The sequence below is a fragment of the Parascardovia denticolens DSM 10105 = JCM 12538 genome (assembly GCF_001042675.1).
GTDB classification, from domain to species: Bacteria; Actinomycetota; Actinomycetes; order Actinomycetales; family Bifidobacteriaceae; genus Scardovia; species Scardovia denticolens.
On the sequence record NZ_AP012333.1, the window covers coordinates 919,865 to 1,150,550 of the forward strand.

General features: G+C 58.8%; 191 protein-coding genes, 9 tRNA genes and 1 pseudogene (2 of these 201 cut by a window edge). 75 read left to right on the forward strand and 126 right to left on the reverse strand.

Annotated elements, in window-relative coordinates:
• From carB to PSDT_RS03910, 13 genes are all read left to right on the forward strand, one after another.
• On the forward strand, nucleotides 1-724 hold the end of the coding sequence (gene carB, locus PSDT_RS03850; protein ID WP_006289266.1) for a carbamoyl-phosphate synthase large subunit. Its footprint begins 2,507 nt before the window's first position; 724 of the gene's 3,231 nt are visible here — the last part of the coding sequence; the start codon falls outside the window, past its left edge; the stop codon is at nucleotides 722-724.
• A 90-nt stretch (nucleotides 725-814) separates the two neighbouring features.
• A complete protein-coding gene (locus PSDT_RS03855) occupies nucleotides 815-2,278 on the forward strand; it encodes a replication-associated recombination protein A (protein ID WP_006289265.1) in 1,464 nt (487 codons plus the stop codon).
• A 51-nt stretch (nucleotides 2,279-2,329) separates the two neighbouring features.
• Complete coding sequence (locus tag PSDT_RS03860) at nucleotides 2,330-4,012, forward strand: NAD+ synthase (RefSeq protein WP_006289264.1); 1,683 nt, start codon at nucleotides 2,330-2,332, stop codon at nucleotides 4,010-4,012.
• 55 nt (nucleotides 4,013-4,067) lie between these two features.
• Complete coding sequence (locus PSDT_RS03865; RefSeq protein ID WP_006289263.1) at nucleotides 4,068-4,460, forward strand: SPOR domain-containing protein; 393 nt, start codon at nucleotides 4,068-4,070, stop codon at nucleotides 4,458-4,460.
• Nucleotides 4,461-4,644: 184 nt separating this feature from the next.
• Nucleotides 4,645-7,002, forward strand: coding sequence for a formate C-acetyltransferase (gene pflB, locus PSDT_RS03870; RefSeq protein WP_006289262.1), 2,358 nt, complete (start codon nucleotides 4,645-4,647; stop codon nucleotides 7,000-7,002).
• A gap of 231 nt (nucleotides 7,003-7,233) precedes the next feature.
• Nucleotides 7,234-8,106 carry a pyruvate formate-lyase-activating protein gene (gene pflA, locus PSDT_RS03875; protein ID WP_006291614.1) on the forward strand — a complete coding sequence of 291 codons (873 nt, stop codon included), beginning with the start codon at nucleotides 7,234-7,236 and terminating at the stop codon, nucleotides 8,104-8,106.
• Between the two features lie 48 nt (nucleotides 8,107-8,154).
• Nucleotides 8,155-9,453, forward strand: coding sequence for an HRDC domain-containing protein (locus tag PSDT_RS03880; RefSeq protein WP_006289260.1), 1,299 nt, complete (start codon nucleotides 8,155-8,157; stop codon nucleotides 9,451-9,453).
• A 71-nt stretch (nucleotides 9,454-9,524) separates the two neighbouring features.
• Nucleotides 9,525-10,892: a trigger factor gene (gene tig / locus PSDT_RS03885; protein ID WP_006290434.1), complete on the forward strand. Its 1,368-nt coding sequence runs from the start codon at nucleotides 9,525-9,527 to the stop codon at nucleotides 10,890-10,892.
• 147 nt (nucleotides 10,893-11,039) lie between these two features.
• Nucleotides 11,040-12,455 (forward strand): chloride channel protein, encoded by a 1,416-nt coding sequence (locus PSDT_RS03890; RefSeq protein WP_006289258.1) that lies wholly within the window; start codon nucleotides 11,040-11,042, stop codon nucleotides 12,453-12,455.
• A gap of 132 nt (nucleotides 12,456-12,587) precedes the next feature.
• On the forward strand, nucleotides 12,588-13,178 hold the full coding sequence (locus tag PSDT_RS03895) for an ATP-dependent Clp protease proteolytic subunit (RefSeq protein WP_171821011.1): 591 nt from the start codon (nucleotides 12,588-12,590) through the stop codon (nucleotides 13,176-13,178).
• Nucleotides 13,179-13,850, forward strand: coding sequence for an ATP-dependent Clp protease proteolytic subunit (locus PSDT_RS03900; protein ID WP_006289256.1), 672 nt, complete (start codon nucleotides 13,179-13,181; stop codon nucleotides 13,848-13,850).
• A 143-nt stretch (nucleotides 13,851-13,993) separates the two neighbouring features.
• Nucleotides 13,994-15,268, forward strand: a complete 1,275-nt coding sequence (gene clpX, locus PSDT_RS03905) for an ATP-dependent Clp protease ATP-binding subunit ClpX (RefSeq protein WP_006290433.1) — start codon at nucleotides 13,994-13,996, stop codon at nucleotides 15,266-15,268.
• Nucleotides 15,269-15,369: 101 nt separating this feature from the next.
• Nucleotides 15,370-15,594: a hypothetical protein gene (locus tag PSDT_RS03910; protein ID WP_006289254.1), complete on the forward strand. Its 225-nt coding sequence runs from the start codon at nucleotides 15,370-15,372 to the stop codon at nucleotides 15,592-15,594.
• A 329-nt stretch (nucleotides 15,595-15,923) separates the two neighbouring features.
• Here the strand turns inward: PSDT_RS03910 and PSDT_RS03915 are convergent.
• Nucleotides 15,924-15,996, reverse strand: a tRNA-Asn gene (locus tag PSDT_RS03915).
• A 148-nt stretch (nucleotides 15,997-16,144) separates the two neighbouring features.
• Between PSDT_RS03915 and PSDT_RS03920 the strand changes: the two genes are divergently transcribed.
• Together PSDT_RS03920 and PSDT_RS03925 are read left to right on the forward strand one after the other, a co-directional pair.
• Nucleotides 16,145-16,792, forward strand: coding sequence for a M23 family metallopeptidase (locus PSDT_RS03920; protein ID WP_006289253.1), 648 nt, complete (start codon nucleotides 16,145-16,147; stop codon nucleotides 16,790-16,792).
• Nucleotides 16,793-16,850: 58 nt separating this feature from the next.
• Nucleotides 16,851-18,731 carry an AMP-dependent synthetase/ligase gene (locus PSDT_RS03925; RefSeq protein ID WP_006289252.1) on the forward strand — a complete coding sequence of 627 codons (1,881 nt, stop codon included), beginning with the start codon at nucleotides 16,851-16,853 and terminating at the stop codon, nucleotides 18,729-18,731.
• Between the two features lie 35 nt (nucleotides 18,732-18,766).
• On the opposite strand, the gene PSDT_RS03930 is transcribed toward PSDT_RS03925, so the two are convergent.
• Nucleotides 18,767-20,239, reverse strand: coding sequence for a type 1 periplasmic-binding domain-containing protein (locus PSDT_RS03930; protein ID WP_006289251.1), 1,473 nt, complete (start codon nucleotides 20,237-20,239; stop codon nucleotides 18,767-18,769).
• Between the two features lie 77 nt (nucleotides 20,240-20,316).
• Here PSDT_RS03930 and PSDT_RS03935 point away from each other — a divergent pair, with 77 nt between their 5' ends.
• The 18 genes from PSDT_RS03935 to PSDT_RS04020 all read left to right on the forward strand — a co-directional run bounded on the left by PSDT_RS03935 (nucleotide 20,317) and on the right by PSDT_RS04020 (nucleotide 37,169).
• The gene (locus PSDT_RS03935; protein WP_006289250.1) at nucleotides 20,317-21,441 is read left to right on the forward strand and encodes a GuaB3 family IMP dehydrogenase-related protein; all 1,125 of its coding nucleotides are present in this window, start codon (nucleotides 20,317-20,319) and stop codon (nucleotides 21,439-21,441) included.
• Nucleotides 21,442-21,699: 258 nt separating this feature from the next.
• Nucleotides 21,700-22,263 (forward strand): protoporphyrinogen oxidase, encoded by a 564-nt coding sequence (locus PSDT_RS03940; protein WP_223293561.1) that lies wholly within the window; start codon nucleotides 21,700-21,702, stop codon nucleotides 22,261-22,263.
• Between the two features lie 135 nt (nucleotides 22,264-22,398).
• A complete protein-coding gene (locus PSDT_RS03945) occupies nucleotides 22,399-24,495 on the forward strand; it encodes an AMP-dependent synthetase/ligase (protein WP_006289248.1) in 2,097 nt (698 codons plus the stop codon).
• 4 nt (nucleotides 24,496-24,499) lie between these two features.
• Nucleotides 24,500-24,991 carry a peptide deformylase gene (gene def / locus PSDT_RS03950; protein WP_006289247.1) on the forward strand — a complete coding sequence of 164 codons (492 nt, stop codon included), beginning with the start codon at nucleotides 24,500-24,502 and terminating at the stop codon, nucleotides 24,989-24,991.
• Between the two features lie 294 nt (nucleotides 24,992-25,285).
• The gene (rpsB, locus tag PSDT_RS03955; protein WP_006289246.1) at nucleotides 25,286-26,122 is read left to right on the forward strand and encodes a 30S ribosomal protein S2; all 837 of its coding nucleotides are present in this window, start codon (nucleotides 25,286-25,288) and stop codon (nucleotides 26,120-26,122) included.
• Nucleotides 26,123-26,172: 50 nt separating this feature from the next.
• Nucleotides 26,173-27,048, forward strand: coding sequence for a translation elongation factor Ts (gene tsf, locus PSDT_RS03960; protein WP_006289245.1), 876 nt, complete (start codon nucleotides 26,173-26,175; stop codon nucleotides 27,046-27,048).
• Nucleotides 27,049-27,194: 146 nt separating this feature from the next.
• A complete protein-coding gene (pyrH, locus tag PSDT_RS03965) occupies nucleotides 27,195-27,926 on the forward strand; it encodes a UMP kinase (RefSeq protein WP_006289244.1) in 732 nt (243 codons plus the stop codon).
• Between the two features lie 59 nt (nucleotides 27,927-27,985).
• Entirely contained in the window at nucleotides 27,986-28,537 is a 552-nt protein-coding gene (frr, locus tag PSDT_RS03970) for a ribosome recycling factor (protein ID WP_006289243.1), read from the forward strand.
• Between the two features lie 55 nt (nucleotides 28,538-28,592).
• Entirely contained in the window at nucleotides 28,593-29,606 is a 1,014-nt protein-coding gene (locus PSDT_RS03975) for a phosphatidate cytidylyltransferase (RefSeq protein ID WP_006290428.1), read from the forward strand.
• Nucleotides 29,607-29,790: 184 nt separating this feature from the next.
• Entirely contained in the window at nucleotides 29,791-31,005 is a 1,215-nt protein-coding gene (gene rlmN, locus PSDT_RS03980; RefSeq protein WP_006289241.1) for a 23S rRNA (adenine(2503)-C(2))-methyltransferase RlmN, read from the forward strand.
• Nucleotides 30,998-32,128, forward strand: a complete 1,131-nt coding sequence (gene lgt, locus PSDT_RS03985) for a prolipoprotein diacylglyceryl transferase (protein WP_006289240.1) — start codon at nucleotides 30,998-31,000, stop codon at nucleotides 32,126-32,128. The genes rlmN and lgt overlap by 8 nt, the downstream gene beginning before the upstream one ends.
• A 33-nt stretch (nucleotides 32,129-32,161) precedes the next feature.
• A complete protein-coding gene (rpe, locus tag PSDT_RS03990; protein ID WP_006289239.1) occupies nucleotides 32,162-32,836 on the forward strand; it encodes a ribulose-phosphate 3-epimerase in 675 nt (224 codons plus the stop codon).
• Nucleotides 32,837-32,859: 23 nt separating this feature from the next.
• Nucleotides 32,860-33,486, forward strand: coding sequence for a CDP-alcohol phosphatidyltransferase family protein (locus tag PSDT_RS03995; protein WP_006289238.1), 627 nt, complete (start codon nucleotides 32,860-32,862; stop codon nucleotides 33,484-33,486).
• On the forward strand, nucleotides 33,483-34,697 hold the full coding sequence (locus PSDT_RS04000; RefSeq protein WP_006290426.1) for a DUF881 domain-containing protein: 1,215 nt from the start codon (nucleotides 33,483-33,485) through the stop codon (nucleotides 34,695-34,697). The genes PSDT_RS03995 and PSDT_RS04000 overlap by 4 nt, the downstream gene beginning before the upstream one ends.
• Nucleotide 34,698: 1 nt before the next feature.
• Nucleotides 34,699-35,031: a small basic family protein gene (locus PSDT_RS04005; protein WP_006289236.1), complete on the forward strand. Its 333-nt coding sequence runs from the start codon at nucleotides 34,699-34,701 to the stop codon at nucleotides 35,029-35,031.
• 12 nt (nucleotides 35,032-35,043) lie between these two features.
• A complete protein-coding gene (locus PSDT_RS04010; protein WP_006290425.1) occupies nucleotides 35,044-35,979 on the forward strand; it encodes a DUF881 domain-containing protein in 936 nt (311 codons plus the stop codon).
• 6 nt (nucleotides 35,980-35,985) lie between these two features.
• Nucleotides 35,986-36,426 carry an FHA domain-containing protein gene (locus tag PSDT_RS04015; RefSeq protein WP_006289234.1) on the forward strand — a complete coding sequence of 147 codons (441 nt, stop codon included), beginning with the start codon at nucleotides 35,986-35,988 and terminating at the stop codon, nucleotides 36,424-36,426.
• Between the two features lie 59 nt (nucleotides 36,427-36,485).
• Nucleotides 36,486-37,169, forward strand: coding sequence for a MerR family transcriptional regulator (locus PSDT_RS04020; protein WP_143828289.1), 684 nt, complete (start codon nucleotides 36,486-36,488; stop codon nucleotides 37,167-37,169).
• A gap of 140 nt (nucleotides 37,170-37,309) precedes the next feature.
• Here the strand turns inward: PSDT_RS04020 and PSDT_RS04025 are convergent, their stop codons facing one another.
• The 9 genes from PSDT_RS04025 to PSDT_RS04065 all read right to left on the reverse strand — a co-directional run bounded on the left by PSDT_RS04025 (nucleotide 37,310) and on the right by PSDT_RS04065 (nucleotide 49,334).
• Complete coding sequence (locus tag PSDT_RS04025) at nucleotides 37,310-37,657, reverse strand: RNA polymerase-binding protein RbpA (protein ID WP_006289228.1); 348 nt, start codon at nucleotides 37,655-37,657, stop codon at nucleotides 37,310-37,312.
• A gap of 194 nt (nucleotides 37,658-37,851) precedes the next feature.
• Entirely contained in the window at nucleotides 37,852-40,752 is a 2,901-nt protein-coding gene (locus PSDT_RS04030) for a DEAD/DEAH box helicase (RefSeq protein ID WP_006290423.1), read from the reverse strand.
• Complete coding sequence (locus PSDT_RS04035) at nucleotides 40,749-41,888, reverse strand: diacylglycerol/lipid kinase family protein (RefSeq protein WP_006289226.1); 1,140 nt, start codon at nucleotides 41,886-41,888, stop codon at nucleotides 40,749-40,751. Before PSDT_RS04035 ends, PSDT_RS04030 begins: the two co-directional genes overlap by 4 nt.
• Nucleotides 41,888-42,271 (reverse strand): hypothetical protein, encoded by a 384-nt coding sequence (locus PSDT_RS04040; RefSeq protein ID WP_006289225.1) that lies wholly within the window; start codon nucleotides 42,269-42,271, stop codon nucleotides 41,888-41,890. Before PSDT_RS04040 ends, PSDT_RS04035 begins: the two co-directional genes overlap by 1 nt.
• Nucleotides 42,271-44,238, reverse strand: coding sequence for a helix-turn-helix transcriptional regulator (locus PSDT_RS04045; RefSeq protein ID WP_006289224.1), 1,968 nt, complete (start codon nucleotides 44,236-44,238; stop codon nucleotides 42,271-42,273). The genes PSDT_RS04040 and PSDT_RS04045 overlap by 1 nt, the downstream gene beginning before the upstream one ends.
• Before the next feature lie 252 nt (nucleotides 44,239-44,490).
• Nucleotides 44,491-45,918 carry a UTP--glucose-1-phosphate uridylyltransferase gene (locus PSDT_RS04050; protein ID WP_006290422.1) on the reverse strand — a complete coding sequence of 476 codons (1,428 nt, stop codon included), beginning with the start codon at nucleotides 45,916-45,918 and terminating at the stop codon, nucleotides 44,491-44,493.
• A 306-nt stretch (nucleotides 45,919-46,224) separates the two neighbouring features.
• A tRNA-Pro gene (locus PSDT_RS04055) sits at nucleotides 46,225-46,298 on the reverse strand.
• A gap of 61 nt (nucleotides 46,299-46,359) precedes the next feature.
• Nucleotides 46,360-48,564: a bifunctional cytidylate kinase/GTPase Der gene (der, locus tag PSDT_RS04060; RefSeq protein WP_006289222.1), complete on the reverse strand. Its 2,205-nt coding sequence runs from the start codon at nucleotides 48,562-48,564 to the stop codon at nucleotides 46,360-46,362.
• Nucleotides 48,561-49,334, reverse strand: coding sequence for a pseudouridine synthase (locus PSDT_RS04065; protein WP_006289220.1), 774 nt, complete (start codon nucleotides 49,332-49,334; stop codon nucleotides 48,561-48,563). The genes der and PSDT_RS04065 overlap by 4 nt, the downstream gene beginning before the upstream one ends.
• 191 nt (nucleotides 49,335-49,525) lie before the next feature.
• Here PSDT_RS04065 and PSDT_RS04070 point away from each other — a divergent pair, with 191 nt between their 5' ends.
• Nucleotides 49,526-50,668: an MIP/aquaporin family protein gene (locus PSDT_RS04070; RefSeq protein ID WP_006289218.1), complete on the forward strand. Its 1,143-nt coding sequence runs from the start codon at nucleotides 49,526-49,528 to the stop codon at nucleotides 50,666-50,668.
• Between the two features lie 155 nt (nucleotides 50,669-50,823).
• Here PSDT_RS04070 and PSDT_RS04075 read toward each other — a convergent pair whose 3' ends face one another.
• From PSDT_RS04075 to PSDT_RS04155, 17 genes are all read right to left on the reverse strand, one after another.
• Nucleotides 50,824-51,117, reverse strand: a complete 294-nt coding sequence (locus PSDT_RS04075; protein WP_006290420.1) for a DUF3017 domain-containing protein — start codon at nucleotides 51,115-51,117, stop codon at nucleotides 50,824-50,826.
• 58 nt (nucleotides 51,118-51,175) lie between these two features.
• A complete protein-coding gene (gene purH, locus PSDT_RS04080) occupies nucleotides 51,176-52,777 on the reverse strand; it encodes a bifunctional phosphoribosylaminoimidazolecarboxamide formyltransferase/IMP cyclohydrolase (protein WP_006289214.1) in 1,602 nt (533 codons plus the stop codon).
• Nucleotides 52,778-52,832: 55 nt separating this feature from the next.
• A complete protein-coding gene (locus PSDT_RS04085; RefSeq protein WP_223293560.1) occupies nucleotides 52,833-54,392 on the reverse strand; it encodes a cell division protein PerM in 1,560 nt (519 codons plus the stop codon).
• Between the two features lie 52 nt (nucleotides 54,393-54,444).
• Nucleotides 54,445-55,026, reverse strand: a complete 582-nt coding sequence (locus tag PSDT_RS04090) for an adenine phosphoribosyltransferase (RefSeq protein ID WP_006289207.1) — start codon at nucleotides 55,024-55,026, stop codon at nucleotides 54,445-54,447.
• A gap of 54 nt (nucleotides 55,027-55,080) precedes the next feature.
• Entirely contained in the window at nucleotides 55,081-55,629 is a 549-nt protein-coding gene (locus PSDT_RS04095) for a preprotein translocase subunit YajC (protein WP_006290417.1), read from the reverse strand.
• 114 nt (nucleotides 55,630-55,743) lie between these two features.
• Nucleotides 55,744-56,844 (reverse strand): Holliday junction branch migration DNA helicase RuvB, encoded by a 1,101-nt coding sequence (gene ruvB / locus PSDT_RS04100; RefSeq protein WP_006289205.1) that lies wholly within the window; start codon nucleotides 56,842-56,844, stop codon nucleotides 55,744-55,746.
• Nucleotides 56,845-56,865: 21 nt separating this feature from the next.
• Nucleotides 56,866-57,489, reverse strand: a complete 624-nt coding sequence (gene ruvA / locus PSDT_RS04105) for a Holliday junction branch migration protein RuvA (RefSeq protein WP_006289204.1) — start codon at nucleotides 57,487-57,489, stop codon at nucleotides 56,866-56,868.
• A 36-nt stretch (nucleotides 57,490-57,525) separates the two neighbouring features.
• The gene (gene ruvC, locus PSDT_RS04110; RefSeq protein WP_006289203.1) at nucleotides 57,526-58,104 is read right to left on the reverse strand and encodes a crossover junction endodeoxyribonuclease RuvC; all 579 of its coding nucleotides are present in this window, start codon (nucleotides 58,102-58,104) and stop codon (nucleotides 57,526-57,528) included.
• A 29-nt stretch (nucleotides 58,105-58,133) separates the two neighbouring features.
• Nucleotides 58,134-58,892: a YebC/PmpR family DNA-binding transcriptional regulator gene (locus PSDT_RS04115; protein WP_006289202.1), complete on the reverse strand. Its 759-nt coding sequence runs from the start codon at nucleotides 58,890-58,892 to the stop codon at nucleotides 58,134-58,136.
• Nucleotides 58,893-58,972: 80 nt separating this feature from the next.
• Nucleotides 58,973-60,184, reverse strand: a complete 1,212-nt coding sequence (locus PSDT_RS04120) for a glycosyltransferase family 4 protein (protein ID WP_006289201.1) — start codon at nucleotides 60,182-60,184, stop codon at nucleotides 58,973-58,975.
• Nucleotides 60,185-60,271: 87 nt separating this feature from the next.
• Nucleotides 60,272-61,261: a phosphatidylinositol mannoside acyltransferase gene (locus tag PSDT_RS04125; RefSeq protein ID WP_006289200.1), complete on the reverse strand. Its 990-nt coding sequence runs from the start codon at nucleotides 61,259-61,261 to the stop codon at nucleotides 60,272-60,274.
• 22 nt (nucleotides 61,262-61,283) lie between these two features.
• Complete coding sequence (pgsA, locus tag PSDT_RS04130) at nucleotides 61,284-61,922, reverse strand: phosphatidylinositol phosphate synthase (protein ID WP_006289199.1); 639 nt, start codon at nucleotides 61,920-61,922, stop codon at nucleotides 61,284-61,286.
• 64 nt (nucleotides 61,923-61,986) lie between these two features.
• Complete coding sequence (gene thrS / locus PSDT_RS04135; protein ID WP_006289198.1) at nucleotides 61,987-64,050, reverse strand: threonine--tRNA ligase; 2,064 nt, start codon at nucleotides 64,048-64,050, stop codon at nucleotides 61,987-61,989.
• Nucleotides 64,051-64,293: 243 nt separating this feature from the next.
• Nucleotides 64,294-64,366: transfer RNA gene (locus PSDT_RS04140), tRNA-Val, on the reverse strand.
• 48 nt (nucleotides 64,367-64,414) lie between these two features.
• A tRNA-Val gene (locus tag PSDT_RS04145) sits at nucleotides 64,415-64,487 on the reverse strand.
• Between the two features lie 17 nt (nucleotides 64,488-64,504).
• Nucleotides 64,505-64,578: transfer RNA gene (locus PSDT_RS04150), tRNA-Cys, on the reverse strand.
• A gap of 21 nt (nucleotides 64,579-64,599) precedes the next feature.
• Nucleotides 64,600-64,672: transfer RNA gene (locus PSDT_RS04155), tRNA-Gly, on the reverse strand.
• A 259-nt stretch (nucleotides 64,673-64,931) separates the two neighbouring features.
• Between PSDT_RS04155 and PSDT_RS04160 the strand changes: the two genes are divergently transcribed.
• Nucleotides 64,932-65,834: a PAC2 family protein gene (locus PSDT_RS04160; protein WP_006289197.1), complete on the forward strand. Its 903-nt coding sequence runs from the start codon at nucleotides 64,932-64,934 to the stop codon at nucleotides 65,832-65,834.
• Nucleotides 65,835-65,994: 160 nt separating this feature from the next.
• On the forward strand, nucleotides 65,995-66,813 hold the full coding sequence (locus PSDT_RS04165; protein WP_006289196.1) for a fructosamine kinase family protein: 819 nt from the start codon (nucleotides 65,995-65,997) through the stop codon (nucleotides 66,811-66,813).
• Nucleotides 66,814-66,844: 31 nt separating this feature from the next.
• Here the strand turns inward: PSDT_RS04165 and dnaJ are convergent, their stop codons facing one another.
• Nucleotides 66,845-67,987: a molecular chaperone DnaJ gene (dnaJ, locus tag PSDT_RS04170; RefSeq protein ID WP_006289195.1), complete on the reverse strand. Its 1,143-nt coding sequence runs from the start codon at nucleotides 67,985-67,987 to the stop codon at nucleotides 66,845-66,847.
• Between the two features lie 27 nt (nucleotides 67,988-68,014).
• Entirely contained in the window at nucleotides 68,015-69,274 is a 1,260-nt protein-coding gene (locus tag PSDT_RS04175; protein WP_006289194.1) for an HrcA family transcriptional regulator, read from the reverse strand.
• 238 nt (nucleotides 69,275-69,512) lie between these two features.
• On the opposite strand from PSDT_RS04175, the gene tkt reads away from it, so the two are divergent.
• Both tkt and tal read left to right on the forward strand, forming a co-directional pair.
• Nucleotides 69,513-71,603 carry a transketolase gene (gene tkt, locus PSDT_RS04180; protein WP_006289193.1) on the forward strand — a complete coding sequence of 697 codons (2,091 nt, stop codon included), beginning with the start codon at nucleotides 69,513-69,515 and terminating at the stop codon, nucleotides 71,601-71,603.
• 85 nt (nucleotides 71,604-71,688) lie between these two features.
• Entirely contained in the window at nucleotides 71,689-72,801 is a 1,113-nt protein-coding gene (tal, locus tag PSDT_RS04185) for a transaldolase (protein WP_006289192.1), read from the forward strand.
• 281 nt (nucleotides 72,802-73,082) lie between these two features.
• On the opposite strand, the gene secG is transcribed toward tal, so the two are convergent.
• From secG to uvrA, 7 genes are all read right to left on the reverse strand, one after another.
• A complete protein-coding gene (gene secG / locus PSDT_RS04190; protein WP_006289191.1) occupies nucleotides 73,083-73,331 on the reverse strand; it encodes a preprotein translocase subunit SecG in 249 nt (82 codons plus the stop codon).
• A 144-nt stretch (nucleotides 73,332-73,475) separates the two neighbouring features.
• Nucleotides 73,476-74,285 (reverse strand): triose-phosphate isomerase, encoded by an 810-nt coding sequence (gene tpiA / locus PSDT_RS04195; RefSeq protein WP_006289190.1) that lies wholly within the window; start codon nucleotides 74,283-74,285, stop codon nucleotides 73,476-73,478.
• 138 nt (nucleotides 74,286-74,423) lie between these two features.
• Nucleotides 74,424-75,620 (reverse strand): phosphoglycerate kinase, encoded by a 1,197-nt coding sequence (locus PSDT_RS04200; protein WP_006289189.1) that lies wholly within the window; start codon nucleotides 75,618-75,620, stop codon nucleotides 74,424-74,426.
• 60 nt (nucleotides 75,621-75,680) lie between these two features.
• On the reverse strand, nucleotides 75,681-76,637 hold the full coding sequence (gene whiA / locus PSDT_RS04205; RefSeq protein WP_006289188.1) for a DNA-binding protein WhiA: 957 nt from the start codon (nucleotides 76,635-76,637) through the stop codon (nucleotides 75,681-75,683).
• A gap of 117 nt (nucleotides 76,638-76,754) precedes the next feature.
• Nucleotides 76,755-77,693 carry an RNase adapter RapZ gene (gene rapZ / locus PSDT_RS04210; RefSeq protein ID WP_006289187.1) on the reverse strand — a complete coding sequence of 313 codons (939 nt, stop codon included), beginning with the start codon at nucleotides 77,691-77,693 and terminating at the stop codon, nucleotides 76,755-76,757.
• Nucleotides 77,694-77,839: 146 nt separating this feature from the next.
• Nucleotides 77,840-80,026, reverse strand: coding sequence for an excinuclease ABC subunit UvrC (gene uvrC, locus PSDT_RS04215; protein WP_006290414.1), 2,187 nt, complete (start codon nucleotides 80,024-80,026; stop codon nucleotides 77,840-77,842).
• A complete protein-coding gene (uvrA, locus tag PSDT_RS04220; RefSeq protein ID WP_397224549.1) occupies nucleotides 80,023-82,965 on the reverse strand; it encodes an excinuclease ABC subunit UvrA in 2,943 nt (980 codons plus the stop codon). Before uvrA ends, uvrC begins: the two co-directional genes overlap by 4 nt.
• Before the next feature lie 190 nt (nucleotides 82,966-83,155).
• Between uvrA and PSDT_RS04225 the strand changes: the two genes are divergently transcribed.
• Nucleotides 83,156-84,757 carry an ABC-F family ATP-binding cassette domain-containing protein gene (locus PSDT_RS04225; RefSeq protein WP_006289183.1) on the forward strand — a complete coding sequence of 534 codons (1,602 nt, stop codon included), beginning with the start codon at nucleotides 83,156-83,158 and terminating at the stop codon, nucleotides 84,755-84,757.
• Nucleotides 84,758-84,760: 3 nt separating this feature from the next.
• Here PSDT_RS04225 and PSDT_RS08095 read toward each other — a convergent pair whose 3' ends face one another.
• Together PSDT_RS08095 and PSDT_RS04230 are read right to left on the reverse strand one after the other, a co-directional pair.
• Nucleotides 84,761-85,915, reverse strand: a complete 1,155-nt coding sequence (locus PSDT_RS08095; protein ID WP_006289182.1) for a radical SAM protein — start codon at nucleotides 85,913-85,915, stop codon at nucleotides 84,761-84,763.
• Between the two features lie 176 nt (nucleotides 85,916-86,091).
• Nucleotides 86,092-87,945, reverse strand: coding sequence for an ATP-binding cassette domain-containing protein (locus PSDT_RS04230; RefSeq protein WP_223293559.1), 1,854 nt, complete (start codon nucleotides 87,943-87,945; stop codon nucleotides 86,092-86,094).
• Nucleotides 87,946-88,138: 193 nt separating this feature from the next.
• On the opposite strand from PSDT_RS04230, the gene PSDT_RS04235 reads away from it, so the two are divergent.
• Complete coding sequence (locus PSDT_RS04235; protein WP_006289180.1) at nucleotides 88,139-89,065, forward strand: LysR family transcriptional regulator; 927 nt, start codon at nucleotides 88,139-88,141, stop codon at nucleotides 89,063-89,065.
• Nucleotides 89,066-89,073: 8 nt separating this feature from the next.
• Here the strand turns inward: PSDT_RS04235 and pyrE are convergent, their stop codons facing one another.
• From pyrE to pyrB, 7 genes are all read right to left on the reverse strand, one after another.
• On the reverse strand, nucleotides 89,074-89,808 hold the full coding sequence (gene pyrE / locus PSDT_RS04240; RefSeq protein WP_006289179.1) for an orotate phosphoribosyltransferase: 735 nt from the start codon (nucleotides 89,806-89,808) through the stop codon (nucleotides 89,074-89,076).
• Nucleotides 89,809-89,870: 62 nt separating this feature from the next.
• The gene (locus tag PSDT_RS04245; RefSeq protein ID WP_006289178.1) at nucleotides 89,871-90,932 is read right to left on the reverse strand and encodes a dihydroorotate dehydrogenase; all 1,062 of its coding nucleotides are present in this window, start codon (nucleotides 90,930-90,932) and stop codon (nucleotides 89,871-89,873) included.
• 19 nt (nucleotides 90,933-90,951) lie between these two features.
• On the reverse strand, nucleotides 90,952-91,803 hold the full coding sequence (locus PSDT_RS04250) for a dihydroorotate dehydrogenase electron transfer subunit (RefSeq protein ID WP_006290409.1): 852 nt from the start codon (nucleotides 91,801-91,803) through the stop codon (nucleotides 90,952-90,954).
• A 28-nt stretch (nucleotides 91,804-91,831) separates the two neighbouring features.
• A complete protein-coding gene (pyrF, locus tag PSDT_RS04255; protein WP_006289176.1) occupies nucleotides 91,832-92,872 on the reverse strand; it encodes an orotidine-5'-phosphate decarboxylase in 1,041 nt (346 codons plus the stop codon).
• Between the two features lie 24 nt (nucleotides 92,873-92,896).
• Entirely contained in the window at nucleotides 92,897-94,357 is a 1,461-nt protein-coding gene (locus PSDT_RS04260) for a dihydroorotase (protein ID WP_006289175.1), read from the reverse strand.
• Nucleotides 94,358-94,407: 50 nt separating this feature from the next.
• Nucleotides 94,408-94,836 carry an aspartate carbamoyltransferase regulatory subunit gene (locus PSDT_RS04265; protein WP_006289174.1) on the reverse strand — a complete coding sequence of 143 codons (429 nt, stop codon included), beginning with the start codon at nucleotides 94,834-94,836 and terminating at the stop codon, nucleotides 94,408-94,410.
• Between the two features lie 2 nt (nucleotides 94,837-94,838).
• Nucleotides 94,839-95,852, reverse strand: a complete 1,014-nt coding sequence (pyrB, locus tag PSDT_RS04270) for an aspartate carbamoyltransferase (RefSeq protein ID WP_006289173.1) — start codon at nucleotides 95,850-95,852, stop codon at nucleotides 94,839-94,841.
• A 192-nt stretch (nucleotides 95,853-96,044) separates the two neighbouring features.
• On the opposite strand from pyrB, the gene PSDT_RS04275 reads away from it, so the two are divergent.
• Complete coding sequence (locus PSDT_RS04275; protein WP_006289171.1) at nucleotides 96,045-98,060, forward strand: cation:proton antiporter; 2,016 nt, start codon at nucleotides 96,045-96,047, stop codon at nucleotides 98,058-98,060.
• Between the two features lie 89 nt (nucleotides 98,061-98,149).
• On the opposite strand, the gene PSDT_RS04280 is transcribed toward PSDT_RS04275, so the two are convergent.
• From PSDT_RS04280 to lepA, 9 genes are all read right to left on the reverse strand, one after another.
• On the reverse strand, nucleotides 98,150-101,314 hold the full coding sequence (locus PSDT_RS04280; protein ID WP_006289169.1) for a bifunctional [glutamine synthetase] adenylyltransferase/[glutamine synthetase]-adenylyl-L-tyrosine phosphorylase: 3,165 nt from the start codon (nucleotides 101,312-101,314) through the stop codon (nucleotides 98,150-98,152).
• A 1-nt stretch (nucleotide 101,315) separates the two neighbouring features.
• A complete protein-coding gene (locus PSDT_RS04285; protein ID WP_006289168.1) occupies nucleotides 101,316-101,870 on the reverse strand; it encodes a SixA phosphatase family protein in 555 nt (184 codons plus the stop codon).
• A 14-nt stretch (nucleotides 101,871-101,884) separates the two neighbouring features.
• Nucleotides 101,885-102,892, reverse strand: a complete 1,008-nt coding sequence (locus PSDT_RS04290) for a tRNA (adenine-N1)-methyltransferase (RefSeq protein WP_006289167.1) — start codon at nucleotides 102,890-102,892, stop codon at nucleotides 101,885-101,887.
• A 3-nt stretch (nucleotides 102,893-102,895) separates the two neighbouring features.
• Nucleotides 102,896-104,839, reverse strand: coding sequence for an ABC transporter ATP-binding protein (locus tag PSDT_RS04295; protein ID WP_006289166.1), 1,944 nt, complete (start codon nucleotides 104,837-104,839; stop codon nucleotides 102,896-102,898).
• Nucleotides 104,840-106,618, reverse strand: coding sequence for an ABC transporter ATP-binding protein (locus PSDT_RS04300; protein WP_006289165.1), 1,779 nt, complete (start codon nucleotides 106,616-106,618; stop codon nucleotides 104,840-104,842).
• A gap of 187 nt (nucleotides 106,619-106,805) precedes the next feature.
• Nucleotides 106,806-108,041, reverse strand: a complete 1,236-nt coding sequence (glgA, locus tag PSDT_RS04305) for a glycogen synthase (protein ID WP_036737556.1) — start codon at nucleotides 108,039-108,041, stop codon at nucleotides 106,806-106,808.
• A 140-nt stretch (nucleotides 108,042-108,181) separates the two neighbouring features.
• Nucleotides 108,182-108,766, reverse strand: a complete 585-nt coding sequence (locus PSDT_RS04310; RefSeq protein ID WP_006289163.1) for an MFS transporter — start codon at nucleotides 108,764-108,766, stop codon at nucleotides 108,182-108,184.
• A gap of 108 nt (nucleotides 108,767-108,874) precedes the next feature.
• Nucleotides 108,875-110,128 carry a radical SAM family heme chaperone HemW gene (gene hemW / locus PSDT_RS04315; RefSeq protein WP_006289162.1) on the reverse strand — a complete coding sequence of 418 codons (1,254 nt, stop codon included), beginning with the start codon at nucleotides 110,126-110,128 and terminating at the stop codon, nucleotides 108,875-108,877.
• Nucleotides 110,129-110,151: 23 nt separating this feature from the next.
• Nucleotides 110,152-112,023, reverse strand: coding sequence for a translation elongation factor 4 (lepA, locus tag PSDT_RS04320; protein ID WP_006290407.1), 1,872 nt, complete (start codon nucleotides 112,021-112,023; stop codon nucleotides 110,152-110,154).
• A gap of 175 nt (nucleotides 112,024-112,198) precedes the next feature.
• Between lepA and rpsT the strand changes: the two genes are divergently transcribed.
• Nucleotides 112,199-112,462 carry a 30S ribosomal protein S20 gene (gene rpsT, locus PSDT_RS04325; protein ID WP_006289160.1) on the forward strand — a complete coding sequence of 88 codons (264 nt, stop codon included), beginning with the start codon at nucleotides 112,199-112,201 and terminating at the stop codon, nucleotides 112,460-112,462.
• A gap of 96 nt (nucleotides 112,463-112,558) precedes the next feature.
• Entirely contained in the window at nucleotides 112,559-113,389 is an 831-nt protein-coding gene (locus tag PSDT_RS04330) for a trimeric intracellular cation channel family protein (RefSeq protein WP_006289159.1), read from the forward strand.
• A 182-nt stretch (nucleotides 113,390-113,571) separates the two neighbouring features.
• Here PSDT_RS04330 and PSDT_RS04335 read toward each other — a convergent pair whose 3' ends face one another.
• A complete protein-coding gene (locus PSDT_RS04335) occupies nucleotides 113,572-114,192 on the reverse strand; it encodes a 50S ribosomal protein L25/general stress protein Ctc (protein ID WP_006289158.1) in 621 nt (206 codons plus the stop codon).
• 247 nt (nucleotides 114,193-114,439) lie between these two features.
• Here PSDT_RS04335 and PSDT_RS04340 point away from each other — a divergent pair, with 247 nt between their 5' ends.
• The gene (locus PSDT_RS04340) at nucleotides 114,440-116,491 is read left to right on the forward strand and encodes an AMP-dependent synthetase/ligase (protein WP_006289157.1); all 2,052 of its coding nucleotides are present in this window, start codon (nucleotides 114,440-114,442) and stop codon (nucleotides 116,489-116,491) included.
• A 55-nt stretch (nucleotides 116,492-116,546) separates the two neighbouring features.
• On the opposite strand, the gene PSDT_RS04345 is transcribed toward PSDT_RS04340, so the two are convergent.
• From PSDT_RS04345 to PSDT_RS04390, 10 genes are all read right to left on the reverse strand, one after another.
• Nucleotides 116,547-117,602, reverse strand: a complete 1,056-nt coding sequence (locus PSDT_RS04345) for a Gfo/Idh/MocA family protein (RefSeq protein WP_006289156.1) — start codon at nucleotides 117,600-117,602, stop codon at nucleotides 116,547-116,549.
• A gap of 98 nt (nucleotides 117,603-117,700) precedes the next feature.
• The gene (gene era, locus PSDT_RS04350; protein ID WP_006289155.1) at nucleotides 117,701-118,759 is read right to left on the reverse strand and encodes a GTPase Era; all 1,059 of its coding nucleotides are present in this window, start codon (nucleotides 118,757-118,759) and stop codon (nucleotides 117,701-117,703) included.
• Entirely contained in the window at nucleotides 118,752-120,143 is a 1,392-nt protein-coding gene (locus PSDT_RS04355) for a hemolysin family protein (protein WP_006289154.1), read from the reverse strand. The genes era and PSDT_RS04355 overlap by 8 nt, the downstream gene beginning before the upstream one ends.
• Nucleotides 120,144-120,149: 6 nt before the next feature.
• The gene (gene ybeY / locus PSDT_RS04360; RefSeq protein WP_006289153.1) at nucleotides 120,150-120,668 is read right to left on the reverse strand and encodes an rRNA maturation RNase YbeY; all 519 of its coding nucleotides are present in this window, start codon (nucleotides 120,666-120,668) and stop codon (nucleotides 120,150-120,152) included.
• Entirely contained in the window at nucleotides 120,658-121,824 is a 1,167-nt protein-coding gene (locus PSDT_RS04365) for a PhoH family protein (protein ID WP_006289152.1), read from the reverse strand. Before PSDT_RS04365 ends, ybeY begins: the two co-directional genes overlap by 11 nt.
• Nucleotides 121,825-121,833: 9 nt before the next feature.
• Entirely contained in the window at nucleotides 121,834-122,181 is a 348-nt protein-coding gene (locus PSDT_RS04370; RefSeq protein WP_006289151.1) for a histidine triad nucleotide-binding protein, read from the reverse strand.
• A 63-nt stretch (nucleotides 122,182-122,244) separates the two neighbouring features.
• Nucleotides 122,245-123,117 carry a 16S rRNA (uracil(1498)-N(3))-methyltransferase gene (locus PSDT_RS04375; protein WP_006289150.1) on the reverse strand — a complete coding sequence of 291 codons (873 nt, stop codon included), beginning with the start codon at nucleotides 123,115-123,117 and terminating at the stop codon, nucleotides 122,245-122,247.
• Nucleotides 123,114-124,022, reverse strand: coding sequence for a TrmH family RNA methyltransferase (locus PSDT_RS04380; RefSeq protein ID WP_006289149.1), 909 nt, complete (start codon nucleotides 124,020-124,022; stop codon nucleotides 123,114-123,116). The genes PSDT_RS04375 and PSDT_RS04380 overlap by 4 nt, the downstream gene beginning before the upstream one ends.
• Before the next feature lie 133 nt (nucleotides 124,023-124,155).
• Nucleotides 124,156-124,243 (reverse strand) — tRNA-Leu (locus tag PSDT_RS04385).
• Nucleotides 124,244-124,317: 74 nt separating this feature from the next.
• Nucleotides 124,318-125,673, reverse strand: a complete 1,356-nt coding sequence (locus PSDT_RS04390; RefSeq protein ID WP_036696309.1) for a uracil-xanthine permease family protein — start codon at nucleotides 125,671-125,673, stop codon at nucleotides 124,318-124,320.
• Nucleotides 125,674-125,914: 241 nt separating this feature from the next.
• On the opposite strand from PSDT_RS04390, the gene glgC reads away from it, so the two are divergent.
• On the forward strand, nucleotides 125,915-127,162 hold the full coding sequence (glgC, locus tag PSDT_RS04395; protein ID WP_006289147.1) for a glucose-1-phosphate adenylyltransferase: 1,248 nt from the start codon (nucleotides 125,915-125,917) through the stop codon (nucleotides 127,160-127,162).
• 473 nt (nucleotides 127,163-127,635) lie between these two features.
• On the opposite strand, the gene PSDT_RS04400 is transcribed toward glgC, so the two are convergent.
• The 9 genes from PSDT_RS04400 to PSDT_RS04440 all read right to left on the reverse strand — a co-directional run bounded on the left by PSDT_RS04400 (nucleotide 127,636) and on the right by PSDT_RS04440 (nucleotide 137,978).
• Nucleotides 127,636-128,373, reverse strand: a complete 738-nt coding sequence (locus PSDT_RS04400; protein ID WP_006290395.1) for an HAD hydrolase-like protein — start codon at nucleotides 128,371-128,373, stop codon at nucleotides 127,636-127,638.
• 107 nt (nucleotides 128,374-128,480) lie between these two features.
• Nucleotides 128,481-128,972: a metal-sulfur cluster assembly factor gene (locus PSDT_RS04405; RefSeq protein WP_006289145.1), complete on the reverse strand. Its 492-nt coding sequence runs from the start codon at nucleotides 128,970-128,972 to the stop codon at nucleotides 128,481-128,483.
• Between the two features lie 124 nt (nucleotides 128,973-129,096).
• On the reverse strand, nucleotides 129,097-129,747 hold the full coding sequence (gene sufU / locus PSDT_RS04410) for a Fe-S cluster assembly sulfur transfer protein SufU (RefSeq protein ID WP_006289144.1): 651 nt from the start codon (nucleotides 129,745-129,747) through the stop codon (nucleotides 129,097-129,099).
• Between the two features lie 176 nt (nucleotides 129,748-129,923).
• Complete coding sequence (locus PSDT_RS04415; RefSeq protein WP_006289143.1) at nucleotides 129,924-131,207, reverse strand: SufS family cysteine desulfurase; 1,284 nt, start codon at nucleotides 131,205-131,207, stop codon at nucleotides 129,924-129,926.
• A 144-nt stretch (nucleotides 131,208-131,351) separates the two neighbouring features.
• Nucleotides 131,352-132,131, reverse strand: a complete 780-nt coding sequence (gene sufC / locus PSDT_RS04420) for a Fe-S cluster assembly ATPase SufC (RefSeq protein WP_006289142.1) — start codon at nucleotides 132,129-132,131, stop codon at nucleotides 131,352-131,354.
• Nucleotides 132,132-132,230: 99 nt separating this feature from the next.
• Nucleotides 132,231-133,463, reverse strand: a complete 1,233-nt coding sequence (gene sufD / locus PSDT_RS04425; RefSeq protein ID WP_006289141.1) for a Fe-S cluster assembly protein SufD — start codon at nucleotides 133,461-133,463, stop codon at nucleotides 132,231-132,233.
• Nucleotides 133,464-133,475: 12 nt separating this feature from the next.
• On the reverse strand, nucleotides 133,476-134,930 hold the full coding sequence (gene sufB, locus PSDT_RS04430; protein WP_190273301.1) for a Fe-S cluster assembly protein SufB: 1,455 nt from the start codon (nucleotides 134,928-134,930) through the stop codon (nucleotides 133,476-133,478).
• A gap of 243 nt (nucleotides 134,931-135,173) precedes the next feature.
• Nucleotides 135,174-136,868, reverse strand: coding sequence for a CTP synthase (locus PSDT_RS04435; protein ID WP_006289139.1), 1,695 nt, complete (start codon nucleotides 136,866-136,868; stop codon nucleotides 135,174-135,176).
• 30 nt (nucleotides 136,869-136,898) lie between these two features.
• Nucleotides 136,899-137,978, reverse strand: a complete 1,080-nt coding sequence (locus PSDT_RS04440; protein WP_006289138.1) for a shikimate kinase — start codon at nucleotides 137,976-137,978, stop codon at nucleotides 136,899-136,901.
• Between the two features lie 563 nt (nucleotides 137,979-138,541).
• Between PSDT_RS04440 and PSDT_RS04445 the strand changes: the two genes are divergently transcribed.
• Entirely contained in the window at nucleotides 138,542-139,117 is a 576-nt protein-coding gene (locus PSDT_RS04445) for a peptidase (protein ID WP_006289137.1), read from the forward strand.
• Nucleotides 139,118-139,158: 41 nt separating this feature from the next.
• Here PSDT_RS04445 and mltG read toward each other — a convergent pair whose 3' ends face one another.
• From mltG to PSDT_RS04475, 6 genes are all read right to left on the reverse strand, one after another.
• Complete coding sequence (gene mltG, locus PSDT_RS04450; RefSeq protein WP_006290387.1) at nucleotides 139,159-140,475, reverse strand: endolytic transglycosylase MltG; 1,317 nt, start codon at nucleotides 140,473-140,475, stop codon at nucleotides 139,159-139,161.
• A gap of 148 nt (nucleotides 140,476-140,623) precedes the next feature.
• Nucleotides 140,624-141,154, reverse strand: a complete 531-nt coding sequence (gene ruvX, locus PSDT_RS04455; RefSeq protein ID WP_006289135.1) for a Holliday junction resolvase RuvX — start codon at nucleotides 141,152-141,154, stop codon at nucleotides 140,624-140,626.
• A 13-nt stretch (nucleotides 141,155-141,167) separates the two neighbouring features.
• Entirely contained in the window at nucleotides 141,168-143,879 is a 2,712-nt protein-coding gene (gene alaS, locus PSDT_RS04460) for an alanine--tRNA ligase (RefSeq protein ID WP_006289134.1), read from the reverse strand.
• 174 nt (nucleotides 143,880-144,053) lie between these two features.
• Nucleotides 144,054-144,305 carry a hypothetical protein gene (locus tag PSDT_RS04465; RefSeq protein ID WP_006289133.1) on the reverse strand — a complete coding sequence of 84 codons (252 nt, stop codon included), beginning with the start codon at nucleotides 144,303-144,305 and terminating at the stop codon, nucleotides 144,054-144,056.
• Nucleotides 144,306-144,338: 33 nt separating this feature from the next.
• On the reverse strand, nucleotides 144,339-144,743 hold the full coding sequence (locus PSDT_RS04470) for a DUF948 domain-containing protein (RefSeq protein ID WP_006289131.1): 405 nt from the start codon (nucleotides 144,741-144,743) through the stop codon (nucleotides 144,339-144,341).
• Between the two features lie 176 nt (nucleotides 144,744-144,919).
• Entirely contained in the window at nucleotides 144,920-145,615 is a 696-nt protein-coding gene (locus PSDT_RS04475) for a histidine phosphatase family protein (protein WP_006289130.1), read from the reverse strand.
• 193 nt (nucleotides 145,616-145,808) lie between these two features.
• Here PSDT_RS04475 and PSDT_RS04480 point away from each other — a divergent pair, with 193 nt between their 5' ends.
• Complete coding sequence (locus PSDT_RS04480) at nucleotides 145,809-146,381, forward strand: NUDIX hydrolase (RefSeq protein WP_006289129.1); 573 nt, start codon at nucleotides 145,809-145,811, stop codon at nucleotides 146,379-146,381.
• A 14-nt stretch (nucleotides 146,382-146,395) separates the two neighbouring features.
• Here the strand turns inward: PSDT_RS04480 and PSDT_RS04485 are convergent, their stop codons facing one another.
• From PSDT_RS04485 to PSDT_RS04500, 4 genes are all read right to left on the reverse strand, one after another.
• Nucleotides 146,396-147,295, reverse strand: coding sequence for a LysR family transcriptional regulator (locus PSDT_RS04485; RefSeq protein WP_006289128.1), 900 nt, complete (start codon nucleotides 147,293-147,295; stop codon nucleotides 146,396-146,398).
• 225 nt (nucleotides 147,296-147,520) lie between these two features.
• Entirely contained in the window at nucleotides 147,521-148,147 is a 627-nt protein-coding gene (rpsD, locus tag PSDT_RS04490) for a 30S ribosomal protein S4 (RefSeq protein WP_006289127.1), read from the reverse strand.
• 244 nt (nucleotides 148,148-148,391) lie between these two features.
• Nucleotides 148,392-149,843, reverse strand: a complete 1,452-nt coding sequence (locus PSDT_RS04495; protein ID WP_006290383.1) for a serine hydrolase — start codon at nucleotides 149,841-149,843, stop codon at nucleotides 148,392-148,394.
• Nucleotides 149,844-149,872: 29 nt separating this feature from the next.
• Nucleotides 149,873-152,578, reverse strand: a complete 2,706-nt coding sequence (locus PSDT_RS04500; protein WP_006289125.1) for a UvrD-helicase domain-containing protein — start codon at nucleotides 152,576-152,578, stop codon at nucleotides 149,873-149,875.
• Between the two features lie 230 nt (nucleotides 152,579-152,808).
• Here PSDT_RS04500 and PSDT_RS04505 point away from each other — a divergent pair, with 230 nt between their 5' ends.
• The 6 genes from PSDT_RS04505 to PSDT_RS04530 all read left to right on the forward strand — a co-directional run bounded on the left by PSDT_RS04505 (nucleotide 152,809) and on the right by PSDT_RS04530 (nucleotide 158,621).
• Nucleotides 152,809-153,480 carry a xanthine phosphoribosyltransferase gene (locus PSDT_RS04505; protein ID WP_006289124.1) on the forward strand — a complete coding sequence of 224 codons (672 nt, stop codon included), beginning with the start codon at nucleotides 152,809-152,811 and terminating at the stop codon, nucleotides 153,478-153,480.
• A gap of 58 nt (nucleotides 153,481-153,538) precedes the next feature.
• Nucleotides 153,539-154,906 (forward strand): uracil-xanthine permease family protein, encoded by a 1,368-nt coding sequence (locus tag PSDT_RS04510; protein WP_006289123.1) that lies wholly within the window; start codon nucleotides 153,539-153,541, stop codon nucleotides 154,904-154,906.
• 314 nt (nucleotides 154,907-155,220) lie between these two features.
• Complete coding sequence (locus PSDT_RS04515) at nucleotides 155,221-155,850, forward strand: ABC transporter permease (RefSeq protein ID WP_006289122.1); 630 nt, start codon at nucleotides 155,221-155,223, stop codon at nucleotides 155,848-155,850.
• Between the two features lie 84 nt (nucleotides 155,851-155,934).
• On the forward strand, nucleotides 155,935-156,864 hold the full coding sequence (locus tag PSDT_RS04520) for an ATP-binding cassette domain-containing protein (RefSeq protein ID WP_006290381.1): 930 nt from the start codon (nucleotides 155,935-155,937) through the stop codon (nucleotides 156,862-156,864).
• A complete protein-coding gene (locus PSDT_RS04525; RefSeq protein ID WP_006289120.1) occupies nucleotides 156,861-157,394 on the forward strand; it encodes a PH domain-containing protein in 534 nt (177 codons plus the stop codon). Before PSDT_RS04520 ends, PSDT_RS04525 begins: the two co-directional genes overlap by 4 nt.
• 3 nt (nucleotides 157,395-157,397) lie before the next feature.
• Nucleotides 157,398-158,621 carry a PH domain-containing protein gene (locus tag PSDT_RS04530; RefSeq protein WP_006289119.1) on the forward strand — a complete coding sequence of 408 codons (1,224 nt, stop codon included), beginning with the start codon at nucleotides 157,398-157,400 and terminating at the stop codon, nucleotides 158,619-158,621.
• 321 nt (nucleotides 158,622-158,942) lie between these two features.
• Here the strand turns inward: PSDT_RS04530 and PSDT_RS04535 are convergent, their stop codons facing one another.
• The 8 genes from PSDT_RS04535 to PSDT_RS04570 all read right to left on the reverse strand — a co-directional run bounded on the left by PSDT_RS04535 (nucleotide 158,943) and on the right by PSDT_RS04570 (nucleotide 169,882).
• A complete protein-coding gene (locus PSDT_RS04535) occupies nucleotides 158,943-159,671 on the reverse strand; it encodes a helix-turn-helix transcriptional regulator (protein WP_006289118.1) in 729 nt (242 codons plus the stop codon).
• Nucleotides 159,672-159,853: 182 nt separating this feature from the next.
• Nucleotides 159,854-161,200 (reverse strand): H2O-forming NADH oxidase, encoded by a 1,347-nt coding sequence (gene nox / locus PSDT_RS04540; protein WP_006289117.1) that lies wholly within the window; start codon nucleotides 161,198-161,200, stop codon nucleotides 159,854-159,856.
• 227 nt (nucleotides 161,201-161,427) lie between these two features.
• Entirely contained in the window at nucleotides 161,428-162,336 is a 909-nt protein-coding gene (locus PSDT_RS04545; RefSeq protein WP_006289116.1) for an alpha/beta hydrolase, read from the reverse strand.
• Between the two features lie 123 nt (nucleotides 162,337-162,459).
• On the reverse strand, nucleotides 162,460-164,784 hold the full coding sequence (locus PSDT_RS04550) for a DEAD/DEAH box helicase (RefSeq protein WP_006289115.1): 2,325 nt from the start codon (nucleotides 164,782-164,784) through the stop codon (nucleotides 162,460-162,462).
• A gap of 114 nt (nucleotides 164,785-164,898) precedes the next feature.
• A complete protein-coding gene (locus tag PSDT_RS04555) occupies nucleotides 164,899-166,218 on the reverse strand; it encodes an ATP-binding protein (RefSeq protein ID WP_006289114.1) in 1,320 nt (439 codons plus the stop codon).
• Nucleotides 166,219-166,281: 63 nt separating this feature from the next.
• Nucleotides 166,282-168,024, reverse strand: a complete 1,743-nt coding sequence (locus PSDT_RS04560; protein WP_006290376.1) for a TerB N-terminal domain-containing protein — start codon at nucleotides 168,022-168,024, stop codon at nucleotides 166,282-166,284.
• Between the two features lie 170 nt (nucleotides 168,025-168,194).
• Nucleotides 168,195-169,010: a carboxymuconolactone decarboxylase family protein gene (locus PSDT_RS04565; protein WP_006289112.1), complete on the reverse strand. Its 816-nt coding sequence runs from the start codon at nucleotides 169,008-169,010 to the stop codon at nucleotides 168,195-168,197.
• 173 nt (nucleotides 169,011-169,183) lie between these two features.
• On the reverse strand, nucleotides 169,184-169,882 hold the full coding sequence (locus PSDT_RS04570) for a sugar O-acetyltransferase (RefSeq protein WP_006289111.1): 699 nt from the start codon (nucleotides 169,880-169,882) through the stop codon (nucleotides 169,184-169,186).
• Nucleotides 169,883-169,988: 106 nt separating this feature from the next.
• On the opposite strand from PSDT_RS04570, the gene PSDT_RS04575 reads away from it, so the two are divergent.
• Nucleotides 169,989-172,739 carry a heavy metal translocating P-type ATPase gene (locus PSDT_RS04575; protein WP_006289110.1) on the forward strand — a complete coding sequence of 917 codons (2,751 nt, stop codon included), beginning with the start codon at nucleotides 169,989-169,991 and terminating at the stop codon, nucleotides 172,737-172,739.
• A gap of 209 nt (nucleotides 172,740-172,948) precedes the next feature.
• On the opposite strand, the gene tpx is transcribed toward PSDT_RS04575, so the two are convergent.
• The 14 genes from tpx to PSDT_RS04640 all read right to left on the reverse strand — a co-directional run bounded on the left by tpx (nucleotide 172,949) and on the right by PSDT_RS04640 (nucleotide 184,689).
• Nucleotides 172,949-173,449 carry a thiol peroxidase gene (gene tpx / locus PSDT_RS04580; RefSeq protein WP_006289109.1) on the reverse strand — a complete coding sequence of 167 codons (501 nt, stop codon included), beginning with the start codon at nucleotides 173,447-173,449 and terminating at the stop codon, nucleotides 172,949-172,951.
• 142 nt (nucleotides 173,450-173,591) lie between these two features.
• Nucleotides 173,592-174,386, reverse strand: a complete 795-nt coding sequence (locus PSDT_RS04585; protein WP_006289108.1) for a beta/alpha barrel domain-containing protein — start codon at nucleotides 174,384-174,386, stop codon at nucleotides 173,592-173,594.
• Between the two features lie 95 nt (nucleotides 174,387-174,481).
• Nucleotides 174,482-175,192, reverse strand: a complete 711-nt coding sequence (locus PSDT_RS04590; RefSeq protein ID WP_223293558.1) for a tocopherol cyclase family protein — start codon at nucleotides 175,190-175,192, stop codon at nucleotides 174,482-174,484.
• A 9-nt stretch (nucleotides 175,193-175,201) separates the two neighbouring features.
• A complete protein-coding gene (locus tag PSDT_RS04595) occupies nucleotides 175,202-175,678 on the reverse strand; it encodes a hypothetical protein (protein ID WP_006290372.1) in 477 nt (158 codons plus the stop codon).
• A 26-nt stretch (nucleotides 175,679-175,704) separates the two neighbouring features.
• Nucleotides 175,705-176,124 carry a DUF6176 family protein gene (locus tag PSDT_RS04600; RefSeq protein WP_223293557.1) on the reverse strand — a complete coding sequence of 140 codons (420 nt, stop codon included), beginning with the start codon at nucleotides 176,122-176,124 and terminating at the stop codon, nucleotides 175,705-175,707.
• A 6-nt stretch (nucleotides 176,125-176,130) separates the two neighbouring features.
• Nucleotides 176,131-176,904, reverse strand: coding sequence for a DUF2785 domain-containing protein (locus tag PSDT_RS04605; RefSeq protein ID WP_006289104.1), 774 nt, complete (start codon nucleotides 176,902-176,904; stop codon nucleotides 176,131-176,133).
• Nucleotides 176,905-176,980: 76 nt separating this feature from the next.
• Nucleotides 176,981-178,204, reverse strand: coding sequence for a MalY/PatB family protein (locus PSDT_RS04610; RefSeq protein ID WP_006290368.1), 1,224 nt, complete (start codon nucleotides 178,202-178,204; stop codon nucleotides 176,981-176,983).
• Nucleotides 178,201-179,199: a DUF3737 family protein gene (locus PSDT_RS04615; protein WP_006290366.1), complete on the reverse strand. Its 999-nt coding sequence runs from the start codon at nucleotides 179,197-179,199 to the stop codon at nucleotides 178,201-178,203. Before PSDT_RS04615 ends, PSDT_RS04610 begins: the two co-directional genes overlap by 4 nt.
• Nucleotides 179,200-179,243: 44 nt before the next feature.
• On the reverse strand, nucleotides 179,244-181,790 hold the full coding sequence (locus PSDT_RS04620; protein ID WP_006289101.1) for an excinuclease ABC subunit UvrA: 2,547 nt from the start codon (nucleotides 181,788-181,790) through the stop codon (nucleotides 179,244-179,246).
• Nucleotides 181,791-181,822: 32 nt separating this feature from the next.
• Nucleotides 181,823-182,443: a DUF1294 domain-containing protein gene (locus tag PSDT_RS04625; protein ID WP_006289100.1), complete on the reverse strand. Its 621-nt coding sequence runs from the start codon at nucleotides 182,441-182,443 to the stop codon at nucleotides 181,823-181,825.
• 68 nt (nucleotides 182,444-182,511) lie between these two features.
• Complete coding sequence (locus tag PSDT_RS08265; protein ID WP_006290362.1) at nucleotides 182,512-182,838, reverse strand: hypothetical protein; 327 nt, start codon at nucleotides 182,836-182,838, stop codon at nucleotides 182,512-182,514.
• 147 nt (nucleotides 182,839-182,985) lie between these two features.
• Nucleotides 182,986-183,960 (reverse strand): hypothetical protein, encoded by a 975-nt coding sequence (locus PSDT_RS04630; protein ID WP_006289098.1) that lies wholly within the window; start codon nucleotides 183,958-183,960, stop codon nucleotides 182,986-182,988.
• 141 nt (nucleotides 183,961-184,101) lie between these two features.
• On the reverse strand, nucleotides 184,102-184,440 hold the full coding sequence (locus PSDT_RS08270; RefSeq protein WP_143828288.1) for a hypothetical protein: 339 nt from the start codon (nucleotides 184,438-184,440) through the stop codon (nucleotides 184,102-184,104).
• Between the two features lie 42 nt (nucleotides 184,441-184,482).
• Nucleotides 184,483-184,689, reverse strand: coding sequence for a hypothetical protein (locus PSDT_RS04640; protein ID WP_006289097.1), 207 nt, complete (start codon nucleotides 184,687-184,689; stop codon nucleotides 184,483-184,485).
• Nucleotides 184,690-185,167: 478 nt separating this feature from the next.
• Here PSDT_RS04640 and PSDT_RS08100 point away from each other — a divergent pair, with 478 nt between their 5' ends.
• Nucleotides 185,168-185,491 carry a DUF1349 domain-containing protein gene (locus tag PSDT_RS08100; protein WP_231859839.1) on the forward strand — a complete coding sequence of 108 codons (324 nt, stop codon included), beginning with the start codon at nucleotides 185,168-185,170 and terminating at the stop codon, nucleotides 185,489-185,491.
• Between the two features lie 98 nt (nucleotides 185,492-185,589).
• On the opposite strand, the gene PSDT_RS04650 is transcribed toward PSDT_RS08100, so the two are convergent.
• The 5 genes from PSDT_RS04650 to guaA form a co-directional block, all read right to left on the reverse strand.
• Nucleotides 185,590-186,060 (reverse strand): glutathione peroxidase, encoded by a 471-nt coding sequence (locus PSDT_RS04650; RefSeq protein ID WP_263053133.1) that lies wholly within the window; start codon nucleotides 186,058-186,060, stop codon nucleotides 185,590-185,592.
• Nucleotides 186,061-186,180: 120 nt separating this feature from the next.
• Nucleotides 186,181-186,420: a hypothetical protein gene (locus PSDT_RS04655; protein WP_006289095.1), complete on the reverse strand. Its 240-nt coding sequence runs from the start codon at nucleotides 186,418-186,420 to the stop codon at nucleotides 186,181-186,183.
• A 479-nt stretch (nucleotides 186,421-186,899) separates the two neighbouring features.
• Entirely contained in the window at nucleotides 186,900-187,283 is a 384-nt protein-coding gene (locus PSDT_RS04660) for a type II toxin-antitoxin system death-on-curing family toxin (protein WP_006290354.1), read from the reverse strand.
• Complete coding sequence (locus PSDT_RS04665) at nucleotides 187,280-187,492, reverse strand: type II toxin-antitoxin system Phd/YefM family antitoxin (protein ID WP_006289093.1); 213 nt, start codon at nucleotides 187,490-187,492, stop codon at nucleotides 187,280-187,282. Before PSDT_RS04665 ends, PSDT_RS04660 begins: the two co-directional genes overlap by 4 nt.
• Nucleotides 187,493-187,795: 303 nt before the next feature.
• Complete coding sequence (gene guaA / locus PSDT_RS04670) at nucleotides 187,796-189,358, reverse strand: glutamine-hydrolyzing GMP synthase (RefSeq protein WP_006289092.1); 1,563 nt, start codon at nucleotides 189,356-189,358, stop codon at nucleotides 187,796-187,798.
• A 241-nt stretch (nucleotides 189,359-189,599) separates the two neighbouring features.
• Between guaA and PSDT_RS04675 the strand changes: the two genes are divergently transcribed.
• The 5 genes from PSDT_RS04675 to glgX all read left to right on the forward strand — a co-directional run bounded on the left by PSDT_RS04675 (nucleotide 189,600) and on the right by glgX (nucleotide 199,054).
• Nucleotides 189,600-190,460 (forward strand): SGNH/GDSL hydrolase family protein, encoded by an 861-nt coding sequence (locus PSDT_RS04675; protein WP_036737404.1) that lies wholly within the window; start codon nucleotides 189,600-189,602, stop codon nucleotides 190,458-190,460.
• Nucleotides 190,461-190,640: 180 nt separating this feature from the next.
• A complete protein-coding gene (locus PSDT_RS04680; RefSeq protein WP_006289090.1) occupies nucleotides 190,641-193,118 on the forward strand; it encodes a phosphoketolase in 2,478 nt (825 codons plus the stop codon).
• A 186-nt stretch (nucleotides 193,119-193,304) separates the two neighbouring features.
• Nucleotides 193,305-195,023, forward strand: a complete 1,719-nt coding sequence (gene pta, locus PSDT_RS04685) for a phosphate acetyltransferase (protein ID WP_006289089.1) — start codon at nucleotides 193,305-193,307, stop codon at nucleotides 195,021-195,023.
• 196 nt (nucleotides 195,024-195,219) lie between these two features.
• Nucleotides 195,220-196,446 carry an acetate/propionate family kinase gene (locus PSDT_RS04690; RefSeq protein ID WP_006289087.1) on the forward strand — a complete coding sequence of 409 codons (1,227 nt, stop codon included), beginning with the start codon at nucleotides 195,220-195,222 and terminating at the stop codon, nucleotides 196,444-196,446.
• A 148-nt stretch (nucleotides 196,447-196,594) separates the two neighbouring features.
• Complete coding sequence (gene glgX, locus PSDT_RS04695) at nucleotides 196,595-199,054, forward strand: glycogen debranching protein GlgX (RefSeq protein ID WP_006289086.1); 2,460 nt, start codon at nucleotides 196,595-196,597, stop codon at nucleotides 199,052-199,054.
• A gap of 88 nt (nucleotides 199,055-199,142) precedes the next feature.
• On the opposite strand, the gene PSDT_RS04700 is transcribed toward glgX, so the two are convergent.
• A complete protein-coding gene (locus PSDT_RS04700; RefSeq protein ID WP_006289085.1) occupies nucleotides 199,143-200,306 on the reverse strand; it encodes a hypothetical protein in 1,164 nt (387 codons plus the stop codon).
• Nucleotides 200,307-200,398: 92 nt separating this feature from the next.
• Here PSDT_RS04700 and PSDT_RS04705 point away from each other — a divergent pair.
• Nucleotides 200,399-200,472 (forward strand) — tRNA-Pro (locus PSDT_RS04705).
• 79 nt (nucleotides 200,473-200,551) lie between these two features.
• On the opposite strand, the gene PSDT_RS04710 is transcribed toward PSDT_RS04705, so the two are convergent.
• From PSDT_RS04710 to PSDT_RS04725, 4 genes are all read right to left on the reverse strand, one after another.
• Nucleotides 200,552-201,472, reverse strand: a complete 921-nt coding sequence (locus tag PSDT_RS04710) for a Nif3-like dinuclear metal center hexameric protein (protein WP_006290352.1) — start codon at nucleotides 201,470-201,472, stop codon at nucleotides 200,552-200,554.
• Nucleotides 201,473-201,601: 129 nt separating this feature from the next.
• Nucleotides 201,602-204,730: a DNA polymerase I gene (polA, locus tag PSDT_RS04715; RefSeq protein ID WP_006289083.1), complete on the reverse strand. Its 3,129-nt coding sequence runs from the start codon at nucleotides 204,728-204,730 to the stop codon at nucleotides 201,602-201,604.
• Nucleotides 204,731-204,804: 74 nt separating this feature from the next.
• Nucleotides 204,805-205,500 carry an ANTAR domain-containing response regulator gene (locus PSDT_RS04720; RefSeq protein ID WP_006289082.1) on the reverse strand — a complete coding sequence of 232 codons (696 nt, stop codon included), beginning with the start codon at nucleotides 205,498-205,500 and terminating at the stop codon, nucleotides 204,805-204,807.
• A 129-nt stretch (nucleotides 205,501-205,629) separates the two neighbouring features.
• A tRNA-Leu gene (locus tag PSDT_RS04725) sits at nucleotides 205,630-205,703 on the reverse strand.
• A gap of 206 nt (nucleotides 205,704-205,909) precedes the next feature.
• Between PSDT_RS04725 and PSDT_RS04730 the strand changes: the two genes are divergently transcribed.
• The gene (locus PSDT_RS04730) at nucleotides 205,910-206,500 is read left to right on the forward strand and encodes an NUDIX domain-containing protein (protein ID WP_006289081.1); all 591 of its coding nucleotides are present in this window, start codon (nucleotides 205,910-205,912) and stop codon (nucleotides 206,498-206,500) included.
• A 263-nt stretch (nucleotides 206,501-206,763) separates the two neighbouring features.
• On the forward strand, nucleotides 206,764-208,233 hold the full coding sequence (locus PSDT_RS04735; RefSeq protein ID WP_006290350.1) for a L,D-transpeptidase: 1,470 nt from the start codon (nucleotides 206,764-206,766) through the stop codon (nucleotides 208,231-208,233).
• 396 nt (nucleotides 208,234-208,629) lie between these two features.
• On the opposite strand, the gene pyk is transcribed toward PSDT_RS04735, so the two are convergent.
• From pyk to PSDT_RS04765, 6 genes are all read right to left on the reverse strand, one after another.
• Nucleotides 208,630-210,072, reverse strand: a complete 1,443-nt coding sequence (pyk, locus tag PSDT_RS04740; RefSeq protein ID WP_006289079.1) for a pyruvate kinase — start codon at nucleotides 210,070-210,072, stop codon at nucleotides 208,630-208,632.
• 315 nt (nucleotides 210,073-210,387) lie between these two features.
• Nucleotides 210,388-211,374, reverse strand: a complete 987-nt coding sequence (locus tag PSDT_RS04745; protein WP_006289078.1) for a TerC family protein — start codon at nucleotides 211,372-211,374, stop codon at nucleotides 210,388-210,390.
• A 35-nt stretch (nucleotides 211,375-211,409) separates the two neighbouring features.
• Entirely contained in the window at nucleotides 211,410-213,524 is a 2,115-nt protein-coding gene (uvrB, locus tag PSDT_RS04750; protein WP_006289077.1) for an excinuclease ABC subunit UvrB, read from the reverse strand.
• 72 nt (nucleotides 213,525-213,596) lie between these two features.
• Nucleotides 213,597-214,223, reverse strand: a complete 627-nt coding sequence (coaE, locus tag PSDT_RS04755) for a dephospho-CoA kinase (RefSeq protein ID WP_006289076.1) — start codon at nucleotides 214,221-214,223, stop codon at nucleotides 213,597-213,599.
• Between the two features lie 202 nt (nucleotides 214,224-214,425).
• Nucleotides 214,426-215,907 carry a 30S ribosomal protein S1 gene (gene rpsA / locus PSDT_RS04760; RefSeq protein ID WP_006289075.1) on the reverse strand — a complete coding sequence of 494 codons (1,482 nt, stop codon included), beginning with the start codon at nucleotides 215,905-215,907 and terminating at the stop codon, nucleotides 214,426-214,428.
• Nucleotides 215,908-216,125: 218 nt separating this feature from the next.
• Nucleotides 216,126-217,004 (reverse strand): bifunctional methylenetetrahydrofolate dehydrogenase/methenyltetrahydrofolate cyclohydrolase, encoded by an 879-nt coding sequence (locus tag PSDT_RS04765; RefSeq protein ID WP_006289074.1) that lies wholly within the window; start codon nucleotides 217,002-217,004, stop codon nucleotides 216,126-216,128.
• A 239-nt stretch (nucleotides 217,005-217,243) separates the two neighbouring features.
• Here PSDT_RS04765 and PSDT_RS04770 point away from each other — a divergent pair, with 239 nt between their 5' ends.
• From PSDT_RS04770 to PSDT_RS08350, 7 genes and pseudogenes are all read left to right on the forward strand, one after another.
• Entirely contained in the window at nucleotides 217,244-218,173 is a 930-nt protein-coding gene (locus PSDT_RS04770) for a metal ABC transporter solute-binding protein, Zn/Mn family (protein ID WP_231859820.1), read from the forward strand.
• A gap of 139 nt (nucleotides 218,174-218,312) precedes the next feature.
• Entirely contained in the window at nucleotides 218,313-219,194 is an 882-nt protein-coding gene (locus tag PSDT_RS04775) for a metal ABC transporter ATP-binding protein (protein WP_006289072.1), read from the forward strand.
• A gap of 7 nt (nucleotides 219,195-219,201) precedes the next feature.
• Entirely contained in the window at nucleotides 219,202-220,032 is an 831-nt protein-coding gene (locus PSDT_RS04780) for a metal ABC transporter permease (protein ID WP_006289071.1), read from the forward strand.
• 350 nt (nucleotides 220,033-220,382) lie between these two features.
• Nucleotides 220,383-220,715, forward strand: a pseudogene (locus PSDT_RS04790) (DUF1310 family protein); the annotation flags it as partial.
• Nucleotides 220,716-220,898: 183 nt separating this feature from the next.
• Nucleotides 220,899-221,069 carry a hypothetical protein gene (locus tag PSDT_RS08585; protein ID WP_223293555.1) on the forward strand — a complete coding sequence of 57 codons (171 nt, stop codon included), beginning with the start codon at nucleotides 220,899-220,901 and terminating at the stop codon, nucleotides 221,067-221,069.
• Between the two features lie 121 nt (nucleotides 221,070-221,190).
• Nucleotides 221,191-221,667, forward strand: a complete 477-nt coding sequence (locus tag PSDT_RS08105) for a DUF2974 domain-containing protein (RefSeq protein ID WP_081442125.1) — start codon at nucleotides 221,191-221,193, stop codon at nucleotides 221,665-221,667.
• Nucleotides 221,668-221,852: 185 nt separating this feature from the next.
• Nucleotides 221,853-222,029, forward strand: a complete 177-nt coding sequence (locus tag PSDT_RS08350) for a hypothetical protein (RefSeq protein ID WP_006289070.1) — start codon at nucleotides 221,853-221,855, stop codon at nucleotides 222,027-222,029.
• 107 nt (nucleotides 222,030-222,136) lie between these two features.
• On the opposite strand, the gene PSDT_RS04800 is transcribed toward PSDT_RS08350, so the two are convergent.
• Entirely contained in the window at nucleotides 222,137-222,829 is a 693-nt protein-coding gene (locus tag PSDT_RS04800) for a CarD family transcriptional regulator (RefSeq protein ID WP_006289069.1), read from the reverse strand.
• 163 nt (nucleotides 222,830-222,992) lie between these two features.
• Here PSDT_RS04800 and glgB point away from each other — a divergent pair, with 163 nt between their 5' ends.
• The 5 genes from glgB (at nucleotide 222,993) to PSDT_RS04825 (ending at nucleotide 229,384) form a co-directional block, all read left to right on the forward strand.
• Nucleotides 222,993-225,230 carry a 1,4-alpha-glucan branching protein GlgB gene (gene glgB / locus PSDT_RS04805; protein ID WP_006290343.1) on the forward strand — a complete coding sequence of 746 codons (2,238 nt, stop codon included), beginning with the start codon at nucleotides 222,993-222,995 and terminating at the stop codon, nucleotides 225,228-225,230.
• 219 nt (nucleotides 225,231-225,449) lie between these two features.
• Nucleotides 225,450-226,169, forward strand: a complete 720-nt coding sequence (locus PSDT_RS04810; protein WP_006289067.1) for a response regulator transcription factor — start codon at nucleotides 225,450-225,452, stop codon at nucleotides 226,167-226,169.
• A gap of 110 nt (nucleotides 226,170-226,279) precedes the next feature.
• Nucleotides 226,280-227,563 carry a HAMP domain-containing histidine kinase gene (locus tag PSDT_RS04815; protein WP_006289066.1) on the forward strand — a complete coding sequence of 428 codons (1,284 nt, stop codon included), beginning with the start codon at nucleotides 226,280-226,282 and terminating at the stop codon, nucleotides 227,561-227,563.
• 96 nt (nucleotides 227,564-227,659) lie between these two features.
• Nucleotides 227,660-228,073, forward strand: coding sequence for a LexA family protein (locus tag PSDT_RS04820; protein WP_006290341.1), 414 nt, complete (start codon nucleotides 227,660-227,662; stop codon nucleotides 228,071-228,073).
• 3 nt (nucleotides 228,074-228,076) lie between these two features.
• Entirely contained in the window at nucleotides 228,077-229,384 is a 1,308-nt protein-coding gene (locus PSDT_RS04825; RefSeq protein ID WP_006289064.1) for a Y-family DNA polymerase, read from the forward strand.
• Between the two features lie 201 nt (nucleotides 229,385-229,585).
• Here the strand turns inward: PSDT_RS04825 and PSDT_RS04830 are convergent, their stop codons facing one another.
• Nucleotides 229,586-230,302: a ComF family protein gene (locus PSDT_RS04830; RefSeq protein WP_006290340.1), complete on the reverse strand. Its 717-nt coding sequence runs from the start codon at nucleotides 230,300-230,302 to the stop codon at nucleotides 229,586-229,588.
• 223 nt (nucleotides 230,303-230,525) lie between these two features.
• Nucleotides 230,526-230,686, reverse strand: partial view of an HAD-IIB family hydrolase gene (locus tag PSDT_RS04835; protein WP_006289062.1) — the 3' end only. The gene runs 643 nt beyond the window's last position; 161 of the gene's 804 nt are visible here — the last part of the coding sequence; the start codon falls outside the window, past its right edge — the gene reads right to left on this strand; it ends in the stop codon at nucleotides 230,526-230,528.

Genomic DNA, 230,686 nt, shown 5'->3' on the forward strand with positions numbered 1-230,686 from the left:
GCTCGAAGTCAACCCCCGTAGCTCCCGCACGGTTCCCTTCCTGAGCAAGATCACCGGGGTCCCCATGAGCAACATCGCCACCAAAGCCCTGCTGGGGCAGTCCCTGATCGATCAAGGCCTTACTCCGGGCTACAAGCCGGAGCCACAAAAAGCCGTTTTCGTGAAAGCCCCGGTCTTCTCCTTCGCCAAGCTGCGTAGCGTCGACACCGTCCTGGGCCCGGAGATGAAATCCACGGGCGAGGCCTTAGGAGCCGACAGCACTTTGGACAAGGCCCTGTACAAGGCCATGGTGGCAGCCGGTATCCGCATCCCCAACCATGGGCATGTGCTTCTGACCGTGGCTGACAGCGATAAGGAGGAGGCCTTGGGCATAGCCCGCCGTTTCTCCGCCATCGGTTATGGCCTTTACGCCACCAAGGGGACGGCTGAGTTCCTACGCAAACATGATTCCACCTTGTACGTGCATACGGCAGCCAAGGTGTCGGAGGAAAGCCCGGACACCGATACGGTGACGGATCTGATCCAACAAGGCAAGGCCAACTTCGTCATCAATACCATCTCTTCGTCCGATCGGAACCTGCAGAAGGACGGATTCATCATTCGACGGGTGTCCGCGGAGAACAACATCCCTTGCATGACTTCCTTCGATACGGCTTACGCCCTCCTAGGTGTCTTGGAGTCCCGATCCTTCACCTTGGCCCCGCTGGACCAGATGGGCCGCTAGGATTCATATCAGACGATTTTTCCGATGATGTGGATGCTTTTCCGATGATGTGGATGCCCGAAGCCCCGGCTTCGGGCGGGGGTGCGAAGCATGGGAGCTGATCTTTTCGAAGCGGCGGATGTGGGGGACGAGGCCACCGTCCGGCCTTTGGCGGTAAGGATGCGGCCGACCAGCTTGGACCAGGTGGTCGGTCAGGGTCGGGTCCTGGGGGAGGGGTCGCCTTTGCGGCGACTGGCCTCCGCCCCCTCCCATTCGAGGACGGCGCCCAGCTCCATCATCCTTTTCGGCCCTCCCGGAGTGGGGAAGACCACCTTGGCTTATATCGCCGCCCATGAGTCGGGGCGGGCCTTCGAAGAACTATCGGCCGTGATCGACGGGGTCAAAGAGCTGAGGGAAGTCCTCGCCCGGTCCCGTCAGCGCTTGGTGGCCGAAGGCAAGGAGACGGTCCTCTTCATCGATGAAGTCCATCGTTTCTCCAAATCCCAACAGGACGCCCTCCTGCCTGCGGTGGAGAACCGGGATGTGACCTTCATCGGCGCAACCACCGAGAACCCGAGTTTCTCCATCATCTCCCCCCTGCTTTCCCGTTCCGTCGTGGTCAAACTGGAAGCCTTGTCCCAGGAGAGCATCAAAGCGATCGTGAACCGGGCCCTCCGCAGCAAGGAAGGGCTGGGGGATGAAGTCCGTCTGGATGATTCGGCCGCGGACGACATCATCCGCCTTGCCGGAGGAGACGCCCGCCGGGCTTTGACGATCCTGGAGGCCGCGGCAGGGGCCATCACGGGGGACAAGGACCGGCCCCGTGGGCGCAAACGGCCTGTGATCAGCTCGGCCGTGGTCGTTTCCGTCATGGATACGGCCCAGATCCGTTACGATAAGGCCGGGGACAACCATTACGACGTGGCTTCCGCCTTCATCAAATCCATGCGCGGGTCTGACGTAGACGCTTCCTTGCACTACCTGGCCCGTATGCTCCGGGCGGGGGAAGACCCCCGTTTCATCGCCCGGCGCATCATTATCGCCGCCAGCGAGGAAGTGGGCATGGCCGCTCCGCAGATCCTTCAATTGACCGTGGCCGCCGCCCAAGCCGTCGCCCTGGTCGGCATGCCGGAGGCCCGGATCATCCTCTCCCAGGCCGTGATCGCCGTGGCCACAGCCCCCAAATCCAACGCCTCCTATGAGGCTATCGCCGCCGCCTTGGCCGATGTGGATTCCGGTGACATCGGCCGGGTCCCCCTCCACCTGCGCAACGCCCCGACCAAGCTCATGAAGGAATGGGGAAACAAGGAAGGCTACATTTACGCCCACGACGCCCCGCATGACATCGCCCGGCAGGAGTACATGCCTGAAGAATTGCGCGGCCATGAGTATTACCATCCCAAAGAGAACGGTTACGAGAAACAGCTGGGCCCCAGGTTGGAAGCCATCCGCTCCCTTTTGCATGGGGAGCCGTCCTCCGGTGCGAACAAAAGCGAAGGTGAAGAGACGACGGATGCGGGGGATCAAGGAGATGGGAGAGAAAGGAAAGACAGGAAAGCCCAAGGGGATAAGTAAGGGGGGCTGCCGACGCCAGAAGGTGTCGTCGCATCCTTTGAAGGGACTATCATGACGGGTATGACTGATGACTTTTCCGACTCTTCCAACTCTTCCGTGACCATCGCTTTGGCCCAAATCGACACCTGCGTGGGCGACCTGGATGGCAATGCGGCCAAGGTCCTGTCCTATTCCCGTCGGGCGGCCGGACAAGGGGCCGATGTGGTCCTGTTCCCGGAGATGACCTTGACCGGTTACCCCATCGAAGACCTGGCCTTCCGGGCGACTTTCCGCCAAGCGGCCTGGGACAAGGCTTCCACCTTGGCTGAAGACCTGGGCAAGGAAGGTCTGGGCGATCTCTACGTGGTGGTGGGGACCGTCGCCGCCGACGCCCATGGCCTGCCCCGCAATCGGCTCATCGTTCTCCACCAGGGGGTGGTGGAAGCTTCCTACGATAAGCATTTCCTGCCGAATTATGGGGTTTTCGATGAGTTCCGCATCTTTTCCCCCGGGGACCTGCCTTTGGTGATGACCATCAAAGGCAGGAAGATCGGCTTCGCCATCTGCGAAGACATCTGGCAGGAAGGCGGGCCGGTGGCCCAATTGGCTCAGAAGGGGATCGACCTTCTGGCCACCATCAACGGGTCCCCTTATGAAGAGGGGAAGGGGCATATCCGCACCGATTTGTGCGCCAGGCGGGCTCGGGAGGTGACGGCCCCAGTCATCTACCTGAATCAGGTGGGCGGTCAGGATGACCTGGTTTTCGATGGTGCCAGCTTCGTCGTCAACCCTGATGGCGGCGTCGAAGAGCGTTCCCCCCAGTTCGTGGAAGACCTGAGTTTCTGGACCTTGCCGGCTGTGGCTGGAACCGACTCCGACCAGGCGGGAAGGTCGACCTTGATCCCCCTCATGGATTCGGACGAGGAGGTCTATCGGGCTTGTGTGCTGGGCTTGAAGGATTATATGGCCAAGAACGGCTTCAAAGGCGTGGTCTTGGGCCTGTCCGGGGGAATCGATTCCGCCCTGGTGGCTACCATGGCCGCCGATGCCATTGGCGGTAGTAATGTTTGGGGATTATCCATGCCCAGCATGTATTCATCCTCCGGATCCAAAGACGACGCTGCCGATCTGGCCGCGAACATGGGAGCCCATTATGAGATCCAGCCCATTGAACCCCTCTTCCAAGCCTTCCAGAAACAGCTGGATTTGCAGGGGATCGCGGCCGAAAACCTCCAGGCGAGGATGCGTGGGGTCCTGGTCATGGCCTACTCGAACTCCCACGGCCTCCTGGCCTTGGCCACCGGGAACAAGTCCGAACTGGCCTGCGGTTATTCCACCATCTATGGCGACGCGGTGGGCGGTTACGCCCCCATCAAGGACGTCCTCAAAACCAAGGTCTGGCAGCTGGCGAAGTGGCGCAATTCCTATGCGCTTGGCAAAGGTCAGGTGCCGCCGATTCCGGTCAATTCCATCCTCAAACCGCCTAGCGCCGAGCTGCGCCCGGGCCAGAAGGATTCCGACTCCCTGCCTGAATACGAGCTTTTGGACCAAGTCCTGGCTTCTTATATCGAGAAGGCCCATGGCCGGGCTGATTTGCTCAAGGACGGTTTCGACCCGGAGACGGTGGATACGGTCATGCGCCTGGTCGACAAGGCCGAATGGAAGCGTCGCCAGTACCCGCTCGGGCCCAAGGTGACGGCCCTGGCCTTCGGACGCGATCGTCGCCTTCCGGTGACGTCCGCCTTCAGGGAATGACGGTCTTGGACGCTCGCCGATAGGGGATAATGAAAAGCGGTGGAGACTGACGGTCTTGAAGGATTTCGAGCCAGTCTCCCGACGTCGCTGGGAAATCGATGGGGCATGCTTCGAGGAGGCGGATGACATGCATGTGACGGACGGCAGCAAGAAGCAGTGGTATTACAATTCCCGTACCCATCAGGTGGAGCACGGCATGCTTTCGTCGTATGAGTACCGGATGGGGCCGTATAAGACCCGTCAGGAAGCCGAGAAGGCTTTGGAACTCGCCAAGAAGCGGAATGAGGAATGGGAGGCCGAAGACAAACGTTGGGCAGGGCAGTCCGATCAGGAAGGGGATGGTTCGGGCTCAGCCAATGGCGTCGGCGACAGCGCCGGCAAGAGCGGGGACGGCAAAAAGCCAAGTCGCCGGGACAAGGCCGATGACTGGAAGGGGAGCTGGTTCTGATTCTTCCCCCAGCCTGACTTTTGTAGAAAAGAACGATCTCCTTGCCGTCATTATGTGATAAAGGTCACGCATTTGCCTCTCTATGAGGATGAAAAAGCCACTCTGAATACAAGCCCCTCATCTAGAATGGACTTATCCGACGCATTGAAGCATCGTATGGAACGAGGCACAAAAAGGAGTGCATATGACTACCACAGAAAAGCCAGTCGTTTCCGCTGAGGAACTCCAGGCTGAGGCTTGGAAGGGCTTCGTCGGCGGCAACTGGGAAAAGAACATTGATGTGCGTGACTTCATCCAGAAGAACTACACGCCTTATGAGGGTGATGAATCCTTCTTGGCCCCCGCGACCGAGAAGACCAAGCACCTGTGGAAAAAGCTGGATGACGAATATCTGGCAGTGGAACGCAAGCAGCGCGTTTATGACGTCGACACCCATACTCCCGCGGACATCGACGCCTTCCCCGCTGGCTATATCGATGACCAGGATGATGTGATCGTCGGCCTGCAAACCGACGTTCCCTGCAAGCGCGCCATGATGCCCAACGGCGGTTGGCGCATGGTTGAGCAGGCCATCCGCGAGGCTGGCAAGGAGCCTGATCCCGAGATCAAGAAGATCTTCACCCGTTATCGCAAGACCCATAACGATGGCGTCTTCGGCGTTTACACCGCCCGTATCAAGCGCGCCCGCCACAACAAGATCCTCACTGGTCTGCCGGATGCTTACGGCCGTGGCCGCATCATCGGCGATTACCGTCGCGTGGCCCTTTACGGCGTCAACACCCTGATCGCCTTCAAGAAGCTGGACAAGGACTCCATCCCTTACCGCAACGACTTCACCGAGCCTGAGATCGAGCATTGGATCCGCTTCCGCGAAGAGCATGATGAGCAGATCAAGGCCCTGAAGAAGCTCATTGTTCTGGGCAACGAGTACGGACTGGATCTGTCACGTCCCGCTCAGACAGCCAAGGAAGCCGTTCAGTGGACCTACATGGGCTACTTGGCCTCCGTCAAGAGCCAGGATGGCGCCGCCATGTCCATCGGCCGCCTGTCCGCCTTCTTCGATTGCTACTTCGAGCGCGACCTCAAGGCCGGCATCATCGATGAAACCGATGCTCAGGAAATCATCGATAACATCGTCATGAAGTTGCGTATCGTCCGCTTCCTGCGTACCAAGGACTACGACAACATCTTCTCCGGCGACCCTTACTGGGCCACCTGGTCCGACGCAGGCTTCGGCGATGATGGCCGCACCCTGGTCACCAAGACCTCCTTCCGGCTGCTCAACACCCTGACTTTGGAGCATCTGGGACCCGGCCCCGAACCCAACATCACCATCTTCTGGGATCCCAAGCTGCCGGAAGGCTACAAGCGTTTCTGCGCCAAGATCTCCATCGACACCTCCGCCATCCAGTACGAGTCCGATAAGGACATCCGTTCCCACTGGGGCGATGACGCCGCCATCGCCTGTTGCGTGTCTCCTATGCGTGTCGGCAAGCAGATGCAGTTCTTCGCCGCCCGTGTGAACACGGCCAAGGCCTTCCTTTACGCCCTCAACGACGGCCGCGATGAGATGACCGGTCTGCGCGTGATCGACGAAGGCGTCCTGGATCCAATCCAGTTCAACGCGGACGGCTCCCTCAACTTCGAGTCCGTCACCAAGAACTACGAGAAGGCCCTGGAATGGCTGTCCGAGACTTACGTCGAGGCCTTGAACATCATCCATTACATGCATGATAAGTACGCCTACGAGGCCATCGAGATGGCCCTGCACGACAAGGAAGTCTACCGCACCCTCGGTTGCGGCATGTCCGGTCTGTCCATCGCGGCCGACTCCCTGTCCGCAGTCAAGTACGCCAAGGTCTACCCGATCTACAACAAGGACGCCAAGGGCACTCCCGAGTATGTGGAAGGGGCTGACGACGACCTGATCGTCAACTTCAAGACCGTGGGCGACTTCCCGATTTACGGCAACGATGATGACCGGGCCGATGATTTGGCCAAGTGGGTGGTCTCCACCGTCATGGGTCAGGTTCGTCGTCTGCCCGTCTACCGCGACGCCGTCCCCACCCAGTCCATCCTGACCATCACGTCCAACGTGGAATATGGCAAGAACACCGGGTCCTTCCCCTCTGGGCACAAGAAGGGCACCCCCTTCGCCCCCGGCGCCAACCCTGAGAACGGCATGGATTCCCATGGCATGCTGCCTTCCATGTATTCCGTGGGCAAAATCGACTACGATGACGCCTTGGATGGCATCTCCCTGACCAACACCATCACCCCTGATGGTTTGGGTCGCGATGAAGAGGACCGCATCACCAATCTGGTGGGCATCCTGGATTCCGGCAACGGTCATGGCCTCTACCACGCCAACATCAACGTCCTGCGTAAGGAACAGCTGGAGGACGCCGTCGAGCATCCTGAAAAGTATCCTCACCTGACCGTCCGCGTGTCCGGCTACGCCGTCAACTTCGTCAAGCTGACCAAGGAACAGCAGCTGGATGTCATCTCCCGCACCTTCCATCAGGGAGCGGTGACCGACTAAGGGTAGCTTTTCCGATTAAGCCAGAGGGGCTGGGCCGCGAGGGTCCGGCCCCTCTTCCCTTTTGGCCTACCTCTTCTTAAACGAATCGCCTGTGCTCAGAGGGAAGCGGACTGACACCTCTTTCTGTCTGGGCAGGAAAAACGTTAGGATAGGGGAAGACGAAAACCGTAACGAGCTCCGCTCATCCAGATGGCAACCATCCAGATGAGGCTCGGACCTAAGGAGACGACGATGTCAGACTTCCGCACCACCCAGCCGCACATGCTGAAGGAATCCAAGGCTTACCAAAGCCAAATCCTCATGGGAGGCCTGTCAGGGTTCGAGTCCCCGGTCGGGATGGACCGGCGGGACAGGCTCCAGGCGTTGAAAACGGGGGATATCGGTTTCGTCCATTCTTGGGACATCAACACATCGGTCGACGGGCCCGGTACCCGGATGACCGTCTTCATGAGTGGCTGCCCCTTGCGCTGCCAATACTGTCAAAACCCCGACACCTGGAAGATGAGGGATGGGCGGCCCGTCTACCTGGAGGCCATGATCGACAAGGTCGCCCGCTACAAGGACCTGTTCCAACTGACCCATGGTGGCATCACCTTCTCCGGTGGTGAGTCCATGCAGCAGCCGAAATTCGTCACCCGGGTTTTCCGGGCGGCCAAGGAGATGGGGATCCATACCTGTCTGGATACCTCCGGCTTCCTGGGTAAGAACTACAGCGATCGGGACATCGAAGACATCGACCTCTGCCTGCTGGATGTGAAGTCAGGCGATGAGGAGACCTATCACAAGGTGACGGGGGGGACCTTGCAGCCGACCATCGACTTCGGCAAAAGGCTGTCGAAGCTGGGCTCGAAGATTTGGATTCGCTTCGTTTTGGTCCCCGGTCTCACCGACTCGGTGGAAAACGTGGAGAACGTGGCCCGGATCTGTGAACAGTTCGGGAACGCGGTGGAGCATATCGATGTTCTACCTTTCCATCAACTGGGCCGGCCCAAGTGGCATGAGTTGCGCATCCCTTACCCTTTGGAGGACGCCAAGGGGCCGGGCAAGGAGCTGAAAGCCCGCGTCATCAAGCAGTTCGAAGACCACGGATTCGTCGTTTACTGATTCGTCCCGTCCATCCCGCTACCGGAGGCGTGTTAGGCTGGTTTCGTTATGACTTACCAAGAAAAGCATGTGAGGCTTCTCAAGGAACCAGCCGGGGGAGTCCCTGACCTGATCGATACCAGAGCCGAGTACGACGACTTCCTCCAGCGTTTTTCCTCCGCCTCAGGACCCATAGCAGTGGACGCGGAACGTGCCTCCGGCTACCGCTATTCCCAGCAGGATTGGCTCATCCAATTCAAAAGGGAAGGGGCCGGGATCGCCTTGATCGACCCGGTCGCCTTGTCCGAGCAAGAGATGGACTGGCAAGACGTGAACGAGGCTTTCGGAGACGCCGTCTGGATCATGCATGACAGCTCCCAGGACCTGCCGGGCTATTTCGACTTGGGGCTCAAGCCCGCCGGTCTCTTCGACACCGAAAGGGCCGCCCGCCTCCTGGGACAGGTCCGTTTCGGGCTGGCAGCCGTCACGGAACGTTATCTTGACCTCACTTTGGCCAAGGAGCATTCAGCCGCCGACTGGTCCTACCGGCCTTTGGACCGGGACATGCGCATTTACGCCGCCTTGGACGTGGAAGTGCTCATCGAGCTGGAAGGCCTGATGAAGAAAGACCTGAAGAAAGCGGGCAAATGGGACTGGGCCCAGGAGGATTTCATCTACCTCCTGAACAAGGGGAAACAGGCCAAACCTTTGAAGGAAGAGCCTTGGAGGGGGATCTCCCACATCAACGTCATCGACCGGGACCTGCGGGGCCTTGCCATCGCCCGGGCACTGTGGACCGTCCGGGACCGGCTGGCCCAAGACAACGACATCGCCCCCCACCTGCTTCTGCAGGATTCGGCCATCATCGAAGCCGCCCAGCGCAAGCCCCACAATTCCCAGGAGTTCCGGCGGATCCGCTCTCTCAATCAGCGGGTGCGGGTCCATAAGGGGGATGAGCGGGACAAGATGTTCGAACGTTACGCCCCCATCCAAAGGAAGGTCAAGCCACAAGTCTGGAAGGAGGCCATCTTCCAGGCCCTCTCCCTTCCTTACGATCAGCTCCCCAAGAGGAGGAACGAGAATCCGGAGACGGGGGAGAACGCCCCGAAATCCCTGAAATACTGGCGGATCCATCACCCAGACCGGTATGAGCTCCTCCAATCCGTCCGCAAATTCATCACCCAGGTTTCGGAGGACACCTCCACCCCGACGGACATCATCCTCAAGCCCAAGATCGTCCGTAACCTCTGCTGGCATACCGATGTGGACAAGACTCCGGCAGGAATCCACGCTTATCTGCTCAAACAGGGGGCTCGCGCCTGGCAGGCGGACCTGCTTTCTGAGTCGTTGAGTAGCGTTATCATGTAGAGGTTGTCTTTGCGGACTCCTGCAGTCTTAGGCAAAGTGATGTATGAGAAATTGATGAATTGGAGCCTAGCGTGAAAATCACCATGAGGAATGTGGAACCTACCAAGAAGGTTCTGACCGTTACCGTCGATCAGGAAGAGCTTGAGCCTTACATGGACAAGGCCCGCAAGGAAATCGCCAACCAGGTCAATATTCCTGGTTTCCGCAAGGGGCATGTGCCCGGAAAGCTGATCGAGCAGCGCTTCGGCTTCGGGGCCGTTATCGGCGAGGCCGTGAATGACGCCGTTCCCGACTTCTACAATAAGGCCATCGAAGAGCGCAAGCTCCGCCCCATGGACCAGCCCAAGATCGACGTCAAGGACGTCCCCGAGTCCCATGAGGATGACAAGAAGCTGAAGTTCACCGCCGAGGTTGAAGTCCGCCCTGAAGTGAAGCTGCCTAAGTTCGACGCAATGGAAGTCTCCATCCCCGAGCAGGCGGTGACCGATGAAGACGTGGACAAGCGCCTGAACAACCTCCGCCAGCGCTTCGGCACCTTGGTGTCCGTGGACCGTCCCGCCAAGAAGGGCGATTTCGCCAGCATCAACCTGGATACCCAGATCGACGGTAAGAGCGTGGATTCCCAGGAAGGCATCAGCTACGAAGTCGGTTCCGGCGCCATGCTTTCCGGACTGGATGAGGCTTTGGATGGCCTGTCCGCCGGCGAGGACACCACCTTCTCCAGCACCTTGGAAGGCGGCGAGCACGAAGGCGAGAAGGCCGAGGTCAAGCTGACCCTCAACTCCGTCAAAGAAGAGCAGTTGCCTGAGCTGGACGACGAGTTCGCCAAGGACGCGTCCGAGTTCGACACTCTGGACGAGCTCAAGGCTGACATTCGCAAGCAGTCCGAAGTGGACGCTCAGGCCCGTCAGGCCACCGAGGCCCGCGACGCCTTCATGGCCCAGATCGAAGAAGCCGAAGAGATCCCCATCCCCAAGGGCGTGCTTGAGCGCACCGTGACCGAGCACCTGCGTTCCATGGGCGTGGAAGATCCCAAGAAGGCCACCAAGGAGCAGGAGAAAGAAGCCAAGGACAGCGCCGAGAAAGAGCTGCGCGACCAGATCGTCCTCGACACCGTGGCTGAATCCCTCAATGTTCAGGTGACCCAAGCCGACGTGACCAACTTCCTGGCTTCCATCGCCCAGCAGTATGGCATGGATCCGACCAACTTCATCACCTCCATCGTCCAGAACGGCCAACTCAACTCCGCAGTCCAGGAAGTGGCCCGTTCCAAGGGCATGATCGAAGCCATGCGTCAGGTCACCTTCAAGGATCCCGCCGGCAAGGTCGTGGACCTGGGCCAATTCCTCGGCAGTGATGAGGAAGAGGAGGAGGCCAGCGTGGCCGCCGCTTCCCAGGCCGCCGCCGTCGCGGACGAAGTCTCCAAGTCCGAAGAGTAAATTCAAACCCTGAAAGTAGATTTCAGACCCTGGTCTCTGAGGCTTCATGGCTTCTAGAGCCGCTCAGAAAGCCCGAGGAATCGGGCTTTCTTCATTTCCATAAAAGAGACGCGCCGCTGAAGAGACTAGGTCAAGGAGGAATAAGGCATGGAAGGCGAAAACGAGAAAGACTTCTTCTCGGCCAGAAACTGGCCCTTGGCCCTGCTGGTCATCGTCGGGCTTGGCGTGGCCATCGGGGCCTGCTCGGCCGGCCTGACTTACCTCCTCGACTTCGTCCAGAAGGTCTGTCTGGGTTGGGCCGAAAGCCTGGACGATCCCACCCCCTTCATCACCCCTTGGCGGAGAAGGCTGGTCAGCATCGTCCTCGCCTCTTTCATCGCATCCCTCATCTGGTATCTGATCAGGAAGAGGGAGAAGCCGATCCCGTCCGTTTCCGGGGCGGTGACCGGCAAGCCCATGCCTGTCTTGCGCAGCCTGACCCATATCATCCTGCAGATCGTCATCGTCGGGGCCGGTCTTCCCGTCGGCCGGGAGACCGCGCCCCGCGAATTGGGCGCTTTGTTCGGACAGAAGCTCTCTTCCACCCTCCGCCTGTCCAAGAAAGACATGCCTGTGGTCATCGCCGTGGCCGCAGGCGCCGGCTTCGCCGGGGTTTACAACGCGCCTTTGGCGGGGACTTTCTTCGCCTTGGAGATCCTCCTGTCCAGGATCGAACTGCCCGTGGTCGGCTTGGCCTTGGGGACCTCCCTGGTTTCCACCTTCACCGCCGGCTTCCTCAAGGGGATCAAGGTCTTCTATCGATTGCCGGTTTTGAAAGTCAGCATCCATCTGATGGTTTTCTCCTGCCTGATCGGGCCCCTCTGCGGTCTGGCCGCCTTTTTCTTCCGTATGTTCACCCAATGGGCGAACCGTCGGCAGGAGACCTCAAGGAAGACCTTATGGATGTTGCCTCTGATGGGCTTGATGACCGGTCTGGTGGCCATCGTCTTCCCCCAGGTGATGGGGAATGGCCGTTCCCAGGCACAGATGGCTTACGGCTTGAGTCTGCTCGCCCAGGCTTCAGGCGGTCGGCAAGTGGCCGGATTCACGGGCCTGGATGCCTTGAAGGGTCTGGGGGACTTGAGCCTCGGGAGCCTCCGCCCAGGGAAGGCGGTCGGGATCGTCCTGTTGGTCTTGATGGTCCTGATCGTCGCCAAGACTTTGCTGGCCGGATTCACCATCCGGGCGGGGGCGGCCGGAGGAGTCCTGACCCCGGCCGTCGCGGTCGGTGCCTGCCTCGGGGCCATGCTGGCCCTGCTCATATCGCTCGCCTTTCCCAGTCTGGGCCTGAGCGTGGGGATCTGCGCCTATGTGGCCTCGGCCGCCTTCCTGGCCACCTCCCAGAAGGCCCCTTTGATGGCCACGGCTTTCATGCTGGAACTGACCCACGCCAGCATCTCTTTCGTCCTTCCCCTTGGCTTGGCGGCCGGCCTGTCGGTCCTCACTTCCTTCTGGCTGGAGCAAAGCCCTTGGGGGAAGGGGATGTCCAAGGCGGCCAGCCTTCCAGCAGGAATCAAAAGTTGATATATACCGACTCAATTTTTTATGCTTACTGCTCAAAGAAGGCTGACGGTCGTTTAGAGGCGGTAATCTAAGAGGCATAGTTTGATAGCTAAAGGAGACATAGTGACAGATAATCTGCCCGTTTCCCCCCGCATGGAAGGGGAGACCCCCATGGGAGGCGGAGACCCGATTTTCAGCCGTCTTCTCAAAGACCGCATCATTTGGTTGGGGTCCGAGGTGAAGGATGAGAACGCCAATGTGATTTGCGCCCAGATGCTCATGCTGGCGGCCGAAGATCCCAAGAAGGATATTTGGCTTTACATCAATTCGCCTGGTGGATCCATCACCGCAGGCATGGCCATTTACGACACCATGCAGTTGATCGAGCCGGACGTGGCCACCGTGGCCGTGGGCATGGCCGCCTCCATGGGCCAGTTCCTCCTGTCTTCCGGGACCAAAGGCAAGCGTTTCATCACCTCCCACGCCCGGGTGCTCATGCACCAGCCTTCCGGCGGGGTGGGCGGCACCGCCACGGATGTGAGGATCAACGCGGAGCTCATCATGGACATGAAGAAAACCTTGTCCGAGTTGACCGCGGAACAGACCGGGCATACGGTGGAGGAGATCTACCGGGACAACGAATACGACCATTGGTTCACTGCTCAGCAGGCTTTGGATTATGGCTTCGTCGATAAGATCGTGACCACTCCGGGATCGATGACGACTCAAGGACAGGGGGAGTAAATGGCATCCGAAGAAGCGCGATTCGTCGCCCGGGCTCAGCGTTTGGCCGGACCGACCGGTTTGGCTCCTGGCATGCCCCAGGCTCGGTACGTCATGCCTCAATTCGAAGAGCGGACCTCTTTCGGTTTCAAGCGGTCCGATCCCTACAGCAAGCTTTTCGAAGACAGGATCATCTTCATGGGCGTGCAGGTGGATGATACTTCCGCAGACGACATCATGGCCCAGCTTTTGGTTTTGGAAAGCCAGGACCCTGACCGCGATGTGGTCCTGTACATCAATTCCCCCGGCGGGTCCATGACCGCCATGACCGCCATCTATGACACCATGCAGTACATCAAACCGGACGTGCAGACCGTCTGCCTGGGTCAGGCCGCATCGGCCGCCGCCATCCTGCTGGCTGCCGGCACCAAAGGTAAGAGGCTCATGCTGCCGAACGCCCGGGTGCTCATCCATCAGCCGGCCATGGGCCAGGATTTCGGCAAGGCGACCGAGATCGAGATCCAGGCCAAGGAACTCCTGCGTATGCGCGAATGGCTGGAGGAGACCTTGGCCAAGCATACCGGCCAGGAAGTGGACCGGATCCGTAAGGACATCGAGACGGACACCATCCTCACGGCCCAGCAGGCCTTGGAATACGGCATGGTCGACGCCGTCCTGGAACATCGCAAATAAGGGGACTGACCGGTCCTCTTCAGGGTCGAGTGCTTTCGCCTCGGCCCTTTTGCCGTTTCAGGGCTTCAAACCAGCGGAAGGCTGAAACCCGGAGCGGCATAGTAGAGTGGACGCATGGACACGGAAAGGATGGCGAAGGCGCCATGGGGCAAGTGATCGACTACAATGACGACGTCCCCCGCTGCAGTTTCTGCGGCAAGACGGAACTCCAGGTGGCCAAGCTCGTCACCGGGGCCGGGGTGGCCATCTGCGACGAATGCATCGAACTCTGCGTGGACATCGTCTCCGATGAACGCCGGGCCGATGCCCAGGCCCATAAGCTCCAGCTGAAAAAACCCAGCCGGATCCGGCGCTTTCTCGATTCATACGTCATCGGTCAGGACGAAGCGAAGAAGGCCTTGTCCGTCGCCGTCTACAACCACTACAAGAGGATCAACCTGCGATGGGAGGACTCAGCCGACCGTTTAGAAAGGTCCTGGTCCCATCAAGGCTCCGACTTGGACGAGGTGGAGATCTCCAAATCCAACGTCCTTCTTCTGGGTCCCACCGGGACGGGCAAGACCTATCTGGCTTCCACTTTGGCTAGGATCATGGACGTCCCCTTCACCATCGTCGACGCGACCACTCTGACCGAAGCCGGCTATGTGGGCGATGACGTGGAGACCATCCTGCAAAGGCTCATCCAGGCCGCCGATGGGGACATCAGCCGGGCGCAGCAAGGCATCATCTACATCGACGAGATCGATAAGATAGCCCGGAAGAGCGGGGAGAACACATCCATCACCCGGGACGTGTCCGGGGAAGGGGTCCAGCAGGCCCTTCTGAAGATCATCGAAGGGACGGTCGCGTCGGTCCCCGTCAAAGGCAGCCGCAAACACGAAGAGCAGGAGATGGTCCAGATCAATACCTCCGACATCCTTTTCATCTGCGGCGGGGCCTTCGTCGGCCTCGAAGACATCATCAGGCACCGGCTGGGCAAGAGGGAGACCGGGTTCGGGACGGATTGGTCCAGCCAGGAGAAAAGCTCCGATGAGATCCTCTCCTTGGTCACCCCGGATGACCTGACAGAATTCGGTCTCCTGCCCGAATTCATAGGCCGTATGCCCGTCCTGGCGACCATGTCTTCCCTGACCGTGGACGACCTGGTCTCCATCCTCACCGAGCCGGCCAACGCCCTGGTCAAACAATTCGCCAAGATCCTGGCCGTGGATGGGGTGGAACTGGTTTTCACCGATCAGGCCTTGGAATCCATAGCCCAGCGGTCTTTGGACCGGGGGACGGGGGCTCGCGGCCTACGCTCAATCATGGAGAGGATTCTGGAAGACGCCATGTACCAGGTCCCCGATCGCGAGGACGTCAGTCAAGTCCGGGTGGACCTCCAGGAGGATGGGACGGTTCACGCTGAACTCATGGCATGATTCCGTGTCCTTTCGCCCCGGAATCTGTCTTGACCTGAGGGTAAAAATGAGACAACCGTGGGCGGTATCCCACCGTTCACCCGAACCCAAAGGAGGGACACATGGCAGATGAGAAGAATCCACTCGAGAGCGTCGCTGATGCGGTCAAGGATGCAGCAAGCAAAGTAGATGTGAGCGAATTGACCGAGAAGGCCGGCCATCTGGCTGACCAGGCGAAGGATGCTCTCAAGAACGTGGATGTTGACGGCATCGCCCAGAAGGCGAAGGACGTGCTTCCCGATCAGGCCGATAAGGTCATCGATGATTTGTCGGAGAAGCTGAAGTAGCGATCTCCGTCGGAATCGTGGCGGAAGGAAAGCCTTCGCCGGGTATAGATGCAGTCATCAGTACGCATGACAGGCGTACGACGAATCGTGATATGGGGACAGGGCCTCAGGTCCTGTCCCTTTTCGTATCCTTCCATGCTTTTCTCAAATCCTTCCTACCCTTTTTTACGCGTCCGTGTGTTCGGTTTTTCCGCAGGTCAGGTTTTGCGCTTCGACAGGTATAGGTTGGAGGGGGGTTGTATGGGAAAATCCAATAGGGGGCGAGGTGATGGGAGATACAGGCGTAGATATGAAGATATGAAAAGAGCCGGTCAATGACCGGCTAGAAGCTCCCGCAGCTGGGCTTGAACCAGCGACATTCTGATTAACAGTCAGACGCTCTGCCAACTGAGCTATGCGGGAATGTTCCGTGCTGTTTGCACTGCACAAGACATAGATTATATGAGGGTGTCTAGAAAAGTTCAAGTTGATAACAGTCGGCGTGTCACACATTTGACCACATTCCCTTGGCGTACTTGGAATCCCCTCCTGGGCGATCCATACTGAAATCATGGATACTCAAGAATACGGACGCAACCGGGATAGGCGACTGAGAAATTTACGGAAGACCCAGGCGGAGAAACTGGGCCGGAGAACAAGGAAACGCCAGGGCACATTGGCTTTGGCCCTCCTGGTGATCGCTCTCTGCGCCCTGATCATGGGTTCCCTGGGAGCCAAGGGGACGGTGGCTACCGCCTGCGCCAGCCAAACCTGCTCCAGCCTCTATATTTGGCCGGTGCGCGGGACTCAAGATCAAGCGTCTGCCGTCCTCGAGGGATTCCGTCCGCCGGCCCAAGACTGGATGCCGGGGCATAGGGGGCTGGACCTATCAGCCGGACCTGGCACCCCCATCCTTTCCCCGGCCGACGGGACGATCGCCTTCGCTGGAGTGGTCGGTGGCAAGGACGTGGTGTCCATCAGACATCAGGGAGGAAGGACCAGCACTTTCGAGCCGGCCCGTACCAGCTTCAAGGTCGGGGACAAGGTCAGCCAGGGGCAGGTCATAGGTCAGGTAGGCGGCCGCAGCGACCACTGCCGGGATTACTGTCTCCAATGGGGCGTCAAGATCGGGAAAAAGGCCTATCTCGACCCTCAAAGCCTGGTCAATCCTCATATGGTGACCCTCAAAGAGATGCTTGAGGAAGACAAGGGCCTATAATGGGGAGCATGGCTGCATGAGAGAACATGTGCAGCTGAGCTCACCCCGAAGGAATGCCATGCTCAAAGAATATAGGCGACCACTTAGCAAGCCGATCGATGACGATCATAATATCTTTTCCCTGCTTCAGGATCGGGCGGAACGCGACCCTGAAGGGGATCTGATCGGATACAAGAACGAATCGGGCGGATGGTCCTATTTCAGCGCCCAGGAATTTCTGGACCTGACCATGATGGTCGCTCGTGGCCTTCTTGCCCGCGGGGTGAAGAAGGGCGACTCCATCGCCATCCTCGCCCATACCCGGTGGGAGTGGACCTGCTTGGACAACGCCATCATGAGCATCGGGGCCGTCGTCGTGCCCATCTACGAGACCAATTCGGCCGCCCAAGTCAAGCAGATCATCAATGATTCCCGGGTCACCTATCTGATGGCGGAGGATGAAAGTCAACTCGCCAAAGTGAACGCCATCGCCGATGAATGCCCCACCCTGCGCGAGACCTTCCTCATGGATACGGCCGATAAGAGCGAATCGGTGGTCGCCGTCCTCAAGGAATTCGGCAAGAACAAGACGGAAGACGATTTCTGGGAGGCGGAGCAGGAAGTCCATGGACAGGACTTGGCGACGATCGTCTACACCTCCGGATCGACCGGAGCCCCGAAGGGTATCGAACTGACCCATTCCAACTTCGTCTTCATCGCCCATTCCGGAGACCAGGCCATGTATGAAATCGGCCATGCACCGGGAGGATCCCGTCTTCTCCTCTTCCTGCCCCTGACCCACGTTTTCGCTCGTTTCATGCAGTATTTCAGCTTCTGCAACACGATCACCCTGGGTCTCTCCCATAACTTCAAGACCATCATCACCGATTTCCGCGACTTCGAGCCCACCTTCATCCTGTCCGTCCCCCGGATCTTCGAGAAGGTTTATAACGCCGCCTCCCAGAAGGCCGGCCGCGGTTTTAAAGGGAAGGTTTTCAGCAACTCCGTCCGTCTAGCCAGGGAATGGTCCCAGGCTCAGCAGGAAGGCCGCCATCTGCCTTTGCCCAAACGGCTCCTGCACGCCTTCTATAACAAGGCCGTCTATCAGCAGATCATGGAGGTCTTCGGCGGACGGGTGCAATACGCCGTTTCGGGCGGCGCTCCTTTGGATCTTGACATCACCCACTTCTTCAACGGGATCGGCTTGCCCATCCTCGAAGGCTACGGGATGACCGAAACCTGCGCCCCCTCCAGCGTCAACCCCACCAGCGGCTATAAGATCGGCACGGTGGGCTTACCTTTGGAAGGCATCAGCGTCGGGGTGACGACCGAACGCGAGCTCTGCCTCAAGGGTAGGAACATCTGCAGGGGCTATCACAACAATCCCGACCTGACCAGGCAGCAGATCATCGACGGCTGGCTCCATACCGGAGATTTGGGCGATGTCGATCAAGACGGCTTCATCACCATCACCGGTCGCAAGAAGGATCTGATCATCACGGCCGGTGGCAAGAACGTCTCGCCGGAAGTCCTGGAAGCTTCGGTCATGGGGTCGCCTGTGGTCGACCAGTGCGTCCTTGTCGGCGACCGCAAGCCGTTCATCGCCGCCATCATCACCCTCAACTTGGCCGACGCCAACGATTGGCTGAAGGCCCAAGGCGCCGCGTCCGTTTCCTCCTTGGATGAAGCGGTGAGGAACCCCATCATCCGAGCCGAAGTGAAAAGGGCGGTCGATAAGGCCAACGCCCTGGTTTCCCGAGCTGAGTCGATCCGCAAGTTCGAAATCGTCCCTGACGTGATCTCTTCCGAAAACGGCATGCTGACCGCCAGCCTGAAGATCAAGAGGGCCGTCATCACCCAGCATTACCAGAAGTTGATCGACAAGGTAATCTACTCTCCGCAGGCCAAAAAGGAGATGCCCAAGAAGGAGCCTAGGAAAGAGACGGCAAAGAGGGGCTGAGTGGGCTGTCTGGCCTAAAGACCGGCTTAGGGAACTTAAAGACCGGCTTGGGAAGCGCTGAGATAACCGGCGTTGACCAGGCCGGTCTTGATATTGGAGGCGGAAATGGTCAGCAAGGTGGGGGAGAAGAGCCGGGAGGAGGGAGAGACGGTTCCCCGGGCCAAGCCGAGGCAATAGGCGCTCAGACGGGCGATGAAGGCCTTGCGGTCCACCATGGCGGTCGACCATTGTTTCCCGTCTACTAGGTGAGGCAGGTTCAGGGGGTAAGTGCCGTAGCCGACGATCAGAGGCCAGTGGGGGTAATCGGCAACCTCGGTCCTTTCGTCCGCGCGGGTGGCTGGATCGGGAACCGGCTTGCGGCGGACGGTCGTTCCTCCGGACAAGTTGGTGATGACCCCGGAGATCGAAATCTGAGGATTGATGTCGGCGCTGGACCCGGTATATCCGGCCTCGTTCAATCCTTCGATGGCCCCTTGACACAAGAGGTCGTTCGCGGCCAGGACTCCGTTGATCCGGACATGGGCGGATGAGCCCGCAGCCGGTCGCAGCCGGTCCTTCAAAGCCTGGGCTATGGTCTGCTTGTTTCCCGCGTTCACCGTCACTGTCCGCCAGTCTTTCGCTCCGCTGGAGGCGGTCAGGAGGCCGGAGGGGCTGTAGATGGCCCCGGACCGGTAATAGGGCCCCAAGACGGACCAAATACCGGAGAAAAGGTCTCGGGTGAAACGGTTGTCTTCCAGAAGAGGCAGGAGGATCTCCACGCTTTGCCGATTCGTCCGGCTGGCTTTGGCCAACGCCAGTTTCGAAGCCAGGCCCCGGGCTTGGGCCCGGCCGATTTGATAGGCGGTCAGGAGAGTGACGGTCTGGTCCGCCTTGAATCCGGGCAGGGCCGAGGAATCCCCCAGCAGGAGGACGGTGAAGCCGTCCTTCCTGGCCTGACGGAGGCTGGATGTCAAAGCGGCGGCGGATTCCTTGTCCTCCTGGCTGTTTTCCGTTGTCTTGGCTGAAGAAACCCCGCTCGGGGCCAGGGCGGCCATCGGGCTGAATTGTTGGGCGACCTGATCGGGCCGATAGGCCGGCGACAGAATCAGGATCTTGCGGGCCGCGGAAGACGGAGCCTCCTTGGTCTTCGCCAGGTAGGAGTCCACTGAGGCTGACTGGTCCTTCAGATTGGAGGATCGATGGGTGCTGACTTCGACCTTTCTCCGGTCCTTTCCCCCATTTTCCTGGTTCAGGGCCTTGTCCAAGTCGGTCGTGAAATTATCCCAGTTGTTCAAAGGGCGATTGGAAGTCACCGCTTCCACGGAGATGGGGGAGGAGGGGGTGAAGACGCCGATTTCGGCTGTGGTCGTCTTGGCTGGTGACGGGGCCTCGCATGCGGCGGAACCGATCAGGAGCATGAAGGCCCCGAAGGCGCACAAGGACCTGGTCCACAGGGACTTAGTCCATAAGGACCGGTTGAGCGCTCCGGAACGGTCAGCGGCTCTTCGCTGTGATGACTGACGTGGCATAGACCCTCCTCAAGTCTTCCTGCCATTTTAGGAAATGGACAGGTCATCCGGTCTCAAGTCCTGCTTACCCTTGAAGCATGACACAGGAAATTGAGATCGGCATGGGCAAAACCGGCCGTTTATGCTATTCGTTGGACGATGTGGCGATCATTCCCAACCGCCGCACCCGCGACCCTCAGGATGTGAACACACACTGGCAGGTGGACGCTTACGAATTCGACATTCCTGTCATTGGCGCCCCTATGGATTCGATCATGAGCCCGCAGACCGTCATCGAACTGGGCAAGATGGGCGCCTTGGGCGTCCTGGATTTGGAAGGCCTGTGGACCCGGTACGAGGACCCCCAACCCCTGCTGGACAAGATCCCTTCCATCCCCGATGATCGCATCACCCCCTACCTGCAGAAGATCTACGCGGAACCGATCAAGGCGGATTTGATCTTCAAGCGCCTCCATCAGATTCGCGACGCCGGGGTCACCGTGGCCGGCTCCCTGACCCCTCCCCGCATTCTCGATTTCTATTCGACCGTCTTGGAGGCCGGAGTGGACTTATTCGTCATCCGCGGCTCCGCCGTCTCCGCCGAGCATGTCTCCCGCAACCATGAACCCCTGAACCTGAAAAAGTTCATCTACGAGTTGGATGTGCCGGTCATTGTGGGTGGGGCGGGATCCTACCAGGCAGCCATCCACCTCATGCGCACCGGAGCGGCCGGGGTCCTGGTCGGCCTCGGAGGCACGGCCGTTTCCTCAGCCCGGTCCATCACCGGCATGCATGTGCCCATGGCTACGGTCATCGCCGATGTGGCCGCAGCCCGGAAAGACTACATGGAAGAATCCGATGGCCGTTACGTGCAGGTGATCGCCGATGGTGGTTTGGGGACTTCGGGCAGTTTCGTCAAGACTTTCGCCCTGGGTGCCGACGCCGTCATGATGGGCGACCCCCTGGCCCACGCCAAAGAGGCCCCTGCCCATGGCTCCCACTGGGGACATGAGGCCACTCATGCCGACCTTCCCCGGGGCCGTCGCACCCAGTTCGAAACCCCTTACAGCATGGAGGAAGTCCTTTTCGGGCCCAGTTATGTGGCCGATGGGAGCATGAATTATATCGGGGCTTTGAAAAGAGCCATGGCTTCGGCCGGCTACGTTGATTTGCGCGAATTCCAGAAATGCCCGATCGTGGCGGCCCCCTACGAAAACCGATGAGGCTGGGAGCCTAGGATTTCTGCGGATTATAAGCCGCAAAATGTGGATAAGTGCGGATACCTTGTAAGGTTATCCACACTTTTTTCGTGTAAGTTGACAGAAGAAAAAATTTGAGAGGATAATGAATAAATAATAGCTGCATGGGGCAGCATGGAGCTGAAGAAACCTTCCCTGAAACAAAGGAGTCAGGAGATCGTCGAGGAAGAGGCGCAGGAGGGAAATCGATTCCATGGTGGAATCGATGAAAGACGAGGAAAAATGACGGAAACGTTTAGCAATCCCGATTACTCCCCTCAATCGCATGATTTGAGCAAGAAGCTAGGGAAGCATCACTTCGGCAAAAACAGTCGGAACAAGCAGGACCAGGAGCACGTCTTCGAAGTCATCCAGAAGGTGGGTATGTATGGGGGACGGACGAAATTCCATATCATGCGCTGCGTTCCGGACGATTTACCCAAACAGGAGAGCGTGCGCCTTTCGGTCCTTTCGTGCACCATCGCCTGTCTGAGCGTGGACATCATGCGGGGCAGGCTCAGCCCCCGCCTCCTGGACAGATACATGCTGCCGGAAGTGGAGAAGAAGCTCCTGGTGACCGAGGCCTTCATGCAGAAGTACGCCGGCAAGGATAAGTTCGATCTGATCGACAGCCATGAGACCAAGAACTTCCCGGTGATACCCCGCTTGGTCAACACGATGGTCGTCAACCCCAACAAGTGCGAATCCATCGTGATATTGGCCATCGGGAACGGCCTGTGTTGCGCGACCGTGGTCGTCTCCCGCTTCGAAGACCGGTGGATGTGCACCCACTGCGACATCTCCTGAAGCCGACGAGTCCTTTTCCTCAGCGGACGGAAGGACCGCGGAAGGACCGCGGAAAGGGAGCGGGGGCGGCGACGTCTTTGAAGAGGGGGCGATTCCCTCGAGTGGTCATACTTGCTATGGCGTAATATACGAAGTATGTTACGCGAGTTTACCAATCCAGACATAACAGTCACCACTGAGGCCGACACCATCTTCTCCTTCCTTTCCCGTCGCGTGGCCAAGAACCCCGATGGACCATTGGCGGCCTACAAGGGGAAGAAGCATGAATGGGTGTACGTTTCGGCCCAGGAGATGATGGAGGCCGTCCGCAAGGCCGCGAAAGGTCTCATCGCCTTGGGCATCTCCAAAGGGGATACGGTCGTGATCTACGCTCCCACCTCGTACGCGTGGGGAGTGGCCGATTTCGCCTGCGCCGCCATCGGAGCCATCTCCGTGCCGATCTACGACACGGATTCCGCCGGTCAGGTGGCCACCATCGTTTCGGAGACCAAGCCGGCCATCGCCTTCACGGCAGGGGATGAGCGGGCCCAGACTTTGGAGGCTTTGCGGGCGGACAGCGCCACCTCTGTCAAGTACGTCTTCAACGTGGACCGCGGAGGTCTGGAAGCTTTGGAGGACTGGGGATCCCAAGTGAGCGACGAGACCTTGAACAAGGCCATCGCCCTGGTCCAGGGGCATGACGTGGCCACCATCGTCTACACGTCCGGCTCCACCGGCAAGCCGAAAGGCGCCATGCTGACCAACACCAATTTCGCCCATATCGTCATCAATGGCCCCAACATCCTGCCCAACATGCTCAACGCCGACGTGACCCGGCTCCTGCTTTTCCTGCCGCTGGCCCACTGCTTCGCCCGGTACATCCAGTATTCCAACATGAACAGCGACAAGGGCGTGGTCGCTTATCAGGCCGACGTCAAGCACCTGCTCACCGACCTGCGCACTTTTCATCCCTCCTATCTTTTGGGCGTCCCCCGTGTCTTCGAGAAGGTCTACAACGCCGCCTCGCAGAAGGCCGGCGCTGGTCTGAACGGCCATATCTTCGCCAAGGCCTTCAAGCATTTCGTCGCCTGGGGCAAGGCCGAGCAGAACGGGCAAAAGCATACCTTCAAGGAGAAGGTGGAACATGCCTTCTACGAGCGGTCGGTCGGGGAGTCCATCCGGTCCGCCTTAGGCGGGCAACTGCATTTCCTGGCTTGCGGCGGAGCCCCCATCAACATCGACCTGGCCTTCTTCTTCCACGGGATCGACGGGATCACCTTCATCCAAGGCTATGGCATGACCGAAACGGCCGCCCCCTGCGTCATCAATTCGGAGAAGTTCAACCGGGTCGGATCCGTCGGACGCGTGGCCCCTGGCTTCTCCAGCCGTTTAGCCGAGGATGATGAGCTGGAAATCAAAGGCCCCAGCGTCTTCGCCGGCTACCTCAACAGTCCTCAGAAGACGGACGAGGCCTTCGACGGGGCCGACCATCAATGGTTGCGCACCGGCGATTTGGCCGAGATCGACGACGACGGCTATATCTATATCGTGGGCCGCAAGAAGGACGTCATCATCACGGCAGGCGGTAAGAACGTGTCCCCTTCTCCCATGGAGGACATCATCAAGACCTGCCCCATCGTCTCCCAAGCCCTGGTTCTGGGCGATGGCAGGCCCTTCATCTCCGCCTTGGTCACTCTGGACCCGGATATGGTGGAAACCTGGCTGGAAGGCCAAGGCCGGGCCGGAAGCCTGACCATGAAAGAGGCCTGTGAGGACGACGCCGTGCGCTCTTTGGTCCAGGAATACATAGACCGGGCCAACTACACCGTGTCCCGGGCAGAATCCGTCCGCAAGTTCATCATCATCCCCGACGATTTCAACCAAGAGGACAAGACCCTCACCCCTAGCATGAAAGTGGTGCGCGGGGCGGTCCTGAAACAATACAAATCGCTCATAGATAGCCAAATGTATGCTCCTAAAGCATCGACCATGCCGAAGGCTCCCACGGCCAAACTCATGGAAGCGGCGGACTCCGTCTCCGAGACCACCCAAAGGTCCATCAAGCAGGCCCAGGAGAAGCTTGAACCCGCCCTGGCCAAGGCCAAGGATTCCATGGACACGATCAAGGATTCGGTCAGCAAATACGTCAAGGCTGATAAAGGCGTCAAGACCGATAAAGCCGACCAAAACCCGTCCGAAAAGGGAGACTCTGAGGCTGATGGCCCCGCTTTCGATCAGGAAAGGGAGGCTTAGGCCCGTGACCATCAGAGACATCCGGATCGTGCCGGACCCTGTTTTGCGCACCGTCTGCGACCCCATCACGACGATTACCCCGGCCGTGAGGAACCTAGTCCAGGACCTTCTGGACACGGTGGACGACCCCGGCCGGGCCGGTCTTTCGGCCAATCAGATCGGCGTCGCCCTCAGGGCCTTTTCCTACAACATCGACGGCAAGGTCGGCTATGTGCTCAACCCCAAGATCGTCGCCCGGTCAGGGGAACAGTACGGGGATGAAGGTTGCCTGTCCGTGCCCGGACTTTGGTACAAGACCCGCCGGGCTGATTACACCCGAGTCGAAGGGATCGACCTGGACGGCAAGAAGATCGTCCTGGAAGGCAAGGGGATCATGGGCCGCATGCTCCAACACGAATGCGATCACCTGGACGGGCACGTCTATCTGGATCGCTTGGAGAAGGAAGAGCGCCGCGAGGCCCTGCGGTACATGCGTCGCCAGCAGAAGGCGGCCTGAGACCGAGGAAGACCCACCAAAGTCCGTCGAAAACTGCCTAGATCCATTTCAGGCCTGTAGGTCTTCATACGGGAACGCGTAAAACATACAGGCCTTTTCCTATAATGACTTCTTGCATGTCGATTTCCCGATCGGGAGGCGGTCGTCGCCTTTCCGATCGATCCCATCGTCCATGACATGCGAATTCGCGCTATGCAGGCGACGGCCTGTGTCGGTCGGTTCCCGAAGCCCTGCGGTCCCAGGAGCTGTACGCAGGTACGCATAGCCAGGCAATAACCGACAGAAAGGTATATCATGGCACAAATCACCATGAGCCAGATGCTCAATGCTGGCGTTCATTTCGGTCATCAGACCAGCCGTTGGAATCCCAAGATGAAGCAGTACATCTTGATGGAACGCAACGGCATCCACATCATCGACCTGTTCAAGTCCATGGACTTGATCGATCAGGCCTACACCTTCATCAAGGACACCGTCGCCCACAACGGCACCGTTCTTTTTGTCGGGACCAAGAAGCAGGCCCAGGAGACTATCACCGCCCAGGCGACCCGCGTGGGCATGCCTTACGTCTCCGAACGCTGGCTCGGTGGCATGCTGACCAATTTCCAGACCGTCTCCAAGCGGGTGGCCCGCATGAAGGAACTGGAAGAGATGGACTTCTCCGATGTCCATTCCAGCAACCTGACCAAGAAGGAACTCCTCCTGCTCGAGCGCGAAAAGGACAAGCTGGTCAAGCAGCTCGGCGGCATCCGCAATATGAACCGGACCCCTTCCGCCATGTTCGTCGTGGATATCAACAAGGAAGCCTTGGCCGTCGAAGAGGCCCACAAGCTGGGCATCCCCGTCGTCGCCCTGGTGGACACCAACTGCGACCCCGACTCCGTCGACTACGCCATCCCCGCCAACGATGACGCCATCCGCGGCGTTGAACTGCTCACTTCTCTGATGGCCGACGCCGTCGCCGAAGGTCTGCTTGCTCGTTCCGACAAGGCCGCCAAGGCGACCAAGTCCAACGAGAAGGAAGCCGCCCAGCCTATGGCCGAGTGGGAGAAGGACCTTTTGACCAAGGACGCCGAAGCCGGGAAGGAAGAGCCGGCCGCGGAAGTCGAGGCCGAAGCCAAGGCTGAGTAGTCTTTTCATTCGACTCGTCCTCTTCATTGTTGACAAGGAGTAAAAAAACAATGGCACAGAAAGTAACCGCCGCCCTCATCAAGCAGGTGCGTGATGAAACCGGCGCAGGCATGATGGACGTCAAGAAGGCTTTGACAGAAGCCGAAGGCGACGTCGATCGCGCCAAGGAGATCATCCGCGCCCGTGGCATCAAGGCCGCCGGCGCCCGTGAAGGCCGCAAGGCCCAGGAAGGTCTGGTCGCCTCCCAGGTGGTCAAGTCCGACGCAGGGGAGGCCGGCTATGCGGTCGAGCTCAACTCAGAGACCGACTTCGTGGCCAAGACCCCTCAGTTCGTCCAGTTCGGCGATGAGGTGATCGCGGACGTGGTCAAGGCCGAGGCTTCCAACGAGGCCGAAGTCCTGGCCGCTCCTTCCCAGGCCGGTACCATCAAGGACACCATCGACGAGGCCGCGGCCCTCTTCCATGAGCACGTCAAGCTCGGTCAGGTGGCCAAGGTGGAAGGTCCCCATGTGGAGATCTACGCCCACCGCAAGTCGGTCGAGCTGCCCCCCTCCATCGTGGCCATGATTGCCACCGATGAAGCCGGCGCCCAGATCGCTCATGAAGTGGCCTTGCAGATCTCCGCCATGGCCCCCAAATGGCTCTCCCGCGACGACGTCCCCGCGGACGTGGCCGAGTCCGAGACCCGCGTGGCCACGGAGAAGTCCCTGGCCGAAGGCAAGCCCGAGAAGATCGTCCCCAAGATCGTGGAAGGCCGTCTCAACGCTTTCTACAAGGAAGTCTGCTTGCTGGATCAGGCCTATGTGAAGGACACTTCCCGGTCCATCGCCGATCTCTTCAAGAGCGTTGGCGGCAAGGCCGTGGCCTTCGCCCGCGTGGAAGTGGGCAAGGGGCCCAAGGCCGAAGAGGCTGAGAAGGCTGAGTAAGCCAAGGAGCCGGCGGAAACCGCTGGACCCGCTGAAAAGCGAACAGGACCGGAGCCTTTCTGGCTCCGGTCTTTTCATGCCTGTCAAGGGTCGAAGGTGTCTGTTCATTCAGCTACCATGTAAAAGAATAAGCCTGGAGGTTAGATATGGTGAATGGCAAAGAAGCGCATCCTCGACGAGTCCTTCTGAAATTGTCCGGTGAGGCTTTCGGCGGCGGCTCCGTGGGCATCGACACCACCGTGATCCGCCGTATCGCCGGGGAAATCAAAGAGGCCAGGGACAAGGGCAACCAGATCGCCGTCGTCGTCGGCGGAGGGAACTTCTTCCGTGGGGCCGAGCTCAGCCAGGCTGGTCTTGAGAGGGCCAGGGCCGACTACATGGGCATGCTGGGGACCGTCATGAACTGCCTGGCCTTGCAGGATTTCCTGGAGCAGGAAGGGCAGGCCACCCGGGTGCAGACGGCCATCGCCATGGGGCAGGTGGCCGAGGCCTACATCCCCTTGCGGGCCATCAGGCATCTGGAGAAGGGGAGGGTCGTCATCTTCGGCGCCGGAGCCGGCATGCCGTACTTCTCCACCGACACCGTCTCCATCCAAAGGGCCTTGGAAATCGGCTGCGATGAAGTCCTCATGGGCAAGAACGGGGTGGATGGCGTCTATTCGGCCGACCCTCGCAAGGACCCTACAGCCACCATGTTCACCACCCTCAGTTATAAGAAGGCCTTGGTGGACAACCTGGCCGTCATGGACGCCTCCGCCTTGTCCATGGCCAGGGACAACAAGATGCCCATCCGGGTCTTCGGCCTGGAGACTCCGGGCAACATCACCAAAGTCATCAACGGGGAGCCCTTGGGAACCTTGGTGACGGATCACGATTAAGGGCGGATTCACGATTTTTGAAGAAGAACCAACCGAACCACCGAACCATAGGAGAACACATGTCAGTAGTAGATGAGGCCAGCAGCCAGATGGACAAGACCATCGAAACCACCAAAGAGAACTTCGTCGGGATCCGTACCGGCCGGGCCAACCCCGCGCTTTTCAACGGCCTGACCGTCGATTATTACGGAGCCCCCACCTCTTTGAAGGCTTTGGCTTCCATCGGCGTGGCCGATAATCGCACCCTGTCCGTCACTCCTTTCGACGTGACCCAGGCCGGATCGATCGAGAAGGCCATCCGCGATTCCGATTTGGGGGTGAACCCCCGTCGCGACGGCAACGTCATCCACGTCACCCTGCCGGAGCTGACGGAGGAGCGCCGCAAGGACTATGTCAAGCTAGCCCACGAAATCGCCGAAAGAGGCAAGGTGGCCGTCCGCAACATCCGCCGCAAGACCAAGGAGGGCATCGACAAGGCCACCAAAGACGGCGATTTCGGCGAAGATGAAGGCAAGAGGCTCCTGACCGACCTGGACAAGGCGACGAAGAAGGCGACCGAGGAGATCGATACCCTCTTGGAAACCAAGGAAAAGGAGATCCTCTCCGTCTGATCGACCCGGGGATCATTTTTCTTTAACCGATATTCTTACGGAGTGACGGCGCAACATGGTTGAAAACGGACGAGCGGACCAGCGGATGGATGGGGTGAAGGCGGAGGCCAAGGACAAGGTCGACCAGATCAGCAAGAAGGCCGGCAGGAATATGCCCCAGGCCATCGCTACCGGGGCCCTCCTGGTCCTCTTGGTCCTGGCCTCCATGATTTTCAACCCGCAGCCTTTCATCTTCCTGGTGGTGATCTTCATGCTCATCGCCTTGTGGGAGCTGCGGGTCGATTTCGCCGTCGTCGGCATCCGCATCCCGCTCGTGGCCTTGTGGATCTGCTCGGCCGCCCAGCTTCTGAGCGTCTATTACCTGCCGGCCAAAGACCATCTGGCCGTCGCCTTGGCCGGCATCACCGCCACTTTCCTAGTGACGGTCATCTTCGCCAGCATCAACCGGAAGGGGTCGGAGCGGGCGGCCGAAGCGGCCTTGGCCAAAGTCAATTCCGGCCTGGCTGGCGAGTTGGAGGGGCAGACCCCGCACAGCGCAGTCCTGCCGGATGGGCAGCCGGAACGGTACCGCAATATCCTAGCCACCTGCCTGGCCGTTTTCTATGTCCCCTTCCTGGCCAGTTTCATCGTCCTGCCCATGACCATGAAACATTATCTGGCCCACGCCATCATGGTCATCTTCGTCCCCGCTCTGGGGGACACCGGTGGCCTGCTTTTCGGGACGTGGCTGGGCAAACACAAGCTGTCCCCCCGCATCTCCCCGAAAAAGTCCTGGGAGGGGCTCCTGGGGTCCGTCCTTTTCACCCTGGCCGGGACCCTGATCATCGGAGCCTGCACCTATGCCTCAGCCACCTGGCGCAGCAAGTGGTTCGTCCTCGTCATCCTGGGTCTGGTCATCGGACTCGTCGGCCTGTTCGGCGACCTGAGCGCCTCCATAATCAAACGGGACTTGGGGATCAAGGACATGGGGCATCTGCTCAAAGGCCACGGCGGCGTTTTGGATCGGGTGGATTCCATCCTCATGTGCGCCCCGGTGACCTTCTTCATCTTGGTCGCCGCCGGCCTCTAGACATAATCTAGATATTTATGACTACTGGAAAATGACGAATCAACAAATCACGTGTTGTTGACTGCTGGATTTGGCGTACCGCCAAGGACCCTTCCGATGGCCTTCCTAGGGACCTTGTTTGGCGGCTTCTCGCCAGGCCGCATGATAGGCTGATTTCGGCAGAACAGACCACAAAGGACAGCGAATGATCGACGAAACAAGCGAACCGGAGACTGGCATCACCCCTGGGGGCACCAAAGGGGCCTTCCGGGATGTCCTCTCGAAGGACCACGCCCGCCGGGGGAAGCCGCCCCTCCACTTGGTCGACATGGACCAGGATCAGCGAGTGGATCTGATGAAAGACCTGGGCTACCCCTCTTTCCGCCTGAAGCAGCTGGGGCAGCACTACTTCGCCCATGATGACGTCGATGTGGCTTCTTACAGCGATTTCCCTTCGGCCAAGGCCCAGGAAGTCAAAGAGGCCTTTTTCCCGACCCTGATCACCCCTCTTCTGGAACAAGAGGCCGACCATGGGACGACCATCAAGACCTTATGGAAGCTCTTCGACGGGTCCCGGATCGAATCGGTCCTGATGAAATACCCCAGTCGGACCACCTTGTGCATCTCCAGCCAGGTGGGATGCGGGATGGCCTGTCCTTTCTGCGCGACCGGTCAATTGGGGCTGACCCGGAACATGTCCGCGGGGGAGATTCTGGAACAAGTCCGCTACGCCAGCGCCCAGGCCCGGGATGGGCGTTTGGGGGAGCCGACCCGGTTGAGCAACGTGGTCTTCATGGGGATGGGGGAGGCCTTGGGCAATTACCGGGCCATGATGAAGGCCATCAGGCGGATTTCCGCCATGCCTCCGGAAGGCTTCGGCATCTCGGCCCGGAACATCACCATTTCCACGGTCGGCATCGTTCCCGGAATCCGCAGACTGATGGGGGAGGGGATCCCCGTCCGGCTGGCCGTCTCTTTGCACGCACCTGACGATGAGCTACGCGACGAACTGGTCCCCATGAACAAACGGTTCAACACGACCCAGGTCTTGGACGCCGCCCATGACTATTACCTGGCCACCCATCGGCGGGTGAGCATCGAATACGCCTTGATGAAGGGCATCAATGACCAGGCCGTCCATGCCCGCCTTCTAGCCAAACGACTCAACCGTTACGGGGACAATTGGGCCCATGTCAACCCCATCCCCCTCAATCCCATCGAAGGGTCCAAATGGACGGCTTCGAAGCCGGAAGACGAAGCCCGTTTTCTTGACATCCTCCACGAAGCCGGCATCACCGCCACTTTGCGCGATACCAGGGGATCGGACATCAACGGGGCCTGTGGTCAGCTGGCCGCCAAAGAACTGGTGACCCGCGCCGAAGAAGAACTCGCACAAAAGGAGGACGCCCTCTATGCATAGCGTCGGCAGCATTCTCACCCATCCATCCGCGGCGGTGGAGGCCTACATCCAGTCTCCGACCGTTTCCAGCTTCCACATCGGGAACCTGACCATCCACTTTTACGCCATCATGATCCTCCTCGGCATCATCGTCGCCGTCTGGTTGACGGCCAAACGATGGAAAGCCCTGGGCGGAACCTTCGACCAAATCCTGGACCTGACCATCATCTCCGTGCCCTGCGGCATCGTCGGCGCCCGCCTCTACCACGTGATCACAACCCCGGACCGCTATTTCGGGCCGGATGGGAATTGGGTCGATATCTTCAAGATCTGGAACGGGGGCCTGGGCATCTGGGGGGCCGTCTTCCTTGGCGCTTTGGGAGCCTGGGCCTGGTGCCGCCACCGGCATTACCCCATGGCCCTCCTAGCCGATTGCTTGGCTCCGGCCCTTCTCATCGCCCAGGCGATCGGGCGTTGGGGCAACTGGTTCAACCAGGAGCTTCATGGATCCTGCACCACCTTGCCTTGGGGCCTGATCCTCAACGAATCCGCCCTTGAGCTGCCGATGGAGAACGCCGGCACCTGCCCAATCACCGGCCCTTACCATCCAACCTTCCTCTATGAGATGATCTGGAATCTGATCGGCGCCGCCCTCCTGCTGGGGATGACCTCTTTCATCCGCAAACGGTTCAAGGCCGGTTCCGCCTTCGCCTTCTACGTCATGTGGTACACTTTGGGCCGCACCTGGATCGAACTCTTACGAGTCGATCCGGCCGTTTGGGTCCTGGGTCTGCGCATCAACGTCTGGGTGTCCATCTGCGTCTTCGTGGCCGCCGCCGTGGTCTTCGTCATCTTGCAACGTAAAGGGTCCACGACCAAACGCCTGTCCGCCCTCCTGACCAGGGTCACCGCTTACGAGGCCAAGATCGAGGCCGGGAAGATCAGCCATAAGGAGGTCTCCTCCCAGCTGGAGTCGGAGAGGAAGGCCCAGGCGGACGAAGAGAAGGCCATCCGTAAACAGAGGCATGAAGCCTTGGTCGCCGAGCGCCAGGCCTATGAAGATGCCAAAAAGCGGGTCCTGGCCAGGAAACATGAACAAAAGGCGGCTCACGAGGCCGAAGAAGATGAGGAAAAAGACGACTGAGGACGGTCGGATTCGTCTTTCATCTTACCTAGAATGAAGCTTATGACTATTAAGATTGCACCGAGCATTTTGTCCGCCGACTTCGTGAATCTGCAAAGCGAGCTTGAAGCCATCAAGACCGCCGACCTGGTCCACGTGGATGTCATGGATCATCATTTCGTCCCGAACCTGACCATGGGGGAGCCCATCGTCAAAAGGATCTGCGAGGTTTCCCCCATTCCGGTGGACGCTCATCTGATGATCGAAGACCCGGACAGGTGGGCCCCCGAGTTCGCCCGTTGCGGCGCTCGATCCGTCACCTTCCATATGGGAGCCGCCCACGCCCCCGTCCGTCTGGCCCGTCAGCTGCACGACATGGGGGCCAAAGCCTGCTTCGCCGTCCGTCCGGCGGAACCGGTGGAGTCCATTTTCGATATCTTGGATGAGTTCGACATGATCCTCATCATGACGGTGGAGCCCGGTTTCGGCGGTCAGAAATTCCTGTCCAACCAGATGGGCAAGGTCCGCCGTCTGCGCGACGAAATCACCCGGAGGGGACTGTCCACCAGCATCCAGGTGGATGGGGGAGTCAGCCCCACCACCGCCCCCATCGTGGCTGAGGCCGGGGCCGACGTCTTGGTCGCTGGTTCCGCCGTCTACGGGGTCAAGAATCCCGCGGACGCCATCGCCGCGATCCGTCAGAAAGCCGAGGCTGCCTTCCGCAGGTAGGGAGGTTCATTCCGATGACGATCATGACAGACGAAGAGTCCAGGCTGGACGCTCAGAAGGAAGAGGAGCTGAAACCGAAGAACGTCGTCTTCACCATACCGAATTTCGTCAGTCTCCTCAGACTCATCTCCATTCCCGTCATTTCCTATCTGATTTATCGGGAGCAGATGTGGGCGGCCCTTGTCGTCCTCGCCTTCTCCGGACTCACCGACGGCTTGGATGGCTTCCTGGCCAGGCGGCTTCACCAAGTATCCAAGTTTGGGCAACTTTTGGACCCCATCGCCGACAGGCTTCTCATCCTGTGCACGGTATTGGCTTTCGGCCTCGCCGGCCTCCTGCCATGGTGGCTTTTAGGGGCCATCGCCTTGCGTGACTTCATCATGGCCATCGAAGTGGTCATCATAGCCCAATACGACTATGGCCCTTTGCCTGTGAATTTCGTCGGCAAGGTCGGCACGGCCTTGCTCATGATCGCCATCCCCTGCCTGATCGTCGCCGACATCAGCAAGGGGGACTTCTTCACCGCCCTCCATCTTCTGGCCGTCGCCGGGGTGATCTGGGGGGTCGTCTGTTATTGGGTGGCCGGAGGGGTTTACCTGAAACAGGGGTATGACATCCTGCGTCTGGAACGCACGAAGAAGGCCGCATGAGCCGAGAATCCGCCTCCGGCCTGAATCAGGATCCCGCAGGCCCTACAGACTCAAAAGAAGGCCGGATGGCTTCGGGGACGACGACCTCGGAAACAGCGACTTCGGAGATGAAGAAACCAGGCCGTGGATCGTGGGGGAGCAGGTCCCGGCTCTTCTCCGACAGGGACCGCCTCTCATCCGACCCCTGGTCAGACGCCTCCACCCCGGTCCCCATCCTCTCCCGGGAATCCCGGGACCCCTCCATCTACTTGAAAGACCCCATCCAGGATCCAGACGACTTGGAGACTTTCGTCCCTACGGCTGGAGCCATCCAGCAAAGGGCGATCTTCTCTTCGGACGTCCGCCGCCTCCTGCGTTACGAGGCCGTGGAGGACCGCTCCGGTCAAGAGACCAGACGAGGGCATCGAGGGAGTCGGTCCTCCTCCCGGCTTTTGGACGACCTGATCAACCGTCCTATGGACCAGATGTACGAAGATTCGACCTTGACCGCGCATTGGGAGACCCCGATCCAGAAATGGATCCAAAAGGCCATCTCCTTCATCCTCTGCGTGGCCATCGGGATCAGCGGCATGCAGGCCATCCGCCTCCTGCAGAAGGACACCAGGGCCAAGGTGCGGGCCACTTTGAGCCAGCAAGTGACGACGGCGGTCAAACGGCAGAGGACGGTGGAAGACCAGGTATCCAAACTCCAAAGCCAGCGGGACTCCCAGATCTCCTCCATCCGGAAGATGAACCTGACCCCCCAACAGAAATCGGACAACCTCGCCGATGCTCTGACCCCGGTTTCCGGCCCCGGAATCAAGATCGTCATCACCAATCCGACCAGAGAAGCCCAGAACGATTCCAACCGGGTCTCCGCCGGCCTGCAGAAGCAGACTCTGACCGACTCCCATATGCAGATCATCGTTGCCCGCCTGTGGTATTACGGGGCGGAAGCCATCTCCATCAACGGGATTCGGCTCGGCGCCCAAAGCTCCATCCGTCTGGCCGGCAACAACATCCTCATCGGGACGGTTCCCATCTCGTCCCCCTATACCATCGAAGCCATAGGGGATTCGAATAACTTGACATCGGCCATAGATGAAACGCATAATCCACAGTTGCGTCAGGCCTTGCAGTCCTATGGGATTCAGGTCTCTTTTTCCCGGCAAGGGGACTTGAAGCTCCCGGCCGTCACCAGCGTCACCGTGGAGAAAGCAAAGGAGAAATAAGATGGCAGCAATCATCGGCCTTATCGTAGGAGTCGTGGCGGGGATCTTCTTCCAGCCCAGCGTCCCCATCTGGCTCCAACCGTACCTGCCCATCATGGTGGTCGCCGCCTTGGACGCTCTTCTGGGAGCCGCCCGGTCCTACTTCGAACGGAACTTCAGCGACCGGGTCTTCATCATCTCCTTCATCGCCAACGTGGTCACCGCGGCCTTGCTGGTCCTCATCGGCTCCCAACTAGGGGTCGGTTCCCAGCTGACGACCGCCGTGATCGTGGTCCTAGGCATCCGCATCTTCTCGAACGTGTCGGCCATCCGCCGGTACATCTTCCGGGCATGAGGGGGAGAAGCGATGACCAAGGATGATATGACGGAAGCCAGGGAAAACGTCGAGGATGAAGCCACGGTGGACAGGTCCGACGACCCAGCCGGAGCGGAAGAAAGCAACGCACTGTCCGAAGGCAAGGTCGGCGATAAAAAAGGGGACAAGGGGACGAAGAAAGGGAAAGCGAAAGAGGAAAAGGAGGAGGACGAAGAGGAACAGACCGGAGCCTTCCCCGTCATTCCCCGCAAGAAGGTCAAACGGATCCCTCGGATTTCGCCCATGGTCCGCAACAAGGCCCTGGCCAGCGTCCTCATCTTCGTCCTGTGCCTGGCCTTGGGTTTCGGCTACATGTGGCAATCCCGGAACGTCGATACCACCTACAGCAACTTGAGCGAAGACGAGTTGGTCCGCCTCCTGGACGAGACCAATTCCCAGATCAGCAAGCTGGAGACGCAGAAAGCCAACCTGAATTCCCAGCTTTCCTCCATCAAGAGCGCCGCCAACAAACAGGAGGAGATCATCAAGATCGCCAAGGAGAACGAGCAGATCAACGGGATCCTTTCCGGACGACTGCAGGCCCAAGGCCAAGGGGCGGTCATCACCATCACCCAGAAGAGGACCCCCATCTCATCCACCGTCCTCTTCAGCGTCCTGGAGGAATTGCGAAACGCCGGGGCGGAAGTGATCGAGCTCAACCATGTGCGCATCATCACCTCCTCCTACATCGTCGACACAGCCAACGGGGTGGAATGCGACGGCCAGCTCATCTCTTCACCCTACGTTTTCCGGGCCATCGGCTCCTCTTCCGCCTTGGATAACGCCATCAACATCGCCGGCGGGGTCGGTTCCAAGCTGAGGGTAACGTACGGGGCGACGGTTAAAGTAGAGGAATCGGATAAGGTTTTGATTAGCGCTACGGTGCAATCCAGAGAAAACAAATATGCGAAAGCGGTAGGTGACTAAGATAAGATGACGGATCCTATACCATCTGCAGGTGAGACGACCAGCATTGGCTTGCCCGCTATCAATATTCCCGTGACGCAGACGGGGGAGAGGCCCCTGACTGCCGACGATCTGGACACCATCTCCAAGCTGGGCCCCCAGGACGCCCTGCTCATCTCCACCCGGGGACCCTTGTCCGGCTCCCGCTACCTTCTTGACGAAGACGAGCTCACCGTCGGCCGCGATCCTCATGAGGACATCATGCTTGACGACGGCACGGTCTCGAGGTCCCATGCGGTCTTCAAGCGGATCGAAGGGCGCTATCATGTGGAAGACCGGGGGAGCCTCAACGGCACCTACGTGAACCGGGAGCGGGTGGAAGACACAGTCCTGCGCAACGGCGATGAGATCATGATAGGGAAGTACCGCTTCGTTTTCTTCACAAAGTCTGCCGTCGTTGCTCAATAATTCTCCACACTTCCATGCTTAAACTACATATTAGTAGTTTAGGATTTGAGGATGGTCACATGATGAAAGACATGAAGACAGAGACTCAAGCTCAAGGCAGGCCGCAGCTTTCCCTGCACGTCCGCTTGTCCGACAGGACAGAGCTGAAGGCTCAGGACGCCGTTCAGGGGGAGCTTTTCGAGACCTCGGACAGCAAGGACCTCAAGCGGGGCTATAAAGGACCGGTCGCCGCCAAAGTCGCGGGGATCACTTACCGTCAGCTTGATTACTGGGCCCGCAAGCAAATCGTGGAGCCGTCCATCACACCTTCGCATGGTTCCGGGTCCCGCCGGCTGTATTCCTTCAAGGACGTTGTCATCCTGGCCGTATCCAAGCGGCTCTTGGACGCAGGGGTGAACCTGCAGAACGTGAACAAGGCCATTTCCTTCCTCATGAACCATGAAAGCAAGGATCTAGAGCAGATGACCATCCTGTGCGATGGTCAGCGGGTGGTCGATTGCCAGTCCGACCGGCAGATGATGGAATTGATGAGTTCCGGACAAGCCATTTTCGGCGTCTCCGTGAGCGTCATCTGGCATAAGGTCGAGGCCAGCCTGGACCAGACCGATTACGTGGACCTGACCGACAGCCAAGTCAAGGCGCATCCTGGACGTGTGATTGATGAATTGGCTGAACGTCGTTTGCGCAAACGGATCGAGCTGCAGAAGGCCCAGCGACAGGAGCATCGGGCTCGAGTGATTTGATTTGTCTTCATTGAGAAAAACCATTGCGAGAGTCTTACCTGGTATCCGTCGGGGATCGAGTCAATCATTAAATCAATATGACTAATCTGACATAACGTACATTATCGGCTAAAGCTATATCCCATGACCTTTATCGTCCATCACTCGTAATCCGGAATCCACCCATCCTCATGCATCTTCAGGCGCTTCTTGAGCAATTCAGACAACTCTTCTTCCGTCCGCCTTTCCATGAGCATGTCCCAATGGGTCCGTTGCGGCTTCGAGCCGTTTTCGTCGGCGACGTCATCGACATCCTCCCGATGAGCGATCTGACCGCACCGGCATTCCCAAGATTCCGGAGCCTCCACGTCGGCGGACAGAGGAAGGATCGTCCTGTGGCCTTGCGGGCACACATAAGTCACATCCTTGCGGGCCGCGAAATCGACGTTGTCGTCCGACTCCAAGGATTTCGCCCCGATACTCATGCCTCGAAGAGAACGTTCTGCCATGTTTACCTCCTGAAGTATCTTTCCCACTTTACTAAAGGAAGAAGACGGCTCCTTATTCCGTCGACCCCCTTCAAGCAGTCATTTCGCTTAGGATCACCTCGTATCGCCCAGGCTTATCCCTTTTCGCCAATTCAACCGTTATCGACCATTATTATGCATTATGGTTTATAAAGCCGTCATTGCCGTCATTCCGATCATTCCTCATCGATTCCGCTATAGGCCACGATCCCTTTATTCACTAGGGCCGCAGCCTCATGGGCGACCTCCGCTGTACGGGAATCCGGGAGGAAATCGCCCACGGTGGAGATCTGAGTGAGGATATCGACCGTCCGTTTGCAATTCCGTACGAAATCCCCACCAGTCAGATCGGAATCCCGAAGGATGTTGGTCAAAGGCTTGTCGGTCACCCAGTTGAACATGATTTCGCTTAGGCCGAAATCGATGTCAGGCAAGGAGTCGGTCCCATAATCCTCACACAGTCCGTTGATTTCCTGGAAAGTTCGCAGGACCTGGTAGGCGGTCTGGGCCAGTCTCCCCTTTTCCCCTCCGGGGAAATGCCGAGGCATGCCGGTAGAGGACCCGCGCCGGGGTTCATAGACGAAGGCGGAAGCCACCGAAGCCATCTCTTCGGCGGTCAAGGAGTCCAGGGTCCCCTCATGCAGGACCTGGGCCAAAACGATATCCTTCTCGCTGTAAATCCGGCGCAGGAGCTGCCCTGATTCGGTCAAACGGTAGCTCGGCTGGTCGGAATGACCGGCTCTGGCCCTATTTTCCGCTTCGCTTGTCTCGTTTTCCTCGCTTGTCGCATTCACCTCGTCCGTGATGTTCATCTCGTTCACATCCTCAATGTAATCAAGCATGCTCAAGATGGAACAGAGACGGTCGAACTGCCGGGAGACGGTTCCGGTGCGGGAATTGTACCGTTCTTCCAAACGGTCCAGCTCTTTGAGCAGACGGCCCCATTTATAACCGATCCGCAGATGGGAGTCGAGGTCCGGGCAGGAACGGCAGGGATGCTCTTTCTCCTGTTTCTTCAAATCAGCGATGCGGGCGTCCAGGTCGGCGAAGGCGCGCTTCCTGGCCTTCTCATTCGCGAACCGCTGGTGTTTCAGCTGCCTTCTACCCGACCGCTCCAAGTCGGTCAGAGCCAGGCGGATCCGCATGAAGTCGGCGAAATCCCCATAATCGCAGGCGAAGTCCTTCTCATACCCCTCCAAGGTCTGGCGCGAGGTCTGAATCTGCGCATCCAGGTTCTTAGCGGAAAGGGTGGCCTCCCACTGGGCGAAGGAATGGTCCAAGGTCCGTCGGGCGGTCTGCAGATCATAGCGGTTCAGGAGGTTGACGGCCATGTTGAAGGTGGGAGCGAAGCTGGAATGCAAGGGATAGACGCGCTTGGAGGCCAGGGCCAAGGCGGTCTGAGGCAGGAAGCCAGGATGATCCACGATGACCGAATAGCCCACCGGATCGATTCCCCTGCGACCGGCCCGGCCCGTCAACTGGGTGAACTCCCCCGGAGACAAAGTCTCGTGACTGACCCCGTTGAATTTTTCCAGCTTCTCCACGACCACGCTTCTGGCCGGCATATTGATCCCCAAGGCCAAGGTCTCGGTGGCGAAGACGACCTTCAAAAGGCCTTGTTCGAAGAGCTTTTCGACGATCTGGCGGTAGAGGGTGATCATCCCGGCATGGTGTGGGGCTATCCCCTCTTCCAAGGCATGGCGGAAATCAGCGAAACGAAGGGCTTTCTTATCGTCGGCAGTCAGCTGCCCATAAGCCATGGAATCGACGATCTGGCGGATCTCTTGGGCTTCCTCGCGGGAGGTAAGGGACAATCCAGCCTGCATGCATTGGGAGACGGCCTGGTCGCAACCGTTACGGGAGAAGATGAAATAGATGCCGGGCAAGAGGCCGAGGAAGTCCAGCTCATCGACCACGGCCCACCACCGAGGTGTATGGTGACCGGCGTCTGCGGAAGATGTCGGCATCTTCCCTCCACCTCTGTTCCCATGTCGGCCTTTCAAACCTTTGCGGCCATAAGCCCCGACTTTGTTCTTTCCCCGGCCAGGGGCCTGATGGGAGAAAGTCTGGCGCTGGGCCTTCCGTTCAAGCTGGTCCAAGGCGACGATGAGCTGGGGATTGACTTTGGCCCCCTTCCCCACTTCCTGATCGTCCTGGTAGAGGTCGAAAAGCCGGGGCTCCTTCCTATCGGACTCCTGTAGCATGACTTCCTGGATGAGGGGGACCGGGCGTTTCTCTGAGACGATCAGGCTGGTCTTCCCCCTGACCGATTGGATCCAATTCGCGAAGTCCTCGACGTTGGAGACGGTTGCGGACAGGCCCACGACCTTCACGTCCTTGGGCAGGTGGATGATCACCTCTTCCCAGACCTGGCCCCGCATGCGGTCGGCCAGGTAATGCACCTCATCCAGGATGACGTAACGCAAGGCCGTCAGGGTGGTTGACCCTTCGTAAAGCATGTTCCGCAGGACTTCCGTCGTCATGACCACGATGTCCGCTTCCGAGTTGATGGACATGTCCCCGGTCAGAAGCCCCACCTTGTCCGGTCCGTAGATCCTGACCAGGTCATGGTATTTCTGGTTGCTCAAAGCCTTAATGGGAGTTGTGTAGAAGGCTTTGACGTTGCCTTGCCGGGCCAGGTAGATGGCGAAATCGGCGATGATCGTCTTGCCCGCCCCGGTGGGAGCGGCCACCAGGACGTTATTGCCGGCTTCGAGTTCGGTCAGGGCCCGCCGTTGGAACTTATCCAGGTCGAAATCCAAAGACTCTTCATACAGGTGGGCCAGGTACCCGGTTCCTGATGAAGTGGGTGAACTGGCAGAATCGGATGAACTTGTAGACGAACCGGCCTGTGAGTCCTTTCGTGAGACTCTTCCTAAGCCTGTCTGCCGGTCTTGGTCAGAGACCTGGGATTTTGAGGTCCGTCGGGATTTCCCCCTGCTATAGGCCTGGAAACGCTGGGCCGGAGTCAATTGATCCCTGTCTTCGGATTCCCATCGGTATTCGATCAAGGCCTCGTTTTCGGACGCCTCTTTTGCCCGGTCGGCGGCTTGCCTATGACGCCAATGTTTACTCATATCCTGTCCTTATGGCGGCCGTCGGTCTGGACGCCGTCCTTTTGATTCTTTTCGGGGTCATCAAGACCAAGAGGAAAAAGGATACGCACGGCTCTCGGCCGGCAGCTGACTCTGACGGGCAGACGGCCTATCATCTCCCCATCCCCCATGAGATCAGGGGGTTCGGTCCCGCGACCGCTGGCCGCTATCGTCACCGCCTTCACCCGCTTCCAGCCGATCAACCGGTCCTGGATGTGCAGTCCCTTGTAGCCTCTGAGCAAGGTCCTGATGGCCTGCAGGGGGCTGGGCGTCCATTTGGTCAAAACCAGATCCAGGTGGCCGTCTTGCAAGGAGGAATAAGGCGAAATCCTGATTCCGCTGCTTATACACTGTGCGTTGGAAATCAAAAGGAGGGGGGTCTCCGGGGAAAGGGTCGCCGGCTTATCCGGCCCGTCCTCGGTCCCGCCCGCGTCCAGACCAAGGCGGAAACCGTAAGCCAGGGGATGGCTGGCTTCCGAGACCCCCGCTTGGACGTAACGCAAAGGCCCCCACGGCAGGGGTGAACGATTGGCCCTTTGATTGATGGCGGCGTCGATGGAGCAGCTCAGGGAGCCAGCCACGTAGACGGTTCGTTGGCCGCCCACTCGCTCGGTGGAAGCGGTGGATACGTTGGAAGCTTTGGAAGCGCCGAAAGCGTCTGAAGCGCCCGAGTCGGAAGGAAGGGGATCGACGGCGAGCAGGTCCACGGGGAGGATGGACCGCTGCATCCAGGCCTCCAAAAGGAGGTCGACGCTGGTTTCGATTTCGTGGATGGGTAGGCCCAATCCGCGGGCGAAATCGTTATCGGACCCGCAAGCGATGATGCCCACAGGCAGGTCGCTGCCGGACAAGGCGTTGGCAGCTATATGGACGATCCCGTCTCCCCCGGCCACGAGGAGAAGATCGAGGTCAGGCAGGGCGGAACGGACCAGATCTAAAGAGGTGGCCGCATCAGGGGCTGAGAGGACCCGCAGACGATAGCCCAGCTCTTTGGTCTTTTTCCGGAGGAGAGTGATGATGCGCTCGTCGGCCTTGCGTCCTTTTCCCAAGTCCGAGGCAGGGTTAGTCAGCAGCCCGAGGCGGACTCCCCCCGGCTTTTTCGTTCTGGCCTGCCTCACTAGTCGTTCTCGTCAAGGAGGTCTTCGGCCGGAATTCCCAGCTTTTGCCCGAGCCCGTTGATGGTCTTCTTATCCGTCTCGGCCCAGCTGTCCCAGGTGGCGCGGTGACGCTGGGAGCGGCGCCGTTTGCCTTCCAAGACCTCTTCGTGGGCTTTGGAATAAACGTCGGCGCTCGCTTTGATCGGTTTGGCAAAAGCGGGGACCCGGTCCCTGTCCAGGAGCTCCCCCTTCTCCGTCATCTTGGCGACCCGTACCTGGATGTCGTCGGCCGTCTTTGAAATCCCCGTCATGGCTTTTTTGGCATGGAGGAAGGCGTAAATCAATCCCAGGATGAAGACGATCAAGGCCGCGACGATCAGGATGGCCCATCCCCAGCCCGGCATCAGCGCCTCCTCCGATGACCTTCGGACCGCTTGGAATCGGCCTCTTCCTGTTGATTGATATGGGTGAGCTCCCGATCGGCTCGGGCCGTGATCATGGACCGCAGAGTCTCCGGCCCCACAGCGCTGATATGGCGGGCGTGGGCGATGCAGAAGGCCACGAACCAGGAGTCGGACGAGATGATCAGATGGACCTTTTGGCCGTGATCGGTGTCTTCGACCGTGGCCCCCGGAAGGCTCTTGATAAAAGGCATCCCCTTCTGATTGGTCAGGAAGACGGCTTCGGTCCCGTTCTCGAAGTTCCATTCGCGCAAGTCGGACAGGGGGACTTCCGGAACGTCGATGTGATGGCTGGGCTCGACCGTCTCCACCTTGCCGATGCGGGAAAGACGGAGGGTCTGCCAGTTCTGTGACTTGGAATTGCGGCGTTTGCGGACAGGGGCCTGATCCTCTTCATCGATGGGGTCCTCGGCCGGGACCTTCCGGTCCTTCTCCCCCACCCCGGTCCAGGCGGCCAGGTAGTAGACACCTTCATCCACGAAGACTTTCGCCGGGGCGACCAGACGGCGGCGGGTGCGGCCGGACCCATCGGTATATTCCATGTCCAGCAGCTGGTCGTGTTCAATGGCGTGCTTGATGATTGGGAAGCAGGCGGGGGCCAGCTCGAAACCGGTCAGGCTCAGCCAGGGGGTCTGACCGGGTTTGGAATACTCATAGAGCCGATTATAGAGATCCATGGCCTGCTTGCGGTCGATGTCCGGCATGAGGGGGGAATGGGCCAGGTAGCTGACGGAAGCGGTCAGCATGCTCATATATTGGGGTGAAACCCCTGCCAGGCGTTCCAGACCCAAAGAATTGGTGGCGCTGACGATGCCTTCGTCTTCCAGCAGGGGCCAGTCGATCTCGAAGAACTGGCTTCCGGCCACTTCCCCATCGTCGGAGACGGTGGTCAAAGTGCCGATGTCCTTGCGCAGGGTGTTGACGTTGCGCCGTTCCTCTTCCGGGGTGCGGGCGGGGCCGATGAAGCGGTCCGCCAGCTCGGTCAGGGAATACTCCTCCCCCAGATGGGCGGAAAGGAAAAGCATGAGGTGGAGGCGGCGATCAACTTCGCTCCCGGTCTGGACCGTCGGTTGCTTCTTCGGCAGCTCGTCATCGGTCTGAAGGAGTTCGGAGACGGAGATCACCGGAACGTCGGAAGCGGGGATGGCCTTGTCGGAGACGGACAAGTCGGCCAATTCGAATGCTTTAGCGGCATTCAAACGACGTTTGTATGCCTCACGGGCTTCGACTGGTTCCAGAATTCGGGAGCCGGGATGATCCAAGACATAGGAAGCCAGGTCATCCGAGTCAGTATAGGCCACATTGATGTTCTCGCCTTCGAATTCCACGGTGGCGGCGAACCGACGGGAGTCCACGATATTGGTGAGGACTTCGGGGATCTTCTGGGTCCCCAGGCCGGGGGCGATGGAATCCAAGCCCAATCCCGGGGTCGGGGTCTGGGCCAGGCGTGGGGTGCTCCGGCTCTTGTGCTGGCTGTCTTTCGCCCGCTGGATGTTCTCCTGCTCATTGGCCGCGATGGACCGGGCCAGATAGTTGGCGGCCGCCAAGAGGGGCATGTCTTCCGTCTGGAATTGGGTCATGACCCGGGGCTCATCCCCCAGCTGGAGACGATAGGAAGCGAAATCCTGGCCTTCCGACTTGGAGGAATATTCCGGCTGCCGGGATTCGATGGCGATGCCCATGGCCGTCAGCTTGGCCCGGTCACGTTGGAATTGCTTGGCGAAGGCAGCCTTAGCCGCCTGATCCGCCAGCTCGCCGTATGAATCGGCATAAGCCTTCACTCGCTGGGCGATTTGCCGCGAGGTAAGCCACTGGGGAAAAGCAGATGACAGGACGGCCAGTACGTCGAGCTCGTGCTTCCCCCACTTATCGGAAAATCGACGCCTACCGTTCGTAGATCCTTCAGCCATATATCCTCTTGTACCTGTTTCTGACCGCATCGGGCGCGGTCGTTCATTTATCGGGGCCCGGACCCCTGAAGAAACTCCCGCAAAAAGGGAAGCCACGGACTTGTCCAGGGCATACACTCCTTCATTCTAATATGTATTTTCACAAAACACACATTTTCCGCAAAATTCGTGATAAGAGCTGAGAAAAGGGTCGAAACCCTCACCTATGGCCTCATCCGGATCGCTATTGGAATCCTTCGCGGTCTTTTTCGCTTATTGCCAGGAATCCGATTCGATTCCTTGCGGCCCCACGAAAGACCCATTGGGGACGTAGGAAGGCCGTCCCATGTCGGATAGGTGGGCGTCGGCGAAACAACGCACATCCCGTCCGAAAGTCCAATCCCCCTCGACCGTGAAGGAATTCGCAGCCGCCAAGGAAGGGACCGAGTAGGGGAAACGCTCGTCGAAATCATCGATGTTCTTGTAGAAGCGGGGGTCCAGATTGATGTCGGGAAAGATGTAGTTGCCGTCCTCCATCTCGAAGGCGTCGGTCAGATGGAAGCGGTCGGAGCGGAGGATGACCAGGTCGTTGGTCGTCTTGACGGGGAGGAAACGGGACCGGCTCACTTCCACGCAGACGGCGTCATCGAACAAAGAGATGGCCGCTGCCATGGCCGTCTCCAGCTGGATCACATGCTGGGTGGACGAATCGGTCGGGTCGACCGTCTTCGAATTGCGGATGACCGGCAAAGGAAGGACTCCCTTGTGCTTCTTCAGGAGCTTCTTCAGGGCGCTGATGCGGACCCAGAGGTTGTTGGTGTTGAAATAAGGATGCACGTTGACATCGGTGGCCACATCCTTATCGTCCGGGTGTACCTGGGTCATCTCCCGCAGCATGAGGCGGCCGCTCTTCTTATCGCGGACCAGCTGACCGCCTTTGCGGTCGGCGTCGGTCTTCTTTGCCACCTCGATCATGAAGGAGGCCCCGGATTGGGCGAAGGCCCCGGAGACGGTGCTGGACGGCCGGGCCCCCAGGTTGTCGGAATTGGAGATGAAAAGATACTCCATCCCCTCGTTCTGCAGGACGTCCAAAAGGCCGGATTCCCATAAGGAGCTGAAAACGCTGCCATGCCCGGGGGGGCACCATTCCAGGTCGGGGTTCTTCACGAAAGAGACCGGCATACCGGAGGCGTTGACGATCTTGGGCTCGCGGCTTTGAAGGATCTCCACGGGGATCTCGTCCTGATGGAAATTGCGGTTCCGCCGGATACGGGCCAGGGAGTCCTTGGAAGTCCGATAGGAGTCCATGAAGGTCAGGGGGAGCTTCACCCCCTGCTGCTGGCGGACGGTGGTTACCTGTCCTAGGATGATGTCCAGGAAATTCATCTGCCGGGCTTTGTGCCGACGGACGGGCAGAAGGGATTTGGCCCCTTGCAGGCCCATGGAGGTCCCCAATCCCCCATTCAATTTGAGCATGGCCGTCTTGGCTAAGGCCTTGCTGGCCGTCTTCGCGTTGATGGTGTCGTGAATCTCACCGATATGACGGATATGATCGACCGGTTCGACATCCGATTCGCGAATCCACTCTGATTCGTCTTCCTGCCAGATGTCATAGAGCCTCTTGAACTGTTCGATGGCGAAATCGCTCATATCGTTGTCGCGCATTTTCTGCGCCGAGGCTTCAAAGGCGTTGTTGTCCATGAAAGAACCTTTCGTGGCTGGGAGCTTCCCGGCCAAACCGTCATCATTCTAGCGGAAAAACAAGCTGAAGGCAAAAAACAACACCGCTTTTGTCCGTTTTCCCTCTCTGCTTTTGCCCCGCCCGGTCCGCATGACCCTGCAGGCGCCTGACGCTCCGCTATGAGGAGCGCTGAGAACACTCAGGAAAACCACTCAGAGGCTGCCAAGGGCCGCAGGGGGCGCCAAGGAAGGCTTGGCGAATCAAGCAGGAGGGGAGAATAAGGGAGAAAAACAAAAAGCCTGGCGGAAAACCACCAGGCTCATTCGTCGGGCCAGCGGGATTTGAACCCGCGACCCCTTGACCCCCAGTCAAGTGCGCTACCAAGCTGCGCTATGGCCCGTCGACTCGCTCAGACCTCAGGCCTTTCGCAAGCACGTCTCATAGATTAACACACCCTCCTACTAAGTGCGGCCCGGGGTGTTTCGTCGTGTCGCGCCTGACTTCCCCTTCTTTTTCTTCTCCCGGATATGAACGGAAATCTGGATGGGGGAACCCTCGAAACCGAAGCGTTCACGCATGCTCCGCTCGATGTAACGCCGGTAGCCATGTTCCAGGAAGCCGGTGGCGAAAATGACGAAACGTGGGGGTTTGGTGGCCGCTTGGGTCGCAAAGAGGATGCGGGGCTGTTTCCCTCCCCTCAAAGGATGAGGGTGGGCGGCCTGCAGCTGTCCTAAGAAGGAGTTGAGCTTGCCGGTGGGGATGCGCTTGTCCCATGAATCCAGGGCGATATGCATGGCCCCCAGCAGGCGGTTGGTATGCCAGCCGGTCTTGGCCGAAAGGTTGACCCTCTGGGCCCAGGCGACGCGGTTGAATTCGGTCTCCCACAGGCGTTCCAGACGCAGACGGTCGAATTCGTCCAAAGCGTCCCACTTGTTGAAGACGAGGACGATGGCTCTGCCGGCTTCGACGGCCGAGCTCATGATTTTCAGGTCTTGGTCAGAGATGGGCTGGGAAGCGTCGAAAAGGACCAGAGCCAGTTCGGAGCGTTCGATCGCGGCCTGGGTGCGCAGGCTGGAGTAATAGTCGGCCCCGCTTTGTTTGTGGAGACGGCGTTTGATTCCGGCCGTATCGATGAAGAGCCATTTCTCGTCGCCTATGGTGATGACCTCGTCCACCGGGTCCCGGGTGGTCCCGGCCAGGTCGTTGACCACGGACCTGTTTTCGTGGGCCAATTGATTGAGCAAGGAGGATTTGCCCACGTTGGGACGACCGATGAGGGCCACGCGCCGCAGATCGCTGGCGGCCAGGGACCCGGTCAGTTTTTCCACCGTGCTCAGGGAATTCACGGCCGCGTCGAGCAGGTCGCCCACCCCCCTGCCATGCAAGGCGGAGATGGGCAAAGGCTCGCCCAGGCCCAGCTTCCAAAATTCGGCAGCCGCGTACTCGGCCGCCTGGGAATCGGCCTTGTTGACGGCCACGGTGACAGGTTTGCCCGAGGAACGCAGCAAAGAGGCGATGCGGTCGTCGGTTTGGGTCAGACCAACGGTCCCATCGACCACGAAGATGATGGCGTCGGCCATATTCATGGCGATGGAGGCTTGGTCGGCGATGGCGGAATCGATTCCTTCCACGTCGGCCTCCCAGCCCCCGGTGTCGACCAATTTGAAATCATGCCCGGCCCATTCCGCCTCATAGGAGACCCGGTCCCGGGTGACCCCCGGGGTGTCCTCCACAATGGCGGCCCTGTGCCCTAAGACGCGGTTGACCAAGGTGGATTTGCCCACATTGGGCCGGCCGATGACAGCGATGACCCCGACCTTCTCGTCGGTGGCCTCCTGGCCGCCGACTGGCCCTTCGGACTCAGCCAGGAGGGCCCGGTCCTCTTCGTCCAGATCGTAGCCTTCCAGCTGGGAGAGGTAGTTATCGTACAGGTCCTGGTCGATGGCCTCGTTCACCAGGCCGATGAGGACATCAAGGGTCTGGTCGAAGGTCAGGTCGGAGTTGTCGACCGTGGTCACCCCTTCGGCCGCCGTGGTGAAAGAGGTCACTTTGGCGTCTTTGGCGTCGCGGGCGGCCACATCATCCCCGGAACGAGGCGCTGCGCCGGCGGCGGGGGCCGCAGATGAAGCGGCGGCGCTCTGGGCGTTCCGTCTGGCCTGCCTGACCTCTTCCCGGGCCGTCAACAAGACCCGGACTTGGGCGTAAGGGGCCACGACGGTGGTGATGTCCCTGCCTTCCACCACGATTCCGGCTCCCCCCGAGAAGGAATCGGGATCGTTCTCCTGGTCTATGTAGGCCCTTTGGGCGGCGATGAGCAGGTGGCGGACCGGGATGATGGAAGATACGGCCGAGACATGAGTGGAGACCCGGACCTGTCGGATGGCCTCTTTGATGCTGACCCCGTCGCTGCTGATGTCGAAAGCGGATGGGTCAAGGGAGATCCGACAATGATCCTCGGTGAAGAAGGCGGCGACCATCCGGGTGATTCGCTCTTCATCGGCCTCGGTCACCTGGTCCAGATCGACCCCTTGGCTCATGACCCACCAAGCGGCCGCCCGGTACATGGCCCCGGTGTCCAGATAAGCGTAACCGAAATGTTGGGCCAAGGCTCGGGAAGTCGATGATTTCCCAACCCCGGAAGGGCCATCAATAGCGACTGTGATCATAGCCCCACCGCCTTATGAAGAGCGTTGACTTCAGCCCCGGTCAGGACTCGGTAAGAGCCGGATTTGAGCTCCCCCAGTTTGATTGGGCCTATCTGGGTGCGGATCAGTTTGACCACGGGGAAGCCGATGGCGCCGAAGACACGGCGGACGATGCGGTTGCGACCGGAATGGATGACCACTTTGACCACGGACCTATCCCGGTTCTGGTCGATGATGGAGCACTGGTCCAATTTGATCCAGCCGTCATCCAGCTGGACCCCCGTACGGACCAGGCGATGGCAGACGCTACCGCCGATGTGGCCTTCCACCGTGGCGATGTAGGTCTTGTCCACCTCATATTTAGGATGCATGACGTGTTGGGCCAGCTCCCCGTCATCGGTCATGAGGATGAGCCCTTCGGTGTCGTAATCGAGGCGGCCCATGTGGAAGATCCGTTCATACCGGTCTCCGACGATGTCCCTCAAAGTCCATCGGCCTTTGGGATCGTCCATGGTGGATAGGACCTTCCGAGGCTTGTTGAGGGCCAAGGTGACATGGCGGTTGGAAATATGGATGCGGGAACCGTCGACCCGGATCTCCTGGTGAAGGGGATCCACCCGGACGCCGAGCTCGGTGACCAGGTCCCCATCGACCTCGACCCGGCCGTCGGTGATCATGGTCTCGCATTTACGACGGGAACCAAAGCCGGCTTGGGCGAGTACTTTTTGAAGGCGAACGCCTTCCTGAGAATCTTCATGCGCTTTGGCGGCGCGACTGTATTGATGCGGCATCGTTCTCCCAACGTGACCAAGCCAGCGGGACTGGCTGCGACAGGTGTCGTCTTTCCTTTGAGCTTTCTCAAAATATAGTCAAAGTATACCGGAAAGACCGCCCAAAATCCTGATTTGTGTGACTTCGATGGTAGGATATGAGCGTATGAAACTCACCATCCTTTGAAGGATTCTCAAATTGAAGGGAAGTCATGTCAGATATCGCCGATAACACCTTGGACCGGTCGGTTTCCAAAGAACCGGTCCCTTTCACCCTCTTCGCCCGCGCCGGGGCTGAATTCCTCGGCTCCTTCATGGTCTTCACGGCCATCTTCGTCGTTACCGCCATCCTTCCCGCCGCCTCCACTTCCGTGGTGGCGCTCCTCCTGATCATATCCCTCATGGCGGCGATGGCCTACGGGGCCGTCTCCGCCCTCTTCGGCCGCATCTCCGGAGGCCAGATCAATCCCGCCGTCACCTTCGCCGCAGCCTTGGCATCCCGCATCGGTTGGCTGGACGCCCTCGTCTACATCATCGCCCAGCTTCTCGGAGGCCTCGCCTCGGCCGCCGCCGTCGCTTTCACCCTGCCTGAATCCTCCGCCGACAAAAGCGCGATCAATCTCCTCCTCAGCTACATGACCAACATCTACGACCAGGGATCGAAGAGCTCATTGGCGATTCCGACCGCCTACGCGAACTTCCGGATGACTTTCGGCATGGGCTGGAGCATCCTGCTTGAATGCATGTCTTTGGTCTTGATCATCGGCGTCTACATGGCCAACAGCGACGAGCGGGGGCTAGGCAAACGCTGGTACCCCCTGGGCATGGGACTGGCTTATGGCTTCGGCACCATGCTCACCTTCGGCTTCGACCATGCCAGCCTCAACCCCGCCAAGGCGACCGGCATCGCCATCATGGCCAAGCTGCGTGGCCTGACCGACCCCAACCCCCTCCCCCAGCTTTGGGTTTTCTGGCTGGTCCCCCTGCTGGCCGCGGCTCTGGTAGCCTTCGTCGTCATCGTCTATAGCTCGGTCCACGCCAATGACGCCGCCATCTATGCGGAAATCAGCCAGGAACCCTTTGACCAGGAGGATGAAGACTCCTCCTTTGAAGGCGATCAGGACCAGGATGGGCGGAAAGACCAGGCCGCGACCACCGCAAAAGCTGATAAGAACGCAGATTCCGATAGCGTGGAGACGAAGCCTACCTTCGACTCCATCGTCGTGGAAGCCGGCAAACCCCAAGCCGATGACCAGGCGGAAGGCCGATCTGACGCATCCGACGAATCCAGCGGGCCTGTCTCTTCCGCTTCCGATTCGGCTGGGGACCCCTCCTCCGACGGATTGGCTTTCTAAGCCGGCTTCAACCCTCTTTCTCGGGTCGGACGCAGGTCCGACCCTTTTTTCATGCCTGTTTCATTCGATTCACCGACCGATTTTATGCTTGGATCTTATGCTTGGATTTCTTGCATAGCTCAAAGGCATGATAAGACATGAATCAGTCAAATCAGTCAGGAGATGGCCAGGATGGACAAGTAGGTGACGATCAACCCCAGGCCCAAAGCCAGACCGATGAAGGAATCGAAGGGGACGGAGCGGACCTTCCAGGGGCTGCGTTCCCGAAGGATCAGGCGGATCAGGGCGGTGACGATGGCGGTGACCGCAAGGATGCCGGTGCCCCAGCCGGGTTGGTGGAAGGCGAGGGCGAGAACGGAAAGAAGCACCATCCCCGCGACTATCCATTCGAACCAAGGTTTGCCTTCCTGGCTTTCGGATACGTAAGGACGATGCTTCCTATCTGTCATAGGGCCATCATACACCCGCACGGCAGATGGCCCTGCCACAAGTCGGTCCCGCCAAGTCTCAATGGAAGAAGTGGCGGGTCCCGGTCACGTACATGGTGATCCCGGCCTTCTTGGCCGCTTCGAAGACCTCTTCGTCGCGGATGGATCCGCCGGGGTGGACGATGGCTTTCACCCCCGCTTCGGCCAAGATCTGCATGCCGTCAGGAAAGGGGAAAAAGGCGTCGGAGGCCGCGACGGCTCCCTGGGTGCGGTTTTGGCCATCTGCCAAGGTGTTGGCCCTGGTCACGGCCAAGTGACTGGAATCCACCCGGTTGACCTGGCCCATGCCGATCCCGACCGTCGCCCCTTCGTGGGCGATGAGGATGGCGTTGGACTTGACCGACCTGACGGCCCTCCAAGCGAAAACCAGGTCCTGGAAAGTCTCTTTGTCCGCGGCCGCTCCAGCGACCAGGGTCCAGGTGGAAGGGTCATCCCCGGAAGCGTTGATCTGATCTTCATCCTGGATGAGCAGGCCTCCGTCGATGGCCCTTAGTTGCGGCTGAGGATGAGGGCGGGATGAAACATGGAGGATGCGGAGGTTCTTCTTGGTGCGCAGGAGTTCCAAGGCCTCCGGCTCATAGGATGGGGCCACGATCACTTCGGTGAAGATCGGCTTGACCTGCTGGGCCATCTCCAGGGAGACGGTGGCGTTTGCGGCGATGACCCCGCCGTAGGCGCTCATAGGGTCGCAGGCATGGGCCTTGCGATGGGCCTCGGCCACCGTGTCCCCAATCGCCAAGCCGCAAGGGTTGGAATGCTTGACCACAGCCACGGCCGTCTGACCGGGGAAATCCCAGACGCTGCGCCAAGCGGAATCGGCATCCACGAAATTGTTGTAGCTCATGGGCTTGCCGCCGAGCTGCTGGGCATGGGCGAAATCGTCCTTGCCCAAAGGATCCAGGTAGAGGGCGGCGCTTTGATGAGGGTTCTCGCCGTAGCGGAGGGTATGGGACAGATCCCAGCTTTTGGTGAAAGTCGGCTGATAGGCCTCTTCTTCGCCTGTCGTCAAGGATTCGGGCTTGGTCCAGCGGGAAGCGGACCATTCGGCGATCGTAGCGTCGTAAGTCGCCGTGTGGGCGAAGGCCTTGGCGGCCAGGTACCGGCGTTCTTCCAGGTTGAAACCTTGCCTGTTCTCGATGCGCTCAGCCACCAGACGGTAATCGGCCGGGTCGGTGATGACGGCCACCGAGGCGTGGTTCTTGGCCGCTCCCCGGACCATGGAGGGGCCTCCGATGTCGATCTTCTCGATGGACTCCGCCTCGCCAGCCCCGGAACGGACGGTGTCGGCGAAGGGGTAAAGGTTGACGATGACGGCGTCGAAAGGCTTGATCCCCAATTCCTTCAACTGCCTGGCGTGCTCGGGATTCGTCAGATCAGCCAGGATGCCGGCGTGGATGTGCGGGTCCAGGGTCTTGACGCGGCCCTCGAAGCTTTCGGGGAATCCTGTCACCTGGGAGACGGGGATCACCTGAACCCCCAATTCTTCCAAGCGGGCCGCGGTGGACCCCGTGGATACGACTTCCGTCCCGGCCTTCCGGAAGGCTTGGGCGAGCGTGTCCAGGCCATCCTTATGGAAAACGGAAACGAGGACGCGGTTCAAAGGGCGAGATGATTGGGTCATCATACCTGCTTTCTTCTATCTGGTTGACGGAATCCAGCTTAGCGGGGATGAAGGCCTAGTCTTGGTCAGAGCGCTCACTATGTGATAACGGAGCCCTCAGGTGGGCGATCGTCAGACGGATGACGACCAGGGCCAGGGAAAGGAGCCAGGCGGCGAAGAACCCCCATGTCACTGGTCTGCCGGTGACGCTTAAGGAAGCCGAAAGATCGACCCCCACTTGGCTGAGGGAATGGGTGCCCAAGGAGGCGGAGGCCAGACTGTAAAGGCAGGTGGCCAGGGCGATGGTGACTATGATGGCCACGATGAAGGTGGCGGCGACGTAAGCGAAGGAGATGAGGACGGAGAGGATGGTCTTCCAGAAGGGTTCCTCTTCTTGGTCCAGCTCGTCCTGCCTGGTCCCCTTTTCACCTTCCTCTTCTGTCTTCTCCCTTTCCCCGGATTTCTCCACTTTGCGTTTCTCCTGCTGACCCCGCCCATCAGCGGACTGAGGATCGAGGATTCCGGGCAGGGTCAAGTCCGACTCGGCTGCATCCTCCTGACGCCCCCAGCTGGCGGAAAAGAGATTATAAGTGGAGGACGAGGCGATGGTATGGACCCCTAAAAGGAAGAAGAGGATGATAGGTAGGATAAGGATCAGGAGGATGACGGTCCGGTTCGACACCGATGAGGGGAAGAGGCCGAAGACAGGCAGGATCGGCAGGCTGCTGGACCTGCTCTGCCAGAGGGTGAAGACGGCCGTGGTCCCGATGGCGAAGCCGGAGCCGAGAATCCAAGACAGGGCCCACAAAAGGAAGGTGGGCAGCCAGAAAAGGGAGACCAGGCAGAAAATGGCCAAAGACACCGGCCCCATCCCGCTGTAGGAGGCGACCGTGCGGACGGTAGCGAAATTCCGAAAAATCCAGATCAGGAGGGTCACGACAGACAGGGCTAGGAAGACCAGAGCGACCTTACCGGCCAGACGGAAACCGAGCTTGATGGCTTTCCGGATGGGGCCGCTCACGTGGGCTCGGACGAAGAGGCGCAGGCGGAAGATCAGCGGGGATTCCTCGGATACCGACAAGAGGGCCCCGAGGGTGAGGACGAGCCAGCTGCGGCCCAGGGCCTGAGGAAGGCCACCAACCAGGTAAGGGCGCATCGGACGTAGGAGGAGGGCGGTGAGAATGAGCCAGGAAAGGCTGGCGGCCAGATAGCCGCTCAGACTGAGTTTGAACCGTTTGGCCGCCGCCCGGATCAGGATGATGAAGACCAGGGGCAGGCCGAGAGGCAACAGGGAGACGGTGATCCCCTGATAAGTGACGGCGCTGCCTTGGGCGAAAAGGAGGAAGACCCCGGTCAGGGGAAGGATGCTGTCGTTGAGGCTGGTTTTCGTCTCCAAACCGACGAGCATGGTGAACAGGGCGGTCAGGAGGAAAAGGCTGAGGGCGAAAAGCCCATAGGAAATGAGAGTGACGGCCACTCCCCTGGCAATGTGTCCCGGCAGGGAGGACCCGGATGAGGAACCGGAACGGATCAATCTGGGGGACTGCCCGGATGCCCCGGAGTCAGACGAAGGGTCGTCCTTCCCAGCTTGATCTTCCCCTGGAACAGGACGAGATGAGATTTTTCGAGCTGGCATTGACGACCCCTTTTCTTGTCTTCCGAATCGAACGGACGCTGAGCGAGAAAGCTCAGGCTGGCATGCTGAAAAGCGAGGAGATCGGATGGCCGGAGATCCGGTCGAATCCGTCGAGCCCATCCAGTCTCATGACGAAACTGAAGCCGACGACCGAGCAATCGATGGATTCGAAGAGTTTCATGGCCGCCCAGGCGGTGCCGCCGGTGGCGACCAGGTCGTCCAGAATCAGCACCCGGGAGTTGGGCTTGATGATGTCACGCTCGATCTCCATGGTGGCCTTGCCGTACTCCAAGGTGTAGGACTGGCGGATGACCGGAGGGGGAAGCTTGCCGGCCTTGCGGACGGCGATGAACCCCTTGCCCAGTTTCTGCGCCAGGAGGGTACCCAAAAGGAAGCCCCGGGCCTCCAATCCTGCCACATAGTCGAAATCGTCCGGATCCACAGGCAGGGAGGCGACGGTGGCATCAACCAGGATGTTGAGCCCGCAGGCGTCGGCGAAAACCGGCATGAAATCGCGGAAAAGCACCCCTTCCGTCGGGAATCCGGGGATAGTGCGGATCAAGGATCCCAGATATTTGGCATCCTCCTGGGAGACGCCTTTCACATCATCGAGATTGATGTCGTTGGTGGTCATGTTCGTCCTTGTCTATCTCTGTCTTCGATTATGTCCGTGTCTGTGGCCGTACCGTTAATTTTCCTGGGCTGGCCGCTCATAAGGGACCTGCTCCGCTCCGGACCCGGCCAGGTCGGCTGAATCAAAAGAGCCGGCGGCGGGAGCTGGAGAGGCGGCCGCACCGGTCTGTTCGGAGGAAGCGACGTTTTCAGGGGTTTCAGGAGTGACGCTCTCGGAAGAATCGGAAGAATCGGCGGTCTCGGACTGGTCAGCCAAAGGATTGCCGTTTTCATCCACCTCGTCGTCGGAAACATAAGCCGGACGGATCGGGGGCTCGGTGATGGCCTGGATGCGCCACTTGGACAGGGAACCTTCGGAGTCGATGACGACCTCATCATGTTCCAAATCCACGGAATGCACGGTGCCCAGCAGGCCGCCGACAGTGGCGACGGGGTCCCCTTCCTTCAAAGTCTGGCGGAAATCCTGCACTTGGGACTGCTGTTTCTTCTGTTTGCGGGAGGTCCATACCATCAGGCCGATCATGGCTATCAGGAGGATAATCATGAAGAGCATGGACGAGCCCGCTCCGGAATTGGACGCTTTGGCGGCGGAGAGAATAATCATGAAAAGCTCCTTAGCTAATCCTTGTTTTTTCCATCTATGACAGGCCACTGAGGCCCGGAAGCCTTGAAAGCCATGATTTGCAAGGGCTTTCAGCTTGTCGGCCGGTTTATAAGTCTAGAACAGACTTGTGACATCCCCCGCTGTCTGTTCCGGGGGCTGCAGGCCGAGATGCTTCCAGGCCCGGTCCGTGGCGGCGCGGCCACGGGGGGTCCTCACCAGGAAGCCTTCACGGACCAAGTAAGGCTCGCAGACCGTTTCCACGGTCTCGGCCTCTTCCCCCACCATGGCCGACAGGTTGTTGAGGCCGACCGGTCCGCCTTTGAACTGCTTGCACAGGGCGGTGAGCACGGCGATATCCAGCCGGTCCAGGCCTTCCTTGTCGATCTGATAAAGTTCCAGAGCATCGATGACGGCCTCGGCGTCGATGGTCTCCAGACCATGGACGATCCCCCAGTCCCTGACCCGTCGTAGGAGACGGTTGGCCACCCGGGGGGTGCCCCGGGAGCGGAGGGCCAGCTCGCGGGTCGCCTGGTCGTCGATCGTCATATTGAGGACAAGGGCCGACCTCTTGATCAGACGTTCCAACTCCGATTTGGGGTAATAATCCAGGTGGGCGGTGAAGCCGAACCGGGCCCGCAGAGGGGAAGGAAGCATGCCTTCCCTGGTCGTGGCTCCGATGGCCGTGAACCGGGGCAGGGTCAGAGGGATGGAAGAGGCCCCTGGCCCCTTCCCGACCATGACATCCACCCGGAAATCCTCCATGGCTATGTACAGAAGCTCTTCGGCCGCCCGAGGCAGGCGATGGATCTCATCGATGAAGAGGACCTCCCCTTCATCCAAGGAACTGAGGATGGAAGCCAGGTCCCCGGCATGCTGGATGGCCGGGCCCGAAGTGACGCGGATGGGGACGCCGAGCTCTTTGGCGACGATCATGGACAGGGTGGTCTTTCCCAAGCCGGGAGGACCGGCCAGAAGGATATGATCCGGCGGCACCCCCCTCTTCTGGGCCGCCTGTAGGAAAAGACCCAGCTGGGCCTTCAGCTGCGGCTGTCCGATGAAAGTATCGAGGGTCGCCGGACGCAACTCCTCATCGCTGACCCGGTCTTCCTCTTGGGGTTGGGCGGAAATGACCCGCAGGGACTCTTCCTGGGCGTCCGCGTTGTCAGCTCTCGAAGCCCAAGGGTCCGCCTGAGCCTGTGGAAAATCGTCATTCATGTTATCACTGGTCTCCTCGCTTTATCGGCCCCGGTCCAAATCGCTCAAAGCCTTGCGGAGCACCTGGGGAATCTGCCCGGCGGTCAAAGGAGCCGTCAGACTCAACTGGCCCAGGGCCTCCATCGTGGCCTGGTAGGCGTCCCGCCGTTGCCATCCCAAAGAAGACAAGCCTTGGATGACCTGGTCCACCGAAGAGTCCAGCCCGCCTTCCTCTACCCGGGAGGCCGGAGCCTCATCCAGAGAGGAGAAATCGACCGAGCCATGAAGCTCCAGAATGATCTTCTGGGCCCCCTTCTTCCCGACCCCTGGGGCCCGGGTCAAAGCGGTCACGTCGTTGTCATGGATGGCCTTCCCCAACTCTTCCGGGGAAAGGGTGGATAGGATGGCCATGGCGGCCTTGGGCCCTACCCCGCTCACCTTCTGCAACTGGGTGAACAAGGTCTTCGATGAAGCGGACAGGAAACCATACAAGGCGATGGCGTCCTGGGAAACGGTCATGACTGTGAGGATCCGCTCATGCCCTCCGGCGTGCAGACCGGCCAGATCCCGGGCGGGCATGCGAAGGCTGAAACCGATCCCGTTGACGTCCAGCAGAAGGCCGTCCGCGCTGACGGAAAGCACGTCGCCTTCAAGGCTTCCGATCATGATATCCTCACTTTATCGAACGTATGTTCGAATATCTTACATATCGCGGCGGACACCGCGCTTGCCGCTCTTTTGCAAGGCTTGGACCCATTGTTTCTGAGCCGCGGTCAGGTGCCCCTCCCTTTCCCCGCCTTGGATGGCCCCTTCAGGGCGTAAGGCGTGGCAGATGGCCAAGGCCAGGGAATCGGCGGCGTCGGGAGGGGACGGAGGGGCGTTGAGGGAAAGGATCTTGGCCACCATGGTCTGCACTTGGGCCTTATCCGCCTTACCGTTGCCGGTTACCGCCAGCTTGGCCTCGGTCGGGGTGTGCAGGGAGACCGGAATCCCCCTTTGGGCGGCCGCCACCATGGCCAGGCCAGCGGCTTGGGCCGTTCCCAGGACCGTGTTGCGGTTCTCCTGGGCGAAGACGCGCTCGATGGAGACCACGTCCGGCAGATACGCGTCCATATGGGCGCATAGGCCATTGAAGATGGTCAGCAGACGGGCGTCCTGAGGCTGGTGAGGGTCGGATCGGACCACATCCACATGAATGAAAGAAAGCCGGCGAGAAGGGCCGGCTTCGATGATGCCGACCCCGCAGCGCGTCAGCCCGGGGTCAACTCCACAAATGATCATAAGCGGGAAAGGCTCTCCGTCTTATCGGTTCACTCGTCCTCTTCCAGCTGCTGCATCACTTCGTCCGAAGCGGTCCAAGCGGCGGAGATGTCCTGGACGTCATCCAGGTCGTCCAAGGCGTCGATCAGGCGGGTCACCTTTTTGGCCCCTTCCAAGTCCAGCTCGACGGAGTTGAGGGGAACCAAGGTGGTTTCAGCGGAATCGTAGTCGAAACCGGCATCCTGGATGGCCTTGCGCACATCGACCACCGTGGAGGGGTCGGTGGTGACCAGATAGAAGTCGCCCTTATCTTCCACATCATCGGCCCCGGCCTCTGCCGCGGTCTCGAAGAGGGAGTCGAAGTCCACGTCTTTGGCCGGGACTTCGATCTGACCTTGACGGTGGAAGTTGAAGCTGACGGAACCGTTTTCGGCCAAAGACCCGCCGTTCTTGGACAGGGTGGAGCGCACGTCGGCGGCAGCCCGGTTCCGGTTGTCGGTCAGGCACTGGATGATCAGGCCGATGCCGCCGGGGGCGTAACCTTCGTAAACGATCTCCTCGTAGTTGGCGCCGCCGGCCTCTTCGCCAGAGCCACGCTTGACCGCACGGGTGATGTTGTCCGCGGGGACGGAGCTCTTCTTGGCCTTGACGATGGCGTCGTAGAGGGTCGGATTGCCATTGGGGTCCCCGCCGCCAGTACGGGCGGCGATTTCGATGTTCTTGATCAGCTTGGCGAAGAGCTTGCCACGCTTGGCATCGATGGCGGCCTTCTTATTCTTGGTGGTAGCCCACTTGGAATGTCCTGACATAATTCTCCTGACGATTGCTCGGCATGTCATTAAACGTCTCGATTTTATGCGCCAGTTCAGACATCAAGCCTTCGGTAAAATCAACAATACCGCCGATAAATGCCTTCTATCCGGTCTGCGATGGTCGACCAGTCGAAGTCCTGGGACCGGGTCTTCTCCCGGGCCACCAAGCCCTGACGCAGGTCCTGGTCGGCAAGGAGGGTGAGGATTTCCCCGCCTAGGCTGCCGGCGTCCTCGTTGGTGAAAAGACGGGCGGAGCGGCCCTCCTGACTTACATCCCGGAAGGCCTCCAAGTCCGAAGCGACGAGGGGACAACCGGCCGCCATGGCCTCGGCCAGGACGATCCCGAAGCTCTCCCCTCCCCTTTGCGGGGCCACATAGACGGAGAGGCTGCGGTAGAAACGGGCCTTGTCCTCATCGCTGATCCGCCCCAGGAATTCCACATGGGGGGTCAGATCGACCCCCGCTTCTTTGCCCACTTGACGCAGGACCTTCTCAGCCGCCTCTCGCCCGTCCCCGGCGCAAAGGAAGCGGGCCTGGGGGTAAAGGGCCAGAACGCCAGGCATGCTGCGGGCGAAGACGTCGAACCCCTTTCTGTTTTCGTTCATCCGTCCCAAAAAGCCGATCGTCGGCGCCTGAGCGGTCCCCTCCCACTCCGGTCGGGCTTGGGCCTGGGAGTAGAAGGAGCAGTGAATCCCGTTGGGGATGACGACTCGCTCGATGGAGGGGTCCAAGTAGTGGGTGGCGATTCTCTGGGCCGAGGGGGAAACGAAGATGGCCTCCTTCACGGAAAGGAGCCATCGGCGCAGGTACCTTTCGCAGACCTTGAGGGCCACCGGGTATTCCTCGAAGGAGGTGTGGAAGGTCGCGACGACGGGAGGATGGCGGTAGCCTTTGAAGAAGACCTTGTGGGAGAGGCTGGGGATTTCCGGCTCATGCAGGTGGAGGATGTCGAAATGCCCTTGGTCCACCCAGCGACGGACCGTATTCCCAATGAAGCCGAAGTAGGAGATATGGGCAACGGAACCGTTGTAGGGGAAGGCGAAAGAGGTATTGGTGGTCTCCACCCACAGGGGCATGTCCTTGGTCCGGCGGCCGGGGGCCAGGACGGACACCTGATGCCCCCGCGAACGCAGTTCTTCGGAGAACTCCTTCACATGGGCCTGCACCCCGCCCGGGGTCTCGAAGGAGTATGGGCAGATGATCCCTATGCGCAAAGGGCGCTGATCGGTGGTCATAGGGGTCCCGGGGATCTTCCCCTCATCGCGCCCAGTTTGAGGAAGTACGGTCATGGAAGGTCCTTTCCACCGTGAGGAAGCCGGTTTCATCCGGGATGATCCGCGCCTTCGCCGGTTCGGGCGCTTCCCCGGTCGCATTCTTCATTCATTGTAAGGCTTTTTCGGGATTCCCGAGAGGCGGGAGTGGTCGAGGTCTTCCCAGAAGATGGGCTGGAGCATATGCCAGTCCTGAGGATGTCGGGCCAGATCTGCCGAATAGATACGGGCCCATTCCCGACTGACGGCGACGATGGCCTGCTGCCGCTCTTCCGGGTCTTCCAGACGGAAGCCCCTCCAGAAGGAGGGGTCGATCTTCCCCGAAATCAGCAGGACGTAACCCCAACGGCTATGGGCGGCCGCCTTGCGCCGACCGGTCAGCCTTTCCCGGTAGATGTTGACCACATAGAGGGGAAGGCCGCAATCGATGGCCAAGGTCGCGGGGCCGCGGGCGATGCGGATGCGGGAATCGAAGAAGTCGACGAAGATCCCATGATGGGAAAGGTCCCTATCGGCCAGCAGGGGGACAAGGATATGCCTGCCAGACATCTCATCCTTCAACTTATTTATCAAATGAGTATCCCCGCTCGTGTAGAGGGTCATCCCCAGCTCTCGCCGGATGGAGACGAAAGTCTCCAAAAGCCGGGGATTGGAGAGCTTCTCCGCAACCGTCGCCACCGGGGCCACATGCTTCTTGCACCAGACCGCGGCGTAATCCCAATTCCCTTCATGCCCCAAAGCCCCGGGGAAAGACGAAAGGACCGGCTGCCGCATGATGTCGTCGGCGTACGGTCCGGCTATCCGCACCCGGGCGTCCAACTCTTCCTGGGACCGGGCCCTGATGGTCATGGCTTCGGCGAAATAGGCGAAATACGACTGCAAGCCTTGAAAGGACAGGGGGCGGATACGGCGCCGGGACCGTTCCCTCTCCCCTAGTCCCGCCTGGGTATGGGCCAGGTTCCTCTCCAACTGCCTGGCCTGGGGCAGGTCGAAAAGCCAGAGGAAGAAGGCGATGACAGCGAAGAGGGAACGGACCAGGCCCTCCGGCAACCGATGAGCGTTGGCGGCGATGAAAAGAAGGAATCGATCCTGCATGGCTGACCCGTGCCGAGAAATCCTACATATGCTTGGTCAGGCCGGCCTCGCGGGCCTGCAGGTAGACGGTCCGCAGCCTTTGCCAGACGGTGATCAGGCCGAGGAGGGCCAACAAGGCCAGGAAAAGGGCCATGACGGCCACCGGCAGACCCAGGCCGGTCAAGCCCATCCCCACCAGGATGATGACCAGGCGGTCCGAGCGGGTGGCGATGCCGTTCTTGGCGTCTAAACCGATGGATTGGGCCCGGGCCCGGACATAGGAAGTGACGAAGGAGGTCATCATGGCGACCAGGCTGGACCAAAAACCGATCTGGGGCCAGACGGTCCAGAAATCCGGGCGGCGGATCAGGTAGATGATGGCTCCCAAGAGGACGGCCCAGTCCGCGATGCGGTCCAAGGAGGAATCGAGGAAGGCACCGAAAGCGGTGGCCCCGGTGGTCAAGGCCGCGACGGACCCATCCAGGGAATCGAAGACGACCATGATTGTCATCAGGACCACCCCGGGGAAAAGCCAGCCGGTGAAACCGGTCAACAAGGCGAAGACGGTGGTGCCCACCGCCCCGGCGACAGTCACCATGTTGGCGGTCACCCCCAAGGCCACCAGCCCCTTGGCGATGGGGCCGATGAGCTTCTTCCACGGGGCTCGAAGCTTTTCAAACATTCTTTTTCCTTGTCTTCGCTGGCCTATCCTGATTTGGCTCGTCCACCGGGAACCGCGGCAGGGCCTAAGCCTGGGCCTTCCGGGCGTCCGTCAGGCCAAGGGTGGAGCGGAAATCGTAGGCGCCGTTGACCTGGGCATGGGAGTCGATCGCCTCTGTGATCCAGGCGATGGCCTGGTCGGCGGGGACTCCGTTCAGCTGGCTTCCGTCGCGGAAACGGAAGCTGACCGCTCCCTTCTCCCGGTCTTCATCGCCCACGATGAGGATGAAGGGGACCTTGGACTTGGAAGCGTTGCGGATCTTCTTGCCGAAGCGGTCGTCGGAGGCGTCGAGCTCGGTACGGACCAGATTCTCATCCAACCGGTCCAAGACCTCCTTGAGGTAATCAAGGCTGGAATCGGCCACGGGGACTCCCAACACCTGGGTCGGGGCCAGCCAGGCGGGGAAGGCGCCGGCGTAATGCTCAAGCAGGATGGCGAAGAAGCGTTCGATGGAACCGAACAGGGCGCGGTGGATCATCACCGGACGCTGGCGGGAGCCATCAGCCGCGATGTATTCCAGCTGGAAGCGCTCAGGCAGGTTGAAATCGAGCTGAATAGTCGAGACCTGCCAGGTGCGGCCCAAGGCGTCGCGGGCTTGGACGGAGATCTTGGGACCGTAGAAGGCGGCCCCGCCCGGGTCGTCCACCAGTTCCAGACCGGATTCCTTGGCCACATCGGCCAAAGTCTTCGTCGCCTCTTCCCAGATTTCGTCCGAACCGACGAACTTGTGCTCGTCCTTGGTGGACAGCTCCAGGTAGAAGTCGTTGAGGCCGAAATCCTTGAGCAGCTGGAGGACGAAGTTCAGCAAGGACTTGAGCTCGTCGCGCATCTGCTCGCGGGTGCAGTAGATGTGGGAATCGTCCTGGGTCAAGCCACGCACGCGGGTCAGGCCATGGACGACCCCGGACTTCTCATACCGGTAGACGGTCCCGAACTCGAACAGGCGCAAGGGCAGTTCGCGGTAGGACCTCTGGCGGGACTTGAAGATCAGGTTATGCATGGGGCAGTTCATGGGCTTCAGGTAATAATCGAAACCTTCGCGAATCACATTGCCATTCTCGTCGCGCTCCTCATCCAAGCGCATGGGAGGATACATGCCGTCCTTGTACCACTGCAGGTGGCCGGAAGTCTCATACAAGCCGCCCTTGGTGATGTGCGGGGTCTGGACGAAGGAATAATGGTTCTTCCTGTGTTGCAGGCGGGAATATTCCTTCATGGCGTTGATGACGGCGGCTCCCTTGGGATGGAAGACGGCCAGACCAGGGCCGATCTCATCGGGGAAGGAGAAGAGGTCCATCTCGGCCCCCAGCTTGCGGTGGTCGCGTTTGGCGGCCTCTTCCAGCCGGGCCAGATAGGCCTTCATATCCTCCTTGGAAGCCCAGGCGGTCCCGTAGATGCGCTGGAGCATGGGGTTCTTCTCACTCCCCCTCCAATAGGCCCCGGCTGTGCGTTCCAGCTTGAAAGCCTTGATATAGCGGGTATTGGGCAAGTGTGGACCATGGCAGAGGTCGGTCCAGACGACCTTCCCTTCCCGATCCATATTGTCGTACATGGACAATTGTCCTTGGGAGACGCCGGTGTCTTTGCCCTGATCGATGGCGTTTTCAGCCGAGCAAATCAGTTCCAGTTTATAAGGCTGGTCCGCCTCTTCCTGGCGGGCGGCCTCCTCGGAAACGACACGGCGGCGGAAGCTTTGGGAGGACTTGATGATGCGCTGCATGCGCTTTTCGATCTCTTTCAGGTCTTCCGGGGTGAAAGGCCGTTCGACGTCGAAATCATAATAGAAACCATTATCGATGACCGGTCCGATGCCCAGCTTGGCGTCAGGATAGATCTCCTGAACGGCCTGAGCCATGACGTGGGTGGCGGAATGCCTCATAATGGCCAGCCCGTCCTCGGAATCCAGAGCGATGGATTCGACCTTGTCCCCGGCGTGGAGGGGGGCGTAGAGGTCGCGCGGATGACCGTTGATCCGAACGGCGATGATGTTCTTATCCGATTCGAAGAGTTCGACGCCGGTGGTGGTGTCTTCCACTTCCCTATGCTCTCCATTGACGGTGATGGGAATAAGCGAAGGTGCCTGTGACATCTCTTGTCCTTTTCTTTCAGGGTACCGCGTTACTGGTGCGGACCATGGACTTGTTGACCTCTACAGGTTAAAGGCGCATAAGGACACCCCGGCCCTGAAGCGAGGACGGGATCGAGTGGTGAAAGCCAAAAGGCAGGCGGTTACGGGATGAGGTGGGATGAGGAAGGAGGATGAAAGATTGGACAGATACAGATACAAACGGAAAAAGAAAGAAGAGGAAAGAGAAAAGGGAATCCAAGAAAGTGGGCGATATAGGAATCGAACCTATGGCCTCTTCCGTGTGAAGGAAGCGCGCTAGCCGCTGCGCCAATCGCCCAAGACTATCATTCGTTTATGATCATTCATTTATCTTCGCGCAGAAGGGTGGGCGATACAGGAATCGAACCTGTGACCTCTTCCGTGTCAGGGAAGCGCGCTAGCCGCTGCGCCAATCGCCCCAAAGGATCTCATAGTGTGGAGGTGGGCACGAGAGTCGAACTCGCCTATACGGCTTTGCAGGCCGCTGCCTAACCGCTTGGCTAACCCACCGCGCCGGTCACATATGACCCGAGCGGGCAACGGGACTCGGACCCGCGGTCTCGACCTTGGCAAGGTCGCGCTTTACCAACTAAGCTATGCCCGCGATCGGTGTTCATCAGAGCCGCTCTTGAGAGCATTCATCTGAACACAAGAGATAAATATAGAGGCAGGCGTCTACTTTGGCAAGTCCCGGCGTGTTCCCTCTCGCTTATGGCTGACTCTCCCTTATTTATCAACGATGAAGGCTAATCTTGGGTTACACGCCGGTCTGCGGACCGGGCCGGAAAACCATTCCGAAGACAGTGAGAGCCCTCCTTCGCCTCTTGGATGGGAGGACGGGTGGACGCATAGGAGACGCATCCATGGATGACTCAAAGCACAGGACGGTCCTGATCGCGGCTTTCGAAGGCTGGAACGACGCGGGCCAAGCCGCCAGCGGAGCCATCCGCCACCTCCTCAAGGCCCTGGAAGTCGAGTCCCGGCAGGTCGACCGGATCAGCTGCTCCCCCTTCTTCGACTATCAATTCACTCGCCCCATGATGTGCACGGTGGACGGGCGGCGCCAGATCATGTGGCCGCAAGTCACTTTCTCCTCCATCGACCTCTCCCCCTCTTTGACCCTGCTGACCGAGTTGGGGCCGGAACCGAATTTCCAATGGATGGAATTCGCCCAGAAATCCCTGCGTATAGCGGACGCTTACGAGGTCGACGAAATCATCACTTTAGGGTCCATGTTCAACGACGTCCCTCATACCCGGCCTCTGCCGGTCAGCCAGGTGGACTCCCACGCCGTCTTGGATCCCGACGACGCTTATAACGGCCCGGTGGGAATCCCCTCCATCATCAATTTCACGGCCGCCGAACAGGGATACAAAACCTTGAGCATGTGGGTCTCCATCCCCCAATACGTCGGGGCCGACGACTGCCCCTTCGGCGTGCAGACCTTGATCGACGCCCTGGGGGCGCATTTGGGGGTGGACCTGCCACAGGGAGACCTGCCTTTCCGGACCCGGCAGTGGAAGGCGTCCGCCGACGCCCTTGTGTCGTACAACGACGACCTGAACCATTACGTGAAACAGTTGGAGGAAGACCAAGACCAGGAGAGCATGGAAGACGCCATGGGGGTGCAAGGCGATTACATCCCGCAAAAAGTCACCAACCAGCTGATCGACGAGACCGAGGCCTTCCTCAGTTCCTTGAACGGGGAGGGAAAGGGCCAGGATGGCCGGGACCCCATGCCTGACGGACCTTCCGAGGGCGAATGAAAATCGCCGGGATATTCTGAGCGGAAAGCCGAGGAGGAATGCCGATAAGGAAAAACAGACGAGGAAAGCAGCGGAGGCGGAAAACCCCGCATGACTCAGGCAAGTGAAGGGGCCTCGGCTAGAATGGTCTTGTCCCCGGCTTCGGATTGGGAGGTTCGTCATGGGTTCTCGAAGGTTGCATCGCAAATCGCGGGCTTACGCTCCGGAAGGTTTCTTCGAATGCGAAGCCAAAGGTCTGCTTTGGCTGAAAGAGGCTGAAAAGGCAGGCGGCCCCCGGGTCGTGGGGGTCGATTCCTGGGCGGGCGACCATCTGGACATCGAACGGATAGAACCGGCCTACCCAACCATAGACGCCGCCTATAGATTTGGCAGATCATTAGCTCATATGCATGATTCCGGAGCCTCCGCCTTCGGGGTCGGACCGGCGGATTATCAAGGAACCTGCTACTTCGGTCCCTTGCAGGACCCGGTCCCCATGGATGTCGGCGATTGGTCGGACCCAGTCTCTTATCTGGCGGAAGGCCGTCTGCTGCCCATGGTCCGCCTGGGAATGGAAAGAAGGGCCCTGACCAAGAACGACCTGGCCATGACCGAAGACCTCATCGCGGCCTTGCCCAAGCTTCTGGGACCTGCCGCCCAGGACAAGCCAGCCCGGGTCCATGGAGACCTGTGGTCCGGAAACGTCATGTGGACCACGACCGCCGCTGATGGATCCCGGCTGGATCAGCCGGAAGCGGTCCTCATCGACCCCGCCGCCCACGGAGGTCACCGGGAGGAAGACCTGGCCATGTTGGCCCTTTTCGGCATCTCCTACCTGGGGGACATCCTGGATGGCTATCAAAGCGTCCACCCCCTGAAAAGCGGATACGATCAAAGGGTGACGATCTGGCAACTCTACCCCATCGCCGGGCATTGCGTCTTCTTCGGCGGCGGTTACGTCAGCCAATACCGGGCCATGTGCCGGTCTTTATTGGGCTGAAAGGACACCTGCCCCCGCGCCCCTGTCCACTCTACGAAAAGGCGTGCCTCAGACGCTCGAAAAACCCGCGGGGAGCCTGCAAAGGTTGGGAGCTCTGCTCGGGCGAGAATTCATCGTCCCTGCGTTTGGCGGCGAAATCCTCCAGCAGTTTCCTCTCCTGCTGATTGACCTTGTCAGGGATGGAAACCAGAAGATGGACCACCAATTTGCCCCTGCGGCTGTTGTCCCGCACATTGGTGACCCCCAGACCCTCCAAAGAGACGGTTGATTCATACTGGCTGCCGGCGGGGATGTCGATATCCTGGTCGCCGTCGAAACTGGAGACCGTGGTCCTATGACCCAGGACCGCCCAGGTCATGGGAATGGTGATCCAGCAATGCAGGTCATCCCCTTGCCGGGTGAACTGCTTGTCCTGTTTGACGGTCACGTCGACGAAAAGGTCCCCGGCGGGGCCGCCGCCTTCCCCGACTTCGCCCTGACCGCTCAAACGCAGCCGGGTGTCGTCCTCGATTCCAGCCGGGATGTTGACTCCGATGGTACGGTCGGTTTGCACGCGGCCATGGCCCGAACATGTGGGGCAGGGATGCTCGATGATATTGCCGAATCCCTGGCAGCGGGCGCAGGGCAGGCTGGAGACCATCTGGCCCAGGAGCGTACGTCGGACGGTCTGCACGCTGCCGCTGCCGTGGCATTCGGGGCAGGTGACCGGGGGCTTCCCATCGGCGCTGCCATTGCCGGAGCAGTCAGGGCAAACGGCGAAAGTATGAATGGTCACGTTGTGGACGCCCCCGAAAACGATGGTCTTCAGGTCCACGCTGGTGGAGGCGAGGCTGTCCCGGCCGGGCTGCACCCGCGGAAGAGGGCCGGAAGAGGCCCCACCGGAGAAAGCGCCTCCGAAGAAGGTGGAGAAGATGTCCGACATGTCCGTGAACCCGGTTGGCCCGGCTGAACCGCTGGAACTCAGCGGGTCTACCCCCTGGTCGTACATGCGACGCTTGTCGCTGTCCGACAGGACCTCATAGGCCGTGTTCACTTCCTTGAACTTTTCCTCATACTCCTGCCCGGCTATGTCGGGGTGATATTTCCGGCTCATCTTCCGGTAAGCCTTTTTGATCTCCTCCTGGCTGGCGTTCCTCTCCACCCCTAGCACTTGGTAATAATCAGTTTCTGCCACAATGAGCTCCTCGTTTCGCGATGCCTTTCATTCTGCCATGAAGGCCCTATCAGCCCCGCCGGCCTCCAGATCCGGCCCATCCCCCTGGGAACGCACGAAATCGGTCAGATATTGGGCGACCGCCTGGACGGCTGCCATGGTGGTGCGGTAATCCATATGGGTGGGGCCGATCGAACCAACGAAGGCCAAGGAATCGTCGGCTGCCGGCGCCACCTCCCCCTGGTCCTCCTCCCCTGTCTGGGAGCGGCCTTCGTCCATGGACCCGTAGCCGGAAGTGACTACGGCCGCGTTCAAGAGGCTGGGGGTGTGGGTCTCCGACCCGATGGCTACGCCGACCGGACGATGCTGGACGACGGCCGTATGAGCCAGGTTGTCCATCAAATGCATGATGACCACCTGCTCCTCCAAAGCGTCCAGAAGGGAGGCGATCCCTTCCCCCGGGGCCTGTTGACGATGGGCCATCCGGGCGGCTCCGGTGGCGTACAAATCGTAGGAATCCTGAGGCGATGCGACGGAATCGAAGCAGGCGGCGAGGGTGGTGACCAAGGAAGAGACCAGGTCCATCCGCCTCTTCCAGGGAATCGTTTGTTGGGCCGGTCCGGCCACAGGCAGGGCGGACAAGGCGGAAGTCAAGGCTGACAGGCGGCCCGGCCCGCCTTCTTGGACGGACTCCTCCCGGGCCAAGGTCCGCAGTTTCTCCCCCAGCCGGTTCATGGGCAGACCGGAACAGAAGCGGTTGATGGTCGAAGACAGGGGGTGAAAAGCGTCTTGGCTAAGCCCGTCCCATTCGGGCGGAAGGGGGAAGGTCCTTTGCTCGACCCGACCCGTGTCGGTGATGAGGATGACCAGGAGCATCCTCGGCCCCATGGCGACCAGCTCGCAATGCTTCAGCCGGGAGCGTAGGACCGAGGGGGTGGCCACGACGGCGATTTGGCCGGTGATCTGGGCCAAGAGGCGGGCCGAACGATGAAGGGCGTCGTCCATGCTGACGGACCCTTGCAGGAAATCCTGGATGGCGTGCCTTTGGACCGCGGACAAGGGGATGAGGGAGCTGAGCTGGTCCACGAAATACCGGTAGCCTTTCTCCGAGGGGATACGGCCGGCGGAGGTGTGCGGCTGCATCAGGTAGCCCTCTTCTTCCAGCTGGGCCATCTCATGACGGACCGTGGCGGGACTGACCCCGATCTTATGGCGCGAGGTCACGCTGGAGGAGGAAATCGGCTCCTGGGTGCGGATATAGTCTTCGACCACCACCCTCAGGATCTCCATTCGTCTGTTCTGTGCCATAGCGCTCCTTAAAGTCTTATCTCAAGTTCTAGCACTCTTTGCGGCCGAGTGCTAATTTCGTCTGCGGACGAAATTGTCAAACGCTTGAAAATCCGAGGAAATGACTGGCAAAAGCCGACAAGTGAATCCAACACCGGATGGGGTCAATCGTCTTTCTCGGCTTATAGACTGGAGGGGTCAACGGCATGGACGGTGAAATGTCGATGCCATCACCAATTGGAAGGAAAGTTGATCAGATATGGTCGATTTCAATGAATTGGACGGGCGTGCAATCAAGAACGCTAAGGTCCTGGCGGCGGACGCCGTGGAGAAGGCCGGTTCCGGCCACCCCGGCTCCCCTATCTCCTTGGCTCCTATTGCTTACACTCTCTATCAGAAGTTCATGAAGCATGATCCGAACGATCCAAAGTGGGAAGGTCGCGATCGCTTCATTCTCTCCGGTGGTCACGCTTCTTTGACCCAGTATATTCAGCTCTTCTACTCCGGTTACGGTCTGACCCTGGACGACCTTGAGCACTTCCGTACCATGGACAGCATCACCCCCGGTCATCCCGAGTACGGCCTGACCCCTGGCATCGAAGTCACCACCGGTCCTCTGGGCCAAGGCGTGGCGACCGCCGTCGGTTTCGCCTATGGCCAGCGTTTTCAGCGGAACCTGCTGGATCCCGAAGCCCCCGCCGGCGAGTCCCCCTTCGATCACAAGATCTGGGTCATCTGCGGTGAAGGCGACGTCGAGGAAGGCGTCTCCAGCGAGGCCAGCTCCCTGGCCGGAAACCAGGAACTGGGCAACCTGACCGTCATTTTCGACGCCAACCACATCCAGATCGAAGGCGACACCAAGATCTCCTTCGCCGAGGACGTGCTTGAGCGTTACAAGGCTTATGGCTGGTACACCGACGAGTTCAGCTTCATCCAGCCTGACGGCTCCTACAAGGAGGACGTGGAAGGTTTCGCCAAGGTCCTGGAGAAGGCCGAACAGGTCACCGACCGGCCCAAGTTCATCAAGGTCGACACCCTCATAGCCTGGCCGACCCCCGGCAAGACCAACAACGAGTCCGCTCACGGCTCCAAGTTGGGCGCCGAGGCCGTCGCCGGTCTGAAGGAAGCCCTGGGCTTCGATCCGGCCAAGTCCTTCGAGATCGACGAAGAGGCCCTGGCTCACGCCCGCGAGGTCGCTCAGCGTGGTCTGGAAGCCCATAAGGAATGGGATCAGAAGTACGAGGCCTGGAAGAAGGCCAACCCCGCCAAGGCGGCCCTGCACGACCGCATTCACGAAGGCAGGCTTCCCGAAGAGTTCGACAAGGCCATCGATGAGCTCGAGGCCTCCTTCGAAGTCGGTTCCAGCGTCGCCACCCGTAAGGCTTCCGGCGCCGTGATCAACGCCCTGGCTCCTGTCATGCCTGAACTCTGGGGCGGTTCCGCCGATCTGGGCGGTTCCAACAACACCGTCATCAAGGGCGCCGATTCCTTCGCTCCCGCCAAGTTCGCCACCTCCACCTGGCCTGACGTGTCCGAAGGCGGACGCATCATCCACTTCGGCGTGCGCGAATTCGCCATGGGCGCCATCACCAACGGCATCCTGCTGGATTCCGATACCCGCGTCTTCAACGGCACCTTCTTCCAGTTCGCCGATTACGAGCGTCCCGCGGTCCGTCTGGCCGCCCTCATGAATGTTCCCAACGTTTATGTGTGGACCCATGACTCCGTGGCTTTGGGCGAAGATGGTCCTACCCACCAGCCGATCGAACATCTTGCCTCCATGCGCGCCATCCCTCAGCTGGATGTGGTGCGTCCTGCCGACCAGTTCGAGACCGCCGAGGCCTACCGCTACACCTTCGAGAAGGAAGATTCCCATCCTACCGCCCTCATCCTGACCCGTCAGGGCGTCCCGACCCTGGCCGAGACCAAGGAAAAGGCCAAGGATGGCGTCCGTCGCGGCGCTTACGTCCTGGTGGACACCGAAGGCAAGCCTGACGTGATCATCATGGCCACCGGTTCCGAAGTGCAGCACGCCGTCAAGGCCGCCGCCACTTTGGCCGAAGAGGGCGTCAAGGCCCGCGTGGTCTCCTTCCCCTCCATGGAGTGGTTCGAGGCTCAGGACGAGGAATACAAGGAATCCGTCCTCCCCACCGACGTGCAGGCCCGCGTCTCCATCGAAGCCGGTCTGGCCATGCCTTGGTACAAGTACCTGGGCTCTTATGGCAAGGCCATTTCCATCGAGCAGTTCGGTCTGCAAGGCGATGGCCAGGAGAACATGCGCGTCCTGGGCATCACCCCCGAGCACGTGGTGGATGCCGCCAAGGCTTCCATCGAAGCTGCTCGTCGATAAATCAAACAAACTTGAAGCACGATGCTTCGAAAGTGGCGGGTGGCGAATCCGCCCGCCACTGCTTAAATAACCAAAGGAGTTATGAATGGCAGAAAATGAACACACCCAAAAGACCAGCGACTCTGGCGTTTCCATCTGGCTCGATGATTTGAGCCGGTCCCGCATTGAGTCCGGCAGCCTGCAGGAGCTCATCGCCAGCAAGAACGTCGTCGGCGTGACCACCAACCCTTCCATCTTCGCCAAGGCCCTGCATGAAGTGGGACCTTACGATGAGCAGTTGAAGGAATTGGGCAAGGACGTGAACGTCGAGGACGCCGTACGCGAGCTCACCACCACCGATGTGCGCAATGCCACCGATATCTTCCGCGAGATCGCCGAATCCACCGACTATGTGGATGGCCGCGTGTCCATCGAAGTGGACCCCCGTCTGGCCCATGAGACCGAGAAGACCGAAGTCCAGGCCGTCGAGCTGTGGGAGAAGGTCAATCGTCCCAACGCCATGATCAAGATTCCCGCCACTCTGGAAGGCCTGCCGGCCATCACCGCCACCCTGGCCAAGGGCATCTCCGTGAACGTCACCCTGATCTTCTCTCTGGAACGCTATGAGCAGGTCATCGACGCCTTCATTGAAGGCATCGCCCAGGCTGACGCCAACGGCCATGACCTGAGCCACATCGGCTCCGTCGCCTCCTTCTTCGTCTCCCGCGTGGACACCGCTGTTGACAAGCTGCTCGAAGCCAATGGCTCCGAAGAGGCCAAGGCTCTGGAAGGCAAGGCCGCTGTGGCCAACGCCCGCCTGGCTTATGAGCTCTTCGAGAAGAAGTTCGCCGAGGATTCCCGCTGGGCCGCCCTCGAAGCCAAGGGCGCCAAGAAGCAGCGTCCTCTCTGGGCCTCCACCGGCACCAAGAACCCGGCCTACTCCCCTTGCAAGTATGTGGATGAGCTGGTCGCTCCGAACGTGGTCAACACCATGCCCGAGAAGACTCTCAACGCTCTCGCCAAGCAGGGCAACGGCGCTCCTTCCATCGAAGGCACCTACGAGGAAAGCCACGAAGTCATGAACAAGCTGGCCGAGCTGGGCATCAACATCAAGGACGTCACCGACAAGCTCGAAGCTGACGGCGTCGCTTCCTTCATTGATTCCTGGAGCTCCGTCCTGGCTGATGTCCAGGCCGGCATCGACCGCGTGAACGCCTAAGGGCTTCGCTCTGAGCGTTTATCAGGCCTGATGAGCGTCTGGTAAACGCCCGATCAAGAAAGTTGGTCCCGACCGCATCTTCGCGGTCGGGACCAACTTTTTATCCGTTGCTATATGTACCGAATGTACAGAACGTACCGAATGCATCGAACGTATCAAATGCGACTCAATGCGGCTAAACGCAATGAACGCAATGAACATAAAAACGGGCCAGCCGCGAACGGCCGGACCGTCATCTCAGAGGCATCCCTCGGACGGGGATGCCGTAAAAAGCCTAAAAATCAGCCGACATTGAACTTGGACATGAAGTCAAGAGCGATGATGAGGGTGACCCAAATCAAAGCGACCACCACGGTGATGCGGTTCAGGTTCTTCTCCGCAACCCCTGAAGTACCGGCGTTCTGGGTGATGCCGCCGCCGAACATGTCGGACAGACCGCCGCCTTTACCCTTGTGCATGAGGATAAGCATGGTCAGCAAAAGGCTGAGGATGACGACGACGATTTCAAGAGTGATCTTCAGGGCGTGCATACACGATTCCTTTCATGGGTACAGATGCTAATATACACGAGCGCACGGAAAACCCGGTGCCGCAGCCATTCAAAGCAAGCCGGAAAATCTGGACAATCACGAGCATCACAGACGGTCACAAGCGTTTCAGACGATCAAGGATGATTACGAGCGGCTGGAGCTGCGTTGATGGGCCGCCTTCTGGGTCAGGCGGATGATGGTGGCGAATTCCTCCGGATCCAAGGAGGCCCCTCCCACCAGGAAACCATCCACATCGTGGGCTTGGTTCATCAGATCGGTCGCGTTTTTCGAGCTGACCGACCCACCGTAGAGAATAGGGACCTTCTGCCCCGTCTGGGCCCCATAGACCGACGTGAAGTGCTGGCGGATGGCGTGGGCGGCGTCCTGGGCCGACTGAGGCGTCGCCACCAGGCCGGTCCCGATGGCCCAGACAGGTTCATAGGCCACAATCACTTGTTCGGCCTCCTCTTTGCCCAGGTCCCGGGTGATGTCATCCACCTGACCGACGGCGTAATTCAGCTCGATGCCGCGGCGGCGTTCGGTGATTCCCTCCCCCACGCAGAGGATCGGTCGCATGCCGGCGGCCAAGACGGCCCTGACCTGATCGACCAGATTGGCGTCATCATCAGGATGGTATTTGCGCCGTTCCGAATGGCCGACGATGACGTATTTGCAGCCCATCTCGGACAACATGTCGGCGGAGATATCCCCGGTGAAAGCCCCTTGCGAAGTGACGGAGACTGTCTGCGCCCCATATTGGATCCGCAAATCATCGGCTTTCACTAGGACCTGGACGCTGCGGATGGAAGTGAAGGGAGGGGTGATGACCACTTCGCAGGAAGAATAATCGAAATGCGCGTCCCGCAGAAGCCAAGCCAGCTTCTGCACGAAGTAGGTGGCCTCTTTGTAGCCCAGATTCATCTTCCAGTTACCGGCAACAATTGGTGTACGCATCCGTCCTCGCCTCAGGGGTAAAACAACAGTCAATCACAAAGATATAACGACATATAGCAGATAAAACGACTATAGCGACAAACGAGGTGGCCCAGCTCGGAAAGCGGAACCACCTCGCTTTATGAAGAAGGTTAATGGTTAGTCCAGGACGCTCAGACCCGGCAGGGCCTTGCCTTCGAGGAACTCCAAGGAGGCGCCGCCACCGGTGGAGATATGGGAGAACCCGTCCTCATCGAAGCCCAAGCGGCGGACGGCAGCGGCGGAATCGCCACCACCGACGATGCTGAAAGCACCGTTCTTGCTGGAATCAATCAGGGCCTGGGCCACAGCGGCCGTACCCTTGGCGAACTCGGGGAATTCGAAGACCCCCATAGGGCCGTTCCAGACCACGGTCTTGGAATCCACGATCTTGTCGTGGAAGAGCTTCTGGGAACGAGGACCGATGTCGAGCCCCATCTTGTCCGCGGGGATCTTGTCCGCGTCAACGACCTCATAAGGAGAATCGGCGGCGAAAGCGTCAGCGGCGACGATATCGGCAGGAAGGACGATCTCGACCCCGTTCTTCTTCGCGGTCTCCAGATATTCCTTGGCCTGAGCCACCATGTCCTCTTCCAAGAGGGACTTGCCGGTCTCGTAACCGAGGGCCTTGAGGAAGGTGAAGACCATGCCACCGCCGATGACCAGACGATCGGCCTTGTCCAAAAGGTTGGAGATGACACCGAGCTTGTCGGACACCTTGGAACCGCCCAGAACGACGGTGAAAGGACGCTCCGGATTCTCCGTCGCCTTAGATAGGGCGGCCACTTCCTTCTCGACCAGACGACCTGCGGCGGACGGCAGGTCGGCGGCCACATCGTAATCAGAACCTTGGGCGCGATGGACCACGCCAAAGCCATCGGAGACGAAGACATCGCCCAGCTCGGCGATTTTCTTGGCATAGGCGGAACGTTCGGCTTCGTCCTTGCTGGTCTCTTCCGGATTGAAACGGACGTTTTCCAAGAGGACCACGTCCCCATCCTGCATGGCGTCCACCTTGGCGTGGGCGTCAGGACCGTAGGTGTCCTTGGCCAAAGCCACGGGGGCGTTCAAGAGTTCGCTTAAACGGGAAGCCACCGGGGCCAGGGAAAGCTCGGGGACTACCTGCCCCTTCGGACGGCCCAAGTGAGCCATGAGGATGACTTTGGCCCCGTCCTTACGCAGTTCGGTGATGGTAGGCAGGGCGGCGCGGATACGGCCATCATCGGTAATGGTCGTTCCGTCCAGAGGAACGTTGAAGTCCGCGCGCACCAGAACGCGCTTGCCCTTCAAATCGCCCAAATCTTCGAGAGTCTTCATAATGTCCTTTCTTAGGATTCAACAATATGATTGACTCTCTCATTTTAACGCAGGGAGTGCCTACTCGATCTGGCCGACGGCACGCTGCTTTTCCACCTTAGCGCACAGTTGCAGGAGCCGACGGATGCGGCCGGCGATGGCGTCCTTGGTGATGGGCGGGTCCGCCAGACGCCCCAGCTCCTCCAGGCTCGCCTCCCGGTGGTCCAGGCGCAGCTGGCCCGCTTGCCGTAGATTCTCGGGTATGTCGTCGCCCAAGACATGGAAGGCATGGGTGACCTTCTCGCTAGCCTCGACGGCCGCCTTGGCCGACCGCCGCATGTTGGCGTCGTCGAAGTTGGCCAGACGATTGGTCTTGCCATGATTGTCGGTTTCGCTATGCTTGCCGCTCCACTCCCGGGCGGTGTTGACCGCCCCCATCAGGGAGAGCATCCGTTCGATCACATCGGGGTCGCGCAAGGTGACGCGCAAGGAAGACATGACCTTCCTTTTGGAGACGGTGATTCCCAGGCGCCGAGCCATGTAAATCAAGGCGTCCGCGGCTTCCCCGCTGGGGCAGATGATCTCCAGGAAGGCGGGCTTGCCTGGTTCCGACAGGAACCCCCGGGCCATGAAGGCCCCTCGCCAGGCCGCCTTGACCTGGGAGATGTTGCCTTGGACCACGTCATCGGGCAGGCCTTTGACCGGGTGCCGACGCCGGTCCAATAGGCCGGACTGGAGGGCCAGGGCCCCACCCGCATGGAAGACGCGGACCGAATACCAGGTCATGGAATGGCCGTCCGGCAGGTTGCGGGCGGTCTGCACCAATTCGGCCTCATGCCCATAGACGGTGCGGATGGTCTCATGAAGCCAGGAAGCGACCTTGGCGTTGGAGAATTGGGTGATGACGACGAGGTGCTTCTGCAGGCTGCGAAGGCCGCCTCCGAAGCGGATAAGAGCGGAAGCTTCAGCCTTCCTGATGTTGATCGCTTCGTCACCGATGCCGGCCAGCTCGTCCTTAACCTCATCGACCAATGCCACGGTCTCCCCCTTTGATACTGCGAACAAAAATCAACACGCCCGACACGCCTACGGACACGCCTGATGACGATTTCTACCTTTCAAACTATGCCATTGTAACGGCAAGACTCGAAGAGGCTATTTCCCTTTCCCACAATGAGCTGAATCCGCCCCCGGTTTCTTATCCAGCTCGCGGGCGGAGACGGTCACGTTCAGATGATGCCGGCGCAGGCGTTTGGCGATCTCCTCGCTCATGGCGACGGACCGATGCTGGCCGCCAGTGCATCCGATGCCGATGGTCACGAAATGCTTGTCCTCCCGGGAATACCCATCGATGGCGATGAGCAGGGTCCGTACGAAAGCGTCCATGAATTCCTCGGCTCCGCGGGATTGCAGGACGTAATCACTGACCGGCTTGTCCCGGCCATTGAGGCTGCGCAGGTCGGGGATCCAATAGGGATTCGGCAAGAAGCGGACGTCGGCGATGAAGTCGGCATCGGTCGGGGTCCCATGTTTGAAGCCGAAAGAGAAGATATGGACGTTGACCGTGCTGGCCCCTTTGCCCAAAAGCTCCTCGTAGATCTGGGTGGAAAGCTGGTGGATGCTCAGACCGGTCGTATCGATGACGATGTCCGACCGTTCCTTCAATGAAGCCAGCAGCTCCCTTTCCTCAAGGATGCCGTCGATGAGCCTGCGCCCCTTCTGCAAAGGATGGGGCCGGCGGACGCTTTCATACCGTTTGATGAGTTCGTCGTCGGAGGCGTCCAGGAAGAGGATGCGGGTCTTGACCCCCAAATCATCCAGGTGGCTGATCACTTCGGCTATGTCTTCGAAATAATCGCGGGAACGCACGTCAATCACGGCGGCGAGCTTATGGACGTCGCTTCCGGAAGCGGTCATCATATCGACCATGGGGATGAGGAACTTGGGAGGCATGTTGTCGACCACGTACCAGCCCATGTCTTCCACGCTGTCCGCCGCATGGGTGCGGCCGGCGCCGGACATGCCGGTGATGAGCAGGACCTGAAAGTCCTTCCGCGGTGTCGGCTGGGGTTCCTGATTCGGTGCTTGGGCCATGTGCGCTCCTCTTGAGGGAATCTTCCATTCAGCATAACGAACCCCCCTCTACATATTCATGGCTCTTTTCTCATATTTTTTTCATAGTATTTTTTTCATAGGGTTTCCCATAGGTTTAAGGTGTAGCCATAGGCTTTTCCATAGGTTCAGGCTCGTCCTCCTTGGTGCAGGGAGCTATAGATGGCCGAAGCCTTGGCCTTCCCGATTCCTTTGACTTCCTGAAGGTCGTCGAGGCTGGCGGCCTTGATGGCTTTCAGGGAGCCGAAATGGTTGAGGAGCTTGCGTTGATAGGATAAGCCCACCCCGTCGATATCGTCCAAGGCGGAGCGCAGGGATCCTTTGGACCGCTTCTTGCGGTGGTAGGTGATGGCGAAACGGTGGGATTCGTCCCGGACCCGCTGCATCAGGTACAGGCCCTCGCTCTGCCTTTTCATGATGACCGGATAGTCGTCGTCCGGCAGCCAGATCTCCTCCAGCTTCTTCGCCAGACCGCAGACGGCTATGTCGTCGATTCCCAAGTCCGCCAAGGCCCGGGCGGCCGCTTTGACCTGGGGCTGCCCCCCATCGACCACGATCAGGCTGGGCCGGTAGGCGAAGCGAGGCCGCGACTGCGCTTCCGGGGAGGGCTCCTCACCGCCTGCCTTGTCATGGTTGAACCGCCTGGTCAAGGTCTCATACAAGGCGGACAAATCATCCACAGCCCCTTCACCATCGGCGCCACGGATGGAGAAATGCCGGTATTCCTTCTTTTTCGGGGCCCCATCCTCGAAGACCACCATGGAGGCCACCTGATAACCGCCGCCGGAGGCGTTGGAGATATCGTAAGCCTCGATGCGCAGGGGGGCCTCCTTCAGCCCCAGGGTCTGGGCGATCTCGTTCAAGGCCTGGGTGCGCAGACCGATATCGGTCATGCGTGAAGCCTTAAGGCGGGAGAAGGATTGCTGGGCGTTCTGGCTGGCCCGTTCCATCAGCTCCCTCTTCTCCCCCCGGGCCGCCACCCGGATGGTCACGACCGACCCGCGCAGGCCGGTCAGCCATTCCTCCAAATCGGCCTTGCGATCCGGCTCCCAAGGGATGATGACTTCCCGGGGAACGGGAGACATGGGGGCCACTAGGTCATCGCGGCCGGTCTCCTCTTGACGGGAGTGGCGTTCGCGGGTGGATTGGGCGCGGGAGGCGGCGTCCCTGGCCGTCGCCTGCTGGCTGGGGGCCAGAGCGTCCCGGCTGCGGGAGACGGCTATGGACCCGCTCGCGTCCCGCCGGCTTTCCTCCATCAAGTCGGAGTAGACCTGGGAAATCAGATCCGCGATGAGCTGGGCATCGGACACGTCCTCCACCCTTTCCACGCTCCAACTGCGCTCTCCCCGGATGGTGCCGGCGCGCACGAAGAAGCAGTGGACGCTGGCTTCCAGCTCGTCCGAAGCCAGGCCGAAGATGTCGGCGTCCACATCGGCATCAAAGACGACCGAGTTCTGCTCCAGAACCGAAGACAAGGCCGAAATCTGGTCGCGCAGGCGGGCCGCCTTCTCGAAGTCTAGCTTTCGGCTGGCCTCCAGCATCTCCTCCTTCAAGAAGTCGGCGTAGGTTCGTCCCAACCGGCCGGTCAGGATCCCCACCAGCTGCTCGCACATGGCCCTGTGGTCTTCAGCTGAAATCCAACCGACGCAAGGGGCGGAGCATTTCCCTATATAGGCCAGAAGGCACGGCCGGCCGGTCACCTGGGCCTTGTGGAAGGTGGAAGGGGCGCATGTCCGGACCGGGTAGGCGTGCAGGAGGGAATCCAAGGTATGTCTCATGTTCCAGACTTTGGGATAAGGGCCGAAGTAGCGGGTCCCCCTTTTGTTCCGGTTGCGGGTCACCCAGATCCGGGGGAATTCCTCGCTCAGGGAGATGGCAAGGTAAGGATAGGTCTTGTCATCCCGGAAGACCACGTTGAAACGGGGGTCGAACTCCTTGATCCAGGTGTACTCCAAAGTCAGCGATTCCAGCTCGGTGGCCACCACCGTCCATTCCAGGCTGCGGGCGGTGAGGACCATGTTCTGGGTACGCGGATGCAGATTATGCAGGGGCTGGAAGTAGTTGCTCAAGCGGTTGCGCAGGTTCTTGGCTTTTCCCACGTAGATGACCCGGCCCTGACCGTCCCTCCATTTGTAGACTCCCGGCTGGGTGGGAATGTCCGAAGGCTTGGGGCGGAAGAAGTCGCGGCTGTCCCCCAGGAGGGGGGCTCCGTTTTTATTGACGCCGCCTTTAAGACCACTCTTGACGCCGCTTTCCCCGCCGGCCTTGATGTCCTCGGCATCCCCGCTCCCGGTTTTGCGGAATCCGCTTGTCATGATTCCTTCGCTTTCGAAGAGCGGGCGTGAGCGGGCCGGGCGTGGGGGTCGGCCAACATCGCCTTCAGGTACTGCCCGGTCCAGGACCCTTCGACCTTGGCCACCTCTTCCGGGATTCCCTGGGCCACGATTCGCCCGCCGGCGTCCCCGCCTTCGGGGCCCAGATCGATGATCCAATCGGCGCATTTGATCACGTCCAGGTTATGCTCGATGACCACGATGGTGTTGCCTTTATCCACCAGGCTTTGCAGGACCTGCAGGAGCTTGTTGACGTCATCGAAATGCAGGCCGGTGGTGGGCTCGTCCAGGATGTAGATGGTCCGTCCATCGGACCTCTTTTGCAGCTCGGTGGCCAACTTGACCCTTTGGCTTTCCCCGCCGGACAAGGTTGGGGCGGGCTGGCCCAGACGGATGTAGCCGAGACCCACGTCCACCAGGGTGTCCAGATAGCGGGAGATGGCCGGATAGGCCTTGAAGAAACGGGCCGCCTCCTCGATGGGCATGTCCAGGACGTCGGAGACGGTCTTGCCGTTGTAGGTGACTTCCAAGGTCTCGCGGTTGTAGCGTTTGCCATGGCAGACTTCGCAGGGCACGTAGACGTCCGGCAGGAAATTCATCTCGATCTTGAGGGTCCCATCCCCGTGGCAGGCCTCGCACCGGCCGCCTTTGACATTGAAGGAGAAGCGGCCGGGGCCATAGCCGCGGACCTGGGCCTCGGGGGTCTTGGCGAAAAGTTGGCGGATCTTGTCCCAGACGCCCGTGTAAGTGGCGGGGTTGGAACGAGGGGTGCGGCCGATGGGGTTCTGATCCACATGGATGACCTTGCGCAGCTGGTCGACCCCTTTCACCCGGGTATGCTTGCCGGGGACGATCCGGGCCCCGTTGAGCTTGTCGGCCAGGACGGGGTAAAGGATCTGGTTGATCAGGGTGGACTTGCCGGACCCGGATACGCCGGTGATGGCGGTCATGACCCCTAGGGGGATGTCCACGGTCAGGTTTTTCAGGTTGTTCTCCCTGGCTCCGACGACGGTCAGTTCCTTGTCCGGGTCGATCGCGCGACGTCGGGCTGGCAGGAGGATGGCCTTGCGGCCGGCGATATAGTCGGCGGTCACGGACCGGGTTGCCTTGGTCAAGCCGGATGCCTTTCCGGAGTAGACGACTTCCCCGCCCTTCTCCCCTGCCCCAGGGCCGATGTCCACCAGCCAATCAGCGGTTTCGATGGTCTCTTGGTCATGTTCGACCACAATCAGGGTGTTACCCAAGTCACGCAGGTTATGAAGTGTGTGGATGAGCCGGCTGTTATCCCTTTGATGAAGACCGATGGAAGGCTCATCCAAGACGTACATGACTCCGACCAGGCCGGAACCGATCTGGGTGGCCAGGCGGATCCGCTGGGCCTCCCCGCCGGACAAGGTGGCGGCCGCCCGGGACAGGGTCAGATAGTTCAGACCCACGTCGTTGAGGAAGTCCAGCCGGGCCCGGATCTCCTTGAGCACTTCGGTGGCGATGGTGGCCGCCGCCCCCTGCAAGGTCAGGTTTTTCATCCACTGGCCGCATTGGGAGACCGGCATGTCGCACAAGTCGATGATCGACTGGCCTTCGATGGTCACGGACAGGACCTCGGGCTTGAGCCTCTTGCCTTGGCAGACCGGACAAGGCACTTCCCTCATATAGGACTCGTAATACTGCTTCATCAGATCGGAATCGGTCTCTTCATGCTTGCGCATGAGGGTGCGGACCACGCCTTCGAAGCCGCTGGAATATTCGACGTTGCGGCCCCAGCGGTTACGGTAGGAGACCTTCACCTTGAAATCGTGGCCGAAAAGGATGGCATGCCGGGCCTCTTCCGGCAGGTCCTGCCAGGGCTGGTCCAGGGAGAATCCCAATTCTTCGGACAGGCCTTCCAAAAGGTGGGTGTAGTAGCGTTCCTGGGTCTTGGAAGTGGACCAAGGCTCGATGGCCCCCTCCCGCAAGGTCTTTTCCGGGTCGGAGACGACCAGCTCGGGGTCGATTTCCAGCTTGTAGCCGATCCCGGTGCATTCAGGGCAAGCCCCGTAAGGGGCGTTGAAGGAGAAGGTCCGGGGCTCGATCTCATCCAGCTCCAGCTCGTGGCCGTTGGGGCAGCTGCGTTTCTCCGAGAAGGGCTGGCGACGGTGGGGATCGTCCTGGTCCTTGTCCACGTAGTCGATGACGATGATGCCGTTGCCCAAGCGCAAAGCGGTCTCCACCGAATCGGTCAGACGTTGGCGGATCCCTTCTTTGATGACCAGACGGTCGACGATGACCTCGATGATGTGCTTCTTCTGCTTGGCCAGCTTGATCTCTTCCGACAGCTCATGGCGCTCGCCGTCGATGATGGCCCTGGCGTAGCCGTCGGACCGCAAAGTCTCCAGAAGCTCCACGAATTCGCCTTTGCGCCCTCGGGCCACGGGAGCCAGGATTTGGAACCGGGTGCGCTCCGGCAGTCTCAGAAGGGTGTCCACGATCTGTTGGGGGGTCTGGGCGGAAACGGTCAGGCCGCAGACGGGGCAATGGGGCACGCCCACCCGGGCGAAGAGGAGACGGAGATAATCGTAGATCTCGGTGATGGTCCCCACAGTGGAACGGGGGTTGCGGTTGGTGGTTTTCTGGTCGATGGAGACGGCCGGGCTCAGGCCTTCGATGAAGTCCACGTCCGGTTTGTCCATCTGGCCCAGGAATTGGCGGGCGTAGGCGGACAGGGATTCCACGTACCTTCTTTGCCCTTCCGCGAAAAGGGTGTCGAAGGCCAAAGACGACTTGCCTGAGCCGGACAGGCCGGTGAAGACGACCATCTGATTGCGGGGGATGGCCAGGTCCACGTTCTTCAGGTTATGTTCGCGGGCTCCGTGTATGAGGATCTTCTGGTCGTGGGGCAGGTTTTCCAAAGGATCCACGATGGCTCCCGGCGCCACCCTCATGCTTCGGTCGTTATGCTCGATCAATTCAGCCATGGCCCCTCGCCTATTCTGCCGGCTTTGCCGTCCGGCGCCTATTTCGTTTCTTGAAACCGGCTCCCATGGTACAAAAATCATCCCGACAAATTAGAATGAGACCTTTGGAAATCTCATCGCGTCTTTCGGCGCGGTTCATGGCAGAAGGATGCACCAGATGGCTATCGAGGCTCACGGTTTGGAAATCCGCATCGGCGCCCGGCTCTTGCTGGCCCCGACCGATTTCATCGTCTCCAGGGGGGACCGCATCGGCCTGGTTGGGCGCAACGGGGCCGGCAAGACCACCCTGACCCGGGTCATCACCGGACAGGCCCTGCCATCCGCCGGAAGCGTGAAGGTGTCCGGCAAACTGGGCTACCTGCCTCAGGACACCCATGCAGCCGACCAGGACCAATCCGCTCTGGACCGCATCATGAGCGCCCGGGACCTGGCTTCCATCATCTCCCGTATGCGCAAGGCTGAAAAGGATATGACCGACCCGGACTCGTCCATCATGGAAAAGGCCATGAAACGTTATGACAAGGCCACCCAAGATTTCGAGAACGCCGGAGGTTACGCCGCCCAGTCGGATGCCATCGTCATGGCCGAAAGCCTGGGTATCCCCCAAGATATCCTCAAGAACTCCTTAGGCACCCTGTCCGGCGGCCAGCGCCGCCGCATCGAATTGGCCCGGATCCTCTTCTCCGACGCTGACACCTTGATTTTGGATGAGCCCACCAACCATCTGGACGCGGATTCGATCGAATGGCTGCAGAAATATCTGAAATCGTACGAAAAAGGCCTCCTGGTCATCTCCCACTCGACCGAACTGTTGGGCGAGACCGTCAACAAGGTCTGGCATTTGGACGCCCAGACTGCTCATATTGACATGTATTCCCTGGGCTGGCACGCGTATCTGAAGCAGAGGGCCGTGGACGAGGAGCGCCGCCGGCGCGAGCGCGAAGTGGCCGAGAAGAAGGCGGAGCGTCTGATGAAGCAGGGGATCCGCCTGCATGCCAAGGCGACCAAGGCCGTGGCCGCCCAGAACATGATGCGCCGGGCGGAAAAGCTTTTGGAAGGCACCAGCGCCGGACAGAAGAAGGAGAAGGTGGCCGACATCCGCTTCCCCACCCCCCTGCCTTGCGGCCGCACTCCCATCATGGCCAAGGACATCTCCAAGGCTTATGGGTCCAACATCGTCTTCGCCGGCATCAACCTGGCGATCGACAAGGGCTCCCGGGTGGTCATCCTGGGATACAACGGGGCCGGCAAGACCACGACCTTGCGGATTCTGGCCGGCCAGGATAGTCCCGATACGGGCGAAGTCATCTATGGTCACGGAGCCAAGATCGGCTACTTCGCTCAGGAACACGACACTTTGGATGAGACGGCCACCGTTTTGGAAAATCTGCGGCACGTGGCCCCGCAACTGGATGACACCCGCACGAGGGCGATCCTGGGCTCCTTCCTTTTCTCCGGCGATGACGCCTTCAAACTGACTTCCGTCCTCTCCGGCGGGGAAAAGACCCGTCTGGCTTTGGCCACCCTGGTCACGTCCGGCGCCAACGTCCTTCTCTTGGATGAGCCCACCAACAACCTGGATCCCGCTTCCCGCGAAGAAATCCTCAAGGCCATTGCCAAGTATGAAGGGGCCATCGTCCTGGTCACCCATGATGAAGGCGCGGTCAAGGCCCTCAATCCTGAACGGGTCCTTCTCCTGCCTGATGGGGATGAGGACCTCTGGGATGACGGCTATCTGGACCTGGTGGCGGAAGAGTAGCCTTCAGCCCCGTCTACTATGGTTCACATTCCAAGCTCCGTCCAAAAGGCCTCTCGTTGCAGCAGCTTCAATATCATTAAACCAACTGATTGCTTTTGAACCACGATATCCACAATGTTTCCAATTTGAATCAAAGAGTTTTGGATTATAGCCTTTCCTCACATCTCCTACGGCCTGTGAGATATCGCCAGCCGTATCCCAACAACTATAAAGTTTTCCATCGCTCGCGACAACAAGACCTGCTCTCTCAAAAGGATCCCCACATGTGCCGCAGTGCATGCGCATAAATTTGGTTGATGCATGCAGTTCATTTTCTGCAAGCAATTTATAGATATGGTAAATTTGTCTAATCAATTCTCCTTTTTCCCAATTTGAATCATGATAGCTGTCAGTATCATCGATAAGTGCAAGGTTAATCCGAGCATGCTTACCTATCATGGTTCTTGATAAATCAATAATTAATTCATCAATGCTCCTGAGGTTTTGACTCGTTACATTAATTCTTATATTAAGTTTAATTCCACTGCCAACGACTAGTTTACATGCATTCATCACTTGACGATACGTTCCTCTGCCACTCCGATTTTTTCGGAATTTATTATGAAAATAAGAATTACCATCAAACGTAATCTGTACTTCATTACAGCCAATTTTATCGAGTATCTGCAGCGAATTGGGAGATATAAGAGTCCCATTTGTAATAACTGACACAGAACGAATTTGTATAAGAGCTCTCAGCTCCTTTACAAAGTCTCCAATATCATCTAAATACATGAGAGGTTCACCACCTAATAGAGACAAATCAATTTGTTTCATTCTTGCCCGATTCATTTCAGCAAAAATAAAATTTGCTATCTCTCTCTTATCACATATGTCTTTTTTGTGAATAGTCAGCTTCCAAATTCCTTTCTGCTCTTTTAAACTTTCGTGCTTTTGGTAACAATATGAGCAGGTGAGGTTACATGCGAACCCCGGATGATAGGCAACGGCGAATGCCGAGTCCCATGAGGACGAGGGGAAAACACCGCTTAAAGATGCTAAAGCCTCAGCGAATCGTTCATTGCTGAAAAGCCAAGCCAGTAAGTTTGGACATATCGCCGACATCGTATTCGTCGCAATAAGAGATGTGTGGCGACCCGTAATAACCGTTAGAGACATATAATACCGCCTAAATCGTTATAGATTGTCTGGTGACTAGTTATGCCACGTAGTCACCAGACAATTCTAGGGAAAAGACAAAGCAAAGCAATAATCACTGCTACCTATGCCTTGCTCCACACTTATCATCCCACCGCATCGGCTTAATCTTGATATTTAGAAGTCCAAGCAATTTTTTAATCATTTGAGTCACCTCCTTTCAGTTGGTAATTAAAGAGACTATTGAAGACTGGACTATGTTGAACAAGTTCGTCATATGTACCGCAATCAACAATCGTCCCAGAGTCAAAAATATAAATCATATCAGCAGCTTTGAGTGTCCAGGCCCGGTGGGTCACCAGGATGGTCAGCTTGTCTTTCCCTCGTTTCTTCAGTTCGTGGATGATCTCCTCTTCGGCGGCGGAATCGACGTTGCTGGTCGGTTCGTCGAAAACACGGACCGGGGCGTCCTGGACCAGGCTGCGGGCGATGGCCAGCCGCTGCCATTGTCCGCCTGAAAGATCGGCCCCGTCCCATTGAGCCCCCAACTGAGTGTCCAATCCGTCCGGCAGAGAGCGAACCAGATCTGCTTCACCGACCGATTCCAAGGAATCCCAGAGAAGCCTTTCCCGATCAGTCCGATTTCCGCCGCTGTCTGCCCTCCCTCTTCCTAAAGAGAGGTTTTCCCGAACCGTGAATTCGAAGTGGTTGTAATCCTGAACCATGAAGGACATGATCTCCGACTTCTTTTTCGGGCTCAGCTGGGACAGGTCGATTGTTTGGCTGATGGGCTTTCCCCGGCTTTGGCCTGATTTGAAAATCATGGAACCAGCCTGGGGCTTGACTGCCCCGGACAGGCATTTCAAAAGCGTGGTCTTACCGGCTCCGTTGCGCCCGACGAAAGCGATGAACTCGCCTTTCTTCGCCTTGAGGGACACATCATGGACGGCGGAGGCGTCAGCCTGTGGATAGGTGAAGGAAAGACCCGACAGGTCCAGTTCGAAATCGGCCTCCGGCGTCAGAAGCACGCCAGAGGAGAGTTCAGCGACTCCCTGACCCTTTGTCGCTATCCTTGGTATCGGAGGTTTCTCAGCCACCAACTTCTGCAAGCTGGAAATGGAGATGGAGGCCTGGACCATGTTGCCCAGCTCGTAGGCGACGCTGGCGGTTGCCTGCATGCCGGAGAGGACCCCCACGACCGACCCGGCTATGAGAGAGGGAGAAGCCCCTTCATAGAGGAGGGAGATGATGGCAAGGATCAGCAAGGCGCCGGAGACGACGCCGGCGACAAGGTCCGATTCCAAGCCAACCCGCTCGATCCCCTGGCTTAGTTCGCGTTGCCTGCGGTAGCAGGGCCGGGCCTTGCGGGCGACGAATCCCTGGGCTCCCAGAGTCGCCAGCTCGACGGCTGGACGTTCATAAGTGAGCTGGTTCTCCAGATATTCCCCATACCGACGGCTGCGCATGACCTTCGGCCATGTTCTTTGATCGAACTCCGCATAGACCATGGTGCCTATGACCGAGGGGAAAAGGCAGAGGAGGACGAGGATTGCGGCGACCCAGCTGGCCCGCCAAATCGTCACCATCAAGCTCAGACAAACGATCACGGAGGTGAAGACGGCGTTGATCGCCGCCACCTGCAGGGTGATGCTTCCCGAATTGACGGCTTCACGCGCCTGCCGCGCCAGATCGCCTTCCTCCTGGCTCCCGATTTCGTCTGGTCGCCTGCGAGACAAGGCCTCATTGATGGAGTTACGGCACCATTCGACCATGGGATTCTGGGTCATCCGCCACAAGTCGGAGACCACATTCCTCAATCCCAAATACCCTGCCACCAGGACCCCGGTGATGACGGACCAGGTCAGAGCCCGTGGACGACCGGGGAGGGAGAGGGCTTCGGTGAGCTTCCCAACCGATACCGTTTGCAGGCTGGGGACCAGGGATGCGACCAGACCCAGAATCAAAGCGGGAAGAACAAAACGCCAAGATGATTTAAATGCGACCCGGACGCACCAGGCGCAGGAGGAAAGAACCGTTCGCATTCGCTTCATATATGCCATTCCTTCCTTTCTTCATGGAGCCACTGTGAAGGCAAGTGAATTTCTGATTCGTATTTCTTTTATACATCATGATAGCCCTGATGGAATCTGACACGCCGCAGGGCCGGGGAACAAGCCGCCAGCCTTGCTCATATTCCGAAACCGGAAGGGCTTATCGGACCGAGTCGGGGCCTAAACTCGATGTATGACACTCCTGCAGCTTAAATACGTGGTCAAGATCGTGGAATGCGGCTCCATGAACGAAGCGTCCAAAGAGCTCTACATCTCCCAGCCCGCGCTCAGCTCCGCCATCAAGGAGCTGGAGAAGGAGATGAACATCGAGATCTTCACCCGCTCCCCCCAAGGAATCTCCTTGACCGTGGACGGGCAGGAATTCATCACCTACGCCCGGCAGATCCTGGACCAGACCGCCCTGCTGGAGAACCGATACAAGCACACCCGTCCTCGCAGACAACTTTGCCAGGTGGCCACCCAGCATTACATGTTCGCCGTGGAAGCCTTCGTGGAAATGATCAAGAACATGAACGCCGACGAATACGAGTTCGCCATCCGGGAGATGAGGACCAGGGACATCATCAACTCCGTGGCCAACATGCAGTCGGAGATCGGCATCATCTATACCTCCGATTTCAACCGGGACGTCATCTCCAAGCTCCTGAGGGAGAAAAGGCTGGTCTTCCACCCCCTCTTCCGGGCCAATCTCCATGTCTACCTATCCCGGACCAACCCCTTGGCCTCCAAGGAAAAAGTCACCTTGAAAGACTTGGAGCCCTACCCCTTCCTCCAATACGACCAGGGGGAGGAAGGCAGCTTCTACTTCTATGAAGAGGCGATTTGGCCGAAATACGCCCGCAAACAAATCAATGTGAGCGACCGCGCGACCATCTTCAACTTCATCGTCGGTCTGAACGGGTATACCATCTGCACGGGCATCAACAACGAAGACCTGGATAACGAGAAGATCATCGCCGTCCCCCTCGATAGCGACGTGACCATGCTCCTGGGCTGGATCGGTATGAGCCGGACCAACCTGTCCAAGGCCGGGGAAGGCTACCTGGCCCAGTTGAAGCAGGTGGTCCTTTCCCACGGCCTGTCTTTGGCGGAAGAGTAGAGGCGACCTTATTTCGACGCCCCGTAGAGGGCCAGATAATCCCGGGCGGCCTGATAGCGCTCAGCCGACAGGACCGGTTTCCCTTCCCCGTCCGTCAAAGTCCGGGCGGCTTCCAGGATCTGACGGATGGTGGCGATGGCGATGACCGGGAAACCGAATTCCCCGCTGACCGCCCGCACGGCGGATTGGTCGGAATCCTTGGTCTTCTCCATGCGGTCGACGGACAGGACCAAGCCGACGATGTCGACTTCGGCCGCGGCCTTCAGTTTGGGAACGACTTCATGGACGGCGGTGCCGGCGGTCATGACGTCATCGACCATGAGGACCCCCATGTCATCGGTCAGCTGGGTCCCGACGAAGAGGCCACCGTCCCCGTGGTCTTTGGCCTCTTTCCGGTCGAAAGTGTAGCCGACCGGACGGCCGGCCGCGGTCAAGGCCATGGAAGTGGATACGGCCAAAGGGATGCCCTTGTAGGCCGGGCCGAAGACGGTGCCGAAATCCGCCGGAATCTCCCCCTGGCTGATGGCCCTGACGATGGCCCTTTGGTAGAAAGAGCCTAGGCGGGAGATCTTCCCCCCATCGTCGAAGGCTCCGGCATTGATGAAATAAGGCGACCGTCGGCCGGATTTCAGGGTGAAGTCCCCGAATTTAAGGGCCTGGCAGTCCAAGAGGAAGGAGGTGAATTCCCGGCTGAGAGGGTCGACCAAGTCCGCCCCCTGATTTCCTTGCTGATTCATGGTCATGGCGTCCTTTCGCGGATGAATGGAAAAGGTTGATGCTCGGATAAATGGTTGGATGGATGCCCTTAATCCTGGCCCACCGGCCAGGTCTTTCCTTGGGCCAGAAGGGCGGACAGGTCGGGCCGTTCGTCCAGCAGGGAATCCAGGCCCAGGGCGACCTTCATCGGGGCGGTCGGATCGATCAAGGCCGCCGAGCCGACTTCCACAGCGTTGGCTCCGGCATAAAGGAATTCCAAAGCGTCTTCGGCCGTGGCTATGCCCCCGATCCCAATCAGGGGGATATGGGGCAAGGCCTGCCGCACCTTGTAGACCATGGCCAGGGCCATGGGGTGGATGGCCGGGCCGGACACGCCTCCGGTCACGTTGGCGATGATCGGCCTGCCGGTGCGGATGTCGATCCTCATCCCCACGAAGGTGTTGATCAGGCTGAGGGCGTCGGCCCCGTTGTCGACGGCCGCCCGGGCCACGGTCGTGATGTCGGTGATGTTGGGGGTCAGTTTGACGATCAGAGGCTTGTCGGCCAATGGGCGAAGCCTCTTCATGAGGACCTCCAGGGCCGCCGGGTCGGAGCCGACCGCCATGCCACCTGCGGACACGTTCGGACAGGACACGTTGATTTCCAACATGTCAGCCGGGCTATCCGCCAGCTTCTCCACCACCTGGCAGTAGTCGTCATTGCTATGGCCGGCCACGTTGGTCACCACGGTGGCCCCCAGGTGTTTCAACCGGGGAAGCTCATCCTGGAGGTAGACGTCCACGCCGGGATTCTGCAGACCGACGGCGTTCACCGTCCCTGCGGGGGATTCGGCCGACCGGGGGGCCGGGTTCCCCTCCCAGGGGATGGGAGAGACTCCTTTGGTGCTGACCGCTCCCAGCTGGGAGACGTCATAAAAGCGGCCGCAGGCGTCCAGGTTGAAGGTGCCGGAGGCCGTGCCCACCGGGTTCTTCCAAGGAACTCCGGCCACCACGGTGGGATGGTTCCAGGTCCGGGCCTGGATGCTGGCGGCGAAGAAGCCGTCTTCGTCCTCCCGGGCCGGGCTGCTTGCCACAGCATCGATCCCTTGGGCCCTGTCCATGTCCGCATCCATGCCCGCCTCGATTCCCATATTCGCATCCACGTCCATCATCCTTTCAGGCATCGCGCTTTCAAACCTCGTTCCAGCCTAATTCCTCGGAGCCGAAGGCCGGTCCATCCATGCAGATCTTCTTATAGCCGTGAATGGTGGGGGTCACGCAGGTGAAGCAGGCGCCGAAGCCGCAGCCCATCCGCTCCTCCAAAGAGAACTCGGCCTGTACGCCTTCCGTGGCCGCCCATCGGGCCACGGCCTTCATCATGACCGCCGGGCCACAGGAAAGGATGACGACCCGGGACTTGTCCTGTCCGGGGTTCTCTTTCATCCATCGGTCTAGGAGGTCGATGACGTTGCCTTCAGCGTTATCGATGGAGTATGCCTGAGAGACATACTTACCCACAGATTCATCGGCGAAATGAATGTTTCGATAACCGAAAAGGGAGACGGCCGACGAAGTCCCCATCCGGTTTATGTCCCTGGCGGCGGCGATGAGCGGAGGAACCCCCAGGCCGCCGCCGACCAGGAGGTAGGTCACCCCTTCTTTCAGGGCGAAAGGCCGACCAAGGGGGCCGAGGATGTCGATCGTCTCCCCTGCCTTCTTCCGGCTGATCTCCCTGGTCCCCTCACCCACCGTGGCGAAGAGGAAGGAGACCTGGTCCCCTTCGATGTCGCAGATGCCCAAAGGCCTGGGGAAAAGCCGCTGTGCGTCGCCGGTGAAGAAGTCGACGAATTGCCCCCCGCGGGCGTTGGAAGCCAGGTAAGGGTCTTCGATGACCATGCGACAGACCCCGCCCGTCAAGGCTTCCATGGAGATCAGGGGGACGGACCGGCGGGAGGGAAGGAACCCGTGTTCATGCCGCAGATGGGCGCTGGGCGCCGGCTCGGCTGCTGCGGTGCGGGTAGGGCTGAAACGAGGGGCGGTCATGGCGTCTCCTTGTGTGGATTGTCTGTTTTCATCTTATCAAGTCCGTGGTCGGGTATCCTGACTGACTGCTGGCATCCTGACTGGCTGGCTGGCGAACAAGGTCCGGTTTCCTTCCTCCCCGGCCCAGGATCGAGGTCAGGTCCTCCTTCATGACGATGACGGCCTTGCGGGCCGAGGAAGCCAAAAGGTCCAAGGCCTGATGGCGGTTCAGATCTTCGCTGTAGGCCGGGTTCGCCTTCCAAGCGCCGATGATCCCCCGGGAGGAATTGACGATCGCCCCCCGACCTTGACCATCGAAGAGGGCGGCCACGTCCGCAGCCGTGCCTCCTTGGGCCCCATAGCCGGGAACCAGGAAGAAGGTGCGGGGCATCCTCCGCCGGAAATCCTGTGCCAGCTGGGGATGGGTGGCCCCGATGACCGCGCCCAGGCGGGAGTATCCCGAATTCCCCTGGCTTTCCTTTCCCCATTCCTCCAAAAGACCGGCCACTTCCTGGCTGACGGTCTTCGCGCTGTCTTCGGCCCCGCTCTGGCCAGCCGTCCGCAAGTCCTGAAGCTGGCTGGAAGAGGGATTGGAGGTCTTGCAGAGGACGAAAATGTCCTTATCGTCCTGGATACAAGCGTCTAGGAAAGGGCGGATCCCGTCGATCCCCAGGTAGGGGTTGACCGTCACCGCGTCCTCATGCCAGACATCCTGGGAAGGCAGGCCGGGCAGGGCCGGGCTCCCGGACAGATGGGCGGCGTAGGCCTGGGCGGTGGAACCGATGTCCCCCCGCTTGACGTCCCCGAGGACGTAGAGGCCTTTGCTCTGGGCGTAGGCGCACGTGCGGGCGTAAACGTCCACCCCGGCCGGGCCCAAAGCCTCATACATGGCGATTTGCGGTTTGACCGCGGGGATCAGGTCGCTGACGGAGTCGATGATGGCCTGGTTGAAGACCAGATAAGCCTGGGCCAGGTCGTCCAGACCGGCCACCGTCTCTAGAAGCTGCTTGGGCAGGAGGCCTGGCTTAGGGTCCAAACCGACCACGCTGGGATTGCCGGTCCTTCTGATGGCTTCGATCAATCGGTCCATGGTTGTCCTTTCCTCTGTCCCTTCCTATTCTTCCCATCTCAGGGAATCGGCCTGGGCGCAGGAGATCCGGCCTCCCAGGATGGTGGCGACCACCCGGCTTTCGACCGTCCACCCCTGGAAGGGGGTGTTCCTGGCTTTGGACAGCCACCGGTCCGTCTGAATCCGGGTCTCCTCCCCCGTCTTCAGCAAAACCAGGTCCGGCTGGCCTTGGCCCCAGACGTCCTCGGATTCCGGGCCCTGGCCGGACTTCAAATCCACGCTTGACCTTAAATCCACGACGGATCCGGACAGGTGGGCCTCAATCTCGAAGACCTGGTCTTTCATCAACCGGGCAGGATTGACGCTCATCAATTCGATCAGGCGTCGGTGGGAGATGATGCCGGGGGCCACTAGACAGTGGTAGGCGACCCCGTAAGCCGATTCCAGCCCGATGACCCCGTTGGGGGCCGCGGCCAGACCGGCCGCCTTCTGCTCGGCTGTATGGGGGGCGTGATCGGTGGCCAGCATGTCGATAGTCCCGTCGGCCACGGCCTGGATGACGGCCTGCCGGTCCTTCGAAGAGCGCAGGGGGGGATTCATCTTGGCGGCCGGACCATAATCCTCCACAGACTTATCGTCCAAGGCGAGGTAATGAGGGGCCGTCTCGCAGGTGACCGGCAGGCCTTCGTCCTTGGCTTGGCGGATGGCCGCGCAGGAAGCGGCCGTGGAAATGTGTTGCAGATGGAGACGGACCCCCGTGCGGCGGACCAGGTCGATGTCGCGCGAGACCACGGCGATCTCCGTCGACTCCGGGATGCCGGGCAGGCCCAGGCGCCGGGCGACCGGGCCTTCGTTGAGGACCCCGGACTCATGATGTTCGCAATGGTCGATGAAGGGGATACCGGCCTCCAAGGCCATCGTGGCGACTTGGTCCACCAGGGCGGTCGGCACCGTCGCCCCGTCATCGGAGATGGCGATGACCGGGTGGGAGGGGAAAGCCAGGCCGGAGGCCCAATCCTCCATCCGGGACGGTTCCTGGCCTTGGCGGCCTAGGGAAGCGGCCACGCATAAGGCGTAATGGACCGGTAAAGGGCAGGAGTTGATCTTCGAGTAAGAGTCGAGATAGTCCAGGCTGGACCGGCAGCCTTGGCAACCGCCGGGGACCGTGGCCCCATCCAAGGCCGGCAGGGTGTTGGGCATGATGAGCACGCCTGTGTACCCTCCGTGGGCGGCCGCGCGCGAGCCGGTGACCATGTCCTCCTTCTCGGTCTGCCCCGGGTCGCGGAAATGGACATGGGGGTCGCGGAAACCGGGGGCGATAGTCAAGCCGGAACAATCGAGACGGACCTCCTGGCTTCGGTCCCCCTCCCGCCCCTCTTCCCACCCACCACTGGCGGGAAGGAGCAGGTCCACGGTCCGGCCGCTGTCCCAGACGGTCAGACCGGCCAACCGAAGAGGGGGATGCGGGGGAAAGATCCGGGGGGAATCCTGCCAGTCATGAGTCATAGGTCCTGCCTTTACGCCTGAATCGTTATCGTCGCTTTCAATCCTGGAACTTACAAATGGGCCAGTTCATCGCAATAATCGCACCGGTACTCGGTCACCTGGGGGTCGGAAGTCCTCACCAGGTGGAAAAGCTGGTCGAGCCCTCGCTCGCTGGTGGTGATGCACCGAGGGTTATGACAGGTGAGCACGTTGCGTACCCTCTGGGGAAGGGTGGGCTTGAGCTTCTCGGCGATCTGCCCTTCATGGACCACGTTGACCGTGGCGTCCGGGGCCACTAAGGCCAAGACGTGGAGGTCGACCTGGGTCCGCCCTTCGATCTTGATGATGTCCTTGGTCCCGTAGGACTGGCTGGCCGCGTTCATAATCAAGGCCAACCGGGTGGTCTTGGGGTCGATGTGAAGATAATTGAGGACCGTGAAGGACCTGCCCGCTGGCACATGGTCGATGATGATCCCCTCGTTGATGCTGGTCACTTCCATCGTCAGACCTCCTTGATCTCTTGGCGTTGAGCCTCTTCGTCGTCGATGAATCCCGGGGCCGGGTCCCCGATCAGGGAGCTTTCCAAAGCCATGCGCATGAGCATGCCCATCTTCACTTGCTGGAAGTAGGCCGCCCGGGGGTCCTCGTCCAGGTTGAAGGCAATCTCGTTGACCCGGGGCAGGGGGTGGAGTACGGCCATGTCCTTACGGGCGAAGGCCATCTTGTCCTCGTCCAGGATGTAGGTGTCCCGCAGGCGGAGGTAATCGTCCTCGTTGAAGAACCGTTCCTTCTGCACCCGTGTCATGTACAGCACGTCCAGGTCGCCGATGACGGCCTGCAGGTCGGTCACTTCCCGATAGGAGCAGGACGGGGTCTTGCGGATGAAGTCAAGCACGTAGTCGGGCGTTTTCAACTCCGGGGGGCTGATGAGGACGAAGTCGATATGGCCGAAACGGCACATGGTCTGGATCAGGGAATGGACCGTACGGCCGAAAGTGAGGTCCCCGCACAGGCCGATGGTCAGATGGTCCAGACGGCCGAAACGGGCCCGGATGGTGGCGATGTCGGCCAAGGTCTGGGTGGGATGCATATGTCCCCCATCCCCTCCGTTGATGACCGGGATGCTGGCCGCTTTGGCGGCCACCAAGGCGGCCCCTTCCTTAGGGTGCCGCATGGCTACCAGGTCGGCGTAATTGGAGACCACCTTGACCGTATCCGCCACGGTCTCGCCTTTGGTGGAAGAAGACAGCTGGGCCCCGGCGAAGCCGATGACCTGACCCCCCAGACGCAACATGGCCGTCTCGAAGCTGAGACGGGTGCGGGTGCTGGGCTCGAAAAAGAGGGTGGCCAGGATGCGGCCAGGGCAGGTCAGGCGGGCCTGGTCGGGATGCTGGCTGAAATAATCGGCCTTGCGAAGAAGATAATCAAGCTCGTCCAAGCTGACGGAGTCCAAGGTGACGACGCTTTTGCCGCGCAAGGAGTGGAAAGGGGATGCAGGAGATGGTTGAACAGACATCAACTCGCCTTTCTACGAAAGATCCAGGCGGCCACGGGTGGTGACCTCATCAATGGTAACCAGCCAACGCGACGCCCTGAGCGGAAAAAACGCCCCTTGTCCGCGGACCAATACGCAGGTCTTCCTTCGCGCATAAAAGAGCGGTTATACTCGAAGTATCTTACCTGTCCATTTCCGTCCATGGAGGTGCCGATGCAAGCCTTGAACCTGATCGTCCTCATCATGGTCGCCGTCCTCCTGTCGGCCCTGGTCAGCCCTTACATACCCAAGGTCTCCCTTCCCCTGGTCCAGATCGCCTTGGGCCTGATCTGGTATTTCCTCCCCATCACCCCTCCCGTCAACCTGGACGACCACCTTTACATGGTCCTCTTCATCGCCCCCCTGCTTTTCTTCGAAGCCAAGGAGACCTCCCTCAAAGCCATCAGGGAGAACCTAGCCTCCTCCTTGTCCCTGGCCGTCGGCCTGGTCCTTTTCTCCGTCCTGGCGACCGGCTATTCCGTCCATGCCCTTTGGGCCGCCATCAGCCTGCCCGCAGCCTTCGCCCTCGGGGCCACTTTGGGCCCGACCGACGCCATAGCCGTGTCCGAACTCAAGAAGGAGGTCAATCTGACCGACCGGCAGCTGTCCATCCTCGGGACGGAAAGCCTTTTCAACGACGCAGCCAGTATCGTCAGCTTCCAATTCGCCACCACCGCCGCCTTGACCGGCCGCTTCTCCCCGGGAGGATTCACCCGCAGCGTCATCTGGAGCTTCCTGGGAGGGACCCTCATCGGCGCCCTCCTCGGCCTGGGCCTCAACCGCCTGATGCTGGCCCTGCGCAGGGTCGGGCTGGAAACGACCACCACCCGGATCACCATCGAACTGCTCTTCCCCCTCCTGGCCTACGTCTTCGCCGAAGAGATCGGGGCCTCGGGGGTCATCACCGTGGTGGCCGCCGGACTCATGCTGCGTTATGACAAAATCGGGGTGGGCGAAGACATAGCCCGGACCAATCAGGTCTCCTCTTCGGTCTGGGACTTCGTCACTTTCAGCCTCAACGGAAGCGTCTTCGTCCTCTTGGGATTGGAGTTGCCCTTGGCCATGAAGACGAGTCTGGCCGGGTCCCCCATCAACCTGCCTTACCTGATCGTCACCGTCGTCCTGGTGGCCCTGGTTCTCCTGACCGCCCGGTTCCTTTGGATCCAGGTCATGACCTCCTTCAGCAAGGACCCTGAAACCGGCCGGCGGCTGGGTTCCCGGGCCTGGACGGGCGCGGGCCTGAAATCATCCCTGATCATGACCATCGGCGGGGTCAAAGGCACCATCTCCCTGATCCTGGCCTTCTCCCTGCCCGCCGGAATCGGCCTGGTCCGCGGCTTCCCCATTCGGGAGATCCTCCTCTTCATCGCCGCCGGCTACACCCTCCTGTCCCTGGTGACAGCCAACCTCCTCCTCCCCCTCCTCTCCCCCAAGGACGATCAGGAGGAAGAGGCCGACCTGGCTCAGGCCAATCAGGTCCTGCTGAACCGGACCATGTCGAAGATATCCTCTTTGGAAACGAACGAGAACCGGAGATTGGTCTCCCTGGTCCTCGATTCCTACGCCCAAAGGTTGACCCGGCAGAAGGATTTCTCCTCTTCCCGCCTTCAGGACGAACAGGTCAAGGACTTGCACATAGCCATGGTGGAATTCCGTCGGCAGTGGCTGGAAAACTACCGGGTCGAGCATCCCGAATGCTCTTACGCCGTCTCCCGCCTCCTCATCCCCATCGAGGAAGGCCTGGCCATGAACGGGAAAAAGCTCAGGCAGCGGACCCGGCTGAGGGGGAACCTGTTCGCGGTCAGGTTCAGAATCGGCAAGACCCGCCTCCTGGCCCGGCTCGACCCCAAACATAAGCGGGGTCCGGCAGTGGCCGAGGGGGATCCGACGGTGGCCGGCATGACCATCCCCCTGGCCCGGATTCAGGAAGAACTGACCGAAGCGACGATCGACGGTCTCTTCTCCATGCTCAACCAACCGACCCGCAGCCCTTATTCGCCGGCCGTCATCGCCGCCTTAATCAAGGGATACCAGGCCCTTTTGCTGACCGCGCGCCGGGCGGGGCATGGGTCCGGGGTCCGTCCCCTCCCCCTCCCGACGGGAGGATTTCTACGACCGGCTGAGCCATATCAAAGCCCAGGCCTACCAGTTGGAGCTGGACACCATCCGGGAGATGCTGGAGGGGAATGAGATCTCCTTGGCCCAGGCCCGGACCCTGCGGTCCAACGTCTACATCATGCAATCGGATAATTCCGAGAGGTGAGGGGCGCCCCGCTGAATCACTCCCCATAGAAGAGCCGCTCGGTCACCTGCCGGCAAAGGCGCATATCGTGGAGGAGCTCGTTGACGAACTCCTGCCCCTCGTGGGCCGACCAGCCCATGCAGGCGGCCGTCCCTCCCAAAGAGAAGGAGTCCTCAGGAATCACGTCGGCCTGGGCCACCCGGCCGGACCAGAGGTAGGAGGCGTTCCGGGCGTCGGTGCACAGCCGCCAGGTGGCCTCGAGGACTTTGGCGTCCGCGGGGGCGATCAGATCCGCCTCTTCCAAGGCTTTCAGGGCCTCTAAAGTCGATGTGGTCCGCAGCTGGGGATGGGTCCCGGCCTGGGTCAGCTGCAGGAGCTGGATGGTCCATTCCACGTCGGACAGGCCGCCTTTGCCCAGTTTGAGATGGCGGTCGCGGCGCAGACCGCGGGGTAGGCGCTCGGCCTCCATTCTCGCTTTGAGGGTGCGGATCTCGGTCAGTTGGGCCTCGGTCAGGTCGGTCCGTGGGTAGCGCAAAGGATCGGCGACCTCCGTCAGGAAGCGGTCGGCCAGTTTCCGGTCCCCGGCGGCGTACCGAGCCCGCAGCAAGGCCTGATGCTCCCAAGTCTGGGCCCAGTGGGCGTAATAATCCTTATAGGACGGGTAGGAACGGATCAAAGGACCGTTCTTCCCCTCCGGCCTCAGGTCGAAATCCAGGTCGATCTTGGCTTCGGTGGTCTGCCCCCCTCCCAGGATGGCCCTCATATCGGCGACCACGGCCTTGGCGAAGGAGGCCGCCTGCCCGTCCGAAGCCTGGGTCCCGGCCTCCTCGTAAATCATCATCAGGTCGGCGTCGGACGAGAAGTTGACTTCCCTGCCCCCGTAACGTCCCATGGCGATGAGGCAGATGCTGGCCGGGGCCTGGGTCTCCTCCAAGTCCCTTTGACGGCATTGGTTGCGGATGGCCCACAGGAGGCTGGATTCGATGGCGGCGTCGTAGACGTCCGTCATGGAGCTCAGGCAGTCCTGGGAGGAGATGACCGAACTCATCCATCCCAGGCCGATCCGTTCGATCTCCCGACGACGCATGGCCCGGATCAGCTGGGAGAAGGCGGGAAGGTCGTGATCGAAGCGGAGGTAGGCGCTCAAAGCCCTGGTATCCAATTGGGAACGGGTGTGGGGACGCAGATCCTTGTCGGCCCCCAACCAGGTGACCGATTCAGCCGACCGGGTCAGGGCGTCGGACAGATAACGGGAGTTGGACAGGATGTGGCAGAGCCGTTGGGCCGCCATAGGGGAATCCCTGAGGAAACCCAGGAAAGGGCCTCCCCGGCCGTACTTCTCTACCAGTTTGCGCCATTGAAGCAGGCCCATATCCGGGTTCTGCCCTTGGGAAAGCCATAGGAGGATGGCCGGCAGGAGGATTTTGTTGATCTTGGCCGCCCGGCTGACCCCCCTGGTCAAGGCCCGCACATGGAGGGAGGCCGCCTGGGGGTCGGAGAAGCCGATTGAATGGAAGCGCTCACGCAAAGCCTGATCGGGAAGGCGAATCTCATCGTCGGCCAGGCCGGAAATGTCCCCCAGCATGGGCCGGTAGTAGATGTCCATGTGCAAGGAGCGCACCTGCCGGCGGGTCCGGTCGAAGCGGGTGACCAAGTCTTCCCCGGACAGGCCGAAGGAACGGGCCAACCGGGTCAGATCCTCGTTGGCGTACAAGCTCGCCTTCTCCATGTTCCGGGGCCGCTCCAACCCTCCCCTGCTGGCCTGCCCCAGGTCTGGGAAAAGATGGGTCCTCCTCATCTGCCAAAGCTGTTGGCGGTGTTCCATGACCCGTTCGAAGCGGTAGTCCTCGGACAGGTCCGCAGCCTGTTTCCGGGAGACGTAGCCTCCTTGGGCCAGGGCCTTCAGGGCCTCCAAAGTGGACCGCAGGCGCAGGCTTTCATCCGTGCGCCCATGGACCAGCTGGAGCATCTGGACCGTGAACTCCACATCCCTCAAACCGCCTTGCCCCAGCTTGATCTCCAGGTCCTTCTGCTTGTCGGGGATCAGCTTCTCCACCCGTTCCCGCATGGCCCGGCAGTCGAAGACGAAGTTCTTCCTGGCGGAGGCGGACCAGACCAGGGGGCGGGTCTGGTCGATATAGCTGCGGCCCAGGTCCTCGTCCCCAGCCACGAAGCGGGCCTTCAGCAAGGCTTGGAATTCCCAGTTCTCCGCCCAGTTGCGGTAATAATCCAGGTGGGAGCCGATGGTGCGCACCAGGGGCCCGGCCTTCCCCTCGGGTCGCAAAGCGCAATCGACCTTCCACAAAGGAGGTTCGCCGACCGAAGGAAGGACATTCTGGCAGGCTTTCTGCAGGCTGGCGCCCAGGGCGGTCCCGATGGAGACCAGGTCGGTCTGGGACAAGGCAGGCGCCTGGTCAGGGCTATCTTGAGCTGATGGATTGTGAATTGATGGGTGGCGGGCGGGCTCCGCCACATAGACCAGGTCCACGTCGGATACGTAATTGATCTCCTGGGCCCCCAGCTTCCCCATGCCGATGATCGCGAAGGAGATTTCGCCCGACCGGGGGACGGCTTCCCGGCTCACCTGCACGGCCGCCTGCAAGGCGCTATCGACCAGATCGGACAGGCGGGAGGAGATGGTCGGTTGGATCCGAAAAGGATCGGGATCGCTGACGTCGGACGCGGCGATGGCGATGACCTCTTTCCAGTATTCGTGCCGGAAGGCCCGTACCCCCCCGGCGAAGCCTTCCTCCGCCTTGGCTAAGGCGGCCTGCATGGCTTTGATCCGTTGGCGTTTCCCCCATGAGTGGGAGTCGTAATCCGTTCCGATGACCGAGTCCAGATAAGTCGGATCGGCTTCGATCAGACGGGCGATCCGGGGGGAGGACCCCAGGAGGGCGATCAGACGGGAGAAAGAGGATGCGGCCCCTTCGGACGCGAAAGAACCGCGGCTCCCGTCCAAGCAGGAAAGGATCCTCTGCCTGCAGACATCCTGCTGAATCAAGTCGGACAAGGCCCGTAGGGCGGCGTCAGGTGAAGCGGACCCATCCAAGGCCGTCAGCAAGGGTTGATCGAAGACGGCCGGCCAGCCCTTGTCGGTCATGAGCCCATGCTCCTTTTCGGCCGCCGGCAGGTTGCTGATCCCAATCCGGATAAGGGTGCGTTGGGAGAAGGCCGGTTCCGGCCGGTCGGACGAACCCATGTCAGCAGTCCTTAGGACTGAAGACGCCGATCAGTTTCTGGGAGTCGATGTCCCACTGGTCAAAAGGCTTGTCGGAGCCGAGGATAGCCACGGAAGCCGGGGAGAAACCGAGTTTAACCGCATCCAGGAAGGCCCTTTTGGATTCCCCGCTGGAGAGCCATTGGGCCAGGGAGGACATGGTCGGTTCATGGCCGACAATCATAAGAATTCTGGTCTTCCCCGGAGCCCCCAGGATCTCGTCTATATAACTTTGCATCCCGGGCTCATAAAGGGATTGGCGATAAGCGATCTCGGGCTTGTCCCCGAAGACCTTCAAGAGGCGTTCCGCCGTCTGCCTGGCCCGAGTGGCCCCGGAACAGGCGATGAGGTCCGGGACCAAGTCCATGGACTTCAAGGCCTTGGCCACTTTTTTGCTGTGCTTCCTGCCCTTGTCGGTCAGCTCCCTTTCCTCATCACCGTCTTTGTTGGTGGCCTCCGTCTTGGCGTGCCTCATGAGGACCAGGAGGTAAGGATAGTCTTTCGCCTTCTTGGCGACTTTGGACAGATTGACGCTCATAGGCTCATTCTAAGTCAGGAACCGGAATTCAGGCGGCTCGTTTGCAGATCCAGGTCCCTCAGCACCTTGCGGGTCTTGCGGTCGGATATGTCCCTCAACTGAAGTTTTTCCATGTCGTCTTTGAGGTCGATGTCGGCATGGGTGTCTTTCGATGGCCGATCCCGTTTGAACAAAGCGGCGAATCCGGGCGCCATGGCCCGGGTGACCACCATGAAGCCGGTATGGCCGATCATCTGATGGTTGGGACGGACGGCCAATCCGTCCGCCTTCCACGTCCTCTCCAGGCTTTCACTGATGTCAGGCTCGGTCCAATGACCTGATTCCCTCAGCGTTTCCGACAACCGGCTCAGCTGGGTGGTCGTGGTCACGTAAGAGATCAGGACCCCGCCCGGGCGAATCAGCCGATAGGCCTGGTTCAGCCGGTTCCAAGGGTCCAGCATGTCGAGGACGATCCGGTCGAAGGAGTCATCCTCCCATTCCTCGGCCTTCCGGTCGAAGTCGCCGACCACCATGGTCCACCAGTCGGGCTGATGGCCGTAGAAAAGCTGGGCGTTGGCCCGGCAGATCCGTGCGAAATCCTCCCGAAGCTCAATGGTGATCAGCCGTCCTCCTTCACCCACCGCTTCCAACAGGTTGAGGCTCATGGCCCCGCTGCCTCCGCCGGATTCCAGGACCTCCATCCCGGGCCGGATGTCCCCCAGCTGAATCACCTGGGCTATGTCTTTGGGGTACATGATCTGCGCCCCTCGAGGCATGGAGAGCACATAGTCGGCCAGACGGGGCCGCATGGCGCAATAGGCCCAGCCTCCCATCCGCCGGCCCGAGCCTTCCTGGCCATGCGGGGAAGGGACGGTATTGACGATGGTCCCTTCCGACCGCCCGATCACCTGGTCGTGGAGGATATGGCCGTGCTCGGTTTGGGTGGAGCCGCCAGGAACCAGCTGGAAGGTGACCTTGTTCATCTTCCGGTCGGTGAACTGGACCTTCTCCCCCGCCTGGAAGGGACCTCTGACCACAGCCATGGTTTATTCCTCCTCCTCGCCTTTGGTGAATTGGGAGTTATAAAGGGCGGCATAGGCGCCGTTCGCCTCCAGAAGCTGCTGGTGGCTGCCCTGTTCAATGATGGACCCATGGTTCACCACCAGGATCACGTCCGCGTCCTGGATGGTGGACAGGCGGTGGGCGATGACGAAGCTGGTACGGCCGCTGCGCAAGACGTTCATGGCGTTCTGCACCTTGCTTTCCGTCCGGGTGTCGACCGAGCTGGTGGCCTCGTCCAGGATGAGGATCTCCGGATCAGACAGGAGGGCCCGGCAGATGGTGAGCAACTGGCGCTCCCCCTGGCTGAGCTCGGACGAATCCTCCTCCAGGACCGTGTCATAGCCCTGGGGCAGACGGCGGACGAACTCATCCACATGGGTGGCCTTGGCCGCCTCGATCATCCTCTGGTCGGTGCGTCGGTCCGGGTCATGGACCCCATAGAAGAGGTTGTCCCGGATGGTCCCGTCGAAGAGCCAGGTGTCCTGCAGGACCATGCCGAAATGGGACCTCAGATCTTGCCGGGTGATATCCGTGGTCTTGACCCCGTCGATGGAGATGGAGCCGCCATTGACCTCGTAGAAGCGCATGAGGAGGTTGACCAGGGTGGTCTTGCCCGCCCCGGTCGGCCCCACGATGGCGATGGTCTGGCCTGGCAGGGCGTCCAGACTCAGGTCACGGATGAGGGGGGTGGCCGGATCGTAGGAGAAGTCCACGTGGTGGAAGGTCACATGCCCCTTGAGGGGGCCGCCGAGCCGCTCTTCCAAGGTGGGCTCGTTCTGGTCTTCCTCTTCCTCCTCATCGGCGTCCAGGAACTCGAAGACCCGGGAGGTGGAAGCCAGGGCGGACTGGAGGGTGGAGGCCATGGAGGCGATCTGCCCCAAAGGTTGGGATACCTGACGGGAGTACTGGGAGAAGGCCTGGAGGTCGCCCAGACTCAGGTTCCCGGAAATCACGCGGAGACCGCCGACGATGACGACCAGGACGAAGGACATGTTCCCGAAGAAGGCGGTGGTAGGATTCATGAGCCCGGACAGGAAGGAGGCCTTGAAGCTGGACTGGTAGAGACCTTCGTTGTACTTCTCGAACCGCTTTTTGGCCTCCTCCTGCTGCCCGTAGGCCCGGATGACCATATGGCCGGAGAACATCTCCTCCACGTGGGAGTTGAGCTGGCCGGTTTTGTTCCACTGGGTGACGAACTGGGGCTGGGTCACCCGCAGGATGATGACGATGAAGGCCAGGAGGAAGGGGACCACGGCCAGGGCCACCAGGGTCAGGAAGGGCGAGACCCAGATCATCATGGACAGGGTGCCGATGAACTGGAAGATGGAGAAGAAGAATTCGCCCAGCATCTGCTGGAGGCTGCCGGTGATGTTGTCCACATCGTTGGTGGTCCGGCTCATGATCTCCCCGCGGGGCACCCGGTCGAAGTAAGACAAAGGCAGGCGGTCGATCTTGTTTTCGATTTCCTTGCGCATCTTGTAGACGGCGTCCACGACCACCCGAGTGGTGAGGAAGTTCTGGGCCAGACGCAGAAGGATGGAGATCAGGTAGAGGATGATGACCCCGATGAGAATCTTGCCGAAGGAGGTCCAGTCGATCCCGGCCCCCACCTGGATGTCATACTGGGAGATGAGGGAGGCGATCTTGCCCTGGCCATGCTGGCTGAGCATGGCCATGATCTGTTCCTTACTGGTCCCGGCCGGCACATGCATGCGGGCCAGCATCAGGTTCAGGACGCCGGCGAAGAGGATGTTGGTGCCTTTGGCCAGGACTTTGGGGGCGTAGACGATCAGGCCGACCCCGGCCGCCCCGCAGAGGATGATGGAGAGGAATTTGACTTTGCTGGCCATGAGATAGCCCATAAGGCGGCCCATGACATGCCGGCGGCTGACGCCTTTCATTTCGGGAGACCCTTGCGCGCGTGCCATTCAGTCCTCCTTCTTATCGCTGGTGGGGATGCCGTCCAAGGCCAGGGATTCCACGTCCGGCCCCTGACCCCCTTGGGATTCCACGATTTCCTGATAGGCCGTGCAAGTGCGCATGAGTTCGTCATGGCTCCCCCGGCCCACAATCCGTCCGTCGTCCATGACCAGGATCTGGTCGGCCTGTCTGATAGAGGAAGCGCGTTGGGTGACGATGATTTGCGTGGCCTGTCTGGTCACCGGGGCCAGGGCGTCCCGGACCCGACGGTCGGTGGCCACGTCCAGGGCGGAGAAGGAATCATCGAAAGTATAGATCTTGGGGTTCCGCAAGATGGCCCGGGCGATGCAGAGCCTCTGCTTCTGGCCGCCAGAGAAGTTCGTCCCGCCTTCAGCCACCGGGGCATCCAGCTTCCCGGGCTCTTCGGCGATGAAATCCCCGGCCTGGGCTATGCGCAAAGCCTCCCAGATCTGTTCGTCCGTCGCCTGAGGGTCGCCGAAAAGCATGTTGGAGCGGACGGTACCGGAGAATAGCAGGGCTTTCTGGGGAACGGTCCCGAACAAAGTGTTCAAGCGCGCCGGGTCGTATTCCCGTACGTCATGACCGTCGATCAGGATCTGCCCTTCGGTCACGTCGAACATGCGGGAAACCAGACGGACGATGGTGGACTTGCCCGAGCCTGTGGAACCGATGATGGCCGTGGTCCTGCCTGGTTCGGCCGTGAAAGAGATGTGGGACAGGACCGGATCCTTGGCCCCGGCGTAGCGGAAGGAGACGTCCTTGAACTTGATCAATCCTTTGGGCCGGGCCGGCCAATAGGGATGTTCGGGAGCCTGGACGCTGCTTCTGGCTTCCAGGACCTCATCGATGCGGCCGGCGGCCACGGATGCCCGGGGAAGCATGACGGACATCATGGCGGCCATCATGACACCTATGAAGATGACCATGAGGTACTGGATAAAGGCCTGGAGGGAGCCGATCTGCATGTCCCCGGATTCGATCAGCTTGCCGCCGAACCACATGATGGCCACGTTGGAGAGATTGACGATGAAGAACATGATGGGGATCATGATGCTCATGAGCCGGCCCACGGGAATGAGGATGTCATAGACGTCCTTATTGGCCTTCTGGAAACGCCCGGCCTCGGTCTTTTCACGGACGAAGGCGCGGATGACGCGCACCCCGGCCACCTGTTCGCGGATCAGACGGTTCAAAGTGTCGAGCCCCTTCTGCAGACGCTTGAACAGGGGGCCCATCTGACTGAGCAGGATGCCGGCGACGATGAGGACGACGGGAATGACGATGACGATGGACCGGGTCAGGCTGGCGTTCTGCTGGATGGCCATGATGATGCCGCCGATGAGCATGATCGGCGCCTGGAGGATGATCATCAAGGCCATCATGGTGGCCTGCTGGACCTGCTGGACGTCGTTGGTGGATCGGGTGATGAGGGATCCGACCGAGAACTTCTCCAATTCGTTCAGGGAGAAGTCCTCCACCGAGGAGAAGAAGTCCCGGCGGGCTTCGTATCCCAGGCGCATGCCCAGGCGGGTGGACAGGTAGGAGGCGATGATGTTGGCGATGATCTGGACGATGGCCACTCCCACCATGGCCCAGCCGATGTGGTAGACCTTGCTGGTATCGGCAGTGGCCACACCTTTGTTGATGATATCAGCCTGGAGGTTGGGCAGATAAAGGTTGAGGATGGTCTGCGCCACTTGGAAGACCACCAGAATCAGCACCTGCCACCAGTAGGGAGTCAGGTATTTTCTCCATATTCTGAGCATTTTTCCTCATTCGTTCATGGTGAGAAATCGACTGTTTTCGTATTCTGAAGAGACTTGTGGTGATTTTAGCCCTAAGGAACGAAAAGAAAATGAGGAAATAACATGGGTGTGTCGCATATGCTCCCCATGTTTTCATGCGGATTTCATCAGGCCCGGGATCATTCCGGCCTCAGGACCCGCTCCGCCTTCACCCCCGCAGGACCTTCCTGTAGACCTCGATCGTGTCATCGGCTATGGTCTCCCAGGAGAAGACGTCCCGGGCCCGCTCATAGCCTGCCTGCCCCATGGCCTTGGCCCGGTCCAGGTCGGAGAACATGGAGTCGATGGCCGCCGCCATGTCATGGACGAACTTGTGGGGGTCGGTCGGAGTGCCCGTCCCGTCATGGACCTGGTCGAAATGGACCAGAAGCCCGGTCTCCCCGTCGACCACCACCTCGGGTATGCCGCCGGTGGCGGAACCGACGACCGGCAGACCGCAGGCCATGGCTTCCAGATTGACGATCCCCAAAGGCTCGTAGATGCTGGGGCAGATGAAGGCGTCGCATCCATGCTCCAAAGCGTTCAACTCCGGCCGAGGAAGCATCTCTTCGATCCAGACGATGTTCCCCCGCTTTTCATCCAGCTTGGCGAAAGACTCCCGCACTTCCTTCAAAATCTCAGGGGTGTCGGGGGCTCCGGCGCAGAGGACCACCTGAATGTCCTTGTCGATCAAAGGCAAGGCCTTGAGCAGATAAGGAAGCCCCTTCTGGTTGGTGATGCGGCCGACGAAAAGCAAGGTGGGCCTGGACCGGTCGATATGGTAACGGTCGAAGACCTTCCAGCCGGGATCGTCCTCGGCCGGCGTGGGGAATTCCGACATGGTGATGCCATTGTAGACCACGTGGACCTTATCCGGGTCCACCTGAGGATAGGCCTGGAGGATGTCCTCTTTCATCCCGCGGGAAACGGCGATGAGGGCGTCGGCATGCTCGTAGGCGTCCTTCTCCGCCCAGGAGGACAGGTGGTATCCCCCGCCCAGCTGGTCGGCCTTCCAGGGACGGAAGGGCTCCAGACTATGGGCCGTGATGACCAAGGGAATGTCATTGAGCTGGGAGGCCAGGCGCCCGGCCAGGCAGGAATACCAGGTGTGGGCGTGAACCAGGTCGGATTTCACATCCTTGGCCATCTGCAGGTCCAGGTCGAAGGTCTGCAAGGCCGCGTTGGCGTCTTTCATGGACGGGTCCAGGTCATAGCCGACCACGTCCAGGGACCCGGTCGATCCTTCGGACAGAGGGGGAATCTGGTCAGGGGTGCGGGGGCCGTCGAAGGCCCGGACGGTCACGTCGATCTTGCGGGCCAGGGCGTGAGAGAGCTCTTCCACATGCACACCGGCTCCGCCGTAAACGTGGGGAGGGAATTCCCGGGTCAATAAATCCACATGCAGGTCAGCCATATCCGCTCCTTTTTACTTCAGACGACATCGTCGAAAATCTCATCTTCCATCTTACGCCCCGGACTTCCGAAAACGCAAAGGCCCGGGGAATTCCCCGGGCCCCTTATCCGCCTTTCCGGTGGAATCCTTTCCTAGATCGCCGTCCCGTATTCGTCCAGGTTCGGGTTCTCCTTGGAAGATCGACCCAGGAAGAAGAGATTGAAGACTCCCAGGCAGAAAAAGATGGTGATCACTACGACGGAAATCAGCTTGGCCGAATCCCCGAAAGGCAGCCAGATCAAGACCACGAAAGCGATGGCGGCGAGGATGATGACCCCCCAATCGATCACCCGCAGCCACCAGCTGATCGGATGCGCGTTCTTGCTGGATTGGCGCCGCCGCCTCAGCTCCTCCTCGCGGACCGCCTGGAGCCGGGCCTGGGCCCTGGCGTCGCGATCCCTGTTCTTTCTTTTGCCGCCTTTGAACAAGCGATCCGGTTCAGGCAAGGAAGGATTGGCGGAGGGGACCTCGTCCTCGTCCTCCTCATCCTGACGCTGGACGTTGCTGGACGGGGTCCACTGGCCGGATTTACGCTCTTGCAGATGGACGGACTTGTTGTTCAAAGACTGGGGATCCAAAGAACCGGAGACGACCCGGCCCTTCTCTTGGTACTGGGGTTCTTCCTCCCCCCGGCGACGGCGCTTTTCCGCCGCCCTGCGCTCTTCGCGATTTGCCATGGTCTACCTTTGCTTTTCACTGATGAAGATACAAGTGCACTAGTAAGCAAGTATAACGAGAGCGAGGAATTTAGGCCCTCCAAAAGACGCCGGCTTTCACTCACTGGCCTACAGACCGTAAGCCTCGAAAAACCTTTCGATGAGCAGATCGTTGAGCATGCGCCCTTCCAAAGTCGCTGTCAGCGCATCAGCCTGTGGATCATAGACCGCCAATCCTTCCTGGGACAAGGAGGAAACCAGGTCCGTCACCGTCGCTCTCCTTCGGCCCTCCGGACCAGCCAACCCTTCCGGCCCCTCCGGCCCCTCCACGCCGGCATCAGCCAGGCGGTCGAGCCTGGCCAGGTCCAGTCCATCGCGGATGCGCAGGCCAAGTATGATGGCCTCTTCCATCTTTTCCTTCCAGCCCAGGGACTCGGAACCCTGCCAGGGGAGACGACCCTCTTCCATGACTTCGGCCCATTTCCTGGGGTGGGCTATGTCCCAGGCCCGCAAGCCAGACGCTTCGGCCGCGGCGCTGGCCTTGCCCCTCCGGTAATGGGAATGCGCCCCGGGACCGATCCCGACCCAATCCACGTTATGCCAATAGCCCAGGTTATGGCGGGACTCATGCCCGGGTCTGGCCCAGTTGGAGACCTCGTACCAGTCCAGACCTGCCTGGGTGAAGGCCTGATCGGCGGCCCGGTATTTGGCCGCCTGGTCGTCGTCATCCGGTGCCGCGATGATTCCGCGGGAGATCTGCCGGCCCATTCGGGTGTGGGGTTCCACGGTCAAGGCGTAGGCGGAAATATGGCCGGTTCCCAGATCGATGGCCGCCCGCAGGCTCTTGTCCCAGTCCTGTATGCTCTCCCCTGGAGTCCCGTAGATCAGATCCACGCTGGTCTCCAGACCCAGGGCTTGGGCGGCTTTCACGCCCGATTCCACGTTGGCCGGGGTATGGGTCCGGTCCAGGGTCGCCAAAACGGAGGGGACGGCCGATTGCATGCCAAAGGAGACGCGGGTGAACCCGCCGGCCTTGAGCTCTGCCAGATAGGCGTGGTCCACCGTGTCGGGATTGGCCTCGGTGGTGATCTCTGCCTCCGGTTCGATCCCCCAGACCGCCCTGACGGCGTCCACCATCCGTATCAGGTCGTGGGCAGCCAGAATGGTCGGGGTCCCGCCCCCGAAGAAAATCGTCGAGGCGGCCGGCTCCTCGATTCCCTGGCTTTCCTGCCATTGCCTGGCCAGGACCATCTCCCGCACGGCCAGATTGGCGTAATTCCCCCGGCTGGCTCCCCCGCCCAGATCAGGAGAGGTGTAAGTGTTGAAATCGCAGTAGCCGCAACGCCGTATGCAAAAAGGGACGTGGATATAAACGCTGTACATGGATCCCCTCCGTGAGCCGCCGCTTACTGGGCCTTCCGGGCGGCCCGGATCTTGTCTTTGGTGTCCTTGTCGGTCGGTTCGTCAGTAGCCAGGGCGGCCACGAAGGCTTCCTGGGGGACCTCCACATGCCCCAGCATCTTCATCCGCTTCTTACCGGCCTTCTGCTTTTCCAGAAGTTTGCGTTTACGGGTGATGTCTCCCCCGTAGCACTTGGCCAGCACGTCCTTGCGCAAGGCCGAAATGGTCTCGCGGGCGATGATGCGCGACCCGATGGCGGCCTGGACGGGGATCTCGAACTGCTGGCGGGGAATGAGTTTGCGCAGCTTCTTGGTCATCATGACCCCGTAGGAGTAGGCCCTGTCTCTGTGGACGATGGCGGAGAAGGCGTCCACGGTCTCCCCCTGGATGAGGATGTCCACCTTGACCAGGTCGGCCTCCTGCTCCCCGTCCTCATGATAGTCCAGGCTGGCGTAGCCCCTGGTCCGGCTTTTGAGCTGGTCGAAGAAGTCGAAAACGATTTCGGCCAAAGGAATCCGGTAATGCATCTCCACTCTTTCCGGGCTCAGGTACTCCATGGTCCCCATCTGACCACGATGGTCCTGGCAAAGTTCCATGACGGACCCGATGAATTCCCTGGGGGTGATGATGTCGGCGGCCACCATGGGCTCGGTCACCTTGCGGACCTTCCCGTCCGGGAATTCGCTGGGGTTGGTCACATGATGCAGGCTGAGGTCCTCCATCTCCACGTCGTAGGTGACGTTGGGGGCGGTGGATATCAGGTCCAGGCCGAATTCTCGGCTCAGCCGTTCGGAGACGATCTCCATATGAAGCAGGCCCAGGAAGCCGCAGCGGAAGCCGAAGCCCAGGGCGACCGAAGTCTCGGGCTCATAGACTAGGGCTGCGTCGTTGAGCTTGAGCTTGTCCAAGGCGTCGCGCAGGTCGGGGAACTGGGCGTTGTCGATGGGGAAAAGGCCGGAGTAGACCATGGGTTGGGGGTCCCGGTAGCCGGGTAAGGCTTGGGAGGCCGGGTTGGATTCTTCGGTGATGGTGTCGCCGACCTTCGACTGGCTCACGTCTTTCACCCCGGTGATGATGTAGCCCACTTCCCCGGCGCACAGCTGCTTGGTCGGTTTCATATCGGGGCTGATCACGCCCAGTTCGATCGGGTCGTGGACGGTCCCCAAGCTCATCATGCGAATCTTCTGCCGGGAGCGCAGGACCCCGTCGACCATGCGGATGTAAGTGACGATCCCTCGGTAGGAGTCGTAAACGGAATCGAAGATCAGGGCCCGGGCGGGGGCCTTCTTATCCCCATGAGGGGCCGGGATGTCGGTGACGATCCTGTCCAGGAGTTCGGGGACCCCTTCCCCGGTCTTGCCTGACACCCGCAGGACGTCGGCCTGGTCGATGCCCAGGAGGCCGGCTATCTCTTCGGCATGTTTGTCCGGCTCCGCCGAAGGCAGGTCGATTTTGTTGAGGACGGGGATGATGGTCAGATCATGGTCGATGGCCATGAAGAGGTTGGACAGAGTCTGGGCTTCGATGCCCTGGGTGGCGTCCACCAGAAGGACGGCCCCTTCGCAGGCGGCCAGGGACCGAGACACTTCGTAGGAGAAGTCCACGTGGCCGGGGGTGTCGATCATGCCCAGGGTGTATTCCTGCCCATCGAAAGTCCACGGCACCCGCACGGCCTGGGACTTGATGGTGATCCCCCGCTCCTGCTCGATCTCCATCCGGTCCAGGAAGCGGTCGTGCATATCGCGGGCCGCCACGACGCCGGAAAGTTGGAGGATGCGGTCGGCCACGGTCGATTTGCCATGGTCGATGTGGGCGATGATGCAGAAATTCCGGATGAGGGACTGGTCGGTGAAGCCGGCTTGATTTCTTTCCGCCATGAAGTCTCCGTTCCTACGCGCGATCAGTCGAACCTGGTCAGATCCCCTGTTGTCGTCAATATCGTAAATTATTGTAACAAGGACGCTGGCAAGGGGCGAGCCCGGTATTTTGTTGTCGTCTCATGCTACTATGTGTCCTTGTCTACCGTACAGAACATATCGTTTGGAGATAACATTGGCAAACATTAAGTCGCAGAAGAAGCGCGTTCTCACCAATGAGAAAGCGCACCAGCGCAACGTGGCTTTCAAGAGCCAGCTCAAGACTGCCATTCGCACGACTCGCGAAGCCATCGAGTCTGGGGATAAGAAGGCCGCTCAAGAAGCCTACGCCGTCGCTTCCCAGAAGCTCGACAAGGCCGCCGGCCGCGGTGTCATCCACCGCAACAACGCCGCCAACCGCAAGTCCGCTCTGGCTCTGGCCATCAACAGCATGGAGTAAAGCAGGGAGCCGTTCGGTTCGGAACGCCCGCGCTCAAACGCTCATGGGGACCAGCCGGTCCCCTTTTTTCATCCTTTTTTCACTCTTGGACCACTCATGAATCATCCCATCGCCTTGGAGAGCAATTCCGTCCTCATCGTCATCGAATACCTAGGCATCCTTTTCGCCGGCATCAACGGAGGGCTGGTAGGCGTCCACAGGAAACTGGACGTCTTCTCCATCCTGGTCTGCTCCTGGGCCACGGCCCTAGGCGGCGGGTTCATCCGGGACATCGCCATGGGGGACATCCCCCCGGTCGGCATCTCCGATTACGGCTTCATCCTCACCGCTTTCGCCGGCGGCCTCATCGTCATCTTCGCCCATCTGGAGATCGACAGCATGAACTGGTCCCTCATCTTCACCGACGCCTTGGCCACCGCCTTGTTCGCCGTGGACGGAACGGCCAAAGGCCTCACCTTCGGCTTCAACGGGGGCACCGCCCTCTTCCTAGGCATGCTGACCGCCTTCGGGGGAGGCACCGTCCGCGATCTCCTCCTCAATGACGTCCCCCTGGTCATCCGGGACAAACACTTCTACGCCGTCCCCACCATCATCGGCTGCGTCCTCACCATCTTCTGCATGAAGGCCAGCATGAGGCATTGGATCAGTCTCGGCTGGGAGATCGTCTTCGACATCTGCATCGTCATCGCCGTGGTCCTGGTCCGCATCCTCTCGGTCAAGTTCAACCTCACCGTTCCCGGGGCCATGCCCCGCAAGAGGAACCAGATCGAAATGACCAAGCGCTTCATGACCACGACCACCAAGAAGATGATCGATTACAGCTCCCATTGGTACAGCCGTCCCCAATCCAGCCGGTCGGCCAAAAGGCGCAGACGGGGCAAAGACCCTCACAAGCAGCAACAGCATAACCAGCAGCAACGCCCATAAACGAGCAATGCAGACCTGCCAGCATGGATAGGCGGCCATCGGAACGAAGCCGGGGCGGCCCACGAAAAAATCCCACCCGATGATGGGTGGGATTTTTCGAATGCCTGGTCTTGAGCGTTGACCTGTCCTACGAAAGACCCACACAGATGTCTGCCTCCGCAGGCAGGCCATCAGGCGGCCATTCACTCGGCCTTGTCGGCCTTCTCAGCGGTGGCGGGGACTTCGGCGGCTTCGGTCGTAGCGGCGGCGGGAGCCTCGGCCTCTTCCTCAGGAACGGTCACGGAGACCACGGATTCCTCAGGGTCTTCGATGGCCAGCTCGGAGCCTTGGGGAAGCTCCACATCCTTGGCGAAGACGTGCTCGCCATCGACCATGCCGTCCACGTTGATGGTGATGGACTCGGGCAGATTGCTCACGTCGGCGCGGACCTTGAGGTTCTGGACGTCGACGAAGGCCACGGCCGCCCCCTTGGGGGTGCCTTCCACGAAGACGGGGACTTCCACTTCCACCTTTTCGCCGGCGTGCACTTCATAGAAGTCGATGTGCTCGATGGTTCGCTTGACCGGGTTGTGCTGGACCTCGCGGGCCACGGCCAGCTTGCTTTCCTTGCCGTACTTGATCTCGATCAGGGCGTTCTGATGACGCATGGCCAAAGTGGCTTCTTTCTGGGGAAGCTTGATGAAGACGGGCTCCTTGCCCCCCTCGTAGATGCTGGCCGGAATCAGGCCGGCCACGCGCATGCGGCGGGCAGCCCCTTTGCCGAATTCATCGCGGATTTCGCCTTCGAGCGTGATATCTGCCATAATATACTCCTTTACTATCGTCAGCCTTGGAATCGCCGACCCAAAGAGCATATGGCCATGAATGCCTTACGCACTGGAAGCTGAGTCGATAACGGGTTTCATCCCCTCGCCAAAGCACAGGAACACTATAACCAGCGGCCTGGATAAAAGGCGGCCGCACCGGACTGAGGCACCCGGTGGATTTCTAGCAGAGGAATTAAACTTGAAGTGTTTCACCATTTTTCAAGGTTTCAGACAAGGAGTCGGCATGGGTTTTCTAGATGACGTCAAGGAGAAAGTGCAAGGGATCGTTTCCGCTCGTCCCGCCGGCAAGGATGCCGGACAGGATGGATCCGGACAGGCCGACGGCCCCGATTACGCCAATCCCACCGATGATTTCGCCACGGAGGAGGAGGCGACCACAGCCATCGCCCTCCCCTACACCGCATACTGGTCGGACAACTACCCCACCCATACTTACATCGACGAGACCACCGGCCTGCTCACTTCCACCACGGAGGGCGTGGAGGACATCCCCCACGGCATGACCATCTACTCCCTCTACGAGGACCGGGCCCGACGCACCGGGGATGGTCCTCTTTTCCATATCAAGGACAGCGGGCGGTGGATCACCAAAAGCGCCAACCAAGCCTTGGCCGACATCCGCTCCACCGCCAAAGGCTTCATCCACCAGGGACTCAAGAAGGGCGACTGCGTGGCTTTCATGTGCCGGACCAGCTATGAGTGGGACGTCATCGACGGGGCCGTCCTGGCCATCGGCGGGGTCCTATCTACGATCTACGAGACCGACTCTGCCGCCCAAATCCGCACGATCGTCAAGAATTCCGACGCCAAGACCCTGGTGGTCCAGTCCCGGGACATGCTGGAACGGGCCGAAGGGGCCATCGAGGACTGCCCATCGCTGGAAAAGATCTATTGCTTGGAAAACGGGGCCTTGCAGGAGATCCAGGCCTATGGCCGCGCCATCTCCGATGAGGAGCTGGACGAAAGGGTCGACGCGGTCACCCTTGACGACCTAGCCACCATCGTCTACACCTCCGGATCCACCTCGGCCCCCAAGGGGGTGGAACTCACCCACCGCAACCTGGTCGCCTTCGCCCTCAACATCAACGCCTACATCCCGAACCTTTTGGCCGACCCCACCGGGTCCATCCTCATGTTCCTCCCCCAGGCCCACAATTTCGCCCGGGCCATCAACTACGGCGTGGTTTACTCCTCCATCCAGGTCTACATCGCCACCGGTATCTCCACGCTTATCTCCGACCTGCAAGAGGCCAAGCCGACCATCATGATCGGGGTCCCCCGCGTTTTCGAGAAGGTCTACAACGCCGCTTCCCAGCGGGCCGGCCACGGGGTCAAAGGACGCATCTTCGCCTCCGCCGCCAAGACCGCCCGATCCTACATGAACGCGGTCGCGGAAACCGGTTCCGCTCCTTTGGCCGAAAGGGCCTTGCACACAGCTTATGGGCCTTTGGTCTACTCGGCTTTGAAGGAAGCCCTGGGCGGGAGGCCCAAATGGCTGGTTTGCGGAGGCGCCCCCCTGGACCCCCAGCTGCTCAGCTTCTTCCGCGGCGCCGGCATCCCCGTCTATGAGGGTTATGGCATGACCGAGACCTCCGCCCCGTGCACCTTCAATCCTTTGGGCACCCCTTTCCGCCCCGGCTCCGTGGGCATCGTCTTCCCCGGCTTCTCCCTGCGCATCAGCGAAGAAGGCGAGATCCAGATGAAGGGGGCCGGCATCTTCCGCCAGTACCACAAGAACGACGAGGCCACCAAGGAGACCTTCACCGAAGACGGCTGGGTCGCTTCCGGCGACTTGGGGACCTTCACCAACGACGGCTTCCTTTACATCACCGGTCGTAAGAAGGACCTAATCATCACCGCCGGCGGCAAGAACGTCTCCCCCACCCCGATCGAAGAGGCCATCCGCCGCTGCGGCCTCGTCTCCCAGGCCGTCGTCTTAGGCGATAAGCGCCCCTTCATCTCCGCCTTGGTCACCCTGGATGAGGAAGGCCTGCGCAGCTGGCTGGAAGCCCAGGGCCTGGATAAGAACATGCCCCTGACCGAAGCCGCCGAAAACGCCGCCGTGCGCGGCGAAGTCCAGAAATACGTGGATCTGGCCAACGAAGGCGTCTCCCGGGCGGAATCCGTCCGCAAGTTCATCATCCTACCTGAAGATTTCAGCCAGGAGAACGGCTTGCTGACAGCCTCCATGAAGGTGATCCGCCCCCGGGTCATCAAGCATTACCAGCGTCTGCTGGATACCCAGATGTACACCCCCCGTAAGCGGAGCAAGTAGGCGATTGCCCGCCCGGCGCCCCCTCTGACTGGTCTGGCGCCGGGCAAGCCTCGAATCAGTCCTCTTTACCCTTGTCTTCGAAGGGGTACCAGACCCCCCAGTTATGGCGGAGGGCGTCCATGAGCTGCATGATGAAACGGGTCTCTTCATGAGGCATCTGCTGGCATTCGATCTGCCCGGAACGGATGGCTTCCACGCTGGCCATGACTTCGTACTCGAAGCCGGTGATCTGGTCAGGCGCTTTGACGGTCTCCATCAGCTCGTGGTCCTTGTTGTAACGGTCGATTCGCATGGGGTTGTTGACGTTGTCCACGATGATGTAACCATTTTGCCCTTGGATGATCCCCTGCCTGTCGGAGGCGGAGTTCCTGCCCGAAGTCAGGACGGCCTTGACCCCGTTATCCAGCCAGATGGCGATGATGTTGGATTCATCCACCTTGGTCTCCGTCAGACGGGCGGTGGTCAGGATGTCATGCGGGCTCACATCGGGGAAGATCATACGCATGAAATTGATCACGTAAACGCCCACGTCCAACAAGGCCCCGCCGGCCAAGGCCGGATCGGTGACCCGAGGTTTGCCGCTATCCGGGTAAGACAGGTCCGCCCGGATGGATTCGACCGGACCGATCCCCAGCTCGCCGGGGCGATGGGCCATTTCGTAAATCATCATGCGGCTGGGCTCGTACCGGGTCCAGAGGGCTTCGGTGCACAGCAGGCCCTTCTCCTTGGACAGGTCCAGAACCTCTTTGGCCTCTTCCTCCGTCGCCGCGAAGGATTTCTCCACCAGGACGTTCTTCCCCTGTTCCAGGCAGGCCTTGGCCTGTTCGGCATGGAAAGAATGGGGGGTGGCGATGTAGACCAGGTCCACTTCCTCATCGTTCAGCATGTCTTCGTAGGTGCCATAATATTTTTCCGCCCCGTAATCAGAGGCGAATTTCCGTGCCTTCTCCTCGTCGTTCCGCGAAGCCACTGCATAGAAATGCACGGCGTCCGCATAACGAGGGTCCTTCTCCATGCCGGCCAGGGTCTCCGCCATCTTCGTGGCGATGGATCCCAGGCCTAGAATAGCCACATTTATCTTGGCATCCTTAACGTCATTACTCTTGCTCATGAATCCTCCTTCATCGGATCAAATCGCAGATTCCGCAATTATTCAAACGTTAAGTACACAATTATACACCTTCGGTCTGGAAATCGGCGAATCCCTCCTCAGATGAAGCCCAGGCGCTGGATCTTCTTGGGGTCAGACTGCCAGTTCTTGGCCACCTTCACATGGAGGTCCAGGACCGACTTGCGGCCGATGATGCGGTTGACCGGGGTGCGCAGCTTCTTCTTGACGTTGACCAGATGGCAGGCGTGCTTGCCCAAGATGATCGGCTTCTGGGAATCGCGTTCCACGTAGATGGACACATGCACGACCACCTTCTCGTCCTCCCTCTCCTCTTCGTCCTCGTCTTCCGGATACTCGACCGAGTCCACGACCACGGCCAGGGAGTGAGGAAGCTCGTCATCCAGCTCTTCCAGGAAACTGCCTCGGATCAATTCGGCTATGGTCTCTTTGGGAGGCTCTTCGGAGATCTGCGCGGTCGGATAAAGCTGGGGCCCTTCGGGGACCAGGGAGGCGAAGACGGACACGACTTCATCCACGTTGTCCTTCATCAGGGCGGAGACGAGGACGATCTGGGAGAAGTGCCCGAACTGGTCCAGCTCGATGATCTTGTTGACCAATTCGGCTTTCTTCAGGTTGTCTATCTTGGTCAGGACGCCGACGACGGGCTTTCTCCAGACCCACTCCCCTTGCTCGTTCTTGTAGGAGAAGTTCTGCTGAAGTCTTTGGAGAATGCGTTTGTCCCCCGGCCCGATCTCCTGGTCGGCTGGCAGGAGGAAGGCCACGGCGTCCACATCGGCCAAGGATTCATCCACGATGTCGTTCAGCTTCTGCCCCAGCAAGGTGCGGGGCTTATGAAAACCAGGGGTGTCGACCAAGACCAGTTGGCAGTCGTCCGTGGTGACGATGGCCCGGATGGCCTTCCGGGTGGTCTCCGGTTTAGAGGAGGTGATGGCCACCTGTTTGCCGACAATGGCGTTGATCAAGGTCGACTTGCCCACATTGGGCCGGCCGACCACGGCGATGAAGCCTGAGCGGAAGGCCTCCTCTCCAGCCGTCGGGCGAGCCTGACCGGCCCGGCCGGTCTGCTCGGTCTGTTTAGTCTGTTGAGACAAATCAGCCTGCCCAGCCTGATCGCTTGTCTTATTTTCCTCAGTCATGGTCTTCCCCGCTTTCCTTATCCTTCGCGTCGTCCTCATCATCCGCTCCCCGCGTGGAATACTGCATATCATCCCTTTGGACCACGATGGTGGAGACCTTCTTACGCCGGCCGGCCTGGTCCACCGCGGTCAGCTGGAGCCCGTGGATGGAGGCCGTGGAACCGACGATGGGAACGCTGCCCAAAGCCTTGGTCAGCAGGCCGTAAACGGTGTCCACGTCGTCTTCGTCGATGTCCATCTCGAAAAGCTCTTCGATGTCGGCCAGAGAGGTGCGGGCCGGGACCTTCCAAGATCCATCCGCCATTTTGACCGGGTCCTGCCTTTGCACCTTGTCGTGCTCATCCTCCATCTCGCCCACGATCTGTTCCAGAGCGTCCTCGATGGTGACCAGGCCGGCTATGCCCCCGTATTCGTCGACCACCATGGCCACATGCTGACGATGGGTCTGCATGTCATGGAACAGGTCGTCCACCGGCTTGGATTCGGGGACCAACAGGGGCTCCCGGGCTATGGATTCCACACTCCGGCCGTTGGCGTCGGGGTTGAAGGCCACCGCTTTCACGGCGTCTTTCAGATAAGCCACGCCGATCAGGTCGTCGATGGACTCGCCCACAATCGGCACGCGGGAGAAGCCCGACCTTGAGCAGGTCTTGAGCAGGTCTCCTAGGCTGGTGTCTTTGCCGATGCAGAACATATCAGTCCGCGGGACCATGATCTCCCTGGTGAGGGTGTCGGAGAGGGTCAGGACGTTCCGCAGCATCTCGGAGATCTCCTTATCGAAAATCCGATTCTCCACCAGGCGTTCGATCGCCGCCTTCCCCTGCTCCAGGTGGGCCTTCTCCACCTCTTCGTCGTCCGACAGGTCCTGGTCGGCCGAACGGGGGGAATCGTTCTTCCTGGAATGCAGGGTGAAGGGGGTCAGGGTTAGACAGGCCGCCACCAGACGCGAATGCTGCATCATCACATGGACGGCGTCCACGCTGGACGTGCGGGGCCTGACCAGATTGGAGATGATGGCTACGACCAGGGCGACGACCAGGCCGATGGGAATCTGCGCGGACACGGGGGCCCCGGCCAACTGGGCCATGGTCGCCACCAGGACCCCTTCGAAGATGTTGGCCACAATCCTCATGAAAGAGCAGGAGGCGGCGGTGGCGTGCCTGTGGGCGACGAAACCCTGCACCCGGTGAATCCGGGTCAGCTTGCGGTTGCTGACGAAATCGGATTCGTCATTGGTCTGCACCTGGACCACCATGTTGTTGAGGGTGGAGCGCGAGATGCGGGTGACGGCCGTTTCGCAAATGGCCATGACGATGGCGAACCAGACGACGAAGACGGCGATGACGGCCAGAATGATCAAAGGGGCCAATGTTCGAGAGCTCATGATGTTTTACCGCTTCCCTCCATCCGGATCCCGCCTGGTCCACCCCTGCGGCGGGACCACATCGTCCAAAGCCCCTGGCCGCAAGGAAAGGAAGGTGAGAAGAAGCTGTCTCTGGATGCCGAACATCCGCTTTTCGTCCTCCGGGGTGGCGTGATCATAGCCCAGAAGATGCAAGACCCCGTGGATGGTCAGAAGCATCATCTCCTCGATGGTCGAATGTCCGGCGGCGGCGGCTTGGTCGGCGGCCACTTCCGGGCAGAGGATGATATCCCCCAGCATGCCTTCGTCCCGGTCGGTCTCGGTCCCCGGGCGTAATTCGTCCATGGGGAAGGACATGACGTCCGTTGGCCCTTCCAGGTTCATCCACCGCAGGTGGAGTTCGGCCATGGGGGCCGGGTCGATGAAGGCGATGGACAGGTCGGACTCGGTGCTGACCCGCATCTGGTCCATGGTCCAGACGGCCAGGTCGGAGAAGACCAAGGGGTTGATTCCCCACTCGGTCTCGTTGGTGATGTCAACGCTCATCCTGTCCATCCTTTTCCTGCCGGGCCAGCTCTTCGTCCTGGAACTCCTGATAGGCGTCGACGATCTTGCCCACCAGGCTGTGGCGGACGATGTCCTGGCTGCCCAGATGGATGAAGGCGACGTCATCCACATGCCCCAGGATCTTCTCGATGTTCTTCAGTCCGGAATTGCGGACGGCGAAATCCACCTGGGTGGCGTCGCCGGTGATGATCATGCGGGTGTTGAAACCCAGTCGGGTCAGGAACATCTTCATCTGATGCTGGGTGGTGTTCTGGGCTTCGTCCAAGATCACATAGGCGTCGTTGAGGGTCCGTCCCCGCATATAAGCCAGAGGGGCCACTTCGATGGTGTTGTCGGCCAGATAGCGCTGCATGCGCTCGTTGCCCAGCATATCGGCCAGGGCGTCGTAGAGGGGACGGAGGTAGGGGTCCACCTTCTCGTTCAGGGTCCCGGGCAGGAAGCCCAAGGATTCGCCCGCTTCCACGGCCGGACGGGTGAGGATGATCCGGCGGACCGCCCCGTCCTCGAAGGCCCTGACGGCTTTGGCGACGGCCAGGTAGGTCTTGCCTGTTCCGGCCGGGCCTATGGCGAAAGTGATGGTATGGGATTCGATGGCGTTGATGTAGACCATCTGCCCGGCGGTCTTGGCCCTGACCGGGACCCCGTGGGCCATGGTGATGACCGAGGGGATGCGGCCGCTCAAAGTCTGGGAGGATCCGGAGACGCTGTGCCCCAAGGACCGTTCGTCATGCGGCTGCCCATGGAAGGTCGGCCTCAGGTCCGACCGCTTTTTCTGGGTCTCCAGATTGTCGGTCAGGCCGAACTGGTCGAAACGGGGGTTCCAGGTGGTGATTTTGCGCTCTTTCCTATCCAGTTTGCGGGAAAGGCGGTGATGGAGGAGCCTTTCCACTTCATCGGCTTCCAAGGGCGCGGTGAAGGCCTCGTCGATCAATTCCTGGATGAAGCCTTCCGCCTCCAGGGCCAAAGGCTCGGTCCTGACGTAAAGGGAGACGATGGAGATCCTGTTCCCCCGCACGCTGATGTCGAGGTCGGGATAGGCTTTCTCCACCAAACGGATGATGGAGTCTTCGGAACCGCAGACGGCCACCGGGTTCACTTGGGCTGGGATGATGATGGTTCTTGTCGTTGACGCCATAAAGGGAGGCTACTCCTCGAATCTCTGTCCCGTCAATACATGGGCGTGCACGTGGAAGACGCTTTGGCCCGCCTCTTCGCCCGTGTTGAAGACCAGGCGGTAGGCTCCGCCGTAAGTGTCGTCGGCAATCTTCTGGGCCACGGCGACCAGGTCCACTAATTCATCTGGGGCATTTTGGGACAGTTCGTATACGTTTTTGTAATGTTTCTTGGGGACGACCAAGACATGTACGGCCGCCTTGGGATTGATGTCTTCGAAAGCGTAAGTGGTCTCGTTCTCGAAGACCTTGCGAGAAGGAATCTGACCGGCGATGATCTTGCAGAAAAGGCAATCATCGTGCGCGTTTCCAGTGACCATGACAGGACTCCTTATGATTCGTTCATCATCTGTAATCGGTTTCCGCCTTTTTCCGCTTTCATCTTACTGGATTCGCCCTATAATCCGGGTCAGAAGAGTCAAGGCCACGGGGCCTGCGCTGGACGCCCTCAGGATATTCCTCCCGATCAGAGCCAAGGTCGCTCCCGCCTCTTTGAAAAGGCCGATTTCCTCATCGCTGATGCCCCCTTCCGGGCCGACGATCACGAAGATGGTCGGAGCCTCCTCCCCCCTTGTCTCCCCTTGCCCAGCTGTTTCGATGGCCATCCTGTATTTCTCGGCCAACCGGTCGGAAATCGAGCCCCAGCTTTCCGACGCGTCCTGATGGAGGACGATGACCGTATCCCCGAATCCGACGACTTGGGAAATCCAGGCCGCCAGTTGTTTGGAATTCATGACCGGATCCAATTGAGGAAGCCAGGACCGGCGCGACTGCTCGGTGGCCGCGATCAGCTGGTCCCGCCACTTCTCCCGGCCTTTCCCGGCCTTGCTCCCCTTCCACAGGACGATGGACCGCTGGGCCTGCCAGGGAATCACGCGATCGACCCCAATCTCGGTGGCCATCTCGATGGCCTGCTCATCCCTGCCTGATTTGGCCAAGGCTTGGATCAGACCCAACTTGACAGCGGGGGCCGGTTCAAGACCGATTTTTTCAACCATGACGGCTCCCGCTTGGGGGTCAGTGATCCGCGCTTGGACCTTCAACCCCCGTCCGTCGGACAGGAGCAGGCCATCGCCCTGGCCCAGCCTCATGGCTTTGACCGCATGCCGCCTCACGGAGGCCGGAAGGAGGAAGGTCATCCCTTCGGACAACGAGTCACGGGAAAAGCCGGCCTCAGCTGAGGAAGAGGCCTGGCGATCGACGGGAGAATCGGCTGGGAAGCCGGCGCCAGTCAGAAGGAAAAGAGGAAGGGTCATGCTCGTCCTTTCAGAGAAAGAAAGCGGCCTGGCATGGTAGCGTAAAAAGCGACGGCGCTGGAAGCGGCTACATTCAAGGAATCGACCTGATGGCTCATAGGGATCTTCACCGTCAGATCCGTGGAAGCCAGGGTCTTCCGACTCAAACCATCCCCTTCGGTGCCGAAGATGAGCGCCACCTTGTCCACCCGCTGGTCTCTGGTCGCATCCGCAGCAGCATCCGGATCGTATATCCTGCGGACCAGGTCGTCCAGACCGATGGAATCATCAATCAAGGCCATGGCGACCGTAGTGAAACCCAGCCGATGAAGCAGGTCGATCCCCGGGTGGGGCCAGGCGTGGCTGTCATCCCCTCCGATGCGGGTCCAGGGGACTTGGAAAACGGTGCCCATGGAGACTCTGGCCGCGCGCCGATACAGGGGATCGGCGCAGGAAGGCGTGACCAGGACCGCATCCACATCCAAAGCGGCGGCGGACCGCATGATCGCCCCTACGTTGGTGTAATCGACGATGTTCTCCAAGACCGCCACCCGCCGGGCCTCCTTGCAGACCTCCTCCACAGTGGGCAGGACCCAGCGGTGCATGGCGGACAGAGCCCCACGGTGAAGACGGTACCCGGTCAAGCGGTGAAGAAGCTCGGCGGAAGCCACGAAAACAGGGACGGTGCTCCCCCAGGCCCGATCCACCTGGTCGAATTCAGCCTTCATCCCATCCAGCCACGCTTCCTCCACCAGGAAGGAAACCGGTTCCACCCCAGCGGCCAAAGCCCGGTCGATGACTTTAGGGCTTTCGGCTATGAAGATACCCTTGTCCGGCTCCAAACGGTTGCGCAGCTGTATCTCCGTCAGCTGGGTGTACAGGGCCAAGCGCCCGTCGTCCAGGGAATCCACCCGAATTATCTGCATGTCCCCTACTTTATCCTGTATCCCGCCAAGGGGCATCCGCGGGGAACCCGCGTCGATGACAGCCATCGCCCGGCTGAAGCTTGCAATCGGCGGATACGAAGAGACCCCCGCGGGAATGCGGGGGTCTCTGCCGTGTCCGGAACGGGAGTCGAACCCGTACGCCCGTACAAGATGGGCACCAGCACCTCAAGCTAGCGCGTCTACCATTCCGCCACCCGGACAGATGCTTATCGCAACAGTTGAATACTGTACCACGTTCTCTGCCCGAGCGGGAACAAGCGTGTCACTCGCCCGGCTAAGCCGCGACCTGCCCGGAGGCGGAAGCCGGCTGAGCCGGCCCTTGCCCGGAATCGTCTTCGATGTAATCGGAGTCGGAGGTGATGACGCCGGTCACCTTACCCAAAGCCTTGAGGCCATGATACGCGACCAGGGCCACGACGGTGCCGATGGCGATGCCATTGAAGGAAGTGTTGTTCAGGGCGAAGGTGAAATCGGCGATGCCAATGATCATGGTGACAGCGGCCACGCTCATGTTGACGGGTTTGGCGAAATCGACCTTGTTCTCCACCCAGATGCGAACGCCCAGCATACCGATCATGCCGTAAAGCAAGGTTGTCACGCCGCCCAGCACGCCGGCGGGAATCGTGTTGATGATGGCGCCGAACTTGGGGCAGAGGGAAAGAATGAGGGCGAAAAGGGCGGCGAACCAGTAAGCCGCCGTGGAATAGACCTTGGTCGCCGCCATGACGCCGATGTTCTCGGCGTAAGTGGTGGTGCCGGAGCCTCCGCCCAGTCCGGCGAAGACGGTGCCCAGACCATCGGCGAAGAGGGAGCGGCCGATGCGGTCGTCGTAATTCTTGCCGGTCATGAGGGAGACCGATTTGACATGGCCGATGTTCTCGGCGATCAGGACCAGGACCACAGGCAGGAACATGGTCAGGACGTTGAAATTGGCCACAGGGGCGTGGAAATGCGGCAGGCCGATCCAGGCGGCCTTGCCGATGGCCGAGAAGTCCACCTTACCCCGAGCGCAGGCCACGATGTAGCCGACGACCACGCCCAGAAGGATGTTCAGACGACCGATAAGCCCCTTAAAGAGGACGGAGATGAGCATGACGGCCAGGAGGGTGACCACGGCGGTGATGGGGTCGGATTTGAAGTTCTTCCAAGCCGAAGGGGCCAGGTTGAAGCCGATGATGGCCACGATGGACCCGTTGACCACAGGGGGCATGACGATGTCGATCCATTTGGCGCCGGCGAAATGGACGATCACGCCGACCAGGGCCAGGGTCAGACCGGTGCAGAGGATGCCGAAGGAGGCCATCTGCAAGCCGGCCATGCCTTTATTGGCCGCCGTGACGGCTCCGATGGGGGCTATAAAAGCAAAAGAGCTACCCAGATAGCTAGGTAGCGCATTGTTGTTGATGAGGAGGAAAAGAGCCGTCGACATAGCCGTGAAGAAAAGCGTGGTCGAGGGGTCGAATCCTGTCAGGATCGGGACCAGGAAGGTGGAGCCGAACATGGCGATCACATGCTGGGCGCCAATCCCCGTCGTCCGAGGCCAGGTCAAGCGCTCGTTGGGTTCGATCACTTCCCCTGGTTCGATATGTTTGCCGTCTCCATGCAGTTTCCAGGCAAGATTCATTGCCATCTGATTCTCCTTCCGCATGCTCCAGCCTGGGCCAGGTCTCATAAGCATGCATGATGTCGTGAATAGCGAAAATTCTTTCTCACTGTACCGTCACCGCGTCCCAAAGAAGGGGGAAGGAGGAATTCTTTGTTCACAAAATGAGATTTTTCATCCTCCTCGACATGGCGGACGGCAAAATGTGCGAGAATGAAAAAGGAGCCTGTCCAGCGAGGATGCTTAAGGCTCAAGGAGGAATTTCTATATGTCTAAGAGGAACCCAAAGATTCTTTCCATCGTCCTGGCCGGCGGCGAGGGAACCCGCCTAATGCCTTTGACCCGGGATCGCGCCAAACCGGCCGTCCCCTTCGGCGGCATGTACCGCCTGATCGATTTCCCGCTGAGCAATCTGGTGAATTCCGAATACCGCCAGGTGATCGTGCTCACCCAATACAAGTCCCATTCCTTGGATCGCCATATCTCCCGCATGTGGCATTTCTCTTCCCTGCTCAATAATTACGTTTCCACCGTCCCCGCCCAGCAGCGCCTGGGCAAGCGCTGGTACTTGGGCAGCGCCGACGCCATCGCGCAGACGGTGAACATCATCGAAGACGTCCGGCCCGACATCGTGGTGATTCTCGGGGCCGACCACGTCTACCGCATGGATTACCGCCAGATGGTCCAATCCCATATCGAGACCGGGGCCGAATTCACCGTGGCCGGCATCCGCCAGCCCGTCTCCCAATCCAACCAGTTCGGAGTTATCAACACCGACCCCAACGACCACAGGCTCATCACCAACTTCGAAGAGAAGCCGGCCACCGCCCAGGGCCTGCCCGACGCCCCTGACATGATGCTGGCTTCCATGGGCAACTACGTCGCCAATACCGACGCCCTTTTCGAAGTGCTGAAGAAGGACGCCGAAGACGAGAACTCCAAGCACGACATGGGTACCAACATCGCCCCCTATTTCGCCTCCCGTCGCGAGGCCGGCGTCTATGACTTCCACGACAACGACGTTCCCGGCACTAACGAGCATGACCGCGATTATTGGCGCGACGTGGGAACCCTCAAGCAGTTCTACGACGCCCACATGGACCTGATCGCCCATGTGCCCGAGTTCGACCTGTACAACACCGAGTGGCCGATCTACAGCAACGTCGGTTCCCTGCCGCCGGCCAAGTTCGTCCATGCCGACGCCGACCGTCTGGGTCACGCCACCGAATCCATGGTCTGCCCCGGGGTCATCGTCTCCGGGGCCGAAGTGAACCATTCGGTCATCGCCCCCAACGTGCGCGTCCATTCCTGGTCCCAGGTGGTGGATTCGGTCATCATGGATAATTGCGCCATTCACCGCAACGCCCGCGTATACCGCGCCGTCCTGGACAAGGACGTGGTCATCGCCGAGAACGCCACCGTCGGCCTCGACCGCGAAAAGGATCTGGCCCACGGTCTGACGGTTACTCCGGAAGGCATCACCGTGGTGCCTAAGGGCATGGTGGTCGAGCCCTGATCCACGTCGTGGATTCAATCCCTGTTAAGGAATCTTCTTAAGGAGCCTCCTTCGACAATTCGCCGAAGGAGGCTCCTTTTTTGTCATCAATGAGGTCATCATAATTAATCATGCCGTAATCCGTCCTAAATCAGACCTTTTCTCCCTTAATCGGACCCTTTTCCATCCTTCTCGCCCTTTAATTCGTCTTTTCCGTCTTAAATCCCCCTCTCTCACTCCCCCCCTGTGGACTAAGTCGAAGTTCAAAAAAAGATCGGCCTAAAAAGCGGGGTCAAAAAACGAACATCGACTTAGTCCACAGCCAAGGACAGAGAAAACGCAAATCACGGCCACAAGGCCACAAAAACTCGTAACTCAATCAAAAGGAGGAAGACATAAGGCAAAGAAAAGGAAAGGGCAGGCAGAAAAGGCCCCAAGAGGAATAGGCACGGGAAGGAAATTTCTAGGAGGAAAGGCCCAATCAGCAGGAAATGCTAGTCGGCGGAAAAACCGCTGAAAACCTGGCCAACAGCCGCGGGAATCTGGGAAACCCGGTCAATGATAAGGTCGGCCCCATGCGCTTCCAATTCGCCTGCCGGAGCGTACCCCCAACGGACGCCAATGGCCTTGATTCCCACCTCATGGCCACCGTCGATGTCGGTCCACCGGTCACCGATGATCAGCGCCCTATCCCCCAGACCTGCGTCAAAGCCCAAGGAAGAGAAGGCGTAGCGGATGACATCGGCCTTATGAAGGCGGGACATGTCCATGGAAGCCCCGAAGAGGGCGTCCACTTCATCCATGAGCCCGAAATACCGGCAGATGTCAAGGGCCTGCGGCTCAGGCTTGGCCGTCGCGATGACCAGCGGATAGCCCTGGGAACGGAGCTGGCGGAGGGAAGGGACGATCCCCGCATAGACCTGGTTCAGGTACATGGAGGGGATCTTCTCACCTGGGTGAAGAGGGTCGTCGAACATAGGTTGCCCCATGTAGGCACGGCGGTAATCGGCCACGGCCTGCGGCAACTCATCCTGGCTGAACCCGTATTTCGAGAAAGACTCGACCAGGGCGGGGCCGACGAAGGTCTGGAGGGTCTCAGGATCGGGGATCGACTTGCCTGCGCACTTGTAAGCGTACCGGGCGGCGGCCAGGATCCCTTCTTCCGACTTGGTCAGGGTGCCATCCAGGTCGAGGAGAACGACCTGGTCGGGATGGGTCAGGGTAAAAGTCACGATGCCGCCTTCCTGATTTTCGAGCTTGAACTTGCTGGGCTTGAGTTTTAAGACTTGATCTTATGGGACTTGGTCTTGAGAAGCCTGAGCTTGGTCTTATGGGCCGCTCAGCCATGGACGGCGTAGGCCCGGGGAAGATTGTTGATGTTGAAGCCCAGGGCGGCCAGCTGCTCGGCCCCCTCCGGGGTGATCATATCGATGGTCCACGGCGGGGTCCAGGTCCAATCGACCCGGAACTCGTCCACCAGCCCTGCCAAGGCGGAAGCGCATTCGTCTTCAATCAGGTCGGTCAAGGGACAGGCGGGGGTGGTCAAGGTCATGGTGATGATGCAACGCCCCAGGTGGTCGATCTCGATCCCGTATACGAGGCCAAGATCGATGACGTCAATGCCCAGCTCAGGGTCCATGACCTGGTGAAGGGCCTCCCGGATGTCTTCCGCCGTGGCGCGGCCGATGTCATCCAAGGAGGTGATGGTGATCCCCTTGTAATCGGTCTGCCGCTTCCGCCTCTGGTCGGAGGAATCGCCTCGGGAGGAATGATCGCGAGGAGAATCACTCTCGTGGGAATCACTCGAAGGGTTGGTCGTGCTATCTGCCATGAAAATTCCTGTCTGTTCTATCTTTTTACCGGTTCTGCCCTTTACGGTTCTGCCTGTTCTTGACCTGTTTATCTGTGTTCTATCTCAGCGCCTGATAACCGTCAAATCGTTGACCTATTTTCGGCTATCCTGCTGTCTTCCCCTGCTGGGCCAAGGCTGCCGCGGCTGAATCCTTGAAGCCTTCCCAGCCTAAAAGCGCGCACTTGATGCGCATCGGATACTGCGAAGCCCCTTGAAAAACGATGGCGTCCTCCAGGGAATCAGCCTCCGCCTCATCATCCAGGCCTTTGCCGCGGGAATTCATAAGCTGATGGAAGGTCTTATCCAATTGCAGGGCCTGGTCCATAGTCTTTCCCTGCAGAAGATCATACATGATGGACAGGCTGGCTTGCGAGATGGAACAGCCTTGGCCGTCCCATTCCAGCTTCCGGATGCGGATAGGCTGGCCATCCGACCCATCGGTCAGCTCAAGGCGGATGGTCACTTCGTCGCCGCAGGCGGGGTTGAATTGATGGGACTGCCCGGTCAGGCAATAGTCATGATGGACCGACTGGGTAGAAGATCCGGTGAGAACCGACTGGCTGTCCCTGCCTGCCTGATCACCGATGGTCTTTTTGGCGGAGGCTTGATCGGCGGAGGCCTCCCCCTCTTCCGCGTCAGCAGATGTGATGTCAGGGGCGAAGGAAGCCTTGCCATGAGGATGCTTGGACGCCTCCAAGATCACTTCCTGATACATCTGTTCCAGGTCAGCGTCGCTCAAATCGTAATCAGCCACGAATGTCCTTTCTGTCTATGCACAGTTTAGCCAAAGGCCTGCTTAGAGCACCAGCTTCTCAGCTAGCGGCCGACTCAGCACCAGACTGGAATCCAGGCGCAGACCGAAATCCCGACTCAGCACCAAACCGGAGTTCAAGCCCGATTTCGAATCCAGCCATAACCTCGAATCTCGGCTCATCGTCGGACCCCGAAGAAGGAGCGGACCGAAGAGACGGCGTCCAGAAGGCGGTCGATGTCGTCTTTGGTGTTGTAGACGCCCACCGAAGCGCGGTTGGAGGCGTAAAGGCCAAAATGCCGGTGGACGGGTTGGGCGCAATGATGGCCCACCCGGATAGCGATTCCGCGAGAGTCGATATACTGGCCGACGTCATGAGGATGCACGCCTTCCACGTCAAAGGCGACGGTGGCGATGCGGTTTTCCCTGTCGACCGGCCCGAGAACACGCACCCCTTCGATCTGATTCAGCTTGAGCAGTTCGGGCAGAAGCCGGGCCTCGTGCTCTCCGAAAGCGGGCAGGCCAATCTTCTGCATCCATTGGGCCGCGACCCCGGCCGCCACCACCTGGGCCACCGGCTGGGTCCCGGCTTCGAAGCGGGCGGGGGGCTCCATATACTGGGCCGGTTTGTTCATCCAAGCCAGCTCTACCATGGATCCGCCGAAAAAGGCCGGCGGCAAGGCCTCCAAGAGGTGACGCTTGCCATAGAGGAAGCCGACCCCGGTCGGCCCATACATCTTATGGGCGGAAAAGGCGGCGAAGTCGACATCCAGGGCGTGGAAATCCACGGCCATATGCGGCACCGACTGGCAGGCGTCCAAAATGGCCAGAGCGCCCACCTGATGGGCCCTCTTCACGATGGCCGCTACATCGGTGACCGCCCCGGTCACATTCGACACATGGGTGAAGGCCACGACCTTGGTCCGTGGGGTGATGACCGATTCCAGCTCCTGCTGATCGGTACGGACCCGCCCGTCTTCGGTCAGGTCCAACCAGCGCAAGGCGGCTCCCGTCCGGAAGGCCAGCTCCTGGAAAGGCAGCAAAACCGAATGATGTTCAGCGCGGGTGACGACTATCTCATCGCCTGTTTTCAGGGCGAAATGGCGGGCCCGCTCTCCCCCACACCCGGCCGAGGCGTTGCCGAAAGCGGTGGCCAGCAGATTAAGGCTGGCCGTGGCCCCTGCAGTCACCACCAGCTCCTCGGCGCCAGGCTCACAGTCGGCACCGACCAAGGAAGCCACCTGGGCGCGGGCGGCTTCGAAAGCCTCCGTGCTGCGGGCGGCAAGCTCATGGGCCCCCCGGTGCACGCCGGCGTTGATAGTCTGGTAGAAATCGGCCTCAGCCTCAATCACCTTCCGCGGCTTTTGCGCTGTTGCGGCGGAATCCAAATAGACCAGCGGATTCCCATGAATCTCTTGGTTCAGAATGGGGAACTGCTCGCGTATGGCGGCAAAATCAGTCATGAAACCAGCACCTTTTTCTATGCTTGAGGCCAAAGCTCGCATACCTTGACATACCTTGGATCCAAGCCCGTATTCCTTAGGATGAAGTTCGTATCTCTGAAGCTAAGCTCAAGCCCATATTCCTTGGGATGGAATTCGCACGCCCTAGGCCAGGGCGGACTCGGAATCGGCTCCTTCAGGCAGATAAGCGTCATAGCCCTCTTCTTCCAGCTTATCGGCCAGCTCGGGACCGCCGGTTTCCACCACGCGACCTTGTGCGAAGACGTGGACGATATCAGGCTTGATGTACTTGAGGATGCGGGTGTAATGGGTGATGAGCATAATGCCCAGACCGGTATTGGCCTTGGCCCGGTTGACCCCTTCCGAGACGATGCGCAAAGCGTCCACGTCCAGGCCGGAATCGGTCTCATCCATGACGGCGAACTTAGGCTTGAGCAGTTCCAGCTGCAGGACTTCGGCCCGCTTCTTCTCGCCACCGGAGAAGCCTTCGTTGACGGACCTCTGGGCGAACTTGGGATCCATGCGCAGGTTCTTCATGGCCGCGGACAGGTCCTTGGTCCACTGGCGGATGTTGGGAGCCTGGCCGTCGATCTCGGTCTTGGCCGTCCTCAGGAAGTTGGTCATGGAGACACCAGGCACCTCCACCGGGTACTGCATGGCCAGGAAAAGGCCGGCTTTGGCCCGCTCGTCCGGGGTCATGGTCAGCAGGTCCTGACCGTCCAGCAGGGCCTGGCCGCTGTCCACGAAATAGGTTGGATGCCCGGCCAGGGTGTAGGCTAGGGTGGATTTGCCGGAACCGTTGGGACCCATGATGGCGTGGGTCTCATTGGAGTCCAGGGTCAGATTGACACCTTTGAGGATCTGTTTGCGCCCTTCCTTGGTCTCCACGGACGCGTACAGATCTTTGATTTCGAGAGTGGACATGTTTCCTCGCTTTGTTTCGCTTCTTTGTCGTGATTTATTTCGTTAGTTCGTTGATTCGTTTCGTTGATTCGTGCCGATCTCTGCCGGGCGAAGCGCTGCTTATTGATTTCCGTCCTTGCCGGTCTTCTCAGTCAGGGCGACGCTCTTTTCCAAACGTCGATTGACCGCGTCAATCAGGTGCTGGGAGATGGAAGGAATGCCGATTTCCTCGATCAGGTCGACGAAGAAGCCGGAAACGACCAGTTTGCGGGCCTGGGCTTCCGATATTCCACGAGACTGCAGGTAGAAAAGCTCCTCATCGTCGAAACGACCGACGGAAGAGGCATGGCCTGCCCCTACGATGTCTCCGTTCTCGATCTCCAGGTTGGGCTCGGAATCAGCTATAGCGCCGGGAATGAGGACCAGGTTGCGGTTGAGCTCGTAGGAATCGGTCCCCGGTGCCTGCGGCTGAATCAAGGCGTTGCCCACCCAGGTGGAGTGGGCCTTATTGCCCTCCAAAGCCCCCTTATAAATGACCCGGGACTTACAGCGGGGCTGATTATGCACCACCATGGTCCGGTGCTCGATGTGCTGACCAGGCTCCACGAAGTAGATGCCCAGCATATTGAGGTCGCCTTCTTCGCCGGCGAAATCCTGATCCATCCGGATGCGGACCAGGTCGCCGCCCAAGGTCACCATGCAATGCCGCAAGGTGGCATGGGCCCCCAGATGGATCCGGTGGTTGCCCACATGTTTGGAGCCGGGATTCCATTCCTGAATGGAGGCCAGGCAGGTATGGGAATCGGCCCCGGTGACGATCTCCACCCCTTCGGCCAAGCGGGCGTCGCCGGTGTGGGAGATGATGATGTCCCCGGCAGCCTTGTCCGCGGCCTTGATGATCAGATGAAGGGCGTCCAGGTCCAGGCTGGTCCCTTCCACTTTCACCAGGATGGGGGTCGACCATTGGCCTTGCAGGTCGACCACGAAAACGCGGTTGGCCGAGCTGGCCCATTCCACGCTGGACACGCGGTCATTGGGCTGGGAGACGATCCCCGCTTCGGGGTCAGCCGTGGTCGTTTCGCGGATGCTGGCGACTCCAGCCGGCAAGGGGGACCCGTCCACCGTGGTCAAAGAGACATGAGTGCTTCCCGAAGGTTGGAAAACTTGGAAGAACTCACCCATCCGCTCCAAAGGCGTATAGCGCCAATCCTCCTGTTTGCGGGTAGGCAGGGGGAAATCATCCGGATTGAAGGAGCGGGGCTCCCGGTCGGCGCTGGAAGGCATGGTGGCCGGGAAGGCGTAGGGGTCTTTCGGATTGGCCACAGGCAGGGAGATTTCTTTCATCTTATTCATTTCAGTCATTTTTTAACCAACGGATCCTTCCATCTGCAATTCGACCAAACGATTGAGCTCCAGGGCGTACTCCATAGGCAGCTCCCGGGATATGGGCTCCACGAAGCCGCGGACGATCATGCCCATGGCTTCCTTCTCTTCGATGCCCCGGCTCATCAGATAGAAGAGCTGATCTTCGGAGACCTTGGAAACAGTGGCTTCGTGGGCCATGGAGACGTCGTCCTCGCGCACGTCCACATGAGGGTAGGTATCGGAGCGGGAATAGTCATCCACCAGGAGGGCGTCGCAGACCACGCTGGAGGAAGAGCCTTTGGCCCCGTCCACGATCTTGACCAGGCCTCGATAGGCCGAGCGTCCGCCTCCGCGGGAGATGGACTTGGCCACGATGGTGGAGGACGTATGGGGGGCCAGATGGATCATCTTGGCGCCCGTGTCCTGGTACTGCCCGCGGCCGGCGAAGCCCAAGGAGAGGGTCTCGGCCTTGGCGTAAGGCTCGGCCAGGATGCAGGCCGGATACTTCATGGTGGCCTTGGAACCGATGTTCCCGTCCACCCATTCCATGGTGCCCCCTTCGCGCACGTAAGCCCGCTGGGTCACCAGGTTGTAGACGTTGTTGGACCAGTTTTGCACGGTGGTGTAACGCACGCGGGCGTTTTTCTCCACGATGATCTCCACGTTGGCCGCATGCAGGGAATCCTCCGACCAGATAGGGGCCGTGCATCCTTCCACGTAATGCACATAGGAGCCTTCATCAGCGATGATCAGGGTCCGCTCGAACTGGCCCATGGCCGGCGTATTGATGCGGAAATAAGCCTGCAGGGGGATGTCCACATGGACCCCTTTGGGCACGTAGACGAAGGAGCCGCCGGACCAGGCCGCCGTATTCAAGGCAGCGAACTTGTTATCGTCCGGAGGGATGACCGTGGCGAAATACTTCTTGACGAGGTCGGGATAATCGCGGACGGCCGTGTCGGTATCGACGAAGATGACCCCTTGCTTCTTCAGGTCTTCCCGGATCGAGTTGTAAATGACCTCGGATTCGTACTGGGCGGCCACACCGGAGACCAGACGCTTCTTCTCGGCTCCCGGGATCCCCAGACGGTCGTAAGTGTTGCGGATATCGGTGGGAAGCTCATCCCATGACTTGGCCTGCTTATCGATCGGCTTGACGTAATACTTGAAGTCATCCGCATGAAAGCCGCTCAGGTCCACCCCCCAAGTGGGCATGGGCTTCTCCAGGAAGGCCTGATAACCCCGCAGGCGGTAGTCCAACATCCACTGGGGCTCCCCCTTGTCCGCGGAGATGTCCCTGACGACCTGTTCGTCGATGCCTTTCTTGGCCGCTTCGCCGGCGACGTCGGAATCATGCCATCCGTAGTTGTATTCGCCGAATTGGGCGATGATGTCGTCGTCCTGTTTAAGTTTTTCCTCGTTGACCCTTTCGCGGTCGGCCACATAGCGGCTCATCTCCACGTCGGATGAGTCGGGCTGGAGCTTCTCGGTTCGTTCCACGAAACCTCCCATAGTTTTGTACCCTCCCATCCTAAACCAGAGGGCTTTCAAAGGGAAGAGCCATTGTGTCAGATTTCTCACAAAGACTAGAAGAAGAAAGTCCATGGACAAGGGAAAAGGCACCGGCCAGAAAACTGGCTCAGTGCCTGTGCTCCCGATTGAATACTAATGGAATGGGATTCCGGTTGAATCCGAATCCTACTTGCTGGATTTGCCTGCCCGGGCCTTCTTATAGTCCAAAGCGGCCTTGACCAGACCATTGAAGAGAGGATGGGGCTTGGTCGGGCGGGACTTGAATTCAGGATGAGCCTGGGTCCCGATGTAGAAGGGATGCGCGCTCTGAGGCAGCTCCACGAATTCGGTCAGTTCGCCGTCGGGCGAGGTGCCGGAAATGACCAGGCCGGCCTCTTCCAGCTGCTGCTTGTAGGCTACGTTCACTTCATAACGATGGCGATGGCGTTCGGAGATATTGGTGGAACCATAGAGCTTGGCGGCCAGGGACCCTTCCTTGAGGACGGCCGGGTAAGCGCCTAGGCGCATGGTATGGCCCATGTCTCCGCCGTCTTCCACGAATTGACGCTGCTCTTCCATGGTGGCGATGACGGGGTGGGCGCAATCGGGGTCGAACTCGGAGGAATTGGCGTCCGTGATCCCCATCACGTCGCGCGCGTACTCGATGACCATGGACTGCAGGCCCAGGCAGAGGCCCAAAGCGGGGACCTTGTTCTCACGGGCCCAACGCAAGGCGCCCAGCTTGCCTTCAATGCCACGGATCCCGAAGCCGCCTGGGATGACAATGCCGTCCACGTCGCTCAAGTAGCGCTCGGCCCCCTCGGTGGTCTCACAGGTGTCGGCGGCGATCCAACGGACGTCGGCCTTCGCCCAGTTGCCGAAGCCGCCGGCTTTGATGGCCTCGGTCACAGACAGGTAGGCGTCGGGCAGGTCGATGTACTTGCCGACGATGGCGATGGTCACCTCGGCCTTGGGATGATGCACGCGCTCGGTCAGGTCGGCCCAGTCCCCCCAAGCCACTTCGTGGGCCTTGTTCAGACCTAGGAACTTGACCACGTACTCATCCAGACCTTCGTCGTTGAGCATGCGAGGGATGTCATAGATGCTGGGCACGTCCACGCAGTTGACCACGGCCTCCGGCTCCACGTCGCACATGAGGGAGATCTTGTCTTTGATGTTGTCCCCCAGCTTGCGGTCCGACCGCAGGACCAAAGCATCAGGCCGGATGCCGACCTGGCGCAGCATCATGACCGAATGCTGGGTGGGCTTGGTCTTGAGTTCATGAGCGGAAGCGATGTAAGGAACCAAGGAGACGTGAACGAACATGCAGTTGTCCGGGCCCAGCTCGCGACGGACCTCGCGGGCGGCCTCCAGGAAGGGCTGGGACTCGATGTCGCCGACGGTACCACCGATTTCGGTGATGATCACGTCCACATCGTCATCGGCCTGGGCCCGCATACGGCTCTTGATCTCGTTGGTGATGTGGGGGATCACCTGGACGCACTGGCCCAGGTATTCTCCGGCGCGTTCCTTGCGCAAAACGTTCTGATAAATCTGGCCGGTGGTCACATTGGCCCTCTGGCTGAGGAAGACGTCCAGGAAACGCTCGTAATGGCCGATGTCCAAATCGGTCTCGGCCCCGTCTTCGGTCACATAGACTTCCCCATGCTGGAAGGGGTTCATGGTGCCGGGATCCACGTTGATATAAGGATCCAGCTTCTGTTGAAGGACATGCAGACCGCGGCTACGTAGAAGGCGACCAAGGGAAGAGGCGGTCAAGCCTTTGCCAAGGGAGGAGACGACGCCACCAGTGACGAAAATATGCTTCGTTGCATGGGGGGAAGAGGACCGTTTTTCAGAATCACCATGTTCATTGACCATGGAATTTAACCATATCATTTATCTATGACGTCAGGAGAGGCAGCACGCCTGGGTGTCGGCCTGCGGCGGAAAGGCGGCCAGGACCCGGCCCCACAAGTCATCCTGGGCCTTGTCCGGCCCGTCGCTTTCCGCCAGAATCCCCAAAAGACGGAACTTGTCTTGGAAGAGCTGGCCCCAGTCCAAGTCAGGCAGACAAGAGGCAGGGCTGGGGCATAAAAGGAAAGGCAGACCGGGCATGCGCTGGCGGATGAAGGCCATCCCCGCCTGGCACAGGTCCTGATCCCCGACGAAAAGGCAGAAATCCGCTTCTCTGGCTGGATCCAAGCAGGAGGACGCCAACCCCTGTTGGGAGGAAAGCAGGCTGGCCTCGATCACCTCGTAACCCTTGCGGCGCAGGATCCCTCGGGCCTTGTCGCTATCAGCCTGAGCGGCGAGGGTATGGACCAGCAAGACCTTCCTACCGTGAGGATCGGCGGAAGACAAGGTCTGAGGCAGGTGCATGAAGACCCGCCTTCCCATCACCAGGTAGGACCGGCCTTTGAGAAAAGGCAGAACGGCCGTCTTCTCCTCCAGGGCGTCCAGAACGGTGAGGGCCGTCCCCTGCGGCGTCTTCCCCCTGACGGAGACGATGACCGTCGCCGCCTGGAGGAACTGATCCTTCCGCTCCCGGTAAAGACGCAGCCAATCTCCCCGGCTATCCTCCCCCAACACCGGTCTGGTCTCCTGCCGACGGGTGGCCTGTTCGATGGCGTCATCCACATCGGTATCCAAATAGACCACCTGTCCCCCACATCGGGCGAAATCCTGAAGAAGCCGGCGGGAGTCCTCATTCGTGACCGATCCGCCGCCCAAAGAGAGCACTTGGGATTGGGGTGAGTCCCACATCCGTCCGATCAGCCCGGCGATGACCTCGTGTTCCATCCGCCGGAAAGCCGGTTCCCCCAGAACCGTGAAGGCCCGTGCCGTGGTGGTTCCTTCGTGTTTGGCGATTTCCTTGTCGCTGTCGGCGAAAAAGGCCTGCAGGTATTTGGATACTTCCCATCCGATCCGGCTTTTACCGGCGCCGGGCATGCCGATGAAGACGATTCTTTTCGTCTTGTTCGCAGTCATCGCATCATCTCCAGCCTGGGGGAATCCGTCTTCGTCGTTCCGAAGGCCTCATCATACTCCTGCTTATCGAGGAACCCCACCTATCCCCCGCCTAGCCCGCCTATCCCTGGCCTATGCCTCCACCTGCACCTTGGTCTATTGCCTTGGCCTACGCCTCGTCACCTCTCCCTCCGATGAAGGCGGGGTTGAAAGCGACGACGCCTGGCTGCACGGTATCCCTTTGTTCGTACCGGGTGAATCAATCATCGATCGCCACCCGCGCGACCGGCTGATAAGTACGGCGCGAAAACATGTCAATAATTGTAAAATCAAAATTCTGCTCTTACGCTTTCCGACCTTACCTCCCCCATAATCATGGTAAAATCCGGCTGTCATACCCACGGCATCAACCGATTCGCCTTCGCGGAAAAAATAAACCATCAGCGCGCAGCCTCCTTGTGAGGATGATTTTTTCATATGCCTGCCTTCCAATCCCATAACGGCAAAAAGTTCGACATCCGCCACAGCATGCAAAGGCTCTGTGATATATCGGGATATATCACAAGAAAGGTATATTGAACCTTATGACCACTTTTTTCTCCCTCCTCACCCTGCCTTATCTGGTGACGGGAATCGTCCTGTCCATTTCCGATATCAAAGCCCGGACCGTCCCCCGGATCGTCGTCATCATCGGTTATCTGTCCCAGTTGGCGATTTTCCTGGCTTACGCCTTGGAATTCTCTCATTTGCGTTCCATGGCGGTCTCGCCGGCGGCGAGTGAAAGTGGAAAAGCGGGAAGCCCGGCCGTCCAATCCTCCCTGGTCCAACTGGCCCGGCAAGTCCCGGCCCCATGGCCCCAAGTGGGGACGGCCGTGGCCATATCGGCGATCTGCGCCTTGCTCATGTATGGGATGTCGAAAATCAAACCGGGCGCCCTGGGCCTGGGGGATGCTTCCGCCACCTTCGTCCTCACCTTGTCGGTCGGATGGTTCTCCTGGATGGCCATGCTTTATTGGTGGATCGCCGTCGGCCTCATCGGCCTCATCTATCTGGGAGTCATGAAGGCGAGGAAGGCTCCAGCCTCCGTCGCCTTCCCCTTCGTCCCCGTTCTGACCGCGGCGACGGTCGTCGTCATCCTTCTGCGGGCGTTCGGCCTGTGACCGGACCTACAAGGAATTCAGCGGGTCTCAGCGTAACCCGCTCATCGTGAGGAAGAGGAAGTGGACTGGGGATGGGATTCCAACCAATCCTGGAGTTCCTGGGAATACTTGGCGAATTCATCCTTGTCGGCGGTGAACTTGGTCTCCCCCGTATCCAGGTTGACGGTGACGAAATAAAGCAGATCCCCCTTCGCCGGATTCATGGCCGCTTTCAGGGCTTCATCCCCAGGGCTCCCGATGGGGGTGGGAGGCAGGCCCTGGTGGATGCGTGAGTTATAAGGGTTGGAAGCGTCTTTGAGCTGGGCGGCCGTCAGATCGGTCCCCTTTTCGTTGAAGCCGTAGGCGTTGATGGCATCCATTCCCAAAGTCATCTTCTTGGCCAAACGGTTGTTGATGACCTCGACCACCTGGCTGTAATACTCGGACCTATCGGCCTCGGCTTCCGCTATGGAAGCCTTCTTCAGGATGACCTCCCGTTCGGACCCCGTAGGAACCCCGAGTTTGTCCAGATGCTTGATGCGGGCGGTGACCAAAGTCTTCAGAATCTCGGTCGCGCTGGAAGCGTTCCTGATATCGTAGGTCCCCGGCTGCAGCCAGCCTTCGAAGCTTCCCCCCGCTTCCTCAGGAAGGAGCCCTTCCCCGTCGGATTTCAGGGCCTTCTGGAAGTCCTCCTTGCTCAAGGAGCTGGCCGCCGCGGCCTTGGTCGCCACATCCGAGATCCGATCCCCGGCGACGATGTTCAATATCGCCTTGGCCCTGGATGGGTCGGCGAGGATGGTTGCCGCGTCGGAAGCCTTCATCTCCTTCTTCAGGTCGAAGGTCCCCGGTTGCACGGTTTTGTTGGTCCCGATGGAGGACATGGCGTTATCGAAGGCGCAGGAGGTCTTGACGATACCGGCTTTGGTCAGTTTCTGGCCCACTTGGCTGGATGATTCCCCGGGGGCCACAGTGAAAGCGGTCGAGGCCCCTCCCGGCCCGCTGAAATCCGAGCAGTCGCGCACCGGACTCGCCTCGGGAGCCGTTTGCCGGGCTTTGAGGATGCCCCGAGCGATCACGCTGCCGGTGAAAGCTACCGCGGCCACAAGAAGCAAGGCTATAAGGACGGTGAAAAAACGACGGATGGCCTTTTTCTTTCTCCTCTTCGCTCCTTCCCCCCTTGCCATGGCCCTGGCCTCGCCTTTGCGCAAGGCGTGTTCGGCTTTCCTCCTGCGGTGAGGAGGCAAGGGTGGCTGCGAAGGGTCAGCCGGAGAAGGATCGGCCGGTTCGCGGTCGCCCCCTGCTGAGGGATCCGATCCCGCCGCGGAAGAGAAAAACTCTTCCAGATCATCGGGATCGTTCACCTTATCGGTATCGGACACAAAACCTCCTGGGCGATATCCTGGTCATCGAAGTGATGATGCACGACAATAAGTGTACACTTGGGTCTGGCGAGTTTCGCCATGATCTTACGAAAGCTGGGACAGACTATCATTTAAGGCTGCCAACTACGACAATCATCTATGGCGATTATCTGTTGCTATGGCGGTCATCCAAGGCGGCCTGCAGGATGAGGACGGCGGATTGCTGATCGACCAGGGGCCGATGCCGGCGGCTTCCGATACCCGCATCCATTAACTGGCTATGGGCCCGGACCGTGGTCATCCGTTCATCCTTCAATTCCAGGCTCACACCCTGAATCTGGTATAGGGCCAACCTTTTTTCCAAGGCGAGACTGAACCGCCGCGCCTTTTTCGCGGACTTTCCCTCCGTCCCATCCAATTGGAGAGGATAACCGATGACCACATGGGACACCTGATGATCATCGATGAGGTCCGTGATCTCATCGATGGCTTGGAAATAATCCCCGGCGACCCTGATGTTCCCTTCGGGATGGGCGAAGGTGAGCTCCGGATCGGAGATGGCTACGCCCACGCGGGCGTTGCCCAAGTCCAGCCCCAGCCAGACCGACCGGGAAGGGCGGTCGGCCTGAGGGTGGGAGGATTCGTCCGAGCCCTTGCTTGAGCCCTCCGCATCCAAGTCAGGAAAAGAAGTGTTCATCGGAAGCCGGGCGCTAACTGAGAGCCGCTTGGGCCTGATCGCCGACGATTTTCAAGGCCGCATCCAGCCGGGAGGCGTCCTGGCCACCGCCTTGGGCGAAATCGGGCTTGCCGCCGCCACCACCGCCCAAGACCTGGAAAGCGGAGCGGACCAGGTCCCCGGCCTTGATGCCGGCCTTGCGGGCGGCCTCGTTCGTGGCCACGAAGATGACCGGCTTCCCTGTCTCGCTGCTGACGCCGGCCAGACAGACCACAGCCGCCTTGTCCTCTCCCAGCTGGGCCCGGGTGTCCGTCACCGCCTTACGCAAGGCTTCGGCGGAACCGAAGGACCCCACGTTGCGGATGGCCAGCAGGAGGTCGGCATCCGGGGACCCGCTCTTGGCCTGGTCCACCAGAGCCGGGATCATGGCCGAAATCTGCCGCTCATAGATGGAAGCCAGCTTGGCCTGGGCTTCTTTCAGGCTCTCTTCCAAGCCCAAGACCCTGGTCTCCACCTCATCGGCCCGGGCGTTAAGGCCATTGGCCAGACGGTTGATCACCTGGTGCTGACGGTGGTTGTACTCGTAGGACTTGGCCCCGACCAGAGCCTCGATCCGGCGCAGGCCGGTCCCCACGGAGGATTCGGAGATGAGGGTGAAGGAACCGATGGTGCCGGTCCGGGAGGCATGCGTGCCTCCGCACAGCTCCCGGCTCCAGCCGTCATTGCCGATGGTGACCACGCGCACGATGTCGCCGTATTTGTCGCCGAACAGGTGCATGGCCCCCAGTTCCAAGGCGTCATCGATCGGCATGTTCTTCCAGGAGACCTCCAGATCGTCGCGGATGCGGGCGTTGACCCGGGCTTCGATCTGCCCCAGCTGATCCTGGGTCAAGGCCTTGGACCAGTGGAAGTCGAACCGGAGACGATCGGGATCGACCACGGATCCGGACTGGGTCGCCTTCTCCCCCAGGACTTCGCGCACGACCTTATGAAGGACGTGGGTGGCGGTATGGGCGTGGGTCATGCCGATGCGGCGGTCCACATCGATGGATGAGGAGACCTGGTCTCCCACCGTGAGGCTGCCTTCGGTCAGACGGCAATGTTGCACGTATAGGTCTTTGACCGGCTTCTGCACGTCATCCACTTCCAGGACGGCCCCTTGGTCGCTTTCGATCTCGCCGTAGTCGGCCATCTGGCCTCCCTGCTCGGCGTAGAAAGGAGTGCGGTCCAGGATAACTTCCACCGTGGCCGGGGCCGAAGCGGACCGGACCGAACCGGTTTCCTCGTCGATGATGGCGAGGACCGTCCCGCGGCTGGAGAATTCCTTGTAACCGGTGAATTCGATGGGCTTGGCCAGGGCTTTCTTGGCGTCGTCGTAGACGCTCAGGTCCACGTTATGCCTCTTTTTCAAAGCGTCGGCCCGGGCGCGCTGTTTCTGTTCGGCCATGAGCTCGCGGAAGCTCCGGTCATCCACTCCCACGCCCTGTTCCCGGGCAATTTCGGTGGTCAGTTCGATGGGGAAACCATAAGTATCGTGAAGGGTGAAGGCCTCCTTGCCGGATACGACCGGCTGTTCCTGGCCCTTTTCGGAAGCGTCCTTCTTGGCTTGGGAAATGGCCACGTCCAAGATGGTGGACCCCTGGTCCAAGGTGCGACGGAAGGCGGCTTCCTCGCCGAAAGCGGTCTCGCTGACTTCGGCGAAGGAAGATTCCAGCTCAGGGTAGCTGAGCTTCATCTGGGCTTCCGAGACAGGCAGCAGATGGGGGAAGACCTCCTGCTCCACGCCCAGCATCTTCATGGCCCGGATGGAGCGGCGGATCAGGCGGCGCAGCACATAGCCACGACCTTCGTTGCTAGGCCGGACCCCGTCGCCCATGATCATGAGGGCGGAACGGACATGGTCGGCCACCACGCGGAAGCGGACGTCATCCTCGGGGTCGTCCCCATATTTGCGGCCGGAGAGCCTTTCCGCCTCTTCGATCACGGGGAAGATCTCATCGGTCTCGTAGATGTTCTGCTTGCCTTGGAGCAGATAAGCCACGCGTTCCAGTCCCATGCCGGTGTCTATGTTCTTGTTGGCCAGTTCGCCCACGATGTGCAGGTTGGTCTTGGATTTGACGTTGTCGACTTCGAAGTTCTCGAAAACCAGGTCCCAGATTTCGATGTAGCGGCTTTCGGAGGCGATGGGGCCTCCGTCCGGGCCGTATTCAGGGCCGCGGTCCACATAGATTTCGGTGCAGGGACCTCCGGGGCCGGGGCCGCCGGTGGTCCAGAAGTTGTCTTCCATGCCCAAGACCTGCATATGCTCGGGATCCATGCCTTCGGTCTTCCACAAAGACCGGGCCTCTTCGTCGTCCGTGTAGGTGGTCACCCAGAGCTTGTCTTTCTCGAAGCCGTATCCGCCCTGGTCCTGGGGGGAGGTCAGCAGGTCCCAGGCGTAATGGATGGCCTCCTTCTTGAAGTAATCCCCGATGGAGAAGTTGCCCAGCATCTGGAAGAAGGTGCCATGCCGGGTGGTCTTGCCCACTTCGTCGATGTCCAAGGTGCGCACGCACTTTTGATTGCTGGTCATCCGGCGCGAAGGCGGGGTCTGCTCGCCCAAGAGGTAAGGGATGAAGGGGACCATGCCGGCGATGGTGAAAAGCGTGGTGGGGTTGGGGGAGATCAGGGAGGCCGATGGCATGACCAGATGTCCTTGCTTCTCGAAATAGGTCACAAATCGTTTGGCGATTTCCGATGTGCGCATGCGCGTCTCCTTTGCGGACTTACCTAAGCTGTCGCGGGCCAGCCGTCAGGGGCTGCCTCATTCACAAGGTTCGATTGTATCCCAGCCCACTGATAGTTTGCCTCCCCTTCACGGTCCCAGCGAAAAAAGGCCGGCCCGATGGGCCGACCTTGCCATCGAAACGGATTGGACCGCTTATTCGGACTTGGACTTGGCGAATTTCGCTATATAGTCTTGGTTGAGCTGACTCTCGCGGTCTTTGCGGTAAGCGTTGAAATCATTGAAAAGACCGGACAAGGTGCGCATGGCGACATTGTCCTGGTCGGGGCCGAGGACGAATTGACGGGCCCCGTCCGGGGTATGGTCGCGCACGTAGGAGTTGGCCTTGGCCACGGTCACCACGCCTGCCGCGAAGCCCAATCCGAACCAGAAAATCCTTTTGAACATATCATATACCTTTCGGGTCGTGAGCCAAGGACCTTAATCCTGCTGCGAATCGGCGGTCTGCTTGAGGGGATCATGCTCCCCCCGCTTGGAGTTGACGAAGTCCAAGACCGTCTGCTTGGCCGCATAGAAGGCGGAAGCCACTTTGATGATGGGCTTGCCCAAGATGGAGCCGTAAAGATCCGCCAAAGCGGAGACGTTGTTGGTGGTCGTGCTCAAGGCCCCGGTCATGGAGTTGGCGTCGTCCAACGACTGATTGACCTTCTTGACCGTATCCACGCCTTCGTCCAAAGCCGGGACGGCGTGGTCCCCCGCGTCCTTGACCGTCTGGGAGATCTGGTCGAAAAGCTTGCCCAAGCGAATCAAAGGATAAATCATGAATCCCGCCAAAATCGCAAAAGCGATCGCGGCGATGAGTCCGGCAATCTGACCAGCGTCCATAATGACCTCTTTCCATCCGGGGATCCCCGCCTCATCCACGAAGGGGCCCCTGTTTTTCCAGCGCTTGCTCTCTGGCGAATGTGATAGGTTCTACCCTAGCATGCCTTGACTACACGCGTCGGTCGATCGTCTTCGCGGGCTTGTCCCTTCGCCGGGCGCAGGTTCGTTGAAACGCCTTACTGATTGTAGGAAACGACGGTGATGGCCTCTTCCAAGCGATCGGCCGCGGTGTCGAAGTCGAATCGGGTGACGGACCCATTGGCCGGACGGACCGACAAGTCATAGCCCTCCGGGGCGAAACGGTTCATCATGCTCAACAGGGTGTTGCCGTGGGAGATCTGCAGGATATTGGCCCCGTCTGGCAGCCTCGATTCCTGGGCCGTATGGGCGATGAGGGAGAAGCCGGAATCGATACGGCCCCAGTATTCCTGGTCCGACTCGGCGTCATGGAAGGGGTCCGCTTCTTTGAGGAAATCGCGGCTGGCGGCCAGGCCGAACTTGTTGACTATGGAAGCGTAGGAGGGGGCACCATGGGGAGCGCCTGCCGCCCACCAGGCCTCGTTCATGTCCTTGCCTTCGAAGTAACCGTAGAATTGCTCGCGGAAGGCCGGATCGACGACCTTGGGAAGGCGGTCTCCGTCGCTCCCCTTCAGGTTGTCATTGTCTCCCAGAATCATATCCAAAGTCTGTTCCGCCCTGGTGGTGTCCGAACAGAAGGCGGCGGAGAAGACGACCTGGGCCAGCTTCTCCCCCGCCTTGTGGGCGTCATCGATCCCCGCCTGGGTCAGGGGCGAATTCGACCATCCTTGCAGACGGTTGTACCGGTTGAAATAGGTCTGCCCGTGGCGCACTATGTACATATGTAAAAGCATGCCCTCCATTATTCCACTATTCCACGGCACATGCAGAAAAAATCTCAGACCAGGCGGAAAGAATCATCCTGCAGGCGGAGAAAAAAGATTCCGCATGGCAGGAAAAGGAGCCCGTCGAGGGCCAAGGAACAGGCTCTTCGCGAACCTTTCCGTGAAACTGATTGTAAGAGGCGGGGACTAGGATGGATGCATTATGACGACTCCAGATTTCATCCTCGACCTGCGCAAACACATCGGACATCAGCGCCTCTGGCTCACGGGCACGACCGCCTATGTGGTGGACAACGAGGGCCGTATCCTTCTGGGCCAGCGGGCGGACACCAAGAAATGGTCTTTGGTCATGGGCATCGTGGAGCCAGGGGAACAGCCTGCGGACACGGTGGTAAGGGAAGTCAAGGAAGAGACCGGGGTGGACTGCATTCCCACCGATTTGGTCTCTGTCGAGAGCGATGACCACCCGATCGTTTACACCAACGGGGACCAAGTCCTTTACATGGATCATCTCTTCTTCTGCAAAGTGCAGAGGGAGGGGAACTCCGAACCTTTCGTCAACGATGAGGAAAGCCTGAAAGTGGGTTGGTTCAAGACCAATGAGCTACCTGACGATCTGTCAGAAGTATCCAAAAAACGCATGCGTCTTGTGCAACAATACCTTTCACGCACGGTTCTTGGGGATTCCCGGACTCTTTTCACCTGCACCCTGGCCAAGCCGGAGTCCAAATTCAACCTGAAACAGTGGTGGAAGAACCTGATTCATTCGAACTAACCGAACTAGCCGAACTAAGCGGCGCAGATTTCCTTGACCTTCTGACGAAAGGCAGAGGCCGAGGCTGGCTGGTCTCTTCTTTTCAGCCAAATCAGAGACGGCTGGGACGAAGGGTTCGTCTTCAAAGGCGTGAAGCGAAGACCGGAATGGGCGTCCTCCACCCAATCTTTCGCCACCCCTTCTGTGATCAAGGCGTAACCCAAGCCGGCCCTGACCATCGCCGCAGCCTGGGAAGCCACGGTGTAGGTGGCGATGATGTCCATCTTCTTACGCCGCGCCTGCCCCTGCCCAGGCAGGCGGAGACCGGCAGATTCCTCCCATTGACGGGAGACCAGAAGGGGAAGCTTCATGAGCTCTCCCCCAGCTATCCCTTCCCCTTCCTTGGCCCGAGGATCATCGGCCTTCATGAGCAGGCCCCACTTGTCTTGATAAGGGAGGGCCAGGGAATCATAGTCCTCGGATGCGGGCGGAAGGGATAAAAGGGCGAAATCGACCAAACCTTCGTTGAGCATGCCGACCAAGCCGTAATCGTCGGCCCAGGAAACCTTGAAGGTGATGTCCGGATATTCCTGTCGGGTCTCTGCCATGGCCTGAGCCAGCAGGCCGAAAGCCCCGGTCTGGGAGCAAGCGATGCCCACTTCCCCTCTCGGCAGGTCGCCGGCGGAAGAGACCTGGTCCTGGGCCTCATGCACCAAATCGACAATTTGCTCGGATTTCTGCCTCAGGGCCATCCCTTGAGGAGTCAGGGTGATGCCATAATGGCCGCGTTTGAAAAGGGTGACCCCCAGTTCCTTCTCCAAGTCAATCAACTGACGGGAAAGGGTGGGCTGGGTCAACCCCAAGACTTGAGCGGCCGCGGAGACGCTCCCCTCCTGGGCGACGGTCAAAAAGTATTCCAAAACCCGAAGTTCCATAAGCCACCATGCCTTTTGTCCCATTTTTCCGAGGAATATCATCCATATTATATTCAGGTTTCGAACATGCCCACCCCTGAGAACATGGAATGACCGAGGAGGCGGGATGACCGGAGGAAGTAGAGGAAGGAGATGAGAAATGACAAAAGGCCTCAGGGATTCCTGAGGCCTGAAGACTAAAAGCGACCGCGACTTCCCTTGCGAGGAAGTCACCGGGGTAAGGCTTTAGCGGGCGTAGTACTCGACCACGTACTGTATGTTCACCTGGACGGGGATCTCCTCCACCTCAGGCAGACGGGTCAAAGTGGCCTTGAGAGAGGGCAGGTTGACGTCCAGATAACCGGGGACCGCAGGCAGGACGTCACGGTGGACGCCTTCGGCGGCAGCCTGGAAAGGCTCCATAGTCTGGCTCTTCGGCTTGACCTGGATGGTTTGGCCGGGCTTCACGCGGTAGCTAGGGCGGTCGACGATGTTGCCGTCAACGAGGATGTGACGGTGCACCACGAACTGACGGGCCTGAGCGGTGGTACGGGCGAAACCGGAACGCAGGACCAAGGCGTCGAGACGGGTCTCGAGCTGAACCTGCATGGAGGTACCGGTCTGGCCGGAGGCGCGGGTTGCGCGCTCGTAAACGGAGCGCAGCTGCTTCTCGGAAACGCCGTACTGGGCACGAAGACGCTGCTTTTCACGCAGACGCACGGCGTAATCGGACTCCGCGCGACGGCGGTCGCGGCCATGCTCGCCGGGTCCATAAGGACGCTTTTCGAACAGGCTCTGGGCCTTGGGGGTCAAAGCGATGCCGAGGGCGCGGGAAAGGCGCACCTGACGGCGTGCACGCTGAACCTTAGTCATAATTCAATTCCAATCTGTCGTTGTTTATACGCAAGCGAAGCTGTCGCCTCGCCTAGGCCGGGCCGCTCCAACGCTTCCTGTGTCTCCGCACAATCCCAGGAAACCAAGGTTCCAGGACCGATCCGTTGATGGGCTATGGCCTCAGAGGTGCCTGCGGCAAGCCGCAGACACGAAGGCCTACTATAGTCGCAGGCCTCTACCAAGCTCTACCAAGTTCCGCCAAGACCCTGCGGGATCACCACCCTCATCGGCGGAACCAGGAGACGACCGTCCGACGGAAGGAATTCCACCCATTCCGGATGCCGTCACCAACCCGCTCCCAAAATCCGGGTGTCTTCTTCACCTCTTTCTGGGCGACCAGGGAGATGGTCTTCCCCTCCTGCAAATCCAGATACGCGCCTTGGGCGCTGACCCGGCCTTTCCCACTGGAGGAAGGCGAGGAACCGTCATCCTCGATCGTCAATACGCCTAGGATCTGGTTCTTCCTGACCGGGGCGGAAACCGGGCTGGTCCGCGGCCGGAAGACGGGAAGCCCCATCCGGCGTAAACGATTCGACCCCTCCGCGTTCCCTAGGGAGACCTTGCGGAAGACGGCCCTTTGCTCCGTGGACAGGCAGAGGGTCCAATCCCGGTCGGCTACAGCGATGACCGACCTCTCCTGCCCATCCTGGACGGCCACCGTGCTTCCCTTGTATTGCTTCCCCTGGCTGACCACGATCACCATCCGATAAGCCTGATAGCAGTAGTCAAACAGGGTCTTCATGGCTTTGAACCGGGCTAGGGGGTCGGCATCGGCCTTGTCCGCCTTCTGGACGACGGCTATCACCCTCATCCCTTTGACCAGAGCGGTGGCGGTGAAGCAGGCCCCAGCCTCATCGGTCGTCCCTGTTTTGAGGCCATCCACCCCTGGGTACGCGGCCTCTTCACCCGGCAACATATGGTTGGTGGTGGAGATGGTCTTGCCGCCGAAGGAGGCCTGTGTCTTCTTGGAAATGGTCAGGATGGAAGGGTAATCGTGGATCAGGTGCCAGGCGACGATGGCCATGTCTTTGGCCGACAGGGCGTTCTCCGCTTTGGAGGACGACCCCGGGTAGATGTTCGACCCCAGGAAGGAGTTATTGAGGCCGGAAGCGTTGTAGATCCGGGCGTCGGTGATCCCCCAGGCCCGCACTTGGGCCCGCATCAGATCCACGAACTTCGGTTCCGAGCCTCCGATCCGCTCGGCAAGGGAGATGGCGGCCGAATTGGCCGATGGGAGCATGGCGGCGTTGACCAGGTCAGAAACGGTGAATTCCCTGCGGGACATGTCAGCCGAGGTGGTCAAAGGGTTGGTGGCCACCTGATAGGAATAATCCGAGACATGAACCTTCGTGGACCAGGTCAGCTTCCCCTGGGCGACGGCCTTATAAGTCAGATACAGGGTGATCAGTTTGGTCATGGACGCGATCCCCGCCGGTTCATCCCCATCCTGATCCAGCAGGACCCGGCCGGTCTGGTATTCGATGGCGTAAGCGTGGGCGGCCGCCACATGAGGCATATGAGAGGTGGAGGGGGAACTGGTCTCCGCGGCGGAGGCGGCGAGGGGGAAACGGGAGGCAAGGAGCAGGACGATCACGACCATGACCGAGGCCAAAAGGGCCCGGGCCGACCGCATCCACCGCTTCAAGCCACGAGTCATCCAAGCCGTCAGAGTCATCCGAGAGCGAATCCGTCTCATAGCGCCTCCTAGAGCTTCTCTATGGGAGCCAAACGGAGCAGAAGCCGCTTGACCCCGGCCGACCCGAAATCGACCGTGGCTATGGAATTGGAGCCTTTGTCCTGCACGGCGACCACGGTTCCCAGACCATGCTGATCGTGGATCACCTTGTCCCCCACAACCAATTGCGCCGCGGTCAGACGGGGGGCCGAAGTCTGTCCGCCTGACGATTTTCCGCTTGATGCTTTTCCACTGGAAGAGGAGGTCATGCCCGACTTAGCGAAGGAGGACCGGGTCGGGCGCGACCCCTTCGATCCGTTGAGGAACCGTTGGGTGCTGACCCGTCCGTTCCGGTAGGAGGAGGACGAGTGGGAGGAAGACGAATGAGGAAAAGCCGACCGAGAAGATGCCGGCTTCGAAGAAGAGAAAGGTCGCGGGGAGGACGAAGGGAAAGAGGACGAACCGAAAGCGGTGCCGAAGTCGTCATCGTCGAAGGAGAATCCATCGGAGAACTCATCCCCATCATCCTCCCATCGGCTGCGGATGCGTTCGGAACTGGTCTCTTTGCGCTCCCACTCGATGAGTTCTCCAGGAATCTCGTCCAGGAACTGGCTGGGCATGAAATCCTGCAGGTTCCCCCACTGGGCCCTCATGGAAGCCCGGGTCAGATAAAGCCGGCGACGGGCCCGGGTGATGCCCACGTAAGCCAAGCGCCTCTCTTCGGAGAGCTCGTCCGTGTTCTCCAAACTGCGGGAATGCGGGAAGGTCCCCTCTTCCATGCCCGTGAGGAATACGACCGGGTATTCCAAGCCTTTCGCCGTATGCAAGGTCATCATGGTGACCTGTCCCCGGTCCTCCCCTTCATCCGGCAGGGAATCGGAGTCGGTCACCAAGGCCGTGGTCTCCAGGAAACCGGCCACGGTGGCGTCAGGCGTGTTCTGCTCATACTCGGCGGCGACCGACTGCAGCTGAGAAAGGTTGTCCACCCGGGTCATGTCCTGCGGGTCCAAGGACTGCTTCAACTCGTCCACCAGACCCGATTGGTCCAAGACCTGGGCCACGACGCTGGAAGGATGGGAGTCGTTCTCCTCGGCGAACCGACGCAGGTCGGTCATGACTTCGCGGAACTTGGCCAGGGGCTTAAGGGTCCGGGAGGTCATCCCCTCAATCTGCCCGGCCTGTTCGGCTGCTTGCCAAAAAGTAATGCCGTTGTCGGACGCATACTCGTTGAGCATACTTTCCGCCCGGGCCCCCAACCCCCTTTTGGGAACGTTGAGGATACGCCTCATATTGACGTCATCCGACGGGTTCACGATGCACTGCAGATAAGCGATGGCGTCCTTCACTTCCTTGCGCTCGTAGAAGCGGGTCCCTCCGACCAACTGATAAGGGATCCCGGCGTTGATGAAGGCCTCTTCCAGCGACCGGGACTGGGCGTTGGCCCGGTACATGAGGGCGATGTCGGAGTAGGCGTACCCCTCCTCTTCCACCAAGCGGGCGGTCTCCTGGGCGATCCATTGGCCTTCCTGCTGGGCGTTGTCCGCGGCGAAGCCGACGATCTTATCCCCCTGGCCCATGGCCGTCCATAAACGCTTCGGCTTACGGTTCTCGTTCCTGGAAATGACGGCGTTGGCCGCATCCAGAATGGTCTGGGTGGACCGATAGTTCTGTTCCAACATAATGGTCTTGGCCTGAGGAAAGTCCTTCTCGAAATCCAGGATGTTGGAGATATCGGCGCCGCGGAAGGCGTAGATGGACTGGTCGGAGTCCCCGACCACGGTCACCCAGGCCAAGGGGTCGCCGGAGACAGGCCGGCCCGAGGGGTCCTTCTCTTCATCGATCCCTGACAGAGCCCTCACCAATTGGTATTGGGCATGGTTGGTGTCCTGGTATTCATCCACGAAGATGTAGCGGAAACGATGCCGATAATAGCCTAGGGCCTCAGGCGAAGTGGAGAAGAGCTCGACCGTCCTCATGATCAGATCGTCGAAGTCGACGGCGTTGGCCAAGCCGAGCCGGTGCTGATATTCGGCGTAGACGATGGCGAACACCCGTTCCGCCTTGCCCATGTCGCCTATGGAATGAGTGGGGACGCCGGGGTGGAAGTCAGGGGCGAACTCGTCCAGCTTCTGCCTCCAGGTGGCCAAGGAATTCTTCCAGTCGGATATGGCGCCCAAGACCGCCCGAGGGGTGTACCGCTTGGAGTCGATGTTGAAGTCCTGGCAGATCAGCTTGACCAAGCGTTGGCAATCGGCCGTGTCATAGATGGAAAAACCGGAGCTGAGCCCGATGTCTTTGCCATGACGGCGCAAAATTCTCACGCAGGCGGAATGGAAGGTGGAGACCCACATGGTCTCGGCCACCGGTCCGATGAGGCTCCCCAGACGTTCCTTCATCTCCCGGGCCGCCTTGTTGGTGAAGGTGATGGCCAGGATCTGGCTGGGATAAGCGTGCCACTGACTCAGGGCCCAGGCGATGCGGCGGGTGAGGACGCGGGTCTTGCCCGAACCTGCCCCTGCACCGATCAGCAAGGCTTGGCCTTGGTATTGCACTGCTTGGGCTTGCTGCTGGTTGAGGCCGGCCAAGAGGCTTTGGGCGCTCACCGGCTTGTTCCCCTCGGCAAGCCCTTCCCCCTCGAATGATCCGGAAACAAAGGATGGCCGTGGGCCGGTCGCCTGAGCGGAAGTCCGGGAATCGGACTTTTTGAAGCTCTGATTCTTGTACTTGTAACCCATATCACATCCTCATTCAATGATTTTCCGGCCACGGACAGCATCCGCTTCGGCCTTCCTTTCTACCACAAGGGCGGCACAGAATCGCCAGTGGAAAACCTTCTCCCCGCCTGCCGCCGGACCCTTCCCATCGGTATGCATACCGGTCCGAATGCTAAGAAAACCGCCCTTCCTCGTCTGTTCATCTGACTAAAGTTCACTCTATCCTGTTTCTTTATCACTTCAGAGGAATTATGAAATTACTAGAGGATCGTATTAGAGAAGAAGGTCTGGTTCGCTCGGGTAACGTTTTGAAGGTGGATTCCTTCCTGAACCATCAATGCGACGTCGCCCTCTTCGACGCCATGGGGGCGGAATGGGCCCACCTCTTCAAAGGCGTGAAAGTCGATAAAATCCTCACCATCGAGACGTCCGGCATCGGCATCGCCTGCTGCGCCGCCAGGTATTTCAACAACGTCCCCGTGGTCTTCGCCAAGAAAGCCCAGTCCATCAACCTCGACGGCGACCAGTATTGCACCTCCATCTACTCTTTCACCAAACAACGCGAATTCCCCGTCATCGTGGCCAAGAAATTCCTCATCCCCGGGGAGAACATCCTCATTGTGGATGACTTCTTGGCGAACGGAAACGCCCTCAACGGCCTTTTGTCCATCTGCGAGGAAGCCGGAGCCAATGTGGTCGGTTTCGCCATCGCCGTGGAGAAGGGTTTCCAAGGCGGAGGCGACGCCTTGCGCGCCCGTGGCTACCGGGTGGAGTCTCTGGCGAACGTGAGTAACATGGATCCCGAGACCGGGGAGATCACCTTCAGCGAAACCCGCACGGCCGAAGAGACCCCGCAGATGCGAGAAGAGGCCAACCAGATCCTGGCGGAAGCGAACGCGGCGGCGAACTCGCCGGCCGAGTAAGCGGGTAAACCAAGAAGGGAAGAAACCAAAGAAGAGCCACCAAGGAAAGAGGAAAGACATGGCGGATTCCGGCCAGAAAGTCGATACAGCTGCCGCTTTGCGCGATTTCGACGCCAAGCTCCCCTTCTGGAAGGGGATCCCCTTCGGCCTCCAACACGTCATGGCCATGTTCGTGGCCAACTTGACCCCGCTTTTCCTCATCGCCGGCGTGGCGAAGATGAACACCCAGGAGCAGCAATGGCTCATCCAAGGTGGTCTCCTGGCCGCGGGTCTGGGAACCGCCCTCCAGCTTTTCCCTCTCTTCTGGGGGCGGATCGGTAGCCGCCTGCCTATGGTTGCCGGCATCTCCTTCACTTATTTCGCTGCGGCCGCGGTCATAGCCAGCAAACAAGGCTACGGGGCCGTCATGGGGGCGGTCTTGGTCGGAGGCCTGTTCGAAGTCCTCCTTGGGCTCACCGCCACCTGGTGGCGCAAGGCCATCTCCCCCATCGTCTCGGCGGTCGTGGTCACCTCCATCGGTTTCTCCCTGCTTTCGGTCGGGGCCAAATCCTTCGGGGGCGGGGACGGAGCCAAGGATTTCGGCAGCGGGCAGAACATCACCATCGCCACCGTCACCTTAATCTGCTGCCTGGGCTTCCAGTTCCTGGCCAAAGGCACGGCCAAGCAGCTGTCCGTCCTCTTCGGCCTTGTCGTCGGCTATATCCTGGCCCTGATTCTGCATAAGGTCGACTTCTCCTCCTTCCATAACCTCAGCCCGGTCTCCCTGCCTCACTTCCTGCCTTTCAAACCGGTCTTCGACTGGGGCGCCATCATCTCCTTCGCCCTGCTCTACCTGGTATCGGCGGTGGAAGTCCTGGGAGACACCGCCGCCTTGACCGATGTCGGCTTCGACCGGGAGCCCACGTCCAAGGAGACGGCCGGGGCCATCGCCGGAGACGGTCTCATCTCTTCCATGGCTAGCCTGTTCGGCGTCATGCCCCTGACCTCTTTCGCCCAGAACATCGGTCTGGTCGCCATGACCAAGGTGGTCAACCGCCGGGCCATCCTTTCCGGAGCCGGGGTCTTGGTCTTAGCCAGCTTCTTCCCGCCCATCGCCGCCGTTTTCAACTCCCTGCCTCAAGCCGTCCTCGGAGGCTGCACCATCGTCATGTTCGGCAATATCGTGGTCTCCGGCTTCCAGATGATCGCCCGCGCCGGCTTCTCGGAACGGAACATCACCATCGTCGCCCTATCCCTGACCATGGGGATCGGCTTCACCCAGGTCCCTGACATTTTCAAGTACGCCCCCTCCCTGATCCAGCAGATCTTCGGCAGCAACGCCATCGCCATCGCCTTCGTGGTAGCCTTGATCCTCTCCTGGGTCCTCCCCCGACAGAAAGAGGACGGAAGGAAAGGCGAAGACCGGAAAGAGGATGGCAAAGCGTAGAAGGGCATCAGGAATTGTCATTCTGAATATGGATATCACCGTAAGTCGGATATCACCTATCATCGTAAGAAATTCACGGTGGGAATCGTCAGCTGAATCATTATGACTATGCACTATTGATATCGTCGATACCATTGTTAAATGGCATGCACGATACGCCCTCTTTCGGCCACCCATGTTACTCTTGTTTACGATTAAAAATAAGCGTTTAAAATCGGGAAGAGGTCACTAACTTACGTTTTACGATTTTGCTTTATGAATTCCGATTTATGATTTCCGATTTACCACTGCCGAAATGATGAAATGAGCGAAAAATGAGAACTCACCTGAGAGAACTCCTCACCCTGCGATCGTCATGGATCCTCCTCCTGCTCGCCTTCGCAAGCAAGATCTTGTCAGGCGTCGGGACCTTCCTTGGGGAAAAGACCGGAAGCCCGATTTCCCCCGACCTGGTCGCCGGAGACGACATGGCTCCTTTCTTCTTCGGGATTTTCGCCGCGATAGCCATTTCGGGTTATTTCTCGCATGGAACCATGACTTACGATCTGCTCGCCAACCCGCGCAGGTGGAAGATACAAGTCTCCCGTATCGCTTCCCTCTGCCTCTTGTCTCTCGCCACGGCCGTCGTCGCAAGCTTGGCAAACTATGGGCTGGTCCAAATCCTCAATCTCGCTATGAACCGGCGGGCCTTGCAACCCTCCTTTTCCAGGCTCCTCTTGAGTTTCTTCCTCCTGCTCATGTCATCCCTCATCTATTGTTTGATAGGTTCCGGAATCGGTTTTCTTTTGACGACCACAGCCGCAAGCATCTTCGCTTATCTTGGGATCATGTGGGGGAATCCCCGTATTATCCATGATTTCGGGCGTCTTCAGTTCCTCCCTCATGCAGAAGACGCTGACGGCCACCCCGGCCTACGTGACCGTGCATCTAGCGCCAAGCGATAAGTGGGCGACGAGCCTGCTCATCCTCTTCCTCTGGGGACTCGCCTGCCAAGTCGCCGGCACTGTGCGTTTCAGGAGGTATAAAGCATGACCATGACTTTGAATGTATCGAATGTCGGAAAATCCTATGGGAAAAGGAAGGTCTTGGACTCCATCTCCTTCAGCGTTCGTCCCGGCCAGATCGTCGGTTTGCTTGGTCCGAATGGAGCCGGCAAAAGCACCCTGCTGAACATCATCTGCTCCCTTCTGAAGGCGGATCACGGGCAGGTGACTTTCAACGGGCAGGCTTATCGTGATTTACCTCAGCCCGTGACGACTGTGGGGACCATGCTGAACCCCGAGTGGCTAGACACCCGTCTCAGCTGCCATGACCTGCTTCTCCTCCATGCCTCCCGCCTCCACCTTCCCGTTCCGCAAAGGTCGACTCATACGATCCTGAAAAAGGTCTCCCTGGATAAAAGCGCGGACCGGAAGGTATCCCAACTCTCCTTGGGAATGAGACAACGCCTCGCCCTGGGATTGGCCCTCCTGGCCGACCCGGATCTGCTCATCCTCGATGAGCCAATCAATGGCTTGGACGCCGATGGAGTCGCCTGGATGCGCGATTCCCTCATTTCCTTTGCCCAAGCCGGCAAGACTGTCCTTTTATCTTCCCATCTGATGAGCGAGATGGAGATCACAGCCAGCCATGTAGCGATCCTGAATCAAGGTCGGATCCAGAAATTCGATTCCTTGCAAAACCTGCAGAATTCCCGCGCTACGGTTTTCACCACGGTTTCAGACCCCAGCCGCCTCCTCGCCCTTCTGGCGGATAAAAAAATCGAAGCCCAGCCTTACCAGCTGGGGAAGAACCAACCAAACGATTTCACCTTCATCTGCAAGCAAACCCAGCCCGAGGACATCTTCGCCTATGCGGAGCAAGCTGGAGCTCCTCTTCGATATCTGGCCTTGGAGCATGCATCCTTGGAATCGATTTATTTCGAGCTGCTGAACAGAAGCACCGCGGAGGAAGGGTGACCGGTAAAATGGCCGAACATATGTCGGAGACGTCTGGCATCTTCGCATCAATCAAACTTCAGGACTCCCCTGTCTTCAGATTTCCGAGGAATGGAAGAGTACGCCTTTCGCTTGAATCGGTGCTCTTCGCCCTGGTCATCCTCGTCGTCATCACCCTTGTCCGTTTTCGCTGGTTCCCTTCCACGGACCTAGCGGCCTTAAGCCCCTGGTTCATCGTGGTTTTCCTGCTGACCCTCTATGACTTGTTCTACCTGATTCCTCGCCGGATTTTATTCACTTTCATCTCCATTACGGATGATTCATTGACTGTTCATGAAGGGAAATTTTTCGAGAGGCTGAAAATGATTCCCATTAATCGCATCACGCTCATCGAAAAATCGAATGGCCCTCTTTCCAGACTATTCCACCAGGAAAAATTGAAAATCACTTCAACAACAGAAGAAGTATCATTGCCCTATCTAAGTATCGATGATGCCGATCGACTCACTTCTTTGATCATTACAAAAAACAGTCGTATAAGGAACGTCTGACCTGTGGAAAAATTCAGCCCTTTTCTGATATTAAGCAGGCTCTGGCATCATGCCTTCTCGTCTGCGACCGCCATCGCCGGACTGATGGCGAGCATCCTGGCTTTTCATGGTACCGCTCGTGTCGTTTTGGAAGTCATCTCGCTCTACTACCTCTTCACTCGGTTTTATCTCCTCTTCTATGATTGGCTGACGACGCGATATCAGGTGACGGATACCGGTCTCGTTCTACGCAAAGGTTTCATCACACAACGGCAAATCCAGGTTGCATGGAAGGACATCAAGTTCGTTTCCGAATCAGCGGATCCCATTCTTCAATGGAAACACCTATCAAGCGCGACTCTTTCGCAAATGACGGATTCAACCGGGGAAATCAAACTTTATGCCATACCACATACTCAATTGGAACGAATAAAGAAATTGATCGGCGAATCCGTTTCTTCCGTTTCTTCCAAGGCAATGAATCTTGGTAAAGGCGAGAATCGACCGAGAACGGAAGCAGCGTCGAACGGTTCGAAGGCTCTTCCATCTCAAGATTCCTTCGTCGAATCATCCATGGTTGAGGACAGCGCAAAAGCTAAGGCAAAGTCTCAACGGATTACCCGTAAACTGAGACTCAGGGATTATTTCCTCATCGGATTCACCTATGCGCAATTTATAATTCTTATACCAACCCTTTTCCCTATTGCAAGGACGATTATTTTTCGGCAAAAATATGATACAGATATCATACATCAGCTGAATTTCTTCACATCGATTCCGACAAACGAAAAGATCGCCATCATCGTCATGACGATTCTCCTCGGCCTCGGCTATGGAACTTTCCTTTCCTGGATTAAATATTCAAGGATTGAAGTTCGACTTCTCGCCACCGGATACTCTTATACCGCCGGCCTCATTGAAAAGAAAGAATATTTCATTCCCTCTTCCAGTATTGATTCCATTATGATTTCGCAAAACATCCTGATGCGCCTGACTGGACGTTATCAATTATCGGTGATGGCTGGAGGAAATCATGAAGAAAAAAGCAATTATTGCCTCATGCCTTTGGAAAGCGCCGAGACCATACGAAGATTTCTGGGAACGATTCCTTCTTCGGCGACGATGGCCCACGTCTTTGATAAACAAAAAACCAAAGGAACCCTCTCGCCATTCCCCTGGCGATCATCATCACCGGAATCCTGTCCGTGCTCTTTCTTATCTACTTCTTCAGGGAATTCTGGATGGTAGTTGCCCTTCTTGGCCTCGTTTTCCTTTACCTCTGCATAAACCGTCTTTCTTTACAGTACGGATTGGTCAATGTGGATAACCCGAATTTTTGTTATATCGCTCAAGGCTGGGTCAACAGGAAATACCATTTCCTATCTGTGAACGAAATACATAGTACAAGGATTTCCACCATCGGCTGGGGAGAGCATAAACCACTTCTTCTGACGATATGCCTCAAATCAAGCCATACGCGTCGTTTCCATGTTATCTCATTTTCACAAAGCAAAACGAAAAGCATCTTATCGATCATCAGTGCATTCATGGATGCATCCCGCGCGGATTTCACTGGAAAAAATCCATATTAGATTTATACCAATTCGCGACCACTTCCGTCCTGTTTTTCATGTCGAGCTTTTTAAGCATTCGGCTGATGGAAGACCGAACCGATGAATTCTCCATCACCAGCTTCTCCGCGATTTCTTTGTTCGTCAAACCTTCCGCCAATAGTTTCGCGATTCTTTTCTCACTCTCCGTCAGCGTTTCGAATTGACGTCTTATGGACAGATCATCATAATCAGGGTCATTAAGCCGAACGCCGTGGGACGACAAAAGGTGACTGACAATTTGAGGAGAAAAATACATTCCGAATCTTCTCAGATTCCAGATTGCAGCATGAATCGTGCAAGCGCTTACATTCTCCATAAGGATTCCTCGTATCCCCAGGGACAGGGCAGAAACAACCAAATTTTGGTTGAAAGACCTCATGACAAGGAGCAGATCCACCGCGAATCCATGGGAACCGCCGAATAAATCGATGGACCGTTTCAGCTCCTCATAAGACAGCTGGGTCCCTCCAAGCAAAACCATATCGAAATCCTCGAATGGCGTTGACCGACACCACTCGATAGCCTCTTGAACCGTTGAAGCTACATGGAGAAGGCTTATATTACGACTTACTTGTAAAGCCTCACGTAAAGCAGCTCTCATCCGATTATCATATTCAACAGCGATGAGGGACACTTCCATTTTCTCCGTCACTGATTCCGCTTTGCTCCCCTTAATTCCATGCAAAGCCGCGCCTCCTCTCCGCAAAGTCCGTTTGTTACATCACAAATTTCCTTCTACATTGTGCTCCCCCCCGACTTTTTACTCACAGAATGATCAGGGGGAATCCCTGGCTGCTGACAAGGACTCCCCCTGAGACGGACTCCATCCGCCCCCCTGCTTTTCAGCGTTGAACTTTCAAAAAGGCGTTAAAGGGCCTTCAACGCAGCCATGGTAATGTAGTTATACGGCTGATTGAAATGAGGCATGAAGAAGAAGTCACAGAGAGCTATGCGTTCGATGGTCACCTTCTCCTGTATGGCCAAAGAGAACATATGGATGGTGGCGGACATATCGTATTCACCCATGAGCTGGGCGCCGATCACCTGATGGTTGTCTTCGCGGTAAACGATACGGATCCGGATGGTGGGGTTCGGCCCCGCCTCGTCCATGAAAGCCGGCTTCTGCCGGTCCTCGAATTCCGTCATTCGGGCCAGGATTCCGCTCTGGGCCGCCGTCTCCACGGTCTGCCCCGTGCATACCATGCGCAGGCCGTAAAGGCACAAGGCGGAAGATCCCTGAACCCCCAAAGACTCGACAGGGCGGCCGGCCACGTTCATCCCCGCGATGAGACCGGAACGGACTGCGTTCGTGGCCAGGGCGATGTAGGAAGTCGCCTGCACCGAATTGTCGTAAACGGTAGAGCAGTCGCCGACAGCATAGACGTCGGGCAGGCTGGTGCGTTGGTGCTTATCCACCAGGATGGCTCCGTTACGGAAACGGGTCAAATCCTTCCCGGCCAAAGAGGAATTCGGACGGAAGCCAATGCACATGACTACTAAATCGGTCTGATAGCTGCCTTTATCGGTTATCACGGTCTTCACCCGGTCGGTCCCCTCGAAGCGCTCGACCTTCTCCCCCAGGGCGAGCTTGATTCCATGCTCCCGCAGCCGAGCGGCCATGACGTCAGAGAAATCCCGGTCGAAATGGGTGCCGAGAATCCTGTCCAAGGCGTCGATGAGAGTGACCTCCTTCCCCACCCGTTGGTAGGCCTCAGCCAGTTCGGCACCTATATATCCGGCTCCCACGATGGTCACTTTGGTGATGGACCCGTCCTCTTTAATCTGTCTGACGGCCTTGCTGGCGTCCTGGAAGATCTTGGCGCGCTGTATATAAGGAAGGTCTATGCCTGGTATGCGGGGGATGATGGGCGAGGAACCTGTGGAAAGAATCAGTTTATCATAGGATTCCTCCCCTTCGAGTCCATCCTTGTCCCGGAAATGGATCTTCTTGCCCCGGTAGTCCACTGAAGTTACTTCAGCCTCCAGATGGACGTGGGCCCCGGCCTCTTCGAGTTTCTCCCTGCTGGAGTAGAACAGCCCTTCCCCATGGCTGATCTGGCCGCCTATCCACAGGGCCATCCCACAACCCAGGAAACTGATATTGCTGTTCTTGTCGAAAACATGCACGTCAGCTTCAGGGTCCAGAGCCAGCACTTGGTTCGTTGCGGCGGTTCCGGCGTGGTTCGCTCCGACGATGATCACTTTTTGTCCCATGACTCCTCCTTTGGATGAGGGATTCAGTCCTATCTTAGCGAAGCCAGAGGCTATGGTTTTATGCTGCCAGCAGGAATCCCGCGCAGGACCAACCCTCGGATCCCCACCGCTTCCTACCCTTTTCCCTGGCTTTCCGATGGTCGCTTCCATGCGTGCATCGATTCACCGGACTATCCGGGGGTCCATCAACCTCTTTCGCCGGGGCTTCCTCCCGTCTTATCAGGGTTTCATCCCACATGACGGCGGAAGAACTCCATCTCCTCCTTATTGCATTCCAGCGCGGTTTTGTTGCGAACATCACAGTGGAAAACATGCCCTTGAGGGTTCTTCTCATCCCCGTAGGAATGGAACTCATGCCTGATCCCTTTGGCTAGGAGGAAGCCGTCCAGACGGACGGTGCAATCACGGATGAAATCCTGGTTGGAAGTCATGAGGAAAAGCGGAGGCAGCCGCTTGGTCATGTACTTCTCCGTCTCCATCAGGTCTTTCTTCTCTTTGACGACGTCGGCGGTGAAGTAGGCGTCGATCCCGTTGGAGATCATGCCCTTCGCGGTGATGAAGGAGGCCCCGCAATTGATGGCTGCGGCCCGCACGGTCAGATCCGGCCTCTCGTAGCCGAATTTGGCCCGATAGTCAGGGTTGGTCAGGATGGTCAGGTATTGGTCGGCCATCTGACCGCCGGCGCTGTCCCCGACGACGAAAACGTTGCTTGCATCTAGGTTGTATTCGCCCACATGGTCGGCGACCCAATGGAAGACCAAGTTCACATCGTCCATCTCCCCGGGGAATTCCACCTGCGGGGGCAGGCGGTAGGTGAAATTGACCACGGCGAAACCGTAAGTGGCCAGATGGAGGCAGTAGAACTGATAGGTCTCCTTGGACCCGTAGATCCATCCGCCGCCATGGATGTTGATGATGACCGGAACCGGATCGTCGCTTTTATCCGCCGTCCGATCGGAAGGCATGGAGATGTCGAGCAGATTGCCCGGCTTCTTGGCCGGGCCGTAAACGATGTCGTTGAAACGGGTGATGCCTTCCAGATCCGTGGGAAGACCGGCGTCGCGTTTATCGTCGTTGGACTTGGCCGACATGGCGAAGGCCTTGGCCGCCAAAAGGGACTTGAGTGTCGCTGTCATTGATGCTCCTTTGCCTGGGACCGCTTGTGCGCCCGCGAATCGTCCATGCGGATCGTCCACATGGACCGTCCGCGCGGATCTTATGGATCCGCGAACCCTCTGGGCCCATTATAGGCCCAATGGTCACCGCCGGTAAGCAGCTTGAGACATACTGGCCGAAGAAAGATGTCGAGGGCCTGAGCCCGCAGCCGCGGTCGGAGACTGCGCGTTCCCATGCCTTTCTTCTATCCACTGTTTGACCTTCTCCCGCATGGAATCACAGTTGAGTATTCCGTAGGCGAACCCTTTGCGTAAGAGCTCGACCGGCACATACTCGTCGTATTTATCGAAGATAGGCACCTCCTTGGGGTAGAGAAGGTCGCTGGGTTTGAAGCCCTTGTTCACCTCTTCCTTGACGACCCGATAGAAATCGTCTTCGTCGCCGTCCATGGAGAACTGGATGAAGAAGGGACGGGAGGAATCCAGCTTCTTCAATCCCAGCCGCGGGGCGCACCTGATTTTGAGGAAACGCTCCAAAGCCAGGAAAGAGTAAGTCCCCATCCAAGGCAAAAGACACCACATTTTTCCCCCAAGATGGATGAGATGCCGGTTTTCGGCGCCGGACTGGATGGCGGTCCTGCGGGCCTGATCCAGCCTGGCTACGGCGTTGCTCATCAGATAAGGGTAAGCGGTCTCTTCCTGCAAGACCCGCCTCATCCGTTCCAGGATGCGGTCGTGGATGTCCCCCGGGCATTGGCCGAAGTAGGCGGGGACCCTCCCCTTGATGGCGTCCACATAGACGACGTGCTTCTTCACATCCACATCGCAGACCAACCACACGCGGCCAGCTATGGCGATTTTCTCTCCTGGGGGCGGAGGCTGGACGGTCGTCCCCAACTCCTGGGATTGGTAACGGACGGTGAATTCTTCGTTTTCCTGGAAAACGCCGTAGAACTTGAAGGAATTGACGACCCTCTCCCCTTTGAGGCCTATGATGAGGCCCCCTTGAGGGGTCGTTTGTATGTGTCCGATCTGGATGAGGTGCCTCAAAAGCAGGCGGTAATCATCCTGGCTGATCCGGTGGAAGTAGGTCAGGTTCAGCACCTGGGAGGCCAAAGCGGCCGGGGACAGTTCCCCATTGGAAGCCAGGGTGCTCATGGTCTGATGATAGAGGAGGCTGAAAGGCAGGCGGTCCAGCCGGGGCGGCTCCACCCAATTCTCTTCCAGATAAAGCTGGATCAAGGCGATGCCTTGCAGGAGTTTCCACGGTATGGTGGCCGGAAGCAGAGCCCGGATCTCAGGCTCGTCCTCCCGCATGACGAACCACATCTGCGAAGGTTGCCCCCGCCTGCCGGTCCGGCCCATCCTTTGCAGGAAAGAGGAGACGGTCCAAGGAGCGTCGATTTGAAAGGCCCTTTCCAGCTTGCCGATGTCGATTCCCAGCTCCAAGGTGGAGGTGGTGACCGTCGTATAGATCTGTTCCGGATCTTTCATGAGCATCTCGGCCGTCTCCCGGTAGGAGGCGGAGAGATTCCCATGGTGGATGAGGAAGCGGTCCGCCTCATGGTTCAGCTCGCAGTAATGCCGCAGCTCATTGGTCACGGACTCGCATTCTTCCCGCGAGTTGACGAAGACCAGACATTTCTTTCCACGCGTATGCTCGAAGATATAGGCCAAGCCGGGATCGGCGGCTTGAGGGGCCTTGTCGGTCGGCTTTTCCTGCAGGTGGGCGGCCGAGGCTATCTGCCTGCCTCCAGCGGTTTGCTCGTCTTTCACATAGAAGTGTTCCATGGACAGCTGCCAGGTCGATTTCGGGGACTCGAATCGGGGAATGGCGGTTTTGCGTCCCGTTCCTGCCGACAGGAATTCCCCGGTTTTCTCCGGATCCCCCATGGTCGCCGAAAGCCCGATCCGGCGCGGGTTGACCTGTGCCAGGCGGGATAGGCGTTCAATCAGGCAGAGGGTCTGCCCGCCCCTGTCCCCTCTAAGCAGGGAATGCACCTCATCGATGACCACGTAGCGCAGGTCCCCGAAAAGGCGGGGGATGGCCATGTGTTTATGCATCACCATGGATTCCAAGGATTCAGGGGTGATCTGCAGAATACCGGAAGGGTTCCTCATCAACCTGTCCTTATGGGATTGGGACACGTCCCCATGCCAATGCCAGACAGGGATCCCTGCCTGATCGCACAGCTCGTTCAGACGGAGGAACTGGTCGTTGATGAGGGCTTTCAGAGGACCGATATAGAGACAGCCGATGGAGGCCGGCGGCCGCTCCCAGAATTCGCTGATGATGGGGAAAAAGGCGGCTTCCGTCTTGCCGGAGGCGGTGGAGGCGGTGAGGAGGAGGTTGTCATCGGAGTTGAAGATCACGTCGGCCGCGGCGACCTGCACGGCCCGTAGATTCCTCCAGCCGTTCCGATAGATGAAATCCTGCACGAAAGGCGCGTACCTGTCAAAGACGTCCATATTCACCTGCCTTCATTATGCCCGTCACGTTCGTTATATCCGTCATGCCCGTTAAATCGCTGTTCCCGTTGAATCCATCATATCCGTTCGCCTTTGCCCTTCGCCACGTCCCCGTCAGATCTGGAATTGGGCGAACTCATCCTGTCCACCCTCTTCGAGGATCGGGTTCTGGGCGTAAGTGAAATCGTCGGATTTCATGACCTCTTCCAAGCCCAACCCCGGATTCTGATAGAGGATATCCAGCAATTCGATGAAGTCCCGGATGACTTCCCTAGGGGTGATATGTCTGTCCGCCCCGATGCGGCCGAACTCCACTTGGATGAAACGGGCAAGGTCCTGATCGGTCAACCTCTGGTCGTAGCCGTACAGGCCGGCGTGGATGGAAGCCAGCTTCCCCACCAAGACCAGCATCTCCTCATAGGTCAGAGGCTCCAGATGGATGACCGGGGCCAAAAGGTCCCGATGCTCTCCCCCGAAACGCCCGGTCGCCAACCGCGAGCGCAAGGCCTCGTAGCTGTAAACCCCCCTGCGCCTGTCTTCCATGCATTCCGGAGTCCCGGACATGATGACCCCCAGATAATGGGCCTTGCCTTGCATGGCGTCGTTATACATGGTCAGGATCTTCTCGTAATTATTCTGCCGGGTGATGGAATTGGGGATCTTATAGATGTTGACCAGCTCATCGATGAGGATGAGCATGCCGGCATACCCGGCCCCTTTGAGGAAGGCGGCGAAGACTTTCAAATAGTCGTACCAGTCGTCGTCCGTGATGATGACGTTCACCCCCAGCTCTTGCCTAGCTTCGGTCTTGGTCTGGTATTCGCCCCTGAACCATTTGACCACTTTGGCCTTGGTCTCGTCATCCTGGCCTAGGTAGGCGTGATAGTAGAGGGTGAGCAGGCGGGCGAAATCGAAGCCGTGGACCAGGTCGTTGAGTTCGTAGATGGCATCCGAGATGGCCTTATCCACAAGGCCTCCCAAGCTGGGGTCGGCCAAAGACAAGCCCTCCCGGTCCATCACCTCCTTCTGGACCTGGTTGATCCAACGGTCCAAGACCAGGGTCAGGGCTCCTCCTTCGGGCCGGGTCTTGGTGGACATGTTCTGGACCAACTCCTTGTAGGTGGCCAAGCCTTGGCCGCGCGTGCCCTGAAGCCGCCGTTCCGGGGAAAGGTCGGCGTCGACCACCACGAAGTTCTTGGCCATGACATAGTTGCGGATGGTCTGCAGGAGGAAGCTTTTCCCGGCCCCGTAGCGGCCGACGACGAAGCGGAAGGAAGCCCCTCCCTCCGCGATGATGTCGGCATCATGAAGGAGGGCGTCGATCTCATTCTTCCGACCCACCGTGATGTAAGGCAGGCCAAGACGAGGCACGACGCCGCCTTTGAGCGAGTTGATCAAAGCCTGGCCAATGCGCCGAGGAACCGTTGCCCCCATGATGCCCCTTTGGAATCGTCGATAGATTTTCGAACATTTGTTCTATTTTATCAAAAGCCTTCGTCATCCATCCAAACCGTAGTGTTCGGCCAAATCCCGCCGATAATCGTCCACGATCCGCGCTTGCGGATCGGGTTCTATCACCGTATCGGAGAAGAATTCGAACAGATGGTCATTGATCGAATCCACGAGGATCGATTCCATGAGCCCCTCTTGGGAAAGCCAGGAGAGGTCCTCGCCGGCCAAGAGGCAGCGCAGGTAGCGGTCTTCCTCTTCCGTCAAGCCCCATTCGTCCTTTCCTCCGCCAGAATCCACGGCTTCTTCGAAAGTCTCGACTTCGTCAGGTGTCAAAAGCTCGTGTTGCCTATCCTCTGCGTCCTCTTCCTCCTCTATATCTTCTTCCTCATCGACGATGAGCTTGTCCCGAGTGAGGGCGGAGTCCTGGCGGATGGCGTCCAAACGGGAGAAATCAATGGTAATCCGCCGGGCCTGCGCCCGTCGCCTCTCTTCCAGGACGGCCTCTTTCTCCTCCAAGGCCAAAGAGGAGATCCACCGCGGCAAGGAGGACGAAGAAGGGGACGGATCGTCCCGGGCGAGGAGGGCCAGGAGGCCAGTGAGGAGATTGGCGACTTTCCCTCGTTTCTTGCGCGTGGCCGGATAGGAGGTCACGGTCCAGGAGCCCTGATGGAAACGATAAAGACGCAGAGGGTCCCAGTCCACATCGAAAGTCCGGCCATCCTTCCGGGCGTAAAAGAGATAGCGACGGAAGGGGAAATAAGGTTCCACGGTTCGAGGGCCGAAGTAATCGTCGAAAAGGCTGGATTTCCGCCGACGCCGGTAGTGGTCGGCCATCCCCCGCCAGACTCGGGCCACCACCGCTTGGACCAGCCCCTCATCCTCGCGGGCGGCCCCGTCGAGCAGGGCGCGTTCGTCTTTGGCCGCCAAACCAGCCAAGGCAGAGAAAAGCTCCCCATCCTCATGCCGATCAGGGTCGCGGACCAAGAAAAGCTCCCCGTCCCAGACCTCGTCAGGGCCAGGCCTATCATCACCTAAATTCTCCCGCTCCCCCTCCGACCGATACTGAAGCCGGAAATCCTTCAAGAGCTGGTTGGCGTCGAAGAAGGCGGAAGGATCCAAAGCCCGGTAATCATCCACCAATTCTCGTAAACGGGCATATCCTTCCTCCACCCCACCCACGCCTACCAGATTGATCAACTCGCTGGCATAGAGCTGGGCGAAAGTCGTGGATTCAGCCTGCTTCTCCCCTTTCCTCCAGCGGGAGCGCCAGCCGAAATACCCGCGCAATTCGGGGGAAGAAAGGCTTTTATAAGACGGCCGTTGATGGAAGACGGGCAGGGGGTACAGATAGTCGTCCTCATAGTCCGCCATGAGGAGGGCTTCCTGATAGAAGATGTGCTCCGGGGTCCTGAACCCTTTGAACCATTTGCCCCCTTGAATCTCCAAAGAACGCATGGCTTGGATCTTCGCAGGAATCTCCACCGCAGCCGACCGCTGTGACCTGCCAATCGGCCTGCCATAAGCGCCCGCGGACCTGTGGTAAACGCCGTCCGATCCGCCAAAGCCGCCTATCGATCCGTCTTGAGTGGCGGCCTGTCGGTTCTGATCGGCGATTGACCGGGCATGAGGATAATAACTCGACAGGTCAGGCGCTTCCTGGCCGGCCGTCGGAGGAAGGGGCGGGGTGTCAGAATCCGAATCCACCTCATCGATCCTGCCGGTCGGACGGTCAGGAACAGGCTGATCATGATAGTAGCCATGGGAAAAGGAATCCATGACCTTATCCATACCTAAATGCTATATGCCATATCACGATATGCCTATCCTTGATAGTTCTATAGTCCCAATAGTTCTACAATCCTGATAGCTCTCCAGTGGTCCTGAAACTCCTGATACTCCTCGAAGCCCTTGCCAGCTGGACCCTGGACCACTGAGCCGCTAAACCGCCGAGCCGCGCCTTAGGATAAACGAAGATAAGTCTCCCGGTCCACCGGCTCCAGCCATTCGTTCTCCAGGTCCTCTCCCGGACGCATGAAAGCCAGGTGAGAGAACCAGCTATGCGGGGCGGCCCCATGCCAGTGTTTGGCGTTGGCGGGGATGAAGGCCACGTCGCCGGGGAGCATCGCCACCGGGTCCTGACCCTCGATCTGATAGTACCCACGGCCGCCCACGGCGATCAGCATCTGACCGCCGCCCTGGGAAGCGTGATGCACATGCCAGTGATTGATGCATCCCGGCTCGAAAGTCACGTTCGCAATGGGGACCCCCTCCGCCTGGACGGGGGCCAGGTAGCTCTGCCCTTCAAAATATTGGGCGTTGGCGTCATTGGTATCGCCAACGGGGAAGAAGATGGTCTTGGCGTAATCCTCCAAGCTCGTCGTTTCGTCGCAGGCTGGCTTATCTTGGTCGGCTTTGCCCTGGCCGGCCTCCGCCTCCGCTTGGTCAGCCCGATCGTCGTTCCAGACCTGCTTGGCCAGATTGAAGGCGGCCCAAGCGACGGGCCACCCGGCGTAAAAAGCCGCATGGGTGATGATGGCAGCGATCTCGGTCTTGCTAATCCCATTGGCCTTGCCCGACTTTAGATGGGCCAAGAGTGAGGAATCAGCCAGTCCCCTGCCAATGAAAACGGAAATGGTGATGATGGACCGGGCTTTCAGACTGATGTCCTCATTGTTCCATTCTTCGCCGAAAAGGACATCATCATTGAGATGAGCGAATTGAGGGGCGAAATCCCCCAGCCTGTCCCGACCAGCAGTTTGTACGATCTTCGCCATCTTGACCTCCTACCGAAAACGATGGACGAGGAGGGAAATCACGGATACGCTTTCCAGCGGACCCATCCCCGAACGATTGTCAGGATTCCGATAGAGGAATCCTGAACAGAATTCTAGAACCAACCGGCGCTTTCCGTCAAAAGCATAGCTAGGAAAAGAACAGTCCCACGACCTTATTCAGCCTCGAAAAGGTCACTCATTCCGTCCTCTTCGGTGATGGGCCGGATCGGACGGCAAGGATCCCCAAAGGCCACCATGCCGGAGGGGATATCCCTGGTGACCACGCTGCCGGCGCCGATGACGCAACCTTCGCCTATGGTCACCCCTCCGCAGACGGTCACGTTTCCGGCTATCCAGCAGTTATCCGAGATAACGATGGGCTTGGCATACTCATGGTCGGTCATCTGCCCCCGGGCATTGCGGTAAAGGTTGCGGTCCTGGAAGCGGAGGGGATGCACCGGGGTCAAGAGGGAGACGTTCGGCCCGATGAAAACGTTGCGCCCGATGGTCATCGGGCAGCAATCCAGGCAGGTGAAATTGAAGTTGGCGTAGCTGTTTTCGCCAATGCTCGTGAAGCATCCGTAATCGAATTGGACGGGCCCTTGCAGGAAGACGTTCTCTCCTTGCAGGTCCAGCCACCCTTGGAGGATTCGCTGGCGGCGGGGGTCCGTCTCATCCAAGCCGTTGTACTCCCTGCTCAGGTTATGCGAGCGGACGCGCAAGGCGACCAGCCGGGGGTCGGCGGGGTCGTAAATTCTGCCTGCAAGCATCTTCTCCTGCTCTTGGGTTGATTCAGGAAGGCCGGAAAAATCAAGAAGACCAAGAAAATCAGGGGAATCGGGGGTAGAGGGGACTGCGACATCTGTTGTCATGCCCATCAGTCTATCAGATTTCACGGAATGCAAAATCGGGGAAGGTTTCCGCTTCGTCTCGTTTGACTAGAGTGTTCTTCCTAGACAGCAAGGAGGTCTTATTTTTATGGAACAGTATCTGGTCTCTGGCATGACCTGCGCGGCTTGCCAGACTCACGTGGAGAAAGCGGTCTGCAAGCTTCCGGGAGTGACGGACGCTACCGCTTCCTTGCTAACCAATACCTTGACCGTGCAAGGCCAGGCTTCCCCGGCAGAGGTGATGAAGGCGGTGGACAGGGCGGGATACCGGGCCAAGCCTTTGAAGGAAGCCTCCCAAGAGACATCTCGGTCGGACTCCCAGCCGACCGAGACCGGTTCCGCCATCTCCGATTCGGATTCATCCTCCCTGACCCGCGCCTTGGAAGACCATGAGACTCCCCGCCTCCTGCGCCGTTTGGCCTGGTCCTTGGTTCTGTCTTTGGCCATCATGTATATCTCCATGGGTCATAGCATGTGGGCTTGGCCCCTACCCGCCTTCCTGGCCGGCAATATGCCGGCCCTGGCCCTGACCCAGATGCTCCTGGCTTTGGCCGTCCTCTTCATCGGCAAGGATTTCTTCGTCTCCGGCTTCAAATCCTTGGCCCATCTGGCCCCGAACATGGATTCCCTGGTCGCTTTGGGAAGCTCCATTTCCTTCCTCTGGTCCCTTGGCATCCTTTTCCGCATGACTTCCGCCTCCCCCGCCGTTATGATGGACCTCTACCATCATCAGCTTTACTTCGAAGGCTCGGCCATGATCCTCACCTTCATCACCGTGGGCAAGACTTTGGAATCCCTGGCCAAAGGCCATACGACCGATGCCTTGAAATCACTCCTGTCCCACGCTCCTCAGGAGGCGACGGTCGAAGGGCCGGAGGGGACCAGACGGGTGCCGGTCTCTCAGGTGAAATTGGGAGACATCATCGTCGTCAAGCCGGGCGAGGCCATCCCGGTCGATGCGGTTGTGGTGGAAGGCTCCAGCACGGTGGACGAATCAGCCTTGAGCGGGGAGTCCGCCCCGGTCAGTAAGGAGGTCGACAGCACCATTTCCGCCGCAACCCTCAATCAGACCGGTTTTCTCAAGGCTCGGGCCACCCGGATCGGGGCGGATACGACTTTCTCCCAGATCGTCAGTCTGGTGTCCGACGCCGCGGGGACCAAGGCCCCCGTCGCCCGCATAGCCGATAAGGTCTCGTCCGTCTTCGTCCCCGTCATCATCGCCATCGCGGCCCTGGTCCTGGTCCTCTGGCTAACCACCGGTCATCCCCTCTCCCTGGGGCTCTCCCATGCCGTCGCCGTCCTCCTCATCGCCTGCCCCTGCGCCTTGGGTCTGGCCACCCCCGTGGCCATCATGGTCGGCAATGGTTTAGGGGCCCGCTCCGGCATCCTCTTCAAGAGTGGCCAATCCTTGGAGGAAATCGGACGCACGTCCGTCATCGCTTTGGACAAGACCGGGACCGTCACCGAAGGCAGGCCCCAGGTGGTGGACATCGTCCCAGTAGCAGGTTCGGGAGTGGACGCCCGTCGTCTTCTATCTTTGGCGGCCAGTCTGGAAGCCCAATCCGAGCATCCTTACGCCCAGGCGATCCTCCGCAAGGCCCAAGACATGGGAGTTCAGCCAGCTGCGGAAGTCAAGGATTTCCATACCCTCCCCGGGAAAGGGCTCGAAGCCACGGTGGGATCCGACCTTCTTTACGCCGGAAACGCCCCTTATATCTCGTCTCTCCTGGAAAAGCAGGGAATGGAAATCCCCTCCGACCTTCTGGACCAAGCCCATCAGACGCAGAAGGAGGGCAAGACCCCGCTTTTCTTCGCCAGTCCCCACGAGGTCTATGGCTTCATCTCCGTCGCCGACGGGATCAAGGCCGACTCTGCCCAAGCCATCCGGCAGCTTCATGAGATGGGCCTCACCACCGCCATGATCACCGGAGACAACGAAAGGACCGCCCAAGCCATCGCCTCCCAAGCCGGCATCGACCATGTGGTCGCGGGCGTGCTTCCGCAGGAAAAGGAAGCGGAAATCGTCCGCCTACAGCAAGGCGGGCGGAAGGTGACCATGGTCGGGGACGGCATCAACGACGCTCCGGCCTTGGCCAGGGCCGATGTTGGTGTCGCCATCGGGGCGGGGACGGACGTTGCCATCGACGCCGCCGACGTGGTGCTCATGGATTCCCGCTTGACCGACGTAGCCGCGGCCGTCCGCCTGAGCCGGGCCACCGTCAGGAATATCCACGAGAACCTGTTCTGGGCCTTCGCCTACAACCTGGTCCTCATCCCCATCGCAGCCGGAGCCATCCCCGGGTGGAGCCTCAGCCCCATGTGGGCGGCCGCAGCCATGGGCCTGTCTTCGGTGACCGTCTGCCTGAACGCCTTGCGTCTGAACCTCTATAAGGTCCATCCCGCTCGGAAGACGCCAACAAACTCGAACCTTTCGAGACCTGCCATAGAATCCTCAACCCCCGCCGGCGAGAATATCGGGAATGGGGAGAATGCCGAAAAGACCGAAAAGCCTGGAAATACAGGAAATCCCATCATCGGGAAACCTATCATCGGAAAGGAAAACGCCATGACGAATCAGTCACAAGAAAACCAAACGATTCAAGATAACCGAGGACCCCTAACGACCCATGAAACGGTCCATATCGACGGCATGTCCTGCGCCCATTGCGAGATGACCCTCAAGAAGGCTTTGGAAGCCCTGGATGGAGTCTCTCAGGCGGAACTGGACCATATGACGGGGACGGCCCAACTGACTTTGTCGGGAGATGTCCAGGAAAGCCAAATCAGGCAGGCGATCGAGGACAAGGATTACACCTTCGTCTCCCTTGACCGAAATTAATCAAGAATTGATCGAGCCTTAACTAAGAATTAAGCAATGCATTAAGACGAGGCTTCAGCGCTTAAAGGTTAGAGTATAAATTAACGTATAAATTTGAAGCTTATAACTTGCCTATAGCTTAAAGCCTCTAACTCGAAAGCTCACAAAATTAAAGCTGGGGGAAGTCCGAGGCTCCCCCCAGCCACACGAAGGCTCAACCAGCTTCGGGACTACTTCCCCATCCCTTTCAGGAAAGCCAAAGCGGCCTGATAATTAGGCTCTTCATGCTGGTTCTGCAGAATTTCACGATAGAGAACCTTCCCGCTGCCGTCAGTGATCCAGATGCTGCGGGCGTCGAAATCCAAGGCCGGCATCAGTACGCCCACATTTCGCCCGAAAGACTGCTCCTCGGCGTCGCTGAGCATCTCCATGTTCTTCACGCCTTCGGCCGCGCACCAATCCTTCTGTTCCTCCACCGTGTTGGTGGAGACGGTGTAGAAAGCCACGTCCGGATACTTGTCCATCTCGGAGTTGAAACGCTTGGTCTGCAAGGAGCAGACGGAGGTGTTGATGTTCGGGACCACGGAGATGAGGGTCTTGTCTTTGAAAAGATCCGCGCTCTTGACCCGGGAATCGTCGGCCTTGTGAAGGGTGAATTCGGGCAGCTCCTGCCCTACCTCGGTCGGCTCTGCGGCCAGCTCGCGGTCTTCTCCACCAAATTGAACCTGCATTGGTCATCCTTTCTTTGGGTTTTCACTACGAAACTACCATGGGCATGCAGAGGAAGACCATAGCTTTCAGCGTAGGGGGAAGAGGACTTTCTCCCCTCCTCTTTCTCTCATTCTTCTTTCCCTCCCCTCTTCCGTTTTCGCGTCACTTATTACGGAAGATCTCGATGAAGTCCCTGAATTCGTTGCGCTTGGTGTCCAAGGTGTTGAGGGTCAGGTCGGGGTTCCGGGTCTTGGCCTCCCGGTATTGGCCCATCATGCTGCTGAAGATCTCTCCGCTGGAAGGTGGAGTGAAGCTGATGGTGTTCGCCCCGGCGGCGATGGTCTCCAGGATCGACTCCTGGTTCCGGCCTCCGCTGGCGATGATGGGGACATCCGGGAATTCCGACCGTATTTTGGCGACGACTCCGGGGGTCTTCCTGCCGGCGGCGACGTTGAGGATGGACACACCGGCGCCCAAACGGCTTGTTATGTCTTCGTCATCCGTGACCACGGTGGCGATGATGGGGATGTCGATGACGCTTTTGATCAGACGGATGTTGGTGTTGCTCATCGGGGCGTTGACAACGACCCCAAAGGCTCCCTGGGCCTCTGCGTCCTGGGCGATGAGGACGGACCGCAGACCTTTGGTCATGCCCCCTCCCACTCCTACGAAGACGGGGATGGAGGAGGAATCGATGATGGCTTCGGAAATCACCTGCTGCGGGGTGAAAGGGTAGACGGCTAGGACCGCGTCCGCGTTGCAGTTGCGGATGATGGCGATATCGGTGGAGAAGATGATCGACTTGATTCGTCTGCCGAGGACGACCATGCCTTTGGCCTTCCAAATGACGTCTGGCAGCTCGATGGAGTGGGCCCGCAAAGTCCCCGACAGACGGGGGATCCGCTTGGACTCAAGGCCTTCGGTCTTCTCCGCGTTTTCAACATCGACATTTTCCATGCAAAGCATTATGACACCGCAAAGGGACGAAGGCCGTCTTGGTCTGGCTACTCCCCGCATTCCCTAGTCCGTCCGCTCTTTAGCCTGCCTGTTCCCTAGTCTTCCCGCTCCCCGTATTCACCGTACTCGCAGCCCACATGACTGGCCTCGATCTCATCAACCAAGGTCAGTAGCGATCCCTCTTTCTCGTAAAGCCTGACGAACCCGAAACCAGTCCCGCCGTTCCATAGCCGCTGGTGCTTTTTGCTGCCGTCCGGAGCCTCGTAATTGACGAACAGCATTTCGCTTTTCCTACAATAGACATCCGTCTCCATGACGGCTCGCATGCTCTCCTGCCGGACATGCCAATGGACCAAGTCATCATCCGCAGGTCCCTGGGGACCATATTCATCGAAGGAGAAATCTGTCTTCACCTGTTCATGGAGTTTGGAGAAGTTGAAATCGTACTCTTTCCTCTCATACCAGAAGGCGCCCAAAAGCCGACGGTTCAAAGGAAGGGGGTAGATTTGCGGCCGGCCTCCGCCGATGTCGAAGACGCTGTTTTCCAGCCTTTCCCCGCTTCTCTTGCTGACCAGGCAGTTGGAAGAAAGCCAGACCCAAGGGCTGGTGAAGTCCCGCCCCCAGTTCTTGTCCGCATAGCCATAGGATTTCTCCGGGCTGACCGTATAAACGCGGCCATTGTGGGTTATCCGCCCCTGATAGGCGGTTTTCATGCCCTCCGCATGCCAATACATGGCGAAGGCTTCGATATCCCGCAAAGGTTTGCTGGCCCCATAGCCGACGTTGAAAGCGACTTGCTTGTCCACCTGCAAATCCTAGGAAAGAGAACCGCTGTCGCACATCCATTCCGGATGGGCGGCGGCCTCCTCTTCGCTGATGGTGATGCTGCCCGTGAGCCTGGTCTCCGACGCCAGGCAGTCGGCGGCTTGGACTTGGTAAGGCGCATCCGCATGAAGGTCCACCTGATCCCAGGCGAAAAAGCGATGCAGTTGGCAATGGTCCTCTCCCCAGCAACCAGCCTTGACCATCACGTAGGATGGTTTCTGCCCAGCGGCCTTGTTCTCGGATAGTTGCCCCAAAATCGGGCCAGACCCTGGCCCTTTCTTGTCTTCGGCGAGCGCGGGATTACACAGGAAGAACTCCACGAAGAAAGCCTTGTCTTCGCCCGTCTGAGCATCCTGTGCAGTGAAGGAATGCCACCACCAGTCGTAGCCCTTCTTGCGCAGAGGGCCGCGCAACATGCAGGCATCACGGGAAATATCATGCTTATTGAATGCGGAGATTGCTGACATCCTGGGACTCTTCTTTCGGAAAACTCTTATTCCTGAGAGGGATTCAACTCTTCCTCGATCCATATGCTCAGACTCGGCTCAACCATGGAAACTTCAAGAGAAAGATCCTCGCCATGATCATCCGGCTCGCAAACAAGGCATTCGTCCCAATATTCCAGATGCTTCTTGTCAATCCAAGACTCAGACTCCTCTACGGCCTGAGCGTCATCGCCCTGATAGGAAAACCAGTAAAGATACATCTGTCCGTCAATGACCTCGGAGAAGATGTCTTCCACATACATTCTTTCATTCTTCAAAGTGAGCAAGGTCTCGCCGATGTTCTCATTCAGAAAACGCATCCATTCGCGGGCCCTATCCTCTTTGCCTTTTTTGACCTTGTACCGTGTGAGCTCAGTATGCAGTGTCATCATTAAATCCTTTGCCATGAATATTTGCTGTATTGCCAATCATGTCTATCTGTCATTGGGCAGATATCCCATACGCAGATAATAACCCCTGCAATACCGAGAACAGGAGCTCCTGACTTCTTCGCTATTCGATAGGAAGTAAAGGCTTTGAAGAAAATTGATCCAGAAGGTCAAACAGTAACAAGGGGCGGATTCGCTTGCTTCCTCTTTTTCCCAGCAGACAGTGTCAGTATGGCTGAGGAATCGTTCGAAGTCTGTCTGCTTGAATTTCTTGTTTTCCAATCCAGCCGTAATCGCCGAGGAGAGCCGACTGGCTTCGGAATCATGAAAAGGATAGTCCAAGGATCCCATCCAGGATGAAATTAGGTCGAAAAAGCTCGTACTGGGTGTGAAAAGAGGATGTTGTAGAGCAGCATCAAGTAAATCACTGCCGTGAGCGAGCGCATGAGCCCATCCTTGTGATGGGGACACCCAACCTCGATGGTCTTGTTCATCAAAAAGGTAATGTTCGGCCCAGCTGAACCATTGCTTTCGCTGCTCAGGACTCAAAAGTGGAGTTCGCCGGTCGCAGTCAAGGAAGATCGCTCCCATTAAAGCGGAGAAGCTTCGAAGGAAAACGCTGTCATCAGCTTGCGAGCCAATCTTATAGTAGAGGCATTCCCCATCCGTGACGAAAGCAATGATCTTCCTCATTTGGGCTTCAGAGAAAATGCTTTCCTCAAATCCTTGCGCCAAAGTCGAGTAGACAAGACCATCACGGATTGACGCGTCGGAATCGCCCAGATGATTGAGGAGATAATCAATTTGAGAATCATCCATTGAGTGCTCCTTCCTATGTTGCGTTTGTAGGCTAAAAACCTACAAACGCAACATCACTGTTTCCCATTGTTTATTGCTACCGCTGCTGGCAATACGCTTTCACCCCTCGGCGGAGCCGGTCAAGCCCGTCTTCGACCAGACCGCGAGGGCAGGCCAGATTCATGCGGGCGAAGCCGCTTCCGCCCTGGCCGTAATGGGCGCCGTCGGTGATGAAAAGTCCCGTCTGTTGGCGAAGGAAGTCCGTGAACCCTTCGCCATGGCCAGGCAAGGCCCGCAGATCGAGCCAGAGCAGATAAGTCCCCTCCCCATGAACGGGCTGAATTAGAGGAATCTGCGCGCTGATGTAGTCGCAGGCGAATCGGCGGTTCTCCGAAATGTAGCAGCGAAGGGCGTCCAACCACTCCCCGCCTTGATTGAAGGCGGCGACGGCCGCTCCAACGGCGAAAACGTTCGGCTCAGCGATCTCATCCGTGTTCAGGCCTCGCCAAACCTTGTGCCGCAAATGCTCATCCGGAACGACCACGGCGGCCGAATGGATTCCAGCGATGTTGAAAGCCTTGCTGGGACTCAGGCAGGTGACGCTGATCCTGCTCGCCGTCGGGGAGACTGAGGCGAAAGGCACGTAGCCGACACCCGGCTCGGTCAAATCGCCATGGATCTCGTCGGAGATGACGGTCACTCCATGGCGAGCGCAAAGCTCGGCCACTCGTTTCAGGTCTTCGGCCGACCAGATGGTTCCTCCCGGGTTCTGCGGATTGCAGAGGATCATCAGCGTCACCTGGGGGTCGGACAGGTCCGCCTCCAGACGATCGAAGTCCATCCGGTATTCCTTCCGCCCGTCGGCACGGCCGGTATCAACCAGTTTGAGGGGGCTTTCCAGAGGGAAACGACCGTTGTTGAGGATGGAATTGAAGAAGATGTTGTAGACCGGGGTTTGCAGGAGGACTTTTTCCGCAGGGGTGGTCAGTTTGCGGACCATGCTGGAGATGGCCGGCACGACCCCTGTGGTGAAAATCAGCCAATCATGCTCGATGGTCCAGCCGTGGCGGCTGACCCACCACGAGATGTAAGCCTGATACCAGTCTTCGCTGATACCTGAGTAGCCGTAGATCCCGTGATCGACCCGCTGTCGCAAAGCCTGCCGGATGGGTTCCGCGACTTCGAAATCCATGTCCGCCACCCACATAGGCAGCTCGTTCTCGCCTACGTTCCACTTCTCCGACTGGGTTCCGCGACGGTTGATGACCCGGTCAAAATCATAGGAAGTCTGGCCCTTAGCACGAGTATCCATCATATTCATTTTTCCTGCCCTTCCACCAATCGGGTCTCCCCATCTGTTCCGGAGACCAATGTCACTTGATCCAATCGAAGGAAATCGGTTTTCCGGATTCCTTTCTCGAAAATCTGAAGATCGTGGCTCTGTTGTTGCACGGAATTCTCGCACTTGCTTGAATCCGCATCGTCTGCAACAGGCTGGGCCGGATCAAGAATGACAGTCCCAATCTCATCGGCATGAATCGAACCAGACCGAGGATTGATGATGCTCTCCACCCGGCCAGAGATTTCAGCGTCAATATCAGAGGAGTATTCAAAAGCCAAGGTGGTGGAGCCTAGATAACAATTACGCATAACCAGATGGTCTACGTAACAAAGCCCTTGCAGGCTGTCGATTCTGCAATTGATCAAGGTGACATTACGGGAATTCCAGGCGAAATACTCGCCAGAGATGGTGGAGCCGTAGACGGTCACGTTTTCGCAGTTCCAGAAGCAGTCCTTGGAAAGGAAGCGACTGTTACGGACGGTCACGTTTTTCGCTCCATCAAAGCAGTAGTCCCCTTCCAGAACGAGATGGTCTATGCCGACGTTCCGGCACCCCATGCCGAAGTAGTCTCCGGCGGCACTCACATGGTCAAGGACCAGGTCCCGGCAGTTCCACAAGGTCTCTTCCGCCTGAGGGATGGTCACTTCCTCCAGGCGCAGGTCCTTGCATCGCCGGAATTCCTTAGGTGCTTTAATAGTGGTCTTGGACACAGAAACATGGTCGCTATACCATATTCCCGCCCTCGCTGTGGGATTGAAGGTGCAATCATCCAGCTGGAAATGGTCCCCATACCAAAGCGGGTATTTCCAGTCGAAAGTGGTACCGGTAACAGTCAGATTCCGGCAATGTTTGAGGGGCGACTCCCCATCGCCGAAAGCCGAGTCTCTGATCTCCGTATCGGAAATGCCGAAAAGGGCGCGTTCCCCGGTGAATCGTTGCCTTTCAATCAGGTTCTGTTTATTCATGCCACTCATGAATCCCCCTTTGCCGACGAATGATTCCGGAAAATCAGACTGTGTTAAATATACCGCCCGGTGATGCTTTCTGCTGACCGCCGAATTTCCTGGGGACTGCCGACAGCCACAACCCTACCGCCTTCCTCGCCCCCTCCCGGCCCCATGTCCACGATGTAATCGGCGTTGCGGATCAGGTCAAGATCATGCTCGATGACGATGACCGTCGCCCCTTGCTGGATGAGGGTTTCGAAAACGTCCAAGAGGGTCCTGACATCCTTGGGGTGGAGGCCGATAGTGGGCTCATCGAAGACGAAGACCGATCCCGTCTGCCCCTTGCCCATTTCGCTGGCCAGCTTGAGCCGCTGGGCCTCTCCCCCGGAAAGCCCCGGAGTGTCCTCGCCCAAGGTCAAGTAGCCCAGCCCTAAATCATGCAGGACCTGGAGCCGCCGCTGCAGAAGGGAGAGACCCTTGCAGGCCGCCAGAACCTGGTCGACGCTCATGTTCATCAAATCAGGCAGGCTGTAATCCTCGCCGTCCTTCATGGCCTTAACCACCTCGTGAGCCTTGGCGCTGTACCGGGATCCCCGGCAATCCGGGCAGGTCACGTCCACATCAGGCAGGAACTGGACATCCAGGGAAATCCGCCCCGTCCCGTCGCAGGTCGGGCAACGCAGGCCGCCGGTGTTGTAGGAGAAATCGCCGGCCTTGTGCCCGCTGTGTTTGGCGAGCGCCGTCCGGGCGTAGACCTTGCGGAGCTCATCATGAACTCCGGCGTAGGTGGCCACGGTGGAACGCACGTTGATTCCGATCGGGGTCGCGTCAATCAGCTTCACTTGGCGGATACCCTCCGCCTGCAAAGAGACCACATGCCGGGGTGACTTCTGTTTGCTGATCATCGCCGTCAAAGCGGGAATGAGGCTTTCGAGGATCAGCGTGGTCTTGCCGGAGCCGGAGACCCCCGTGACCACGGTCAGACGGCCCTGGGGGATGCTGACTTCCAGCGGACGGACGGTATGGATGGCGTCGGTGGTCAGGGTGATCGAGCCCAGATCGAAGAGGTGGTCATCAGCGATCCACTCCCGCAGCCGGGAGGATTGGCCGCCAATCAGATGGTCTCCTCCGGCCAGCTGCTTCCGCAGAAAAGGCCCGATGACGGAGGAAGACGAGCCGGCGACCTGAGGGACCGTCCCTTGGCCGATGACACGGCCGCCATCGGATCCAGCCCCTGGCCCCAGCTCGATCAGCCAGTCGGCGTGGGAAAGCACCTGGATGTCGTGATCAACCAGGACCACGCTGTTCCCATCCGCCACCAAGTCATCCATCACCCCGGTCAGGCCTTGGACATTGTAAGGATGAAGGCCGATGGAAGGCTCATCCAGCACATAAAGCACCCCGGTCGTCCGGTTCCGCACTGCGCGGGCCAGCTGCACCCGTTGGCGTTCCCCTGTAGACAGAGTGGAGGCGGCCCGATCCAAAGACAGGTATCCCAGGCCCAAGTCAAGCAGGCGCCGGGAAATGTCCAGGAAGGATTCGCAGATGCTCTCCCCCATCGGTCGCATTTCCTGAGGAAGGGATTCAGGCACGGATGACACCCAGGAAACCAGCTGGGTCAAAGTCATAGCCGCGGCTTGCCCTAGGTCGACATCTCCTATCCTCGGAGCTCGAGCCGCTTCCGAGAGTCTGGTCCCCTGGCAATCCGGGCAGACCCCCTCGGTCAGAAAGCGCTCGATCCTCTTCATGCCTTTGTCGTCTTTGACTTTGGCCAAGGCGTTCTCCACCGTGCGGACGGCGCTGTAGTAGGTGAAATCCATCTCCGCCGATTGCTGGGTCTTGGGATTCACATAGATGATGTGCTTCTTCTCGGCAGGCCCATGGTAGACGATCTCCTTCTCCTCGCCGGTCAAGTCTTTGAAGGGGACATCCGTGCGCACCCCCATCTCCCGACAGACGTCCTTCATGAGGGCCCACATGAGGGTCCCCCAGACGGCGACGGCTCCCTGGTCGATGGTCAGTTCTTCGTTGGGAACCAAGGCCGCCTCATTCACGGTCCGGGTGATGCCCGTGCCTCCGCAACGAGGGCAGGCTCCCCGACTGTTGAAGGCCAGGTCTTCGGCCCCCGGCCCATAGAATTTCTCTGCGCAGACGGGGCAGGTGATCTCCTGCATAGTGGCCACAGCGAAGGAAGGCGGGCAGTAATGACCCTGGGGGCAACGATGGCTGGCCAGACGGGAGAACATGAGACGCAGACTGTTCAGTAGTTCGGACATGGTGCCGAAAGTGCTGCGGATCCCGGGGACGCCCGGCCGCTGATGAAGGGCCAAGGCAGCGGGAATGTAACGGACCTCGTCCACATCGGCCCGGGCTGCCTGAGTCATACGGCGGCGGGTGTAGGTAGACAAGGATTCCAAATACCTCCGAGACCCTTCGGCGTAGAGGACACCCAAGGCCAGGGATGACTTCCCTGACCCGGAGACGCCTGCGATGCCGACTATCTTGTTGAGGGGGATGTCAACATCGACCTTCTGCAGATTATGGACTCGAGCCCCTCGTACTAGAATGGCTACTGGAATCTTTGAAACTACCGGAGCCGCGGCGGAAGAACCGGTCATCGTCGCCCCTTTCCTATTTCTTGGTGTCCTTCTTATACTAACCCACATTGCATCAGGTAGGCGATGACCACCAAGCCGAGGGCGAGTTTGAAGGGGACTCCGAAAGTGAAGTAGGATTTCTTGGTCTTATGACGGACGGAGTACATGCCGATCAGCCCGCCCAAAGCGCCACCGGCCAGGCACAACCCCAGCAGAGCAGCCTCAGGAATCCGGGATTCCCCTTTCTCCGCCCGCTTTTTATCGATGATGAAGAGACACAAGGTCACAAGATTGACGACAAGCAAGTAAATCCCCAAAATCTTATGATCCCTATGCCCCACAGCCTGAATCAGCTGGCTGAAGCCAAAGCGGACCGGACCATAAACGTTCAGCAGAACAAGAATCCAGACGATGACCATTTCCAAGGAAAGGAAGAAGATGGCCACATTGTTTTTGGAGACCTTCCGCAACCAAATCAGGAAGGCGATAAAAAGTCCCAGGCCTCCCCCAGCCACCGCAGCCAGACTGGAGAAAGCGAGGCCTACTTCTTCGCCCTGACTTCCTTCACCTTTCGCCCTGACGATCAGCGAGGTGACCGCGTAAGCCAAGAAAGACAAGGCGTTCACTGCGATCAGGTAAATTTGGAAGCCGTCCAAACCCAAAAATCCATGCATAGTCAGAAATCTCCCCTACAAGAAGTTAAGGCTAATCCGCATGGTTACGTTCCTCTCGGACAAATCCGCTAATTCATCATATATACAATTTTATTAACGCCAATCATTCCACGACGAAGTACAGTAATGTCGATAGTCTCATATTCTGACTTGCTGATGCTTGAAACTGAGGCTTGCATTCTCGGAATATCTGCCCTCTCTACCCGTCTCCGAAGGATTGGAATAGTCTCTACACCGAGTTCGTGGAGAACTTCATCTGGCAATTCATAATTCTGTTCGACAAGGCCAAAACAAGTGAAACCTGTATCCACGCAGAAAGCTATCAGCTTCTTCTTTCCAATATTATAAATAGCACAGAAGGAAGTCCCAATCAGACTGCCAAGCAGATAACCCACAACCGGTAATTCGAATCCTAGAGCCTGCCCATAATGCCTCCGATATGTGCGCCGAACAGATAACCACCTGAAATAACAACAGTATCTACAAAAGCAGCGCCCATCTGCTGAGTACTCATCCTCCCGGCAGCAACAAGAATACTGTTTTTAGCTGTTTGCATGACAAGGGCAACGACCATTCCGAGGACCGTAGGATTGATATCTTTGAACGCCTCGCCCAAAATTCCTTTTTCGCACATTATCAGCAAAGAAGAAGAGATAGAACCGCGTAAAAAAACCTTCTGCTCCAGCAGAGATGCCTTTGGTCCCTATCCTTTGAACCTGTTGAATGTCAATCTCACCATGTTTGATGAGGAAATCTATCGCTTTGTATATTTCGGGCGCAAGCTGGAATGCAACGGTAATCGCCGCGGTAGTGTAACCTGCCTTCAATGCCTGTTGCAGCATATATTCCGTATTGATTGCACTGTCCGCAGTTACGTCATGCTCTTCTGCCTTAAATTTCTTATCCTTGCTTTCGCAGGCAATGTCCTCCAGTTCTTTTCTTGACACTCTTTTAGAACTAACACCTTTTTCGTTCTTTATTACGTCCGTCAGCCTGGATTCGGTTTCAGCATAGGCATCAGAGACATCTGACCGTATTAGCTGATTCCTCAGCGCCTCACGATGAGCCGTCGCCTTGGCATCAGAAAGCTGGTCGGAAGGAACGAGCCTGCTCTGATCATGATAGCTTGCATGTCCGGTTCCCGGGCTGAATTTTGCCTGCGCTTTTGCGGTTCTTTCTGCAGTAGCATAAGACTTCGCGCTACAAGTCTCGCCGGAGTCCACTTGGATATCGGCAGAGTCCTTCGAAGTGCTGTGAAGAGCAGAAGCACGGTCTGACGAATCCGCAGCAACTGCATCCACATTGAATGTTCCGGCTCCCCATTCCTCAAGCATATACCCCTGAAGTTGTACGATTCCAAGGTTCCGGTACTGGTGGTTATTTACGTTTTCTTCAAGCTGTTTAATTGCAGCATCAACCGCTCTTACATATTTCTGTCCCATGCAGGCAGCAATATCTGCACCCATTATCCTTGTGGCAAATTCCCAGCCTTGTTCCATTTCAGTCTTGGATTGCATAAGGCTGCACCTCACATATTCATAAATTTTTCGAGCCCATCATTATAGAGGCTGACCACTCCATAGAAAAGCATCTGTTGTTTCATCAATGACTTATTCCTGAAAGTCTCTTCAAACTTTGATGCAATCCGTGCTCCAACTTTACCGATAGCATCCGCACCTGTTGAAAATGCTTTTTTGACACCATTGAGAAGATTGAACTTCTTCCTTTTTTTTCTCATAGACTTCAGCAGATTCACTATCTGCATTTTCGGGGTTATCCTCTGTGGGCTGCTCGATAGTGATAACAGATTCATGGTCGGTTCCTGTCTCGGCGATACCTTCTTTAATATCCTTAAGGAACTCCGGAACCGGTAATGCAGAAAGTTTTTCCAAGAAAGCATCGTAATCTTCACGAGTGGTCAGTACTTTTGTGTCAGCGTAGACAACTGCCTGATTACCTGCCCAGCCGAATCTGACACCGCATTCATCAAATTTCACATCAAGGACGGGGAATCAGTCTGTCCGTGCCTCTTATCTCGCCTAGGAAGAGAATTTTGCCTTGGATATTTCCTGCCTTCTTATTCCCAAGCCATACTTTTTCCGTCCAAGAAACGATGTTAATGGAGTTATCCCTAGTACCTGCAACTCCTTTTCGCTGTCATCGCACGTTTCAACCATTTTCTTCAGTTGATTCATCAGCAACTCATCCTTGTAAACAACGATAAGAGTCTTCTTTGTTTCAAACATAAGTATTCTCCTTGGTTTGATTAGGTTTTTAGTTTCCTTCTTTAACAGCAGATACCTGCGGAATCAAACGCCAAGTCGCTTTCCGATATCATTCAGTCACCCTCCGTAATATGTGGAATCGCGAGACCCCGAGAGTACCCATTTACTCTGAGCACGCATTGAGACAAGTGTGGATAGTAATCACTCCTTGCCTTGATACTCAACATTATAATCGCCCGTCGCAATAACGTCAGGCTAGATCTCTCATCAACTCGATTGCGGAATTCGATAGCGATACCGACAAGAATTTGGAAAAGGGGAAAGGTAAACTTGAACTACTCCGTAAAAGTTTTACCGTGAAAATGGTCTCCAATAATTTACGGAGCAGTTCATATCAACGAATTTTCACTAGAGAAAAATGAGCATGAGCATCAATAAAGAAGAATGGACCTGAACTCGCAAGCCGAAAGATTTCACAATCTCCGATGACAAGATCGAAATCACCACGGCCCCGCATACCGACCTTTGGCAAAGGACCTACTATCATTTCCGCAATGACAATGCACCGGTCCTGCAAATCACAAGCTCCGAAAAATTCTTCTCTTTTCTGGTGAAAACCGATTTCCCCAACAGTCACCATCGCTTCGACCAATGCGGAGTGGTGGTGTATCTGGATAGCGAGAACTGGCTGAAAGGCTCTATCGAGTACGAGAAGGAGAAGTTCTATCACCTTGGAAAGGGGCGGAAGAAATCCAGTTTGGGATTTACGCCTGCAGCCCTGAGGATTCTTCCTTCAAAGCGATTTTCACTCACATGGAGCTGACCGATTGCAAGTGGTTGGCCCATGAAGGTCAGGCACCTGACGAGGGTTGAGCCGAATACCGCTCAGCGATGGCCACCATCGAATGCCATAGAATTCAGTCAGCTCAAGGCGGCTTTCAAATCCGCTTCAATTTTCTCAGGAGTATCCATTGGCGCATAACGCTTGAGGATTTTACCATCGCGGGCGATGAGGAACTTGGTGAAATTCCATTTGATCGCCCCGCCCAAAAGCCCGCCATTATGAGAAGCCAAGTAGCGATAAAGAGGGTCTGCCCCTTCCCCATTGACTTCGATCTTGCCGAACTGTGGGAAAGTCGTATCGTACTTGAGCATGCAGAACTCGTGGATTTCCGCGTCAGAGCCAGGAGCCTGATGGCCGAACTGGTCACAAGGGAAATCAAGAATCTCAAAACCTTGCTCATAATAGGTTTTATAAAGCTTCTCCAAGCCCTCATACTGAGGGGTGAAGCCACAGCCGGTAGCCGTATTGACGATCAACAGGACTTTGTCGCGGTAATCGTTGAGCGAAACCATGGACCCGTCTTGGGCGCGCACGGTGAAGTCATAAATCGATGCTAGCTCTTGCTTGCTTACTTGCTGTTGCTGTCATAGTCTTTCCTTACATTCTTTTTTGCCCACTTTTCCTTACCCTTGTACTATCGCTACCAGTTTTATAGCCTCTAGGAATTCTTAGAAATCAGAGAGATCCACGGGCTCTGACACTTTCCCAAGCTTGAAATTATGAACCGCCTGATCCATACTCTTAAGACTCTTAGCGGAAACCGAAGCCGGCACCTTCAATTCGCGAGGTTCCAGAATAATGCAGCCATTCTCATACTCTCGGACAAAGTAGTACTGATATTCCGCGCCGCGAAGAGTCATACGCTTCTTGCTATCGATATGTACCTCGTAAGTTTTTACTGCATCCATAGACTAACCTCGTATCAATGTGGAATATCCCACCTTCGAGTATAGACTGAATCCCTAAACTAGTCAATCGAGTTTTTGAATTCATCAAATAAAATGCCCATTCCCCCTCACAAGTTCAAACCTGTCTAAAGAACTTAGTATAAATCTGCCTACAAATGCTCCCCGCCTATTGACGAAGAACCCTGATCCCAAAATACTGAAAGATGATACTAGCCAGTCTATTCCCACTCGATCATTGCGTAGCCCGTTTTGATTGAGTCGATAGGGCAGGTAAGCTGGGATTCACTCCACTCTCCTATCGCGAAAACAGTGTAGTCACCCTGTAGCCAGTGGTGACTACATACTCTGTAGCCACTTGAAGAGAGTATTTTCGCCCAATTGAAGAGTGACGAGTTTGAGGATTTGCTGCCTCCTCGACATCCGAAGCGAACGACCCGCCCAACGAGACCTCATGAACGTGCAACAGGTCGCAGAGCGCCTCAAGCTACTACGCTTTTGACCCACTCGACAAGTGCATCGTAACTTACTGACCGATCTGCAACGCCCAGCACGACTTTGTGGAAAGCCGCGTGGCCGGGCCTGAAATCGACGCCAGACATCCTGAGATAAGCGCCGAGCAAAGCGGCACCTGTCCTCTTGTTGCCATCGAGAAACGGGTGGTCGGATACGATGCCAAAGGCGTATCTGCACGCCTTTTCGATGACACTCGGATACAAGTCCATACCACTGAAGGTTTGAAGTGGTTGCTCCAGCGCGGAATCGAGAAGCCCTTCGTCGCGCAAACCATCAAGCCCTCCGAACCGCTCAATCGTCGCCGCATGGATGGCAAGAACCTCTTTTCTGGAGAAGGCCAGCGTGCTCACTTGGCAAGCTCTTCGAACACGTCAGCATACTCGTCCATAAAGTCGACTGCTACGTCCGTGGCACTATCAACCTTCTGGGCCGGATGAATGACCACCCAGGGCTTGTTGTTCTTCAGGATGGTGACCGGCCTGCGGGTCCGGTTCACTTCTGCCGTCACGCGAGAGAAGTTGTTTTTCGCCTCTGCAAGGCCTATCGTCAGTGTTGCCATTTCTGACCTCCTTTAATATTAGCCAGAATTATAGCCTGCATATAAGACAGCTCAATTGAAGGTTGAGATAATGAATACTTGTACGGCTGAGCACCATTCATCTTCGTGAATCTTGCAGATAAATGGCTTGCAGAATTGCTTGAATAGGAATCGTCGCTCTCGCATTTCCATTGCCGTTTTCAGGGCTCTCGTACGTTCGCCACCTCCCCAAAGGCCTCGGCGGCTTCATCCCGATCAGGGCACTAGTCGCTCGTCACTGTGATTAGATGTGCAGGATGAGACTAAGCGGAAAAGACTAAAACCTTATTCCCACTCAATAGTCGCTGGTGGCTTGGAGGTCACGTCCAGGACAACCCGGTTGATACCTCGGCACTCATTGGTGATCCGGGTGGAAATGGTAGCAAGCACATCGTAGGGGACGCGAGACCAATCAGCGGTCATGGCATCCTCGGAAGAAACAGGTCGCAAGACCACGGGATTGCCATAAGTACGCTCGTCACCCTGAACGCCTACGGAATGGACATCAGCCAGCAAAACGACCGGGCACTGCCAGATATCACGGTCCAAGTCGGCCTTGGTAAGCTCCTCACGAGCGATCGCATCGGCTTCGCGCAACAGATCCAAACGTTCCTTGGTGATTTCGCCAATAATGCGGATGGCAAGACCAGGACCGGGGAAAGGCTGACGCCAGACGATCTCATCAGGCAGGCCCAACTCGGTGCCGATTGCGCGGACCTCGTCCTTGAACAGGGTACGTAAAGGCTCGATCAGGCTGAAATCAAGGTCCGCAGGCAAACCGCCCACGTTATGGTGGCTCTTGATGTTCGCGGTGCCGGAGCCTCCGCCGGACTCGACCACGTCAGGGTAAAGGGTCCCCTGCACCAGGAACTTGACCTCTCCCCCTTCGTTTCCGGCCTGGGCGACGATGTCACGAGCGGCTTTCTCAAAGGTGCGGATGAACTTTTCGCCAATGATCTTGCGCTTGCGCTCCGGCTCGCTGACGCCTTTCAAAGCGCTCAGGAAGTCTTCCGAGGCATCCACGGCCACCAACTTGATTCCCGTCGCCTTGACGAAATCATGCTTGACCTGTTCCACCTCCCCCTTGCGCAGGAAGCCATGATCCACGAAAACGCAGGTCAGCTGCTCACCGATGGCCTTATGGACCAAGGCTGCAGCCACGGCGGAATCCACTCCCCCGGACAGGCCGCAAATCACCTGTTTGTCACCCACTTGCTCGCGAATCCTGGCGACTTGGTCTTCGATGATGCTGGACGGATTCCACTCCCGGGGAATGCCAGCCTCATCGTGCAGGAAACGCTCGAAAACGTCCTGCCCCAGAGGGGTGTGCTTGACCTCCGGATGCCACTGGACCCCGTAAAGTTTGCGGGACTTGTCCTCCATAGCAGCCACAGGTGCGCCTTCCGTATGAGCCAGGACGGTGAAGCCTTCCGGTGCCTTGCGTACGGCCACCCCATGACTCATCCAGGTGCTCTGTTCCTGAGGGGATTGAGCGAGGACGCCTTCGGGGTCGTCGATATAAGTCTCGGTCTTGCCATACTCACCCAAGGCGGCCTGATCCACGTCGCCACCCAGCTCGTTGGCCATCACTTGGAAGCCATAGCAAATGCCCAGAATCGGCACGCCGGAATCGAAGATCTTCTTATCGATGGACGGGGCCCCCGGCTCGTAGACGGAAGCGGGGCCGCCGGACAGGATGATGGCTTGGGGGTCTTTGGCCAGCATGTCGTCGGCGGACATGGAATGCGGCACCAGCTCCGAATAGACGTTGGACTCACGCACCCGACGGGCGATGAGCTGGGCGTATTGGGCGCCGAAATCGACCACTAAGACCGGTCCTTTTGCCATGGAAATCCTCCAGAATCATCCAGAAAGCGGGAAAACAGCAGGCAACATTATCCTGATTCTTGCCGACAAGGGGATTCGAAACCAGCCCTCCTTTTCATCATGCGGTCTTCGGGGGCAAGACTGCTACTATCGAAGGAGTTCCGAGAAGTCCATGATGATTCATAGTGATGATTCGTTGCGACGCTTCACAGATATGACTTGCAGCTATGGCTCACAGCAGGGGAAAGGAAAAGAAATTCCGATGACTGACACGATGATGAAGCCCCAAGGCGAGAACGCGGTCAAGCTTTCCGCCTGGGACAAGGCGACGGCGGCGCTGGAAGGGATTTACGCCAGCAAGACCATCCATCTGGCCCCTGAACCACAAGGCGACCGAAGTGGACTCAGCGAACCGGGCAAGATGGTCTTCCCCGAACAAGCCATCGCCCAAGAGGCTCTGGCGGACCTCTACCAAGGCCAGGAGCCGCAAGCCGAGTCGTCCTTCGCGACCCAGATCGACGACTCAAGCCAGGACTCCCCTTTGAGCGCGGCCATAGCCGGGGATTCCATGACCGTCGCCTGCGGGGTGGAAAGGCAGGACTTGGGCATGATGCCCCGCATAGCCCAGAACCTGGCCGACGCCACCCAACGCGACATCCATTGGGAAGCCCACGGCAAGCTGGGAGCCACCATGCGCCGGGTCCGCTTCCGCGAGCTGCCCGCTTTGAGGGGCAAGCATTACACCCTCCTTTACATTTGCGCGGGGTCGAACGACCTCATGGCCCAGCGCTCCGACAAGGAGTGGAAAGACGACCTGACCGGGGTCCTCGAGGTCGCCCGGGGTCTGGCCGATCACGTGGTCGTCCTCAGCCCCGGCCAGGTATATAAGGTCCCCGCCCTGGGGTGTCACCTGCGCAAAGCCATGCTGGTGGCCAGCGACCGGCAGACGGCGGTGAGCAAGTCGGTCTGCGATGATTTCGGCGTCACTTATGTGGACCTGACCCATGAAGACGTGCATACCGACCTGCCTGATTTTTACGCTTCCGACCACTTTCATCCGGGCAAAGTCGGCTATCAGATCCTGGCTGATTACATCAGCTGGAGGACCCTGCGCACCTTCTGATGAAGAACACGCCGGAAACACCGATTTCCAGTGATTTAAGCGACATTCCGCCTTGCGAATCCCTGCCTTGAAAGTCGAAAGCATCCCGTAACATAATGAGCGATATGGGGATGGAGATTCCGTCTCCTAAGAAAAATAACCGAGTTGCACTGTGATGTGCAAGAAAGTGCAGGAACATCAATGACAAGTCCTGTTATTGGAACCCCATGGAAGAAGCTGGACCACCCGGTATCTGAAGAGGCCCTCGAAGGTGTCGACAAGTACTGGCGCGCTGCCAACTATCTTTCCATCGGTCAGATTTATTTGCGCAGCAATCCCTTGATGAAGGAGCCTTTCACTCGTGAAGATGTCAAGCACCGTCTGGTTGGTCACTGGGGCACTACTCCTGGTCTGAACTTCCTGATGGGCCATATCAACCGCTTGATCGCCGATCATCAGCAGAACACCGTCTTCATCATGGGACCAGGTCATGGTGGACCTGCCGGTACTTCCCAGTCCTATCTCGACGGCACTTACACTGAGTACTATCCGAAGATCACCAAGGATGAAGAAGGCCTGCAGAAGTTCTTCCGTCAGTTCTCCTATCCTGGCGGCATTCCTTCCCACTTCGCTCCTGAGACCCCTGGCTCCATCCACGAAGGCGGCGAGCTGGGTTACGCCCTCTCCCACGCTTTCGGCGCTGTCTTCAACAACCCCAGCCTCTTCGTCCCCGCCGTCGTCGGCGATGGCGAAGCCGAGACCGGCCCTCTGGCCACCGGCTGGCAATCCAACAAGCTCGTGAACCCCCGCACCGATGGCATCGTGCTGCCGATCCTGCACCTCAACGGTTATAAGATCGCCAACCCCACCATCCTGGCCCGTATCTCCGACGAAGAGCTGCATGACTTCTTCCGCGGCATGGGCTACAACCCCTACGAGTTCGTCGCTGGCTTCGATGATGAGGACCACATGTCCATCCATCGTCGTTTCGCCGACCTGCTTGAGACCGTCTTCGATGAGATTTGCGACATCAAGGCCGCCGCTCAGACCAACGATGTGGATCGCCCCTTCTACCCCATGATCATCTTCCGCACCCCCAAGGGTTGGACATGCCCCAAGTTCATCGACGGCAAGAAGACCGAAGGTTCTTGGCGCGCCCATCAGGTGCCGCTGGCTTCCGCCCGCGATACCGAGGCCCACTTCCAGGTCCTCAAGGGCTGGCTCGAGTCCTACAAGCCTGAGGAGCTCTTCGACGAGAAAGGCGCCCTTCGTCCTGAAGTGACCGCTTTCATGCCTGAAGGCGACCTGCGCATCGGCGCCAACCCCAACGCTAACGGTGGCCTCATCCGCAAGGATTTGAAGCTCCCCACCCTCGACGACTACGAGGTCAAGGAAGTCAAGGAATTCGGCCACGGCTGGGGTCAGCTCGAAGCCACCCGTCGTCTGGGCGTTTACACCCGCGACATCATCAAGCTCAACCCTGATGACTTCCGTATCTTCGGACCCGATGAGACCGCCTCCAACCGTCTCGCCGCCGCTTATGAAGTGACCAACAAGCAGTGGGACAACGGTTATCTCTCCGCCCTGGTCGACGAGCACATGGCCGTCACCGGCCAGGTGACCGAGCAGCTGTCCGAGCACCAGATGGAAGGCTTCATCGAAGGCTACGTCCTCACCGGTCGTCACGGCATCTGGAGCTCTTACGAGTCCTTCGTGCATGTGATCGATTCCATGCTCAACCAGCATGCCAAGTGGCTGGAAGCGACCGTTCGCGAGATTCCTTGGCGTAAGCCCATCTCCTCCGTGAACCTGCTGGTCAGCTCTCACGTGTGGCGTCAGGATCACAACGGATTCAGCCACCAAGATCCCGGCGTCGTCTCCGTCCTGCTGAACAAGACCTTCCACAACGATCACGTCATCGGCATTTACTTCGCCACTGACGCCAACATGCTGCTGGCCATCGCTGAGAAGGCTTACAAGTCCACCAACAAGATCAACGCCATCATCGCCGGCAAGCAGCCCGCCGCCACCTGGCTCTCCCTGGACGAAGCTCGCGCTGAGCTCGAAAAGGGCGCCGCCGCCTGGGATTGGGCTTCCACTGCCAAGAGCAACGATGAGGTTCAGGTCGTGCTGGCCGCCGCTGGCGATGTTCCTACTCAGGAAATCATGGCCGCTGCTGACAAGCTCAAGGGTTATGGCATCAAGTTCAAGGTCGTCAACGTCGTTGACCTCCTGAGCCTGCAGACCCCTGCGGAGAACAACGAGGCCATGAGCGACGAGGAGTTCACCGAGCTCTTCACCGCCGACAAGCCTGTCCTCTTCGCTTACCACTCCTATCCTCGCGAGGTCAAGAGCCTGCTCTTCGACCGTCCCGGCCACGAGAACTTCAACATTCACGGCTACAACGAGGAAGGCTCCACCACCACTCCTTACGATATGGTTCGCGTCAACGACATGGATCGTTACGAGCTGACCGCTGAGGCCCTGCGCATGGTGGATGCCGATAAGTACGCGGATGAGATCAAGAAGCTGGAAGACTTCCGTCAGGAAGCGTTCCAGTTCGCCGTGGACAAGGGTTACGATCACCCCGATTACACCGACTGGGTGTGGTCCGGTGTCAAGACCGATAAAGCCGGCGCCGTATCCGCTACCGCAGCGACCGCTGGTGACAACGAGTAGTCTTCCTTCCTGTGACTCCCCTTGGCTCGCAAGAGCCAGGACATGAGTCAGGTTGAGATGAAAATTTCAGCCTCCCACTTCGGTGGGAGGCTTTTTCATTCTTAAAAAGGAAACGAATTCCTTGTGAGAAAGTCAAACTCCTTATTAAACTGAAACCGTTACCGAAACTCAGCGCAAAGGAGCCCCATGAGCTTTCCATCCATCTACCTCGCCAGCCCCGAAGGAGCCAATGGACGCAACGTCGTGGCCAACGGCTTGGCCGCGACCCTGGCCCAGGCGGGGAAGAAACCCGCGATCTTCCACCCAATCACCCATAAACGCGATGCCTTCACCGAAGTCCTCATCAAGACCGCAAGGCTGGAAGAAACCGTTGACGAAGCCCGGGCAGTCTGCCCGAAAAGAGCCATGAGAGACCATGCTTACGCCCGCCAGGAAGTCTCCACCTACTGGGAGACCTTCCAATCACGTCTGAGCGAGCGCGGGGCGGAATCCTGCCTGATCGTCGGCAGGGATAAAAACCCGGCCTTCGACCCTGAAGGATTCGTGCTCGACGCCCAATTATCGGCGGACCTCCAAGCCCCCGTCTTCCTGGCTGTGTGCTGCATCAACCGTCAGCCTGATCAGGTGAGGCGCACCGTTGAAGCCTGCTACCGGCAGATCCTTCAAGCCGGGAACTCGGTCGCCGGGGTCTTCGTGACCGGCTGGAAGCCTGACGAGGCCGAAAAAGGAGCGGGAATCAAACAGGAATTGACCGACCTCTTCTCACAGCTGACCCCCTCACTCCCCTGCTGGCTGATCCCCGCCCATGACTGTTCCACGGCCGACGAAGCCGCCCAGTCCCTGCCCCGCTTCCAAAAGGCCGCCCCTGCGGAGGAGATCCTCGCCGCACTGGATAGGACCGACTTCGCCAAGCCGGTCACCCCCTATGCCTTCCAAGCAAGCTTGGTCGCCCGGGCGAAAAAGGACAAGAGGAGGATCGTCCTGCCTGAAGGCCAGGAAGACCGGATCCTTCAGGCCGCCGATCAGATCCTCTCCCAAGACGCCGTCGACCTGATCATTGTGGGCGAAAAGGAGGAAATCCTCGCTCGAGGCCGGGAACTGGGGTTGACCCATCTTGAAAAAGCGGGCTTCCAATCCCAAAAGGATGAAGACCTCCTGGCCCCGATGGTGGAAAAGCTCTGTCAGCTGCGCGCCAAGAAAGGCATGACCCCGGACAAGGCCCGGCAGACCCTGCAGGATCCCTCTTATTTCGGGACCATGCTGGTGGTCATGGGGATGGCGGACGGCCTGGTCTCAGGATCGGTCAACACCACGGCCAACACCGTGCGACCGGCCCTGCAGCTGATCAAGACCAAGCCGGGGGCCTCTTTGGTCTCCGGAGCCTTCCTCATGTGCCTGCCCGACCATGTGGCGGTTTTCGCCGATTGCGCCATCAACCCCAACCCCGACGCAGGCCAGTTGGCCGACATCGCCATCCAGTCAGCGCAAACGGCCAAGGCTTTCGGCATCGACCCGCGCGTCGGCATGCTCACCTATTCCACCTTGGGATCCGGATCCGGCCCGGACGTGGACATGGTCGCGGAAGCCACCCGTCTGGTCGGCGAAAAAGCCCCTGACCTGCCTGTGGTCGGCCCCATCCAGATGGATGCGGCTTGGTCCCCTCAGGTGGCGGCCACCAAGGCGAAAGGCAACCCCGTCGCCGGCCACGTGAACGTCTTCGTCTTCCCCGACCTGTCCGCGGGGAACATCGGCTACAAGGCCGTCCAGCGCTCTTCGGGCGCCTTGGCCATCGGCCCCGTCCTGCAAGGCTTGAACAAGCCCGTCAACGACCTGTCCCGGGGAGCCACCGTGTCCGACATCGTCAACACTATAGCCCTCACCGCCATCTACGCCGAGGAAAGCTGAAAAACAAAAACCCAAAAAAATCGAAAATCTTGAGCCGAAACCGCACCTGACGCAGTAGCGGCTCAAGAGTATATTGGAGATGTCTGCGTCGGTCAAGCAATAACTCATGGAAGCGATTCGTCTTGCCGACGCATAGCACGAAACGCATATGCCTATAGAGCATCCATAGAGCATACAGAGACAAAAAGGAGCCGTCATGGCTAAAACCGTTCTGGTTATCAATTCTGGTTCAAGCTCCATCAAATATCAGCTGGTGAACTTGGAATCCGGCGAAGCTTTGGCATCTGGCCTGGTCGAGAAGATCGGCGAACCGACGGATGGCGCTTACACCCACAAGTTCGACGGCGAGAAGCATACTTTCACCGAACCCATCAAAGACCATGAACAGGGGCTGAAGAAGGTCCTGGCCTTCTTCGATGAATACGGCCCCAACCTGAAGGACTACGAACTGGTCGCCGTCGGCCACCGCGTGGTCCAAGGCGGGTACATCTTCCCCACCCCGGCTTTGGTGACCCCACAGACCATCCAACAGGTCAAGGACTTGGCCGTCCTGGCTCCCCTGCACAACGGCCCTGAAGCCATCGGCGCCGAAGTCATGACCCGCCTGCTGCCTGACGTTCCTCAGGGCTTCGTCTTCGACAGCTCCTTCTTCTTCCAGCTGCCCAAGGCTTCCAGCACGTACGCCCTCAATAAGGAAGTGGCTGAGAAGTACCACATCCGCCGTTACGGCGCTCACGGCACCAGTCACGAGTATGTGGGCTCGGTCGTGCCCGAAGTCATCGGCAAGCCGGCCGAAGGCCTCAAGCAGATCGTCCTGCACATCGGCAACGGTGCTTCCGCTTCAGCCCAGATTTCCGGCAAGCCGGTGGAGACCTCCATGGGCCTGACCCCTCTGGAAGGCCTGGTCATGGGCGGCCGTACCGGCGACATCGACCCCGCCGTCGTCTTCCACCTGATCCGCAACGCCCACATGGACGTGGACCAGCTGGACACCCTCTTCAACAAGCAGTCCGGCATGATGGGCCTGACCGGTCACGGCGACATGCGTGACGTGGACGCCCTGCGCGCCCAAGGCGATGAGGACGCCGAACTGGCTTTCCAGATTTACGTCCATCGCATCGTCAGCTACATCGGCAATTACACCGCCCAAATGGGTGGCTGCGACGTAATCACCTTCACCGCCGGCGTGGGCGAGAACGACGCCGCCGTGCGCGAAGCCATCTGCGATAAGCTGGCTCCCTTCGGAGTCAAGCTGGACAAGGAGAAGAACGACACGCGTTCCAGCGAACCCCGCGTCATCTCCGCCCCCGACAGCTCCGTGGTCATCGCCGTCGTCCCCACCAACGAAGAGCTGGCCATCGCCCGTAAGGTGGCCAAGCTGGCCGAAGAAGGCGACGCTTACGGCAACAAGTTCGAGCGTTAAGTTTCGTCTTTCGCCCCTTCTTCTTTGAAATCGGGAATCCCCGGTCGAATCGGAAAGATTCGCCGGGGTTTTCCTTATTTAAGCGAGATTTATATATTCATGGCACACGCCGGACGGTATATATCGCCATCAGTGAGATAATGGGAGTATGCAAATTCGACCTGGTTCAACCTATCCTCTCGGCTCCACCTATGATGGCACGGGCGTCAATTTCGCCCTCTTCTCCTCCGTCGCGACGAAAGTCGAACTCTGCCTGTTCGATGACTATGACAAGGAAACCCGCATCAACATCACCGAATGCAACACTTTCATCTGGCACATCTACCTTGTAGGCGTCCAGCCAGGGCAGCGCTACGGGTATCGGGTCTACGGCGACTACGATTCCTCCCGCGGCCTGCGGTGCGACCCTTCCAAGCTCCTGCTCGACCCTTATGCCAAGGCCATCGAAGGCATGATCGATTCCGACGCCAGTCTCTTCTCTTACGACATCAACAATCCGGCTGACCCCACCGCCCGTAACACCGCGGATTCGGCTGACCATACCATGAAATCGGTGGTCATCAACCCCTACTTCGACTGGGGCAATGACCGCCACCCCGAAATCGCCTACAACGACAGCGTCATCTACGAAGCCCACGTCCGCGGCATGACCAACCTGAACACCCAGGTCCCGCCCGAACTGCGTGGCACCTACGCCGGTCTGGCCCATCCCAGCGTCGTCTCCTACCTGAAAGACCTAGGCATCACCGCTCTGGAACTGATGCCTGTCCACCAATTCATCAACGACTCCTTCCTCCAAGCCAAGGGGCTCAACAATTACTGGGGTTACAACACCATCGGCTTCTTCGCCCCCCATAACGCCTACTCCAGCTCTGGCCAGCGCGGCCAGCAGGTGAATGAGTTCAAGACCATGGTCAAGGCCTACCATGACGCCGGCATCGAAATCATCCTGGACGTGGTCTACAACCATACGGCCGAAGGCAACGACATGGGGCCCACCCTGAGTTTCAAAGGCATCGACAACTCATCTTACTACCGCCTGGTAGAAGGCGATGAGAGGCATTATTTCGATACCACCGGCACCGGGAACTCCCTGCTCATGCGGTCCCCCAACACTCTGCAGCTGATCATGGATTCCTTGCGTTACTGGGTGACCGAGATGCATGTGGACGGCTTCCGTTTCGATCTAGCCGCCACCTTGGCCCGCCAGTTCTCCGACGTGGATAAGCTGTCCGCTTTCTTCGACATCATCCACCAAGACCCGGTCATCTCCAACGTCAAGCTGATCGCCGAACCTTGGGACGTGGGCTCAGGCGGTTACCAAGTGGGAGGTTTCCCTCCCCTTTGGTCGGAATGGAACGGCATGTACAGGGACACCGTCCGCGATTTCTGGCGTTCCCAGCCTTCCAAGCTGCCCGAATTCGCCAGCCGTCTGCTGGGCTCGTCCGACCTTTACCGGGCCGATGGTCGCCGCCCCATCGCCTCCATCAACTTCATCACCGCCCACGACGGCTTCACCATGAACGACCTCGTCTCCTACAACGACAAGCACAACGACGCCAACGGGGAAGGCAACCGGGACGGGGATAACAACAACCGTTCCTGGAACTGCGGGGTGGAAGGGCCTACCGACCTGGTCGACGTCAATGAGCTGCGCAGCCAACAGATGCGGAACTTCATGGCGACCATGATGGTCTCCCAAGGCATCCCCATGATCGATGGCGGCGACGAGGTCATGCGCACCCAACAAGGCAATAACAACGCCTACTGCCAGGACAACGCCATCTCCTGGACCCACTGGGATCTGGATGACCGCCAACAGGACCTGCACGACTTCGTCGCCAAGATGGTCCACCTGCGCCTCAACCACCCGGTCCTCCACCGACGTAAGTTCTTCGACCCCAGCTCCGACGACGCTTCCATGCCTCAGGTGGAATGGTTCGACCATACCGGGCAGGTGATGGATCAGAACGACTGGAACAACTACAACGCCCTGACCCTCATGGTCTTCCTCAATGGGCATGGCATCCCAGAGACCAACGATTACGGCGACCCCCTGGTGGACAACAACTTCATCCTCATCTTCAACGCCTACTACGAGCCTCTCATGTTCACCCTTCCTGGCGATGAATACGGCCGCAAGTGGAAGTTGATCGTCGACACCCATGACCAGTACGCCCCCGAACTTTCGTATGAAGGAGGATTCAGCATCATGGCCCAAGGCCGTAGCTTCCTCCTGCTCATGAGCGATGATGGCGAGGACTCGGTCGGTGCCCCGAACCCGGACTCTGCGGCTTCGGATGATTCCAGCAAATCCGCTCCTTCCGCGGAATCCGCTTCTTCGGCGGATGCGGACCAAAACTCAGAGGAAAGCGCATCAGCTGACTCCCTTGCTGAAACCCCTGCAGCGAATGCTCCGGAAGCCACGGCAGAGTCTACTTCAGAGGCTCCCTCAGATTCGGAGACTGACGGCTCGGAAGCTAACGAATCGGAAACGCCGTCCGCATCGGAAGCCGATGCGGCCCCCTCCTCATCCGATGAGTCTTCCTCCCCTGATTCCGACGCTTCCGCGAACCAGTCGGCGGACACGGCGCCGTCCGCTCAGTAGACGCCTTCTTGCCTTCAAGTCTCTTTATACCCTCTGATCGGCATTGATCCAGCGGGCCGGAAACCCAGGCTTCCGGCCCGATTCTTCATCAAATGGCCGGATTGATGCGGGAGGAGGTCTCTTTGGAGGCGTTCTGGTAAAGGTCGGCGAACATCAGCATCTCCGCCTGCATGCGGTCGGACTCCATGGCGGCGATCTGCCGGGAGAAGATGATGAACCAGCCCATGAAAAGGAGAACCGCCAAGGCCTCCACATTCGTCAGAGACGTCCCTCCCATGAACCAGTGGATGCCGGCCACCGCGATGATGACCACGATAAGGTCGGAGACCACATACATGGATTTTGGCAGCTGCGGGGCCAGCCACGGCAGAAGAAACATGAGCAGGGTCAAAGGCAGGGCGATGCCCCGGGCGCAGAGGTTGTGCAGAATGGGGTGCGGGGTGTAGCGGAAGAAGCCTACTCCGGAGAAGCAGAGGGCGGTCAGGAAAAGCAGGACGGACAGGACGAGGATCCGGGCCGCGAAATGCGGATACGGTTGGCTCTCCTCTTCTTTCCCGCCTCCGCCCTGGGTTTGCAGAAGGCCGGGATGGGACAGGGAGAGTCGGTAATGCACGATCAGTTCGGATACGGCGAAATAACTGATGATGATTATGCAGATTCCTCCCAAGATGACCGTGCAGTTGAACAGGGTCGCCCCCAGGGTGGTCCGGTCCCCCAGCTGGGAGAAGTTGTTCCGCCACCAGTTGTGGTCGTCCGAGGACATGCCCGCGGTGGTCACCCCTGAGACCACGAAGAAAGGCAAGAGGGAGGCGATGGTCTTGGCGCTCAGCTCATTGGCCTGGACGAAGGTGATGTATCCGGCAATGGCTGAGAGGCCTCCGGTCAACCAAATCAGGTAAGGGGAGAATTCCGATCCGAAGACGGCTGCGATGATGGTCAGGCTGGCCAAACTGACGAAGAAGATCGTGGACGTATCCACGACGGTCAAAGAGATGATTTCCAGCAGACGGCGGACAGGAATCCACCACCCCTGGTGGGCTTCCCAGGAATGAGAGTGGCGGGCATAGCCGACGATGAAAGAGACCCCGGCGAAAAAGGCGATGAAAATGGCGGCCATCACACGCCGACGACCGGCCACCTGCCAACTGGCTGAAGCATGATCCAGGAAGACCGACATGGACAAGGCAGAAAAGAACATACAAAAGAGCCCAGCCAGCAGACCGCCGGTCTCCGCACGCTGATTATCCCCCATAGGGCCTCATTGTAGCTTGGTGTGTCGTCCAATGGTATACGTTATAGTAGAGAGGTCGTCAGGCAGAGACACGGTTTCTGGATGGCCACTTTCGGGCTGTAGCGCAGCTTGGTAGCGCGCCTGCTTTGGGTGCAGGATGTCGTGGGTTCAAATCCCGCCAGCCCGACTTTCGGTTTTCTTCTTTTTGTTTTTCCTTTTTGATTTTTCGCTTTCCGCTTTTCGCTTCCTGCTTGGTCGTCCTCGGTTCAGATCCTCAAAGTCCACGGGTCCGTATTGAGGTCCGTCAGAATAATCTCCGGCCGCATCGGTTCCCCGAAAGCCTCAGCGATGGCCTGGGGGATGTCGTGGATTCCGTATTGGCTGAGCCAGAGTTTCTCGATGGCCGAATGCGGGGTGTTGATGAAGGCGGGGCGGGCGTAGGAGGACCCGCTCAATCTGGCCTCATATGCGGCCTGTTGCCAAGCATCAGTGACCGGATGATGCCTCAGGTCGGAGGTCACATAGACGTCGGCTCCACAAGCGACCGCTTGATCGATCATGGAATCGCCAGAACCGGGCAAAACGGCCACTTTCCTCACCGGCATGGCCAAGTCCCCGGCGACGGTGATCCCCAGTCGGGTGTCGGGCAGGACCTGGGCCACTTTGCGGGCGAAGGCCTCCAAGGTCACACCAGCGGATGGATCAGCCTCGCAATCGCCGCCCAAACCGGTCTGAGGGACCAACCCGATCCTGCCCAGGCCCACAGGACCGGGAGCCGAAGGATCGTCGATGGAGTCCAAAGGGCCCTGGTCTTTCAGGCCCAACAGTTCCACGAAGGCCTGGGCCTGACCGCGGTAGGCGGAATCAGCGTTGGTATGCCCCACCCAAAGCCCACAATGACCTTCAATCAAGCGATTGACGATATCCCCACGGAAGCCTTGGCCCCCGACGGTATGGGTAGGGCGGAAGAAGAGGGGGTGATGGGTAATCAGAAGATCGGCCCCTTTGACCAAGGCGTCCTCCACCACCTCATAGGTCGGATCGACCGCGCAGTAGATGGTCCTCACCGGCCAGGAGTAATCACCGACGATAAGGCCGGGATGGTCCCAGTCCTCGGCGTAACGAAGAGGATAAAGCTCCTCCAAGATCTGGACCGCCTGCCTGAGATCAAGATTCATCGTCATCATCTGCCTTTCCTATCGAAATCAGTCAATCGATCAACCGATTAATCCGCCAATCAGTTGACCTATCAATCTATCAGTTCATCCATCATTTCAACCGACTTAATCAACCAACCCGGACCGTTCTTCCCGCTATCAGTGGGCGGCCAGCTGCCAATCGGAGCCCACCCCGGTGGATACGTCCAAAGGCACGGCCAGCTTGACCGCATGCTCCATGGCCTCTTTGACCATGGCCGTCACCTGCTCCTGCTCCCCCGGGGCCAGCTCCACCACCAACTCGTCATGAATCTGCAGGATGATGCGGCTTTTGACCCCCGCATCCTTCAAATCCTGATAGGCCTTCTTCATGGCGATCTTCATGATGTCGGCCGCGGATCCCTGGATGGGGGCGTTCAAGGCGGCGCGCTCGGCCGCATCCCGCAGCTGACGGCGGCTGGAACGCAAATCGGGGAAATACCGCCGACGCCCGAACATGGTCTCCGTGTACCCGCGCTTCTTCGCCTGGGCGACCAAGGACTCCAAATAGTCGTGGACTTTGCCGAAGGTGGAAAAATACTTGGCCCGCAGGATATCGGCCTCGGCAGGGGAAATCCCCAGCTGCTGAGCCAGGCCGTAAGTGCTGAGCCCGTAAGCCAGGCCGTAACTCATGGCTTTGATGTGGCTGCGCTGGTCGGAGCTGATCTGGTCGATGGGGATCCCATAGACCAAGGAAGCCACATACTTGTGGAAGTCCGCCCCGGACCTGAAGGCCTCGATCAAGGCTTCATCCCCGGAAAGATGGGCCATCAGACGCAGTTCCACCTGGGAGTAATCGGAGCTGAGCAAAGACTCGAAGCCGTCCGAAGCCACGAAAGCGCCCCGGATCTCCCGGCCCTCCACGTTCCGATTGGGGATGTTCTGCAGGTTCGGATCCGTGGAGCTGAGCCGGCCGGTGGCGGCCACGGTCTGTTCGAAAGTGGTGTGGATCCGGCTATCGCGCACGTCGATCGCGTCGATGAGGGTCTGGACGATCTGCTTGAGTTTGTTGACCTCCCGGTGGCGCAGGAGGGCCCCCAGGAAGGCGTTGGCCCGTTCGTTATGGATGGACCGCATGTAGAGCTCCTGCAGGGCGGCGGCGTTGGTGGTCCGTCCTCCGCTTTTGGTCTTCTTGGTCGGGGTCAGACCCATGTCGTCGAAAAGGACGGCCTGCAGCTGTTTGGGGCTCTGCAGGTTGATCTCCTTGCCCGCTTCCTGCCAAGCGATTTGCTGGGCCTGCTCGGCCTGGGCGGAGAAGGATTCCCTCATCTGCTCCAGCCGGCTTTGGTCCACCCCGGCCCCGGTCATCTCCATAGCGGACAGGACCCGGGAGACGGGAAGCTCGATGGTTTTCAAGAGGTTGATCTGGCCCCGAGAGGCCAGGACCGGATGGAAGAGGTCATGCAGGGCCCTCAGATAAGCGCAATCCAAAGCGCAATCCGTCTCTTCCCGTTCCCTCTCCTCTTGACGGGGATCGGCGGGCTCCGGAGAAGGAGCCGAATTCTCGCCGGTTTCCTCATCCGACTCCAGCCCCAGGTCGAAAGCCCCCTGTTCGCTGGTCTTTTCCTTCGTCTCCCCCACATCCAGATGGAGGAATTTCTGAGCGTAATGCCGCAGGCCATCCACCTTGGCCGTAGCGTCCGGCTGGGCCAGGTAGGCTTCCAGCTTGGTGTCGGCCACGGGCAGGAAATCAGGGCCGCCGAGGGGCTGGCCTTGGTTGCGCAGGTTTGAGGTCAAGTGAAGCCAGCGTTTGAAGTCATGCAGGACTATATGGTCGGACTCCTGGCGCAGCAGCTGGTCGAGGGCCTCGATTAAAAGGTCGCTCCCCTGCCGGTAGAAATCGAAATCGTCATGATGGAGGACCAGGCTGTGGCCTTCGGCGGTCATGATGGTCAGCGACTGCAGCCTGCTGGCCCCCTTCTCCACCCGACCACGGGCGTGCAGAAAGAAAGAGAGGTCATGATCATTCCTCCTCGCCTGGTCAGTCTGCTTTTTCCGCCCCGTCTGCGAGGACGAGGGGGCACGGGTCAAGTCGGTAATCCAATCCGTGGCCGCCGTCAAGCGCTTCTCCCAAGCTTCCTCCCTCTCTTTCTTCGCGGCCCCGAAGACGGGGGCAGGGGGAAGGGGAACCAAATCAGGTTGGATCAGGTCCACATCGGCCGGATTAAGGTCGACCTCTTCCTCGAACCCTTCCGCCTGCCCTGGAAGAAGAGGGGTGGCCTTGGCCGATTCAGCCGGTGAGGAAGGAACGCCGGCCGAGGCCGCCTTCTTGCGACCCGGAGCCGGACCATAGGCCGCAGCGGCCAGCTTCTCATCCGCCCCTTCGGCCACAGCCATGGCGGTGATGATCCTCAATTGGGTGTTCCGCCCGAATTGGAGGCGGCCGAATACATCCTTGACTTCATCCACCTTGGGCTGATGCAATTTGAACTCGTCCAGGCTGACGCCCAAATCCACGTTCCGCACCAAGGCGTTCACCTTCCGGTTGAGCAGGACCTGGTCGATGTTGTCCCTCAGGGCCTGGCCCTTTTTCCCGCCGATTTCGTCGGCGTGCTCCACGATGCCGGCCAGTCCCCCGTATTCCTTGATCCACTTGGCCGCATAACCATCCCCCACTCCGGGGACCCCGGGGATGTTGTCCGCTTGTTCCCCCCGCATGGCGGCCAAATCCGGGTACTGCCCGGGGGTCACTTTGTATTTGGCGAAGACGGCGTCCGGGGTCATATGCTGCAAGTCCTTGAAATGATGGCCCGGATACAGGACGGTGATGGAATCATCCACCAATTGGAAGGCGTCTCGGTCTCCGGAGAGGACGAAGGTCTCGAACCCCGCTTCCTCCCCCATGGTCGCCAAAGTGGCGATGATGTCATCCCCTTCGAACCCCTGCCTTTCCACATACGAGATGTCCAAGGCCTTGAGGACTTCCTGGATGAGGGGGAGCTGGCTCAACAGGTCTTCCGGGGCCGCGTCCCTGGTCCCTTTGTACTGGGGCAGCATCTGATTGCGGAAAGTGCCGCCTTTCACGTCGAAGGCGATGGCCACATGACTAGGTTTCTCATCCCGCAAGACCTGGGCCAACATGGTGGTGAAACCGTAGATGGCATTGGTCGCCTGGCCGTCGGAAGTGCTGAAGCTGTCGGCGGGCAAAGCGAAATAGGCGCGGAAGGCCAAGGAATGCCCGTCGACGACCAGGAGCCGTCGGTCGAAAGTGCTGTCGGAGGAATCGTGAGAGGAAGGGGTTTCAGTCATGGTTCCATTTTAAAGGCCAGTGTCTATCAGTACGGAAGAAAGACACAGAGGGGGAAAAGAGGGCCAAGGAGGACCTAGTCCTGCGCCCCTTCGATCTGCTGGACGACGGCATCGGCCACTTCCATCATGGTCAGACGCCGGTCCATGGAGGTCTTCTGAATCCAGCGGAAGGCCTCCTGCTCGGTCAGCCCCATATGCTGCATGAGCAGGCCCTTGGCCTTATCCACATGCTTGCGGCTCTCCAAACGGTTCTTCAGCTCGTCCACCTGATTGCGCAGCTCCTGGATCTCTTGATCGGCCTCGGCCGAAGTCTGATTGGCGTCGGAGGCGGATCGGGGGATCTCGGAGATCTGGGAGCGCAAGGCCTTCATCTGCTTGAACCGCTCCTGGGCGACGACCAAGGCGGGGAAAAGGCGTTCGGGGACGAAAGGCTTGACCACATAGGCCATGACTCCCGCGTCCACGGCCTCGGCCACCAGATCCTTCTGGGAGAAGGCGGTCAGCATGACGACGGGGGCCAGGAAGTCCTTGTTGATTTCGCGGGCCGCGGTGATGCCATTCATCTCAGGCATTTTGATGTCCATGACCACGATGTCGGGCTTCAATTCGCGGACCTTATCCACCGCTTCCTTGCCGTTGGCGGCTTCGCCTACGACGTCATAGCCGTTCTCCCCCAGGGATTCGACAATATCCAAGCGGTTCAAAGCCTCATCTTCGGCGACGACCACGGTGGGCTTGTGAGCGTTTTCCGATATCTTCTTTGTATTCATGTCCTACCTTCCTTGTGCAAGGACTACAGATGAATCACGACACTCAACAACGCTAAGGCATGCGTTTCAACCTTGAAGCTCTCCCACTGCGCGGCACGCCGACTACTCAGCAAGATCCTTGCCTTGACGTGCCTCGGGTGGGACTCGAACCCACACTGCACGGATTTTGAGGCCGTTTCCTCTACCAATTGGGATACCGAGGCATCGCGCACAAAAACGAACGCTCCGTGCGCAACAGCACCCAATGTACTACATTTGTCGGTCCGACACACCCAAAGTCCGATTTTCCGCCAAGGAATGAAGAGAGGATAAAATGGAATCGTTCTTCGCGCGGACCCCTTGAACCCGCTGCACCGGGCGCGAAAGGGCGAGCGGAGCTGGAATTCACAGTCTTCCAAAGGAGCAGACTATGGCGGAAAAGACATATCGGGAGTTCGATCCCTGGCGCGTGTCCCCCATTCGCGAAGAGAAAAGGGAGCAGGTCTTAAGCACCTACTATTTCGACGTGGACCGGGTCAACCTGAGCAACAAGGAAATCGGCCAGTTCGAGCGTTACATCGTCAGGGAGAACGATGGCGATACGGTCTGCGTCCTGCCCGTCACCGAGAATCAGGAGGTCGTCTTCATCGAGCAATACCGCGTCCCCAACCATTCCTGGACCTTGGAGCTGCCCGCCGGGCATGCCACGGATCCCCATCAGCATCCGGAGGAGATCGCCGAGATGAAGCTGGAGGAAGAGGCCGGTTACCAGGCCAGCGACTTCTCCCAGGTGGTCCGTTTCGTCAACACCCCCAGCTTCTCCACCCAGCACACGGTGATTTACCGGGCCACCGGTCTGACCCGGGTGGAGCGGGGCGACCTCGGCCCGGAGTCCCCTTACTCCAACACCCGCGTGATCCCTTTGGACAAGGCTTATGAGATGGCCTTGAACGGGACCATCGTGGACGCCAAATCCATCATCGGAGTCTTGAACGAATACACCCGTCACCACTGCCACTGAGCCCGGCCACTGACCCCTGATTTGACCTTTGCCCCTGAACCATTCATGATTCCCCAGTCGTCCTGTCGTCCTCGAACGGGCACTCTGACTTCTGGCTGATCTTCTGACTGATTCTCGGAAAGGCCCATGGGACCCCATCAAAGCCCTCCTTCCTCTGATGTAATGTGATACGCATCACAGGAAGGAGGGTTCTTTCATATTTTTCTCTCGCTTCCCGCATATTTTTCCGCCTAGAGTATGACCCCCAGCGTAATCTTGACCCTATGAAGTCGGAACATGGAAAGAGGAAAGCAGCCCCTGGGAAAAAGGCTGGAATCATCGCCTCGATTATCATCCTTGCCCTCCTCGTCGCCTTGGGAGCCGGCGGATACGGTCTGATCGACTATTTCCGGGATCGCGTGGCCCCTGGCGTGAGTCTGGGATCCACCCCAGTGACCGGTCAGGACAAGACCCAAGTGAAAAAGACCATCCGAGCCGTGGCCTCTTCCACCAAGGTGACCATCAAGTCCAACGGCAAGAGCACCACCGCGTCCCTGCAGGACCTGCACGTGACCGTCGATGTGGACAAGACGGCCGACTCCCTCCTTCAAGCCAAACAAGGTAACCCCATCACCAGGCTCAACCCTCAGGAGAAAAGCCAGGTCGGCCTGATCGCCAAGACCGATGAGGTCAGTCTGCAAAGCGACCTCAACAAATATTTCCTCGGGACCGAAAGGGAAGTCCAGCTTCCCACCGTCTCCTACTCGTCCGAAGAAGGCAAGTTCGTGGTCAACGCAGGCAAAAACGGCCAATCGGTGGACCTCTCTTCCGTCAAACCGGCCATCACGGCCGCTCTCAAGAACAAGGCCGGCGGCACCGTTTCGGTCGTCGCCGCCATCAAGACCGACGTCCCCGTCATCTCCGACCAAACCGCCCACGGGGCTGCGGACCAGGCCAACAAGAATCTGATACGCAAGATCACCATCACCAACGGGGCCCATAAATCCTTCACCCTCCCCTCTTCCATCATCGCCCAATGGACCACTTTCACCTCCGACGTCCACAAGAAAACCATGAGCGTCGGTTACAAGACGGGTCAGCTCTCCGACTATCTGGCGAAACAGCTGCCATCGAAGCTGAACGAGGACAAGGTGGACGAGCAGATCGTCGTCAACCCGCATGGGACCGTCATGGGGGTCAAAGTCCATGGCGTGAACGGCCTCGCCGTCAAAGACACCAAGACCACCGCCGCACAGGTCTTTGCCAGTCTCGAGGCCGGCGAAGACGCCCAGCTGACTGCTTCGATGGCTACGGTCAAATACGGGACCAAGCAGACCCTGGTCCGCTACGACATCCCCAACGGGGACCCCTGGATGCTGGTCGACCTGTCCGCCCAAAAGGCCTTCGCCTATAAAGGCACCACCAAGGTGAAGACCTTCAACGTCTCCACCGGTCGCAAGGACCGGGCCACCGATGACGGCGTCTGGTACGTGCACACCAAATACAAGGTCCAGACCATGCGGGGGCCGGGCTATGTCTCCCCCAACGTCAAATGGGTCACTTACTTCTGTGGGGGCGAAGGCTTTCATACGGCCCTGTGGAACCTGGAAGGGATCGCCATGGGACGGCCCTCTTCGCACGGCTGCGTCAACATGACGGAGGCGGATGCGAAATGGGTGTATGATTTTCTCCCTATCGGAGGCATGGTCAAGGTGATTGGTGCCACCCCTGATTCCGCTGTCCGTAAATCTTGAGCTTCCAAGCTCCAGCTGATCACCGGCTGGTTCTTATTATCCCCTGTCTTCCGCTGGGAGACAGGGGATTTTTTATTCCCTCCAGATGCGAGAGGATTCCTGTATAGGAGGCTCTCTATGCGGGATCCCCATGGAGGAAGATTTCTGCATGGGAGGATTCTATGTGAAAGGGTTCCTGCATGCGAAGAGGGCCAAGAGAAGACCAAAAGACTGCAAGCTGCAAGGAGGCAGAAGAAGACAAGGCGACCAAAAGGAATCAAAAAAGGCCCTGCGAAAACTGATTCGCAGGGTCTTGAGCGTATCCGCCGCTCCCCCTAGCTTGGAACTCCCACCGAAGTCGGACCGAAAACCAAGCTTAGAGAAGAAAGAGAAGGAAGCAAGCGGAATCGCTACTCGTTACTCGTTGTGGCCAACGGTGTGGACGTAGATGGAGTCGGTGGCGCCGGCCTCGGTAGCGGAAGGAGAGCAGGACACGACGACGACGGTATCGCCATCTGCCAGCTTGCCTTCGGCCTTGAGGGTATCGTCAGCCAGCTTCATCAGGTTTTCGCGGTTCAGGCCGTGATACTCCTTGCCCAGCTTGATGCCTTCAGTGCCCCAGCTCAGGCCAAGGAAGCACTTGGTGTGCTCATCGGTGGTCAAGCCGTAGATCGGGGCGGCAGGCCGTTCGGCGGAAATGCGGTGGACGGTGGCGCCGGTGGAGGTGAAGGCGACGATGGCCTTGACATCCAGCTTGGCGGCCAATTCCACGGCGGAGTGGGCCACGGCGGAGGAGACGGTGAACTTCTCGTCCTTGATGGCGGGGATGCGGTCATATCCATGATCGGTGGCGTAAGCGGAGATGCGGCTCATGCTTTCCACTGTGACCACGGGGTAATCGCCCACGGCGGTCTCGTTGGAGGTCATGGTGGCGTCGGCCCCATCGAGGACGGCGTTCGCGCAATCGGAGGCTTCGGCGCGGGTGGGAACCGGGCTGTGGACCATGGAGCCCAGGACCTCGGTGGCCACGATGACCGGCTTGCCGTAGGAACGGGAAAGCTCGATGCAACGCTTGGTAATCAGGGGGACCTCTTCGAAAGGCATTTCCACGGCCATATCGCCACGAGCGACCATGATGCCGTCGAAGGCCTTGACGATCTCTTCCAGGTTCTCCACGGCCTGGGGCTTCTCGATCTTGGCGACCACGGGGACGCGGCGGCCTTCCTCGTCCATGATCTGATGGGCGCGGTCGATGTCGGAAGCGAAACGGACGAAGGACATGGCGATCACGTCAGCCCCGGTCTGGATGCCCCAGCGCAGGTCCTCCTCGTCCTTAGGGGTCAAAGCAGGCAGGGAAACAGCCACGCCAGGCAGGTTGATGCCCTTGTGGGAGGAGACGGGTCCGGCCACGATGACCTTGGTGTGCACGTCATTGCCTTCGACTTTGGTGACCTCCAAGCGGACCTTGCCATCATCGATGAGGATGGGGTCCCCAGGATGGCAGTCGGCGGGCAGGCCCTTGAAAGTGGTGGAAACGCGGTCTTTGTTGCCGGTGATCTCATCGGTGGTGATGACGAACTCCTGGCCGGCCTCCAGCTGGACCTTGTCTTCGCCTTCGGCGTTCTTTTCGATCCAGCCGCAACGGATCTTCGGGCCCTGCAGATCGACAAGCACAGCCACATTCTTGCCGGCCAACTCGCCGGCCTTGCGAATGTTGTCGTAAATGGCCAGGTGCTCTTCGACCGTGCCATGAGAGCGGTTGATACGAGCCACGTTCATACCGGCCTTGACCAAATCGGTCAGGACTTCCAAGGATGAAGTGGCTGGTCCGATAGTATCAACAATCTTTGCTTTGCGCATGAATGCCTACCTATTTCTGTTTTCTGATAATGGAACGGGATCCCTATCCGGGGCCTCCCGTATTCACAACACCTTCAGTCTATAGGTAAGTTAAGACGCCTGACGGTGCCTTCTCCTCCCCCTTCCGCCTGCGCCAAAAGGCCGCGGACCACTTGATCTTGGCCGACGGGAGGCCTTGCGGCTCAAGGGGTTGGAGCACCCTCAGGCGGGATGGAAGAGAATCGGAAAATCCTGAAAGAGAAGGAGAAAGAGGAAAGAAAAAATCGAGGAAGCCGGAAGAAGAGACAGGAGAAATCCGCAGGGGAAAAGCGGGCCTTACTTGGTCCGCGTCTTTTGCATCTTCTTCATCTTGACCACGGAGGCGAGGGAAGCCAGTCCTAAGGAAAGAATGATCACCAAGAGAGAGGCCCAGGTGGGGATCTCCGGTATGGAGGCGGTCCCCTTGCCGCCGTTGATGAAAGGCAGGGTGTTCTCATGCAAGGCTTCCATGATCAGCTTGACGCCGATGAACCCCAGGACCACGGACAGGCCGATGGGCAGATAGACCAGCTTGTCCAAAAGTGAGCCCAGCAGGAAGTAAAGCCGCTGAAGCCCTAGGAGAGCGAAGCATTGCGTGGTGAAGACGATGAAAGGGTCGCGGGTCAGGCCGAAGATGGCGGGGATGGAGTCGAAGGCGAACATGACGTCCGTGGTCCCGATGGCGATGAAAACGACCAACATGGGGGTGAAATACTTGACCCCGTTCCTGACCACCCGCAGCTTCTCCCCCTCATACTCGTTGGTGATCTTCATGCCTTTTTTCAGGAAAGTGATGAGTTTGTTCTCCTGATAGTCATCCTCTTCATCCTTGCCTTTCAGCAGGGAGATGGCGGTAGAGATGAGGAAGGCCCCGAAGAGGAAGAAGACCCAGGTGAAACGGGTGATGATAGCCGAACCCAGGAGGATGAAGATGCCCCGCAAGATCAAGGCTATGGTGATGCCCACCGACAGGACGAACTTCTGCAGCTTCTTCGGTACGGCGAAGTTGGACATGATGATGACGAAGACGAAGAGGTTGTCCACACTGAGGGAATACTCGGTCAGCCAGCCCGAGTAGAACTCGATGGCGGGTTTGGCCCCGGCGAAATACCAGACCAGTCCCCCGAAGACCAAGGCCGCCGCCACGAAGAAACCGATATGCTGCAGACACTCCTTGGTGGAAGGCACATGAGGGCGTCTGCCGATGACGAAAAGGTCGACGATGAAGAAGACGGCCAGAACGACAAGGGTGACGATCATGAAGGCGAAGGGGGTTTCTGACATGCCCTCAGCTTATGGCATTACTCTGACTTCACCCCTCAGGCCTTGGTCATCTGTCTCAATTCCTTCTTCAAGTCCTGGACCTCGTCGCGCAGGCGGGCGGCCAGCTCGAATTGAAGCTGTTCGGCCGCGGTGTGCATCTGTTCGCTCAGCTGACGGATCAGATCGGCCAGGTCTTGGGCGGGCAGACCGGCCTCCATCAGCCTTTGCCGATTGCCGTCCATGGTCTTCCGGTCCAGATCGGGTACGCCCAGATGGGAGTTGCCGGCCTTGCCGGAGTTGCGGTAACCGGTTTCCAGCAAGGTCTCCGTGTCGATGTCCTCCTTGGCCAACATGTCGTTTACATCGGAGATCTTCTTGATCAGGGGCTGAGGGTCGATGCCATGCTCCTTGTTGTAAGCCATCTGGACTTCGCGGCGACGGTTGGTCTCATCGATGGCCTTGGCCATGGCCTCGGTCTCTTTATCGGCGTACATGATGACCGTCCCCTGCACGTTTCGAGCGGCCCGACCGATGGTCTGGATCAGGGAGCGGTAGGAACGCAGGAAGCCTTCCTTATCCGCGTCCAGGATGGCCACCAGGGAGACTTCGGGCAGGTCCAGGCCTTCGCGCAGGAGGTTGATGCCCACGATCACGTCGATCTTGCCTTCGCGCAGCTCCCGCAGGAGCTCCACCCGGCGCAGGGTGTCCACATCGGAATGAAGGTATTCCACTTTGATGTCCCTGTCCAGGAGGTAATCGGTCAGGTCTTCGGCCATCTTCTTGGTCAGGGTGGTGACCAGGACGCGCTCGTTCCTGGACACCCGGTCTTTGATCTCGCCTAAGAGGTCGTCGATCTGCCCATCCACCGGGCGGACCTCCACCTGGGGATCCAAAAGACCGGTCGGGCGGATGATCTGTTCCACCACCCCATCGGACAGACCGAGCTCGTAATCGCCCGGGGTGGCTGACAAGTAGACGGTCTGACCGATATGCTGCTGGAATTCCTCCCAGGTCAAAGGCCGGTTATCCATGGCGGAAGGCAGGCGGAAGCCATACTCCACCAAGGTCCGCTTGCGGGAGGCGTCCCCTTCGTACATGGCCCCGATCTGCGGGACCGTCTGATGGGACTCGTCGATGACAAGCAGGAAGTCATCAGGGAAAAAGTCCAGCAAAGTGTGGGGAGGGGTCCCGGGGGCGCGGCCGTCGAAGTGGCGGGAGTAGTTCTCCACGCCCGAACAGGTGCCGATCTGGGCCAGCATCTCCAAGTCGTAGGTGGTCCTCATCTGCAGGCGTTGGGCTTCCAAAAGCTTGCCCTGCTTCTTGAACTCAGCCACCCGCTCGTCCAGCTCCTCCTTGATGGTCTTCATGGCCCGGTTGAGGCGGTCGGGGCCGGCCACGTAATGGGTGGCGGGGAAAATGTGGATGTTGGTCACATGGTCGATAATCTCCCCGGTCAGAGGATGCAGGGTGCTGATCCGGTCGATCTCATCCCCGAAGAATTCGATGCGGATGGCCAGCTCTTCGTAGACCGGGATGATCTCCACCGTGTCCCCCCGGACGCGGAAAGTTCCCCGGGTGAAGGCCAAGTCATTGCGTTTGTACTGCATTTTGACGAAAGTGCGCAGGAGCTCGTCTCTGTTCAGCTCATCCCCCTCGTGGAGGAAAAGCATCTGGGAGGCATACTCTTCCGGCGTGCCCAGACCGTAGATGCAAGAGACGGTGGAGACCACGACCGTGTCCCTCCTAGTCAGGAGGTTGGCCGTGGCCGCATGCCGCAGCCTTTCCACATCATCGTTGATGGAGGAATCCTTCTCGATGAAGGTGTCCGTCTGGGGAACGTAGGCTTCGGGCTGGTAGTAATCGTAGTAGGAGACGAAGTAGGAGACGGCGTTGTCCGGCATGAGCTCGCGGAATTCGGCGCAGAGCTGGGCGGCCAGGGTCTTGTTGGGTTCCAGGATCAGGGTAGGCCTTTGCAGTTTTTCGATCAGCCAGGCGGTGGTGGCCGTCTTGCCCGTACCGGTGGCTCCCATGAGGACCACATCGCTTTCGCCGTTGTTGAGGCGTTCTGCCAGTTCTTCTATGGCCTGGGGCTGGTCACCGGAAGGCTGGTAAGGCGATTTGACGACAAAAGGCCTGTCCTCCCGCTCGATGATGCCATCCATCCCATCCATGATGCCTCCCCGGTTTATCCGCCAGTCCTTACCATTGTCCGCTTCCCAATGCGGCCTTATCCGATGATTATCTTACGAGCATAAAGACAGGAGCCGATCTACGGCCACATCCACCGCTTCCAGCATATCAGGCAGGGGTTGGGAGGAATCGATGATGACGTCCGCCAAGGCCCGGCGGCCGGTCTCGTCCGCCTGGGCCGAAATCCTGGCCTGAGCCGCCCCTTCGCTCATCCCCCTTTGCGCGACCATGCGGCTGATGCGCGTCTTTTCGGGCGCTTCCACCGACATGATATGGTCGAAAACCAGACCATGCCTTCGAGTCTGCTCCTCTTGCTCGACCAAGAGAGGGATGTCGTGGACCACGAGGGGGCAGCCGGATTCCTGGTAGCGAGCATCTTCATCAGCAGCCAAAGCGAAGACGGCCGGGTGGATGATCCCCTCCAAACGTCGCCGGTTGCTTTCGCGATCCGATCCTGCGAAAACCTTCGTGGCCATCCAGGCCCGGTCGAGGGAGCCGTCAGACCCCAAGGCTTGAGGGCCAAAGGCTTCGACGATACGGTCCAAGGCTGGGCTCCCCGGTTCGACGGCCTTCCGAGCGAGCAAGTCATAATCGATGACCGGGATCCCCCGCTCGGCCAGATGCTTGCTGACCGTGCTTTTGCCTGCGGCGATGCCGCCCGTCAACCCTAGTCGGATCATGAAAACCCTTTCACCGATAATCTCGATAGCCTTATGGCCTTCATATAAGTCCCATAAGCCCCGTGAGCTTTATAAGCCTCGTGAGCCCCATGCGAAAAACGAAAACAAAAATGAAAAAGAGGCGGGTCCGGTCTCCCGGATCCGCCCCTTTCCGTCTTACCGTACCAAAAGAATCAGTACTACAGGTAAGGTACCGCCGAAACTACTTGTTTTCGTTCAGCAGCTGCTCGCGCAGAGCGGCCAGCTGATCATCAGCAGCCAGGGTGCCTTCGGATTTGTCCGCGGAAGAATAAGAAGTGGCTTCTTCCTCGACTTTGGCTTCAGGCTCGGCCTGACCATCCTCGGCTGCGGAAGCGGCGGCGTTCTGGAGCTCCTTGGCCACGAAAGCCTTGTGCTCCTCCCACAGGTCATGAGCGGCGGCGTACTGGGATTCCCACTCTTCACGCTGCTTCTCATAGCCTTCGATCCATTCGTTGGTCTCGGGATCGAATCCTTCCGGATACTTGTAGTTGCCGTTCTCGTCATACTCGGCGGGCATGCCGTAGAGGGCCGGATCAAAGTCCTCGGAAGCGGGGTCAACGGAATCGTTGGCCTGCTTGAGGGACAGGGAGATGCGGCGACGGTCCAGATCCACATCGATCACCTTGACGAAGATGGTCTCGCCAGGCTTGACCACGGTCTCGGGGTTTTCCACGTGGCGGTTGGCCAGCTCGGAGATATGGATGAGGCCTTCGATGCCGTCATCAACGGAGACGAAGACACCGAACTGAACGATCTTGGTGACCTTGCCCCTGACGATCTGTCCAGGAACATGGGTGCGCGCGAAACGCTGCCACGGATCTTCCTGGGTGGCCTTGAGGGAGAGGGAGATGCGCTCGCGGTCGAGATCGACGTCGAGCACCTCCACGGTGACCTTGTCTCCGACCTTCACGACCTCGGATGGATGATCGATGTGCTTCCATGACAGCTCAGAAACATGGATCAGACCATCGACGCCGCCAAGATCGACGAAGGCGCCGAAGTTGACGATGGAGGAAATAGTACCTTCGCGGACCTGGCCCTTCTTCAACTGGGACAGGAAGGTCTCACGGACTTCGGACTGGGTCTCCTCCAGATACTCGCGGCGGGACAGGACCACGTTGTTGCGGTTCTTGTCAAGCTCGAGGATCTTGGCCTGGATCTTCTGGCCAATGTAAGGAGCCAAATCACGGACACGACGCATCTCGACCAGAGACGCGGGCAGGAAGCCACGCAGACCGATATCGACGATCAGACCGCCCTTGACGGCTTCGATGACGGTACCTTCGACCACGCCATCGGCTTCCTTGATCTTCTCCACATCGCCCCAGGCGCGTTCGTACTGAGCGCGCTTCTTGGAGAGGATGAGACGGCCTTCCTTGTCTTCCTTGGTCACGACCAGGGCTTCGATGGTGTCGCCGACTTCGACGACATCCTCAGGAGTCACGTCCTTCTTGATGGAGAGTTCTTTCGAAGGAATCACACCTTCGGTCTTGTAGCCGATGTCCAGGAGAACTTCGTCATGATCGATCTTGACGACAGTGCCCTCGACCAAGTCACCATCGTCGAAGTTCTTGATGGTGGAATCGACTGCCTTGATGAAGTCATCGACGGTGCCGATGTCGTTGATCGCCACCTTTTCGACTTCCGCTTTGTTATCTGTCATTGAATGATTTTCTGATAGTAAATGGATAATACTCGATTTTCTTTTATGCCGGGGAAGGATTACCCTTCCCCGGTTCTGCGCCCTGTGACGGACACAGTCAAGTATTCATGATACCGGAAACCATCTACCAAAGCCAAGGAAAAGGCCGGATGACCGGCGTCGGAGCCGGCGTCGGACCTTTGAGACCGCCAAAGGCGAGGGCGACCGGGGCGAAAGCCTCAGCGGACCTTGCGCTCGGCCATATCCACCACGTTGGATAGGAGCATGGCCCTGGTCATGGGACCCACCCCTCCCGGGTTGGGGCTGTAAGCGGAAACAAGCGGATAGCAAGCCGGGTCCACATCCCCTTGGATGCGCCAGCGGCCGGACTCCTCATCCCATACGCGGGAAACGCCCACGTCGATGAGGACGGTCCCTGGCTTGATCATGTCCGGACGGATGAAGTGGGCCTGGCCGATGGCCGAGATGATCACATCAGCCCGCCGGGTCTTGTCGGCGATGTCCCGGGTCTTGGAATGGCAGAGGGTGACGGTGGCGTCCACCCCCTTGGTGGTCAGCAGCATGCCCATGGTTCGCCCGATGGTGATCCCCCGGCCGAGGACGCACACGTCCTTCCCGGCCAAGTCCACCCCGTAGTCGTCCAAAAGGGTGAGGATACCCCGGGGGGTGCAAGGCATGGGGACGTCGTCGATGCCTGTGGTGTGCAGGACCAGGCGCCCCAGATTGTAAGGATGCATGCCGTCGGCGTCTTTGGCCGGATTGACGTGGTCGATGATGGCGTCGGGGTCCATGGACTGGGGTAAAGGCAGCTGGACGATGAATCCCGTGCAGGCGGGGTCGCTGTTGAGCCTTTCGATGGCTTCGATCACCTGGCCGGCCGAAGCGGTTTCAGGAAGGTCCAGACGCAAGGATCTGATTCCGATCTCCTTACAATCCTTATGCTTTCCGGCCACGTATTTGACCGAGCCCGGGTCTTGCCCAACCAGGAGGGTGGCCAGGCCCGGTTCATAGCCCTGGGCGTTCACCTTCAGCACGCGAGCGCGCAGATCATCCTTGATTTTGGCGGCCGTAGCTTTCCCATCCAGCACCAGCGGCATAGCATTCCTTTCACCCCAAGGGAATAGTCCCCTTCATCATATCCAGACACTCAGGCATTTGCATTTATCCTGGGGGCAGAGGAGAATAGCTGTGGGATGATATTGCGACATTTTAACAACAAGGTTACCGTCATCATTCTGTAGAAAAGAGTGCACCTATGCGCGCCACTATCATCAAGACCAGTCAGAAGAATCATCATCGTTTTTCTTCTTCGCTTCTGATGGCTCTTGCCATTATTATGACCACTGCCATGCTTTTGACGACAGCAGGTTGCGGAGCTCCTCGTTCAGACAAGAGTCCGACGCAAGGCAAAACAAATCAGTCCCAGCCGATCTCCGTGGTCGCCTCCATCAATCAGTGGGGGATCCTGGCTCAGGAGTTGGGCGGAGACCAGGTGAAAGTCACATCGATCCTGAAGAACACCAAGGTCGATGCTCATGAGTTCTCCCCTACTTCAGCGGATTTGGCTACTATTTCCCAGGCGGAACTCCTGCTGGCGAATGGAGCCGGCTACGACTCCTGGGCGACCAAGTCGACCAGCAAATCCGTGACCACGGTCAACGCCGCCTCCACTATCGGAGCCGAAGAAGGGGACAACCCTCATCTTTGGTTCTCCTCCGAGGTCCGCAACAAGATGGCTGTCGCCATCCGCGACGCTTACATCAATGCCCGCCCTGCGAAAAAGGCCACTTTCACCAGGCTCTACAAGGCATGGTCGCAGAAGGAATCCTCTTTGGACAAGAAGCTCAAGGCCTTCGCCAAAGATCATAAGGACCGCCCCTATGCGGCCACAGAATCCGTGGCCTACTATCTGCTGGCCGACATGGGCATGAAGGACGCGACTCCTCAGGCTTATGGCCGCGCCATCCAAAACGAATCGGAGCCTTCGGCAAACGATTTGTCTGACTTCCAATCCCTGATTGAGAAAAAGAAAATCGATTTCCTGGTCACTAACCCCCAGGAGGCCTCCGACGCCAGTAATCTTCTGATGGGTACCGCAGGCAAGTCCGGGGTCCCCACCGTGGAGATCACCGAGCAGGTTCCTGACAAATATAAGACGCAAACCGATTGGATTGGCGACTTGGTGAACGCCATCTCCCGGAAGATGTCCACCGCTGACGGCACGGATTCCACGGCTCCCAGCCAGTCCAGCGATAATAAGTCCTGAAAATAAATCCTGTTTGCAATAAGACAGGGTTTAAGATGAGGGGAGGATAAGCCTGCAGGCCCCTCCCCTTTTCCTTGATAAATTGATAATCCTGACACTGAATCGATAATCGATCGATATTCGCGCTAGAGAAGGCTCTATGACCCCTATGACCGACCAAGCTTGTATCCGTTTCACCGGAGCCGCCATACGCCGCGGCGACCGCCTTATCTGGTCCCAAGGCGATTTCTCCATCCCCAGCGGCTCCGTCACCGCTATCGTCGGGACCAATGGAGCTGGGAAAACCACCATGATTGCTGTGGAGCTCGGGCTTCTGCGCCTATCCGAGGGATCGGTAGAAGTCCTAGGCAAATCTGCCGGTGCAGCAAATAAAAGCATCGGTTACGTCCCCCAGAACTACGAAGCAGTTGGGGACAGCAACATAACCGTGACCGAGTCCGTCCTCCTTGGCTTGACCGGGACTTCCTTCGGTTGGCATTACACCAGCAAGAAGCAGAAGGCCAAAGCGGCGGAAGTCGTTGATTTCGTCGGTCTGCATGATTACGCCTTCGCCCGGCTGTCCGACCTTTCCGGTGGCCAAAGGCAACGAGCGGCCATCGCCCAGGCCCTGGTCGGAGATCCTGAGCTTCTGCTGCTGGACGAACCCTTGGCCAACCTGGACATGGCCAGCCAGTCCTCCTTGGTCGACCTTCTGGCCAAGCTCAACCATCAGGAAGGCATCACCATCCAAGTGGTCTCCCACGATCTCAACATGCTCCTGCCCATCCTGACCGGAGCCGTTTACCTTCTGGACGGGCACCCCCATTACTCCCCCATCGACGGGGTCTTGAACTCAGACCTTCTGACCCATCTGTACGGGACGAAGGTGGAGGTGATCACCACGCCCCAAGGCGACATGTTCGTCACCCATGACAGCGACCTGGAACCGGCCTCCCGAACCTATCACGACATCCATCAGACCAGCGAGGCGGCGACTTTCCACACCAATCCTTCCTGCAAGAATTCTCAAAACCAGAGGTGATCCCGCTATGATTACTTTCTTCCAGTACAGTCCTTTATGGCTGCAGACCTTACAGGCCCCCTTCATGAAGCACGCTTTTCTGGCCGGCTTGCTCATCGCCATCGCGGCAGGGGTCATGGGCTATTTCACTATCTGCCGGCAATCCGCCTTTGCCGCCCATGCCCTGGCCCACATCGGCCTTCCGGGAGCCACTTTAGCCGTGCTTTTGGGCCTCCCCATCTCTATCGGCATGGGGGCCTTCGCTTTGGGCGGCGGCCTGGCCATCGGCGCCTTAGGAAAGAAGGCCAGCCAGAGGGAAATCGCTACAGGGACCGTTTTGGCCTTCGCCACCGGCTTGGGGTTCTACTTCGCCCGCATGACCTCCCAAGCCACGCAACAGCTGCAGAACATCCTTTTCGGGTCCATCCTGACCATCACGGAAGACCAGCTTCTGGGCTTCGCCATCTTCGATCTCTTCCTGGTCCTGGTCATCAGCCTGATCTTCCATCCCCTGCTTTTCTCCTCAATCGACGAGCAGGTCGCCCGAGCCAAAGGCGTGCCCATCTCCCTGATGAACGTGCTTTTCATGGCCCTTATGGCCGGGGTCATCACCGTCGCCGTACCTGCGGTCGGAACCTTGCTCATCTTCGCCTTGGTCATTACTCCGGCTTCCACGGCTTGTATGATGACCAAGTCCCCCTTCCGAGTCATCGTCGTTTCGACCTTTCTCTGCTTGGTTTGTATTTGGTTGGGTTTGATTGTATCCACCATGTTGAATCTGCCGCCCAGCTTCGTCATCGTCACTTTCAGCACGCTGTTATGGCTGCTGACACGTCTGATTTCCGGGCGAAAGAGCTAGACTTCCTCTGACGAATGGCGAAGACGTGAAGATGGCGGAAGAGAAGCCTGCTCCTCACTATGCCCTCAGCGCTAATGAAACGGAAGAATGAAACGGAAGAACTGCTTCAACGAGACCAGCGGCTGTCCGAATTCGAGAAAGCAGCCAGTCCAAAGGAAAGAAGGAAGATTCTTTCCCCGATCCAGCTCCTCATCGTCTTTTATCTGCATCGGGCTCGTTATCTTCATCGGAATAAAGGTAAACCAGACCATTCAAGAAAGAAAAGCCTTCCAAGCGGAAATGGTCCGGATAGTCCACTCAGACAAAAATATGAAAATCATTAAAAAACACCACTAAACTGGGGCGCTTATGCATTGACCTCTCGCAGGTTCATCAAATCCTATCAGATAGATGACTCCACCATCAAGCACAACCCCATGGGAGGAATTGATTACTCTTTAGTAATCAATGATGCCAAAAACTACACAATGGATATGGGCATAGTCCTTTCACAAGGTTCAATCGGGCACATGATAGGCAGTGGATCCCCATCAGTAGAACTTATGGTCAAGTTGCATGACGTATACGGAGACAACGCGACTCCACAGGTCAGAGAATGGGTTAAGAGCGAAATCGAGGACGACGGTCCAAAATGGAGGGAAAAATTCATAATCCCAGGTTTAATGATCTTTTCTACTAAATAAGCAAATCAGCTGATCTCTGTAAATCGATAGTAACTAATTAGGTAAGCTCTCCGTAAGTCTAAGTTTATTATTTCTCAATTAAATTTTAGTTTCTTTTATAATCAATCTTTTAGAAAGTGATATTGATGAAGTCTTATATCTTTAATGACCGCCAAAGAACGCTAATTGCTCATGAAGAATATAATGGAAAAAAATTATTATCAGAAAAAGCATGTCACCATTAAAGACGGTACAGAGATAAGCGAAACTGTTGACGTAGTCCATGATCCCGTTACAGGTCCTGATGCTGTGGCAATTAAACAAGGCAAGACAGTACGTATCCTTTTCCAAGGATCAAAGCAGATTTTTTTCTGATTGGGTTGCGAACGATTTTGTAGAAGGATCAGATTTACTCGGATTAGGCATACCTGTTAGATCGGCATACATACCACTGTTTAACCGGTTTAAACAATCTTCTTCCTTCCTCAAAAAGGAAATGGCAAAGTATCCAGATTGCAAATTCGAAGTTTACGGTCACTCATTAGGCTCTATGGACGGACAATATGCCGTGTCATCACTCGACGATGATGAAGCCAAACGTTTAAGCGGTGCATGGGTTTATGAAGGGCCGAATATTTACGAAAACCTTACCGACGCACAGAGGAAAAGAGCAAAATCCTACCAAGGACGTGTTCATAACTATGTTGACCAAAAAGATCTTGTCCCCTTCGGATACCCAGATAAGAAGGTCATGGCTTATTCATCTGACCAGGCTATTGATCCCGACATGGGCAACACAGTCTACGTTTATGAAGATTCTCCTTACGTGGGAAGTCTATACCGCATTGACTCGAAAAAAGCAAAGGGTAATAATCTCCTCTCACAAAAAAATCAACCAGCACATGTGGGGTGGATATTTCTTTACCAAAGATGGAACGCTTGTCCTTCAACCGAAATCTACTTTACGAAATGAGAAGAAAGCCCTCAAAGCTTTGTCCAGTAAGATCTCTCATTGGTCAAATTCATCACACGGCGCAACCAGCGGGCAGAAATTATTCGTCGAAGTCGAGCAGACATGTATCGTCATCAGCTCCGTTAACAATCTCGTTGATTCAATGGAATTTGATTTAAAGAGAGCAAAGGCATCTATGGAAACCGATGAATACGACTCGCAAGAAATGGAAGGAAACCGTGGAAGAAAGGGCTTCCGCTTGCGCGACCGACATTAAAAAGAGCACTGATTCAATGAACAACTCATTGAAAGGTACATTCGGCAATGCGGTGCAATCCGCCTATTCCAAGAACCAGCAGGCTCCGAAAAAAGCAATCACTTAATCGATAGGCGAGAAGCGACTAGGCAACGAGACGGCTAGGCAACGCGGCAACCGCTACGCGAACGCAGATCCCTGCCGCTTGGTCGCTCGCCGCCGGCGCCATCAAGCCTAGTCTTCCGACTCGGAAGCAGGGTCTTCTTTATCCTCTTTTTTGCTATCTTTATCGTCCTTCGATGCCTTCTTGGCCTCTTTCGCCGCCTTCTTGGCTGCGGCCTTTTCGGCCTTCTCCTCTTCCTCCAGGCGGAAAAGGGTCTGGTAGGCGGCCTCTTCAGGAGCCTGGGCATGATGCTTCTCATCCCCGGGTTCGGGATCCTGATAACCGAGATTGACGTCAAGCAGCCTCTGGGCCTCCTCGTCGTCGATCTTCTCGCTGAGGGCGATCTCCGAGGTCAGGATGTTGCGGGCCTTGGACAGCATGCGCTTCTCCCCGGCCGAAAGACCATGCTCGTCATCGTCGCGCTGGGAAAGGTCGCGGACCACTTCCGCGATTTTATTGACGTCCCCGGTGGCGATTTTCTCCACATTCAACTTATAACGGCGAGACCAATTGGTCTTTTCCTCCACGATGGGGGTCCGCAGGATCTCGAAGACCTTGGCCACGGCCACCCCATTGACCACTTCGCGCACGCCGACCTTATCCACGGCGTCGGCGGGGACGCTGATTTCCAGACCATCGGAGGACAGGACGGTCAGGCGCAGATAAATCCTGGTGACCCCGCGCAGGGTCCGCTCGGTGATCTCCTCGATGCGGGCAGCTCCATGACGTGGGTATACGACAGTGTCACCAACTTTATATTCCATATATAAACACCCTTCGCGTAAAGTCAACTTGTCTATTATGCTCTGGGGCACGGACAGGAAGTCTAGGAAAATCAGAGCTTCCAGGAACACTCTGATTAGCTTTATTCCGATTTTCGTTTACAATGGGAGATGTTATATTTTGGAGCAAAGGATAGGAGCAACGATGCCAATCCCCGTTTCGCATTCCGTTTTAGACCAGGTTTCGAACGGCGTTTATTACAATCCGCATGAGGTGCTCGGGGTTCATCTGGACGACTCTCGAGAGGAAGAAGGAAAGAAGACCGGACCTGTGGCGACCGTGCGTGTGCTGCGCCCCCTCGCCGCCACCGTGACCATCATCACCGAGAAGGGCGAATACGAAGCGACCCATGAGTGGAATGGGGTCTTCGTGGCCGACCTTCCTGCCGTGGCCGACGGCGATTCCTGGACCGTCCCCGACTACCGGGTGCGCACCGAGTACGAGGATGGAGAGACCAACCTGCAGGACGACCCCTACCGCTACCTGCCTACCGTGGGTGAGCTTGACACCTACCTCTTCAACGAAGGCCGCCATGAGCGCCTCTGGGAAGTCTTGGGCGCTCATGTGCGCACTTACGTGGACCCCATGGGAGATCCTGATGGGTCGTCCGACAACTCCGTCACCGGAACCTCCTTCGCCGTGTGGGCGCCGAACGCCCATGCCGTGCGCGTGGTCGGCGATTTCGACGGTTGGGGCGGACGCCAATACGCCATGCGGGAACTGGGTTCCAGCGGCGTCTGGGAGATCTTCATCCCCGGTATCCATGCCGGCGAGCGTTACAAGTACGAAATCCTCAACGCCAACAACGAGTGGAAGCAAAAGGCCGACCCCATGGAGAGGTATCATCAGATTCCTCCGGAGACGGCCTCCATCGTGACCGACTCCCACTACGAGTGGAAAGACAACGAATGGATGCGGTCCCGCGCCTTGAAGAACCCCCATCTGGGTCCGGTCAGCGTGTACGAAGTGCACGCCGGCAGCTGGAAGCGTGGGGAAAGCTACCGCCAGTTGGCTGATGACTTGGTCGCCTACGTGAAGGATATGGGCTTCACCCATGTGGAGTTCATGCCTTTGGCCGAGCATCCTTTCGAAGGCTCGTGGGGTTACCAAGTGACCGGCTATTACGCGCCTGACTCCCGCCACGGCCAGCCTGACGACCTGCGTTATCTGATCGACCGCTGCCACCAGGAAGGCATCGGGGTCATCATGGACTGGGTCCCCGCCCATTTCCCCAAGGATGACTTCGCTCTAGCCCGTTTTGATGGCACCCCCTTGTATGAGGACCCGGACCCTCTGCGCGGGGAGCATCCCGACTGGGGCACTTACATCTTCAACTTCGGCCGTAACGAGGTGCGTAACTTCTTGGTCGCCAACGCCTCCTACTGGCTGAGCGAATTCCATGTGGACAGCCTGCGCGTGGACGCCGTCTCCTCCATGCTTTACCTGGATTACAGCCGCGAGAACGGCCAATGGCGTCCCAACAAGTACGGCGGCAACGAAAACCTGGAGGCCATCTCCTTCCTGCAGGAAACCACCGCCACCTCCTACCGCAACAACCCCGGCATCATGATGATCGCCGAGGAATCCACCTCCTGGCAAGGGGTCACCGCCCCCACCGATTCCGGCGGCCTGGGCTTCGGCCTCAAGTGGAACATGGGTTGGATGCACGACACCTTGGATTACCTGAGCAAGCATCCTCTGGACCGCAAGTGGCATCACAACGAAATCACTTTCTCCATGGTCTACGCCTATTCCGAGCACTACATCCTGCCCATCTCCCATGATGAGGTCGTCCATGGAAAGGGTTCCCTCATCGGCCGCATGCCTGGGGACGACTGGCAGCGTTTCGCCGGCGTGCGCGCCCTCTTCGCCTATCAGTGGACTCATCCAGGAAAGAACCTCACCTTCATGGGCAATGAGATGGCCCAATTCGGCGAATGGAACGAGAAGTGGAGCATCGATTGGGATTGCCTCAACTGGGAGGACCATCGCGGGGTCCAACGCCTGGTCCGCGACCTGAACGACCTCTACAAGAGCCATTCCCAGCTCTGGGAGCTTGATTTCGAGCCGGAAGGCTTCCAATGGTTGACCAGCGACGACGCCGATTACAACACCCTCAGCTATATGAGGCTCAACAAGGCCGGTAAGCCTTTGGTCGTGGTCGTCAACTTCTCCGGATCCGCCTGGCAAAGCTACCGGGTCCCCCTGTCCCAAGGCGGGAAGTGGAAGGAGATCTTCACCACCGATGACGCCAAGTACGGCGGTTCGGACATCCACAATGAGGATATCCAGGTGGTCGACGGCGAATTCCATGGCCGTAACTGGTCCACTTACCTGACCATCCCCGCCTTGGGGGCGATCATCCTGGAGCCGGAAGACTAAGCCGCTGAGAAGCGGGGCCTCGTCTGCCTTCATCCTGATAGACGACGGCGGACCGACCATATGAAAAGCCCGGCGGGTGGCCTTCGACCATTCCCGGGCTTTTCCGTGGATCACGGCCGACCTGGACCTAAAGGAAAGTGGAGGAAGTGGAAGGAAAATGTGAAGGGCCTCTTGTACTATGGTCAGTATTGTCGATATTGATGAGGATATGAAAACATTATGATCAACGCTACTTCAGGAAGAACCGGTCAGTTCTCCATTCTCGTTGTTGAAGACGAACCCACCCTTGCGACCGCCATCGGCCAACGATTGGCGTCGGAAGGCTGGAGCACCCGAATCGCCGGTGATGGGGCCAGCGCCGTCCAGCTAGCCGCCACCTATAGGCCCGATCTGATCATCATGGACATCATGCTCCCCGTCATGGATGGCCTGGAGGCCACCAAACGCATCGTGACCATGCGCCCCGTGCCCATCCTCATGCTGACCGCCCGCGACGACGAAACCGATAAGGTCATCGGTCTGGGCGCCGGAGCCGACGATTACATGACCAAGCCTTTCTCCATGCGCGAGCTGGTCGCCCGCTGCAAGGCCCTGCTGCGCCGGGTGGAAAGGGCCAAGGTCATCGCCAAGAACTCTGAGAACGAGAAGGTCCTGGAATTCCACGGCCTCACCATCGATCCCGCCCAAAGGCTGGTCGTCCTGCGCGGGGAAGAGATCCATCTGACCCCCACCGAGTTCGACCTCCTGGCCACTTTGGCCCGCAAGCCCAAGCAGGTCCTGACCCGCGAGAAGCTCCTGGAAGAGGTCTGGGACTGGGTGGACGCTTCCGGCACCCGTACGGTGGATTCCCACGTGAAGGCCTTGCGCCACAAGCTCGGCTCGGAGATGATCCGGACCGTGCACGGCGTCGGTTACGCCTTCGAGCCCCCTGAGGCTTAGTCGTGTCAGAGAACCGTCGCTCCCCCTCCTCCGAACCTTCCTATTCCCCTGATTCCCCCCGTTCTTCCGCTTCCTCCGACGACCCTTCCGCCGCATCCACCTACGACTCCTTGCGCATCGTGGGCGCGAAAGCGACCTCCCGATTCCGTCTCCCGCGCACATCCTCATCGGCCCCGCATCATACGGCCCCTCACGGCTTATACAGCAAGGCCGCGTACGACATCTACAGCTCCGACAAGCAGGCCGGAGGGCGGGGTGGCAAACGGGCCGGAGCGCACCCGAAGACGCAACCCATAAGGCGGAACGAAAGCCCCTCATCGCAGACGCCATCCGGCTCCCCCTCCCGGGAAAGGTCCTTCCTCAGCCGCCCCATCGGGATTTTCACCTCCCTCAAAATGGAGCTGGGGGCCATCATCACCATGGCGACCGCCGTAGCCTTCCTCATGTCCTGGTTCCTGCTGCGTTATCATCTGAGCGGCTGGATCGCCATGCCCCTGACCTTGGTGGTGGCCCTGGGAATCACCTACGTCTTCTCCCGTGGCCTGGTCTCCCCTCTAGGCGAGATCCGGGACGCGGCGGAACAGATGCAGGAAGGGCATTATCAGGTCCGCGTCAATAAGGCCTTGTCCAGCCGGGATGAAATCGGCCAGCTGGCCCGCTCCTTCAACGCCATGGCCGAGGAGTTGGAGCACGCCGACCAGATGCGGCGGGACCTCATCGCCAACGTGAGCCATGAGCTGCGCACCCCGGTGTCCGCCTTGCAGGCCCAGGTGGAGAACATGGCCGACGGCGTGGTGGAGCCGACCCCCGCCAACTTGGAAAGCATCCTCAACCAGACCCACCGGCTCAGCGACCTCATCGCCTTCCTCCTAGACATGTCCCGGGTGGAAGCCGGGGCCGCCAGCCTGGAGATCAGCACTTTTAACGTCAAGGATTTCATCGACGACGTGGTGCAGCCTTTGGAGATAGCCGACGGCGGTCACGGCCACATCATCAACGTGCGCGTGCCGGCCAACATCACCATGGAAGGCGACCAGGACCGCCTGCGTCAGCTTTACACCAACATCATCTCCAACGCCCTCAAACATTCGGCCGACGAGACTTCCATCCTGGTCGAGGTCAACGAGGACATCCCCCATGGGACCATCGTTTCGAACATCGTCAACTTCGGTTCTCAGATCCCCCAAGAGGCCCGTTCCGACATCTTCCGTCGTTACGTGAAAGGCCAAGGGAGCAGACCGGGGACCAGTTCCGGAGGGACCGGCCTGGGCCTGTCCATCGCCCGATGGGCCGCCCAGCTGCATTCGGGGACGGTCCGGGTGGTCGATGACGCCCGCGGGGCCAACTTCGAGATCATCCTGCCCAAATACCATATCGAGGATGATGAGGACTAAGCGGAAGGCTTGATTTTCCGCGTGTGTTGCGGGCCCCTTTTCTGTCGCATTCACCTGTCATAATAATCGAACAAATGTTCGAAAGAGGTGATTGCCATGCTAATACCAAAGGCGTTGGAAGCTGTGCATGCCGGATTTCCCTCGGTGGCGCAGGATTATTTCGATGGGGATTTTTCCTTCGACGAGAACGTCATCATTCACCCCGACACCACCTTCATCGTCACCGTGGCCGGTGACTCCATGCAGGGGGCAGGGATTTTCGACGGGGACCTCCTCATCGTCGACCGTTCCTTGCCCGCCCAGGAAAACGATGTGGTCATCGCCGCCATCGATGGGGAGCTGACGGTCAAAAGGCTGGTCATCGACCAGGAGGGGAATCCCGTTCTCCACCCGGAGAACCCCTCCTACCCCGACATCCATCTTTATTGGGAGGCGGATGCGCTCATCTGGGGCGTGGTCCTCGGGAATTTCCATTGGCAAAGGGCTCAAACGGAAAGACCGGTGAAGTGAACCATGACCGCCGCCTCCGTCGTTCTCGCCGATGCTAATAGTTTCTTCGCCTCCTGCGAGCGCGTCTTCCATCCCGACCTTCAAGGCAAACCCATCGTCGTGCTTTCCAACAATGACGGCTGCGTGGTGGCGCGCAGCGCCGAAGCGAAACGTTTAGGGGTCCCGATGGGGGCTCCTTGGTTCAAGATCAAGGAGAAGGCCAGGCGCTTGGGAGTGGTCGCCCGCAGCTCCAATTACGAGCTGTACGCCAGCCTGTCCACCCGTATGATGTCCATCATGACGGATTTCCTCCCCGGGCAGGAGGTCTACTCGATCGATGAAAGCTTCCTGACCAGCCCTTATGACGATGCGACCACCAGGGAAATCTGTCTGGCCATGAAAGAGGCGATCTTCAAGAGGATCGGCGTACCGGTGTCCATTGGCATCGCCCCGACCAAGACCTTGGCCAAGGTGGTTAACCATTGGTCCAAAGACCATCCTGACACCCAGGGAGTCCTTTCCTGGAGCCAGGTGGACCCCTCCATCCTAGAGCAAGTGCCGGTGACCGCCCTTTGGGGGGTGGGCCGCCGGCTGGGCCCCCAGCTCATCAGTCAGGGGATTCTGACGGCCGCGGACCTGGCCCGGGCCGATACCGTCGCCATGAGACGGCGCTTCTCCTTGCCTCTGGAGAGGACGATCCTGGAGCTTCGCGGCACCCCCTGCATTGTGGAGGATGACGAGGGGGACGCCAACCACGGAATCCGGCGGGAGCAAATCCTTTGTTCCCGCATGTTCTCCCACCCCATCCAAGGCTACGAGACCCTTTGCCAGGCGGTGAGCGTCTACGCCCAAAAAGCGACCCGGCGGCTGAAACGTCAAGGCAGCCTGTGCTGCCTGGTCAGCGTTTTCTGTTCCACCAGCCGTTTCCGGGAACAGGAACGCTCCCGGGTTTGGTCCACGCAGACGCTGGACTCCCCCAGCGACAGTCCCTTGGTCATTTCCAAAGCCGCCTGTCAAGCCATTCACGGCCGCATCAACCCCCATGCCCCCTATAACCGGGCGGGAGTGGTCCTCCAAGGATTGACGGACGCCGATTCCTTCATCACCCTGGATGGGCTTGAAGCCCACCGGGATGACCAAGGGCTGGGAGAAATCCTAGAATCGGCCATCACCCGCTTCGGGCCCATGACGGTCGGCATCGGTTATGGGGGTATCCGCGGAAAAGGGTTGAAATCCAACGATACCGGAGCCGACTGGTCCATGAAAAGGCAAATGCTGTCCGAACGATCGACCACCCGGTGGAAGGAGATGCCCGTCGTCAAAGCGAAGTAGGAAAACAAAGTGGGAAAACGTCTTAGGGCCAAGGAAGGCCTAAAAATCGAAGAAAACAAAAAACACGGAAGCAAGAAAGAGCCTAGGGAATCTAGGGAATAGGGACGAAAGCCTATCGCGCCCATTACGGCATTACGACTCCCACACCGATTGCGACTATCACATCTATATCAACTCCCGCACCTATGTCGATTACCGCGCTTACCGCGGCTCCCGCTCATCCGGGACCGTGCTGAGGGTCAGGCAGGCGAGGAGTTCCCCGCCCGCCTCTTCCAAGGCCTGATGGCAGGTGCGTAGGGTGGAACCAGTGGTCATGATGTCATCCACGAGAACCAAAGGGCGGCCACGCAAGCGCTCGGGATGGCTGACCACCACATGCCCCCGCAAGCGGGAGGAACGGTCCCTGCGATCGCTCTTTTCCACCGCCTTACGCAGTGACCCCCGAATGGTCAAGGCCGGCTCCCAATCCGCCCTGATTCCCACCCGCCCGCAGGCGGACACTAGGGATTCGCATAAAGGATGCACCTGCCACCGGCCACGTTTGTAAAACGACTCTTTGCGGGAAGGGGTCGGCAGGAAGCAAAGACCATTCAGACGAGTCCGGAAGACAGGGTCCAGCCCGGCCAGGTAGCGGTAAAGGAGAATCCGCATGAAACGGCCGAAAGGTCCATCCAATTCGACATCCCCATGGTCCTTCCACGCCAGAATCGTCTGTCTGACCAGCCCCTGGTAAAGACTGCAGGAATGGACCTGGAGAGAAGGCCCTCCCGAAAGCGAGTGGTCATACAGGTTCCGGGAAAGGAAAAGGGAGAAGGCGGCCGAGCAGGCAGGGCACAAGATCCGGTCCGCCCTCCCACAGCCCGGACAGCAGCGCGGGAAAAGGAGGAACCTCATGTCGGAAAGGAATTCGGAAGTCATATGCCCAGCGTAAAGGGCGGAAGTGGAGTCATCAATCGGAAAAGGGGCATGTGGTCGAATGTGTGCCGATTCCGGTTTTATCCACAGTTGACCACCGAGTGAAACGACTTATCCACATCTGCCTATCGCCACACTTTCGCGCCCAAGGCAGAAAGACAGGGCAGGGCCCCATGCTGAAAACGGCCAGAGGGTTTTCGACGGAGACTTCCGAATACGATTGAAATTAGCGGCCTAATTCCCTTAAGAGGCGGGAGATGAAACGAGCCGTATCTTGAGGCCCGGCCACTTCAATGGCGTAGGTGCCCGCCTTCGCCGCCGGATAATCATTGCCTTCGGGGGTCATCCTGTCCCCCAAGAAGACGATTTGTTTCAAAGGGCAGGAGA

Excerpts from the sequence above, each read along its gene's own strand:
- PSDT_RS03855 (WP_006289265.1), top strand. The coding sequence starts at position 815 with ATGGGAGCTGATCTTTTCGAAGCGGCGGATGTGGGGGACGAGGCCACC.
- PSDT_RS03860 (WP_006289264.1), top strand. The coding sequence starts at position 2,330 with ATGACGGGTATGACTGATGACTTTTCCGACTCTTCCAACTCTTCCGTG.
- pflB (WP_006289262.1), top strand. The coding sequence starts at position 4,645 with ATGACTACCACAGAAAAGCCAGTCGTTTCCGCTGAGGAACTCCAGGCT.
- pflA (WP_006291614.1), top strand. The coding sequence starts at position 7,234 with ATGTCAGACTTCCGCACCACCCAGCCGCACATGCTGAAGGAATCCAAG.
- PSDT_RS03880 (WP_006289260.1), top strand. The coding sequence starts at position 8,155 with ATGACTTACCAAGAAAAGCATGTGAGGCTTCTCAAGGAACCAGCCGGG.
- PSDT_RS03890 (WP_006289258.1), top strand. The coding sequence starts at position 11,040 with ATGGAAGGCGAAAACGAGAAAGACTTCTTCTCGGCCAGAAACTGGCCC.
- PSDT_RS03895 (WP_171821011.1), top strand. The coding sequence starts at position 12,588 with ATGGAAGGGGAGACCCCCATGGGAGGCGGAGACCCGATTTTCAGCCGT.
- PSDT_RS03900 (WP_006289256.1), top strand. The coding sequence starts at position 13,179 with ATGGCATCCGAAGAAGCGCGATTCGTCGCCCGGGCTCAGCGTTTGGCC.
- clpX (WP_006290433.1), top strand. The coding sequence starts at position 13,994 with ATGGGGCAAGTGATCGACTACAATGACGACGTCCCCCGCTGCAGTTTC.
- PSDT_RS03910 (WP_006289254.1), top strand. The coding sequence starts at position 15,370 with ATGGCAGATGAGAAGAATCCACTCGAGAGCGTCGCTGATGCGGTCAAG.
- PSDT_RS03920 (WP_006289253.1), top strand. The coding sequence starts at position 16,145 with ATGGATACTCAAGAATACGGACGCAACCGGGATAGGCGACTGAGAAAT.
- PSDT_RS03925 (WP_006289252.1), top strand. The coding sequence starts at position 16,851 with ATGCTCAAAGAATATAGGCGACCACTTAGCAAGCCGATCGATGACGAT.
- PSDT_RS03930 (WP_006289251.1), bottom strand. The coding sequence starts at position 20,239 with ATGCCACGTCAGTCATCACAGCGAAGAGCCGCTGACCGTTCCGGAGCG.
- PSDT_RS03935 (WP_006289250.1), top strand. The coding sequence starts at position 20,317 with ATGACACAGGAAATTGAGATCGGCATGGGCAAAACCGGCCGTTTATGC.
- PSDT_RS03940 (WP_223293561.1), top strand. The coding sequence starts at position 21,700 with ATGACGGAAACGTTTAGCAATCCCGATTACTCCCCTCAATCGCATGAT.
- PSDT_RS03945 (WP_006289248.1), top strand. The coding sequence starts at position 22,399 with ATGTTACGCGAGTTTACCAATCCAGACATAACAGTCACCACTGAGGCC.
- rpsB (WP_006289246.1), top strand. The coding sequence starts at position 25,286 with ATGGCACAAATCACCATGAGCCAGATGCTCAATGCTGGCGTTCATTTC.
- tsf (WP_006289245.1), top strand. The coding sequence starts at position 26,173 with ATGGCACAGAAAGTAACCGCCGCCCTCATCAAGCAGGTGCGTGATGAA.
- pyrH (WP_006289244.1), top strand. The coding sequence starts at position 27,195 with ATGGTGAATGGCAAAGAAGCGCATCCTCGACGAGTCCTTCTGAAATTG.
- frr (WP_006289243.1), top strand. The coding sequence starts at position 27,986 with ATGTCAGTAGTAGATGAGGCCAGCAGCCAGATGGACAAGACCATCGAA.
- PSDT_RS03975 (WP_006290428.1), top strand. The coding sequence starts at position 28,593 with ATGGTTGAAAACGGACGAGCGGACCAGCGGATGGATGGGGTGAAGGCG.
- rlmN (WP_006289241.1), top strand. The coding sequence starts at position 29,791 with ATGATCGACGAAACAAGCGAACCGGAGACTGGCATCACCCCTGGGGGC.
- lgt (WP_006289240.1), top strand. The coding sequence starts at position 30,998 with ATGCATAGCGTCGGCAGCATTCTCACCCATCCATCCGCGGCGGTGGAG.
- rpe (WP_006289239.1), top strand. The coding sequence starts at position 32,162 with ATGAAGCTTATGACTATTAAGATTGCACCGAGCATTTTGTCCGCCGAC.
- PSDT_RS03995 (WP_006289238.1), top strand. The coding sequence starts at position 32,860 with ATGACAGACGAAGAGTCCAGGCTGGACGCTCAGAAGGAAGAGGAGCTG.
- PSDT_RS04000 (WP_006290426.1), top strand. The coding sequence starts at position 33,483 with ATGAGCCGAGAATCCGCCTCCGGCCTGAATCAGGATCCCGCAGGCCCT.
- PSDT_RS04005 (WP_006289236.1), top strand. The coding sequence starts at position 34,699 with ATGGCAGCAATCATCGGCCTTATCGTAGGAGTCGTGGCGGGGATCTTC.
- PSDT_RS04010 (WP_006290425.1), top strand. The coding sequence starts at position 35,044 with ATGACCAAGGATGATATGACGGAAGCCAGGGAAAACGTCGAGGATGAA.
- PSDT_RS04015 (WP_006289234.1), top strand. The coding sequence starts at position 35,986 with ATGACGGATCCTATACCATCTGCAGGTGAGACGACCAGCATTGGCTTG.
- PSDT_RS04020 (WP_143828289.1), top strand. The coding sequence starts at position 36,486 with ATGATGAAAGACATGAAGACAGAGACTCAAGCTCAAGGCAGGCCGCAG.
- PSDT_RS04025 (WP_006289228.1), bottom strand. The coding sequence starts at position 37,657 with ATGGCAGAACGTTCTCTTCGAGGCATGAGTATCGGGGCGAAATCCTTG.
- PSDT_RS04030 (WP_006290423.1), bottom strand. The coding sequence starts at position 40,752 with ATGAGTAAACATTGGCGTCATAGGCAAGCCGCCGACCGGGCAAAAGAG.
- PSDT_RS04040 (WP_006289225.1), bottom strand. The coding sequence starts at position 42,271 with ATGCCGGGCTGGGGATGGGCCATCCTGATCGTCGCGGCCTTGATCGTC.
- PSDT_RS04045 (WP_006289224.1), bottom strand. The coding sequence starts at position 44,238 with ATGGCTGAAGGATCTACGAACGGTAGGCGTCGATTTTCCGATAAGTGG.
- PSDT_RS04050 (WP_006290422.1), bottom strand. The coding sequence starts at position 45,918 with ATGGACAACAACGCCTTTGAAGCCTCGGCGCAGAAAATGCGCGACAAC.
- der (WP_006289222.1), bottom strand. The coding sequence starts at position 48,564 with ATGATCACAGTCGCTATTGATGGCCCTTCCGGGGTTGGGAAATCATCG.
- PSDT_RS04065 (WP_006289220.1), bottom strand. The coding sequence starts at position 49,334 with ATGCCGCATCAATACAGTCGCGCCGCCAAAGCGCATGAAGATTCTCAG.
- PSDT_RS04070 (WP_006289218.1), top strand. The coding sequence starts at position 49,526 with ATGTCAGATATCGCCGATAACACCTTGGACCGGTCGGTTTCCAAAGAA.
- PSDT_RS04075 (WP_006290420.1), bottom strand. The coding sequence starts at position 51,117 with ATGACAGATAGGAAGCATCGTCCTTACGTATCCGAAAGCCAGGAAGGC.
- purH (WP_006289214.1), bottom strand. The coding sequence starts at position 52,777 with ATGACCCAATCATCTCGCCCTTTGAACCGCGTCCTCGTTTCCGTTTTC.
- PSDT_RS04085 (WP_223293560.1), bottom strand. The coding sequence starts at position 54,392 with ATGCCAGCTCGAAAAATCTCATCTCGTCCTGTTCCAGGGGAAGATCAA.
- PSDT_RS04090 (WP_006289207.1), bottom strand. The coding sequence starts at position 55,026 with ATGACCACCAACGACATCAATCTCGATGATGTGAAAGGCGTCTCCCAG.
- PSDT_RS04095 (WP_006290417.1), bottom strand. The coding sequence starts at position 55,629 with ATGATTATTCTCTCCGCCGCCAAAGCGTCCAATTCCGGAGCGGGCTCG.
- ruvB (WP_006289205.1), bottom strand. The coding sequence starts at position 56,844 with ATGAATGACGATTTTCCACAGGCTCAGGCGGACCCTTGGGCTTCGAGA.
- ruvA (WP_006289204.1), bottom strand. The coding sequence starts at position 57,489 with ATGATCGGAAGCCTTGAAGGCGACGTGCTTTCCGTCAGCGCGGACGGC.
- ruvC (WP_006289203.1), bottom strand. The coding sequence starts at position 58,104 with ATGATCATTTGTGGAGTTGACCCCGGGCTGACGCGCTGCGGGGTCGGC.
- PSDT_RS04115 (WP_006289202.1), bottom strand. The coding sequence starts at position 58,892 with ATGTCAGGACATTCCAAGTGGGCTACCACCAAGAATAAGAAGGCCGCC.
- PSDT_RS04120 (WP_006289201.1), bottom strand. The coding sequence starts at position 60,184 with ATGACCGTACTTCCTCAAACTGGGCGCGATGAGGGGAAGATCCCCGGG.
- PSDT_RS04125 (WP_006289200.1), bottom strand. The coding sequence starts at position 61,261 with ATGCAGGATCGATTCCTTCTTTTCATCGCCGCCAACGCTCATCGGTTG.
- pgsA (WP_006289199.1), bottom strand. The coding sequence starts at position 61,922 with ATGTTTGAAAAGCTTCGAGCCCCGTGGAAGAAGCTCATCGGCCCCATC.
- thrS (WP_006289198.1), bottom strand. The coding sequence starts at position 64,050 with ATGTCACAGGCACCTTCGCTTATTCCCATCACCGTCAATGGAGAGCAT.
- PSDT_RS04160 (WP_006289197.1), top strand. The coding sequence starts at position 64,932 with ATGGATGACTCAAAGCACAGGACGGTCCTGATCGCGGCTTTCGAAGGC.
- PSDT_RS04165 (WP_006289196.1), top strand. The coding sequence starts at position 65,995 with ATGGGTTCTCGAAGGTTGCATCGCAAATCGCGGGCTTACGCTCCGGAA.
- PSDT_RS04175 (WP_006289194.1), bottom strand. The coding sequence starts at position 69,274 with ATGGCACAGAACAGACGAATGGAGATCCTGAGGGTGGTGGTCGAAGAC.
- tkt (WP_006289193.1), top strand. The coding sequence starts at position 69,513 with ATGGTCGATTTCAATGAATTGGACGGGCGTGCAATCAAGAACGCTAAG.
- tal (WP_006289192.1), top strand. The coding sequence starts at position 71,689 with ATGGCAGAAAATGAACACACCCAAAAGACCAGCGACTCTGGCGTTTCC.
- secG (WP_006289191.1), bottom strand. The coding sequence starts at position 73,331 with ATGCACGCCCTGAAGATCACTCTTGAAATCGTCGTCGTCATCCTCAGC.
- tpiA (WP_006289190.1), bottom strand. The coding sequence starts at position 74,285 with ATGCGTACACCAATTGTTGCCGGTAACTGGAAGATGAATCTGGGCTAC.
- PSDT_RS04200 (WP_006289189.1), bottom strand. The coding sequence starts at position 75,620 with ATGAAGACTCTCGAAGATTTGGGCGATTTGAAGGGCAAGCGCGTTCTG.
- rapZ (WP_006289187.1), bottom strand. The coding sequence starts at position 77,693 with ATGGCCCAAGCACCGAATCAGGAACCCCAGCCGACACCGCGGAAGGAC.
- uvrC (WP_006290414.1), bottom strand. The coding sequence starts at position 80,026 with ATGACAAGCGGATTCCGCAAAACCGGGAGCGGGGATGCCGAGGACATC.
- uvrA (WP_397224549.1), bottom strand. The coding sequence starts at position 82,965 with ATGAGGGTGGCGCCGGGAGCCATCGTGGATCCTTTGGAAAACCTGCCC.
- PSDT_RS04225 (WP_006289183.1), top strand. The coding sequence starts at position 83,156 with ATGGCTATCGAGGCTCACGGTTTGGAAATCCGCATCGGCGCCCGGCTC.
- PSDT_RS08095 (WP_006289182.1), bottom strand. The coding sequence starts at position 85,915 with ATGTCTCTAACGGTTATTACGGGTCGCCACACATCTCTTATTGCGACG.
- PSDT_RS04230 (WP_223293559.1), bottom strand. The coding sequence starts at position 87,945 with ATGAAGCGAATGCGAACGGTTCTTTCCTCCTGCGCCTGGTGCGTCCGG.
- PSDT_RS04235 (WP_006289180.1), top strand. The coding sequence starts at position 88,139 with ATGACACTCCTGCAGCTTAAATACGTGGTCAAGATCGTGGAATGCGGC.
- pyrE (WP_006289179.1), bottom strand. The coding sequence starts at position 89,808 with ATGACCATGAATCAGCAAGGAAATCAGGGGGCGGACTTGGTCGACCCT.
- PSDT_RS04245 (WP_006289178.1), bottom strand. The coding sequence starts at position 90,932 with ATGATGGACGTGGATGCGAATATGGGAATCGAGGCGGGCATGGATGCG.
- PSDT_RS04250 (WP_006290409.1), bottom strand. The coding sequence starts at position 91,803 with ATGACCGCCCCTCGTTTCAGCCCTACCCGCACCGCAGCAGCCGAGCCG.
- pyrF (WP_006289176.1), bottom strand. The coding sequence starts at position 92,872 with ATGGACCGATTGATCGAAGCCATCAGAAGGACCGGCAATCCCAGCGTG.
- PSDT_RS04260 (WP_006289175.1), bottom strand. The coding sequence starts at position 94,357 with ATGACTCATGACTGGCAGGATTCCCCCCGGATCTTTCCCCCGCATCCC.
- PSDT_RS04265 (WP_006289174.1), bottom strand. The coding sequence starts at position 94,836 with ATGGAAGTGACCAGCATCAACGAGGGGATCATCATCGACCATGTGCCA.
- pyrB (WP_006289173.1), bottom strand. The coding sequence starts at position 95,852 with ATGTCTGTTCAACCATCTCCTGCATCCCCTTTCCACTCCTTGCGCGGC.
- PSDT_RS04275 (WP_006289171.1), top strand. The coding sequence starts at position 96,045 with ATGCAAGCCTTGAACCTGATCGTCCTCATCATGGTCGCCGTCCTCCTG.
- PSDT_RS04280 (WP_006289169.1), bottom strand. The coding sequence starts at position 101,314 with ATGGGTTCGTCCGACCGGCCGGAACCGGCCTTCTCCCAACGCACCCTT.
- PSDT_RS04285 (WP_006289168.1), bottom strand. The coding sequence starts at position 101,870 with ATGAGCGTCAATCTGTCCAAAGTCGCCAAGAAGGCGAAAGACTATCCT.
- PSDT_RS04290 (WP_006289167.1), bottom strand. The coding sequence starts at position 102,892 with ATGGCTGTGGTCAGAGGTCCCTTCCAGGCGGGGGAGAAGGTCCAGTTC.
- PSDT_RS04295 (WP_006289166.1), bottom strand. The coding sequence starts at position 104,839 with ATGGCACGCGCGCAAGGGTCTCCCGAAATGAAAGGCGTCAGCCGCCGG.
- PSDT_RS04300 (WP_006289165.1), bottom strand. The coding sequence starts at position 106,618 with ATGCTCAGAATATGGAGAAAATACCTGACTCCCTACTGGTGGCAGGTG.
- PSDT_RS04310 (WP_006289163.1), bottom strand. The coding sequence starts at position 108,766 with ATGGCAAATCGCGAAGAGCGCAGGGCGGCGGAAAAGCGCCGTCGCCGG.
- hemW (WP_006289162.1), bottom strand. The coding sequence starts at position 110,128 with ATGTACAGCGTTTATATCCACGTCCCTTTTTGCATACGGCGTTGCGGC.
- lepA (WP_006290407.1), bottom strand. The coding sequence starts at position 112,023 with ATGGCGGAAAGAAATCAAGCCGGCTTCACCGACCAGTCCCTCATCCGG.
- PSDT_RS04330 (WP_006289159.1), top strand. The coding sequence starts at position 112,559 with ATGAATCATCCCATCGCCTTGGAGAGCAATTCCGTCCTCATCGTCATC.
- PSDT_RS04335 (WP_006289158.1), bottom strand. The coding sequence starts at position 114,192 with ATGGCAGATATCACGCTCGAAGGCGAAATCCGCGATGAATTCGGCAAA.
- PSDT_RS04340 (WP_006289157.1), top strand. The coding sequence starts at position 114,440 with ATGGGTTTTCTAGATGACGTCAAGGAGAAAGTGCAAGGGATCGTTTCC.
- PSDT_RS04345 (WP_006289156.1), bottom strand. The coding sequence starts at position 117,602 with ATGAGCAAGAGTAATGACGTTAAGGATGCCAAGATAAATGTGGCTATT.
- era (WP_006289155.1), bottom strand. The coding sequence starts at position 118,759 with ATGACTGAGGAAAATAAGACAAGCGATCAGGCTGGGCAGGCTGATTTG.
- PSDT_RS04355 (WP_006289154.1), bottom strand. The coding sequence starts at position 120,143 with ATGAGCTCTCGAACATTGGCCCCTTTGATCATTCTGGCCGTCATCGCC.
- ybeY (WP_006289153.1), bottom strand. The coding sequence starts at position 120,668 with ATGAGCGTTGACATCACCAACGAGACCGAGTGGGGAATCAACCCCTTG.
- PSDT_RS04365 (WP_006289152.1), bottom strand. The coding sequence starts at position 121,824 with ATGGCGTCAACGACAAGAACCATCATCATCCCAGCCCAAGTGAACCCG.
- PSDT_RS04370 (WP_006289151.1), bottom strand. The coding sequence starts at position 122,181 with ATGGTCACTGGAAACGCGCACGATGATTGCCTTTTCTGCAAGATCATC.
- PSDT_RS04375 (WP_006289150.1), bottom strand. The coding sequence starts at position 123,117 with ATGACCCTTCCTCTTTTCCTTCTGACTGGCGCCGGCTTCCCAGCCGAT.
- PSDT_RS04380 (WP_006289149.1), bottom strand. The coding sequence starts at position 124,022 with ATGCAGATAATTCGGGTGGATTCCCTGGACGACGGGCGCTTGGCCCTG.
- PSDT_RS04390 (WP_036696309.1), bottom strand. The coding sequence starts at position 125,673 with ATGGCAATGAATCTTGCCTGGAAACTGCATGGAGACGGCAAACATATC.
- glgC (WP_006289147.1), top strand. The coding sequence starts at position 125,915 with ATGTCTAAGAGGAACCCAAAGATTCTTTCCATCGTCCTGGCCGGCGGC.
- PSDT_RS04405 (WP_006289145.1), bottom strand. The coding sequence starts at position 128,972 with ATGGCAGATAGCACGACCAACCCTTCGAGTGATTCCCACGAGAGTGAT.
- PSDT_RS04415 (WP_006289143.1), bottom strand. The coding sequence starts at position 131,207 with ATGACTGATTTTGCCGCCATACGCGAGCAGTTCCCCATTCTGAACCAA.
- sufC (WP_006289142.1), bottom strand. The coding sequence starts at position 132,131 with ATGTCCACTCTCGAAATCAAAGATCTGTACGCGTCCGTGGAGACCAAG.
- sufD (WP_006289141.1), bottom strand. The coding sequence starts at position 133,463 with ATGAATAAGATGAAAGAAATCTCCCTGCCTGTGGCCAATCCGAAAGAC.
- sufB (WP_190273301.1), bottom strand. The coding sequence starts at position 134,930 with ATGAGCCGCTATGTGGCCGACCGCGAAAGGGTCAACGAGGAAAAACTT.
- PSDT_RS04435 (WP_006289139.1), bottom strand. The coding sequence starts at position 136,868 with ATGGTCAATGAACATGGTGATTCTGAAAAACGGTCCTCTTCCCCCCAT.
- PSDT_RS04440 (WP_006289138.1), bottom strand. The coding sequence starts at position 137,978 with ATGACTGCGAACAAGACGAAAAGAATCGTCTTCATCGGCATGCCCGGC.
- PSDT_RS04445 (WP_006289137.1), top strand. The coding sequence starts at position 138,542 with ATGACCACTTTTTTCTCCCTCCTCACCCTGCCTTATCTGGTGACGGGA.
- ruvX (WP_006289135.1), bottom strand. The coding sequence starts at position 141,154 with ATGAACACTTCTTTTCCTGACTTGGATGCGGAGGGCTCAAGCAAGGGC.
- alaS (WP_006289134.1), bottom strand. The coding sequence starts at position 143,879 with ATGCGCACATCGGAAATCGCCAAACGATTTGTGACCTATTTCGAGAAG.
- PSDT_RS04465 (WP_006289133.1), bottom strand. The coding sequence starts at position 144,305 with ATGTTCAAAAGGATTTTCTGGTTCGGATTGGGCTTCGCGGCAGGCGTG.
- PSDT_RS04470 (WP_006289131.1), bottom strand. The coding sequence starts at position 144,743 with ATGGACGCTGGTCAGATTGCCGGACTCATCGCCGCGATCGCTTTTGCG.
- PSDT_RS04475 (WP_006289130.1), bottom strand. The coding sequence starts at position 145,615 with ATGCTTTTACATATGTACATAGTGCGCCACGGGCAGACCTATTTCAAC.
- PSDT_RS04480 (WP_006289129.1), top strand. The coding sequence starts at position 145,809 with ATGACGACTCCAGATTTCATCCTCGACCTGCGCAAACACATCGGACAT.
- PSDT_RS04485 (WP_006289128.1), bottom strand. The coding sequence starts at position 147,295 with ATGGAACTTCGGGTTTTGGAATACTTTTTGACCGTCGCCCAGGAGGGG.
- rpsD (WP_006289127.1), bottom strand. The coding sequence starts at position 148,147 with ATGACTAAGGTTCAGCGTGCACGCCGTCAGGTGCGCCTTTCCCGCGCC.
- PSDT_RS04495 (WP_006290383.1), bottom strand. The coding sequence starts at position 149,843 with ATGACTCTGACGGCTTGGATGACTCGTGGCTTGAAGCGGTGGATGCGG.
- PSDT_RS04500 (WP_006289125.1), bottom strand. The coding sequence starts at position 152,578 with ATGGGTTACAAGTACAAGAATCAGAGCTTCAAAAAGTCCGATTCCCGG.
- PSDT_RS04505 (WP_006289124.1), top strand. The coding sequence starts at position 152,809 with ATGAAATTACTAGAGGATCGTATTAGAGAAGAAGGTCTGGTTCGCTCG.
- PSDT_RS04510 (WP_006289123.1), top strand. The coding sequence starts at position 153,539 with ATGGCGGATTCCGGCCAGAAAGTCGATACAGCTGCCGCTTTGCGCGAT.
- PSDT_RS04515 (WP_006289122.1), top strand. The coding sequence starts at position 155,221 with ATGAGAACTCACCTGAGAGAACTCCTCACCCTGCGATCGTCATGGATC.
- PSDT_RS04520 (WP_006290381.1), top strand. The coding sequence starts at position 155,935 with ATGACCATGACTTTGAATGTATCGAATGTCGGAAAATCCTATGGGAAA.
- nox (WP_006289117.1), bottom strand. The coding sequence starts at position 161,200 with ATGGGACAAAAAGTGATCATCGTCGGAGCGAACCACGCCGGAACCGCC.
- PSDT_RS04545 (WP_006289116.1), bottom strand. The coding sequence starts at position 162,336 with ATGACAGCGACACTCAAGTCCCTTTTGGCGGCCAAGGCCTTCGCCATG.
- PSDT_RS04550 (WP_006289115.1), bottom strand. The coding sequence starts at position 164,784 with ATGGACGTCTTTGACAGGTACGCGCCTTTCGTGCAGGATTTCATCTAT.
- PSDT_RS04555 (WP_006289114.1), bottom strand. The coding sequence starts at position 166,218 with ATGGGGGCAACGGTTCCTCGGCGCATTGGCCAGGCTTTGATCAACTCG.
- PSDT_RS04560 (WP_006290376.1), bottom strand. The coding sequence starts at position 168,024 with ATGGATAAGGTCATGGATTCCTTTTCCCATGGCTACTATCATGATCAG.
- PSDT_RS04565 (WP_006289112.1), bottom strand. The coding sequence starts at position 169,010 with ATGGCGAAGATCGTACAAACTGCTGGTCGGGACAGGCTGGGGGATTTC.
- PSDT_RS04570 (WP_006289111.1), bottom strand. The coding sequence starts at position 169,882 with ATGACAACAGATGTCGCAGTCCCCTCTACCCCCGATTCCCCTGATTTT.
- PSDT_RS04575 (WP_006289110.1), top strand. The coding sequence starts at position 169,989 with ATGGAACAGTATCTGGTCTCTGGCATGACCTGCGCGGCTTGCCAGACT.
- tpx (WP_006289109.1), bottom strand. The coding sequence starts at position 173,449 with ATGCAGGTTCAATTTGGTGGAGAAGACCGCGAGCTGGCCGCAGAGCCG.
- PSDT_RS04585 (WP_006289108.1), bottom strand. The coding sequence starts at position 174,386 with ATGGAAAATGTCGATGTTGAAAACGCGGAGAAGACCGAAGGCCTTGAG.
- PSDT_RS04595 (WP_006290372.1), bottom strand. The coding sequence starts at position 175,678 with ATGTCAGCAATCTCCGCATTCAATAAGCATGATATTTCCCGTGATGCC.
- PSDT_RS04605 (WP_006289104.1), bottom strand. The coding sequence starts at position 176,904 with ATGGATGATTCTCAAATTGATTATCTCCTCAATCATCTGGGCGATTCC.
- PSDT_RS04610 (WP_006290368.1), bottom strand. The coding sequence starts at position 178,204 with ATGAATATGATGGATACTCGTGCTAAGGGCCAGACTTCCTATGATTTT.
- PSDT_RS04615 (WP_006290366.1), bottom strand. The coding sequence starts at position 179,199 with ATGAGTGGCATGAATAAACAGAACCTGATTGAAAGGCAACGATTCACC.
- PSDT_RS04620 (WP_006289101.1), bottom strand. The coding sequence starts at position 181,790 with ATGACCGGTTCTTCCGCCGCGGCTCCGGTAGTTTCAAAGATTCCAGTA.
- PSDT_RS04625 (WP_006289100.1), bottom strand. The coding sequence starts at position 182,443 with ATGCATGGATTTTTGGGTTTGGACGGCTTCCAAATTTACCTGATCGCA.
- PSDT_RS04630 (WP_006289098.1), bottom strand. The coding sequence starts at position 183,960 with ATGCAATCCAAGACTGAAATGGAACAAGGCTGGGAATTTGCCACAAGG.
- PSDT_RS04640 (WP_006289097.1), bottom strand. The coding sequence starts at position 184,689 with ATGTTTGAAACAAAGAAGACTCTTATCGTTGTTTACAAGGATGAGTTG.
- PSDT_RS04655 (WP_006289095.1), bottom strand. The coding sequence starts at position 186,420 with ATGGATGCAGTAAAAACTTACGAGGTACATATCGATAGCAAGAAGCGT.
- PSDT_RS04665 (WP_006289093.1), bottom strand. The coding sequence starts at position 187,492 with ATGGCAACACTGACGATAGGCCTTGCAGAGGCGAAAAACAACTTCTCT.
- guaA (WP_006289092.1), bottom strand. The coding sequence starts at position 189,358 with ATGGCAAAAGGACCGGTCTTAGTGGTCGATTTCGGCGCCCAATACGCC.
- PSDT_RS04675 (WP_036737404.1), top strand. The coding sequence starts at position 189,600 with ATGACTGACACGATGATGAAGCCCCAAGGCGAGAACGCGGTCAAGCTT.
- PSDT_RS04680 (WP_006289090.1), top strand. The coding sequence starts at position 190,641 with ATGACAAGTCCTGTTATTGGAACCCCATGGAAGAAGCTGGACCACCCG.
- pta (WP_006289089.1), top strand. The coding sequence starts at position 193,305 with ATGAGCTTTCCATCCATCTACCTCGCCAGCCCCGAAGGAGCCAATGGA.
- PSDT_RS04690 (WP_006289087.1), top strand. The coding sequence starts at position 195,220 with ATGGCTAAAACCGTTCTGGTTATCAATTCTGGTTCAAGCTCCATCAAA.
- glgX (WP_006289086.1), top strand. The coding sequence starts at position 196,595 with ATGCAAATTCGACCTGGTTCAACCTATCCTCTCGGCTCCACCTATGAT.
- PSDT_RS04700 (WP_006289085.1), bottom strand. The coding sequence starts at position 200,306 with ATGGGGGATAATCAGCGTGCGGAGACCGGCGGTCTGCTGGCTGGGCTC.
- PSDT_RS04710 (WP_006290352.1), bottom strand. The coding sequence starts at position 201,472 with ATGATGACGATGAATCTTGATCTCAGGCAGGCGGTCCAGATCTTGGAG.
- polA (WP_006289083.1), bottom strand. The coding sequence starts at position 204,730 with ATGACTGAAACCCCTTCCTCTCACGATTCCTCCGACAGCACTTTCGAC.
- PSDT_RS04720 (WP_006289082.1), bottom strand. The coding sequence starts at position 205,500 with ATGAATACAAAGAAGATATCGGAAAACGCTCACAAGCCCACCGTGGTC.
- PSDT_RS04730 (WP_006289081.1), top strand. The coding sequence starts at position 205,910 with ATGGCGGAAAAGACATATCGGGAGTTCGATCCCTGGCGCGTGTCCCCC.
- PSDT_RS04735 (WP_006290350.1), top strand. The coding sequence starts at position 206,764 with ATGAAGTCGGAACATGGAAAGAGGAAAGCAGCCCCTGGGAAAAAGGCT.
- pyk (WP_006289079.1), bottom strand. The coding sequence starts at position 210,072 with ATGCGCAAAGCAAAGATTGTTGATACTATCGGACCAGCCACTTCATCC.
- PSDT_RS04745 (WP_006289078.1), bottom strand. The coding sequence starts at position 211,374 with ATGTCAGAAACCCCCTTCGCCTTCATGATCGTCACCCTTGTCGTTCTG.
- uvrB (WP_006289077.1), bottom strand. The coding sequence starts at position 213,524 with ATGGATGGGATGGATGGCATCATCGAGCGGGAGGACAGGCCTTTTGTC.
- coaE (WP_006289076.1), bottom strand. The coding sequence starts at position 214,223 with ATGATCCGACTAGGGTTGACGGGCGGCATCGCCGCAGGCAAAAGCACG.
- rpsA (WP_006289075.1), bottom strand. The coding sequence starts at position 215,907 with ATGACAGATAACAAAGCGGAAGTCGAAAAGGTGGCGATCAACGACATC.
- PSDT_RS04765 (WP_006289074.1), bottom strand. The coding sequence starts at position 217,004 with ATGCCGCTGGTGCTGGATGGGAAAGCTACGGCCGCCAAAATCAAGGAT.
- PSDT_RS04770 (WP_231859820.1), top strand. The coding sequence starts at position 217,244 with ATGACCACTGCCATGCTTTTGACGACAGCAGGTTGCGGAGCTCCTCGT.
- PSDT_RS04775 (WP_006289072.1), top strand. The coding sequence starts at position 218,313 with ATGACCCCTATGACCGACCAAGCTTGTATCCGTTTCACCGGAGCCGCC.
- PSDT_RS04780 (WP_006289071.1), top strand. The coding sequence starts at position 219,202 with ATGATTACTTTCTTCCAGTACAGTCCTTTATGGCTGCAGACCTTACAG.
- PSDT_RS08585 (WP_223293555.1), top strand. The coding sequence starts at position 220,899 with ATGGAAAAAAATTATTATCAGAAAAAGCATGTCACCATTAAAGACGGT.
- PSDT_RS08105 (WP_081442125.1), top strand. The coding sequence starts at position 221,191 with ATGGCAAAGTATCCAGATTGCAAATTCGAAGTTTACGGTCACTCATTA.
- PSDT_RS08350 (WP_006289070.1), top strand. The coding sequence starts at position 221,853 with ATGAATACGACTCGCAAGAAATGGAAGGAAACCGTGGAAGAAAGGGCT.
- PSDT_RS04800 (WP_006289069.1), bottom strand. The coding sequence starts at position 222,829 with ATGGAATATAAAGTTGGTGACACTGTCGTATACCCACGTCATGGAGCT.
- glgB (WP_006290343.1), top strand. The coding sequence starts at position 222,993 with ATGCCAATCCCCGTTTCGCATTCCGTTTTAGACCAGGTTTCGAACGGC.
- PSDT_RS04810 (WP_006289067.1), top strand. The coding sequence starts at position 225,450 with ATGATCAACGCTACTTCAGGAAGAACCGGTCAGTTCTCCATTCTCGTT.
- PSDT_RS04820 (WP_006290341.1), top strand. The coding sequence starts at position 227,660 with ATGCTAATACCAAAGGCGTTGGAAGCTGTGCATGCCGGATTTCCCTCG.
- PSDT_RS04825 (WP_006289064.1), top strand. The coding sequence starts at position 228,077 with ATGACCGCCGCCTCCGTCGTTCTCGCCGATGCTAATAGTTTCTTCGCC.
- PSDT_RS04830 (WP_006290340.1), bottom strand. The coding sequence starts at position 230,302 with ATGACTTCCGAATTCCTTTCCGACATGAGGTTCCTCCTTTTCCCGCGC.